The organism is Streptomyces sp. NPDC055189, assembly GCF_053606765.1.
Genome location: NZ_JBSGSG010000010.1, coordinates 1 through 196,514, shown reverse-complemented (window position 1 = coordinate 196,514; position 196,514 = coordinate 1). Strand labels below are relative to the sequence as shown.

155 protein-coding genes and 6 pseudogenes are annotated in these 196,514 nt (G+C 70.1%); 96 read left to right on the top strand and 65 right to left on the bottom strand.

From position 1 onward, the window contains the following. Window positions 1–113 precede the first annotated feature (113 nt). Genes ACWFR3_RS10590 through ACWFR3_RS10580 form a run of 3 tightly spaced genes read right to left on the bottom strand, consistent with a single transcriptional unit; the run spans window position 114 to window position 2,406 of the window. Window positions 114–851: a thioesterase II family protein gene (locus ACWFR3_RS10590; protein ID WP_453734183.1), complete on the bottom strand. Its 738-nt coding sequence runs from the start codon at window positions 849–851 to the stop codon at window positions 114–116. Next, entirely contained in the window at window positions 848–2,098 is a 1,251-nt protein-coding gene (locus ACWFR3_RS10585; protein ID WP_453734182.1) for a cytochrome P450, read from the bottom strand. The genes ACWFR3_RS10590 and ACWFR3_RS10585 overlap by 4 nt, the downstream gene beginning before the upstream one ends. Continuing rightward, window positions 2,095–2,406: a phosphopantetheine-binding protein gene (locus ACWFR3_RS10580; RefSeq protein WP_453734181.1), complete on the bottom strand. Its 312-nt coding sequence runs from the start codon at window positions 2,404–2,406 to the stop codon at window positions 2,095–2,097. The genes ACWFR3_RS10585 and ACWFR3_RS10580 overlap by 4 nt, the downstream gene beginning before the upstream one ends. Before the next feature lie 500 nt (window positions 2,407–2,906). Here ACWFR3_RS10580 and ACWFR3_RS10575 point away from each other — a divergent pair, with 500 nt between their 5' ends. The 8 genes from ACWFR3_RS10575 to ACWFR3_RS10540 all read left to right on the top strand — a co-directional run bounded on the left by ACWFR3_RS10575 (window position 2,907) and on the right by ACWFR3_RS10540 (window position 9,576). Then, window positions 2,907–3,743 (top strand): putative nonproteinogenic amino acid hydroxylase, encoded by an 837-nt coding sequence (locus tag ACWFR3_RS10575; protein ID WP_453734180.1) that lies wholly within the window; start codon window positions 2,907–2,909, stop codon window positions 3,741–3,743. Window positions 3,744–4,016: 273 nt separating this feature from the next. Beyond that, on the top strand, window positions 4,017–4,346 hold the full coding sequence (locus tag ACWFR3_RS10570; RefSeq protein ID WP_453734179.1) for a PadR family transcriptional regulator: 330 nt from the start codon (window positions 4,017–4,019) through the stop codon (window positions 4,344–4,346). 2 nt (window positions 4,347–4,348) lie between these two features. Continuing rightward, window positions 4,349–4,714, top strand: a complete 366-nt coding sequence (locus tag ACWFR3_RS10565; protein ID WP_453734178.1) for a DUF1048 domain-containing protein — start codon at window positions 4,349–4,351, stop codon at window positions 4,712–4,714. 222 nt (window positions 4,715–4,936) lie between these two features. After that, a complete protein-coding gene (locus tag ACWFR3_RS10560; RefSeq protein ID WP_453734177.1) occupies window positions 4,937–5,923 on the top strand; it encodes an ATP-binding cassette domain-containing protein in 987 nt (328 codons plus the stop codon). After that, window positions 5,920–6,705 carry an ABC transporter permease gene (locus tag ACWFR3_RS10555; RefSeq protein WP_453734176.1) on the top strand — a complete coding sequence of 262 codons (786 nt, stop codon included), beginning with the start codon at window positions 5,920–5,922 and terminating at the stop codon, window positions 6,703–6,705. The genes ACWFR3_RS10560 and ACWFR3_RS10555 overlap by 4 nt, the downstream gene beginning before the upstream one ends. 178 nt (window positions 6,706–6,883) lie before the next feature. Next, window positions 6,884–7,435, top strand: a complete 552-nt coding sequence (locus ACWFR3_RS10550) for a hypothetical protein (protein ID WP_453734175.1) — start codon at window positions 6,884–6,886, stop codon at window positions 7,433–7,435. 279 nt (window positions 7,436–7,714) lie between these two features. Next, on the top strand, window positions 7,715–9,349 hold the full coding sequence (locus tag ACWFR3_RS10545; RefSeq protein WP_453734174.1) for an acyl-CoA carboxylase subunit beta: 1,635 nt from the start codon (window positions 7,715–7,717) through the stop codon (window positions 9,347–9,349). Further along, complete coding sequence (locus tag ACWFR3_RS10540) at window positions 9,346–9,576, top strand: acyl-CoA carboxylase epsilon subunit (protein ID WP_453734173.1); 231 nt, start codon at window positions 9,346–9,348, stop codon at window positions 9,574–9,576. The genes ACWFR3_RS10545 and ACWFR3_RS10540 overlap by 4 nt, the downstream gene beginning before the upstream one ends. 84 nt (window positions 9,577–9,660) lie before the next feature. Here ACWFR3_RS10540 and ACWFR3_RS10535 read toward each other — a convergent pair whose 3' ends face one another. After that, the gene (locus ACWFR3_RS10535; RefSeq protein WP_453734172.1) at window positions 9,661–10,446 is read right to left on the bottom strand and encodes a hypothetical protein; all 786 of its coding nucleotides are present in this window, start codon (window positions 10,444–10,446) and stop codon (window positions 9,661–9,663) included. 330 nt (window positions 10,447–10,776) lie between these two features. On the opposite strand from ACWFR3_RS10535, the gene ACWFR3_RS10530 reads away from it, so the two are divergent. The 4 genes from ACWFR3_RS10530 to ACWFR3_RS10515 all read left to right on the top strand — a co-directional run bounded on the left by ACWFR3_RS10530 (window position 10,777) and on the right by ACWFR3_RS10515 (window position 16,125). Next, window positions 10,777–12,189, top strand: coding sequence for a His/Gly/Thr/Pro-type tRNA ligase C-terminal domain-containing protein (locus ACWFR3_RS10530; protein ID WP_453734171.1), 1,413 nt, complete (start codon window positions 10,777–10,779; stop codon window positions 12,187–12,189). A 161-nt stretch (window positions 12,190–12,350) separates the two neighbouring features. Further along, window positions 12,351–14,249 carry a 2-oxoacid:acceptor oxidoreductase subunit alpha gene (locus ACWFR3_RS10525; RefSeq protein WP_453734190.1) on the top strand — a complete coding sequence of 633 codons (1,899 nt, stop codon included), beginning with the start codon at window positions 12,351–12,353 and terminating at the stop codon, window positions 14,247–14,249. Beyond that, on the top strand, window positions 14,242–15,303 hold the full coding sequence (locus ACWFR3_RS10520; RefSeq protein WP_453734170.1) for a 2-oxoacid:ferredoxin oxidoreductase subunit beta: 1,062 nt from the start codon (window positions 14,242–14,244) through the stop codon (window positions 15,301–15,303). The genes ACWFR3_RS10525 and ACWFR3_RS10520 overlap by 8 nt, the downstream gene beginning before the upstream one ends. A gap of 42 nt (window positions 15,304–15,345) precedes the next feature. Next, window positions 15,346–16,125, top strand: coding sequence for a methylmalonyl-CoA mutase family protein (locus tag ACWFR3_RS10515; protein ID WP_453734169.1), 780 nt, complete (start codon window positions 15,346–15,348; stop codon window positions 16,123–16,125). Here ACWFR3_RS10515 and ACWFR3_RS10510 read toward each other — a convergent pair. From ACWFR3_RS10510 to ACWFR3_RS10495, 4 genes are all read right to left on the bottom strand, one after another. Further along, window positions 16,122–17,546, bottom strand: a complete 1,425-nt coding sequence (locus ACWFR3_RS10510; RefSeq protein ID WP_453734168.1) for an aminotransferase-like domain-containing protein — start codon at window positions 17,544–17,546, stop codon at window positions 16,122–16,124. The genes ACWFR3_RS10515 and ACWFR3_RS10510 overlap by 4 nt on opposite strands. A 158-nt stretch (window positions 17,547–17,704) precedes the next feature. After that, window positions 17,705–18,481 (bottom strand): ABC transporter permease, encoded by a 777-nt coding sequence (locus ACWFR3_RS10505; RefSeq protein WP_453734167.1) that lies wholly within the window; start codon window positions 18,479–18,481, stop codon window positions 17,705–17,707. Then, window positions 18,478–19,443, bottom strand: a complete 966-nt coding sequence (locus tag ACWFR3_RS10500; protein ID WP_453734166.1) for an ATP-binding cassette domain-containing protein — start codon at window positions 19,441–19,443, stop codon at window positions 18,478–18,480. The genes ACWFR3_RS10505 and ACWFR3_RS10500 overlap by 4 nt, the downstream gene beginning before the upstream one ends. Window positions 19,444–19,482: 39 nt before the next feature. After that, on the bottom strand, window positions 19,483–20,157 hold the full coding sequence (locus tag ACWFR3_RS10495; protein ID WP_453734165.1) for a DUF4097 family beta strand repeat-containing protein: 675 nt from the start codon (window positions 20,155–20,157) through the stop codon (window positions 19,483–19,485). Between the two features lie 243 nt (window positions 20,158–20,400). Here ACWFR3_RS10495 and ACWFR3_RS10490 point away from each other — a divergent pair, with 243 nt between their 5' ends. Further along, on the top strand, window positions 20,401–21,207 hold the full coding sequence (locus ACWFR3_RS10490; protein ID WP_453734164.1) for a helix-turn-helix domain-containing protein: 807 nt from the start codon (window positions 20,401–20,403) through the stop codon (window positions 21,205–21,207). A gap of 234 nt (window positions 21,208–21,441) precedes the next feature. On the opposite strand, the gene ACWFR3_RS10485 is transcribed toward ACWFR3_RS10490, so the two are convergent. Continuing rightward, complete coding sequence (locus tag ACWFR3_RS10485; RefSeq protein WP_453734163.1) at window positions 21,442–22,500, bottom strand: VWA domain-containing protein; 1,059 nt, start codon at window positions 22,498–22,500, stop codon at window positions 21,442–21,444. Between the two features lie 303 nt (window positions 22,501–22,803). On the opposite strand from ACWFR3_RS10485, the gene ACWFR3_RS10480 reads away from it, so the two are divergent. The 7 genes from ACWFR3_RS10480 to ACWFR3_RS10450 all read left to right on the top strand — a co-directional run bounded on the left by ACWFR3_RS10480 (window position 22,804) and on the right by ACWFR3_RS10450 (window position 29,088). Then, window positions 22,804–23,277 (top strand): carboxymuconolactone decarboxylase family protein, encoded by a 474-nt coding sequence (locus ACWFR3_RS10480; RefSeq protein WP_453734162.1) that lies wholly within the window; start codon window positions 22,804–22,806, stop codon window positions 23,275–23,277. Window positions 23,278–23,395: 118 nt separating this feature from the next. After that, the gene (locus ACWFR3_RS10475) at window positions 23,396–24,328 is read left to right on the top strand and encodes an RNA polymerase sigma-70 factor (protein ID WP_453734161.1); all 933 of its coding nucleotides are present in this window, start codon (window positions 23,396–23,398) and stop codon (window positions 24,326–24,328) included. Window positions 24,329–24,370: 42 nt separating this feature from the next. Continuing rightward, complete coding sequence (locus ACWFR3_RS10470; RefSeq protein ID WP_453734160.1) at window positions 24,371–25,120, top strand: hypothetical protein; 750 nt, start codon at window positions 24,371–24,373, stop codon at window positions 25,118–25,120. 9 nt (window positions 25,121–25,129) lie between these two features. Then, complete coding sequence (locus ACWFR3_RS10465; protein WP_453734159.1) at window positions 25,130–25,282, top strand: hypothetical protein; 153 nt, start codon at window positions 25,130–25,132, stop codon at window positions 25,280–25,282. Window positions 25,283–25,400: 118 nt separating this feature from the next. Beyond that, window positions 25,401–25,604: a hypothetical protein gene (locus ACWFR3_RS10460; RefSeq protein WP_453734158.1), complete on the top strand. Its 204-nt coding sequence runs from the start codon at window positions 25,401–25,403 to the stop codon at window positions 25,602–25,604. 306 nt (window positions 25,605–25,910) lie between these two features. Further along, entirely contained in the window at window positions 25,911–27,248 is a 1,338-nt protein-coding gene (locus ACWFR3_RS10455; RefSeq protein ID WP_453734157.1) for an alpha/beta hydrolase family protein, read from the top strand. A gap of 394 nt (window positions 27,249–27,642) precedes the next feature. Continuing rightward, the gene (locus tag ACWFR3_RS10450) at window positions 27,643–29,088 is read left to right on the top strand and encodes a glycosyltransferase family 39 protein (RefSeq protein WP_453734156.1); all 1,446 of its coding nucleotides are present in this window, start codon (window positions 27,643–27,645) and stop codon (window positions 29,086–29,088) included. A gap of 41 nt (window positions 29,089–29,129) precedes the next feature. Here ACWFR3_RS10450 and ACWFR3_RS10445 read toward each other — a convergent pair whose 3' ends face one another. After that, complete coding sequence (locus ACWFR3_RS10445; RefSeq protein ID WP_453734155.1) at window positions 29,130–29,888, bottom strand: TetR/AcrR family transcriptional regulator; 759 nt, start codon at window positions 29,886–29,888, stop codon at window positions 29,130–29,132. A 229-nt stretch (window positions 29,889–30,117) separates the two neighbouring features. Here ACWFR3_RS10445 and ACWFR3_RS10440 point away from each other — a divergent pair, with 229 nt between their 5' ends. Further along, complete coding sequence (locus ACWFR3_RS10440) at window positions 30,118–30,900, top strand: siderophore-interacting protein (RefSeq protein WP_453734154.1); 783 nt, start codon at window positions 30,118–30,120, stop codon at window positions 30,898–30,900. A gap of 342 nt (window positions 30,901–31,242) precedes the next feature. On the opposite strand, the gene ACWFR3_RS10435 is transcribed toward ACWFR3_RS10440, so the two are convergent. Beyond that, window positions 31,243–32,019, bottom strand: coding sequence for an SDR family oxidoreductase (locus ACWFR3_RS10435; RefSeq protein WP_453734153.1), 777 nt, complete (start codon window positions 32,017–32,019; stop codon window positions 31,243–31,245). A gap of 81 nt (window positions 32,020–32,100) precedes the next feature. On the opposite strand from ACWFR3_RS10435, the gene ACWFR3_RS10430 reads away from it, so the two are divergent. Then, window positions 32,101–33,024: a sigma-70 family RNA polymerase sigma factor gene (locus ACWFR3_RS10430; RefSeq protein WP_453734152.1), complete on the top strand. Its 924-nt coding sequence runs from the start codon at window positions 32,101–32,103 to the stop codon at window positions 33,022–33,024. Between the two features lie 45 nt (window positions 33,025–33,069). Here the strand turns inward: ACWFR3_RS10430 and ACWFR3_RS10425 are convergent, their stop codons facing one another. Then, complete coding sequence (locus tag ACWFR3_RS10425; RefSeq protein ID WP_453734189.1) at window positions 33,070–33,669, bottom strand: Crp/Fnr family transcriptional regulator; 600 nt, start codon at window positions 33,667–33,669, stop codon at window positions 33,070–33,072. Window positions 33,670–33,822: 153 nt separating this feature from the next. On the opposite strand from ACWFR3_RS10425, the gene ACWFR3_RS10420 reads away from it, so the two are divergent. Beyond that, the gene (locus ACWFR3_RS10420) at window positions 33,823–34,113 is read left to right on the top strand and encodes a YciI family protein (protein WP_453734151.1); all 291 of its coding nucleotides are present in this window, start codon (window positions 33,823–33,825) and stop codon (window positions 34,111–34,113) included. Window positions 34,114–34,717: 604 nt separating this feature from the next. On the opposite strand, the gene eno is transcribed toward ACWFR3_RS10420, so the two are convergent. Then, window positions 34,718–36,046 carry a phosphopyruvate hydratase gene (eno, locus tag ACWFR3_RS10415; RefSeq protein ID WP_453734150.1) on the bottom strand — a complete coding sequence of 443 codons (1,329 nt, stop codon included), beginning with the start codon at window positions 36,044–36,046 and terminating at the stop codon, window positions 34,718–34,720. 192 nt (window positions 36,047–36,238) lie between these two features. Here eno and ACWFR3_RS10410 point away from each other — a divergent pair, with 192 nt between their 5' ends. Then, complete coding sequence (locus ACWFR3_RS10410) at window positions 36,239–36,661, top strand: MarR family winged helix-turn-helix transcriptional regulator (protein WP_453734149.1); 423 nt, start codon at window positions 36,239–36,241, stop codon at window positions 36,659–36,661. 67 nt (window positions 36,662–36,728) lie between these two features. Here ACWFR3_RS10410 and ACWFR3_RS10405 read toward each other — a convergent pair whose 3' ends face one another. The 4 genes from ACWFR3_RS10405 to ACWFR3_RS10390 form a co-directional block, all read right to left on the bottom strand. Beyond that, window positions 36,729–38,519, bottom strand: a complete 1,791-nt coding sequence (locus ACWFR3_RS10405) for an ATP-binding cassette domain-containing protein (protein ID WP_453734148.1) — start codon at window positions 38,517–38,519, stop codon at window positions 36,729–36,731. 254 nt (window positions 38,520–38,773) lie between these two features. Further along, window positions 38,774–39,751, bottom strand: a complete 978-nt coding sequence (locus ACWFR3_RS10400) for a phosphotransferase (protein WP_453734147.1) — start codon at window positions 39,749–39,751, stop codon at window positions 38,774–38,776. A gap of 900 nt (window positions 39,752–40,651) precedes the next feature. Continuing rightward, window positions 40,652–40,837: a hypothetical protein gene (locus ACWFR3_RS10395; protein WP_453734146.1), complete on the bottom strand. Its 186-nt coding sequence runs from the start codon at window positions 40,835–40,837 to the stop codon at window positions 40,652–40,654. Further along, window positions 40,834–41,199, bottom strand: a complete 366-nt coding sequence (locus ACWFR3_RS10390; protein WP_453734145.1) for a hypothetical protein — start codon at window positions 41,197–41,199, stop codon at window positions 40,834–40,836. The genes ACWFR3_RS10395 and ACWFR3_RS10390 overlap by 4 nt, the downstream gene beginning before the upstream one ends. A 508-nt stretch (window positions 41,200–41,707) precedes the next feature. Here ACWFR3_RS10390 and ACWFR3_RS10385 point away from each other — a divergent pair. Together ACWFR3_RS10385 and ACWFR3_RS10380 are read left to right on the top strand one after the other, a co-directional pair. Further along, window positions 41,708–42,829 (top strand): S1 family peptidase, encoded by a 1,122-nt coding sequence (locus tag ACWFR3_RS10385; protein WP_453734144.1) that lies wholly within the window; start codon window positions 41,708–41,710, stop codon window positions 42,827–42,829. A 238-nt stretch (window positions 42,830–43,067) separates the two neighbouring features. Next, window positions 43,068–43,946: a hypothetical protein gene (locus ACWFR3_RS10380; protein WP_453734188.1), complete on the top strand. Its 879-nt coding sequence runs from the start codon at window positions 43,068–43,070 to the stop codon at window positions 43,944–43,946. Between the two features lie 88 nt (window positions 43,947–44,034). Here ACWFR3_RS10380 and ACWFR3_RS10375 read toward each other — a convergent pair whose 3' ends face one another. Continuing rightward, window positions 44,035–47,337: a BTAD domain-containing putative transcriptional regulator gene (locus ACWFR3_RS10375; RefSeq protein ID WP_453734143.1), complete on the bottom strand. Its 3,303-nt coding sequence runs from the start codon at window positions 47,335–47,337 to the stop codon at window positions 44,035–44,037. A gap of 209 nt (window positions 47,338–47,546) precedes the next feature. On the opposite strand from ACWFR3_RS10375, the gene ACWFR3_RS10370 reads away from it, so the two are divergent. Next, complete coding sequence (locus ACWFR3_RS10370) at window positions 47,547–48,311, top strand: SDR family oxidoreductase (protein ID WP_453734142.1); 765 nt, start codon at window positions 47,547–47,549, stop codon at window positions 48,309–48,311. Between the two features lie 60 nt (window positions 48,312–48,371). Here ACWFR3_RS10370 and ACWFR3_RS10365 read toward each other — a convergent pair whose 3' ends face one another. Beyond that, complete coding sequence (locus tag ACWFR3_RS10365) at window positions 48,372–49,418, bottom strand: aldo/keto reductase (protein WP_453734141.1); 1,047 nt, start codon at window positions 49,416–49,418, stop codon at window positions 48,372–48,374. Window positions 49,419–49,637: 219 nt separating this feature from the next. Here ACWFR3_RS10365 and ACWFR3_RS10360 point away from each other — a divergent pair, with 219 nt between their 5' ends. Next, on the top strand, window positions 49,638–50,234 hold the full coding sequence (locus ACWFR3_RS10360) for a TetR/AcrR family transcriptional regulator (protein WP_453734187.1): 597 nt from the start codon (window positions 49,638–49,640) through the stop codon (window positions 50,232–50,234). Window positions 50,235–50,643: 409 nt separating this feature from the next. Continuing rightward, window positions 50,644–51,225 (top strand): TetR/AcrR family transcriptional regulator, encoded by a 582-nt coding sequence (locus ACWFR3_RS10355; RefSeq protein ID WP_453734140.1) that lies wholly within the window; start codon window positions 50,644–50,646, stop codon window positions 51,223–51,225. Between the two features lie 65 nt (window positions 51,226–51,290). On the opposite strand, the gene ACWFR3_RS10350 is transcribed toward ACWFR3_RS10355, so the two are convergent. The 4 genes from ACWFR3_RS10350 to ACWFR3_RS10335 all read right to left on the bottom strand — a co-directional run bounded on the left by ACWFR3_RS10350 (window position 51,291) and on the right by ACWFR3_RS10335 (window position 53,775). Then, window positions 51,291–52,412: an SPFH domain-containing protein gene (locus ACWFR3_RS10350; protein ID WP_453734139.1), complete on the bottom strand. Its 1,122-nt coding sequence runs from the start codon at window positions 52,410–52,412 to the stop codon at window positions 51,291–51,293. A gap of 87 nt (window positions 52,413–52,499) precedes the next feature. Next, window positions 52,500–52,937: an NfeD family protein gene (locus ACWFR3_RS10345; protein WP_453734138.1), complete on the bottom strand. Its 438-nt coding sequence runs from the start codon at window positions 52,935–52,937 to the stop codon at window positions 52,500–52,502. A gap of 204 nt (window positions 52,938–53,141) precedes the next feature. Next, entirely contained in the window at window positions 53,142–53,519 is a 378-nt protein-coding gene (locus tag ACWFR3_RS10340; protein ID WP_453734137.1) for a toxin Doc, read from the bottom strand. A gap of 4 nt (window positions 53,520–53,523) precedes the next feature. Beyond that, window positions 53,524–53,775: a hypothetical protein gene (locus ACWFR3_RS10335; RefSeq protein ID WP_453734136.1), complete on the bottom strand. Its 252-nt coding sequence runs from the start codon at window positions 53,773–53,775 to the stop codon at window positions 53,524–53,526. 312 nt (window positions 53,776–54,087) lie between these two features. Here ACWFR3_RS10335 and ACWFR3_RS10330 point away from each other — a divergent pair, with 312 nt between their 5' ends. Continuing rightward, on the top strand, window positions 54,088–54,834 hold the full coding sequence (locus ACWFR3_RS10330) for an FG-GAP repeat domain-containing protein (RefSeq protein WP_453734135.1): 747 nt from the start codon (window positions 54,088–54,090) through the stop codon (window positions 54,832–54,834). Window positions 54,835–54,965: 131 nt separating this feature from the next. Further along, a complete protein-coding gene (locus ACWFR3_RS10325; protein WP_453734134.1) occupies window positions 54,966–55,631 on the top strand; it encodes a helix-turn-helix transcriptional regulator in 666 nt (221 codons plus the stop codon). 86 nt (window positions 55,632–55,717) lie between these two features. Here ACWFR3_RS10325 and ACWFR3_RS10320 read toward each other — a convergent pair whose 3' ends face one another. Continuing rightward, a complete protein-coding gene (locus tag ACWFR3_RS10320) occupies window positions 55,718–56,410 on the bottom strand; it encodes a response regulator transcription factor (protein WP_453734133.1) in 693 nt (230 codons plus the stop codon). 531 nt (window positions 56,411–56,941) lie between these two features. Beyond that, on the bottom strand, window positions 56,942–58,543 hold the full coding sequence (locus tag ACWFR3_RS10315) for an MFS transporter (RefSeq protein WP_453734132.1): 1,602 nt from the start codon (window positions 58,541–58,543) through the stop codon (window positions 56,942–56,944). Between the two features lie 76 nt (window positions 58,544–58,619). On the opposite strand from ACWFR3_RS10315, the gene ACWFR3_RS10310 reads away from it, so the two are divergent. The 7 genes and pseudogenes from ACWFR3_RS10310 to ACWFR3_RS10280 all read left to right on the top strand — a co-directional run bounded on the left by ACWFR3_RS10310 (window position 58,620) and on the right by ACWFR3_RS10280 (window position 65,922). Further along, window positions 58,620–59,201 carry a TetR/AcrR family transcriptional regulator gene (locus ACWFR3_RS10310; protein ID WP_453734131.1) on the top strand — a complete coding sequence of 194 codons (582 nt, stop codon included), beginning with the start codon at window positions 58,620–58,622 and terminating at the stop codon, window positions 59,199–59,201. 278 nt (window positions 59,202–59,479) lie between these two features. Then, window positions 59,480–60,232 carry a methyltransferase domain-containing protein gene (locus ACWFR3_RS10305; protein WP_453734130.1) on the top strand — a complete coding sequence of 251 codons (753 nt, stop codon included), beginning with the start codon at window positions 59,480–59,482 and terminating at the stop codon, window positions 60,230–60,232. Window positions 60,233–60,988: 756 nt separating this feature from the next. Beyond that, a pseudogene (locus ACWFR3_RS10300) lies at window positions 60,989–61,207 on the top strand (AfsR/SARP family transcriptional regulator); the annotation flags it as partial. A gap of 48 nt (window positions 61,208–61,255) precedes the next feature. Then, window positions 61,256–61,867, top strand: a complete 612-nt coding sequence (locus ACWFR3_RS10295) for an AfsR/SARP family transcriptional regulator (protein ID WP_453734186.1) — start codon at window positions 61,256–61,258, stop codon at window positions 61,865–61,867. Beyond that, window positions 61,867–63,459, top strand: coding sequence for an acyl-CoA carboxylase subunit beta (locus tag ACWFR3_RS10290; protein ID WP_453734129.1), 1,593 nt, complete (start codon window positions 61,867–61,869; stop codon window positions 63,457–63,459). Before ACWFR3_RS10295 ends, ACWFR3_RS10290 begins: the two co-directional genes overlap by 1 nt. Continuing rightward, a complete protein-coding gene (locus ACWFR3_RS10285) occupies window positions 63,456–65,066 on the top strand; it encodes a hypothetical protein (RefSeq protein ID WP_453734128.1) in 1,611 nt (536 codons plus the stop codon). Before ACWFR3_RS10290 ends, ACWFR3_RS10285 begins: the two co-directional genes overlap by 4 nt. A gap of 4 nt (window positions 65,067–65,070) precedes the next feature. Then, entirely contained in the window at window positions 65,071–65,922 is an 852-nt protein-coding gene (locus tag ACWFR3_RS10280) for a 4'-phosphopantetheinyl transferase family protein (protein ID WP_453734127.1), read from the top strand. Here the strand turns inward: ACWFR3_RS10280 and ACWFR3_RS10275 are convergent. The 13 genes from ACWFR3_RS10275 to ACWFR3_RS10215 all read right to left on the bottom strand — a co-directional run bounded on the left by ACWFR3_RS10275 (window position 65,891) and on the right by ACWFR3_RS10215 (window position 86,999). Beyond that, window positions 65,891–67,246 carry an NAD(P)/FAD-dependent oxidoreductase gene (locus ACWFR3_RS10275; protein ID WP_453734126.1) on the bottom strand — a complete coding sequence of 452 codons (1,356 nt, stop codon included), beginning with the start codon at window positions 67,244–67,246 and terminating at the stop codon, window positions 65,891–65,893. The two genes, ACWFR3_RS10280 and ACWFR3_RS10275, sit on opposite strands and share 32 nt — an antisense overlap. A gap of 64 nt (window positions 67,247–67,310) precedes the next feature. Next, window positions 67,311–67,583 carry an acyl carrier protein gene (locus ACWFR3_RS10270; protein WP_453734125.1) on the bottom strand — a complete coding sequence of 91 codons (273 nt, stop codon included), beginning with the start codon at window positions 67,581–67,583 and terminating at the stop codon, window positions 67,311–67,313. A 53-nt stretch (window positions 67,584–67,636) separates the two neighbouring features. Then, window positions 67,637–68,416 carry a thioesterase II family protein gene (locus ACWFR3_RS10265; RefSeq protein ID WP_453734124.1) on the bottom strand — a complete coding sequence of 260 codons (780 nt, stop codon included), beginning with the start codon at window positions 68,414–68,416 and terminating at the stop codon, window positions 67,637–67,639. A 46-nt stretch (window positions 68,417–68,462) separates the two neighbouring features. Beyond that, on the bottom strand, window positions 68,463–69,344 hold the full coding sequence (locus tag ACWFR3_RS10260; RefSeq protein WP_453734123.1) for a 3-hydroxybutyryl-CoA dehydrogenase: 882 nt from the start codon (window positions 69,342–69,344) through the stop codon (window positions 68,463–68,465). Beyond that, on the bottom strand, window positions 69,341–70,339 hold the full coding sequence (locus tag ACWFR3_RS10255; protein WP_453734122.1) for a 3-oxoacyl-ACP synthase III family protein: 999 nt from the start codon (window positions 70,337–70,339) through the stop codon (window positions 69,341–69,343). Before ACWFR3_RS10255 ends, ACWFR3_RS10260 begins: the two co-directional genes overlap by 4 nt. A gap of 61 nt (window positions 70,340–70,400) precedes the next feature. Then, window positions 70,401–71,726, bottom strand: coding sequence for a crotonyl-CoA carboxylase/reductase (gene ccrA / locus ACWFR3_RS10250; protein WP_453734121.1), 1,326 nt, complete (start codon window positions 71,724–71,726; stop codon window positions 70,401–70,403). A gap of 29 nt (window positions 71,727–71,755) precedes the next feature. Then, a complete protein-coding gene (locus ACWFR3_RS10245) occupies window positions 71,756–80,296 on the bottom strand; it encodes a type I polyketide synthase (RefSeq protein WP_453734120.1) in 8,541 nt (2,846 codons plus the stop codon). Further along, a complete protein-coding gene (locus tag ACWFR3_RS10240; RefSeq protein ID WP_453734119.1) occupies window positions 80,293–80,844 on the bottom strand; it encodes a flavin reductase family protein in 552 nt (183 codons plus the stop codon). The genes ACWFR3_RS10245 and ACWFR3_RS10240 overlap by 4 nt, the downstream gene beginning before the upstream one ends. Then, window positions 80,844–82,313: an amino acid adenylation domain-containing protein gene (locus tag ACWFR3_RS10235; protein WP_453734118.1), complete on the bottom strand. Its 1,470-nt coding sequence runs from the start codon at window positions 82,311–82,313 to the stop codon at window positions 80,844–80,846. Before ACWFR3_RS10235 ends, ACWFR3_RS10240 begins: the two co-directional genes overlap by 1 nt. Continuing rightward, window positions 82,310–83,452 (bottom strand): acyl-CoA dehydrogenase family protein, encoded by a 1,143-nt coding sequence (locus ACWFR3_RS10230; RefSeq protein ID WP_453734117.1) that lies wholly within the window; start codon window positions 83,450–83,452, stop codon window positions 82,310–82,312. The genes ACWFR3_RS10235 and ACWFR3_RS10230 overlap by 4 nt, the downstream gene beginning before the upstream one ends. A 60-nt stretch (window positions 83,453–83,512) precedes the next feature. Next, complete coding sequence (locus ACWFR3_RS10225; protein WP_453734116.1) at window positions 83,513–84,829, bottom strand: cation:proton antiporter; 1,317 nt, start codon at window positions 84,827–84,829, stop codon at window positions 83,513–83,515. Between the two features lie 154 nt (window positions 84,830–84,983). Then, entirely contained in the window at window positions 84,984–85,379 is a 396-nt protein-coding gene (locus ACWFR3_RS10220) for an SCP2 sterol-binding domain-containing protein (protein ID WP_453734115.1), read from the bottom strand. Between the two features lie 63 nt (window positions 85,380–85,442). Beyond that, entirely contained in the window at window positions 85,443–86,999 is a 1,557-nt protein-coding gene (locus ACWFR3_RS10215) for an NAD(P)/FAD-dependent oxidoreductase (RefSeq protein ID WP_453734114.1), read from the bottom strand. 402 nt (window positions 87,000–87,401) lie between these two features. Here ACWFR3_RS10215 and ACWFR3_RS10210 point away from each other — a divergent pair, with 402 nt between their 5' ends. The 7 genes from ACWFR3_RS10210 (at window position 87,402) to ACWFR3_RS10180 (ending at window position 100,407) form a co-directional block, all read left to right on the top strand. After that, entirely contained in the window at window positions 87,402–92,081 is a 4,680-nt protein-coding gene (locus tag ACWFR3_RS10210) for an SDR family NAD(P)-dependent oxidoreductase (protein ID WP_453734113.1), read from the top strand. A gap of 111 nt (window positions 92,082–92,192) precedes the next feature. Beyond that, entirely contained in the window at window positions 92,193–93,791 is a 1,599-nt protein-coding gene (locus tag ACWFR3_RS10205) for a biotin carboxylase N-terminal domain-containing protein (RefSeq protein ID WP_453734185.1), read from the top strand. Window positions 93,792–93,804: 13 nt separating this feature from the next. After that, window positions 93,805–95,712, top strand: coding sequence for a 2-oxoacid:acceptor oxidoreductase subunit alpha (locus ACWFR3_RS10200; protein ID WP_453734112.1), 1,908 nt, complete (start codon window positions 93,805–93,807; stop codon window positions 95,710–95,712). Beyond that, on the top strand, window positions 95,702–96,754 hold the full coding sequence (locus ACWFR3_RS10195; protein WP_453734111.1) for a 2-oxoacid:ferredoxin oxidoreductase subunit beta: 1,053 nt from the start codon (window positions 95,702–95,704) through the stop codon (window positions 96,752–96,754). The genes ACWFR3_RS10200 and ACWFR3_RS10195 overlap by 11 nt, the downstream gene beginning before the upstream one ends. 53 nt (window positions 96,755–96,807) lie before the next feature. Further along, on the top strand, window positions 96,808–97,431 hold the full coding sequence (locus tag ACWFR3_RS10190) for a TetR/AcrR family transcriptional regulator (RefSeq protein ID WP_453734110.1): 624 nt from the start codon (window positions 96,808–96,810) through the stop codon (window positions 97,429–97,431). A 259-nt stretch (window positions 97,432–97,690) separates the two neighbouring features. Continuing rightward, window positions 97,691–98,368: a DUF4255 domain-containing protein gene (locus ACWFR3_RS10185; RefSeq protein ID WP_453734109.1), complete on the top strand. Its 678-nt coding sequence runs from the start codon at window positions 97,691–97,693 to the stop codon at window positions 98,366–98,368. Further along, entirely contained in the window at window positions 98,368–100,407 is a 2,040-nt protein-coding gene (locus tag ACWFR3_RS10180; protein ID WP_453734108.1) for an ATP-binding protein, read from the top strand. The genes ACWFR3_RS10185 and ACWFR3_RS10180 overlap by 1 nt, the downstream gene beginning before the upstream one ends. A 27-nt stretch (window positions 100,408–100,434) precedes the next feature. Here ACWFR3_RS10180 and ACWFR3_RS10175 read toward each other — a convergent pair whose 3' ends face one another. Both ACWFR3_RS10175 and ACWFR3_RS10170 read right to left on the bottom strand, forming a co-directional pair. Beyond that, on the bottom strand, window positions 100,435–101,835 hold the full coding sequence (locus ACWFR3_RS10175; protein WP_453734107.1) for a hydrolase: 1,401 nt from the start codon (window positions 101,833–101,835) through the stop codon (window positions 100,435–100,437). Between the two features lie 121 nt (window positions 101,836–101,956). Continuing rightward, complete coding sequence (locus ACWFR3_RS10170) at window positions 101,957–104,737, bottom strand: eCIS core domain-containing protein (RefSeq protein ID WP_453734106.1); 2,781 nt, start codon at window positions 104,735–104,737, stop codon at window positions 101,957–101,959. Between the two features lie 427 nt (window positions 104,738–105,164). Between ACWFR3_RS10170 and ACWFR3_RS10165 the strand changes: the two genes are divergently transcribed. From ACWFR3_RS10165 to ACWFR3_RS10150, 4 genes are all read left to right on the top strand, one after another. Beyond that, a complete protein-coding gene (locus ACWFR3_RS10165; protein WP_453734105.1) occupies window positions 105,165–106,781 on the top strand; it encodes a phage tail sheath subtilisin-like domain-containing protein in 1,617 nt (538 codons plus the stop codon). 82 nt (window positions 106,782–106,863) lie between these two features. Next, a complete protein-coding gene (locus ACWFR3_RS10160; protein ID WP_361195981.1) occupies window positions 106,864–107,307 on the top strand; it encodes a phage tail protein in 444 nt (147 codons plus the stop codon). Further along, the gene (locus tag ACWFR3_RS10155; protein WP_453734104.1) at window positions 107,307–107,816 is read left to right on the top strand and encodes a hypothetical protein; all 510 of its coding nucleotides are present in this window, start codon (window positions 107,307–107,309) and stop codon (window positions 107,814–107,816) included. Before ACWFR3_RS10160 ends, ACWFR3_RS10155 begins: the two co-directional genes overlap by 1 nt. Then, complete coding sequence (locus ACWFR3_RS10150; RefSeq protein WP_361195977.1) at window positions 107,813–107,971, top strand: DUF6760 family protein; 159 nt, start codon at window positions 107,813–107,815, stop codon at window positions 107,969–107,971. Before ACWFR3_RS10155 ends, ACWFR3_RS10150 begins: the two co-directional genes overlap by 4 nt. Here ACWFR3_RS10150 and ACWFR3_RS10145 read toward each other — a convergent pair. From ACWFR3_RS10145 to ACWFR3_RS10135, 3 genes are all read right to left on the bottom strand, one after another. Further along, window positions 107,920–108,798: a hypothetical protein gene (locus ACWFR3_RS10145; protein WP_453734103.1), complete on the bottom strand. Its 879-nt coding sequence runs from the start codon at window positions 108,796–108,798 to the stop codon at window positions 107,920–107,922. The genes ACWFR3_RS10150 and ACWFR3_RS10145 overlap by 52 nt on opposite strands. A gap of 315 nt (window positions 108,799–109,113) precedes the next feature. Further along, on the bottom strand, window positions 109,114–109,668 hold the full coding sequence (locus ACWFR3_RS10140) for a hypothetical protein (RefSeq protein WP_453734102.1): 555 nt from the start codon (window positions 109,666–109,668) through the stop codon (window positions 109,114–109,116). A gap of 24 nt (window positions 109,669–109,692) precedes the next feature. Beyond that, window positions 109,693–110,328 (bottom strand): hypothetical protein, encoded by a 636-nt coding sequence (locus ACWFR3_RS10135; RefSeq protein WP_453734101.1) that lies wholly within the window; start codon window positions 110,326–110,328, stop codon window positions 109,693–109,695. Window positions 110,329–110,977: 649 nt separating this feature from the next. On the opposite strand from ACWFR3_RS10135, the gene ACWFR3_RS10130 reads away from it, so the two are divergent. From ACWFR3_RS10130 to ACWFR3_RS10095, 8 genes are all read left to right on the top strand, one after another. Further along, window positions 110,978–111,610, top strand: a complete 633-nt coding sequence (locus ACWFR3_RS10130) for a hypothetical protein (protein WP_453734100.1) — start codon at window positions 110,978–110,980, stop codon at window positions 111,608–111,610. An 80-nt stretch (window positions 111,611–111,690) separates the two neighbouring features. Then, window positions 111,691–112,113 (top strand): phage tail protein, encoded by a 423-nt coding sequence (locus ACWFR3_RS10125; RefSeq protein ID WP_453734099.1) that lies wholly within the window; start codon window positions 111,691–111,693, stop codon window positions 112,111–112,113. A gap of 73 nt (window positions 112,114–112,186) precedes the next feature. After that, window positions 112,187–112,906: a CIS tube protein gene (locus ACWFR3_RS10120; RefSeq protein ID WP_453734098.1), complete on the top strand. Its 720-nt coding sequence runs from the start codon at window positions 112,187–112,189 to the stop codon at window positions 112,904–112,906. Further along, a complete protein-coding gene (locus tag ACWFR3_RS10115; RefSeq protein ID WP_453734097.1) occupies window positions 112,906–114,822 on the top strand; it encodes a VgrG-related protein in 1,917 nt (638 codons plus the stop codon). The genes ACWFR3_RS10120 and ACWFR3_RS10115 overlap by 1 nt, the downstream gene beginning before the upstream one ends. Window positions 114,823–114,877: 55 nt before the next feature. Next, a complete protein-coding gene (locus ACWFR3_RS10110) occupies window positions 114,878–115,330 on the top strand; it encodes a GPW/gp25 family protein (RefSeq protein WP_453734096.1) in 453 nt (150 codons plus the stop codon). Then, entirely contained in the window at window positions 115,330–117,288 is a 1,959-nt protein-coding gene (locus ACWFR3_RS10105) for a putative baseplate assembly protein (RefSeq protein ID WP_453734095.1), read from the top strand. Before ACWFR3_RS10110 ends, ACWFR3_RS10105 begins: the two co-directional genes overlap by 1 nt. A 31-nt stretch (window positions 117,289–117,319) precedes the next feature. Further along, complete coding sequence (locus ACWFR3_RS10100) at window positions 117,320–117,913, top strand: phage tail protein (protein ID WP_453734094.1); 594 nt, start codon at window positions 117,320–117,322, stop codon at window positions 117,911–117,913. Beyond that, window positions 117,910–119,244 carry an NADase-type glycan-binding domain-containing protein gene (locus ACWFR3_RS10095; RefSeq protein WP_453734093.1) on the top strand — a complete coding sequence of 445 codons (1,335 nt, stop codon included), beginning with the start codon at window positions 117,910–117,912 and terminating at the stop codon, window positions 119,242–119,244. Before ACWFR3_RS10100 ends, ACWFR3_RS10095 begins: the two co-directional genes overlap by 4 nt. Window positions 119,245–119,251: 7 nt before the next feature. On the opposite strand, the gene nadE is transcribed toward ACWFR3_RS10095, so the two are convergent. Continuing rightward, window positions 119,252–120,082: an ammonia-dependent NAD(+) synthetase gene (gene nadE, locus ACWFR3_RS10090; RefSeq protein WP_453734092.1), complete on the bottom strand. Its 831-nt coding sequence runs from the start codon at window positions 120,080–120,082 to the stop codon at window positions 119,252–119,254. A gap of 130 nt (window positions 120,083–120,212) precedes the next feature. Between nadE and ACWFR3_RS10085 the strand changes: the two genes are divergently transcribed. Then, window positions 120,213–120,743, top strand: coding sequence for a hypothetical protein (locus ACWFR3_RS10085; protein WP_453734091.1), 531 nt, complete (start codon window positions 120,213–120,215; stop codon window positions 120,741–120,743). 98 nt (window positions 120,744–120,841) lie between these two features. On the opposite strand, the gene ACWFR3_RS10080 is transcribed toward ACWFR3_RS10085, so the two are convergent. After that, window positions 120,842–121,075: a hypothetical protein gene (locus tag ACWFR3_RS10080; RefSeq protein WP_453734090.1), complete on the bottom strand. Its 234-nt coding sequence runs from the start codon at window positions 121,073–121,075 to the stop codon at window positions 120,842–120,844. Between the two features lie 240 nt (window positions 121,076–121,315). Between ACWFR3_RS10080 and ACWFR3_RS10075 the strand changes: the two genes are divergently transcribed. Next, window positions 121,316–122,359: a hypothetical protein gene (locus ACWFR3_RS10075; protein WP_453734089.1), complete on the top strand. Its 1,044-nt coding sequence runs from the start codon at window positions 121,316–121,318 to the stop codon at window positions 122,357–122,359. A gap of 102 nt (window positions 122,360–122,461) precedes the next feature. After that, window positions 122,462–123,103, top strand: coding sequence for a hypothetical protein (locus ACWFR3_RS10070; protein ID WP_453734088.1), 642 nt, complete (start codon window positions 122,462–122,464; stop codon window positions 123,101–123,103). A 174-nt stretch (window positions 123,104–123,277) separates the two neighbouring features. Here the strand turns inward: ACWFR3_RS10070 and ACWFR3_RS10065 are convergent, their stop codons facing one another. Together ACWFR3_RS10065 and ACWFR3_RS10060 are read right to left on the bottom strand one after the other, a co-directional pair. Further along, window positions 123,278–123,616, bottom strand: coding sequence for a hypothetical protein (locus ACWFR3_RS10065; RefSeq protein ID WP_453734087.1), 339 nt, complete (start codon window positions 123,614–123,616; stop codon window positions 123,278–123,280). Between the two features lie 168 nt (window positions 123,617–123,784). Further along, a complete protein-coding gene (locus ACWFR3_RS10060; protein WP_453734086.1) occupies window positions 123,785–124,585 on the bottom strand; it encodes an SAM-dependent methyltransferase in 801 nt (266 codons plus the stop codon). Between the two features lie 189 nt (window positions 124,586–124,774). Here ACWFR3_RS10060 and ACWFR3_RS10055 point away from each other — a divergent pair, with 189 nt between their 5' ends. After that, a complete protein-coding gene (locus tag ACWFR3_RS10055; RefSeq protein WP_453734085.1) occupies window positions 124,775–125,152 on the top strand; it encodes an SCO4402 family protein in 378 nt (125 codons plus the stop codon). A 96-nt stretch (window positions 125,153–125,248) separates the two neighbouring features. On the opposite strand, the gene ACWFR3_RS10050 is transcribed toward ACWFR3_RS10055, so the two are convergent. Further along, window positions 125,249–125,506, bottom strand: a complete 258-nt coding sequence (locus ACWFR3_RS10050) for a hypothetical protein (RefSeq protein WP_453734084.1) — start codon at window positions 125,504–125,506, stop codon at window positions 125,249–125,251. 310 nt (window positions 125,507–125,816) lie between these two features. On the opposite strand from ACWFR3_RS10050, the gene ACWFR3_RS10045 reads away from it, so the two are divergent. After that, complete coding sequence (locus ACWFR3_RS10045; RefSeq protein WP_453734083.1) at window positions 125,817–126,755, top strand: aminoglycoside phosphotransferase family protein; 939 nt, start codon at window positions 125,817–125,819, stop codon at window positions 126,753–126,755. A 210-nt stretch (window positions 126,756–126,965) separates the two neighbouring features. Here the strand turns inward: ACWFR3_RS10045 and ACWFR3_RS10040 are convergent, their stop codons facing one another. Further along, window positions 126,966–127,448, bottom strand: coding sequence for a MarR family winged helix-turn-helix transcriptional regulator (locus ACWFR3_RS10040; RefSeq protein WP_453734082.1), 483 nt, complete (start codon window positions 127,446–127,448; stop codon window positions 126,966–126,968). 115 nt (window positions 127,449–127,563) lie between these two features. On the opposite strand from ACWFR3_RS10040, the gene ACWFR3_RS10035 reads away from it, so the two are divergent. The 5 genes from ACWFR3_RS10035 (at window position 127,564) to ACWFR3_RS10015 (ending at window position 132,549) form a co-directional block, all read left to right on the top strand. Then, a complete protein-coding gene (locus ACWFR3_RS10035) occupies window positions 127,564–128,115 on the top strand; it encodes a YceI family protein (RefSeq protein ID WP_453734081.1) in 552 nt (183 codons plus the stop codon). Next, complete coding sequence (locus ACWFR3_RS10030) at window positions 128,112–128,702, top strand: TIGR03086 family metal-binding protein (protein WP_453734080.1); 591 nt, start codon at window positions 128,112–128,114, stop codon at window positions 128,700–128,702. The genes ACWFR3_RS10035 and ACWFR3_RS10030 overlap by 4 nt, the downstream gene beginning before the upstream one ends. A gap of 172 nt (window positions 128,703–128,874) precedes the next feature. After that, window positions 128,875–129,183, top strand: coding sequence for a hypothetical protein (locus ACWFR3_RS10025; protein WP_453734079.1), 309 nt, complete (start codon window positions 128,875–128,877; stop codon window positions 129,181–129,183). 389 nt (window positions 129,184–129,572) lie between these two features. Then, window positions 129,573–130,736: a 4-hydroxybenzoate 3-monooxygenase gene (locus ACWFR3_RS10020; RefSeq protein WP_453734078.1), complete on the top strand. Its 1,164-nt coding sequence runs from the start codon at window positions 129,573–129,575 to the stop codon at window positions 130,734–130,736. Window positions 130,737–130,860: 124 nt separating this feature from the next. Continuing rightward, complete coding sequence (locus tag ACWFR3_RS10015) at window positions 130,861–132,549, top strand: methyltransferase (RefSeq protein ID WP_453734077.1); 1,689 nt, start codon at window positions 130,861–130,863, stop codon at window positions 132,547–132,549. A gap of 158 nt (window positions 132,550–132,707) precedes the next feature. Here ACWFR3_RS10015 and ACWFR3_RS10010 read toward each other — a convergent pair whose 3' ends face one another. From ACWFR3_RS10010 to ACWFR3_RS09985, 6 genes are all read right to left on the bottom strand, one after another. Beyond that, entirely contained in the window at window positions 132,708–133,496 is a 789-nt protein-coding gene (locus ACWFR3_RS10010) for an SDR family NAD(P)-dependent oxidoreductase (RefSeq protein WP_453734076.1), read from the bottom strand. A gap of 59 nt (window positions 133,497–133,555) precedes the next feature. Further along, window positions 133,556–134,587: a guanitoxin biosynthesis L-enduracididine beta-hydroxylase GntD gene (gene gntD, locus ACWFR3_RS10005; protein ID WP_453734075.1), complete on the bottom strand. Its 1,032-nt coding sequence runs from the start codon at window positions 134,585–134,587 to the stop codon at window positions 133,556–133,558. Between the two features lie 3 nt (window positions 134,588–134,590). Continuing rightward, window positions 134,591–135,835 (bottom strand): MFS transporter, encoded by a 1,245-nt coding sequence (locus tag ACWFR3_RS10000; RefSeq protein ID WP_453734074.1) that lies wholly within the window; start codon window positions 135,833–135,835, stop codon window positions 134,591–134,593. Then, window positions 135,832–136,044, bottom strand: a complete 213-nt coding sequence (locus tag ACWFR3_RS09995) for an MbtH family protein (RefSeq protein WP_361392609.1) — start codon at window positions 136,042–136,044, stop codon at window positions 135,832–135,834. The genes ACWFR3_RS10000 and ACWFR3_RS09995 overlap by 4 nt, the downstream gene beginning before the upstream one ends. Before the next feature lie 80 nt (window positions 136,045–136,124). Further along, entirely contained in the window at window positions 136,125–142,481 is a 6,357-nt protein-coding gene (locus ACWFR3_RS09990; RefSeq protein WP_453734073.1) for an amino acid adenylation domain-containing protein, read from the bottom strand. Then, on the bottom strand, window positions 142,478–148,990 hold the full coding sequence (locus ACWFR3_RS09985) for an amino acid adenylation domain-containing protein (protein ID WP_453734072.1): 6,513 nt from the start codon (window positions 148,988–148,990) through the stop codon (window positions 142,478–142,480). Before ACWFR3_RS09985 ends, ACWFR3_RS09990 begins: the two co-directional genes overlap by 4 nt. Window positions 148,991–149,438: 448 nt before the next feature. Here ACWFR3_RS09985 and ACWFR3_RS09980 point away from each other — a divergent pair, with 448 nt between their 5' ends. The 9 genes from ACWFR3_RS09980 to ACWFR3_RS09940 all read left to right on the top strand — a co-directional run bounded on the left by ACWFR3_RS09980 (window position 149,439) and on the right by ACWFR3_RS09940 (window position 157,214). Further along, the gene (locus tag ACWFR3_RS09980) at window positions 149,439–149,600 is read left to right on the top strand and encodes a hypothetical protein (RefSeq protein WP_453734071.1); all 162 of its coding nucleotides are present in this window, start codon (window positions 149,439–149,441) and stop codon (window positions 149,598–149,600) included. A gap of 168 nt (window positions 149,601–149,768) precedes the next feature. After that, on the top strand, window positions 149,769–151,121 hold the full coding sequence (locus ACWFR3_RS09975) for a helix-turn-helix domain-containing protein (protein ID WP_453734070.1): 1,353 nt from the start codon (window positions 149,769–149,771) through the stop codon (window positions 151,119–151,121). Between the two features lie 191 nt (window positions 151,122–151,312). Next, window positions 151,313–151,477 (top strand): lysine biosynthesis protein LysW, encoded by a 165-nt coding sequence (locus ACWFR3_RS09970; RefSeq protein WP_190086224.1) that lies wholly within the window; start codon window positions 151,313–151,315, stop codon window positions 151,475–151,477. Next, complete coding sequence (locus ACWFR3_RS09965; protein ID WP_453734069.1) at window positions 151,474–152,340, top strand: RimK family alpha-L-glutamate ligase; 867 nt, start codon at window positions 151,474–151,476, stop codon at window positions 152,338–152,340. Before ACWFR3_RS09970 ends, ACWFR3_RS09965 begins: the two co-directional genes overlap by 4 nt. After that, window positions 152,328–153,359: an N-acetyl-gamma-glutamyl-phosphate reductase gene (gene argC / locus ACWFR3_RS09960; protein WP_453734068.1), complete on the top strand. Its 1,032-nt coding sequence runs from the start codon at window positions 152,328–152,330 to the stop codon at window positions 153,357–153,359. The genes ACWFR3_RS09965 and argC overlap by 13 nt, the downstream gene beginning before the upstream one ends. A gap of 18 nt (window positions 153,360–153,377) precedes the next feature. Continuing rightward, on the top strand, window positions 153,378–154,235 hold the full coding sequence (locus ACWFR3_RS09955) for a [LysW]-aminoadipate kinase (RefSeq protein WP_453734067.1): 858 nt from the start codon (window positions 153,378–153,380) through the stop codon (window positions 154,233–154,235). Beyond that, window positions 154,232–155,332 carry a M20/M25/M40 family metallo-hydrolase gene (locus tag ACWFR3_RS09950; protein ID WP_453734066.1) on the top strand — a complete coding sequence of 367 codons (1,101 nt, stop codon included), beginning with the start codon at window positions 154,232–154,234 and terminating at the stop codon, window positions 155,330–155,332. Before ACWFR3_RS09955 ends, ACWFR3_RS09950 begins: the two co-directional genes overlap by 4 nt. Continuing rightward, window positions 155,329–156,252, top strand: a complete 924-nt coding sequence (locus ACWFR3_RS09945; RefSeq protein ID WP_453734065.1) for a transketolase — start codon at window positions 155,329–155,331, stop codon at window positions 156,250–156,252. The genes ACWFR3_RS09950 and ACWFR3_RS09945 overlap by 4 nt, the downstream gene beginning before the upstream one ends. Further along, on the top strand, window positions 156,249–157,214 hold the full coding sequence (locus tag ACWFR3_RS09940; protein WP_453734064.1) for a transketolase family protein: 966 nt from the start codon (window positions 156,249–156,251) through the stop codon (window positions 157,212–157,214). The genes ACWFR3_RS09945 and ACWFR3_RS09940 overlap by 4 nt, the downstream gene beginning before the upstream one ends. An 89-nt stretch (window positions 157,215–157,303) precedes the next feature. Here the strand turns inward: ACWFR3_RS09940 and ACWFR3_RS09935 are convergent, their stop codons facing one another. Then, complete coding sequence (locus ACWFR3_RS09935; protein WP_453734184.1) at window positions 157,304–158,653, bottom strand: DegT/DnrJ/EryC1/StrS family aminotransferase; 1,350 nt, start codon at window positions 158,651–158,653, stop codon at window positions 157,304–157,306. A 313-nt stretch (window positions 158,654–158,966) separates the two neighbouring features. On the opposite strand from ACWFR3_RS09935, the gene ACWFR3_RS09930 reads away from it, so the two are divergent. The 14 genes and pseudogenes from ACWFR3_RS09930 to ACWFR3_RS09865 all read left to right on the top strand — a co-directional run bounded on the left by ACWFR3_RS09930 (window position 158,967) and on the right by ACWFR3_RS09865 (window position 181,494). Further along, window positions 158,967–160,790 (top strand): condensation domain-containing protein, encoded by a 1,824-nt coding sequence (locus ACWFR3_RS09930; RefSeq protein WP_453734063.1) that lies wholly within the window; start codon window positions 158,967–158,969, stop codon window positions 160,788–160,790. A 2-nt stretch (window positions 160,791–160,792) separates the two neighbouring features. Further along, the gene (locus tag ACWFR3_RS09925; protein ID WP_453734062.1) at window positions 160,793–168,847 is read left to right on the top strand and encodes an amino acid adenylation domain-containing protein; all 8,055 of its coding nucleotides are present in this window, start codon (window positions 160,793–160,795) and stop codon (window positions 168,845–168,847) included. 303 nt (window positions 168,848–169,150) lie between these two features. Further along, window positions 169,151–169,324, top strand: a pseudogene (locus ACWFR3_RS09920) (response regulator transcription factor); the annotation flags it as partial. Window positions 169,325–169,410: 86 nt separating this feature from the next. Continuing rightward, window positions 169,411–169,623 (top strand): MbtH family protein, encoded by a 213-nt coding sequence (locus ACWFR3_RS09915; protein WP_453734061.1) that lies wholly within the window; start codon window positions 169,411–169,413, stop codon window positions 169,621–169,623. A 3-nt stretch (window positions 169,624–169,626) separates the two neighbouring features. Then, window positions 169,627–170,400 (top strand): thioesterase II family protein, encoded by a 774-nt coding sequence (locus ACWFR3_RS09910; protein WP_453734060.1) that lies wholly within the window; start codon window positions 169,627–169,629, stop codon window positions 170,398–170,400. A gap of 10 nt (window positions 170,401–170,410) precedes the next feature. Beyond that, the gene (locus tag ACWFR3_RS09905; RefSeq protein ID WP_453734059.1) at window positions 170,411–174,397 is read left to right on the top strand and encodes a non-ribosomal peptide synthetase; all 3,987 of its coding nucleotides are present in this window, start codon (window positions 170,411–170,413) and stop codon (window positions 174,395–174,397) included. Then, on the top strand, window positions 174,394–175,767 hold the full coding sequence (locus ACWFR3_RS09900; RefSeq protein ID WP_453734058.1) for an MFS transporter: 1,374 nt from the start codon (window positions 174,394–174,396) through the stop codon (window positions 175,765–175,767). Before ACWFR3_RS09905 ends, ACWFR3_RS09900 begins: the two co-directional genes overlap by 4 nt. 110 nt (window positions 175,768–175,877) lie before the next feature. Then, complete coding sequence (locus ACWFR3_RS09895; protein ID WP_453734057.1) at window positions 175,878–176,867, top strand: aspartyl/asparaginyl beta-hydroxylase domain-containing protein; 990 nt, start codon at window positions 175,878–175,880, stop codon at window positions 176,865–176,867. 73 nt (window positions 176,868–176,940) lie between these two features. Further along, a complete protein-coding gene (locus tag ACWFR3_RS09890; protein WP_453734056.1) occupies window positions 176,941–177,717 on the top strand; it encodes a 2OG-Fe dioxygenase family protein in 777 nt (258 codons plus the stop codon). 91 nt (window positions 177,718–177,808) lie between these two features. Then, window positions 177,809–178,609 carry a phytanoyl-CoA dioxygenase family protein gene (locus tag ACWFR3_RS09885; RefSeq protein WP_453734055.1) on the top strand — a complete coding sequence of 267 codons (801 nt, stop codon included), beginning with the start codon at window positions 177,809–177,811 and terminating at the stop codon, window positions 178,607–178,609. After that, window positions 178,606–180,108, top strand: a complete 1,503-nt coding sequence (locus ACWFR3_RS09880; RefSeq protein WP_453734054.1) for an AMP-binding protein — start codon at window positions 178,606–178,608, stop codon at window positions 180,106–180,108. The genes ACWFR3_RS09885 and ACWFR3_RS09880 overlap by 4 nt, the downstream gene beginning before the upstream one ends. A gap of 188 nt (window positions 180,109–180,296) precedes the next feature. Beyond that, the gene (locus tag ACWFR3_RS09875) at window positions 180,297–180,458 is read left to right on the top strand and encodes a hypothetical protein (RefSeq protein WP_453734053.1); all 162 of its coding nucleotides are present in this window, start codon (window positions 180,297–180,299) and stop codon (window positions 180,456–180,458) included. Window positions 180,459–180,505: 47 nt separating this feature from the next. After that, the gene (locus ACWFR3_RS09870) at window positions 180,506–180,799 is read left to right on the top strand and encodes a response regulator transcription factor (RefSeq protein WP_453734052.1); all 294 of its coding nucleotides are present in this window, start codon (window positions 180,506–180,508) and stop codon (window positions 180,797–180,799) included. Window positions 180,800–180,963: 164 nt separating this feature from the next. Next, complete coding sequence (locus ACWFR3_RS09865) at window positions 180,964–181,494, top strand: hypothetical protein (protein ID WP_453734051.1); 531 nt, start codon at window positions 180,964–180,966, stop codon at window positions 181,492–181,494. Window positions 181,495–181,526: 32 nt separating this feature from the next. On the opposite strand, the gene ACWFR3_RS09860 is transcribed toward ACWFR3_RS09865, so the two are convergent. Beyond that, on the bottom strand, window positions 181,527–182,609 hold the full coding sequence (locus ACWFR3_RS09860; protein WP_453734050.1) for a LuxR C-terminal-related transcriptional regulator: 1,083 nt from the start codon (window positions 182,607–182,609) through the stop codon (window positions 181,527–181,529). Between the two features lie 367 nt (window positions 182,610–182,976). Continuing rightward, window positions 182,977–183,528: a hypothetical protein gene (locus ACWFR3_RS09855; RefSeq protein ID WP_453734049.1), complete on the bottom strand. Its 552-nt coding sequence runs from the start codon at window positions 183,526–183,528 to the stop codon at window positions 182,977–182,979. Between the two features lie 97 nt (window positions 183,529–183,625). On the opposite strand from ACWFR3_RS09855, the pseudogene ACWFR3_RS09850 reads away from it, so the two are divergent. Next, window positions 183,626–183,742, top strand: a pseudogene (locus tag ACWFR3_RS09850) (IS5/IS1182 family transposase); the annotation flags it as partial. Between the two features lie 286 nt (window positions 183,743–184,028). Here the strand turns inward: ACWFR3_RS09850 and ACWFR3_RS09845 are convergent. Both ACWFR3_RS09845 and ACWFR3_RS09840 read right to left on the bottom strand, forming a co-directional pair. Next, on the bottom strand, window positions 184,029–184,814 hold the full coding sequence (locus ACWFR3_RS09845; RefSeq protein WP_453734048.1) for a DUF4253 domain-containing protein: 786 nt from the start codon (window positions 184,812–184,814) through the stop codon (window positions 184,029–184,031). Window positions 184,815–185,054: 240 nt separating this feature from the next. Then, window positions 185,055–185,309, bottom strand: a complete 255-nt coding sequence (locus tag ACWFR3_RS09840; protein WP_453734047.1) for a hypothetical protein — start codon at window positions 185,307–185,309, stop codon at window positions 185,055–185,057. A gap of 479 nt (window positions 185,310–185,788) precedes the next feature. Here ACWFR3_RS09840 and ACWFR3_RS09835 point away from each other — a divergent pair. Beyond that, window positions 185,789–185,920, top strand: a pseudogene (locus tag ACWFR3_RS09835) (DnaJ C-terminal domain-containing protein); the annotation flags it as partial. A 219-nt stretch (window positions 185,921–186,139) separates the two neighbouring features. Here ACWFR3_RS09835 and ACWFR3_RS09830 read toward each other — a convergent pair. From ACWFR3_RS09830 to ACWFR3_RS09815, 4 genes are all read right to left on the bottom strand, one after another. Then, window positions 186,140–186,889 (bottom strand): hypothetical protein, encoded by a 750-nt coding sequence (locus tag ACWFR3_RS09830; protein WP_453734046.1) that lies wholly within the window; start codon window positions 186,887–186,889, stop codon window positions 186,140–186,142. 490 nt (window positions 186,890–187,379) lie between these two features. Continuing rightward, complete coding sequence (locus ACWFR3_RS09825) at window positions 187,380–189,644, bottom strand: glycoside hydrolase domain-containing protein (protein ID WP_453734045.1); 2,265 nt, start codon at window positions 189,642–189,644, stop codon at window positions 187,380–187,382. Between the two features lie 272 nt (window positions 189,645–189,916). Beyond that, window positions 189,917–190,492, bottom strand: a complete 576-nt coding sequence (locus ACWFR3_RS09820) for a hypothetical protein (protein WP_453734044.1) — start codon at window positions 190,490–190,492, stop codon at window positions 189,917–189,919. 25 nt (window positions 190,493–190,517) lie between these two features. Further along, window positions 190,518–191,021 (bottom strand): hypothetical protein, encoded by a 504-nt coding sequence (locus ACWFR3_RS09815; RefSeq protein WP_453734043.1) that lies wholly within the window; start codon window positions 191,019–191,021, stop codon window positions 190,518–190,520. A 361-nt stretch (window positions 191,022–191,382) separates the two neighbouring features. Here ACWFR3_RS09815 and ACWFR3_RS09810 point away from each other — a divergent pair, with 361 nt between their 5' ends. The 3 genes and pseudogenes from ACWFR3_RS09810 (at window position 191,383) to ACWFR3_RS09800 (ending at window position 194,494) form a co-directional block, all read left to right on the top strand. Continuing rightward, on the top strand, window positions 191,383–192,072 hold the full coding sequence (locus tag ACWFR3_RS09810; protein ID WP_453734042.1) for a bifunctional DNA primase/polymerase: 690 nt from the start codon (window positions 191,383–191,385) through the stop codon (window positions 192,070–192,072). After that, window positions 192,069–193,279: pseudogene (locus ACWFR3_RS09805) on the top strand (DNA primase family protein); the annotation flags it as partial. The gene ACWFR3_RS09810 and the pseudogene ACWFR3_RS09805, both read left to right, overlap by 4 nt. A 90-nt stretch (window positions 193,280–193,369) precedes the next feature. Continuing rightward, window positions 193,370–194,494 carry an IS630 family transposase gene (locus ACWFR3_RS09800; protein WP_453734041.1) on the top strand — a complete coding sequence of 375 codons (1,125 nt, stop codon included), beginning with the start codon at window positions 193,370–193,372 and terminating at the stop codon, window positions 194,492–194,494. Between the two features lie 26 nt (window positions 194,495–194,520). Here the strand turns inward: ACWFR3_RS09800 and pyrF are convergent, their stop codons facing one another. After that, on the bottom strand, window positions 194,521–195,222 hold the full coding sequence (pyrF, locus tag ACWFR3_RS09795; protein WP_453734040.1) for an orotidine-5'-phosphate decarboxylase: 702 nt from the start codon (window positions 195,220–195,222) through the stop codon (window positions 194,521–194,523). Between the two features lie 112 nt (window positions 195,223–195,334). Between pyrF and ACWFR3_RS09790 the strand changes: the two are divergent. Further along, window positions 195,335–195,545 (top strand): annotated as a pseudogene (locus tag ACWFR3_RS09790) (DNA primase); the annotation flags it as partial. Window positions 195,546–196,514: the final 969 nt, after the last annotated feature.

The window sequence follows — 196,514 nt, the reverse complement described above, 5'->3', positions numbered from 1 at the left end:
CCGCGGATACCCGCGGTGGGCCATCGGCCGTTGTCTTCCCTTTGTCTTTCCTTTGTCTTTCCTCAGCGGAGTGGCCCACCAGCGGCGGTGATGAGCCCGACTCCGATACCGCTTCAGCGCCAGGAGGCCAGCAGCTTCAGCAGTTCCTCCGGCGCCTTCAGGAAATCGTGGTGTCCGCCGTCGACGACGCGGAACTCGACCGAATCCGCGTACTGACGCCACCCCTGCAGCTCGTCGAGGCTCATGTCGGGGTCGTCCCGCCAGTGCAGTACGACGATGGGGCATCCCAACGCGACGGGCTCCGTCCGCCGGTACTCACTCGCGGCGGCGAGATCACGCAGCAGCACGGCCAGGCCCCCGTCGATCATGTCGGGCCGCGGTGCGATGCCCCGGCCGCGGACGATCGGCTCCAGGTCGGCGCGCAGCTCGGATTCGGTCACGGCGAGCATCCGGTCGGGCGAGGCGTCGTGGGGTGCCGGCTGGCCGGAGACGAAGAGGCAGTCCGGCTGGCGCAGGCCTCGTTCGGCGAGCCGAACCGCGGTCTCGTACGCGGGAAGCGCGCCCGAGCGGTGGCCGAAGAACGCGAACGGCCGGTCGGCACGCGGCGCCAGCTGTTCCACCAGGCTGGCGGCGAGGTTGTCGTAGGTGCCGTAGTGGGGTGCGGCCAGCCGGTTCTCGCGGCCGGGGAACTGCACCGGGCTGACCTCGACGTCGTCGATGGCGGCGGGCCAGGCGCTGAACGCCGAGGCCCCGGACCCCGAGTAGGGGAAGCAGAAGAGTTCTGCGCGGTGATCGCCGGACGGCGGCCGGACGAACCACGGCGAGGTGACGGTGGCGATGCCGGGTGTCATGGCGTCCTTCGTTTCTGGGCGACGATGGGCAGGTGGGTCATCCCGGCGATGAAGTACGACCGCAGGTGCTGCGGTTCACCGGCGAGGTCGATGGAGCCGAACCGCTGGAGCAGCTCCTCGAAGAAGACGCGCAGGGTCAGCCGGGTCAGCGGCGCCCCGATGCAGAAGTGCGGCCCGTAGCCGAAGGCCACCTGCCGCTTGGCGTTGCTCCGCGTGATGTCGAAGTCGTGCGGGTCGGTGAACTGGGACGCGTCCCGGTTGGCCGAGCCGATCCAGGCGACGACCGCGCCGCGGGCCGGGATGGTGCCCCCGGCGATCTCGACGTCGTCGACGGCGTAGCGCATGAAGTTGCAGGCGGCCGAGGTCCAGCGCAGGCCCTCCTCGACCAGGTTGGGGATCAGCGTCGGGTCGGCCTGCGCCTTGGCGAACTGCTCGGGGCGCTCGATGAGGGCGTGCACGGTGCCGGAAACGGTGTGCGGTGTCGTCACGTTGGCGCCGAGCAGGATGCTGTAGCCGTCGAGGGCGATCTCCTCGTCGCTCAGCGCCTCGCCTCCCGGCCGGACGCTCATCAGGTGCTGGAGCAGGCTGTCGTCCTCGCCTCCGGACGCGCGCCGCGTTTTGACCCAGTCCTTCACGTAGGTGACCAGCTCGTGGTGGGAGATGGCCAGGGTCGCGGCCTCGCTGCCCTGCAGGAAGTGCGGGTCCGAGGGGGCCGTCACCATCGCGGTCAGCTGGACGAGCTCCTCCCAGTCCCTGGCCGGGATGCCCAGGAGCGGGCCCGTCACCATCGCGGGAAGCAGCAGCGCCTTCTCGGCCAGGTCGAACGTTTCTCCGTCGAGCGCGGGCTGGAGGAAGCGCACGATCGTGGTGCGGATGCTGTCCTCCCAGGACTTCACCGCCCGCGCGGTGAGCTTGGAGCCCAGCGGCCTGCGGACCTCGGTGTGCCGGGGCGGGTCGGTGGAGGTGAGGAGCACCCCGGCGGCCACGTCGTCCGTGCCGAGGTGGGTGGGCACGGTGCCGCGCTCGGAGGTGAACTCGCGGTGGTCGCCGAGCACCCGGCAGACGTCCTCGTAACGCGTGAGCGACCAGAACTCCCGGCCGTCGGGCAGGACTTGATGGTGCAGCGGCGCCTTCTCCCGCATGACGTCCCAGACCGGGTGCGGATCGCCCGACGTGTACAGGTCCAGGTCGAACAGGTCGACGCGATCGAGGTCGATGTCGCGCGGGGCGCCCGGCGTCAGCCTCACGCCACTGCCCTGCCCTGCTCGATCAGCGCGGCCACCCGGGCCGGTGTCTGCGCCAGGTAGAAGTCGCGCACGGACAGCTGGACTCCGTAGTCCTCCGCCACCTGGTCGATGATCTTGATGCCGGTCAGCGAGTTGCCGCCGAGCGCGAAGAAGTCATCGTCCACCCCGACTTCGGCGCAGTCGAGGTGCCGCGCCCACAGCGCCGAGACCTCCTGCACCAGCGGCCCGGGGGCACCCGAAGGCGCGCCCTGTCCCTCCGAAGTCCCGTCCTGCCCCTCTCGCTCCTTGACCTGCGGCGACGATTCCATAGCCAGCCTTTCCTTCCTGCGCCGAATGGGAGTGCCCTGCCCACGCCGTCACGGCCACCGAGGGCCTTTTCCGTCGTCTTGTGGGCGAGATAGATCCTTTGAATGGCTGAAAGGAGTCCGGGGTTTTCTCCTGGTGAATTGTTCACGCCCGGGGGCCATCGCGAAGCCAAGATATTTGGCGGGGAAGCCCCGCACAAGAGATGACAGTGAGCGAACGCCCCGCAGAGCGCCTGTCCCGGCAACAGGACAGCAACTTACGCTCTTCCGCGCCCGGTTTCCGGGGCCCCGGGCGACACTTTCGCGCCTGTGATACATGCGGATCGGCGCGAATCACATCATCCGCTCAAGGATTACTCGAAGAATGCTCAAGGTCGGCTAAGGGCCGGTGTGCGCAGCGAAGCCGACGCGTCCCGGAGCAGTTACGGTGACGGACGGAAATGACCTGCCCGGCAGCTTACCTGGCACGTCGAAGAATTGACTGTTGAAGGGGAGGGACTTCCTTGCTCAAGTCACAAAGGCTCGCGGTGCTGCCCATCGACCTGTACGACCTGGATTCCGAGTTCTCCATCGTTGACGGCCATGAGTACGGAGGCGAATACGACGCCTTCACCTTCGGGTCGTGGTCGTCCCACGTGCTGGCCAACGGCAGCGGCGCGGATTCCGACACCTCCTTCCGCCCCCACGACGGCCGTATGGCCCTCACCGAACTGGGCAAGCAGTTGCCGGGCATCATGTCCCTGGTGACCGAGCACTTTCCCCTGGACCGGTTGCAGTGGGTGCGTATCTTCCGGGCCGAGGACGCGATCCTCGCCCCGCACGTGGACTTCCTCGAATGGGCCGAACCGGGCACCAGGCTGCAGATTCCGCTGCGCACCAGCGAGGAAAACCTCCATTCGGAGAACGACATCGTGTATCACCTCCGCCGCGGTGAGGTCTGGAAGATACACACGACCGACCCTCATTCGACGCGCAGCTCCGCCGAGACGGCCCGTCTTTCCCTCTGCCTCGACTTCGCCGGCGCCGACGAGCCCATCGCGATCCGCAAGGAAGTTCCCGCGACCGAGCCCATCCGCATCATCGAGCGGCCCGAAGCGTCCGAAGCCGAACTGAAGGAACTCCTCGGCGTCGGCAGCAGCTTCTCCCCGGAGTCCATGCGGGCGGAGTTCCGCCGATTCGTCGAGTTCCACTTCGAGCGGAGCTCGCACGCGGCCATGACGTACGACTGGTACGAAGAGGCGGCGCGGCTCACCGGGAGTGCCGACATGGCAGCGAAGGCGCGGGCGTTCGGCACGTACTGCATCGAGAAGCGGGCCGACGGGGAGGTCTTCCTCTGGTGAGACGTCCCGACACCGGGTGAGCCGTCCCGTCACCGGGTGAGCCGTCTCGTCACCATCGTCCGGCCGGGGGCTCTGACCGACCCCCGTTGGACGAACCGCCCGCCAGGCCCGCCCAGTTGCAGGCGGGCGGTGCCGTGAAGAGAGGCCGCTGAACAGGGCGTTCGCAGTGCAGGCGCACACCTCCGCTATTCCGTCTTGCTAAGTACCGGTAGTCAGCGTTACGGTGTACCGGTACTCAACGGCGCTTACTAGCGCAGGGAGGGAGGTGCTGTCATGGCCAAGCTGCTGACGGAGATGCTCAAGGGCACCCTGGAGGGCATCATTCTCGCGTCCTTGTCGGACCGGCCGGCCTACGGCTACGAGATCACAGCGCGGCTGCGGGAACAGGGCTTCTCCGACATCGCCGAGGGCACCATCTACGCGCTGCTCGTCCGGCTGGAGAAGCAGGGCCTGGTCGACGTGGAGAAGGTTCCCTCCGAGAAGGGCCCGCCGCGCAAGGTGCACTCCCTCAACGCCCGGGGACGGGACTACCTCGACGAGTTCTGGAAGACCTGGAACTTCCTCGCCGAACGACTGCAACAGCTCAACGAAGGGAGCAAGTAACCATGTCCGAGGACGAGAAGAGCGGCTTCATCGCCAAGGTGGTCGGGCCCAAGAAGCAGTGGAGGGCCTACAAGGCCCGCGTGAAGGACCTGCCCGACAACTACCGCACCGCGGCCGAGGCCATCGAGCGGTACCTGATGCACTTCGTGCCCGCCGACGCCGAGTCCAACACGGCGATGTTCGACGACCTCGCCGACCTCTTCGAGCAGGCCGCGGCCGACGCCACCCCGGTCCGCGACATCACCGGCGAGGACCCGGCGGAGTTCGCCGATGCCTTCGCCCAGAACTACTCACAGGGCGGCTACGTCCCCGACCGGGCACGCAAGCAACTCGCCGACGCCATCACCCAAGCCGCGAACGAGGCCTGATGACCGCGCGCACGACTGCCTGACCGGCGATCCGCGTGGGGCCTTGAGAAACCCTGGAGAAAGTACGGCGAGAAGTTGCAGGCGCCGCACGACGTGGATATCGATGCGTCGAGGGGCAACAACTTCAGCCGCGCCCGGCCCCCCTCACAACGGCCGTGCTCACATCAACCACCCCCCTTAACCTCAGCCTTCGATCGGGAGGGCCCCATGCCTTCATCTGTCATGCCCACATCCGTAACGAGTGATGGTCGCACGTCGTCGGCCGCCATCTCCGCCGTCGGTCTGCACAAGTCGTACGGCGACAAGACCGTGCTCGACGGCATCGACCTGCAGATCCCGGCCGGGTCCGTGTTCGCGCTGCTGGGTCCGAACGGCGCCGGCAAGACCACCGCCGTGAAGATCCTCTCCACGCTCATCACCGCCGACGCCGGCGAACTGCACGTCGCCGGCCACGACTTGGCCGTCAACCCCCAAGCGGTGCGCGCCGCGATCGGTGTCACCGGTCAGTTCTCCGCCGTGGACGGTCTGATCACCGGCGAGGAGAACATGCTCCTCATGGCCGACCTGCACCACCTCTCCAAGCAGGAGGGCCGCCGGGTCGCGGCCGAACTCCTGGAGCGCTTCGACCTGGTGGAGGCAGCCAAGAAGCCCGCCTCCAGCTACTCCGGCGGCATGAAGCGCCGCCTGGACATCGCCATGACCCTGGTCGGCGACCCGCGGATCATCTTCCTGGACGAGCCCACCACCGGCCTCGACCCCCGCTCGCGGCACAACATGTGGGGCATCATCCGCGGACTGGTCTCCGGCGGCGTGACCGTCCTCCTCACCACCCAGTACCTCGAAGAGGCCGACGAACTCGCCGACCGCATCGCCGTACTCAACAACGGCAAGATCGCCGCCGAAGGCACCGCGGAAGAACTCAAGCGCCTCATCCCCGGCGGGCACGTCCGCCTGCGCTTCTCCGACCCGGCCGCCTACAAGTCCGCCGCCGCCGCACTGCGCGACGTCACCACGGACGACGAGGCACTGGCGCTCCAGATCCCCAGCGACGGCAGCCAGCGCGAACTGCGCTCCATCCTCGACTGGCTGGACACGGAGGGCATCGAAGCCGACGAGCTGACCGTCCACACCCCCGACCTCGACGACGTGTTCTTCGCCCTGACCGGCCCGGCCAACGTCATCAGCCAGACCAAGGAGACCGTCCGATGAGCGCCCTGTCCCTCGCCGTCCGCGACTCGAGCACGATGCTGCGCCGCAACCTCCTGCACACGCGGCGCTACCCGTCCGGAACCCTGAACCTGCTGCTCGCGCCGATCATGCTGCTGCTGCTCTTCGTCTACATCTTCGGAGACGTGATGAGCGCAGGCATCGGCGGCTCGGACCGCTCCGACTACATCGCCTACATCGTGCCGGGCATCCTGATGATGACCATCGGCAGCACCGTGATCGGGGCCGCGGTCTACGTCTCGATGGACATGAACGAGGGCCTCATCGCCCGCTTCCGGACGATGAACATCTACCGCGGCTCCATGATGATCGGGCACGTCATCGGCAGCGTGCTGCAGTGCCTCGCCAGCGTGGTCCTCGTCGGTGCCGTCGCCGTGGCCATCGGCTTCCGCTCCACCGACGCCACGGCCCTGGAGTGGCTGGCCGCGTTCGGGCTGCTCGCACTGTTCGCCGTGGCGCTCACCTGGATCGCGGTCGGCATGGGCGCGGCCAGCCCGAACGCCGAGGCCGCCGCCAACAGCGCCCAGCCGCTGATCCTGCTGCCGCTCATCTCCAGCGCCTTCATCCCGGCCGACACGATGCCCGGCTGGTTCCGGCCCATCGCCGAGTACCAGCCCTTCACGCCCGCCATCGAGACGCTGCGCGGCCTGCTCCTCGGCACCGAGATCGGCAACGACTGGTGGATCGCCCTCGCCTGGTGCGTCGGCCTGATCGTGCTCGGCTACCGCTGGTCGATGGCGCAGTTCAACCGCGACGCGAAGTAAGCGCGCGGGCTGCGGCCCTCCAGCCGTCCCGCTCCAGGGCGGCGTCCTCCGACTCCACGTCGGCGTACGCCGCCCTGTCCATGTCCCGGGCCGTTTCGGCGTCGAGGGGGGCCCGGTTTCAGTGAGGCAGCCGTTGCTGACGCGCGCTGCGGTTCTCGACAGCGAAAGGGGTCGGATCATGGCAGCAACAGCACAGGGACGTCAGCAGGCCGCCCCCAGCGCCCCCGGCGCCTTCGCCTCCTTCGCCCGCTTCGTACTCTGCGGCGGGGGAGTGGGAATCGCCTCCAGCTTCGCCGTGGCCGCCCTCGCGTCCTGGATCCCCTGGGCCCTGGCCAACGCCCTGATCACCGCGGCCTCCACGCTCCTGGCCACCGAGCTGCACGCCCGTTTCACCTTCGGCGCGGGCGGGCGGGCGACCGGGCGCGAGCACGCGCAGTCCGCCGGTTCGGCGGCGGCCGCCTACGCGGTCACCTGCCTGGCGATGCTCGTCCTGCAGCAGCTGGTGGCATCGCCCGGCGTGGTCCTGGAGCAGGCCGTCTACCTCTCCGCCTCCGCGCTCGCGGGAGTCGCACGGTTCATGGTCCTGCGCCTCGTCGTCTTCACCCGCAACCGCTCACAGGCCGCGGCCACCCCGCGCGTCATGCGTCCCGTACACGCGACCATGGCGCACCCAGCGCCCCCAGCGCACCCGGCCGGCCCCACGGTCCCGGTCCTGTGCCACGCGGCCTGAAGGTTCCTCCGGCGCACCGCGTCGCCCCCTGCGTGACAGGCATGAAAGAAGGCCCGCCGGTGCCCTCGGGGGATGTGGGGCGCCGACGGGCGGTTCGGGGCTCCGCGCGGGCTCGTGGCACGCGGAGGAGCTCACGACCCCGAGCATCCCGCCGAGCACTCGACGGAAACTCGCGGGCCGGTGGAATGCCGGGCGGCGTCGTCCGGTGCTCTAACCGTCTTCGAGCGGCACGGCAGAAGCTGGTCGGTGGTTCATCACGACGGCCGGAAGGGGAAGCTCATGACGGCTCCGGACGACGTGCCGGACGATGTGCCGAACGATGTGCAGGTCGACGGGTCGGACGATGTGCCGATCGGCAAGCAGCGCGGCACGGTCGCCGAACTCGCGGCCATACGTGCCGCGATGCGCCGGGGCCCCGGCGACAAGGCCACCGAGGCACAGCACGCCAAGGGCAAGCTCACGGCCCGCGAGCGGCTGCGACTCCTCTTCGACGACGGCCGGTTCACCGAGGTCGAAGGGTTGCGCAGACACCGGGCGAGCGGCTTCGGCCTGGAGGACAAGCGCCCCTACACCGATGGTGTGGTCACCGGCTGGGGCCGGGTGTTCGGACGTACCGTCTTCGCCTACGCCCATGACTTCAGGATCTTCGGAGGCTCCCTCGGCGAGGCGCACGCCGAGAAGATCCACAAGATCATGGACATGGCCGCCACAGCGGGAGCGCCCATCGTGGGCCTGTGCGACGGAGCGGGAGCGCGCATCCAGGAAGGGGTGACCGCGCTCGCCGGATACGGCGGCATCTTCCAGCGCAATGTACGCAACTCCGGGGTCATCCCGCAGATCAGCGTGATGATGGGCCCGTGCGCGGGCGGGGCGGCCTACTCCCCGGCGCTGACCGACTTCGTGTTCATGGTGCGCGGCACCTCGCAGATGTTCATCACCGGTCCTGACGTGGTGCAGGCCGTCACCGGGGAGCAGATCAGCCAGAACGACCTGGGCGGCGCGGACACCCACGCGACTGTCTCCGGGGTGGCGGGATTCGTGTACGACGACGAAGCCAGCTGCCTCGCCGATGTCCGCTACCTGCTGTCCTTCCTGCCCGCCAACAACCGTGAGCAGCCGCCGACGGAAGCTTGCGCAGACCGGCTCGACCGGCCCGACCGGCTGACACCCGCCATGCGCGACCTGGTGCCGTCCGATGCCAAGCAGCCGTACGACATACGGAAGGTCATCGGGGAGTTCGTCGACGCCGGCGACTTCTTCGAGGTGCACGAGTTCTGGGCGCCCAACGTGGTGTGTGCCCTGACCCGGCTTGACGGTCATGTCGTCGGCATCGTCGCCAACCAGCCCGCCTCGCTCGCCGGTGTCCTCGACATCAAGGGCAGCGAGAAGGCGGCCCGCTTCGTGCAGATGTGTGACTCCTTCAACATCCCGCTCGTGACGCTGGTGGACGTGCCCGGGTTCCTGCCCGGCGTCGACCAGGAGCACGGCGGCATCATCCGGCACGGCGCCAAACTCCTCTTCGCGTACTGCAACGCTACGGTTCCCCGCATCCAGCTGATCCTGCGCAAGGCATATGGAGGCGCGTACATCGTCATGGACTCGCGTTCCATCGGCTCGGACATGTCGCTGGCCTGGCCCGGCAACGAGATCGCGGTGATGGGGGCCGAAGGCGCCGCGGACGTCGTCTTCCGGCGCGAGATCGCGGCCGCCGACGATCCCGGGTTCGCCCGCGAGCAGTACATCAAGGAGTACCGGGACCAACTCATGCACCCGTACTACGCCGCCGAACGCGGCCTGGTGGACGATGTCATCGACCCCGCGGAGACCCGCGTGCGGCTGATCGACGCCCTCTCCGTACTGCGCACCAAGTACGTGGCGCAGCCCACCCGCAAGCACGGGAACCAGCCCCAGTGACCGCGCCCCGTGGGCCGCTCGTCGTCGTGGCGGGCAACCCCACCCCGGAGGAGCTGGCCGCCGTCACCGTCGCCCTGCTCGCCCTCGTGGGGCGGTCGGGCGCCCGGGCATCAGGCGGCGGGGCGTCAGGCGCCGGGGCACAGGAACGCGAAGTCGGCCGGCCGCCCTGGGTGCGCCATGGTCGCGGGTACGGGAGGGATGGCGCGCGAAGTGGTCGCGGCCTGTGAGCGGTTGCTGTGATCAGGAGTCGAGCCGGTCCGGTGCGGAGTTGATCCGGTGCGGAGCCGATGGACTAGGCGGTCAGCGGGCGTTCACGCCGTCGGTTCCTCGCCCAGTGCCCTGCGGACGAGCGCGCCGACGTCCTGCCCCGGCATGAGCCCGGCGAGTTGGGCGCGCAGCCACCCCACCTTCTCGTCCACGACCGCCGGGTGCATGCGCGGCAACGGGGTCGCCTCGGCAGCCCGGAGGAAGGCGGCGATGGCGCGTTCGGCGACCTCGCGGGCGCCGGCCTCCTGGACGGTGAGGACCAGCTGCAGTGAGTCCTCGTCGCCGACGGCCGCGGGGCAGGCGTGGCCCGGCGGCAGATAGACGGCGCTCGTGCGGTGCAGAGTGATCGTCACCGGCACCCGTCCGTAGGCGAGATTCCAACTGCTGCTGCCGTCCAGCTGAAGCACGAACGCGTGATCGGCCTCGGCCGCCGGCGGGGGAGTCAGGGTGCCCGACGGGGTGAGCACCAGGGCTGCCCGCGCGTCGGCGGCCCAGAGGTCCTCACGCAGCGCGGTGACGAGGTCCGCGATGCCGGGGAGCCACTCGCCCGGCGCGTCGAAGCGCACGCTCTCGCCGGCCGCGAACCGCTCCCCGGCAGCCGGATCGCGTTCCCACAGATCGGCCGGCGCGGGTGCGTCGGGCAGCGCGCGGCAGTGGAAGGACGCGGGCCTGATGTTCCACACCTCGCCGAAGAACGCGTCGGTGTCACCGACGAGTCCGGCGAGCCTGATCGGCAGACTGCGCGCACCGGTGCCCGTACCGGTGATGCCCGAGGGGCCGGTTTCCGGGGAATGGGCGCCTGGGGAGGTGGGGTCGAGCGCGACGGTCATATGTCTGCGTACCTTCCTGCTCCGCACGGTGACGGGCACCCACGTTATGAGTGCCGCCACGGCAGGGGCAATGGCAGGTGCCGTCTCTCGAGGGGAAGTCCAGCGCTTCTGCAGCGGGCTCGCGCAATGATGCCGCTTCGACGCAATCATCGCAGTTCAGGGCGGTGCGCAAGGCTCACGGGCCTGCCTTGCCCAACCCGCTCGAAGCAGACTTGAGTTCGGCTGCACACACGACAGCGATTGATTGACGCCCTCCCGGTGCCCTCATAGTTTCTCGTCCGTCACGGCGAACTCTCGCAGCGTGCAGCGATGGACCCCGGAGGGAGATTCATGGGCCAGGTAGTGGACGTCCGGATACTCGACAGTTCGGGGAACGTCCTCTGGCAGGGAACGGAAAGCGACTACCCCGCCGCGCTCGGCGCCATCAACCCCGACAACTCGGCCCTGCGCATGCTCGCCGACGGTGACCCCGCGCATCGCTGCACACGCGACGACGTCATGCGCACCGCGGAGACCCTGCAGCTAGTCAGCCGCCGCGGCGCACCGCACGGCTTCCTGACGACCCTGCCGCGCGGCACGGTCCTGGAAGCGGGTGTGGACGCCTTCAACGCGAGGCACCTGGCCGGACTCGAGGTCAACACCGTGCACCTCCCGCTGGTGTTCGACGGATCCGCCGAGCCGATGCGCGAGCTGACCGGCCGATACGCCGAACAGGACCGGATGTTCGAACTCACGGACGCGGACGCGGACGCAGACGCGGGCGGTGACGGCGAAGGCGAAGGTCGGCTCACCCTGGCCTACGCGACCGCCCCCAGCCTCTTCTCCTGGCTCAAGGACTCCGTCCTGCAGCGGGCCAGGCTGCCCTACGCGATGCACAGCCCGCAGCCGGTCTTCCGCCGCTTCGAGCCCGACGAGACAGACATCCAGCGCCGCCGCCAGCTCAACGTGTCCGACGTCCACATCCTGTGCCACCCCGACGACGTCGCCGAGCGCTATCTGCACGCCCTCCGGCACGCCGCCGAGTCCACCGCGTACTGGTTCCAGCAGGACTACGTCCACGTCCTGGACTCCGTCGCAGGCACCGGCCACGACACCGACGACTTCCACCAGCGGTGCGCCAAGGCCGCGGGCGGCATCACCGTCGTACGACGACTCGCCGCGCACCCCGAGCACTGGGCGCAGCAGAGCGGCATCCTCGTCTCCTCGGGCTACGAACTCGTGGCGCTGCAGAACCTGAGGCTCGACGAGACCAACGCGCGCCGCTTCAACGTTCGCGTGGACACCGGGGAACACCCCAGCCTCATCCACGCCCGCGTCGCCGCGGGCGGCTCACGACTGCTTCCGCTGGTGATCGGCCGGGGCCTTGCCGGCCTCGGGCCGCAGGCGATCCCTGCCGAACTCGCCTGGAACCAGGTGGTGTTCCTGCCGCTGGCCGAGAAGCACGTGGGCCGCGCCTACGAACTGGCCGGGCCGCTGTGGATCGACGGCGTACGCACTGCGGTCGACCTGGAGTTCAAGCAGCCGATCGGGGCCCGCATCGCCGGACTGCGGCGCGAATGGCAGCCGCTGTACTGCGTGGTCGGTGACCGTGAACTGTCCGAGCAGCCGCGCTTCCAGTCCGGCGGCAGGGCGCCCATCGACCTGGACTACCAGGACTTCCTGGCCGAGCAGTTGCCCGGCTGGCTGCGTTGCCGCCCCGACACCCCCGTCGGGGCCGCCCCCCTGCCACTCGTGAGCGCCTAGCCAAGCGTCCGGGCTTGGTCGAGGCACAAGGTCGAGGCACAAGCGCCTCTCCAGCGGTGATGCATAGCCTTCGAGCGGTGTATGACCCTGCACCGCAACGCGTGTCCGCCGACGTGTCTGCCTGCGCTCGCGGACCAGCACCGACAGGAGCAGACACACGTATGACCGTGCAAACCACTGCCGCCGACGGGCTAGGGGCGAGCGACAAAGAGGTACGCCGTCTGGATCGGGTGATCATTCGTTTTGCGGGTGATTCGGGTGACGGTATGCAGTTGACGGGGGACCGGTTCACGTCGGAGACGGCGTCGTTCGGGAATGATCTGTCGACGCTGCCGAATTTCCCGGCGGAGATCCGGGCGCCTGCCGGGACGCTGCCGGGGGTGTCGTCCTTTCAGCTGCATTTCGCCGATCACGACATCCTCACGCCGGGGGATGCGCCGAACGTGCTGGTGGCGATGAACCCGGCGGCGTTGAAGGCGAATATCGCCGATGTGCCGCGCGGTGCGGAGATCATCGTGAACACGGACGAGTTCACCAAGCGGGCACTCCAGAAGGTCGGATACGCCTTAAACCCCCTGGAGGACAGCACACTTGACGCCTACCAGGTGCATCCCGTCCCGCTGACGACGCTCACGGTCGGGGCGCTTCAGTCCCACGACCTGTCGCGCAAGGACGCCGCCCGGTGCAAGAACATGTTCGCGCTGGGCTTGTTGTCGTGGATGTATCACCGGCCGACCGAGGGCACGGAGCGGTTCCTGCGGTCCAAGTTCGCCAAGAAGCCCGGCATTGCCGAAGCCAATGTCGCGGCGTTCCGGGCGGGCTGGAATTTCGGGGAGACGACGGAGGACTTCGCGGTCTCCTACGAGGTGGCCCCGGCGGCGGCGGCGTTCCCGGCGGGCACGTACCGCAATATCTCGGGGAATCTGGCGTTGTCGTACGGGTTGATCGCGGCGGGCCGGCAGGCGGATCTGCCGTTGTATCTGGGCTCGTATCCGATCACTCCGGCCTCGGACATCCTGCACGAGCTGTCGCGGCACAAGAATTTCGGGGTGCGGACGTTCCAGGCGGAGGACGAGATCGCGGGGATCGGGGCGGCGCTGGGGGCCGCGTTCGGCGGGTCGCTGGCGGTGACGACGACGTCGGGGCCGGGGGTGGCGCTGAAGTCGGAGACGATCGGGCTTGCGGTGTCGTTGGAGCTGCCGCTGCTGGTGGTGGACATCCAGCGGGGCGGGCCGTCGACGGGGTTGCCGACGAAGACCGAGCAGGCCGACCTTTTGCAGGCGATGTTCGGGCGCAACGGGGAGGCGCCGGTGCCGATCGTGGCGCCGAGGACCCCGGCGGACTGTTTCGACGCGGCGCTGGAGGCGGCGCGGATCGCGGTCACCTACCGCACCCCGGTGTTCCTGCTGTCGGACGGCTATCTGGCCAACGGCTCCGAGCCGTGGCGGATCCCGGACACCGACGAACTGCCCGACCTGCGGGTGCAGTTCGCCTCCGGACCCAACCACACCGAGGCGGACGGCACGGAGGTGTTCTGGCCGTACAAGCGGGATCCGCAGACCCTCGCCCGTCCGTGGGCGATTCCGGGGACGCCGGGGCTGGAGCACCGGATCGGCGGGATCGAGAAGCAGGACGGTACCGGCAACATCTCCTACGATCCGGCCAACCACGACTTCATGGTCCGCACCCGCCAGGCCAAGATCGACGGAATCGCCGTGCCGGACCTGGAGGTCGACGACCCCACGGGCAGTGCGGACACCCTCGTCCTGGGCTGGGGCTCAACGTACGGCCCCATCACCGCAGCGGTCCGCCGCCTGCGCAGCACAGGTGAGGCGGTTGCCCAGGCGCACCTGCGCCACCTCAACCCCTTCCCGTCCAACCTGGGCCAGGTACTGCGCTCCTACGACAAGGTGGTGATCCCGGAAATGAACCTGGGCCAACTCGCCACCCTCATCAGGGCTAAATATCTCGTGGACGCGCACTCGTACAACCAGGTCAACGGAATGCCGTTCAAGGCGGAACAGCTGGCCACGGCTCTCAAGGAGGCCATCGATGACTGACTCCGACAACGGGCTGCTGCAACTGGTGCCCAAGGCCGAGGCCAAGCAGTCCATGAAGGACTTCAAGTCCGACCAGGAGGTGCGGTGGTGCCCGGGCTGCGGGGACTACGCCGTCCTGGCCGCCGTGCAGGGCTTCATGCCCGAACTCGGCCTGGCCAAAGAGAACATCGTCTTCGTCTCCGGCATCGGCTGCTCCTCGCGCTTCCCGTACTACATGAACACCTACGGGATGCACTCCATCCACGGCCGCGCCCCCGCCATCGCCACCGGACTGGCCTCCTCCCGACGGGACCTGAGCGTGTGGGTGGTCACCGGCGACGGCGACGCCCTGTCCATCGGCGGCAACCACCTCATCCACGCCCTGCGCCGCAACGTCAACCTCAAGATCCTGCTGTTCAACAACCGCATCTACGGCCTGACCAAGGGCCAGTACTCCCCCACCTCCGAGGTCGGGAAGATCACCAAGTCGACGCCGATGGGCTCCCTGGACGCCCCCTTCAACCCGGTCTCCCTCGCCATCGGCGCGGAGGCGTCGTTCGTGGCACGCACGGTGGATTCGGACCGCAAGCACCTCACCAGCGTGCTGCGCGAGGCCGCCGAGCACCCCGGTACCGCCCTGGTGGAGATCTACCAGAACTGCAACATCTTCAACGACGGCGCCTTCGAAGTGTTGAAGGACAAGCAGCAGGCCGAGGAGGCGGTGATCCGGCTGGAACACGGCCAGCCCATCCGCTTCGGCCCCGACGGCTCGAAAGGCGTCGTACGCGACCCGGCCACCGGCGACCTCGAAGTCGTCCCGGTCACCCCGGAGAACGAACGCGACATCGTGGTCCACGACGCGCACTCCACCTCCCCGACGACCGCCTTCGCCCTCTCCCGCCTCGCCGACCCCGACACCCTGCACCACACCCCCATCGGCGTCTTCCGCAACATCCAACGCCCCGTCTACGACACCCTGATGGCCGACCAGCTCGACACCGCCATCGAGCAGAACGGCAAGGGCGACCTCGCCGAACTCCTCGCCGGAAACGACACCTGGACCGTCGTCGGCTGACGTCGCTCGGTCCTCGTCGTACGGAATGGGAAGCGCGAAGCGATGAATCGCACCACAGCCGGCGAGTCGGGGCTTCCCTGGGCGATGCGCCAGTACGCGGGCTCCGGTACGGCGGTCGAGTCAAACGCCCGGTACAAGCAGCTGATCGCGAACGGCACGACGGGTCTGTCCGTCGCCTTCGACCTGCCCACGCAGATGGGCCATGACAGTGATGCGCCGATCGCGAGCGGCGAGGTCGGCAAGGTGGGGGTCGCCATCGACTCGATGGACGACATGCGGGTCCTGTTCGGCGGCATCCCGCTGGACCGGGTGTCGACGTCGATGACGATCGACGCCCCAGCCGCACTGCTGCTCCTGATGTACCAACTGGTGGCCGAGGAGCAGGGTGTCCGGGCAGACCGATTGACGGGCGCGATACTGAACGACGTCATGGGGGAGGACATCGCGCGTGGGACGTGCATCTTCCCGTCCAAGCCCTCGCTGCGTCTGATCGCGGACGTCTTCGAGTACTGCCGGGCCGAGATCCCGAAGTGGAACACCATCTCGATCTCCGGCTCCGGCCGGCACACGGCCGAGTCAGAAGCGACGCCCACCGCGCGGGAGACGGCCATCGAGACCCAGCAGGCCGAACGCCTCGCCAAGCTGCGCGCCTGGCGGTGCGCCGAACGCGTGGCGGATGCCCTGTCGCTGGTAAAGGAGGCGGCGGCGGGGACTGACAACGTCCTGTATCCGATGCGGGAGGCACTCGCCGCCGGGGCCACCGTCGGCGAGGTCTGTGACGCGCTGCGCGAGGTGTGGGGCACGTACGTCCCGGCCGACTAGGGCGTCCGCGGCCCCGGTATTCGTATCTGGCGGGAGCCCACGCCACCGAAGGCGTGCGCGAGGTCCGTCTCGGACTCCAGGACCGCGGCAAGGCGGCGCACTCCCTCGCGGATCCGCTCCGGCGTCGGATAGCAGTAGGACAACCGCAGTTGGCGGCTGCCGGACCCGTCCGCGTAGAAGCCGGTGCCCGACGCGTAGGCCACACGGGCGGCCACGGCGCGCGGCAGCATCGCCTTCGTGTCCACGCCGTCCGGCACGGCCAGCCACACGTAGAAGCCGCCGTCCGGCCGGGTCCACGTACAGCCGGGAGGCAGATACTGCTCCAGTGCGGACAGCATCGCGTCGCGGCGCTCGCGGTAGTTCTCCCGGAACAGCTTGATCTGGCCCTGCCAGTCGTGCGTGGCCAGGTAGCGCGACACGATCATCTGGTTCAGCGTGGGCGGGCACAGCGTCGCCGACTCCGTGGCGAGCACCAGCTTCTCCCGCACCGCGGGCGGCGCGAGGACCCAGCCGACCCGCAGGCCGGGGGCGAACGTCTTGGAGAACGAGCCCAGGTAGACCACGTTGTCCGGGTCGAGCGAGTGCAGCGCCGGGTAGGTCTGGTCGTCGAGGCCGAGCAGGCCGTACGGATTGTCCTCGACCACCAGCACGTCGTACGTGCGACAGATCTCCAGGATCTCCGCCCGCCGTTCGACCGCCAGCGTCACACCGGCCGGGTTGTGGAAGTTCGGGATCGTGTACAGCAGTTTCACGCGCTGCCCGGTGATCCTGGCTTGTCGCAGCGCCGCCCGCAGTGCCTCCGGCACCAGGCCGTGCTCGTCCGTCGCCACGTGCGCGACCTGCGCCTGGTACGCGGCGAAGGAACCCAACGCGCCTACGTAGGACGGGCCTTCGGCCATCACCACGTCGCCCGGATCGCAGAACAGCCGGGTCACCAGGTCGAGACCCATCTGCGAGCCGACCGTCACCACGACGTCGTCCGGGTGCGCCGTGATTCCCTCAAGCGTCATCACGTCGCAGATCTGTTCCCGCAGCAGCGGCAGTCCGTGCGCCGACGCGTACTGCAGTGCCGTCAGGCCGTCCTCCGCGATGATCTGAGCGACCTGCGTGGCGAGTGACTCCAGGGGCAGCGCGGTCAGGTTCGGCATGCCGCCTGCCAGCGAGACCACTTCCGGCCTGCTGGCGACCGCGAACAAGGCCCGTATCTCCGAGGCCGTCATGCCCGCGGTGCGCGCGGCGTACCGGCCGCTGTGCGGGTCGAAGTGCGGGTCGAGGTGCTGGTCGAGGTGCCGGTGGAGATCCCGGTCGAGTACGGTGCGGCCGCTCTGCGGTTTCGCGGGTCCGTGCCCGGTCACCCCGTCGTTCGCCATCAGCATGATCTGTCCGTCCGCCGATCCTGGTTCAGCCTCGCCAGGCAGCATGGGCGCCTTCGCTCAATGACCGCTCAAGTCCTCCTCGCAGCCCACTACGGAACGGGCTGACCGCACATGACTGTGGCGGCGCACGCCGACGGGTGTCGGGATACGCCGCCACTGGGCGGTACAGGCAGTACGGGCAGGATGGCTCCCGCGCATCTCGCCTACTTGGGGTCCCGGTTGAACTGTGAGGTGGACCAGCGGTAGCCGAGGACGGTGAGGCCGACGCACCAGGCGAGGGCGATCCAGCCGTTGTTGCCGATCTCGGTGCCGAGGAGGAGTCCGCGCAGGGTTTCGATGGCTGGGGTGAAGGGCTGGTACTCGGCGATCGGCTGGAACCAGCCCGGCATGCTGTTCAGCGGGACGAAGGCACTGGAGATCAGCGGCAGCAGGATCAGCGGCTGTGCGCTGTTGGCGGCCGCCTCGGCGTTCGGGCTGCCCATGCCCATGCCGACCGCGATCCAGGTGAAGGCGAGGGAGACGAGAGCGAGCAGTCCGAAGGCCGCGAGCCACTCCAGGACACTGGCATCGGTGGAGCGGAAGCCCATCGCGACACCGACGGCGCCGACGAGCACCACACTCAGGATCGCCTGGAGGACACTTCCCGCGACGTGCCCGAAGAGCACGGATCCGCGGTGGATGGCCATCGTGCGGAAGCGGGCGGTGATGCCTTCGTTCATGTCGGTGGAGACGGAGACCGCGGTGCCGATGGTGGTGGAGCCGATGGTCATCAGGAGGATGCCGGGGACGATGTAGGCGATGTAGGCGTCGCGGCCCGCGCCGCCGCTCATGGTGTCGCCGAAGATGTAGACGAAGAGCAGCAGCAACATGACCGGCGTGAGCAGCAGTTGCAGGGTCAGCGACGGGTAGCGGCGCGCGTGCAGGAGGTTGCGGCGCAGCATCGTGGACGAGTCGCGCACGGCGAGGGAGAGGGAGCTCATCGGACAGCCTCCTTGGGCTGGCTGGGCACGGAGGTGCCGGTGGTGTCGCCGGTCAGGGCGAAGAACACGTCGTCCAGGTCGGGGGTGTGCACGGTCAGCTCGTCGGCCTCGATGCCCTCCGATTCCAACTGGTCGAGAATGGCGCGCAGTTCGCGCTGGGTACCGTCGCTGGGGATCTGCAGGGAGAGGGACTCGTCGTCGCGGGCGACCTCGGGCAGGGCGAGGGCGGCGGGCTGGTAGGCGGCCGGGTCGGTGAAGCGGAGCCGGACGTGCCCGCCGGGGATGAGCCGCTTGAGCTCATCGGCCGTGCCTTCGGCGGCGATCTTGCCGTCGTTCAGTACGGCGATGCGGTCGGCGAGTTCGTCGGCCTCCTCCAGGTACTGGGTGGTGAGGAAGACGGTGACGCCGCCGGAGACCAGTTCGCGGATGATGCCCCACATGTTGTGGCGGGAGCGGGGGTCGAGTCCGGTGGTGGGCTCGTCGAGGAAGATGATCCGCGGGTTGCCGACCAGGGTCATGGCGATGTCCAGGCGGCGCTTCATGCCGCCGGAGTAGCTCTGGGCGGGCTTCTTCGCGGCCTCCACCAGGTCGAAGCGCTCCAGGAGTTCGGCGGTGATCCGCCGTCCCCCTTGCTTGGAGAGGTGGTGCAGGTCGGCCATGAGGAGCATGTTCTCCTCGCCGGTGATCAGACCGTCCACGGCGGAGAACTGCCCCGTGACACCGATCGCGGCGCGTACGGACTGCGGATCGGCGGCCAGGTCGTGACCGCCGACGCGGACGGTGCCGGCGTCGGCAGTCACGAGGGTCGAGAGGATCTTCACGGCGGTGGTCTTACCGGCGCCGTTCGGGCCGAGCAGAGCGAAGACCGTTCCTTCGGGGACGGTGATGTCGACGCCGTCGAGCACGACCTTGTCCCCGTAGGACTTGCGCAGCCCGTTCGCCGCGATGGCCGGATTCGTCATGTTGCTGCTCCTCGGAGGCTGCGGTTCGGAAGCTGGGGGTCAGAGGCTGCGGGCGGTGATGTCGCCGTAAGCGGTGGTCGCGTGGATCTGCAGGCCGGCGGCGGCGCCGTCGGTGTTCTGGAGGGTGTTGTTGATCCGGCCGTAGCTGGTGCCGGCGTCCAGGTGGGCGGAGACGCCGCGGGCGGCGCCGACCGAGATCTCGCCGTGCTCGGTGCGCAGGGTGACCTTGCCCTTGACGGCTTCGGTGATCTGCAAGTTCCCCTTCTGGGTGCTGATCTCCGCGGGGCCGCTCAGGTTGCCGACCGTGATGTCACCGGCCTGGAGGCTGAGGCGGGCGCTCGCGGCCTCGTCGAGCTTGACCGAGCCCTCCGCGCCCTCGAAGGTGACGTCACCGAGCCGACCGACGCCCCGGATCTCACCGCTGGCGGCCTTGGCGGCGACGTCCGACCCCGCGGGCAACTGGACGGTCACCTCGATGGTTCCGGAGGCGCCGAGGATCTGGTTCTTCGCTGGTGCGGCGTTGATCCGCAGGACGCCGTCGGCACCGTACTCGACCATGGCTTCCTCCGCCGCCTTTACGTCGCGGCTCTTGGAAGCGTTCGCGGGCAGGACCTCGACCGTGGTGTCGGCGCGGTCGGCGGCGATGAACCGGATGCTTCCCGCGGCGATGTCGACGAGGGCGGAGACCGGGGCGGGGGTGTCGAACTTCTGCATGATGCGCTCCTTGTTATCTGTCGCGTGCCCTGCGGCCCGCTGTTTCTTGATGATGGAAACGCTAAGTTGCATTCGCGGTTGTGGCAACACCCTCGTTGCATGCAATCGACATAATGCCAGTTCAGATGCGTTCAATCGTTGCAGTGGGTTGAGAACTAACGCAACAACAGGCGGCTGGCTCGTTGCAATGAGAAGGCTGTGAACGCTATAGTGGGGCCACTACGCACCATCTAGGAGGCCGCGATGCCGGGAGGCAGACTCACTCAGCAGGAACGACAGGAGATCGCGCTCGGGCTGGCCGACGGCCTCGCCTACGCGGAGATCGCCAGACGCCTCGACCGCCCGACCTCGACGGTCACGCGCGAGGTGATGCGCAACGGCGGACCCACCGCCTACCGTGCCGACCTCGCCCACCGCGCCACCGAACACCGCGCCCACCGCCGCCGGCAGTCCGCACCCCGAGACCCCAAGGGGCCCCCGGCGGTCGATGGCCGCGACGCCGAAGCCGTGCGGGAGTACGAGGAGTTGTTCACCACCGTCCTCATGGGGTCGGGGATGCCCAAGATGATGTCGCGCGTGATGGCCTGCCTCACCATCACCGACTCCGGCAGCCTCACCGCCTCGGAACTCGTCGAGCGTCTCCAGGTCAGCCCGCCGACCATCTCCAAAGCGATCGCGTTCCTGGAGAGCCAGGGCTTCGTCCGCCGGGAACGCGACGAACGCCGCCGTGATCGCTACATCGTCGACGACGACATCTGGTACCAGTCGATGATGGCCAGCGCCCGCTCCACCGCACACGTCGTCGAGGTCGCGCGGCAGGGCGCCGGAGTTCTCGGACCGGGCACCGCCGCCGGTTCCCGCCTCGAGAACGTCGCCCGCTTCCTCGACTTCGTCAGCGAGAGCCTCGCGCGCGCCGCGGACCAGGCGCGCGAGATCCTCTATACGAAACCTGACTCCGCGAAGCCCGCCACGACTTCGGACGCCCCGTCTTCGGATGCCACGACTTCGAGCGCCGCGACTTCGGACGCCGCGACTTCGGATGAACCCTGAGTCTTTCCGGGCGACAAGGCGGACCGGTGGATCTAGGTTTTGCCGTCCTTCAGAGCAACGGGCTCCCCGCACCGGCGACGGCGCCGACCGCCCGTGTAATACGGGCAGTTCGGCGCCGTTTCGGAAGTTCCTTTGCGGAGGCCACTGAATCGTCGTGTCCCTCCGCTTTGTACCGAACGTCGGCGCACCGCTACGCACCACAACGCACCGCCGACGGGAGGTGATTCGCTCTCCTCAGAGCATGATGAGCAGACGCGTCTTCGGCTTTAGCTTCCTGTTCACCGAACGGCTCTGTACGTAGACCTCCAGCTTGGGATTGTTCCCCGCCTTCACCGAGACGGTCCCTTGAATACCCGTACCGAACAGAAGGCTGCGCGCCGCGTCACCCGTATAGGCGCGGTCGGTTTCCTTCTCGACCACGATGACTTCCTTGTTCGGCTGGACCTGAGCCCGCGCACCCAGCTGGTAGTAGCACGCACCGCGCTCGTACGTGACCCCCGGATGCGAGTCGACGAAAGGGCGGATCTCGATCTCTTTGTCGACCTTCAGGAGGCGGTACCTGTCGGCCGGAACCGGTTCCAGATTCGCCCGCACCTCGTCGATCGATATGTCCTGACCGACGGCGAAGAGGTTCTTCGTGCCGCGCACACCCTGCTCGCGGGCCCGCAGGAAACTGGTGGCGGCGGCGCGAACGGTGCCTATCGCCTCTTCGACGCCCTCCTGCGAATCCGCGTCCCAGATGGCGATGTTGCCGGCCGGGAAGCCGTAGTTCTGGGCGGTCCGCTTGGCCAGTGAGTTCGGCACGAGGATCGCCGAAGTCCAGTGTCCGGGCAGCCCGCCCATCTTCGCCGAGATCCTGTCGAGCCAGGGTCCGAGGATGGACATGTCGCCGTCGTGCCGCCGGTCGCCGCCAGAGGCGTTCTCCTCGCCGTCCGTCACGACGATCTGGAGGAAGCTGTGCTCCCCGTATTCCTCCCAGATATGTCCGAGGTCGTCCAGGGACTTCAGTGACGCCTCAATGAGAGCCGTAGCACCGTTGTTTACCTGATAAAGCCCTCGCATGGACGGAAGGTGCTTCACGTCCATGTCCCAGACCAGATTCTCCACCCTGTGGTCGAAGGAATAGAGGCTGATCCGGGTCTCATGTCCGAGGCTGTCCGATTCGGCCTTCAAGCCCGCGACGAACTCGTCCACGACGCGGATGAGTTGATTCTCATGCGGACGCATGGAACCCGAACAGTCCACTACCAGCGCGACGTGATTCACCTTGTGCTGAATCCTGTTGGGGGACATGCTTCTGCTCCTTCTCCGAGGGCTTCTCCGCGAGCTTCCCGAGTGATTTCACTCTATGCGGAGGCACTGACAATGGCCCTCGCTGAAGCCCCCCGCTGCTCGCCACTGCTCCGCGGTGCCCGCTGAACGCCCCACTGCTCCGCGGTGCCCGCTGAACGCCCCACCGCTCGGCGGTAGTCACCGGTCAGCGTGACGAAGGCGATGAACATGCTCACGCCGCCCCATGTCACAGCAGCGAGGGCTGCCTCGTCTCGGGGAGTGAAGGCATCGACGAACGTGAAGACGAACGTGAAGGGGCACACGATGGACGCACGACTGAACTACTTCGCCGTCCCGGCCGCAGGCAAGGCCCTCAAGTACCTCATGTCGGCGGGCCGGGAGCTGAAGGAACTGCCGCTGCCGGCCACGACGCAAGAGCTGGTGTCGCTGCGCGTGAGCCAGATCAACGGCTGCGCGGCCTGCATCGACATGCACACCAAGGAAGCCGCCGCGGCAGGCGAGAGCCCGGTGCGGCTCAACCTGGTCGCGGCCTGGCGGGAAGCAACGGTCTTCACCGAGGCCGAACGCGCCGCGCTCGCACTGGCCGAGCAGGGGACCCGGGTCGCGGACGCGGCCACCGGGGTCAGCGACGACGTATGGGCCCATGCCGCCAAGCACTATGACGAGGAGCAGCTCACGGCCCTCGCGCTGCTGATCTCGATCATGAACGCGGCGAACCGGCTGAACATCATCGCCCAGCAGCCGGCAGGCGACTACCAGGTCGGTCAGATGCACTGAACCGCCGCCGCACCAAGGCCCGGGACGCCATGATCAGGGCTGTCAGGTTGGTCGAGCATGGCTGTCATGTTGGTCGCGGGGGCCCGACCGAGCACTCGGATTGCAAGGGGGAGTCGGCGTGGACAAGGTCGAGGAGTTCGAGGAGCTGCGGCCGCTGCTGTTCTCGATCGCGTACCGGATCCTGGGCAGCGTGGGCGAGGCGGAGGACGCGGTGCAGGAGAGCTGGCTGCGCTACGACGCCTCGACCACCCGGCCGGTGTCGGTCAAGGCGTTCCTGTCGGCCACGGTGACCCGGATCGCCATCGACGTGCTGCGCTCCGCGCGGGTGCGGCGGGAGCAGTACGTCGGACCGTGGCTGCCCGAGCCGCTCCTCGACGATCCCTACGAGGATCCGGCCCGCGCGGCGGAGCTGGCCGACTCGGTGTCGATGGCCGCGCTGCTGCTCCTGGAGCGGCTCAGCCCGCTGGAGCGGTCGGTGTTCGTGCTGCGGGAGGTCTTCGCCTTCGGCTTCGACGAGATCGCCTCAGCGGTGGGACGCTCGGAGCCGGCGTGCCGACAGTTGCTCGTACGGGCACGGCGCCATATGCACGCGGGGCGGCCTCGGTTCGATGCGGACCGCGAGGAGCAGCGGGAGCTGGCGAGGCGGTTCTTCGAGGCAATGTCCCGGGGCGACGTGAACGGACTGCAGAGTCTGCTGTCCGCCGACGTCCAGCTCGTCGGGGACGGCGGCGGCAAGGCCCCGCAGCTGGCCAGGGCCGTCGCCGGGGCCGAGAACGTGGCCAGGCTGCTTGCCAGCGTCCACCCGCTGATGGCACAGGTCGACATCACCTTCGAACCGCGCGAGGTCAATGGCCTGCCGGGCGCGCTCTTCCGCGACCGCGACGGCAAGATCCTCCACATCCTCGCCCTCGACATGCTCGACGGGCAGATCCAGATCATCCGCGCGGTCATCAACCCCGACAAGCTCGGCCACCTCGGTCAGGTCGCCGACGCCTGGGCCATCGACCAGGAAGTACGGCAGGCCCGCAAGCAAACCCGCAAGCAGGCGTGATGACCTCCCGACCAGCCCAGCCCAGCCCTCTAACCTGTCCCGGTGACGTATGAGGGGGACTTCCGGGTCGGTGATGTGCTGTCGGTGGCCTGTCCGTTCACGCCGGCCCGCGTCGAACGGGGCCTGACATGGGACCACGTATCGGTGCGATGGCCGTGGTGGCGCATCGATACCGACAGCGAGTTCTACCACTGGAACGGAGTGGTGGCTCTGGGCGTGGACAGCGGTGGGTACGTGCCGCCCGACGCCGATGCGGAGCTCTTCCGGACCGACCCGCCGCCCGGGCAGCTGAAAGCGGGAGACACCTGCCGCGTGGGAGTGCCCCCGACCGTCGTCCACGTGACGGAGGTCGACCACCACGACCCGCCCCTGGAGACGGGCTTCCTCCCCCGCCCTCGGCTGACCGTGGCCGTGCTGCGCCGCGGCCGTTCCTACCGGGATTTCCCGGACGATAGCCACCTCAGCGGCGCGGGTTACACCCTTCACCCCGGCGACGGCATCCCGTACGCCATCGAGCTGTTGATGCGGCCGTACATGTTCCTCCGCCCCGGCGACGAAGTCGCCGACGACGCCGGGCGTGCATGGCGGTTCAACGGACCCTGGGACTGGCACGCATTCGACGGATCGGGCCTCGGCACCGTCCCCTGGTGGCCGCTCATCCTGCTGACCCGCTCAGGAGCGCCGTGTTCCCCCGGCGACGCGGAGACAGTGTCAGCAGCCACGGAGACCGGCTCCCACCAGGAGACCGTACGACGCTGGATGACGCTCACCGAGGCTTCGCCGACGCCCTGAGTGACGCGGTTGTGCCGCGGACCGGCGTCCGACAACGGTGCCTACGGCTATCTCACGCACCTGCAGCTGTCGTACACGCCCCTCACCTGCGGTCCCGACCTGCCGTCCGCGGATGACGAGGAGGGGTCGGCCGAATGGATCAGCGCACACGTCGACTGGTGAGGGGAGAAAGGGAGTTGACGGGATTGACGGCGTGGGTACGGTGGTGGGGAAACGCATCAACGCCTGCCCCGTGCCATGAGCCGGGCGGGCCGGACGGGGGAAGAAAGGTGCGTGCCCGATGGCAATCGGGCTCCTCTCCACGATGACCACGATGACCGCCGTGCTCTACGGCGGCACGGTCTCGATCCTCGCTCTCACCGCGACCTTCGCCCGGCGCCGGACACTGCGGCGCGAGGCGCGCAGGACCCTTGCCGTACTGGTACCGGGGAGGGTGGTGGAGACGCAGCAAGCAGAGGGGGCGGGGGGCGGCACGGGCGGCTGAGCGGTGGCGGCCGGGCGGCTCGGGTGCTGCGCGGGAGCCGCCGGTCGGTTTACCGCGGTAAACCGACCGGCGTTGGCTGCGAGGGGAGTTGGGCTTTCCGGCTCTGGTTCGCGTGTCAGGTAGCAGGCAGACGTGAGCCGTCCGCTCCGGGGGAATCCGGCGGGCGGCTCTGTTCTGTTCCGGTCTGTTCCGGCCGCCGGGTTGCGTGCATGTACACCCAAGTGCGTTGCACCTGACGATAGTTAAGGGAGACTCCGCACTTTCGCCAGTGCCGGGTGCCGCCCTCCCGTTCGTACGCTCCCCTGCATGATCAGTAACCGCATCAGTAACCGCATCCAGAACCGCAACCGGCGGCCCAGAGCCGCAGCAGCCGTTGCCTCTCTGGCTTCCCTTGCCTCCCTCGCCCTCCTCGCTCCGGCAGTCGCCGCCTGCGACAACGGCTCGGCGTCGAGTGCACCCGCGTCCGTATCCGCGTCCGTATCCGCATCCGTATCCCCGTCCGCGGCCCTGTCCGCCTCCGCGTCGTCGGCGCGAGGCGGCGGGCTCGCCCTTCCCCGCCCGTCCGGGCCCCACCGCATCGGTCGGGACACCCTCCATCTCGTGGATAAGAGCCGCCGCGACCTGTGGGTGCCCTCGTCGGGGGCCCGGGAGTTGATGGTGTCCGTCTTCTACCCGGCCCTGCGCGGCGGCGGCGACGCCGACGCGCCGTACATGGGAATCAAGGAAGCCGAACTGCTCCTGAAGGGGCAGAAGTTGGACCAGCGGATCGAGGGCGAGCAGGTCGCCGCCGTACAGACGAATGCCACGCCCGCCGCCCGCCCGGTCAAGGGCAGGCATCCGCTCGTGGTCCTCTCGCCGGGCTTCACCCTGCACCGCGCCACACTGACCGGCCTCGCGGAGGAGCTGGCATCCCTGGGGTATCTCGTAGCCGTCGTTGATCATGTGTACGAGTCCTTCGGGACGGAGTTCCCCGGCAAGGGCGACTCCTCGCGCCTGCGCACCTGCGTCGCCTGCGAGAAGGTCGAGAGCGCGCCGGGCGGCAACTCGGGAGAGAACAAGGTGCTGGCCAGGGCCGCCAGGAACCGGGCCGCGGACATCTCCTTCGTCATCGACGCTCTGACGACCGGACGGCCCCGCACCGACGACGGACGGCACCCCGACTACCCGGCCCTCATCGACCCCCGCCGAATCGGCGCCGCCGGCCACTCGCTCGGCGGAAACGCGGCGGTCACGGCCATGGGCACCGACCGCCGGATCCGGGCCGCGGCCAACATGGACGGCACCTTCTTCGCTCCCGTCCCGGCCGCCGGGACCACCCGCCCGGTCCTCATGGTCGGCACCCGAAGCGGTCACACCCCCAGTGCCGACGACGTTTCCTGGCCCCGCGAGTGGCAGCGCCTGCACGGCTTCAAGCGCTGGCTCACGGTCGCCGACTCCGGACACCTCACGTTCACCGACATGCCCGTACTCGGCGGGCAGCTCGGAATGACCGACCCCAAGGCCCCGTTGTCCGGAAAGCGCTCGGGCGAAATCACCGCGGACTACGTCACGGCCTTCTTCGACCGGCATCTCCGGGCCCGGCACGAATCCCTGCTGGACGGCCCTTCCAAGGAAAACCCGGAGGTCGCCTTCCACTCTCCCTGAGTGAGTCCCGACCTGTATGAGCCGAAGGGTGCATTCTCCGGTGAACGGGACCATTGAGGCGGCACGGTGCGTCGAGGTTCCGCAAGTTGCCCGTGTTTGTGACCACACCTTCAGCGCTCGCCACAAATAGATGACTACCCATAATATTTACGATGCTCACCCGGCCGGTCGACCACCGGTGACGGGTGGCATCGGGGGTGGGGGGCTAACCACTCGGATTCCGTCAGGCCGTTAGGCCGAGGCGTTATCCGGCGCGCCTGAAATCGGCGCAAGTGTTGGTGTGATGACGTCCGCCATCTGAAATACCCCCTGCCGACAGGCAGGAACCGGGTTCCCGAGAATGCCCGAGGCCGACTTCGGTCGGCGCCGCCTCCCGAGGACACCCAACGCCTTTATGACTCGCCGCATCACTATCTTCCCGCGCGCATTGCCCCTCTGGCTGGTCCCGCTGCTGTGGACCCTCGCCCTCGGCATGTGGGGATTGTCCCGCCAGCACAGTGTGTGGCGTGATGAGGCCGCTACCTGGCAGGTGGCCCGGCGGCCCGTCGCCGACATCTGGGAGATGGTGGAGCAGGTCGATGTCGTGCACGGGCTCTACTACCTGCTGATGCACGGACTCTTCGAACTCTTCGGGCCCGGCACCACGACCCTGCGCCTGCCCTCCGTCCTGGCCATGGCGGTCGCGTCGGCCTGCGTGACGGTCATCGGACACCGGCTGGCCGGTGCCAGGGCGGGACTGGTCGCTGGATTGGTGTTCGGGTTGCTTCCGGCCGTGCAGTTCTATCTCCAGGAGGGTCGCCCGTACGCCCTGGTCGCGGCCGGTGCCGGCCTCTCGACGCTGCTCCTGGTGGCCTTGCTCCGGGGACGTGGCGGGGCCGCGTACTGGGTGGCTTACGGCGGCACGGTCCTGGTGTGCGCGCTGCTGAACTGGATGGCCTTGCTGATCCTGCCCGCGCACCTGACGACCCTGCTCTGGACGAAGGCCGGGCGCAGGACATGTGTGCCCTGGGCAGCGGCCGCGACGGCTGCCGTGGCGGGAGCGCTGCCGCTGATCCTGTTCAGCCGGACCCAGTCCAACCAGGTGTCCTGGATCCCGCCGCTGACCTGGCACATGATGATCGGCCCCGCGGTCCTGCTGGCAATCGGCACTGTCGGGGCGCTGCTGGACCGGCCCCGGCCGGGCCGACTGTCGTTGGCGGCCGTCGCTCTGCCCCTGCTGGCCGTGCCGCAGATCGGACTGATCGGCCTCTCCCTTATCCAGCCCATCTTCCTGGACCGCTACGTCCTGTTCAGCATGCTGGGTCTGGCACTGCTGATCGGCACGACACTGGATGCGGCGGTGCGGTACGCCAGGCCTCGCTTCCCGCGCGCGTCGCGATGGCTCGTCCCGGTGGTTGCAGTTGTGGCCGTGGCGGCGCTGATGCCGCAGGCGATGGCCAAGCGGTCCGCGGCGAGCCGGGTGGACGACGTCCTCGCGGCGGCGGCGGACGTACGGGAGTTGAAGAAGGACGGGGACGCGGTGCTCTTCATACCGGCGGCCCGGCGCGACACCGCACTGGTCTCCCCCGACGACTTCGAGGGCCTGCGGGACATAGCGCTTGCGGTGGACCCCGTGGCGTCCGGGACCCTGAAGGGCGAGGAGGCAGGCCCCCGCCGGATACGGACCGCGATACTGGCACAGCGGCGGATCCTGCTGGTCACCGACGTGCCCGGGGTGGCCAGGCCGGTGTCGGCCAAGCGGGACAAGGCCAAGACCGCCGCGCTGAAGAAGCACTTCAGGGTCGTGACGGACGACCGGGTCCGCGGGCGCAGGGTGACCGTGTACGAGCGGCGCAGTTAGAAACCCGGCGCAGACACCCGGCCGCCCCCGGCCGGGCGTCGCTACGACGCCTGCGGGGGCTCGTACTCCAGGTTGTGCCTGGCGCACAGTTCCTTCAGGTTCTCCTCGAAAACGGGCTCGAGGTCCGAGTAGGCGAAGTCCAGTTGGTGGAGGACCTCCATGCACAGCAGCCCGTACAGCCTGATCCAGCTCGTCAGGAACTGGTGCAGCGCCTGGGGAGGCAGCGGGCTCCCGGACCTGGCCGCGTAATCGAGGATCTGCTCCTGCAAAGAGGGAGCCAGGTCCTCGAACGGCGTGGCCGGGCAGGGGTTCTTCTCCCAGATCCCGACGAACTGGTCGAGGAAGACCTTCTCGAACTGCTGCCCGGCCCGCAGCCGAGGCGACTCCGCGTCGTCACGGGTCGCCGCGTGGACCGGGCTCGCGAACATCCAGCTGAACTCGCCGGGGTGGTCGATCGCCCAGGTGCGCATCGAGCGACAAGTGGCGGCAAGGCGTCTGCCGGGCTGCTCCGGCGGGCAGGCGTCCCGCGCTGCCAGCATGGTCGTCGTCAACTCCTGGTAGAAATCTGCGATCACCGCCTCGACCAGCTCGTCATGGCTGGCGTAGTAGCGATATACGGCGGGTCCGCTCATGCCCATCTCGCGGGCCACGGCGTTGACCGTCACGCCCGTCGGTCCGTGCTCGCGCAGGAGTTGCCGGGCCGTATCGCGGATCTCCAGCAGGGTGGCTTGCCGACGCTTCTGTACGCGGCTGCTCGGCATCTGCTGCGGCATCTTCAGCCTCATTCCAGTCATTGACATGTTGGGCAGCCTATGGATGATTAGAGGCAGTAACTTAAGTCATTGTCTGAAACATAATGAGCGAACGGCGCGAAGTCCACCGTCAGCGGCTGCGATTCGCAGGGGGCCCGGATGCGGATGTGCTTGCCGGGGCGGTGGGGCAGAGGTGCCCGGACCGGACGGCCGGACGGCACACCGGAGTTGGGCGCGGACGTGCCCAGACATCACTTGAGCCTGAGAAGGAGTCCTCATGCCGGACGGTACGGTGAAGCCTGCGCGGCGCCCGTCACTCAATCCCCTTGAACACCTCTTCGCCAAGCAGCGGCTCGAAGGGCTGATCACGGAGACCGGATCGGTCACCCCGACGATGAAGCGCATCAGGATCGCCGCCGACGGGTTGGGCGGAGCGGTCATTCCTTCGGGGCGTCACATCCGGGTCCAGATCAACGACCCTCTGTCCTTGTACGGGATCCTGCGCCCCGGTGAAACCCTCCGCACCTATTCGGTCTGGGAGCAGTCGGATGACGGCCGGGAGATTGAGATTCGGGCGCATCTCTACGACGGGGAAGGGATCGGGTTGCGCTGGGCGCGCGATGTCGAGGTCGGCCAAGAGGTCTCGTTCTGGGGCCCGTTGGGCGATTTCGATCTCAAGACGGACGCTCCGTACCACGTGTTCATCGGCGAGGAGACGGCAACCGCGGCCTTCGGTCCCATGATCAAAGCGCTCGGCCCCGAGGCGCACGTGCACGGCGTGCTCGAGAGCGAGACCTCCGACGACGAGGTGCCCGTGCCCGGGCCGCATGTCCTCAGGCGCGTCCACCGCAAGGGTGCCTCCGCGGTCTCCTCGCAGACCCTGCTCGCTGCGGTCTCCGACCTGGGTCTCCCCGAGGAGGTCGGCGTGGCGTACGTCGCGGGTGAGGCGCGCACCTGCCAGGCAGTCCGGGACCACCTCGTACACGTGCGCAAGTGGCCTCGTACGCAGATCAGGGTCAAGCCCTTCTGGACACCCGGCAAGAAGGGGCTTCACCACTAAAAAGCGAGCGCCCTGGTACGGCACCGGACGGAAGATGACCTTGGTGGCCCGCCTTCCGGCCTGGATCAAGCGAGCGAAGCACCGGGACGAGGTCCTGCGTGCCGTGAGTCGGATCCGCTCCGACATGAGCGGTGGGGCGGCGAGTGTGCGGCGGGGCTGAGTCAGCGCCGCACACTCAGTTTGCGCGCGGGTCGCGCGGTTGTCTCAGCGGCCCGCCCTCGTCGGCACCGGAGCCTGCTGCTCCAGCATTCTGGACCGGTGAATCCTGCACCGATCGACGTCCTGTACCGATCGGTGACCTGCACCTGACCGACGAAACGCTCCTGGACCAGGTGGCGGCCTTCAGGCCACCCGCTCCGCCAGAAACGCCTCCCAGGTCCGCCCGCCGTGCACCGCGCCCGTCGCCGGAGCGAGGTTCACGCCCTCGCGGTATGCGCGGCCCGCCTTGCCGGGCATCCGCATGCCCAGGACCGGGCGGCGGCGTCCGGTGGCGCCCAGGTAAGAGCGGACCACGTCGTCCATCGTGTACACCTTCGGGCCCGCCAACTCCGGTACCAGACCGGTCGGTTCGGCGAGGACCAGCTCTACCAGGCGCTGCGCGACATCGCGTACGTCGACCGGCTCCAGGCGCATCCCGGGTGCCGGGACGAGGGGCAGCTTGGCCATCTTGGAGACCATCTCGTGCACCAGGTCGTGGAACTGCGCGGCCCGCAGCATCGTCCACGGGATGCCCGAGCCCGTGATGGCTTCCTCCGCTGCACGCTGCGTCGCGAACCACGCCATCGGCATCCGGTCCGCGCCGATCACCGAGATGTGCACGATGTGCTTCACTCCGGCCCTCTTGGCGGCCTCGACCAGGTGGCCTGCCACCACGTCGTCGCCCTTGGCGCCGCCGGCCAGGTGCAACACCGTGTCCACCCCGGCCAGCGCGTCCGCGACGCCCTCGCCGGTCATCAGGTCGCCGGTGACGTAGGTGATCCCTTCGGTGTCCGGCCGCTCGCTGCGGCTGAGTACCCGCACCGGTGTGGCGGGCGCCGCCTGACGCAGCAGCGGGAGGACGTGGCTGCCGAGCGTTCCCGTACCGCCGGTGACCAGGATCGTGGCGTCAACAGTCATCATGTACTCCTAAGTTGCTTGTTTTTGTGGTGTGCGAGCTTCGGTTCTGCCGCTCTGACACGCCACCGTGGGGGGATGTGACAGATGGACGAAAAGAATCTTGAGAAGGGCCTTGAGGTGAGCCCTGAGGAGAGCCTCGGGGGCAGCCTGAGGGCCGAGGACTTCGAAGCCCACCGCCCACACCTGCGCGCCGTCGCCTACCGCATGCTTGGCTCTCTCGCGGAGGCCGAGGACGCGGTCCAGGAGACCTGGCTACGGGCATCCGCCGCCGATACGAGCGAGGTGGCCAACACCGGCGGCTGGCTCACCACCATCGCCACCCGGACCTGCCTCAACGTCCTCCGCTCCCGCGCCACGCGCCGCGAAGAGCAGCTGGAGACCGCCTACGGCGCCGACCGCCCCGACGGCCGCCCCAGCCCCGAGCAGGAGGTGGAGGCCGCCGACGCCGTGGGCATCGCCCTCCTCGTCGTGCTCGACACCCTCACCCCCGACGAACGCCTCGCCTTCGTCCTGCACGACCTCTTCGCGATCCCCTTCGACGAGATCGCCGCCATCCTGGAACGCACCCCCGCCTCCGCCCGCCAACTCGCAAGCCGCGCCCGGCGCCGGGTCAAGGGCACCACCCCGGCCACGCCCGACTCCTCCCGCCAGCACCAGGCCGTCACCGCGTTCCTCGCGGCCACCCGCACCGGCGACTTCGAGGCCCTGGTCGCCCTGCTCCACCCGGACGTGGTCCTCACCGCCGACCCGGCCGTGATCCCGACCCCGGAGCCGGTCGTCGTCCTGGGCGCGCACACGGTCGCCAAGGGCGCCATGGCAGCCACCGGACGCGCCCAGTTCACCGGCCCGGCCCTCCTGGACGGCACCCTCGGCCTGGCCATGGCCCCGAACGGGCACCTGCGCCTGGTCCTCACCTTCACCGTCGAACCCGGCAGCGGCCTTATCACCGCCGTCGAGGTGATCGCCGAACCGCAGCGCCTTGCCGCGCTGGAGCTGGCCGTCGCCTGACACGCGTGCGACCGATCGACATGCGCCACCTGAACCACCCCCGGTTCAGGTGGCGCAGGCACGCAGCTGCAACAGCTCCGGAGCCAGGAGCGTGACCCGGCCCGCCTGCTGGTCGTAGTCGATCAGACGGTCCCTGCGGAACGCGCCGAGCGCCCGGTTGACGGTGACCCGGGTGAGCCCGAGCGACTCCGCGAGCTGCTGCTGCGACGCGGGCAGGCGCACCACGCCCGCCGGATCGGCGGACCCCAACAGCCAGGCGGCGAGCCGTGCCGGCGCCGGCAGCAACGACGCGACGACGCGCTCCTGCTGGCGCCGTGCCTCGGCCGCCAGGACGTGCAGAACATGACCGCGTACGGCGGCGACGTCCTCGACGAGGGACAGGAACACGTCCCGCGGCAGCGCACGGACGTGCACCTGCGTCTGGGCCGTGAACGTCGCCGTGTGCCCGCGCCCGTCGATCACCGCGGTCTTGTCCAGCGCGCACGGACGCTCCCAGGCCCCGTGCCGGACGACCGCCCCCTGCGCGGTCACGGAGATCGCCGCAACTCGCCCGCTCAGCAGCAGCACCAAGTCATGCGCGGGCTCGCCTTCGCGCCGAAGGGTGTCCCCACGGGCATGACTCCCGGCCTTCGAGGCCGCCCACACCTCGCCCAACCGCGCCGACGGCAGTCCGGCCAGCAGCGGGATCCCGGTGAGAGGCAGCCACGGAGGTCTCTCTCCTGACAGAGGTGTATCTCCTGGTGGAGGTGTATCTCCCGATACAGACGCGCCCATGTCCCGGACACTAGTGTCCCCGACATGTGGACCATCGAACTGCGCTTCACCACCGACAGCGCCGAACACACCGCCGCACGCCTCGCGGCCCGCCCCGCCCACCGCGACGCGCTTGCCGCACTCCATGAGGACGGCCGCCTGCACGCGGCCGGCCCCTTCGCGGACGACTCGGGCGCACTGCTCATCTTCGACGTCCCTGACCGCGCCGCACTCGACGTCGTACTGGCCGCCGATCCCTACTTCCGTCTTCCGGCGGTCGAGCTGGCCGACGTCCGGGAGTGGTCACCGGTGGTGGGCTCCGGGGCGCCGGGCTGAGGACGCGGCAGGACATGCTTCGTCGACCCGAAAACCAGTGGAGGTGCGCTCGCGGGTGCCCTTACCGTGTTCCCGGCCGCTGTTACCCCTCCGGCAAGGACGTGCCGTTGTACACCAAGTGAGTCACCCCGAGCGCTGAACCGTCGCGCGTCACACCTGTGTGCCGCGCTCCTTTTCGCTGCGGTCTTCTCACTGGAACCGGTGTATCTCTGTGTCAAAGAACTGGGTGGTCCTGCCCACCCTTCTGCCGATCCCGATCGTCTTCTGCCGTTGCCACGCCCACGCCCACGCTTACGCGTCCGCCGGGCGCCTGCGCAAGAGCGGCAGACTTCCCGTCAATGTGAGCGGCCCTGGCCGGCTGGTGCGGCCGGCCTGGCAGTCGCCGTACGGTCCGCCGCCGCGCCGGTCGCACCGCGGCCGGTGGGTGCCTGCGCCGGGGTTGGCCAAGTCCGAGGCCGTCGTGCGGCGCGGGTACTTGTGCAGCCGGTGCGTCTGACGTCTCTCTCCGGTGCGCGGGCGGGCCCCCGATCCCGATCGGGGGCCTCCCGATCGGGGGCCTGCCTGCGCTGCCTCTGCTTACTGCTTACCGCTTACTGCTTATTGCTCACGCCCGACGCAGTGCGGAGCGCCCCGCGAAGCGCGCCGCGTCGCCCAACTCCTCCTCGATCCGGATCAGTTGGTTGTACTTCGCCGTGCGGTCGGAGCGGGAGAGCGAGCCGGTCTTGATCTGGCCGCAGCCGGTGGCCACCGCCAGATCCGCGATGGTGGTGTCCTCCGTCTCGCCCGAGCGGTGCGACATGACAGCCGTCCAGCCCGCCTGATGGGCCGTGGCCACCGCGTCGAGCGCCTCGGTCAGGGTTCCGATCTGGTTGACCTTGACCAGGACGGAGTTGCCGACGCCGGTGCGGATGCCCTCGCGCAGCAGCGTCTCGTTGGTGCAGAAAACGTCGTCGCCGGTGAGCTGGCACCGGTCCCCGACGCGGGCGGTCAGCTCGCGCCAGCCGTCCAGGTCGTCCTCCGCCATCGGGTCCTCGATGGAGACGATCGGGTAGGCGTCGATGAGCTTGGCCAGGTAGTCGGCGTTCTCGGAGGGCGTGCGGCGTACTCCCTCGCCCGCATAGTCGTACACCCCGTCGCGGAAGAACTCCGACGACGCCGGGTCCATGATCAGGCCGATGTCCGTGCCGGGGCGGTAGCCGGTGCGCTCGATGGCGCTCATCACGAAGTCGAGCGCTTCCTCGGCGGTACGCAGCGCGGGCGCGAAGCCGCCCTCGTCGCCGACGCCCGTGGAGTGTCCGGCGGCCAGCAGGTCGCGGCGCAGCGTGTGGAAGACCTCGCTGCCCGTGCGTACGGCTTCGGCGAAGGTGTCCGCGCCGACGGGCGCGATCATGAACTCCTGGAAGTCCAGCGGATTGTCGGCGTGGGCGCCGCCGTTGACGATGTTCATCATCGGCAGCGGCAGGAGGTGGGCGTCGGCGCCGCCGAGGTAGCGGTAGAGGGGCTGGCGGTGGGCAGCCGCGGCGGCCTTGGCGGTGGCGAGGGAGACGCCGAGGATGGCGTTGGCGCCGAGCCGGGACTTCGTGGGGGTGCCGTCGAGGGCGACGAGGGCGGCGTCGAGACCCGCCTGGTCCGCCGCGTTCCGGCCGCGCACGGCAGCCGCGATCTCCCCGTTGACGTGGGCCACCGCGCGGTCGACGCCCTTGCCGTGCCAGCGGGCGGAGTCCCCGTCGCGCAACTCCACGGCCTCCCGGGCGCCGGTGGATGCGCCGGAGGGGACGGCTGCGCGGCCAAGGGACTCGTCCGCCAGGACGACGTCGACCTCGACCGTGGGGTTGCCCCGGCTGTCGATGATCCGGCGGGCGGTGATGGTCTCGATGGTGGCATTGACCGTACCGACGGCTGTGGCTGTGGCTGCGACTGCTTCTGCGGACATGGGAGTTCCTCCCCGTTGTCGTGTGCCGGGGCCCCGGCTGCGACGACGCTGGCGCTGAGCCCGACGATCCAAAACCCTACAGCAATGCTGCTCAGTTTGGCTGTGCAGTTCTGCTGTCCAGTTTGGCCGTACGGTGCTGCTGTGCAGGTCAGGTGCACAGCGACGGCGTACAGCAGCGGGGTAAAGTGCCCTATGCCCACCCCGGAAGCCGCCGCCATCGCCGCAGAACTGCGTACCGCGATGGGCAAGCTCACCCGACGCGTCAAGCACGAGGACCGCATCCCGCTGGGCCAGGTCGCCGTGCTCGGCGCACTCGACCGCGACGGCGCCATGACCACCAGCGACCTCGCCGCCGACCAGCGCGTACGCCCTCAGTCGATGGCCCGTGCGGTGGGCCTGCTCATGGAGCAGAACCTGATCACGCGCAGGGCGCACCCCACGGACGGCCGCAAGTCGCTGGTCGAGCTGTCGGACGCCGGCCGAGTCGCGCTCGAAGCGGAACGCGGCCGCAGGGCAGGCTGGCTCGCGCAGGCCATCGAGGCCGAACTCACCGATGAGGAAAGGGAGTTGCTGGCCCAGAGTGCGGCCCTCCTGGAGCGGCTCGCCACACGCTAGCCAGGCGCGGCGGGAAGCCGGGGCGCCGTACGGCCGCCCCGGCCCCACCTGCGAACGGGATGGCCTGTCAGCGGTCCCGGGCGAGCGCGTACAGCTCACCCAGCAGACTCCCCTCGGTCGCGACGAGAGCGTCGAAGGTGCCCTCTTCGCGGATCCGTCCTTGTTCGAGGACGATGACGCGGTCGGCCATGCGCACGTTGTCCAGGCGGTGCGTGACCACCACCGTGATCCGGTCCGAAGCCATCTCACGGAGCTCGCGGAAGATCAGGTGCTCGCCGCGGGCGTCCATCTCGCTGGTCGGCTCGTCCAGGACGAGCACGGCCGGCTCGCGGTACATCGCTCGCGCACAGGCCAGCCGCTGCCACTGCCCGCCGGACAGTTCATGCCCGCCCCACACCGAGCGGGCGAGCAGGGTGTCGAGCTGATCGGGAAGGCCCTTCAGCACGTCGGTCATGCCGACGCGGTCCGCGGCGTCCCAGATGCGTTCGTCGCTGTGTTCCCGGGGCTGACCGAGGGTGATGTTCTCCCTGGCGCGCAGGGGCCAGTGCCCGTTCTTCTGGGGTACGAGGCCGACGTGCCGCCATGCCGATTCCGCGTCGGCGGTGGCCAGGTCGGTGTCGTCCCAGTGCACGGTGCCGCCGGTCGGCGTGGTCAGTCCGGTGAGCATGCGGATCAGGGTCGACTTGCCGGCGCCGTTCTCGCCGACCAGGGCGACGACCTCCCCTCGGTTGAGGGTGAGGGAGATCGGGTGCAGGGCGGGAGCGGCCCTGTCGGGGTAGGTGAATGCGGCATCGGCCAGGCGGATTTGATGCGGCGCCCCGGCCTGCGCGGTGCCGCGGGACGTGGTCATGGAGCGCACCTCGTCGATGAAGGTGTAGTAGTCGCTGAGGTAGAGGCCGTGGTGGAACATCACCGCGCCGTACCGCACGATCGAGTTGAGGGCGCGCCCCGCCGTCTGCGAGGCGACGATGGCCGTGCCCGCGATCGCCGTGGACATCGCACCCGAGAGGGCGAGCGCGGCCAGCGACGCCCACATGCCGAGTGTGAACACCCCCGCGAGGGAGGCCGCGAGCAACGTCACCAACAGATACGGGCGCGCGCCTTCGAGCTCGCGCCCGACGACCCTCCGGCACATGTCCCGGTACCAGGAATGCAGATAGGGGCGCATGGTGTTGGCCCGCAGTTCGTCGGCGAGGTCCGGTGTGGTGAGCCACCAGCGCATCATGCCGCGCACGTTGCGCGCGGAGAGGGTGCGGTCGTGGACGCGGTAGTCGATGCGCGCGGCGATCACGCCGCCCAGGCCCCGTGGGATGACCGACAGGAGCAGCACGCCCAGGAGGAGCGGGTGAAGTGACGTGAGTACGGTCGCGGCGGACATCAGCTGGACGACACCGTTGGTGAGCGTCTTAGCGTCATCCGCGATGTCGACGGCGCGCAGCGCGCCGATCTCGGCAGCCTGGCTTCTGTCCGTGAAGCCCGGCGTGTCGTAGGCGGAGAGCTCGGCCTTCATGTGGAGGTCGACCAGGGTGAGATCGGCGGCGGAGGCGATCTTCGGGTTCAGGCGCCGGGTGGCCCAGTCCGCGAGGATCCACATACCCGCGCCCACCGCCATCGCGACGACCGCGACCGCCAGGGCCGGCCAGGCTTGCGCGAGTCCTGTCCGGGCGTCGGAGGTGGTGAGCTCGGGCAGCGCCTTGGAGACGGCGGTGAGCATGACGGCCGTGCCCAGGCCGGACAGCAACTGACAGAGCAGGATGGTGATCGTCATGCGCCGGTCGACGGACCAGGCAAGGCGGGCCGACTGGGCGAGCGCCGCCGGGATCCGGCGGGCCATGTCCCACAGCGTCGCGTGCTCCATGGCCTTGCGGTGCTTGCGCCCGTTGTAGTCGAGCTCGGCGGGAGCCGAGGGCTTCGGAGCTGGAGCAGCTGAGCCTGGTTCTGGAGCTGGCTCGGGTTCTGGAGCTGGATCCGTTTCTGTAGCTGGATTTGCGGAGCGTGCGGCGGGGACAGCCGAGGTGTCGTCCGGCGCGGTCGCGTAAGGCGGCGAGGGTACTGGCCCCGGGCCGCCGGTGGGGGGCAAGGACCGCCGGGGGCCACCGCTGTGGGGCCACTTCATGCGAACACTCCTGCCGTCAGCCGGTCCAGGGTGCGCCGCCCGCGCGCGGTGACGTCCGGGTCGTCGTGAGACTCGCCCCGGGCGAGGACCCTCAACGCGTCCAGCGCGGCCAGACACTTCAGCACGTGGCGTTCCTGCGGCGTCAGCTCGCGTCCGTAGCCCCTGAAGAAGGCGGTGCGCAGATGCGGTCTGTCGGCCCACACTTCGCAGGCCATGCGGATGAAGTCCTGCACGACGGGCGCGAACCCGGCTCGCGCGAAATCGACCCAGGCTGCCCATGACGCGTATGCCGCCGACGACGCGCGTGCCGCCGATGATGCGCGTGCCGACACCGAAACCGACACCGAAACCGATGCCGCTTGTTGCGACCAGAGCAGATTTCCCGGCCGTACGTCGCCGTGGATGAAGCCGAGCTGTAGTGGCCGCTCGGCCATGCGCAGTTGTTCCACCAGGCCCCGGACGAACCTGCGCTCAGTCGCCGTCATCCGGCCCCCGGTCTGGTCCAGGAGCCCGCCCGCGCCCTCCGCTGCGGCGTGCAACGCCTGCTCGGCCTCAAGACGCCGGCGGCCCGTCAGTTCGCCTGCCGCATGGAGCCGCGCCACCAGGAGACCGCCCTGCCGGTGTGTCTCGTACTCCTCGGCCGGTGGGAGCGGGAGTTCCTGCACCGGACGGCCGGGTACGGCAGCTGTCAGAAGGGCCAGATGTTCGGCGCTGGACGCCCGCAGTTGAGGCGCCCGGCCGGCTCCCAGCGCGGGGGCCGCGTGCCGCAGGGCGAAGGTCTCCCTCTCGTACGCCTCCGCGTGCGGGGAGATCTTCAGGTAGAACCGGCAGCCGTCGGGCCGCACGAGATCCCAGACCCGCGCGTCCGCTCGCGGCTGCGAGGCGGCGGCGTACCGAACGTCCGCAACGGTGCCGATCTCGCGCTCGGCCCAGCCTTGCAGAGCCGTGGGGAGCGCCTTCGTGCTGCCGCTCATGCGCCCCACCTTGCTGACGGTCGTGATGCGGCGGCGAACGGGGCGCGGCGCGCGTCGGCGGGACGCCCGAGGGCGGCGGGGGCGACGGTCTGAGCGGGAGGATTTTCGAACGCGGGGCGAGGGGCGGGAAGGCAACGCACGGGGTTCATGGATTTCTCCTGTGTAGGTGAGCGGGTGGAGCACCGGGACAACGTCGCTGATCACAGGGCCGATACGGGCTGTACCGGGGGACCGGTCGAGCGCAGGTGCGACGCGAGCCCGAGAGGGCAAGTGCTGTCGGCCCAAGCCCCTGGCACCCGCTCGTTCGATTCACTCGTCACGGGGACAGCGACGAAGCCATGACCCGAGCGGGGGATTGCATGTGGTGCACGGAGTGCCTGTGGTGCACGTGGCGTCGAGAACACCGGTCTCCCTGGATGAGGCGCGGACGTGGGCAGCGGACGGAACCCTCGTCCACGCCACTGACAATCAGCGGGGTGCGGTGCTGGAATCCGGACAATCCAAATACGGGTCCGGCGCAGAGCAGACAGCCAAGGCGCGCCCCGATGACCTGGGACGCAGCCGGAAGAAAGGATTCTTGAACCCAACGGCACAACCCGGCAGTTGACTGCCCGACGAGATGGCTTGATCTGCCGTACGGCGGCGCCCGACCAGATCACTGACCGGGATGTCGAGGTGCCGACGTGCATATCGGGGGCTAGCGTGTGCAGCTCCGGGCGCCAGCGCCCGTATACCCGTATACAGGTGGTCTGGTCGTAGGAGGCGTCTCAGCGCCAAGCCGCTCCGGACGGCCCCCACTCCGTCAGGTGAGTCGGCAGAACCCGGTGATCGAGGTACGTGTTCGGTGCCCGCAGATTCAGATGCCGTCACAGTCTGTGCCGCAGCAACGTGAGTCGTCGGTCAGAGATCGTCCTCTGATTCCGAGTGCAGGCGCATGTCGAGGTCGGTGACCCATTCCAGGGCCCACGTGCGCAGAGCTTGGATCTCTTCCGGGAGCATGCTGCATGCGGTGACCACGAGTGGGTGCGGCGAGCCGATGGCAAGGACGTCGGCGAGCAGCCGGCGGTGCAGACCGGACAGGGTCATGCAGCGCTCGAGGCCCGGGTGGTGAGCTCGGTGAAGCGGGACTCCCACACATCGCGGATGATCCTGCTGATCAGGGTGCGCAGCACTGGCCACTGCGCCCGTAGCAGGTCCGGGTCGAGGAAGGCGATCAGGTCCTCGCGCTGTCCCTCGGCGAGCACGGTGCGATACAGGCTCATGCGCGAGCGCGGGCGTTCCAGGTCGAAGGAGCGGAGCCCGGACCAGACCACGTGCAGCGGCAGGCTGACCGTGCCGTGGGAGGGGCCGGCCAGGTCGGTCAGACGCTCGGGCAGGCGGCTGGTGTAGCGCGCCCGCAGTACTGCTTCGGCGGAAGGCTCATCGGGGAGCGGGGACACCAGGGCCATGGCGCCAATTATCGCCCTTTGCTTGCGCAGCGTGCAGATGATGGACGCAGATGGCTCTGGCGCGGGGCCCGGGCCCGACCTGGCGCCTGTCACAAAAGGAACCATCACGGTCACGTCGCGGTCCAACTCCCACGGGCGTGTGCTACTACGCCGAGAAGCCCTACAAGCTGCACTATGCGTGCGCGCCCCCGCCCCGCCGCGTCGCACTCAAGACTCGGCGAATTCGCTGCCTGAGGCAACACATGTGTCCAGTTCAAGCCAGCCTCTCTCGGCTGTGCCGGATTGCCACTGTCGCGGTCGGGGCGGAAAGCCACTGGATGTGGAGTTGAACCCCGACGCATCTCACCCCTTGAGCCACCCATATTCAGCCATGCAGGAAGTGGACTACGCCAATTCATTAGATCCTCGCCCCACCTCTACTTAGCGTCTCGGTTCGCATGTTGTGCACCTGCTGACACAGGAGTCACGGTGCAGATCAACGCTTCACTGGAACCCTGGGGGACGCAGTATGAGACACGTACGGAAGAGACTCGCGCAGATAGCCTCCGCCGCACTCCTCGGCACAGCCGCCACCACACTGCCGGCGTCGGCGGACGAAAGCCCGACGCCCCCGAAGCCGCTCACCTCTCCCGTCCGTGCTGAGGCGTTTGCGGACAAGCTCGGTGACGATCGCACCGGTGGCGTGTACTACAAGGACGGGGACCTTGTCGTAGCGGTTACCGATCAGGCCGCCGCCCAGTCGGTCCGCGACGCGGGCGGAACCCCGAAGCTGGTCTCCCGCAGCACTTCCGAGCTTGCGTCCATTCACCACAGCTTCGACCAGTTGGGGAATATCCCCAATACGACGTGGGGTGTCGAGACCGACACCAATCAGCTGAGCGTCGAGATCTTCGACGGAGTACCCGCCGCCGACCGGACCAGGATCGAGAAGGCCGCGGCGGCTCACCCGGGGGCGGTCCGCGTCAAGAGGATCGACAGCAAGCTGAAGTTCAAGGCAACCGACCTGCGCGGCGCCAATGGGATCTACTCCAACAACTACCTGTGCAGTGCCGGGTTCAACACCAAGAACTCCTCGGGAGCGATCTACACGCTCACCGCAGGCCACTGTGTCGCGGGCACCGGCAACACCTGGTACATGGACCACAACAGCGCCAAGATCGGTACGCAGACCGCATCCAACTTCGGCACCGGCACCGGCGGTCAGTGCGACGGTGCCACCCGCGCTTGCGACTGGGCGACCATCAGGGCGAACGCTTCCGGCATCAACCCGCTGGGGACCGTCAGGTACTGGGGCGGTGACTACCACCAGATCGAGAACTCCCGTTACCCGGCCGAAGGCGAGAGCATCGACAGGATCGGGGTCAAGAGCCAGGACACGACCGGCAACGTCACCAAGACGAGCGTGACCGTCAACATCGAAGGCGTGACGCTGTACAGCATGTTCGAGACGAACAACTGCGCTCTGGGCGGCGACAGCGGAGGGCCTGCGCTCCACGGAAAGACGGCCCTGGGTCTGCTCTCCGGCGGGTCCGACGAGCAGGTGTGCACCTCCTCCTCCAGTGGGACCTACCGGAACTACTTCACGAAGGTGCAGACCGTACTGAACGAACGCGGCCTGCACGTCTACTGACGACGCTGCCCCATCCAGCTACCGCACCGGCGAACCTGCTCTCGTCCAACCAGTCACCAGTCACCAGTCACCAGTCACCAGTCACTAGTCACCAGTCATCGGTCACAGGGACTGAGTTTCACTGAGTTTCAGGAACAGAGCAGGTAGCCGCCGCTTCGTTCGACCAGGAGGACACATGCGCGTCAGGGCATCACACCCCGTCAGCCTGCTTGCCGGGGTTGCCCTGTCTGCCGTGAGCATGCTGGCTCTCTCCGGTTGCGGTAGCCAGACGGCCGCCGACAGCGACACGGACGCGGACGTCCTCGCGGAACGGGCTCGGCAGGTCGCCGCGGCCTGGGACGGCTCGGCCGCGGCTGCCGCGAGTCGTGACCTCTACGACCCCATAGGCGAGGAAGTCCGGCTGCCGGAGGGCGGCTTGCACGGCAAGGCCGACAAGCAGGCCTACAAGGACGAGAACTTCGTCCTACGAGGCAAGCTGCCCGACACCGCCCCCAAGGCCGGCCCGGTCACATGGGCTTGGGGCAAAGCGTCGAGCCGCCCGCTGATGCGGGCGAGCGAGTCGTACGAGACCTTGGCGGGCTCCCGGGCCGACGAAGATGCTCGTGCCGACGGAGACTCCCGTGTCGACCGCGAACCTCACCTCACGGTGACCGGGGCGAAGCTGGCCGAGATGCGCGTGACCACCAGCCGCGGCCCGGCCACGGTCCCGGCCTGGGCCTTCACCCTGGACGGCTACACCTCCCCGCTCAAGCTGGCCGCCGCCGTCCCCTCGAAAGTCCCTCCGGCACCGATCAAGCCGACCCACGACATCCCCGGCTCCCCGCTCAACCGACTCGTCGGGATTGCCGCCGACAGCCGCTCGGTCACTGTCATCGCCGTCCACGGTGCCTGTGACGACGGCCCCGTGGTGGACGTCCTGGAAACGAGCGGCAGCGTCGTACTGTCGGCCTCCGTCAAGAACCACGAAGACGGCGACAACTGCACCAAGCAGGCCCGGATGCAGCAGGTGACGGCCAAACTGAAACGGCCCGTGGGGGACCGCGTCCTGCTCGACGCGCGAACCGGCCAGCCGGTTCCCTACAAGGGCCTCCGCGGGATCTCGCCGAGCGGCAGTTGATCCTGGCGTCGACCTCCTGCGAAAGCTCGTGTTGCCCCGTGCGCGGAAGCACCACGAAGTCGGCTCCGGTTCCAGTACCTGGACGCCGTCAGGGCGAGTCGAGCGGTAGCTCCCCCTCGGTCCGTGGGTCCGCCTGCTTGCCGGCCGCGAAGGCCGCCTCGAACCCGGCCCCGCCCAGGGCCCGGCGGGCCGACGCGGTTACCCGGTCCACGTCGCCGCGTTCGCCGTCCGGCAGCGGCGCGCCCACCGACGCGCGGGCCGCCGCTGCCGTGCCGAGCAGGCGGGCCGCCTGCGTCATGTGCCCGGACAGTGCCCGCGTGCCCGCGATCCCCTCCAACGCGAGCGCCACCGCCCGCGGGTCCCCGGTGTCCCGGGCCGCGGCCAGGCCCTCCCGGTGCAGGGCGAGCGCCGTCTCTGCGTCCCCCCGTAGTTCGGCGACGAAGCCGAGCTCGGCCAGGATCAGCGCCGAACCGTACTCCGCGTCGAACTGCCGGTTCCACTCCAACCAGCGGCGCAACAGCCTCTGCGCGACGTCGAGTTGACCCTGGCGCCGGGCACTGAGCGCGAGACCCATCTCGGCGAACTCCTCGGCCGGTTTGTCACCCTGCTCCACGGCGAGTCTGCGGCCCCGCTCGTGGAACTCGTCGGCCCGTGTGTGCTCCCCGCTCAGCAGCGCGATGCGGCCGAGTTCGGACCAGCGCATCGACGCGTCCGTCCACAGCCCCAGGTCCTCGGCGATGCGCAGTCCGTCCCGGTGCAGCCGTGCGGCCTCCGTGTAGTCGCCCTCGATCTCGGCGAGCCGCCCGAGCACCGCCATCGCCTGCAGCTGCCCCCACCCGTCACCGGTCTCGCGGAACAGCGCCAGGCTCTCCTCGCCCTGCCGCCGCGACATCGCCAGGTCGCCGCACACATAGGTCTGCATCCCGCGTGTGCTGAGCCCCGCCGCGACGCCCCAGCGATCGTCCAGGGCGCGGGAGGCGGTCAGTACCCGCTCCGTCAGCTCTTCGCCCACCGCGCGGTCCCCGAACCTGGTCACCGCGTGCCCGAGGAACCAGCCCACCCTGGTCCGTTCGTGCGGGTCGCGGATGTTCTCGTACGAGGTGAGGATGTCCCGGCCGTGCCGCGCCGGACCCTCGGGGGCACCGGTCAGCAGGCTCATCGCGGTCCGCCACGCCGTGGTGATCGACAGGTCCTGCCCCGCTGGGCCCTCGCCCGCCGCATTTGCACCCGCCGCGTCCGCACCCGCCGCCTCCGGCGCGTGCCCCGGCAGGCCGAGAGCGAGACCGAGCCAGCGTGTGGCCTCGGTGAGACGGCCGCGCAGGTACCAGTACCAGACCATGGCGTGCACAAGACGCCGCATCAGCACCCCGTCGCCGTCCGCGGACGCGCTGTCCAGGGCCCCGCGCACATTCGCGGCCTCCGCGTCCAGGCGCCGCAGCCACTGCTGCTGGTCCGCGCCGCGCAGATACGGGTCCGCGCGCTCCGCGAAATCCGCGTAGTAGCGGGCGTGGGCGCGCCGCACGCGGGCGAACTCGCCGGTCCGCAGCCTCTCCTGGCAGTATTCCGCCACCGATTCCAGAAGCCGGTAGCGAGGGCCGTCGCCCTCGTGCGAGACCAGTACGAGCGAACGGTCCACGAGCCGCGTCAGCAGGTCCAGGACCTCGGTGGGTTTCACGCCGTCCCCCGCACTCACCGACTCGGCGGCGTGCAGGGTGCAGCCGTCCGCGTGAATCGCGAGTCTGCGCAGCACCAACTGCTCGGCGGAGGTGAGGAGTTCCCAGCTCCAGTCGATCATCGCGCGCAGTGTCCGCTGACGCGCGGGCGCGCCCCGGTGCCCGCCGGTCAGCAGCCCGAACCGGTCGCCGAGCCGCTCGGCCAGCTCGGCCACCCCCAGCACCCGTACCCGTGTCGACGCCAGCTCGAGAGCCAGTGGAATCCCGTCGAGGCGGCGGCAGATCGATGCCACTGCGGGTGCGTTGTCGTCGGTCAGCACGAACCCCGGTGACATCGCCGAGGCACGATCCAGGAACAGCTGTACGGCGCTGGACCGCCGCAGCTCCGGCGTGCCCGCCCCTGCGGCGGGCAGGTCCAGCGGCGGTACCGGCCACAGCCGTTCACCCGCGAGGTTCAGCGGCTCCCGGCTGGTCGCCAGGATCCGCACGCCCGGCGCGTCCCGCAGCAGTGTCCGCGCGAGCCGGGCCGCCGCCTCGATGACGTGCTCGCAGTTGTCCAGGACGAGCAGCAGCCGGCGCCCGCGCAGGGTGTCCGTGAGCCGGTCCGACAGGGTGCGCGGCCGGCCGCCGGGCAGCGGCACCGGCCCGGTGTCGTCCCGCACGCCGAGTGCCGCGGCCACCACCTCTGCCAGCTCGTCGTCCCCGGAGCCGGCGGTGACGGTCTGAGCGGCCAGCTCCACGAGCCACACCCCGTCCGTGTACGTGTCCGAGAGCCGTGTCGCCACCTCAAGGGCCGCCACCTCGAGGGCCAGCCGGGTCTTGCCGACGCCACCGGGCCCCGTCAGGGTCACCAGCCGGCCCGCCTCCACCAGGCCCCGCACCTCGTCCACCGAGTCCGTCCGGCCGACCAGACCGGTCACCGGCGTCGGCAGATTGGTGCGCGGCGGCATGGCACCGGGCCCGGCCGAAGACGGGCGCAGGCCGGGATCCTGCCGGAGGATCTCCTGCTGCAGTGACACCAGTTCGGGCCCGGGTTCGAGCCCCAGGTCCTCGTCCAGGCGGTGCCGCAGCTTTCGGAAGCCTTCCAGCGCCTCACTGGCCCGGCCCGCGCCGTACAACGCCCGCATGTGCGCGGACCGGAGCCGCTCCCGCAGCGGGTGACGTTCCGTCAATACGGCGAGCTCACCGGCCAGCACGCTGTGGTCGCCCAACTCAAGCCGTGCCTCGGCCTGTTCCTCGATGGCCAGCAGCCGTTGCTCCTCCAGACGCGTCACGGCCGCGCGCGCGAACGGCTCGTCCGTGAAGTCCGCGAACGCCGGGCCGCGCCACAGTGCCAGCGCGTCGGTCAGGATGACGGCCCGCTCCCGTGCGTCCTCGATGCCCCGGGCCCGCGCGGCGAGCTCGCCGAACCGGCCGGCGTCCATGGCCTCGTCCCGCACGTCAAGTACGTACCCGAGGGCCCGGCGCACCACCAGATCGTGCCCGCCCGCGCGGGCGAGCACCCGGCGCAGCCGAGACACCAGGGTCTGCAGTGAACCGGCGGGATTGACGGGCGACGACCGGCCCCACAATTCGTCCACCAGGCGGTCGGCCGACACCACTTGCCCCGGAGCAGTCAGCAGAGCCGCGAGCAGCGAGCGGACCTTCGCCTCCGGCACCGCCACGAATTCACCCTCCGCCGACCACACGGCCAGCGGACCCAATACCCCGAAACGCATGCGCTCACGGTACGGCCCACCGGTCACTGTCCGGTGGGCCAGTGCGCCGCAAGGCACTGAAAGCGGACCGACAGAGGCTCGACAGCGGACCGACAGAGGACCGCAAGACACCGCGCGCACTCTGCTGAGGCCGGCGCGAACCGCCGGTGCGAACCGCCGGTGCCACCCGGCACACCACGTACCTCACACGCTGTCCAAAGGAGTCACACATGAGCAAGTTCGCAGGCAAGAAGGCCGTCGTCACGGGCGGCACGCACGGGATGGGCCTGGCCATCGCCAGGGCGCTCCTGGACGGCGGCGCCGAGGTCGTGCTCACGGGCCGCAACGAGAAAAAGATCGAGGAGGCGCGCACCGAGCTGAAGTCGGACAAGGCTCATGTGCTGCGCTCCGACGCGGCGAGCATGGCCGACATCCGCGGTCTCGCCGACAGCGCGCAGGAGAAGCTCGGCAGGGTCGACTACCTCTTCGTGAACCACGGCATCGCCGAGGTGCACACCCTGGAGGACACCACGGAGGAGGCATGGGACCGGCACTTCGCCATCAACACCAAGGGCGCCTTCTTCACCGTGCAGAGCCTTGCGCCGCTTCTCAACGACGGCGGCGCGATCGTCTTCACCACGGTGGCCAACGACCTCATCTTCCCCGGCCTGAGTGCTTACTCCGGTTCCAAGGAAGCGGTGCGCGCGATCGCCCATGTGCTCGCGGCCGAGCTGCTGCCCCGCAAGATCCGCGTCAACTCCGTGGCCCCCGGCTACATCAAGACCCCCACCATGGGGGTAGCCGGCATGACCGAGGAAGAGCGCCACGACTTCGAGAAGCAGGGCGCCGAGACCACGCCGCTGCAGCGCATGGGCACCGCCGAGGAGGTCGCCGCGGCCGCGCTGTTCCTGGCCGCCGACGCCACTTTCACCACCAACGTCGAGTTCCCCGTCGACGGCGGCTTCGCGCAGGGCCTCACCGGCGCGGCTCACTGACGCCGCGGGTTTCCGCTTCCTCGCGACTTGGTGCCGTTCCCTTCCGACGGTGAGCAGGCGTCAGCGGTGGCGAACAGCCCTGCGGCGCTGCTCGACGTCGGTCAGGGCCGGGTGCCTGTAGTCGATGTCCGCGGGGTTGAGGGTGACGCCGGGGGCGACTATCTCGTCGATGCGGTCGAGGATCTCGTCGTCGAGGCGGACCTCCGCGGCGGCGAGCTGGTCGGTGAGTTGCCCGACCGTGCGGGCGCCGAGGATCACCGAGGTGACGCCCGGGTGGGTCGAGGCGAAGGCGAGGGCCAAGTGCGTCAGGGAGATCCCCGCCTCGTCCGCCAGGGCCGAGAGGCGCTCGACGGCGTCGAGTTTGCGCTGGTTGCCCGGCAGATCGAGGTTGAATTTGTGGGCGACCGCCTGCCGGAACCCGTTCATCTCGATCGGCTCGCCGCGGCGGAACCGCCCGGTCAGCCAGCCGCTGTTGAGTGGACTCCAGGTCAGCACGCCGAGTCCGTACTTCTGCGCGGTGGGCAGTACGTCGGCCTCAATGCCGCGTACGAAGACGGAGTACGGGGGCTGCTCGGTACGGAAGGGGATGTGGCCCCGGCGGTCAGCGGTCCACTGTGCCTCGACGAGTTGTTCGGCGGGGAAGTCCGAGGTCCCGATGGCCATGATCTTGCCCGCGCGTACCAGGTCGGACAGGACCGAGAGGGTCTCGTCGATGTCTGTGTCCGGGTCCGGGCGGTGCACCTGGTAGAGGTCGATACGGTCGGTGCCCAGGCGGCGCAGGCTGTCGTCGACGGCGCGGGTGAGCCAACGGCGCGAGTTTCCCTGCCGGTTGGGGTCCTCGTCCTTGAAGCGGACGGGGAAGTGCCCCTTGGTCGCGAGCACGACCTCGTCGCGGCGGTCGCGGATGGCCTTGCCCACGATCTCCTCGGCCTCGCCGCCCGAGTACTGGTCGGCGGTGTCGATCAGATTGATCCCGGCGTCCAGACCCGTGTGGATCAGCCGGGCCGCATCGTCGTGATCCGTGTTCCCCCACGCCCCCAGGCGCAGGGTGCCCAGGGCGAACTTGCTGACCGATATGCCGGTGCGGCCGAGCTTCCTGTGCTGCATCACTGCCTGCCCCCTGAGGTCGCTTCTCCCCGCGGACGGGGTCTGGATTCGTTACATGTCTGACGCCATGAACGTATGACATGCGACATTAATGTTGCAAGTAGTTTGCTGGGGAGAGTACGGATGTAGCATGTCGGCGTGACGGCGCAGAAGCAGCAGACGGAAAAGCAGACGCAGCAGCCGGCGGAACGGCAGGCGAAGCGGCAGACGGAACCGCAGGTGAAGCGGCCGCTTCGGGCCGATACCGAGCGGACCATACGGACGATCCTCGAAGCCTCCGAGCGCGTCCTGGCCGCCAACCCCGCGGCGACCATGGAGCAACTCGCCAAGGCCGCCGGCGTCGCCCGCACCACCGTGCACCGTCGGTTCGCCACTCGTGAGGCGCTCCTTGACGAGCTCACCGGCTGGGCCGCCCGTCAGTTCGCGGACGCCGTCGCCGCGGCCCGCCCTGATGCCGCCCCGCCGATCGTCGCCCTCTACCAGGTCACCGCCAACGTCCTCCGCGTAAAGACCGACTGGTCGTTCGCCATGGACCGCGCGGCCGAGGATGCCCACCCCGAGGCCGCCCGTATTCACGCCGACGTCCGGGCCGCCTGCGTCCGGCTCTTCGGCCGCGCCCAGGAGGCGGGCGTACTCCGCCCCGACCTCGACCTCGACTGGACCCGACGCGTCTACTACGCGCTCATCCATGAGGCGGCCAAGGAGGGCGCGGAAGGCGGCGAAGCGGATGCGGACGCGCTCGCCACTCGCGTCGTGGACACGTTGCTGCGCGGCGCCGGAGACCCGTCCGGGCTCGGCGGGCATACGGGATTCTGAAGACAGCCGTCCCGTCCGCCGTCGCCGCGGGCCCCTGACCTGGAACGCCGGTTGGCCCGGCCACATGGTCCGGCCGCATGGCCGGGCCAGCCCTCCGGGGCTTGCAGCTGTCAGGCGGGCTGCGCGGCAGGCGGCATCCTGCTGGTGACGGGCCATCGCCTGACGCTATGGCGTTATGGCCCTCTGGCGTTCAGCCCGGGGTGGGGCGGGGATCGACGTGACGCTGGCGGTTCGCTGGCGGTTCGACGCGGTTGTTCCGCGTTGGCATTGCCGGGATCTGATGGGTGGTCAGGGCGCACCGCCTGTGCTGGCTTTCGGTAACTGCACTCTTGTCAGCGCCTGTTGGTCAACCGGTGTTGGTCAACGGGTGTTGTGGACTGACAACACGCGTTGGCCTATGTTTGTTGGCATGACCGGCACCACGGAGAACCAGCAGGCCGCACGGCGTTCCGACGCCACCCGCGCCACGATCCTCGACGCGGCCCGCGAACGGTTCGCGGCGGACGGCTACGAGAAGGCGACCATCCGGGACATCGCGCGCGACGCGAAAATCGACCCGTCGATGGTGATGCGCTACTACGGCAACAAGGCGGGCCTGTTCGCGGCGGCCGTCGCGATCGACCCCGGGCTGCCTGGCCTGCCCCTCGAATCGACCGAGGAGATCGGCCGTACGCTGGTGCGCCACTTCCTCACCCTGTGGGAGGAGAACGGGGAGCTCACCGCGCTGATGCGGGTCGGCGCCACCGACCCGGCCGCCGCCGATCGCATGGGGAGCGTGCTGCGCGACCAGTTGATCCCGCTGGCGCGCAGGCTGGGTCCGGATCCGGAGCAGGCACAGGCGCGGGCGGCACTGTGCGCCTCGACCGTGTTGGGGCTCGCGCTGACTCGCTATGTACTGCGGTTTCCGGCCAGCGTGGAACTCGACCGCGAGGAGATCGTGGACTGGCTCGGACCCACGCTTCAGCGGTACCTCACCGCACCCACGCCCTGAGAACGCGTCGGGGCACCCACCGCGACCTCGGTCACGGCGGATGCCCTCGATAGGAAAGCCTCTGCTCAGTCGACGGGCCTGCCACTCCGCTGAGTCGACGGGCCTGCCCCCGTACTCGCGGCTGCCCTGGCCTCCGCCTTCGCGTCGCTCACCGCTGCGGCGGCCTGCCGCGTGGCCTCGTCGACAGCCGCGGCTGCGTCGAGAGCGGGCGCCGGTTGCGTCGTGAGCCCGGCAGTCCCGCCCGCTTCGTCCGACGTGTCGCCGTCAGCGGCGGCGCCCGCCTTTCCGGCCTGCGCGGCCTTGGGCAGACCCATCTCAGACTGGTCGCCGAACGCGCTGGTGACGGTGCGCACCGCTTCGGTCAGCTCTCCCGGGATCACCCAGAAGGTGTTGTTGTCGCTGGCCGCCAAGTGCGGGAGCGTTTCGAGGTACTTGTAGGCAAGGACCTTCGGGTCGGCGTTGTTGCGGTGGACGGCCTGGAAGACGCGCTCCACTGCCTGTGCCTCGCCTTCCGCCCGCAGGGTCATGGCCTGCTGTGTGCCCTGTGCCTCGAGAATGTCCTTCTGCTTGGTGCCCTCCGCCGTGAGGATTTTGGCCTGCCGTTCCCCTTCGGCGTGCAGGATGGCCGCGCGCTTGTCGCGCTCGGCCCGCATCTGCTTCTCCATGGCCTCCTTGATGGTCTGCGGCGGGTCAATGGCTTTGATCTCGACACGGTTGACCCGGATACCCCACTTCCCGGTGGCGTCGTCGAGGACCGTGCGCAGCCGGGCGTTGATCTCTTCGCGCGAGGTGAGTGTGCCCTCCAGGTCCATGCTGCCGATGACGTTCCGCAGGGTGGTGACGGTCAACTGGTCGATGGCCTGGAGGTAGTCGGCGACTTCGTAGGCCGCTGCCCGCGGGTCGGTCACCTGGTAATAGAGAACGGTGTCGATGTTCACCACGAGGTTGTCCTCGGTGATCACCGGCTTGGGTTCGGACGAGTACACCTGCTCGCGCACGTCGAGTTTGGTGTTGATGCGGTCCGCCACCGGCAGGACGAAATTCAGGCCGGGTTGCAGCGTCCGGCGGAACCGGCCGAACCGCTCGATGTTGTAGCGGCGCGCCTGCGGAACGACTCGCACCGTGGAGGCCACGAGGAAGACGACGACAACTGCCGCCACAAGAATGAGGATCACGACCGGATCCATACTGCCTCCGATGCTCTGCGTTCAGCTGCTCTGTATTCAGCTGCTGTGTTCGGCTGCTCTGTGTTCCGCTGCTCTGTGTTCAGCCGGTCAGGGAAGGAGCTCGCGGGGGTAGACGACGGCTGTCGCGCCTTCGATCTCCATGACGTCCACCAGCGCTCCCGCCGGGATCACCTGGTTTTCGTCCAGAGCGCGGGCGGACCACTGTTCGCCGGAGAGCTTGATCAGGCCTTCGGTCGCGGTCACGTCCTGCATGACCACGGCCCGCCGGCCGATCAGCGCATCGCTGCCCTCGCGGGTGAGGGGCGCCCGCGCCACGTGGCGCAGCGCGACGGGTCGCGCAAGCACGAGACCCGCGGCCGCGGCCGCCGCGAGAGCCAGGAGCTGGCCGAAGACGCCGACACCCAGCCCGGCGACTACGGCGGCAACGACAGCAGCACCCGCCAGCAATCCGAAGACCAGCGTCAGGGCGAAGAACTCCACGGCACCGAGTGCCGCGGCGGCGAGCAACCAGGCAAACCACGGCATCGAATCGCGCCTCTCGTACGGGCTGTGCTCACCGACCTGCCGAGCGGAACGCGGCCAGGACGGTGCGTACTCCCATCTGATCGGCGTGCGTGATCTGCGTCCATCCGTGCTGACACCCAAAAGCGTCGGCCGTGCCACGCCCCGCGGCGGACCGGTGCGCCAGATGCCTCACATGCGCCAGATGCGCCAGATGCGTCACATGCGTCAGATACGCCAGGTACGGATCCTCATGGCGGCGTCGTATACGTCGGCCTTGTTGGCGAGCACGTCCTTGCAGAGTTCGACGAGCTCGCCGTAGGGAGCATCGAGCCCTTCGCCGCTGGCGTGCATGTACGCGATGGCGATCGCGCATGCGTAGCGGACGTTGAGGGACGGAAGCGGGCGCAGCAGGAGCAGCGTGTGCAGGAGGGCGGCCGCCCGCCAGGAGGCGTCCGGCGTGACGCCGAGCCGGGGCGGGTCGACGCGGTGGCGGGCCACGGCTGCCACGAGCGCGGAGAAGTCGTTGACGACGTGAGCGTCGGGAAGCGCGGTCTCGTGCTGCTGCAGCAGCCACGGCACGTCCACGTGCAGGGCAGGAGGCATGAACTCAGGCAGCCCTGCCCGCGGGGCCCGGCAGCGGACCGTCGTCGATGCCCGCGGCGGCGATGGCATCGGCCAGGGCCGGGTCGGCGAAGTACTGCTGGAAGACGCGCGCGCCCTCCTTCAGTGCCCGGTGGTGGGCGATGGCCCCTGCGGTGGAGGCCTTCACGAAGGCCTTCATCGGCATGCCCTGCTCCCGCGCGATCGCCCGGAGCTCTTCGAGCTCCGCGTCGTCGAAGTCAATATTGAGTGCGGCCATACGTCCGAGGGTAGCGGGCCAGGTACCCCGAGCTCAATCAATGCAGGTCAGAGGCTGCTGGCACAGGTACCTCGGAAGTACCTCGGAAGTACCTCGGAAGACACTTCCCACCGGGGTCCTAGAAGCTCCCAGAGCTGTCGGAGGAGCCGGGCCCGTCCCACCCCCGCGTCCCGGGCGACCTGTATTTCTGCTGCTCAGAGGGCCATTTAGCGTTCCAGCGTCCCTAACTGGCCGGATTTCATGGCGGTTCGGACGGATCACCCCGCAAGCTCGGAACGTGTTCTCGACGGCAATGACATGAGGAGTTCGCAGATGCTTCGCAAGCGCTCACGCCTGATCGCCGTTCCGGTCGCGGCCGTGGCCCTGACCCTGACCGCCGCCGGGTACCAGGCCAGCGCGGCCGGGTCGCCGGACGCGGACGGCGCGGCGCGGTCCGGCACGGCTGCCCGGGCAACCGTCCCGTGCCTGGCAGACGCCACCACGCTGGTCGGCGACCTCGACGGCGACAGTCGCCCCGACAAGATCATCAACCCCGGCCACACCGGACTCAAGATGACCGTCCAGTGGGGAGCCGCGGACGGCTCCTTCGGCAGCAAGCAGAACGTCGCCAAGCTCCTCGGCGCGAAGACGGGCGAGGTCGCCACCGCCGCGGTCGCCGACTTCCAGAACGACGGCACCCTGGACATGGTCGTCAACCTCGTCACGCCCGCCGGCGGGGACGACCCCAACACCGCACGCGTCGCCGAATTCCGCCCCGGCCCGCTCAAGCGCTCCAACCTCGCGTCCGCCGCCCCCGTGCGCTCCGACATCGGCACCCACGGCGAGGCCAAGCAACTGCGCATCGCCAACTACGGCGACGACGCGTACCCGGACCTCGCGGTCCTCAACAACGACGGCGACGGCGTCTGGGAGCGGTCGGTCCGCCTGACGAAGCCGGGCAGCGGCCCCGGCGCCTACGACTACGAACTGCAGCAGAAGTACGGCGAGACGGGGACCCCGGCCGAACCGCCGGCCATGCCCACCGGCGGCTGGAAGCACTTCTACAAGTCCTGCTCCTGACCACACAGGTCGCTGCCTCTGACCACGGCTCCTTGCTCCTGACCACAACCGGGCGCCGCCGGACCCCCACCCGCGCACCGGCGGCGCCCGGGCCGCCCCATCGCCGTACTCCCGTAAGTGAGGAAGTTCGCTTGTCCAGCACGCCCCCGGCCGCCCCCTCCTCCCCGGCTGCCTTACCTACGTCCAACCGGGTGCGGGTCGCCGTCAGCGCCCCCGACCCGATAAGCCGCGAGGGAGTCCTCAGCCAGCTGCGCCGGCACCCGGAGGTCGAACTGCAGGCGGAATCCGGCCCCGCCGCCGTGGCGCTGCTCATCGAGGACACCCTCGACGAGGCCGCGCTGACCCGGCTCAGGCGCGCCGTGCGCAGCGAGGGGGCACGTGCGGTGCTCGTCGCGGGTACGGTCCGCGAGCACGAACTCCTGGAGGTCATCGAGTGCGGGGTGGGTGCCATCGTCTGGCGCCACGAGGCGACCGCCCAGCGTCTGGTCCAGGCGGTGCTGACCACGGCCAGGGGCGGCGGCGACCTGCCCGCGGACCTGCTGGGCCAACTCATCGGCCAGGTGGGACGCCTGCACAGGGGCGCCGCCGACCTGCCGGGGACCTTCCTCAGCTTCACCAAGCGCGAGGTGGACGTGGTGGCGCTGGTGGCGGAGGGCTTCGACACCTCGGAGATCGCCATGAAGCTGTCGTACTCCGAACGGACCGTCAAGAACGTCATGCACGGCCTGACCACACGCCTGAACCTGCGCAACCGCGCACATGTGGTCGCCTACGCCCTGCGCGAGGGCTACATCTAAAGGGGCGGCGGAGGGCTACATCTAAAGGCGCGGCGGCCGGCGCAGCCACCGCCCGTACGCCGAGGCCGGGAGTGGCGCAATCTCGACTAGCCGGCGCACGCCAGCAAGGGAGGGGACCCGGCTCCGACGGGAGCCGCTGCCCTGACGATTCCGATCTCGTAGGCGAATATCACGGCGTGGACCCGATTGCGCAGATCCAGTTTGTTGAACATGTGCTGCACATGCGACTTGACCGTGCTCTCGCTCACGGAAAGTTCGGCCGAGATTTCCGCGTTGGTCATTCCTTGCGCGATCAGTCGAAGCACGTCCGCCTCCCGGCGCGTGAGGTGCTCCAGGTCGCTTCCGTCGGTCACTGCGCTGAGGGTGCTCTCTGTCTCCCGTGCCCTCGCCGGAGATATCAATGAGTACCCTGCGGCTATAATGCGCAGTGCGGCGCAAATCATGTCTGAGTTCGACTGGTTGAGAAGTATTCCATCGACGCCGACGTCAGGGAGCTGACGTACGCGCTGATCAATGCTGTCCACCAGCATCAGAGTAAATCTGGCCTTCTGTAAGGCGACCATGCGGCGTATGGCGGTCACGTCTATGGCGTAGCTCTCTGAATCAACCATCGCTATGTCAGGGGATTTTACCGCCGAGAGCTGAATCGCCTGCGATACGCTCTCGGCTTCTCCGACGACATCGAGATCTGGGCAGCTCTCCAGTAGCGCGCGATACCCGGCCCTTACGACGCTTCGTTCGCTCACAACCAGGATCTTTATCGTTTTTCCTTGTTGCATTTCTTCCTCACGAGTGAAGTCCGTGCTCGGCGGGTGCGACAGGAATTCTTGGAGACCGACGATGTGAGTGATCGGTGGCGGCTGCTCGAAGTAGCGGCGTCGTTGCCGGCCTTGGCGGCATCCGGCCTTCTTGTGGGGTGGCTGGAATTCACTGTCCCTATGGAACCCGGTGAGGCTTGCGCCGGACTCCGCAGGGTCTGTCTTCGGACATGCCACACGCTACGGAAGGAGGGCCACACTCGCGGTATAGAGGCGGTATATAACCGCCCCATGCACGCAGCGCGACGGCCGTTACCTGCGAGAATGCCCGGCGATCTGACGGTGTGACACACGTCTAGAGGGAGCCGGCTGAGTGCTCCGGCTCCCTCTGGATGGTGACGCGGTAGTTCTGTCAGGCGCGGATTGAATCATTCCGATTCCGGCCACATTCCGGAATGCAGGAATGCCAGCGCGCCCGGGCCGGGGGAGGTCCCGGGCGCGCTGTCCTGAACCGCTGCCCGCATGTGCGGGGGTCCAGGAGCAGTGGCCGCCCTACTGCCGTCGGGCAGGCTCGGTCCTTGTTCCGGAGATGCCGGACTTCTGGTCCGGGCCCTCGACCGGCGACTTGGGCGGCGCGGCGCGCTTGGGCACCAGGACGGCGGCCAGGATCGCGGTGACGGCCGCGGTGCCGAGCACGGCATACGAGGCGGCGATGTAGCCGTCGACGAAGGCGGTTCGCGCCGCTTCGACCAGCGGTCCTGCCGCGGCGTCGGGCACCTTGCCCGCGACCTCCAGCGCTCCGCCGAGCGAGTCCTCGGTCGCTTCGCGTGCGGCGGGAGGCAGTTTGCCTGTGACCTGCTCCGGCAGCCCGTCGGCATAGACGGTGTTCAGGACGCTGCCGAAGATGGCGATACCCAAGGCGGCCCCGACCTCGATCGACGCGTCGAAGGTGCCGCCCACCACGCCACCGCGTTCGGCCGGCGCGTTGGCCATTACGGAGTCGGTCATGGCCGGGATGGCCAGGCCCGCCCCGAGGCCGAACAGGACACCGGAGACCATGAGGCTCGTGTCGTCGCTCGAGGTGTCCATGGTGGTGAGGACGAAGGCGCCGCCGGCGGCGAGCAGCGCACCCACGGTGATCGGCCAGCGCGGTCCTGCCCGGTGGTAGACGCGCTCACCGATGGGCACTCCTGCGATCAGCGCGATACCTGCCGGACCCAGTCGCAGTCCCGTCTCCAACGCGTCGTAGCCCAGGAATTGCAGGGCGAAGAGCGACACCAGGTAGATCATGCCGATGACGATGGTGAAGATCAGCGCGGCGAAGCCGGCCCCGGCGGCGAAGTACTTGTTCGTGAACCAGCCCAGGTCGATCATCGGGTTGCTGACACGGCGTTCGACGAAGACGAAGAAGACCAGGCAGACCACGGCGAGCGTCCACGCGCTCAGGACCTCCACCGAGAGCCATCCCTTTACCGGTCCCTCGATGACGCCGTACACGAGGCCGCCCAGCATGAGGCAGGACAGCAGTGCGCCCCATGGGTCGAGACGCCCGGCATTCCGGTCCCGGGTGGCAGGCAGCAGCGGAACCGTCGCCGCTAACAGCGCGACGGCGATGGGGACATTGAGATAGAAGCAGGCCTCCCACCCGTACGGTTCGACGAGTGCGCCGCTCAGGAGCGGGCCGCCGGCGAGGCCGAGGCCGGCCGCGGCCCCCCACAGTGCCAGGGCGCGCTTGCGCTCGGAGTCCTCCGGAAAGGTGACCCGTACGAGGCCGAGTGTGGCCGGCATGATCAGCGCACCCGAGACACCCAGGCCCACTCGCGCGGCGATCATCGTCCCCGGGGTTTCGCTGAGTCCTCCCATCACGCTGAAGACCGCGAATCCGCTCAGGCCCCACATGAGGGCGGCGCGCCGACCGAACTTGTCTCCCACCGCCCCGAGGGCGAAGAGAAGTGCCGCGACGGTGAGCGGATAGGCGTCCAGCATCCACTGCAGCTCACTCGACGTCGCCTGCATCTCCTGGGCGACGTCGCGCAGTGCGACGGTGAGCGCGATGTTCGCCGTCACCACCAGGAACAAACTCAGTGCGAGCACGCTCAGCCCGGCCCAGCGGCGTGGATATGGCTGAGCCGACTGCTGGGGTGGATATGACATCAGAGGCTCCTCCGCAGGTTCGATCAGTACGGTACAGTACCGTACCACTGAAGCGATACTCCAGTAAGCTGCTCGCATGTCAACACCACTACGGGGCGGGCAGGCCCGTGAAGATCAGCTGCTCAGTGCGACCCTCGAAGTGCTGAGGGAGGTGGGCTACAGCCGTATGACCGTCGACAACGTCGTCTCCCGGGCGCACGCCAGCAAGGCGACGGTCTATCGCCGCTGGCCGTCGAAGTCGGACCTCATCGTGGCCGCGTTCGAGAACGCGACCCGGGACCTCCCCGCCGAGCGGGACACCGGTTCACTGCGCGGTGATCTGCTTGCCGCGCTGGGGGATGTGCTCGATGAACTGGACCGGTTCGGCGACGTGATGGTGGACCTGCTCGGAGAGCTGGGCCGCAACCCGGAACTGGCCAGCACGATCCGCGACGGGTACATCGCGATGCGCCGCCAGAGCGTCATGAGCGCCTTCGAGCGTGCGCAGAACCGGGGGGAGATTCCGGCCGATGTCGATGTGCAGCCCCTGTGGGACCTGGCGCCGGCCGTCATCTTCTTCCGCCGCTTCAACATGGGCCAGCGTGTGGCGGACGAGGAGGTCCGCGCCCTGGTCGACGAGGTGGTGTTGCCGCTTGCGCTCCGCTCCCCGGTGCGGTGACCGCCTTCCGGCGGTTGCGGTTGAAGGGAAGGCCGAATGTTCACGTGCCGGATACGTCGCTGAACTCCGGGTGCTCGCCGGGAAGTTCATCCTGGTGAACCGGCCGGACCGAAGCCGGACCGAAGCCGGACGGGGGTCGGGCGGGCGGCGTGTCGGGGCGCCTAGTCAGGCCGTCGAGCGGTACGGTACGGTACTGTATCCATGCTGCGAGTAGTGCAGGCTGCGGTTTCAGTGCCTTGAACGTCCTCCTCACCGATGTTCCTGGAAGTGGAGTTGCCGTGCGGGAAGAGTCGCCGAATGAAGTGTTCAACCTGGGCGTCGTCGACTATGAGGCCATATACCAGGGGGCACGGGCTGTGCCGGGGGCGGACGTGGTCTTCGAGACGGCCCCGTGGGACATCGGTGAGCCGCAGCCGGTCGTCGTCGATCTGGAGAGGACCGGGCAGCTGCGCAGCGAGGTCCTGGACGTGGGGTGCGGCCTCGGCGAGCACACCATGTTCCTTGCCGCGAAGGGGTATCGCGCGGTGGGGGCAGATGCCGCCCGCGCCGCCCTCGACCGGGCTCGCGCGTGTGCGACACGGCGTGGACTCCAGGTCGAGTTCGTGCACTCCGACGCGACGCGACTGGCCGAGTTCGGCGAGGGCAGGTTCGCGACTCTCCTGGACAGTGCGCTCTATCACTGTCTGAACGAAGCGAAGCGTGGGCAGTACGCAGAGGCGCTCGGGCGCGTGGCAGCTCCGGGCGCGCAGCTCCATCTGTTCTGTCTGGCGGAGGACTCGTCACCGGGGTTCCGGATGATAGGAGGTGTCAGCCGGGAGGGCTTGCACGCGACGTTGAGTCCCTACTGGGAAATCTCCGACATCCGCCACTCCTACTACGTCACGGCGCTGACCCGCCCGCTATTGGAGCAGGGGACAGGGGCGGCGCTCGCGGAACTGGGGATGCACTTCGACGCCGAGCAACTGGACTACGACGGGATGGGGCGCATCCTGGCGCCGGTATGGCAGCTGAAGGCCGTGCGCCGCGGGTGAATAATTCGTGCCGGATTTAGCTACGGAACTTTGCCTTCCGTGCCGTATTGACGGCTGGTGGTCAGTAAAGGGTGCCCGCAGCAATTAAATGCCCTGTGCACTGCTGCGGGTTCCCTTTGTATGCACGCCGATCGCCCGCTGGATGGGCATGCATGTGTTCTTGTTTATATGGTTCATGCTTGACACAAGATAAGAACGCGGTGATACGATCAGTCGCGGTGAGCGAGTTAGTCGACTTTCGGCTCCATTGATCGTTACTTGCTCAATCAATTGTCGTGAGACGTGAACCGTGGCGTAGTAAAGCTGGGGACGGGGGTTCCTTTCTGTGCGATCGCGCAAGAGATTGCAATCGGAAAAGGTCAGTGTGCGATGCGGGGCTGGTCCGGGCATGAAAATTGCACCCGGCAGCTGTCCGCGCGATCCAGCTATCAGGCCGGCCGCGTATGTGTTCGCCTCCGGCACCGGCCTTCCCTTCCACGCTGTCGGACACAGTCGATCCCCGGTATCGCGGCGGTCATGTCCTGGTATCCGAGCGTGTGCGAGACCGCAGATCTCCCTTTCTGGCTGAAGCCATTTCCGTGGGCCGCTCAAGGCGTGAGCGCGCCCGCGTCATCCCATCATCGACGAGTGAAGAATGATTTAGGTGCTTGGCGGGTATGCCGATGCGCCGATCTTTGAGCGCCGTATTTCGGCATGCAGTACGTCACCTCTCTAGAACCTCATGGGCCACCGGTATAACCGAAGGAGAGTTACGTGATGGAGATCAACGTGCTAGGGTCGCTCAGCGCTGTCGAAGGTGGGGTCTCAATTGTGCCCACCGCCACGAAGTTGCGACAGCTTCTGGCTTTATTAAGCCTGCACGGTGACCGAATAGTCACCATCTCGACGTTGATGGAGGAGCTCTGGGGAGAATCCCCGCCCAAGAGTGCTTCGTCAATACTGCAGACATATATACTGCAACTCCGCCGCAAGATCTCAAGGGCCCACGGACACGGCGACGGACGGCGGGCCAAGGACGTCCTGGTGACGCAGCAGGGCGGCTACCTCCTGCGGATCGGCGAGGGCACTCTCGACTACCTCGAGTTCGACCGGCTCGCCGAGGCCGGCCGCATCGCCACCGAGGCGGGAAACCACCGGCTCGCCTCCGAGCACTTCACCCGGGCCCTGGCCATGTGGCGGGGATCCGCCCTGATCGACGTACGCGCGGGCAACGTGCTGCAGTTCGAGGTGCTGCGCATGAACGAGAGCCGCATGTCCGTGCTGCAGCAGCGGATCGACGCCGACATCCAGATCGGCAGGCACACTTCGCTGGTCCCGGAACTCAAGGTCCTCGTGGCGCAGAATCCGCTCAACGAGAACCTCTGCGCCCAGCTCATGGTGGCCTTCCAGCGCATGGGCTGCGCCTGGCGCGCGCTGCAGACGTACCAGAACCTGCGTGAGGCCCTCGCCAGGGAACTGGGCCTGGAACCCTCGGCGTTATTGCAGGAAATCCATCACGCCGTGCTCGTCGGAGAGCCCGCGCGCAGCCGCTTCACCCCGCACGGCAGCGAGTCGGCCACGCCCGGGGAGCTCGCGCAGTACCGGTCCGAACCCGCCCCGCGCCCGGACATCCCCTTCTCCGTTGCCACGAGGTGATGAGCACCATGCAGGCACACCCCGGTCAACGCGGCGCGAGCGCCGGCCTGGTGGAGCTCACCGAGGAGCTCCGGCTGCGCAAGGACAGGCTGCTGGAAGGCCCTTCCGCCGAATCGACGAGCAAGCAGCACGCCAAGGGGAAGCTCACCGTTCGCGAACGGCTCGACCTCCTCTTCGACAAGGACACCTTCCAGGAGATCGAGCCCCTGCGCCGCCATCGGGCCACCGGTTTCGGCCTGGAGGACCGCAAGCCGGACGGCGACGGCGTCGTCACCGGATGGGGGACCGTGCACGGACGGCAGGTGTTCGTCTACGCACACGACTTCCGCGTCTTCGCGGGCACCCTGGGCGAAGCGCATGCCGCCAAGGTGCACAAGGTGATGGACATGGCGGCCGCGGCGGGAGCCCCGCTGGTCAGCCTCAACGACGGGGCAGGCGCACGGATACAGGAGGGCGTCACCGCCCTCGCCGGATACGGCGGCATCTTCACGCGGAACATCGCACTCTCGGGCGTCGTCCCGCAGATCAGCGTGATCCTGGGGCCCTGCGCCGGTGGCGCGGCCTACTCGCCCGCGCTCACCGACTTCGTCTTCATGGTGCGCGGAAGCTCACAGATGTTCCTCACCGGGCCCGACGTGATCGAGGCCGTCACCGGCGAACGCATCAGCCAGGACGCCTTGGGCGGCGTCGAGGCGCACGCCCACACCTCGGGCGTGGCCGGCTTCGCCTGCGAATCCGAGCAGGAGTGCCTCGCGGACGTCCGCCATCTGCTCTCGCTGCTGCCCTCCAACAACCGGCACCTGCCACCCGTCGCCCCCAGCGCCGACCTGCCGGACCGACGCACCGACGAACTCCTCGATCTGGTCCCCGGCTCGTCACGGCAGACGTACGACGTCTGCACGGTGATCGAGACCATCGTGGACGACGGCGAGTTCCTGGAGATCCACGAGAACTGGGCGCCGAACGTCGTCTGCGCGCTGGCCAGACTCGACGGGCACGTCGTCGGCATCGTGGCCAATCAACCCAGCGTGCTGGCCGGCGTGCTGGACATCGCCGCGAGCGAGAAGTGCGCTCGATTCGTCTCCATCTGCGACAGCTTCAACATCCCCCTGGTGACCCTGGTGGACGTGCCCGGATTCCTGCCCGGAGTGGCGCAGGAACACAGTGGCATCATCCGCCACGGCGCCAAGCTCCTCTACGCCTACGGCAACGCCTCCGTGCCGCGCGTCTCGCTGGTGCTGCGCAAGGCGTACGGAGGCGCCTACATCGTCATGGACTCCCGGTCGCTGGGCGCCGACCTGTCGTTCGCCTGGCCGACCAACGAGATCGCGGTCATGGGTGCCGAAGGCGCCGCCAACGTTGTCTTCCGCCGGCAGATCGCCTCGGCCGATGACCCGGACGCCGCCCGCGAACGGCTCGTCAAGCAGTACCGCACCGAGTTGATGCACCCCTACTACGCGGCGGAACGCGGCCTAATCGACGACGTCATCGACCCCGGTGAGACACGCCATGTGCTGATCCGCTCGCTGGCGGTGCTCCGTGACAAACAGCGGCGGCTGCCCGAGCGCAAGCACGGGAACGTCCCTCTGTGAATCGGATCGCCCTCCTGGAGCGCTCCCTCTCCCGGGCGGGCGCGGCCCCGGACACGGTCGCGCTCGCTCTTTGGCGCTACGGCTTCCCCGCCGAGTTCGTGCCGGAGACAGCGGGCGGGCGGCTCCGTCGTGCCGAGGAACTGCACCAACTGGTGCGCACGGTGCTGCGCAGGGATCTGTCGGCGGCTGCCGAGCCGTATCTCGGCAGCTTTCCCTCGGCGGCACGCATCTGGGCCGGCGGAACCCGGAGCCAGCAACGGCGGGCGGCCGCACTGCTGTTGAGGGGCGAACGGCTGGGAGCGGCGGGCGGCGGCGCGTCGGCACCGCAGGGCGGCTTCACGGCGCTGACGCAGCAAAGCGGCCTGCGGCTGTCCGCGAAACCCAGCGCCGCGGCGCCGCCCGGCTGTCACGCGGTCGTCGTCACGGCACGCCATGACGCGGGGCGAGGCGGCGGCCGTCACCACACCGCGCTCCTGCTCACCCCGGACGAGGTGCCGGCCGGTGGGCACAGCCGCACGGTCGGCTGGGACACGGTGCTCGACGCACCGGGGGGTGGTCTCGAACTCGCCCTGCGTGCCGCTCGGTTGACGCACGGTCTGCATGCCTCGACGGTGCTGGCCCGCCTCGACCCGCTGCTGCACGGCGTGGTGGAGGCGGCGCAGGCGGGCGCCCCGTCCCGCACGGCCGCCCCGCCCGGACGGGACATACTCGCCGGAGCCTTCCTGGACCTGCTGGTGGTCGACTGCATCACGCTCTGCGCCGCGCGGGCGGCGCATCTCCTGCCCGACTGGGCCTCCGCGTGTTCGGCGGCCGCCGGATATCTCGCCGAACGGCTGCTGACGGAGACCGGCCACGACCTGACCACCGTGCTGGAAGGGGCGAGGCTCGACAGCCCGGACCCGTACCGGAGATTCGCGCGCCGACTGAGCGAACTGGCCTCGCCCCTGTGGCCCACGGGAGACGAAGTGTCCCCGTGGGCCGTCCTCGTCGCACGGCTTCCCACGCGCGGGTACGGCGGTGTGCTCACCGTCGGCGGGCAGGGCCAGGAGATCCCGGAGGCACTGTTCCGGCCCGACGGGCCGTTGCCGGCGCTCGACCTGACCCGGCCGATGCGGTGCTCGTCCCGCTCCGCGACCGAAGACCCGTTGAGTTCGCTTGCCTCACAGGCGGCCCGCATCACGAACGCGGGCGACACGGGGTCGCACCCCGGCTGCAGCGCCGTACTGAGGGAACTGCTCGGCCGTATGGTCGTGGCGGTCGCCGAACTGGGCGAGGCCTGCGCGCCGTTGGACGCGGCCGGACACACGGCCCTGTCCGGTCCCTACGCCCGCTCCCTGGCGGACCGCTACGCACTGCTGGTCGCAGCCGCTGCCTGCGCCGGGGCGTGGTGGCACCAACATGGGCGCCAGGAGCGCTTCCCGGCCGAGACGTGCTGGCTGACGGCTGCGCTGCACCGCATCGCGGGGCTGCTCGGCATCGCGCTGCCGGAGCTGCCGCCGGCCTGTCTGGACCGTGTGCACCAAGAGGTGCTCGCGCGCTTCCACGGCGGGCTGAGCTACGACCTCGGGGCGACACCGCCGGCCGGGCCGCGCACACCGGGCGGCTGATCCCTTGCTCACCACCTCCGCGTCCCTGCTGCCCGCACCGGGACCCGCGGGCCCCTGGCTTCCGTTACGTGAGAGCCTGCGGCGTCACGGGTTCGCCGTGGCGTACGGCTGGGTACCCGCCTGGCTTCCGGCCGGCCCCTCCGGCCCCGACGAGGCGGAGTTGCGGCGGCTGCTCGGCGGCCGGCTGACTCACTACCTGAAGCTGACCCATCCCCGGGCGCGGCGGGACTACCTGGCGTCCCGCGTCTTCTTCCGGCACATCGTCGGTGCGGCTCTCGACGCTCCCGCTCAGAGCGTGGACATCGCGTACATGCCGCACGGACGCCCGTACGTGCGCGGCTGCGGTGAACTCGAAGTGGGTCTGAGCCACTCCGGCCCCTTGCTGGTCGCCGCGGTGAGCAGAAACGGCCGCATCGGCGTGGACGCGGAAGCGGCCGACCGGCCGCTGGACGACAGCGGGTGGGCCCGGGACGTGTGCACACCGCAGGAACGCGTCCTCCTCGCCGCCCTGCCGCCCGAGCGCCGCAGCGGCGAACTGGTCAGGATGTGGACGCTGAAGGAGGCGTACAGCAAGGCCATGGGGCAGGGCATGCGCTATCCGTTCGACCGGTTCGGCTTCACTGGGGCCGGCGCGCCGGAGAGGTCGCTCGGGCCGGCGGACCAGTGGCATGCGGTGGCCGGCTGGCACTGCGCGACCACGGTTCTGCCGGAGGGGGAGCGGCCCTACCGCGTGAGCTGGGTGTACCAGCGCCGGGACGGCGCCGGCACCGCCTCGTCCGGCTGGCTGGACGAGGCGGTGCCGGCGGTGTGGTCTGACGGATCGCTCAGAAGGTCGGCGCGGTGGACGGCGCCTTGAGCTCACCCAGGTAGGGATGCCACAGGTGGTTGGGGTCGTTCTCCACCGTCTCCACCACCTCGCGCATGGCGGCGAGGGCCTTCGGCTCCTCGTCGTCGTACACGTCGCCCTGGAGCATCTTGAGGACGTCGAGGCGGTACCGCGGGTCCTGGACGAACGCCGTGAAGAGAATGTTCAGCCGGTAGTAGATGGAAATGAACTCGTACCAGTTGTGCACGCCACGGCGCAGCTTCGTCTCGTACGTGGTGAAGCGCGCCTTGGAGAAGTCACCCGCCTCGGCAGCCGCGATGATGTCCTGGCTCGCGATGCGCGCGCTGTTGAGCGCCACGCTGACGCCGCTGGAGAAGATCGGGTCGACGAACCTCGCGGCGTCCCCGATGAGCAGGAAGTTGTCGCCGGCGACCTGGGTCATGCCGTAGCTGTAGTCGCCCTCGGTCTTGAGCGGTCGTACCTGCTCGGCGTTCTTGAGCACGTCGAGCAGCGCGGGGCGGCTGGCGACGGTGTCCCAGAAGAACTTGTCGCGGTCGCCGCCGGCCTCCTGGAAACGGCGCTTCTGGCTGATGACGCCGATCGAGGTGATGTCCTCCGTGATCGGGATCTGCCACACCCAGGTGTCGCTGACGGGCAGGAAGTGGACGAAGATGTAGTCGGCCTGCTCCTTGTCGGCCGACAGGGCGTGCCTGTCGATTCCCTTGAACCAGGCGTGCACCGCGTACTGGTTGAACACCGGGTCCGGCACCTTGAACTTCTGCTGCGTTCCCAGGTGCGTACGACGGCCGCTGGCGTCCACCACCATACGGACGGGTATGTCGACGCTCTTCCCGCCTATCTTGGCCTCTATCTGCGGTATTTCACCGTCGAAGTCGACCTTGCCGACCCGGACGCCCTGGAACACCTTGGCGCCGAGCTCCTCCGCGTGCTTGAGCAGAATCTGGTCGAACTTGCCGCGGTCCACGTGGAACGTGTAGTCGCGGTCCACGCCGTCCTGATTGCGCTCACTGAACAGAATGCCGGCGCCGCGGAAGTCGTGGGTGAGCCCGCGGAATCCCATGTGGTCGATGTCGCGGTCCTCGGCCGAGGTCCAGGCTGCCCCGTACTTCTTGGGGAAGCCCGCCTCCTCGATCTTGGACATGGCGCCTATGTCCAGGAGCACCGGCGTGGTCGCGGGCACCAGTGACTCCCCGACGTGTTCCCTCGGGAACACCGCGCTCTCGAAGACCGCCACCGAGAGCCCCGCCTTGGCGAGGTAGGAAGCCATGGTCGAACCCGCCGGGCCACCACCGATGATGCCGACGTCGAACTCTGCGTCCACTGTGTTCTCCATTTCGCTGGGCGTGCTCCGCCCCGGGTGGTTTTCACGTGCTCATTTCCGGAAGCCCGGGAAGTCCTTATGCCGACTCCGTCGCGAGGGTGTGCACCATATGGGTGATGGCTTCCACATCGGTGAAGTTCTTCGCGGTGAGATGAGTCGGCGGAACGATCACCCCGAGGTCCTTCTGAATGAAGCCGATCAGCAGCGAGGTGTTCATCGAGCTGAGCACTCCCCATTCGAGGAGGGGCGTGTCGTCCGCCAATTCGGAGACGTCGCTTCCGTCCAGGAAGTTGTCTGCGATGTACTGGCTCACTGCCTTGCTGATCACATCGCGGTCGGTCACGTTCACTGTTCTTCTCCTCGCTGAGGTGGATGCCCGTCTTCCGAGGGCGGCGAAGTACGTCAGAGTTCGGCGGGTTGCAGGCCGGTGCGGTGTGCGGGCGAGGTGGTCGTACCGGAGTCCGGCGCCCGCATGAGCCGGTGCAGCCGGGCGGTGACCATGGACCTGAACTCGTCGCCGTCGAGCAGGAAATGCCCGTCGGACACCACCGACATCTCGAATTCGGCCGTGGTTTCGTGCGCCCAGCCGAACACCTCCGGAAGCTCGATGAGCTTGTCGCGGCGTCCGGCGTAGACGGCGAGGGGAACCCGCATCGCCGGTCCGGGGGGCCTTGCGTAGGTCTCGGTGAGCCGCAGGTCGTGTCGGATGGCCGGAAGATAGAGCCGCAGCAACTCCGGGATGTCCCGCAGTTCCTCGGGAATTCCTCCGTAGCGGCTGAGTTCGGCGACGAGTTGCTCGTCCGGCAGCCTGTGCATGGGGCGGTGCGTGAGCGCCCCGGTGGGACTGTTGCGCCCCGCGACCAGCAGGGCGGCGGGCGGAGTGCCGATGCGGCACAGCTGGCGGCTCAGCTGGAAGGCCAGAATCGACCCGAAGCTGTGCCCGAAGACGGCGAAGCGGCCGGTGGCCGCCCGGCGCACCGTGGGCAGGAGATCCTCGACCAACTCGTCCATGTCACCGGCCAGCGGTTCCCGCAGGCGCGATCCGTGGCCGGGCAGTTCCAGCGGCACCACCCGGCATCCGGCGGGAACGAACGACTGCCACAGCCGGAACGGAGCCGCGCTTCCCCCCGCGTGGGCGAGGCAGAAGAGAGTCAGGTCTTCTTCGGTGGACTGTGACCGCACTTGGGTCGGTCTCCTTCCGATGTTCGTCGATCAGACCGGAGCGGGGCTAGGAGTAGGTGTAGAAGCCGCGCCCGGACTTCTTTCCGAGCCAGCCGGCCTCGACCATGCGGCTCAGCAGCGGCGGCGGTGCGTACAAGGGCTCCTTGAACTCCGCGTACATCGCGTCGGAGACCGAGGCGATGACATCCATGCCGATGAGGTCCACCAGCTTGAGCGGGCCGATCGGATGGCCGCAGCCCTGCCGCATGCCCTGATCGATGACCGCCGCCGTGGCGAACCCCGACTCGACCATGCGCACCGCGGACAGGAGATAGGGGATGAGCAGCATGTTGACCACGAAGCCGGTCCGGTCCGCCGAGCGGATGACTTCCTTGCCGAGCGTTCCCGTCAGGAAATCCGCGGTGCTCTCCACCACGGAGGGGTCCGTGTGCAGCGAGGGAATCAGCTCGACGAGAGGGATGGTCTGGGCAGGGCTGAAGAAGTGGACACCCAGCACCCGGGACGGCCGGTTCGTCGTCCGGGCCATCCCCATGATGGACAGGGACGACGTGTTGGACGCGAGGACCGCTTCCGGATCCTCCACGATCTTGTCCAGCTCGGTGAAGAGCTCCGTCTTGACGGCGCGGCTCTCGGTGACGCACTCGATGACGAACTGGCGGTCCGCGACATCGAGCAGGTCGGTGGTGAAGCGGACCCGCCCGAGGCACGCCCGGACTTCGTCCTCGGTGATCTTCCCGCGCTGCGCGGCGCGCCCGAGGGAGTCTTCGAGGCGGATCCGGCGCTGCTCGACGGCGCCCGCCGAGCGCACCACGCCGACCACGTCGAGACCGGCACGTGCGCACAGTTCGATGATCCCGAGGCCCATCAGGCCGCAGCCGACGACGCCCACCCGGCGGATGCTCGTCGACGTCGGCGGAAGCTCCGTCATGACGCCTCCGACCAGCGCAGCAGGCCGGCTCCCAGAGACATCCCGCCCCCGAAGGTGCCGATGAGCACGATGTCGCCCGCGCCCAGCTCACCCGCGCGGTTGGCTTCGTCCAGGGTCACCGCGGCGGAGGCGCTGCCCATGTTTCCGTAGCGGTCCAGCGTGCGGTGGGTGCGCGCGCCGCCCAGGCCGGCGTGCTCGGCGAGCTGCCCCAGGAGGACGCCGTTCGGCTGGTGCGGCACGAAGTGGCGTATCTCGTCGATGCCGATGCCGCACTGGGCCGAAAGCTCTGCCACCAGCGGCGGGAAGTTCTCCATGACGAAGTCCCGCACACCACGTCCCTCCATCCGGAAGTAGTGGCCGCCCTCGGCCAGGGTCGTCTCCGAGGCGGGGAGCCTGCTGCCGCCCGCCTCGACCCGGATCAGTCGCTGTGCGTCGCCCCGGCTGGCGAGCCGGAAGTCGATGAACCCCCCGGACCCGGGCACGGCGGAGACCACTGCGGCTCCCGCGCCGTCCCCGAGCAGTACGGCGGTACGGCGGTCCGAGAAGTCGAGGCAGCGCGAGTAGAGATCAGCCGCTATCACCAGGACGCGGGCCGCCGGGCGCTGCGCCACCAGGGCACGGGCCAGTTCCAGGCCGTAGACGAATCCGCTGCAGACCACGTTGATGTCGAGGCACGCGGCGTTCCAGGCACCGATCTGGTCCTGCACCAGGTAACTGGTCGGCGGCTGGGGCGAGTCGCCGGTGGATGTGGACAGGATCAGGTAGTCGATCTGCCCGGCTTCCAGGCCGGCCTGCTCCAGCGCCTTCTCGGCGGCGCGGGCCGCCAGGTCGGACGTCGCTTCGGACGGCGCCGCATAACGGCGCCCCATTATCTGGGTCTTCCGCTCGATCCATTCGACCTCTACGCCGACCCGGGCGGCCACCTCCTCGTTGCTGATCTCCTCCTTCGGGACGTACGAACCTGTGCTCAGGATGCCGATTCCTTGCCTGGCCATGGCCAGTCCCCATTTCTTCCGGTGGTGAGGAGGGGTCGCGCCTGCTGCCGGGAGACGGCTGTCAGGCGGTCCTCAGGGCGGTGAGCCGTTCCTCACCGATGCGGGCCCGCAGGCCGGGGTCCGTGATGCCGGTGCCGTCCCGCGGTGCGAGGCAGCGGACCCCGACCTTGCCGATGTGCGCGTTGCGCTGGACCAGTCGCACGGCCTCGCCCACCTCCTGGAGCGGATAGACCGTGGACAGGACGGGGACCAGCTTTCCGAGGCTGAACAGGCGGCTGCACTCGGCCTGTTCCTGGAGGTTCGCGGCGTGGCTGCCGATGATCCGCTTGAGGTTCATCCACAGGTACCGGTTGTCGTACTGGTGCTGGTAGCCGGTGCTCGAACCGCAGGTGACCACGGTCCCGCCGCGGCGCACGACGAACACGGAGATGCCGAACGTGGACCGGCCGACGTAGTCGAAGGCGATGTGCGGGTCCTCGCCGACCTCCGCCCTGATCAGGCGGCCGAGGCGCTTGCCCTGTTCGATGGTGCGTTCCGGCGTGAGTTCGCCGCCGATGCCGATCTCGTTCCTGTTGATCACCACGTCACAGCCGAGGCGGCGCAGGAGCTCCGCCTTCTGTTCGGAGCTGACCACTCCGACCGGGATGCCGCCCGCGTTCTTGACGAGTTGCACGGCGAAGGCGCCGAGTCCGCCCGTCGCGCCCCAGATCAGCACGACGTCACCGAGCTTGACCCGGGCACCCCGGTCGCTGATCAGCATGCGGTAGGAGGTGGACGCCGTCAGCATGTTGCTGGCGGCTTCCTCCCAGGTCAGATGGGCGGGCTTGGCGAGCAGCTGGCTCGCCCGTACGACGGCGTAGTGCGCGAGACCGCCGAAGTTCGTCTCGAAGCCCCAGGCCCGCTGGCCGGCGCCGAGCATGCCGTCGGCGTGCGTGGCGGGCTCCTGGTCGTCCACTTGGATGCAGGTCGCCACGACATGGTCGCCCACGCGCCAGCGCCGTACCCCCGCGCCCTTGCGGACGATCACCCCGGCGGCGTCGGAACCGAGGACGTGGTGCGGCTGGTCGTGCCGTGCCGCGTAGCCGCCCTCCTTGCCGAAGCGGCGCAGGAAATCGAAGGTGGGCAGCGGCTCGAACATCGCTGACCAGACGCTGTTGTAGTTGACGGCGCTGGCCATGACGGCCACCAGGACCTCGTCGGGGGCCAGCTCCGGCATGGGAACCCGCCCCACCCGCAGCGACTTGCGTACGTCCTTGTCCTCGACCCCGGCGAACATGCCGGAGTCCTCCTTGCGTACGTGCGCCGCGAGGTACTCGCTCGGAACGTTCTCGGACTCCAGCACTTCCGGTGGCGCACCCGCGACAACGGCTTCGGCCAACGCGTCCATGGTCCTTCCCTTCTGCGATTCGTACTCGGTCAAGACGAAGTCCGGTTGATGAGCGAGTCCGCCGCCGCGATTTCCTCGTCGAGCAGGGCGAGCAGATCGATCTCCGAGGCCGCTGCCCCGGACGCTGTGCCGGCGGTCGGGTCCTGCTGTGCCGCGTCCCGGGGTTCGGCCGGTTCGTGCGGTCCGGCCGTGTCCTCATCGAGGCCCAGCACTTCCGTGGCCAGATGACGCACCACGGCAGCGGAGGTCGGATGCTCGAACGCCAGCGTCGCGGGCAGGCCGCAGCCGAAGCGCCGCTCCAGCCGGATCCGCATCTCCAGGACGGTGATGGACGTCATTCCGATCTCGAAGAACCCCTGGTCCGGGCCCAGTTCATCGGCGCTGTCCAGGCCGAGGACCGCCGAGACCTCCTCGAGGACGCAGTCGAGCAGCAACTCGTCGCGGTCCTGCGGGGGCAGCGACGCCAGCCGGTCCAGGAGCTCGCCCCGGCTGGCCGGTACGGCCGTCTCCTCCGCCGCGATCTCGCTGAAGAGCGGCCAGGGGAGGGCCTGTTGGTACAGGGGCAGGAGCAGGCTCCAGTCGGCCCGCGCCACCGCCGTCAGGGCGTCGTGCCCCGCCATCGTGTGGTCCAGGAGGTCCAGGGCGTCCGACGGCGCGAACGGCTCCAGACCACTGCGGGTCATGAGGCCGGCGCTGGCCCCGTCCAGCAGGCCGACGCCGTCCCATGGCGCCCACGCGACCTGGCGGACCGGCAGACCGAGCGAGTCCCGGTGCTCGGCAAGCGCCGTGAGGAAAGCGTCCGGCGCGGCCTGCCGACCGGAGCCCACCGCTCCCCACAGCGAGGCGACCGAACCGAAGACGACGAAGAGGTCGAGGTCAAGGCCTTCCGAGAGGCATGCGTCGTGCAACGTCCAGGCGCCGAGCGCCCGTTCGCGCAGCAGGCTCGCCAGCTCGTCGCGCTCCGGTGACGCGGCACCGGCGGCGTCCAGCTTCCAGTCGGTGCCGAGCCAGACCACACCGGCGACGGGAGCACCACGCTCCTCCGCCTCCTTGATCAGCCCCGGCAAGCCTCCCGGCCCCGGGCCGTCGTCCTGCGGCGCCGGCGTCCCGACCGGCACCACGTGGCCGGCGCCGCGCTGCTTCAGCCAGCGCTCGACGTGGCCGGTCAGCTCGCCGCCGTCCCCGGCGACCAGATAGGTCCGGTCGGTGCGCAGCGCGGGCACGTCCAGCTTCGGCTCCGGCGGTGCGCAGCGGGTGATGCGGGCGGCCAGTCTGCGACCGTCGCGGACGGCGACGTGGTCCTCGTCGTCCGTGGCGAGGAGTTCCGCGAGAACGGCGGCCGCGTCGGACCCGGCGTCACGGGCCAGCGGGTCCAGGTCGACGACTCCGCCCCACACCGCGGGCCTCTCCACCCCCGCGATGCCTGCGAGGCGGTGCACCGGCGCCCTCAGCGGCGCGGGCAGTTCGCCCTTCTGCGTGCGGGTCGCGCCACGCGTGACGTAGGTGACACGGGCCGGTTCTGGCCCGGCGCCGGTGACCGCCTGTGCGGCTGCGGCGACGGCGGGCACCGATGCGGCGACGTCGGCCGAGTCCAGGAGCGAGTCCTCGTCGCTGACCGCGTGATCCGGCAGGTCGAGCGCGGTCAGGTGCACGATGCCCTGCACCGAGCCGGCCGGCATACGGCGCAAGACCTCAGTGAGCCGCTCGGCCGACGGCTGCGCCCCCGCTTCCGGCGTGAGGGTCTCCACTTCTTGCCCGAACGTCCGCAGCAGGGCGGCCAGTTCGTCGGCGACGCCGCTCCGGTCGGCCAGCAGCAGCCAGTGCCCCGGACCCGCCGGGCCGCCGGGCACATCGGCGGCGTGCGGCCGTTCCGGCCAGGCGACCAGGTAGCGGCTCTCCGCCGCCCGCTGCCTCTCCTCGGCGCTGGGCTCCCGCTGAAGGGGCGGCGCGAGCACCAGGTCCCGCAGTTCGGCGACGACCTCGCCGCCCGGAGTGGTCACGCGGACATGGGCCTGCGGTGCGCCGTCGTGCTCCGAGGTCTGCCAGGCGGCGATGCGGACGCGATCGCCCGGCGTGCCGCGGACCAGGAGGGAACCGATCCGGCTGGGAACCAGCGGCTCGTCGTCGCCGAGCAGCAACAGCGGCAGGTGCAGCGCCGCCTCCAGGAGAGCGGGCCCGCACAGCCAGCGCAGGGTGGCGGGAGGGAGCTCCGCCTCGACCTCCACCGCTCTCTCGCCCCGCCGTACGGACAGGACGCGGGGCAGGCCGCCACCGGCGGCGGCGCTCCACCGCGCGAGCCGCTCATCGGGCTCCGCCCAGTGCGCCGGAAGCCCGTCCTGCGGGAACGGCAGGGGGGTGCCCGTCCCCGGCAGGGAGTTTCCGGTGGCGATCGTCCGGAACGGCGCCGCGGCGTCGGCCCGCCTCACGTGCAGCGAAAAGCCATGGGCGCCGGCCGGCCCGGGGGAGAGCACCAGCTGCGCGACCACGCCTTCCTCCGGCGTCACGAAGCCCGCGCCGCCCAGGACGACGTCCACGAGACGGCCGGGTTTGGCGCCGTTCCCGGTGACCGCGGCCAGGGCCATCTCCAGCCATCCCGCCGAGGCCAGCTGCGTCGCGTCGCCGACCTCTTGCGTGCCAAGGACTCCGGCCAGGTCGCCGCCGATCTCGGCCTCCACGATCCGGGAGCCTGCCGGGCCCGCGGTGCGCAGCTCGCGGGCGAGCAGCGGATGCCCGCCTGCCGCGCCCGCCCCTTGGCCCACGGCGGGCGCCGTCGTGTGCTCGACCCAGTAGCGCTTGTGCTGCCATGCGTAGCGCGGTGTGGTGGTGAGCCGGCCGCCCTGCGGGAAGAGCCGCTTGAAGTTGACCGCGCGGCCTCCGGCGTGGAGCGTGCCCAGCGCGGTGAGCAGCGCCTCACGGCCGTCGGTGTCCCGCTTCAGCGAGGGCACCAGAAGGGCGTCGGTGACGCCCGCGGCGTCCAGCTCGTGCTCGGTCGGCGCCAGTTGGAGAGGGTGCGGCGACAGCTCGACGAAGGTGTCGTAGCCCTCCGCGAGCAGGGAGCGCACCGAGTCCGCGTACCAGACGGTCTGGCGCAGGTTGCGGCCCCAGTAGTCGGCGTCCGGCGGCGTCTCCAGGCGCGCGCCCAGGACCGAGGAGTAGAGCGGGATACGCGGGGCGACCGCCGTCAGCTCGGCGAGCCGGTCCACCAGACGCGCCCGCAGCGGCTCGACCAGCGGGCTGTGCGCGGGGGCACCGGCCGCGACCTTCCGGAAGAAGATGTTCCGGCTGCGCATCCGTTCCTCGACCTCGGCCAGGGCACCGATCTCGCCCGAGATGACCGTGGACCGGTAGCTGTTGACCACGGACACGCAGAGCCGGTCCTCATAGCCCACGAGTTCGGCCGCGGTGCGCTCGGCGTCGAGACCCACCATGGCCATGGCACCCGTGCCCATGAGGTCCTTCAGGACCTCGGTGCGGTGCACCATGACGTCCACGGCCTGGGACAGGTCGAGCGCGCCGGCGCAGAGCGCCGCGGAGACCTCTCCCATGCTGTGTCCGGTGACCGCGGCCGGCTCCACACCGAGCCGGCGCCACATCTCCACCAGCGCGTACTGGACGCTGAACAGCAGGAACTGCTGGTCCAGTTCGGCCTTGGGTTCGCGGCCCTCGGCGAGGGTGCGCGCGACCGACCAGTCGAGATGGCGTCCCAGCTCCCTGTCGCAGGCCTCGATCGCCGTACGGAAGGCGGGCTCGTCGCGCATCAGGTCCTGGCACATGCCCTGCCAGTACGAGCCGTGCCCGGAGAAGACGAACACCGGTCCGCGCGAGGGTGGTCCGCCCGTGTGACCGACACTGAGTCCGGTCTGCACGCTCTCCCCGCGTGCGAAGGCGCCGAGCCGCTCGGCCAGTTGCCCGCTGTTCCTGCCCACCGCCACGAGACGGTGGTCGAGGTGGCTGCGGCGCAGGGCCGCGGTGTACGTGAGATCCGTGAGGTCCGGCCGCGGGCCGTCGTCGGCGGCGAGCAGTTCGCCGTACGCCCGTGCCTGCGCCTCCAGGGCGGGCCGGGTCGCCGCGGACAGCGGGAGAGCGAACATGCCCTCGGCGGCGGCGTCCTGCGTCACCGGCACGGGCCGGTCCCGCACGGGCCGGTCCCGCACGGGATCGGCGCCCGGTGTCTCGGCCAGCACCACATGGGCGTTGGTCCCGCTGAAGCCGAAGGCGCTGACTCCCGCGATCCGGCGTCCGCCGTCCGGCTCCCACGCCACGGACCGTGTCGGCACGTCGAGGGGCAGGCTGTCCCAGGGGATGTCCGGGCTCGGCTCCCGGAAGTGCAGATGCGGCGGGATCTCGGCGTGCCGCAGCGCCAGCACGCTCTTGATGAATCCGGCGATGCCCGAAGCCGCCTCCAGATGCCCGAAGTTCGTCTTCACGGAGCCGACCCAGCAGCGTCCGTCGTCCTCCCGCCGGCCGAGTACGGCGCCCAGCGACTGGAGTTCGATCGGATCGCCGAGAGGTGTGCCCGTGCCGTGCGCCTCGACGTAGCCGACTTCGTCCGGGCGCACGCGGGAGTCGGCGAGGGCCTCGCGCAGCAGGTCTTCCTGGGCCGGTCCGTTGGGCACCGTCAGGCCGCTGCTCGCGCCGTCCTGGTTGACGGCCGACCCCAGGACGAGCGCCAGCACGTCGTCGCCGTCGGCGAGCGCGGCCGACAGGGGTTTGAGGACGACGATGCCGCAGCCCTCACCGCGCGTGTAGCCGTCCGCCGACGCGTCGAAGGTCTTGCACCTGCCGTCGGGGGCGAGTGCCCCCATCGCACTGGTGGAACGGTGAATGGTGTCGTTCAGGATGAGGTTGACGCCGCCCGCGATCGCCACCTCGCTCTCGCCGGTGCGCAGGCTGCGCACCGCCAGGTGGATGGCGACGAGCGAGGAGGAGCAGGCGGTGTCCACGGCCAGGCTCGGACCGTGCAGGCCGAGCAGGTACGACAGGCGGCCCGTCGCGGCGGTGAAGGAGTTCCCCGTTCCGTAGAAGGCGTCGATGTTGTCCGGGTTGCGCGTGACGATCTGGCCGTAGTCCGTGGAATTCATGCCCAGGAAGACACCTGTACGCGTGCCCGCCAGGGCCGTCGGCGGCAGGCCCGCGTGCTCCAGCGCCTCCCAGGCGACTTCGAGGAAGAGCCGCTGCTGGGGGTCCATCACGCGTGCCTCGCGCGGCGGGACGCGGAAGAAGGGGGCGTCGAATTCGTCGACGCCGTCGATGAAGCCGCCCCGCCACAGACCGGCTCCCTCGAGCCGGCCCTCGGGAATGGTGCGGATGGCGTCGACCCCCTGACGGAGCATCTGCCAGTAGGCGTCCGGCCCTTCGGCTCCGCCGGGGAAGCGGCAGCCCAGGCCCACGACGGCGATGGGCTCCGGATCCGTCGGGCTGTCCGGCGCCGGGAGGGACGCGGCGCCGGACAGCGCCAGGGGCTCCTGCCGCGGTGCGGAACCGGCCGAGTCGACCGCCGCGTCCTGCGGAGGTCCGTCCTCGGGCCGGGCAAGCCGCGGCAGGAGGTAGTCGCTCAGCCGGTCGACCGTGGGGTGGTCCAGGGCCACGGTCTTGGGCAGCTTGATGTGCAGCGCCCGCTCCAAGGACCTGGCGAGCTGCACGGCGCCCAGGCTGTCCATGCCGAGTTCCGCGAAGCCCTGGCCGTGCTTGACCGTCCCGGCGTCCGTGAAGCCGAGAGCACGGGCGACCATCTCGGCGACCAGCGCGGTGAGTCCGGTCCTTTCGTACGACACGGCGGAGGTCTCCTGGACGGCCTGCGCCGCGGGTTCCGAAGAGGCCGGCGCGGCCGGCGGCGCGGAGTCCGGTGCCGTCTGCGGGAACCACAGCCGTTCTCCCTGCCAGGGGTAGCTCGGCAGCAGTTTGCTCAACTCGTCGTAGCGCGGGTTGACCTCGGTGAGGTCGGTGCTCACGCCGTGCGTGTAGAGGGTGCTCAGGGCGGTCCGCGAGGTGCGTACGTCGTCGGTGGCGCGCCGCAGCGACGGCACGATGACGCCGTCGAGTCCCTGTGCTTCCAGCTCCTGGGTGATCGGCTGGGACAGCACGGGATGGGGGCCGATCTCGACGAACGTCCGGTGTCCGGCGCGGATCGCCGCCCCGATGGCCTCGACGAACCGCACGGGGGCGCAGACATTGCGTGCCCAGTGCTCCGCGCCGAACGGCGTCGTGGCGTCATCGTCCGGGGTGGGCACCGTGGTGAACATCGGCACCGTGCACTCACCCGGCTCCATGCCTTCGAGCACGGAGGCCAACTCATCGCCGTACAAGGACAGTTGGGGAGTGTGGAAGGCGTAGGTGCCGGGCATCGTCCGGCAGTCGGCGCCCTGTTCCCGCACCGCATCGACGAACGCCTCGACCGTGGCTGGTTCACCCGCGACCACGGTGCTGCGGGGGCCGTTGACCGCCGCGATGTGCAGGCGGCCGTCGTAGGGACCCAGGAGGGCGGTCACCTCTGCCTCGGACAGCGCCGCGGAGGCCATTCGGCCCTGGCCGGCGATCGCCTGCAGCAGTCGGCCACGGTGCACGACGATGCGTGCGGCGTCCTGGAGGGACAGCGCTCCCGCCACATGTGCGGCGGCGATCTCCCCCATGCTGTGCCCCACCACGGCCCGTGGCCGCACGCCCCACGAGCGCCACAGCGCGGTCAGGGCGACCTGGACGGCGAAGACGACCGGCTGGGCGATCTCCGTGTCGGCGAGCCGGGAACGCTCCTCGTCGGCGGTCAGTTCCGCGACGACGGACCAGCCCGCGAGGCCGGAGATCAGTTCGTCGCACTCCTGGAGACTTGCGCGGAAGACGGGCTCCCGCTCCCAGAGCTGCCGCCCCATCCCGGGCCACTGTCCGCCCTGTCCGGAGAAGACGAAGCACACCTTGCCGGGCTTGCCCCCGGTGTCGTCGGCCACGGCGTCGACGGACGCGTTTCCGTACCTCAGCTGGGCATCGAGCTCGGCCGCCAGTTCCGCCGCGTCGGCACCGACGACGGCGAGCCTGCGCTGCTCGTGGTGCGTACGACGCCGGGCCGCGGTGTCGACGTACGCGCCCAGCACGCTCGTGCCGTTGCGCGGGTCCGTGTCCGTGTCCGTGGCGAGCCGGGAGAGCCGGTCATGGTGCGCGGCGGCCAGCTCGCGCAGCGCGCCGCCGCTGCGGGCGGACAGCGGAAGGACCAGCGGCCTGCCCTGCTCGTGGGCGGGGGAGGGCGGCGTGCCCACCGGGCGCGCGGGGGGTTCCTCGACGATCACGTGCGCGTTGGTGCCGCTGAGCCCGAAGGCGCTCACGCCCGCCGCCCGCGGCCGGTCCGACCTGCCCGGCCAGGGCAGCGACCCCGACGAGGACGGCGGCTTGAGCCGCCACTCGTCCCAGGCGATGCCCGGATTGGGCGTGTCGAGATGGAGGTGGGGCGGGATCTCGCCGTACCGGACCGCGAGGGCGGCCTTGAGCAGGCCGGCGACTCCGGCCGCCGCGTCGGTGTGGCCCAGGTTCGTCTTCACCGAGCCGACCGTCAACGGTTCGTCGTGCGGCCTGCCGCGGCCCAGGACATGGCCAAGCGCGTACATCTCGATCGGGTCGCCCAGCGGGGTGCCGGTGCCGTGCGCCTCGACGTAGCCGATGTCGTGAGGCTGCATGCCCGCGCTGCGCAGTGCGTCCTGGAGCAGCTCCTGCTGGGCCTCGGTGTTGGGCACGGTCAGGCCGACGCTCTGCCCGTCGTGGTTGACGGCCGAGCCCCGGATGACCGCGAGCACGTCGTCCCCGTCGGCGAGCGCGTCGCTCAGCCGCTTGAGGACCAGTACGGCGCAGCCGTCGCCCCGTACGATGCCGTCCGCCTTCGCGTCGAAGACCTTGCAGCGGCCCTCGGGGGACATCGCGCCCGCCTGGCACATGAACATCGTCAGCTCGGGCGCGAGCAGCAGGTTCACGCCGCCCACCAGCGCCGCGTCCGACTCGCCGAGGAGCAGGGACTGCCGGGCGAGGTGCACGGCGACGAGCGAGGAGGAGCAGGCGGTGCTCAGAGAGATGCTCGGGCCGCGCAGCCCCAGGTGGTAGGAGAGCCTGCCCGAACTGAAGCTTGGCTCCTTGCCCGACGCGTACCAGGGGTCGATTCCGTGGCGACCGGCCTGCTGGGAATGGAGGACGAAGTAGTCCGCGCCGAGCCCGCCGGTGAACACCGCGGTGCGGGTGTCGGCGAGCGTCTTGGGGCGGATCCCGGCGTCCTCCAGGGCCTCCCAGGCGACTTCGAGGAGCAGCCGCTGCTGCGGGTCCATCTGCCGCGCCTCGCGGGGCGCGATCCCGAAGAAGGCGGCGTCGAACATGTCGGCGTCCGGCAGGAAGCCGCCCCAGCGGGTGTACATCTTGCCGGGCGTCCCCGGTTCGGGATCGTAGTAGCGCTCCAAGTCCCAGCGGGACGGGGGCACTTCGGTGATTACGTCGGTGCCGTCGCGCAGCAGCCGCCACAGCCCGTCGGGCCCGTTGGCACCGCCGGGGAAGCGGCAGCCCGCGCCGACGATGGCGATGGCTTCTTGTCGGTCGACGCTCATGATTCCTCCGTGCGCGAGAGCCCGGGCCGCAGCAACTGCGCGTAGTCACCGCGCCAGTAGGCCAGCGGACGGCGTTCCTGCTCGGTGCCGCCGCCGACGATCCGGCCGACGAGCAGCGTGTGGTCCCCGACGAGCACGGACTGGGCCAGTACGCACTCCGCGTGGGCCACCGTCGGCTCCAGGAGCGGCATGCCGGTGACCTTGCCGGGCTCCCAGCCGAGCTCGTCGAACTTCGTCCTGGAGTCGGAGGCGAACAGATTGGAGACATTGCGGCCCTGCTCGCCGAGGAAGTTCACCGCGAACCGGCCGGTCTCGATGATCGTCCGCAGGGTGCCGCTGCGATTGCTGACGCCGGACAGCAGCATCGGAGGGCTGGCGGAGACGCTGCAGACGGCCGAGCAGGTGAAGCCCTTGGGCCCGGAGCCGTCCAGCGTGGTGACCACGCTCACGCCGCTGGCGAGGGAACCCATCAGGGAGCGGAAGGTCTGCCGGTCGATGGACTCGGGGGCGCCGGTGTCGAAAAGGTGCTGGTCGGCGGAGATTCCCATCACTGCTCACCCGCCTCGGCGTCGGAGACGAGCCGGCGCCTGTCCACCTTGCCGTTGGGTGTTCTGGGCAGGTCGGCGCAGACCGATATCCGGTCCACGATCATGTACGTGGGCAGGCGTTGGGCGCAGTGCCGCTTGACGGCGAGGAGCGTAGGGGGCTTCTCGCCGGAGGGGACGAGCGTCGCGTGCAGCCGCGCGCCGAAGCCGGAGCCGAGCACCACCACGGCGGCGTCCGTGACGGAGTCCATCGAGGCCAGTGCCGCCTCGATCTCGCCCAGCTCGATGCGGTGGCCCCGGATCTTCACCATGTGGTCGCGCCGGCCGGCGTAGTGCAGTGTGCCGTCCGCGTCCTGGCGGGCGATGTCGCCGGTGCCGTAGGGGCCCTCGTGCGGCTGCTGTCCCCAGTAGCCGAGCATCACGGTCGGTCCCGAGACCACGATTTCGCCCTCGTCGCCCGCATCGAGCAGCACGGTGTCGCCGGAGCAGGCGCGGCCGATGGGCAGCGGCGTTTCGCGTTCCAGGTCGGCGTCCGTGACCTCGTACGACGTGCACACATTGGTTTCGGTCGGGCCGTACCAGTTGAGGAGGCGCACCTTGGGCCAGGCCTGGCGCAGCGCCTGGACCTGGGGGAGGGCAAAGGGTTCCCCGGCGAAGACACACGCACGCAGTTCCGTGGGGGGCGCGTCGTCGAGGAGCTGTCCGTCGCGCATCATCAGGCTGAGTGCGGAGGGCACCGAGTACCACACGGTGATCCCTTCGTCCCGCAGGAACCGCACGAGCTGGGCGGGCGCGTAGGCCATGTCCTCCGGCACCAGGTGCACCGAGGCTCCGGAGAGGAACGCGGCGTAGAGATCGAAGACCGAGAGGTCGAAGTTGAACGGGGCGTGATTGGACAGCCGGTCGTCGGGACCGACCTCGAGTTCCTCCGCCGCCCACTGGACGAAGGCCAGCGCGTTGCGGTGGCTGATGCAGACGCCCTTGGGCGTGCCGGTCGAGCCGGAGGTGTAGAGGATGTAGGCGGGGTCGTCCGGCCCGTTCTCGTACGGCGACGGTGACGGCGACGGTGACCCGGCCGGTGCCTCCGCCAGGAGGTCCGCGAAGCTCGCGACGCGTCCGGACCAGTCGGCCCGGGAGGCGCGCTCGGCGCCTTCGCCGTCGGCCACGACGAGTGCCGGCGCCGCGCTGTCCACGATCAGTGACAGGCGCGCGGGCGGGTTGGAACCGGCCACGGGGACGTAGATGGCGCCGAGCCGCAGTGCGGCCTGCATGACGGCGATCACGGAGACGCTCTTGTGGCTCCAGATGACCACACGGTCACCGGGGCGCACTCCCCGGGCGGCGAGCGCCGCGGCGTAGCGGTCGGCGAGCCGGTCGAGTTCCTCGTACGTGGCGCGCTCCTGGAGACCGGCCACGGCCAAGGCGTTCGGGAAGGTCTTCGCCGAATCGATGAGCAGCTGGTGCAGCCTCATATCCCGAGCTCCCTGGTGATGATCTCGCGCTGGATGTCGGAGGTTCCGGAGAAGAGCACCGAGGGCACCGCGTCACGCAGCGCGGCCTCGATGCGGTCGGCACGCTGGTAGCCGCGCCCGCCGAAGATCCGTACGGCGTCCAGCGAGTTGCTCAGCACGCTTTCGGAGACGGCCAGCTTCGACAGCGCGACGGACAGCGTGGCGGGGTTGCCCTGGTCCATCTCCCAGCAGGCGCGGTAGAGCAGCAGACGCGCGCTCTCGGTCCGCAGCTTCATCTCGGCGATCCGGTGGGAGACCGCCTGGAAGTCGATCAGGCGGTGGCCGAACTGGCGCCGGTTGCGGGCATGTTCGGAGCATTGGTCCACCAGGCGGTCCATGAGGCCCAGATAGCCGGCGAACAGGCAGGCGCGTTCCCACCCCATGGAGTGCTGGAAGATCGCTCCGCCTTGCCCCGGCTCACCCAGGGTGTCCGAGTCGGGTACGAAGCAGTGGTCGAACCGAATGGTGCCCGCGGGGCACTGCAGCAGGCCCATCTTGTCCATGGCCTCGCCGATCGTGAGGCCCTGCGCGCCGCGGCGCACGACGAATCCGGTGACACCGAAGTGACCGGCCTTGGGGGCGGTGGTGGCGTAGGTGACGTAGACGTCCGCCACGGGACCGTTGCTGACGAAGCTCTTCTCGCCGTCGAGCAGCCAGCCGCCGTCGGTGCGTCGTGCGGTGACGGACAGCCGGGAGACGTCGGAGCCCGCTTCCGGCTCGGTCATCGCGTTGCCCGCGATCAGCTCACCGGTGCACATGCGGGGCAGCAACTCCTCGCGCAGCTCCGCCGATCCGAAGCCCACGAGCGGCATGGCGCAGGCGAACAGATGGGCACTGGCGGCGAAGACGAGCCCGGTCTCGGGGCAGCCCCGGCCGAGCGCCTCGACCTGGTGCGCGGTGTCCAGGGCGCCGAGTCCGCCACCTCCGTGGCAGGCCGGGACGCTCAGCCCCAGGAGCCCCAACTTGCCCAGGCGCAACCAGTCCTCGCGCTGGTAACGGGTCGTCGCCTTCGACGTGTCCTCGAAGGGGAACGCCGCGCGCACATCGGACAGCGTCTTCTCGTACCGGGCCAGTTGGTCGTCGTTCCAGCCGAAGTCCACGGTTCTCTCCTGCTCGGCGGTCGATGGAAGCGCTGTGGGGTCAGCGGAAGCGCTGTGGGGTCAGCGCGATCCGGAGGAGGGGACGGCCGGCGCCGGTCGTACGTCCTGCTGCTCGGACGCCGGGGGCGCGGCCGCGGGGCGGCGCAGGGTGCGGGACAGCAGCGGAGAGGTCATGCCGGTGGTGACGAGCGCCATCATCACCATGGCGCTGAAGAGCTCGGTGCTGAGCAGTCCGATGCCCAGGCCGACGTTCAGGATGACCAGTTCGGTGAGGCCCCGCGTGTTCAGCAGCAGGCCGAGCGTGTAGGACTCGTGCCAGCTCATGCCGTTGAGGCGGGAGCAGAGCAGCACGCCGCCGAGCTTTCCCGCACAAGCGACCGCGATGATCAGCACCATGTGTACCGCACCGGTCGACGTGAGCGAGGTGAGGTCCACGGAGAGTCCGGTGACCACGAAGAAGACGGGCAGCAGCAGCTTGCTCGTGTGCTCGATGGGGATCAAAGCGGACTGGCGCAGCAGCTCCTGCTGATCGGAGCGGGGCATGACCAGGCCGAAGAAGAAGGCCCCGAAGATGGCGTGCAGGCCGATCTCCGACGTCACGTACGCCGAGGTGAGGGCGCCGGCGGCGGCGAGCAGGGGGAGCACGTGTGCGGCGGCGGTGCTGGCCCGTGCGGCCAGGGCGGCCAGTACGGGCCGGACCACGCCCAGCATCACGACGACGTAGACGATGCCCCACCCGATGACGCCGAGGAAGGTGCCCGCGCCGGACGCGGAGACCAGGGCGACGACGACGGCCAGCAGGCACCAGGCGAGGATGTCGTCCAGTGCGGCGAGCGCGAGCGCGAAGTTGCCCAGGCGTGTGTGGTGCAGCTGCTTGTCCGTGATGATGCGCGCGAGGACCGGGAAGGCGGCGATCGATATGGCGGTGCCGATGAAGAGCCCGAAGTGCAGAAACGCGATGTCCTCGCCGTTGACCGTTCGGTAGGAGCCGTACAGCAGCGCTGCCATGCCGAAGCCGAGGGCCATCGGCAGCGCCGCCGCGCCCAGCCAGATGGTGCCGGTGGCGCGCCCGCGGCCCCGCAGGGTGGTGGGGTCGAAGTGCCACCCGATGGTGAACATGAAGAGGAGCAGGCCCACTTGGGCCACGACGTTCAAGTAGGGCCGGACGTCCATGGGGAAGAAGTGCTCGGGCAGATTGCCGGGGAGCGCCCCGAGCAGGCTCGGCCCCAGACAGATTCCGGCGGTGATCTCGCCGATGACCGTCGGCTGGTGCAGGCGGCGCGCGAGGGCGGCGAAGGCCGCTCCGACCACGAGAACCAGAGCGATACCACCGAGGGTGGTGATGGTGATCCACTCCGTGTGTTCAGCGCTCTTCATGCAGGATCTCCGCTGGGCAGGGGGAACCGGGAGGAAGCCGATATCCGGACGGCGGAGAGCTCTCGGGCGTGACGCATGCCGAGCCCCCCGTGGGACGGACACTTTCGAGCGGGCTGCGGAGATCGCGGGATCGGAATCCGCAGCCCGGCGTACCTCAGAACTCGGTGAGGCCGGCGAGTTCCTTGACCAGCGCCTGGTACTCGGGGCGGCCGACGACGCTCATCATGACCTGGAGCTTCTCCTGGTCACCGCCGATCTTCACCTGTCCGGCCGCGGCGGCCTGAGGCGGCGTCAGCTCAAGCCGGTGGATCTTGACGCTCACCTCGTACGGCATGGTGACGTCGAACGAGGGGTCGTCGATGACTCCGTCGACGACATCCACGATGCGGCCCTCGTTGATGATCAGGGCGTAACGGACCTCGCCGCGCTGCGGGACCTCCGTGACCAGGTACTGGATCCGCAGATCGGCACCGGGCAGCGCCGGGAGCCCTGCACCGAGCTCCTTGATCTTCTGAAAGGACTCGGGCGTGAGGAACTTTACCTTTGACACCGAACTTCTTTCCTTCCGTTGATTCTTCGCTTTTTCTTCGCTGCTTCTTCTCGTATCCGCTGATCAGAAGAGTCGACGGCCGCGGAGTCCGGTCTTCGCCATTTCGATCGCGACGCCGCCGATCATGTCCTTGATGTCGGCCGGCGCCTCGCGCGCGAGCCACATTCCCATCCGGGCGAGCTTGGCTGGCGAAGGGCGCAGGAAATGGACGTTGCGGTCGGCGAATCCCGGGCCCTTCGGGATGTAGTCGGCGCGTTCGAGCTGACGGTAGAGTTCGTCCGCCGCCGCGGCGCCCGATATTTCCTTCTTCTCGAATTGCTGGCACTGGTCGACCATGGAGTCGAAGAGCTGGCCGTACTGGGGGTGGTCGGGCCACCACAAGCCGACGTTCTGTACGTCTTCGAGCTTCTTGAGGTAGTCGACGTCGCCCGTCCTGCGGAACTGGGACAGCGCGCGCTGGAGCCGGAATCCACCGATGACGGAACCGAACGACCAGATGCGGAATACCGCGCTCCAGAGTTCGTAGTTGTCGAAGGCGATGAAGGCACTGTTGACGAGCTTGTCGTTGTAGTCGAGCAGCCCCTGTTCCAGTGTGGAGACGTACTCGAACTTCTCGACGGAGAAGTCATTGGTGCGCAGGGCGTCGAGCAGCCGCCAGGACAGCGCGTTGATGACCTCCACCGTGTTCGAGATGCCACGCGAGAAGAGCGGGTCCAGGAAGCCGGAGGCATGCGACATCAGGCACCAGCGGTCCCCGACGGAGCGCTTGGAGGAGTACTGGAGGCGATCGGTGGAAACCCACGGGCGCACCGCCTTGGCGCTGGCGAACTGGCGCTCCACCGCCGGATACCGCGAGGCGAACTCGCGGAACTCGTCCTCGGGGCTGAGACCGGTCTTCGGGTATACCCGGGGGTCCATGGTGAGACCGACACTGACCAGCGGGTTCTTCGACCCCGAGTGGTTGTTGAAGGGAATGGCCCAGAACCAGCCCCGGTCGAAGAGGTGGTGCATGGTCCCCGACTCCCAGGGGATGGGGGGCCTCTCCGCCTTCGGATGGTGCAGGACCTCGTCGGTGCTCTTCACGTCGATCATGTGCGTGAACAGGGACCGCGAGTGGTGCTGGAACCGGCAGGGCTCCTCACGCAGGTCGAGCTTCTCGGCCAGCGGCGAGCGGAAGCCGCTCGCGTCCACCAGGTACCGGCCGCGAATCGCCGTGCCGTCGCTGCCGACGACGGCGACCGAGTCGTCGTCGATCTCGACGTCCTCGACGCGGAAGCCGAGCCGCGTGGCGCAGCCGTAGCGCACCGCCGCGTTGAAGAGGTACGCGTCCGTGTCCTGGCGGAACAGGTGGCCGGAGCGGTTGAGGATGCCCGGCGTGCTGAACTGGGTTCCCTCGCGCGGGTTCGGCTCGTTGCCCTCCGTGTGGCGCAGGAACCCGAAGTGCCGCTTCTGCCCGAAGTTCGTGCCGATGTCCCTGTTGCAGTCCTTGTACGAGGAGAGGGTCGCGATCTCGGGGACGCCGTACCGCTCGGACAGGATCCGGAGTCCGAGCAGGGTGTAGGGAATCATGGACTCGCCCACGGCGAAGCGAGGGTGTGATCCCGCGTCCACGATCACCACGCGGGCTCCATTGCGCGCGAGAATCGCACCGAGGATTGACCCGGCAATACCGGCCCCGAGAATAATGACGTCATGCTCTGGATTCTTGAGCTGTGCCGGGGCTTTGCTCTCCGGGTCCTGCGCTTTTCGCATGGGGAATCTCCTCGAGAAGTCGAAGCGACTGAATTCGAAGCTAACAGGGCCGCCTGCACGCCGTCTTCAGTACAACTGATGAGTTCCGGCTCGGTACTCAGGGATGAGACTCGTCCTTTAGGGCGCGTCCGGGCCGCCTGGTGCGCCCCGATGTCATACCGAAGGCCACTTGTGAGCGGCGGCCGGCGACTGTCAGGGTCAGCACTGGGAGTACGTACCGCACAAGCGGGCCCGGATTTCTCACCAGTGCTACTTCGGAGGAAGGCTTCCATGACGTCCACGGATTCTCCCGCGGAACAGGTCGACTTCAGCGAAAAGCTGTCACGGGCGCTGGACATGGTGTCCCGGCTCCGCGGCGCACTGGAAGAACGGGACCGCGCGGCGCACGAGCCGATCGCCGTGATCGGAATGAGTACGCGCTTTCCGGGTGACGCGGAGAATCCGGACGCGTTCTGGAACCTTCTCCAGGAGAAAGTGGACGCGGTCGGGCCGTTTCCCGCCGACCGCTGGGACGCAGCCCCGTACGAGGACCCCGAGCCGGGCGTTCCGGGCAAGGCCTATGTGACCCGGGCCGGATACGTCGAAACGGCCGAGGAGTTCGACGCCCAACTCTTCGGCATCTCGCCCCCAGAGGCCCTGGGCATGGATCCCCAGCAGCGCATGGTGCTTGAGGGAGCCTGGGCCGCATTCGAGCACGCGGGGATCGCGCCGGACTCGCTCCAGGGCAGCGGCACCGGTGTCTTCATCGGAGCCAGCACGAGCGACTACGTCCGCATGCGGCAGCAGTTCGGCGCGGCCGAGGCGATCGACAGTTACCAACTGTTCGGCGAGAACAGCTTCATCGCCGGCCGCGTCTGCCACACGTTCGGCCTCCAGGGACCGGCGCAGGTGGTCGACACCGCCTGCTCGTCATCCCTCACCGCCGTGCACCAGGCGATACGCAGCCTGCGCTCGGGAGAGACCGAACTCGCCCTCGCCGGCGGGGTCAACGCCATCCTCGCCCCGTACGGATTCGTGCTCCTGAGCCAGTCGCAGGCGGTGGCCCCCGACGGCCGGTGCAAGACCTTCGACGCCTCCGCCAACGGATACGGCCGCGGCGAAGGCTGCGGCATGATCGTGCTCAAGCGCCTTTCGGACGCGCGGCGGGACTCGGACCGCGTCCTCGCCGTGATCCGCGGCAGCGCCCTCAACCACGACGGCCGGGCCAGCGGCATCTCCGTACCCAACGGCACCGCCCAGCAGGCGGTGATCCGGGCGGCGCTCTCCGACGCCCGCGTGGCGGGCTCCGACATCGGCTACGTCGAGGCGCACGGCACCGGCACCGTGCTCGGCGACCCCACCGAACTGCACAGCCTGGAGGCGGTGCTCGGCGCGGGCCGGGACAGCACCGACCACCTCTACGTCGGCTCCGCCAAGACCAACATCGGACACCTGGAAGCCGCCGCGGGCATCGCGGGACTCATCAAGGCGATCCTCGTCGTGCAGCGCGGCGCGATACCGCCCAACCTCCACTTCCACCACCCCAATCCGATGGTGGAGTGGCACCGCCTGCATCTGACCGTGCCCACCGAGACGGTGCCCTGGCCCGAGAACGGCCGCCCCCGCCTCGCGGGAGTCAGCTCATTCGGCGCCAGCGGCACCAACGCACATGTCATCGTCGAGCAGCCGCCCACGCCCGAACCCGCCCGGCACGAGTCGTCGGCGGCCCCGGACCACGCACAGCTGCTCGCCCTGTCCGCCCGTACGCCCGAGGCCCTGCGCGCCGTCGCGGACCGCTACTCCCGGTTCCTCGAGGACTTCGGCGGCCGCACCGGAACCGGCACCCTGCGGGACCTGTGCCACAGCGCCCACACCCAACGTGCCCACCAGGCACACCGGTTGGCCGTCGTCGGCGACTCGCCCGCCGCGATGGCGGAGCAGCTGCGGCGCTTCGCCGACGGGGCACCCGGCGCACCGGCTTCGGGCAAGGCGCCGGTGCGCGCCCGCCCCAAGGTCGCGTTCCTGTTCAGCGGACAGGGCTCCCAGTACGCCGGTATGGCGAGCGAGCTGTACGCCACCGAGCCCGTCTTCCGCGAGGCCTTCGACCGCTGCGCCGAACTGCTTCGCGAGCACACCGACAAGCCACTGCCCGCCGTGGTCTTCGGCCCGGAGAGCACCGACCTGGACCGCACGCGCTGGACGCAGCCCGCGCTGTTCTCCGTCGAGTACGCGCTGGCTCAGCTCTGGCTCTCCCGGGGGATCCGCCCGGCCGCCGTGATGGGGCACAGCGTGGGGGAGATCACCGCCGCATGCGTCGCCGGCGTACTGACGCTGGAGGACTCCGTCGCCCTGATCGCGGCGCGCGGGCGCGCCATGGACGAACAGTCGCCGACAGGAGCCATGCTCGCCGTACCGCTGTCGGAGGCCGACGCGCTGGCCGCCATCGGGGCGCGCGGGGCCGACGTCGCTCTCGCCGCGGTGAACGGCCCCGAAAGCACCGTCCTCTCCGGACCGTTCACCGACATCGAGGCCATCGAGGCCGAGCTGGCGGAGCGCGGAGTCACCGCCAAGCGGCTCAAGGTGTCGCACGCGTTCCACTCACCCATGACGGACGCCGCACTGCCGGAACTGGCCCGCGCCGCCGCCGCACTCTCCCCGAGGCCGCCCAAGATCCCCCTCGTCTCCAACGTGACCGGCACGTTCGCGGAAGCCGACACCCTGCGGGACCCCCAGTACTGGTGCCGGCACGCCCGCGGCACCGTCCGGTTCCACGACGGACTGCACGCGCTGCGGGACTCCGGCGTGAGCACCTTCCTCGAAGTGGGACCCGGCAGGGTGCTGCTCGGCATGGGCGCGCGCGCCGTGCCGGACCACAGCCTCCAGTGGCTGGCGTCGATCCGCCCGGGCAGCTCCGACGCCGCCGGGATACGGGACAGCCTCGCCCGGCTCTACCTCCTGGGCGCCCCCATCGTCTGGTCCCGCGACGACGACGGCCCCCGGCGGCGCATCGAACTCCCCGGCTACCCGTTCCAGCGGCAGCGCTACGCCTTCCCCGTGGGGGAGACGACGGCGGGCGGGCCGACCGTATCGACGACCGCCGCCGACACGGCACCCGGTGTCTACGACCTCGACTGGCAGCAGACCCCCACACCCCTGAGGCCGGACACCACCGCACTCGCCCGCCCGGGCCGCACACTGCTCCTCGCCGACGCGTCGGGCATGGCCGAACTGCTCGCCCAGCGCCTTGAGGAGGCGGGTGACGAATGCCTCCTGTGCTACGCGGCCGACGCCGCCGTGGGCGACGCCGACACGGCGGGCACCGACCGGCCGGAGACGGGCGGGCTCGCCGCCGTCGCCGAATTCGTCCGCCAGGCGGGTCCGCTGGATCGCATCGTGCACATGTGGAGCCTCGACGTCCCGCTCGGTGATGACGCCGACGCCGACGACGTGGCGCGGGCGCGCAGCCTTGGCCCGGAGGCCATGGCCCAGATCGTGCGTTCGCTCGCCCGGATGCCGGAGGACGGCGGCTCTGCCGGCACCTCCAGTGACGCCCGTCTGTGGGTCATCACCCGGGGCGCTCAGCCGACCGGCGAGGAGAACGGCCCGCTGGCAGTCGGCGCGGCGCCGCTGATCGGCCTCGGCAAGACCATCGCGCTCGAACACCCCGGGCTGTGGGGCGGCAGCATCGACCTCGATCCGCAGACCGACACCGACCTGGACGCCCTGGCGGCGATGCTGCTCCATGAAGTCGCCCCGGACGATGACCAGATCGCGGTACGCGGGGGCAGGACGCTGGTGCCCCGGCTGACCCGGCGTGCGGACGCCGACGCTGTGGCGCTGCCGGTGATCAGGCCCGATGCCGAGTATCTGGTCACCGGAGGTCTCGGCGGTGTGGGTCTGCTGGTCGCGGGCTGGCTCGTCGAGTCCGGGGCACGTCACCTGGTGCTCACCAGCCGCACGGGCCTCCCCGACCGTCACACATGGGACGACGGCTCCCTGCCGCCCGACACCGCCGAACGCGTGGCAGCCGTCCGGGCCCTGGAGGAACAGGGAGCAGACGTACGGGTCGTCGCGGCGGACGTGTGCGACGAGTCGGCGATGCACGAACTCGTCACCGAATCGGCCCGGGGCGCCCGGCCCCTCGCCGGAGTGGTCCATGCGGCGGGGCTCTCCCTGGGCCAGGACCTGGCCGACGCGGAACCGGAGCTCTTCCGCGAGGTGCTGCGGCCCAAGACCGACGGCGCCTGGCTGCTGCACGAGGCGGTGGCGGACCTGCCGCTCGACTTCTTCGTGCTCATGTCCTCCGTGGCCTCTGTCTGGGGAGCCGCACACATGGGTGCCTATACGGCGGCGAACCAATTCCTCGACGCGCTCGCCGCGCACCGCCGTGCGCGTTCCCTGCCGGCGGCCACCCTCAACTGGGGCCGCTGGGACATGGTCAGCGGACTCGGCGGGCGCGGGAAGCCGGAGCGGGTGGCGGCCACCGGATTCCGGGCTCTCGACCACGGGACGGCGCTCGCCCATCTGGGGTCGGTGATCGCTCGCGGCGAGGGACAGCGCATCGTCGCGGAGGTCGACTGGGAAGTCGTCAGGCCGCTCATGGAATCCCAGCGGACACGGCCGGTCCTCACCGGTATCGACCATGAAGGGGACTCCGGACAGGCCGAGGAGGAGACGGCGGCCGACGAGGTACTGAAATGGGCGCTGGGCCTGCCCGTCGAGGAACGCGAGCAGGCGCTCGACGAGTACGTCTGGGAAGTGCTGGCCCAGCAGTTGGGCGTGCAACGGGCGGAATTCACGGGCGACTTCAACCTGCTGGACTTCGGCTACGACTCGCTGGGCGCGATGCGAACCCTCGCCAAGTTCCGCAAGGAACTCCGACTCGACCTCGACACACGGCAGTTCTTCGAGATCTCCGCCGACGGCTGGGGCCAATACCTCGCGGTGACGCTGCGAGAGCAGCACGGCTGAGCGTCATGGCGGTATGCGGCGGCCGGCGGCCCGCCGTCCCGCCCGCCGTCGCGAGAACCGTCGGCCCCTGTCCCGGTAACTCCCCTGTACAGAAGGGAACCCCGCATGGCCATGCGCAAGGTGCTCATCGCCGACCGTGGCGAAATCGCTGTCCGCGTTGCTCGGGCATGCCGGGACGCGGGGATCGCGAGCGTAGCCGTCTACGCAGATCCTGACCGGGATGCGCTGCATGTACGCGCGGCAGATGAGGCGTTCGCCCTGGGCGGTGACACTCCGGCCACCAGCTACCTGGACATTTCCAAGGTGCTGGCCGCGGCCAAGGACGCGGGGGCGGATGCGATCCACCCCGGATACGGCTTCCTTTCGGAGAACGCCGAATTCGCCCGGGCCGTGCTGGACGCGGGCCTGATCTGGATCGGCCCGCCGCCGCAGGCCATCCGCGACCTGGGTGACAAGGTCGCCGCCCGGCACATCGCGCAGCGCGCGGGTGCTCTGCTGGTGGACGGCACGCCGTTGGTGGCCGGTACGCCGCGCCATCTGGACAAGCCGCGGCATGTGGAGACGCAGTGCCTGGCCGACCAGCACGGCAACGTGGTCGTGGTGTCCACCCGTGACTGTTCGCTGCAGCGCCGCCACCAGAAGCTGGTGGAGGAGGCCCCCGCGCCGTTCCTGAGCGAAGCGCAGAACGCCGAGCTGTACGCGGCGTCCAAGGCGATCCTCAAGGAGGCCGGCTATGTGGGCGCCGGCACCGTGGAGTTCCTGGTCGGCACCGACGGCACGATCTCCTTCCTGGAGGTCAACACCCGTCTGCAGGTGGAGCACCCGGTCACCGAGGAGGTCACCGGCCTGGACCTGGTCCGCGAGATGTTCCGCATCGCGGACGGCGAGGAGCTCGGTTACGGAGACCCCCAGATGCGGGGCCACTCCTTCGAGTTCCGCATCAACGGCGAGGACCCCGGCCGCGGCTTCCTGCCCGCGCCGGGCACGGTGACCCTCTTCGACCCGCCGTCGGGTCCGGGCGTGCGCCTGGACGCGGGCGTGGAGTCCGGCTCGGTGATCGGCCCGGCCTGGGACTCGCTCCTGGCCAAGCTGATCGTCACCGGCGCGACGCGTCAGCAGGCCCTTCAGCGGGCCGCCCGCGCCCTGGAGGAGTTCACCGTGGAGGGCATGGCCACCGCCATCCCCTTCCACCGCGCGGTCGTCAGGGACCCGGCGTTCGCACCCGAACTGACCAGCTCCAGCGACCCGTTCACGGTGCACACCCGGTGGATCGAGACCGAGTTCGTCAACGAGATCCCGGCGTTCGCCGCTGCGGCCGACGCCGAGACGGACGAGGAGCCGGGCCGCGAGACGGTGGTCGTCGAGGTCGGCGGCAAGCGTCTTGAGGTCTCGCTGCCCTCCTCGCTCGGCATGACCATCGCCCGCACGGCCGCCGCGGGCGGCGCCCGCCCCAAGCGGCGCGCGGCGAAGAAGTCGGGCCCGGCGGCCTCCGGCGACACCCTGGCCTCGCCCATGCAGGGCACGATCGTCAAGGTCGCGGTCGAGGAGGGCCAGGAGGTCAAGGAGGGCGACCTGGTCGTCGTCCTGGAGGCCATGAAGATGGAACAACCCCTCAACGCCCACCGCTCGGGCACCATCAAGGGCCTCACGGCGGAGACGGCCGGAGGAAGCCTGGCGGCCGGTGAAACCATCTGTGAAATCCAAGACTGATCAGGATCCCCATATGTCACCGAACACTTCAGTACCGGCCACGCCGTCACACTCGACCGGGGAGAAGGATGTACGCCGTCTGGATCGGGTGATCATTCGCTTTGCGGGTGATTCGGGTGACGGTATGCAGTTGACGGGGGACCGGTTCACTTCGGAGACGGCGTCGTTCGGGAATGATCTGTCGACGCTGCCGAATTTCCCGGCGGAGATCCGGGCGCCTGCCGGGACGCTGCCGGGGGTGTCGTCCTTTCAGCTGCATTTCGCCGATCACGACATCCTGACGCCGGGTGACGCGCCGAACGTGCTGGTGGCGATGAACCCGGCCGCGTTGAAGGCGAACATCGCCGATGTGCCGCGCGGCGCGGAGATCATCGTGAACACGGACGAGTTCTCCAAGCGGGCGATGGCCAAGGTGGGCTATGAGGTGTCGCCGCTGGAGGACGGCTCGCTGGACGGCTACAGCGTGCACCCGGTGCCGCTGACCACGCTGACGGTGGAGGCGCTGAAGGAGTTCGACCTGTCGCGCAAGGACGCGGGCCGGTCGAAGAACATGTTCGCCCTTGGGTTGTTGTCGTGGATGTATCACCGGCCCACCGAGGGCACGGAGAAGTTCCTGCGGTCCAAGTTCGCCAAGAAGCCGGACATCGCGGCGGCGAACATCGCCGCGTTCCGGGCGGGCTGGAATTTCGGGGAGACGTCGGAGGACTTCGCGGTCTCCTACGAGGTGGCCCCGGCGGCGGCCGCGTTTCCGGCGGGGACGTACCGCAATATCTCGGGGAATCTGGCGTTGTCGTACGGGTTGGTCGCGGCGGGCCGGCAGGCGGATCTGCCGTTGTATCTGGGCTCGTATCCGATCACTCCGGCCTCGGACATCCTGCACGAGCTGTCGCGGCACAAGAATTTCGGGGTGCGGACCTTCCAGGCGGAGGACGAGATCGCGGGGATCGGGGCGGCGCTGGGCGCCGCGTTCGGCGGGTCGCTGGCGGTCACGACCACCTCCGGTCCGGGGGTGGCGCTGAAGTCGGAGACCATCGGCCTGGCGGTGTCGCTGGAGCTGCCGCTGCTGGTGGTGGACATCCAGCGGGGCGGACCGAGCACCGGACTGCCGACCAAGACCGAGCAGGCCGACCTGCTGCAGGCGATGTACGGGCGCAACGGGGAAGCGCCGGTGCCGATCGTGGCGCCGAGGACCCCGGCCGACTGCTTCGACGCGGCGCTGGAGGCGGCCCGGATCGCGGTCACCTACCGCACCCCCGTCTTCCTGCTGTCGGACGGCTATCTGGCCAACGGCTCGGAGCCGTGGCGGATCCCGGACACCGACGAACTGCCCGACCTGCGGGTGCAGTTCGCCTCCGGACCCAACCACACGGAGGCGGACGGCACCGAAGTCTTCTGGCCCTATAAGCGGGATCCGCAGACGCTGGCCCGTCCGTGGGCGATTCCGGGCACGCCGGGCCTGGAGCACCGGATCGGCGGGATCGAGAAGCAGGACGGCACCGGCAACATCTCCTACGATCCGGCCAACCACGACTTCATGGTCCGCACCCGCCAGGCCAAGATCGACGGAATCCGGGTGCCGGACCTGGAGGTCGACGACGTGACCGGGGACGCCAGGCTGCTGGTCCTGGGCTGGGGTTCGACCTACGGGCCGATCACCGCGGCGGTCCGCCGGCTGCGCGCGGTCGGCGAGAGCGTCGCGCAGGCCCATCTGCGCCACCTCAACCCCTTCCCGCGGAATCTGGGCGAGGTGCTGCGCTCGTATGACCGCGTGGTCGTCCCGGAGATGAACCTGGGCCAACTCGCCACCCTCATCAGGGCTAAATATCTCGTGGACGCGCACTCGTACAACCAGGTCAACGGAATGCCGTTCAAGGCCGAGCAGCTGGCCGCCGTACTCCGGGAGGCTCTCCATGCCCGCTGAGGCACTCACCCTCGTCCCCAAGGCCGAGGCCACGCAGTCCGCCAGGGACTTCAAGTCCGACCAGGAGGTGCGGTGGTGCCCGGGCTGCGGGGACTACGCCGTCCTGGCCGCCGTGCAGGGCTTCATGCCCGAACTCGGCCTGGCCAAAGAGAACATCGTCTTCGTCTCCGGCATCGGCTGCTCCTCGCGCTTCCCGTACTACATGAACACCTACGGGATGCACTCCATCCACGGCCGCGCCCCCGCCATCGCCACCGGACTCGCCTCCTCCCGACGGGACCTGTCCGTGTGGGTGGTCACCGGCGACGGCGACGCCCTGTCCATCGGCGGCAGCCACCTCATCCACGCCCTGCGCCGCAACGTCAACCTCAAGATCCTGCTGTTCAACAACCGCATCTACGGGCTGACCAAGGGCCAGTACTCCCCGACCTCCGAAGTCGGGAAGATCACCAAGTCGACGCCGATGGGCTCCCTGGACGCCCCCTTCAACCCGGTCTCCCTCGCCATCGGCGCGGAGGCGTCATTCGTGGCACGCACCGTGGACTCCGACCGCAAGCACCTCACCAGCGTGCTGCGCGAGGCCGCCGACCATCCCGGTACCGCCCTGGTGGAGATCTACCAGAACTGCAACATCTTCAACGACGGCGCCTTCGAAGTGTTGAAGGACAAGCAGCAGGCCGAAGAGGCGGTCATCCGGCTGGAACACGGCCAGCCCATCCGCTTCGGCCCCGACAGCTCCAAGGGCGTCGTACGCGACCCCGCCACCGGCGACCTCGAAGTCGTCCCGGTCACCCCGGACACCGAGTCACACATCCTCGTCCACGACGCGCACTCCACCTCCCCGACGACCGCCTTCGCCCTCTCCCGCCTCGCCGATCCCGACACCCTGCACCACACCCCCATCGGCGTCTTCCGCAACATCCAACGCCCCGTCTACGACACCCTCATGGCCGACCAGCTCGACACCGCCATCGAACAGAACGGCAAGGGCGACCTCGCCGAACTCCTCGCCGGAAACGACACCTGGACCGTCGTCGGCTGACGTCGTCCTCAGGGCGCTTGTCAGGAATGAATGTTCGTTTTAGCTTGGCCGGTATGGCTCGCGTATCTCAGGAGCATCTCGACGCACGGCGTCGTCAGATCCTTGACGGTGCTGCTCGCTGCTTTGCCCGCAATGGTTTCCACGCCACCTCGATGCAGGATGTGCTGAAGGAGGTCGGTCTTTCGGCCGGTGCGGTCTACCGCTACTTCCGCGGCAAGGAAGAGCTGATCGGCGTGATCGTCGGAGAGGCCCTTGAGCGGCTGCGGGAGACCTTCGAGGGAGCTGGCAAGGAGACTCCGCCGCCTCCGCCGGATGTGTTGGTCGGCCGGGCGCTGACTCAGGTGATGGGGCAGCAGCCGGGCGCACAGGATGGGGAGGTCGCGTACTTCCCGCGGTTGATGGTCCAGGTGTGGGCGGAGACCCTGCGCAGCGAAGAGCTCGCGGCGGTGATGCGGCAGGGGTTCGGCGAGGTGCGGGTGGCCTGGGTGAGGATCGTCGAGGGGTATCAGGCGGCGGGCATGATGCGTGACGACGTCCCGGCCGAACGTGTGGCGCGGGTAATGGCCGCAACGGCTCAGGGGTTCGCCGCGCAGCTGGCGTTGTTCGACGAGGTGCCGGTCAAGGCGCTGCAGGACGGTCTGCGCGGCCTGATGAGTATGGGGAAGCCGAGTAGTTGAGTTGTCAGTCACGGAGCGAACGGAGCGAGCGGTCAGACGCTGAACATCCCTGTTGAACGCCGCCAGGTAGCTGAGTCGAGCGGCCACCGCATCGCAGGGGGCCGAACGGGCTCCCCGAGCAGCCCTTTGAGGCAGCCAACCCTGCCCCGCCGTCATCCCCGGCGTACCTGCACGCCGGTCGCTCCGGAGAGCACGATCGAGGGCAGGGCCGTCGCCGGCCCGAACGGCGGTTGAGCGAACGGCAGGTGGGAGCGCAAGGGTGATCCATGAGGTGGACGAGGTGCTCAAGGGCCTCATCGGCGGTGGGGCGCTGTCCGGATCCGGCATCGAGGTGTCCTTCGACGTGCCCACCCGCGACTGGGCGGCCCGGCGCAACGCACCCGTGGTCAACGCCTACTTGTACGACATCCGGGAGGACGTGTCCCTGCGGCAGCGAGGTCACACCGGACTGCGCGACGAACGTGACATCGTGGTGCGCCGCCGCCGTCCTCCGCGCTGGTTCCGGCTCTCCTATCTGGTGACGGCCTGGACGAAGACGCCGCAGGACGAACACCGCCTGCTGTCGGCCGTACTGGCGACCCTGCTGCCGCACGAGCTGCTGTCCGCCGGGGAACTCCCGGACGCGCTCGGGCGCCCGGGCCTCTCGATTCCCGTGACGGTCTCCGGCAGCCAGTCGGAGGCCAGGTCCCTCGCCGACATCTGGTCCGCCCTCGGCGGCGAACTCAAGCCCTCCCTGGACCTCGCGGTCACCGTGCCGTTCCCGGCCTACCCCGACTACGACGCGGGGCCCCCGGTCACCGAGGGCGCGACGGTCCGGCTGCGCGCGGCCGACGGCGGACCGCCCCGCTCGGCCGAGCGTTCCCACCGGCCCCGCCAGGTGGCCGCCGCCCGCACCGCCCACGAGCAGGCGGCGGCGCGCCGCACGGAGCAGCCCTGATGACGACGTCCCTGGAAGACCCCGCCCGCCCCCGGGAGCCCGGTGCCACAGGGCCCGCTCACTCCCTCCTCGACCGGCTGGCGGGGCTGCGGCAGACGGTGACCGCCCTCATCGAGTCCCGCTCGGCCGACGACCCCACCGCGAGCGACCCGTTGCGCGGCTTGTACCTGTCCGAAGAAGCCATACGTCACCTGCTGCACGCCGGGCCTCGCGCGGCACCGGAGGCAGCGGCGTCCTGGCCGCGGATCAGCCCTGCCCCCGACGACCAACTCGCCCGGACCGCCGCCAGGTTGCGCCTGACCGAGCTGGACGCGGCCGTCCTGCTCATCGCCATCGCCCCCGACATCGACCGCACCTTCGAGCCGCTCTACGGTTACCTCAACGACGACGTGAGCCGCCGCCGCGCCACCGTGGGACTCGCCCTGGAGCTGTGCGGTATCCCCGCTCATCTGCCGGACGCCCGCGCCCGCTTCCACCTCTCGGCGCCCCTCCGTTCCCTGGGGCTGCTGCACATCGAGGACGCCGAACGGCCGCTGCTCACCCGCTCCTTGCTCGTGCCCGACCGGATCACCGCCCATCTGCTGGGCGACACCACCCCCGATGCCGCGCTCCTGGGCCTGCTGCAGCCCATGCCCATGCCCACGCCGGTGCCGACTCCTCAGCCGGGGGCCGCGCACGACGACGACTTCGTCCCCCGTCTGGCCGCCCGCATCGGCGCAGGCCCCTGCACCGCCTACCTGCAAGAACACCGCGGGGGCGACGCCCTGCCCGCCATCGCCTCCGCCCTGCACGCGGCGGGCCTGGACGCCCTGCGCTTCTCCGGCCCCGGGCACCACCTCCCCGAGCTGCTGCGCGAGGCGCGCCTCACCGGCCGGGCGGTCGTCGTGTCGGACCTCCCCGAGCAACCGGGCGCGATGGTGGCCGAGTTGAACGCGGCCACGGATGTGACCGTGCTCCTGGCCGACCCCCGCCCGTACGACCCGCAGTGGTCCGCCCACGACCCGCTGGTGCTCCAGGCACCCCGGCTCCCGGCAGGCGGCACCGCGACATGGCGGACCGCCCTCGGCACGGCCGCCGACGGCTTCGACCTGGCCGGCACCGTGGCCCCGTACCACCTCGGCGGCGAGCGCATCGGGCGCGCCGCCCAGGCCGCCGCGGCGCTCGCCGCCTTCGACGGGACCGAACTCACCGCCGCCCACGTCCGGCTCGCCGCACGGCAGCAGTCGGCCTCCGGCCTCGAACAGCACGCCCGCCGTATCCGGCCCGCGGTGACCTGGCAGGACCTGGTCCTGCCCCCCGCGCCCCTCACCCAGCTCCGGGAACTCGCCCTGCGCGCCCGCCACCGCGACCGCGTACTGGGCGACTGGCGGCTCAGCGCGGGCGGCGGCCGCGGACGCGGGGTCCTTGGACTGTTCGCGGGGGAGTCAGGTACCGGCAAGACGCTGTCGGCCGAGGTCGTCGCCGCCGATCTGGGGGTGGACCTCTACGTCGTCCAGCTCTCCTCGATCGTCGACAAGTACGTAGGGGAGACCGAGAAGAACCTGGAGCGGATCTTCACGGAGGCCGACCGTACGGACGCGGTGCTCCTCTTCGACGAGGCCGACGCCGTCTTCGGCAAGCGCTCCGAGGTCAAGGACTCCCATGACCGGTACGCCAACATGGAGAGCGCCTACCTGCTGCAGCGCCTGGAGTCCTTCGACGGCATCGCGCTCCTGACCACCAACCTGCGCGCCAACATCGACGACGCGTTCACCCGCCGCCTGGACCTGGTGGTCGACTTCCCCTTCCCGGACGCGGGGCAGCGCCTCGCTCTGTGGCGCCACGGCCTGGCGCACGTGCCCCGCGTCGAGAACATCGAACTCGACCCGCTTGCGGGGCAGTTCGAGCTGGCCGGCGGCTCCATTCGCAGCGCGGTGGTCACCGCCGCCTACCTCGCGGCCGGCCGGGACGAGCCGGTCGCGGCGGGCGACCTCCTGGAGGGCGCCCGCCGCGAGTACCGCAAGGCGGGCCGGCTCGTGCCGGGCGAAGCCAACTGGTGAGGACCGGCCGTGTGGCAGCGGGGGCCGTCACACGGTGAAGCGGACCGCTTCCAGCTGCTTGTACTGCTCGATCGGGCTCCCGTGGTACTTCCACCCGCCGGGGTCGGTGCACACCCTGCCCATCCACTGCTCGTCCTTCACGCGGGCGTCGCTGCACACGACGCCGTCGAGGACCTTGAAGGTGTAGCCCTCCAGAGCGGGGTCGGCGCTCTTCGAACTGCCGAAGTACATGTTCTTGCCGTCCTCCACCTCCGCCCACGGGATCTCCTTGCGCCATCCTTCGCCCACCCAGGCGCCGGTGCCGCTGACACCCCCGGTGTTGACCACCGCGATGTTCAGGGCCTTGATGGGCGTGCCCTTGCCGACCGTGCCGGCCTCGGCCCCGTCGCACACCGGGTCCTGCCAGCCGTCGCCCGCGACGAAGGCGCGGTAGCAGATGTGGCGGCCCTCGCTGCGCTCGGCGACCTTGCGCACCGCGTCGGCGGCGGTCTCCTTCTTGGGCTTCGGCGGCTTGTCGCCCCCTCCTCCGCCGCCTCCGCCGCCCCCGGAGTCCGAGCCGCCGTCGGAGTCCTCCTTCTTGTCGTCCTCCGGCTTCTCCTCGGGTGAGGCCGGCGGACTGCTGATGGGAGGCGGCGGACTGGACGGCGCGATCTTGCCCGCCTCCACCGGCTTCTCCCGCGCCACACTCTTCACCTGCGGGTTGTACGACAGCCAGATCACGACGAAAGCGATGGCGACCGCGAGAAGCAGACCGAAGGTGGTGGCCAGCCAGCCCGGCAGAATCCCGCGCTGTACGAAGGTGCCGTCCACGTCCATCGGTTCGGTGCCGGAGCGCCGTACGGCCAGTGTGTAGGGCTGCTCCTGCTTCGACCCGAACCAGGTGATCTGCCGGGGCCGCAGCGTCGTCTTCACGAACGCGGCCCGGCCCGGCTCGATCTGGATGTTGCTGGGCTGCAGGTCGTACGAGAGCCGGTCCCCGGTGTCGCTGCCGCTGAGCGATGCGGTGACCTTGGTGTTGCCGAGGTTGTCCACCGCGAGCCGCGGCCGCCCCCGGAACCGCCCCTTCACCGTCGGCGGCACCAGTTCGGCGCGCACCTCGGTGAAGGGGGTGATGGTGAGGTTGCCCTCGGGGACGGTGACGGCGTCCGGGTGTTCGGTGGGCGTGATCCGCACCGCGTACGGGTTGGGTCCCGCGGCGGCGTCCGGCGTACGCGGCGGGGCGAACGTCAGCTCCACCGTGCCGGTCGTCCCCGGGTAGAGCCGCAGCGACGGCGGCTCCACCGTGATCCAGGGCGAGAGATCACCGACCGGTTCGAAGCGGTACTCGTCGACGATGTCACCGGTGTTGCGCACCTTCAGGCGCACCGTGGTGCTGCTGCCGGGATCGACGGTCGCGGAGGCGGGTTCCAGAGAAGTCCATAGGCTCACGCCTCGACGCTAGGAGGGTCTGGGCGGGCCGTCAGGAGTCCGCCGGGCAGAGTCCGTTGCCCTCAGGGGCGGCGGCAGTGTCCGCCGGGTCAGTGAGCGGCCCCCCTGCACCTGACGTGCCCTACTTGTAGCCGAACTCTTTGCGAATCGCTGGAGCATGGGTGTCCTTGAAGGGGCGCTGTTTCACCTTGAGGGCCTTGGCCAGTGCCGCCGGGGAGACATTTTCGCCCCCACGTCCGTACATGATCTCCCCGAGGAGTCGTTTGAATTCCTTCTCGAACTTGGGGACCTTCATCTCTCCGCCTTCTTCGACCTTTTTCCACGCACTGTGGAAATTGGGGTCGAAGTCCTTCATCTTGCTCTCGAGCTCCCTCTTGGTCGCCGCGTTGACGACGCTCCGAGCCTGCTTCCGCTCCTTCTTCTTCAGCTTGTTGCCCAATGCCACCGACGAGATGTCGAACCAATCGGCGATCACCGCCTGGCTGGTCACCGAATTCTCCTTGGCCGTCAGTTCGTTGATCTTGTCGATCAAGGCTTCGGAGAAGTCCTCCTCGTACTTCTTTCCTTCTACATGGTTCTCCCGTTCGGCCTTGAGGTCGTCATGCATCAACCCCAGCAGCTGCGGAGCGACGACCGCCTCGAACTCCTCGGCGCTCATCTTGGGCTGCGCAGGCTTCCTCTCCGGCTCGGGCGCGCCCCGCTGCTTCCAGACGGACTGGCTCCCGAGACCCATCCGGCTGGTTCTATCCACCAGTTCGTCGCCCGAGGCTTCGGTGTTGGACGGGGTGTCCACCATGTACTGCTCACCGAGGTTGGGGTACTTCAGATGCGTGAGTTCGCCCGTCTTCTCGTCCCGCACCTCAAGGAGCACCATCCTCTGCTGCAGGCCCCCCTCGCCGCCCATTTCGGGGTCGCCGACTCCCTCTGCTTCAAGGGCAGGTGCGTTCCTGGGTGCCGAGACATAAACGGTCGGTTTCTTCCCCATATGACCTTCGAGGTGGCCATAGAATTCCTCGGACTTCTCCCCGGCGTCCCGGTGCATGTGCTTGACGCCGGTTTCGACTGAACCCACGAAGTAGTGGTTTCCGTTCTTGTCGTAACGGAGGTCGATGTTCAGGTCCTTCTTGACGAAGTCCAGGAGCGCGAGACAGCCTTGGCACGGTCGCTTGCGGCCGCGGACGAGCACCGACCCGTCGGGCGGGTTTTCGCCGCTGACACCCGCGTGGTTGAGCAGCATCAGCAGTTTCTGCTCGGCGTGCTGGTCATCCTGGGTGTCACCGTTCACCAGGAGATACGCGTAGCCCTTGTACTGGCTGTCCACCGCGAGCAATTCGGCCAGATACGCACGGTAGTCGTCGTCCTTCGCGACACGGGCGTTGGAGATGTCGACCTTGCGGACGTACGTCATGTCCCGCAGGGCTTGCAGCGTCCGGTTGTCGCGCTTGTACGAACCGGCCCCGGCGTGCGGGTCCTGTCCCTCCACATCCATCGCCGCGCCCGGCGGCACCGGCGGCATGGCCTGCATCGTGAAACCCGCAGCGATCTTCAGTCGGGCCTGCCGGTTCCGTTGGCTGTCGTCATCGTCCTTCGCCGGCGCGGGCGCGGCGCCCTTGTCGGTCCTGCGTCGCTTGTCGGCCTGGTGAGCGCCCGCGGGTGCCGGGCGCTTGCCCGCAGCCGTGGCCGTCATCTCCTGCTCGTCGTCGGCCTCGTAACCGGGGTCGTCGAAGTCGGTGAGCATGATGTCCCGCAGGGCCTGGGCATCCGCGTCCACCCCGTCTGTTTCGGGGCCGGCTGCCAGGAGCGCGGTGTGGAGGTCTTTGACGGTCTGATTCAGGTTGGTGGTGAAGACCAGGTGGCCGTTGACGAGCATGGACTGGATCTCCTGCTCCTTGGTCTGGCCCGCTGCCGCACCTGCCGCACCCGCCGACTCGGGGGCGTCCGTCTCCTTCGTCTTCAGGTGGCCGAGGGCCTTGTAGAGGACGCGGGAGATGTGCCGCAGGCTCTGTTCGTCCGTCTGGTGCCTGTAGGAACGCGGGAGACGGAGCAGGGCCTCCGCGGTGACCCGGCCCGCACGCGAGTTCTGCTGACCGCAGGTGCAGGCCCTGGCCAGTTTGTCGATCTTCTTGAAGCGGTGCTCCCAAGCCGCCATTCTCGACTCGCCGCTCCCCTCGGCCTTGGCCTTGCCCTTGTCCGGAGCCTTCGCCGGGGCCTTCGCCTTGGCCGGGGCTTTCTCCTTGGCCGGGGCCTTGGCCTTGGTGTCCTTCACGCGGGCCACGACAGGGGGGCCGGTCAGGCGCGGCCCACCGGACCCCGCCCTGCCGCCCTTGACGGCCCGCTGGGCGATCGCGGGGGGCGCGGTCCTGGACCGCGCGGCGAAGGCGGCGCCCCTGGTGTCCGCCCGCTTCTCGGAGGACTGGGCGGGGTCGGTGACCGGGACCCCTCTGCCCTCGTCGCGTCCCGTCTCGGGCTTGCCGTTGAGGTTGTCGCTGAGGTGGCTGAGTTCGTGACCGACGATCTGCGGGTTCCCCGCGGCCCGCGGCGGAAGGAAGACGTGGTTGCCGATCGTCATGGCCTGGGCGCCCATCGCCTCGGTGGCCCGCTGGGCCACCGTGTCGTCGTGGAGGCGGCCGTGCGTCATGTCGGTGCCGTAGAACGACTCCCCGGCGGCGCGCATCGGTTCCGGCAGCGGACGGCCACCGCCCTGCGAAGCCAAGGCGGCAGCGAGCAGAGAGCTGTGGTCTTGGGGACCGGCCTCTCCGGGACCGGCCTCCTTCGGACGGGCGGCCTCCACCCCGTCGTGGCCGCAGCCGCCGCCGTGCACGTGCTGCTCCGGGGCGATGCGGCGCGCCACCACACGATTGCCCACCAGGTTCTGCAGCGTCGCCATCTTCTCCCGGGTCATCGGCCCCTGGCCCGGGCCCAGGCCCGCGGGAGCGGACGTGGTCCGGCGCGTGCCGCGCCCCGGGCCGGCAGCCTCTTGCCGCGGCCGTTCTTCCTGCGCACGCATGGCAGTCCCGTCTCTCCGGTAGGCAGGGAGGCAGCGGCCGCCGGGATCCCCTCAAGACAACTCCCGAGACAACTCCCGCGCCTCCGAGGCGAACGTGACCCACCACCCTCGTGCATCCGGCCCCCTCCCGGGCAGGGCCACGGGGGCAGACTTACGGGCAACGAAACGAGACGGGCAGCGCGGACGTACCTCACCGGTCCGCGGCGAAGTGCCCTTGCGGGCACCGACGTTGCCCAAGGCATGGCACCCGAGGACATTCCGGCGGCGCACCGCGCCGATCAGGCTGGAGGAGTCCCGTCTCGTACCCCGAGGAGAGCAGAGCATGCCGTCCTACTTGTCGCCCGGCGTCTACGTCGAGGAGGTGTCCGGCGGTTCGCGCCCGATCGAGGGAGTGGGGACCTCCGTGGCGGCCTTCGTCGGACTCGCCTCGTCCGGTCCGTTGAACGAGCCCACGCTGGTGACCAACTGGACCCAGTACGTCGCCGCTTTCGGCGACTTCACCGACGGCTACTACCTCGCGCACTCGGTCTACGGCTTCTTCAACAACGGCGGTTCCGCGGCGTACGTGGTCCGCGTGGGCGGCTCCGCCGAGGGCTCGAACGGGTCGACGGGGGACAGCAAGAACCCCGCCGCGGTGAACGGCTCGGCGCCCGCACCCGCACTGCCCGCCGCCGAGCCCAAGCAGCTCGGCGCCTTCTCCGTGGCGGCCACCGGCCAGGGTGCCAACGGCCCGCTGAGCGTCGAGGTCGCCGACCCCGAGGGCGAGGGCCCCGCCGAGCGCTTCAAGCTCATCGTCAAGAGCGGTGACAAGCCGGTCGAGACCTTCGACGTGAGCGCCAAGAAGGGCAACCGGACCTACGTCGTCACCCAGGTCAAGGAGCGCTCCAAGCTCATCACCGTGACGGAGAACGCCTCCGGGGCGCAGCTCACCCGCCCGGAGAACCAGACCGTCGCGCTGCCCGCGCCGCCCGCCCCGGCCCCCGTGCCCGCGTCCGCGCCCGCGGCCGTGGAACAGGACGAGACCTCGCACCCCGGTCCGGCCCAGTACCTCGGCGACTCCGCCGACCGCACCGGCTTCGGCGGCCTCGAGGCCATCGATGAGATCTCCATGGTGGCCGTCCCCGACCTCATGGCCGCCTACCAACAGGGCGCGATCGACCTGGAGGCCGTCAAGGCCGTGCAGCTCGGCCTCATCGCGCACTGCGAGCTGATGGGCGACCGCGTCGCGGTCATCGACCCCCCGCCGACCCTGAATGCCCGTCAGATACGGGTGTGGCGCCAGGAGACGGCCGGCTACGACTCCAAGTACGCGGCTCTGTACTACCCCTGGCTCAAGACCTTCGACCCGGCATCGGGCAAGGCCCGCATGATGCCGCCGAGCGGTCACATCGCCGGCATCTGGGCCCGCAACGACGCCGAGCGCGGCGTGCACAAGGCCCCCGCCAACGAGGTCGTACGCGGCGCGGTCGACCTGGAGCTCCAGATCACCCGCGGCGAGCAGGACCTGCTCAACCCCATCGGCGTCAACTGCATCCGCGCCTTCCCGGGCCGCGGCATCCGCGTCTGGGGCGCGCGCACCCTGGCCTCCGACCCCGAGTGGCGCTACCTGAACATCCGCCGGTACTTCAACTACCTGGAGGAGTCGATCCTGATCGGCACCCAGTGGGTGGTGTTCGAGCCGAACGACCACGCGCTGTGGGCCCGGATCCGGCGCAACATCTCGGCGTTCCTGGTCACCGAGTGGCGCAACGGCGCGCTCTTCGGCCAGCGGCCCGAGGAGGCGTTCTACGTCAAGTGCGACGAGGAGACCAACCCGCCGGAGTCGGTCGATCTGGGCCGCGTCGTGTGCGAGATCGGTGTCGCGCCGGTCAAGCCCGCGGAGTTCGTGATCTTCCGCCTGTCCCAGTTCTCCAGCGGCAGCGGGGAGTTGGACGAGTAGGCGGCCCGCCTGCCCATCCGATCGTCCGCCTCCACCACCGTCGTACGCCATCGCCACAAAGCGTTAGAAGGACAGCGATTCCATGAGTCTCATGCAGGGTGACTCCCTCACATCACACAACTTCGGTCTGCAGATCGACGGCGTGATGGTCGAGTACCTCCAGGAGGTCAGCGGCCTGACCCTCGAACAGGACATCATCGTCAGCCAGCAGAACACCGCGCAGGGCAAGATCGAGACCGCCATCCTGCCGGGCGTGCAGAAGAACGGGCAGTGCACCGTGGTGCGCGGCATGACCCAGTCGTCCGCGTTCACGCAGTGGATCAATGACTCGATCACCGGTCGCATGAGCACGGCCCGCAAGAACGCCTCGATCATCATGATGGATTACGAGGACAACCCGGTGAAGCGCTACAACCTGCGCAACGCCTGGTGCAGCAAGATCGACGCCAGCAGCCTGAAGGCCGGCGAGGCCGCCGTGCTCACCGAGACCGTGACCATCGTCTTCGAAGAACTGGTCATCGAGTAATGCGCCGCAAGGCTTTCGGTACGCCGGACGGGGGCGCGGTCGTCGCGGCGCCCCCGGCCACCGCCCAGACTGCGGCGGGGGGAGCGGAGCCCCCCGCTCAGGCTCCCTCCGCCGCTCCTGCCGACACCGCACCGCGGGCCCTGCGCACGGAGTTCCCCTTCCAGTTGCCGCGCGGATACGTGGACGAGGCGGGCACCGTGCACCGCGACGGCGTGATGCGCCTGTCGACCGCGCGGGACGAACTGATCCCGCTGCGCGATGTCCGCGTCCAGGAGAACCCGGCGTACCTGTCGGTGGTGCTCCTGGGCCGGGTCATCACGCGCCTGGGCACGCTGCCGTCGGTGCACGACGGGACGGTGGAGAACCTGTTCGCCTCCGACCTCGCGTTCCTCCAGGACTTCTACCGCCAGATCAACGCCGAGGGACACACCCGCGCCGCCGTGGTGTGCCCGCACTGCTCCGAGCCGTTCGAGGTGGAACTCGGCGGGAGCCGCCTGGGGGAATCGTGACGTACGCGACCGACCGACTGCACGAGGAGATCGCGTACGTCGCCTATCACTTCCACTGGAACCTGGAGACGATCCTGGACCTGGAACACCACGACCGCCGCCGTTACGCGGACCAGATCGCGTCCTTCGTGACGCTCGCCGGGGCGGAGGGCTGAGGCGTGGGGTTCTTCGACCGGCTGCGGGGGCGGGGCGAGCGCGCGGACGTGGGCGGGGGCGCGGAGGCGCTCGACGGTGCTGCCGCCGCGGCTCCGTCGGCCACCGACTCCGCGTCCGAGGCGCAGTCCGGCGCTGCGTCCAGCAGTGCCGCAGCGCTGCCGGGCGCGTGGTCGGGGCTGCCGCCGATCCAGCGGGCCGTGCACGACGGCGGGTCCGCCGTCGCGGACTCCGCGTTCGGCATGCGGCTGTCCACGTGGCAGAACCCCTCGTTCGCGGAGACGTCATCGCGCACGGGAGTCCTGGACGAAGCGTCGTCGAGCAGCCTGCTCTCCTCCGCCTTCTCCTCGTCGTCCGGGAGCCTGAGCGATACGGCGCGGCCGGTCACGGGGCTGGAGGGGGCTGGGCGCGCGGCGCCCTGGACGCCGGCGTCGCCGCCCCCGTCGGCGCGGGCGATGCCGGTGGCGCCGTTGCGGGAGGTGCAGCGGGCGGCTGCGCCGGGAGCATCCGAGGCGCCGTCCACCGGTCGGCCGGGTGGTGTGACATCCGGCGGTCCTGTAACGGGAGTTGGCGGTACGGGGCTGCCGTCCGCGCGGCGGCCCAGGCAGGCGCCGGTGGCTTCGCCCTTGCCGGTGCAGCGTGCTGCGGCGCCCGGGAGCCGGGGCGGTAACGGAGCACCCGCGGTGGGGCTCCAGCGGCCACGGAACCCGGAGGTGCAAAGTTCCGGCAGCGAGGTACCCGTGCCCCGGTCCGTGCAGCGCTCGCGTGCCATGCAGGAGGGGAGCGGGACGCCGGCCGTCACGCCGTCCCGTGCACCGAGCGCTGCCACGCCGCCTCCCGCGCCGGCCCGCGGGGTACGTGTGACGCCCGCCGTGTCCTTGGCCGCCACGCGGCCACCCGCCCTGACCAGAGCGCCGGTCGCGCCTGCGGCGGTGCAGCGCCGCGTCCTGCCGGTGGCCCGTCGCGGGCCTGCGCCGGCGGCCGCGGTTGCCGAGAGCAGCGGGGCGGGGAACCGGGCTGACTCGGCGGACGCTGGGGGAGGGGGACTCCCCTCAGCGCCGCCGTTCACGGGTACTTCGTCGATGCCGATGCCGATGCCGATGCCGATGCCGATGCCGGAGCCGACAGCTCGGCTGTCCGCGCCTCAGCCGCAGCCGGGCGCTTCGTCGGCTGCCGCGACACGTTCTGCCGATTCGGCGAGCACCGCCTCCCGGGCCGCCGCGAAGCCGACGGACCGTCCCGGGCCCTCCGCTGCGGGACCGGCGGTGCAACGGGCGGCTCGGAGCGCGCACAGCAGCCCTGCGCCCGCTGCCCCGCATCCTTCGCCGCCCGCCGCGCCTGCGGTGGACTCCAACCATCGAGCGGCGGCAGGCAGCCCTCGTACGGAGGGCGGTGTTTCGCGTACGGCGGCAGGCAACTCGCCCGCGTCGGGGGAGATGGCTCGTACGGGGACGCCGACGTCGAGGGTGGACTCCAACCATCGAGCGGCGGCAGGCAGCCCTCGTACGGAGGGCGGTGTTTCGCGTACGGCGGCAGGCAACTGGCCCGCGTCGGGGGAGACGGCTCGTACGGGGACGCCGACGTCGAGGGTGGACTCCAACCATCGAGCGGCGTCAGGCAGCCCTCGTACGGGGGGCAGTGTTTCGCGTACGGCGGCAGGCAACTCGCCCGCATCGGGGGAGATGGCTCGTACGGGCATGCCGACGTCGAGTTCGGGCGCGCCTCAACCGTCCGCGAGCCCCCGGCCCACGAGCTCCCGCCCCGCGACGGTCCAGCGCAGCGCCTCCCGCAAGCTCAACCGCCCGGGCCTCGGCGCCCCGGTCACGTCCGGCGCCACGCCCAAGACACTTATGCCCAAGGCGCCTACGTCCACGCCGACTTCGGCCACGCCATCCACGTCGGCACACTCGGGCCCCTCCAGCGCCACCGAAGCACCCAACACCCCCACCACCCCCGCCGAGCCGCCCGCGCACCAGGCCGCCACGCCGCCCGCGCCCACGGTCCAGCGCTCCACGGCACCCGTCAGCAGGCCCGCCCCGCGCGGTCGCATCCCCCTCGGCGCGCCGGTCACCGCACCGCCTCCGGGAGCCGTACCGCTCACGGACTCGCTGCGGCAGGGGCCTGCCGAGTCACCCAGCAGCGAGCGCACAGCTCTGCCCCCGGTGCAGCGGGCCGTCGCCTCCAACCCACCCGCCACGCCGACCGGCGACCCACGCCCCCCTGCCTCCGCGCCGACCCAGCGGACCACCGCACCCAGGGTGCCCAACCTGCCCAGCTTGCCCACCTCGTCTACACCGTCGTCGAATCCGGCGCCGCGCAAGGACGTTCCGAACGCGGCTCCCACCTCGCCCGGGCCCACGGGCCCGACGGTGCCTACCGTTCAGCGATCCGTCACACCCCACACGCGCACCGCGCCTGCTCCCTCACAGGAGCGTGCGACTCCCACCGGCCCTGCTCCCTCGCCGGGGTACGCGACGCCACCAGCGCCGCCGGTTCAGCGCACCACCCCCTCCGCCCCGCATCCGGTTTCCGCACCGGACCCCGGCACCATGCCGCCGCCCCCCGGAGCATCAGGACCTGCAGGCCCCGCCGTGTCACCGGCCCAACGAGCCACTGCACTGCCAATACAGCGAGCCACCGCCTCCGGACCGACCACCGGCCCCGCCCCTCACCCGCACCCGGGTCCCGCACCCTTCACCGGCACCACGCAGCCGGCCTCCGAGACCTCGCGCCCCACCGCATCGACGGCGCAGGCGCCGCCGCCCGTGCAACGGGCCGTACCCGCAACACGGCCCGTGCAGCGCGCCGCCACCGCCCTCAACTCGGCCTCGGTGTCTGCGCCTGCGGCTGCCTCAAGGCCGACCGTGGCGACACCCGCCGAACCTGCCCCGGCGCAACGCCCCCGTACACCTCAGTCCAACGCGACCACGATCCCGCCGGTCCAACGTCTCGCCGCATCAGCCGCATCAGCCGCACCAGCCGCATCAGCCGCATTCGCCCGGCCCACCATGCCCGCCACCCCGGTACGCCCCCTCCTCACCTCACCCAGCACCACCGCCACCGCACGTCAGTCGCCCCTCCCCGTAGCCCGCCTGGTCGCCCCCTCGACACCGTCCCCCGCGACCTCCGCCCAGCCCCTGCCCATTGCCCGCACCAGCAGTGCCACCGCCGCAGGCCCCGGCCCAAGTCCCGTTGCAGGAGCCGTCGTTCAGCGAGGTCTCCGTTCGGCGACCCGCTCCGCTTCCCGTTCGGCCACCGAGACGCTCGCGGCCGCTGCCGGGGCCACCGCCGCGAACGCTCTGGCGCGGATGTGGCCGGGCAGCCGGGACCAGCGGAGCCGACAGGAGAGGGAGAAGGAGAAGGAGAAGGAGCAGGAGAAGGAGCAGGAGACGGTCCAGGACGATCCGTTGCCGTTCCCGCCCGACAGGAACACGGCCTCGGCGACCGCGTCCGTCTCCAGCAGTACGCCGCCGCCCGGGTACACCCGGGTGCCCGAGGGGACGTTCGACCCGAAGGACCTCACGGACTTCCAGCTCGACGAACTCACGCACCGCATGATCGGCCGCGTCACACGCCTCGTACGCACCGAACTCCGCATGGACCGCGAACGGATCGGCAGGCTCCGCGACGACCGCCGCTGATCCGCCCCCCGGCCCCCCGCCACCGCCCGCCGCAGCGACAACAGCACCACCCACAGCACCGACAGAAAGGCCCACCCGCGATGCCCCGCCAGGACCCGGGTTCCACGATCTGGTTCAGCCTGTCCATCGACGGCCAGAGCCTCGGCTTCTTCAACGGGTGCGAGGGTCTTTCGTCCCAGGTGGAGATCGAGCAGCACCAGGAGGGCGGCAACAACGGGTTCGTCTGGCAACTGCCCTCCCGCGTCACCTTCTCCACCATCCGCCTCACCCGCCCCCTCACCCCGGACACCACGAAGGTCGCCAAGTGGATCTCCTCCGTGCAGACGGGGATCAAGCGGCCCACCGCCCAGATCGCGGCGCTGCGCGCGGACGGGTCGGAGGTGGCGCGCTGGGGCCTGATCGACGTGCTCCCCGTCAGCTGGCAGGGCCCCCGGCTCGATCCCAGCAGCCCGGCCGTCGCCACGGAGGTCCTGGAGATCGCCCACCACGGGTTCACGGACTGAGAGACCGGAACCAGCAAGGGGCCCGGGGTCCGAGTGACCCGGGAGTCCGGAGAGAGGAGCAGGAGACACCCACATGCCCAAGAGCACAGGCGCCGGCAAGAGCCTCGTTCGCGCAAGCCTCGCCATCCACGAGCCTCCCGTCGGCACCAGCACCACGCCGGGCGGACTCATCAAGACGTTCAAGTTCGACTTCAACCCGGCGCAGCTGACCATCGGACGCCGCGCCAACTGGACGGTGACGCCGACCGCGGACAACCGCGACGGCGCGATGCCGGAGTTCATGGGATCGGAGCAGCGCGAGATGGGCTTGGAGATCTTCCTCGACTCCTCCGACCGGCCCACGAGCAACCAGGTCCTGAAGAAGGTGCAGACGCTCCTCGACTGCTGTGGGGTGACCGCCAAGAGCAAGAAGGCCGACCAGCCGTCGCCGCCGTGGGTGATCTTCCAGTGGGGGTCGTTCAAGACGGCCCGATTCACCGCCTACGTCGCTTCCGTCGACGCCTCGTACACCCTCTTCGGCACGTCGGGCGTACCCATCCGGGCCACTTGCCAGCTGCGTCTCCACGAGATCCCGCGCGAGGCCCCGGGGCAGAACCCGACCTCCGGCGCGCTCACCGCGCAGAGCGTGCACCGGGTCGTCGCCGGCGACTCGCTGCAGTCCCTTGCCTGGCGTGAGTACGGCGACGCCACGGTGTGGCGGGCCATCGCCGAGGCCAACGGGATCGACGACCCGTCGACCCTCAGGTCCGGTACGGAACTCGTGCTGCCCGCGGCGCAGGAGGTGGGTCGCTGATGGCCGACACAGCTTTTTCCAGTGTGATGAAGGTGAAGCTCGGCGGGAAGAAACTCCCCGACGAGTACGCCCGGATGTTCGTCGACGGCTGGGTCGACCAGGGTGCCGGGGTGCCCGCCGCGTTCCGGCTCACCTTCCGTGACCCGCACCGTCTGCTCCTCAAGGAGCTCAAGGTCCAGTTCGGCACCGAGGTGGTCCTCACCCCGGTGGCCGACGGGCAGGGCTCCGGCGAACCGCTCCTGACCGGCGAGGTCACCGCCCTGGAGGCCGACTACGACGGCACCGGCTCCTTCACCGTCATCCGCGGCTACGACCTCGGGCACCGTTTCCTGCGCCGGCGCCGCGTGGTCGCGTACGCGAACGAGACCGCGTCCTCGATCGTCAAGAAGCTGGCCGGGCTCGCGGGCGTGCCCATCGGGAAGATCGAGTCCTCGAAGGGGAACTACGAGTTCATCAGCCAGGCCAACGTCACCGACTGGGACTTCATCGCCCGCCTCGCGGACGAGAACAAAATGGTGATGTCCCTCGACGCCAAGGGCAAGTTCAACTTCGTCTCGCCGAAGCCCTCGTCGGGCGCGCCGTCGCCGAGCGGCGCGCGCAGCGCGAAGAACCCCCTCGTCCTGAAGTCCGGGAGCGACATCCTGCGCCTGCGGACCTCCGTGACCGCCGCCGACCAAGTGGCCGAGGTGGAGGTGCGTGGCTACGACGTCGTCAACGCGCAGGAGATCGTGGAGACGTCGCGCCGCGCCAACAACCCCGTCTTCTCCATCGGCTCCACGCCGAAGAAGGCCGCGGCCGCCTTCAAGAAGACCAAGCTCGTGCAGACGTCGCTGCCCTACGACAAGGGGCCAGAGGCCAAGCACGCCGCCGACGCGCTCTTCGACGACGTGGCCTCCTCGTTCTCCGAACTCGAGGTCATCGTCCACGGCAACCCCAAGCTGCGGCCGGGCGTGCCGGTGGCGCTGGCCGACGTCGGCTGGCCCTTCCAGGGCAAGTACACGACGACCTCGGTGCGGCACGTGTTCGGCAACGGGCAGCGCTACGAGTCCTGGGTAACGGTCAGCGGCCGCCAGTGGCGCTCCCTGTACGGGCTCACCTCGGGCGGTACGGAGAGCGAGCCGCGGCTGCCCGGCGTGGCCAACGCCGTCGTCACGGACGTGGACACCAAGGACGAACAGGCCCGCGTGAAGCTGAAGTTCCCGTGGCTCGACGACACGTACGTCAGTGACTGGACGCGCTGTGTGCAGCTGGGCGGCAAGCGCGGCGGCGGCATCTTCCCCCTCGACGTGGGAGACGAGGTCCTCGTCGGCTTCGACCGGGGCGCGCTCGACCATCCCTTCGTGATCGGCGGGCTCTACAACGGCAAGGACAAGCCGACCCGTAACAAGGCCCCGCTGTACTCCGGGGCACGGAACCAGGCCAGCCGCCACACCATCTCCGACCGCACCGGCAACCGCGTCGACCTCCTCAGCCAGCGGGTGGGCAGCAACCGGGGCGTACGGGTCTCCACGGGCGACAACAAGCTGACCGTCAACCTCGACCGGGCCAAGACCGAGATCACGGTGGACAGCAAGGGCTCGGTCACCATCAAGGGCAGCCGCTCCGTGTCCGTCCAGGCGGGGACGGATCTCACGCTCAGAGCCAAGCGCAATGTGTCCATCCAGAGCGGTGGGGTGCTCAGCCTCCGGGCCGCGAGCGCCGTGAACATGAACGCGGGCGGCGGCGGGTTCAGCGTGAATACGTCGTTCTTCAACGTACGGGCGGCCGGCATGGCGTCCCTCGTCGCGGCGGGCGGGGTCACGTTGAACACCGTCGGGGCGATGGCGCTCACCTCCGGCGCCACGATGGCCCTGAACTCGACCAACATCGGGCTGAACGGGGTGGTCCTGGTCAACCGGAAACCCCTGCCCTTCTGATGCACCGCACGACTGACGCGACCCCGCATCCCGAGAGAGGACCGGTGTTTTCCTGATGGCCGAACAGTTCGTCGGCTCCGGCTGGGCGTTCCCGCTGCGCATCGGCCCCACCGGCGGCATCGCCCTGGTCAGCGGGGAGCGCGAGGTCGAGGAGGCCATCCGGCTCGTCCTCGCGACCGCTCCCGGCGAGCGGCCGATGCGCCCGGAGTTCGGCTGCGCCATCCACGACCTGGTGTTCGCGCCGGTCAACGAGCAGACCGCGGGCCGTATCCAGCACGAGGTGTATCTGAGCCTGGACCGGTGGGAGCCGCGCATCGAGGTGCACGAGGTCGAGGTCACCGCGGGCGAGGACCAGAACGTGCTGTTCATCGACGTGCGCTACGCGATCCGCGGCACGAACAACCCGCGCAGCCTCGTCTTCCCCTTCTACGTCATTCCCTCCCACGAGGAACCGGGGGTCGCGGAGACGTCCGACGGCCCCGGTGCCTTCCCCGAAAGCGACCGCTGATGTCCCTGCAGAGCCCCAACCTCGACGACCGCCGTTTCCAGCAGTTCGTCGACGACGCCAAGCGCTACATACAGCAGCGCGCCCCGGAGTGGACCGACCACAACGTCTCCGACCCCGGCGTCACCCTCGTCGAAACGGTCGCGCACATGGCGGACCAGATCGTCTACCGCCTCAACCGCGTCCCGGAGAAGAACCACCTGGCCTTCCTCGACCTGGTCGGCATCACGCTGTTCCCGCCGTCCGCCGCGCGCACCGACGTCACCTTCTGGCTGTCCGCCCCACGGGACGAGCCGGTGGCCGTGCCCGTCGGCACCGAGGTGACGACGCTGCGCACCGAGACCGAGGACGCCGTCGTCTTCGCCACCGAGCACGCCCTGCGCATCGTCCCGTGCATGCTGCGGCACGTGATGGTGCAGCGCCGCGGGGAGCCCGTCGCCGACCGCACCGCCGATCTCGCCGAGGGCAGCGACGTCATGTGCTTCACCGAGGCCCCGAGCCCCGGCGACTGCCTGCTGTTCGGCCTGACCGCCGCCGTCCCGCACTGCGCGATCGCCCTCGAACTCGACAGCCGCGTCGACGGCGTGGGCGTCGACCCCCGCCAGCCCCCGCTGGTCTGGGAGGCGTGGACGGCGGACGGCTGGCAGCAGTGCGAGGTGCACCGCGACGACACCGGCGGCCTCAACAAGCCCGGCGACGTCGTCCTGCACGTGCCCGGCGGCCACATCCTGTCCCGCAACGGCGGCCACGAGGCGGGCTGGATGCGCTGCCGCGTCACCGAACCGGCCGCCGACCAGCCCTTCTACACCACCTCGCCGACGGTGCGCTCCGGCGACGCCTGCACCATCGGCGGCACCACCGGGGTCATCCACGCCGACACGGTGTACGACGAAGCACTCGGCGAGGCCACCGGACTGCCCGGCCAGCGGCTGCGGCTCGCCCACGCGCCCGTCGTCGGCGACGACCCGCCCGTACTGCTCCAGACCGCCGAGCACAACGGCTGGGAGGACTGGCAGGTGGTGCGGCACTTCGCCGAATCCCGCCCCGACGACCGGCACATCACCCTGGACGCGACCACCGGCGACATCGCCTTCGGTCCCGCCGTGCGCGAGGCCGACGGCTCGCTGCGCCAGTACGGCCGGGTCGCCCCCAAGGGCGCCGTCATCCGCGCCCGCCGCTACCGCATCGGCGGGGGCAGGGCCGGCAACGTGGCGCGCGGCGCCCTGAGCGTGCTGCGCACCTCCATCCCGTACATCACTGCGGTCGTCAACCGGGAGGCCGCGCACAGCGGGGTCGACGGCGAGACGGTCGAGGAGGCGAAGGTCCGCGCCCCCATCACGCTGCGCGCCCAGGAGCGCGCCGTGACCCTGCGCGACTACGAGGAACTCGCCCGCCGGGCGGCTCCCGAGACCGCCCGCATCATGTGCCTGGAGGGCAAGGTCGACGACTACGGGGCGCACGCGGTGCGTGTCCTGGTCGTGCCGCAGGCCGTGCCCGACCCCGGCGGACGGCTGCGGTTCGAGCAACTCGTGCCCGGCGACGCCCTGTTGGACCGCATCACCCGCCACCTCGACGAGCGCCGCCTGATCGGCACGCGGCTCGCCGTCGGCCCGCCGTACTACCAGGGCATCACGGTGGTGGCCACGGTGCACGCGTTCCGCGGGGTGGAGACCGACCGCGTACGGCGCGCCGCCCACGACGCCATCTACCGCCACCTCGACCCGCTCACCGGCGGCGCGGACGGCAGGGGCTGGCCCTTCGGCCGTCCCGTCCAGGCGGGCGAGATCTTCGCCGTCCTGCAGCGGGTGCCGGGCGTGGAGCTGGTCGACGAGGTCGTCCTGCACCCGGCCGACCCGCTGACCGGCAAGCGCGGCGACCGCACCGACCGCATCGACCTGGAGCCCTCCGCCCTGGTGTTCTCCTTCGACCACCGCGTACGAGTGATCGGGGACGCCTCGTGACAACTGCCGCGCACCCTCCGGGTGGCCGCTCATGAGGGGCTCCATCGACGGCCTCGGCTCCTCCGCACCCATCGGCATGATGCTCCCGGCCGTCTTCGCCGACGACACCCTGGCGCAGAAGTTCGTCGCGGGCCTCGACGAGGTCATGGCGCCGATCCTGAACGTCCTGGACTGCCTGGACACCTACTTCGACCCCGCGCTCACCCCGGCCGACTTCGCCCAGTGGCTGAGCATCTGGGTGGGCGCCGAAACCGACGGCATCGAGTCCGAGGCACGGCTGCGTGCCGCCGTCGCCGCCGCGGCCGCACTGCACCGGGTACGGGGCACACGTCAGGGCCTTGCGGAGGCGGTGCGCCTCGCGTTCGGCACCGCACCGGAGATCACCGAGAGCGGCGGCGCGGCGTGGAGCGCGCGCCCCCGCGGCCCGATCCCCGGCAGCCCCCGCCCCCACCTGCACGTGGCGCTCCGACTGCCCGACCCGACACCGGCGGACACCCACCGCCTGGACACGCTCGTGGCCGCCGCCCGCCCCGCCCACATGCCCTACTCCGTCACCGTCACCGCCGTCACCGCCGTCACCGCCGCCACCGCGGTCACATCCTCCGAAAGGACTCTGGAGTCATGACCAGGCAGAACTGCACCGAGTGCGACGCCCGCGTGGAACCCGGTCAGTCGTTCTGCGACGCCTGCGGCGCCGTCCTCAGCTGGGATCCGGCCGGGGCACGCTCAGGGGCGGCGCCGGGCGCGGACCCGGGCGCCCATGCGGGCTCCGGGGCGGGCCCTGGGGCGGGACCCGGGGCGGGATCCGCCCCCGGACCCGGCTGGGACGGCTTCGCCCGCCCGTCCCGTACGACGCCTCCCGCGTCCGCCCCTGCGGGCCCAGATGCGGCAGCCGCCTCCGCCTCCGCCCCGGTCGCCGGGCCGCGCGCCGCCGACTCCGGCCTGCCCCGCCGGGCCGCACCTGGCGAGCCCGGCGGGCCCGCGCCTCAACCCGCCCCCGGCAACCCGGACTTGACGGACACGGCACCCAACGACCCGGTGGCGCCCGCGTACACCCCCGGCCCGGAAACCGTCCGCTCCCTCCTGGTGCCCGTCGCGGACCCGCAGGCGGCCCCGCCGCCCCCGGCCGTGAGCCCGGTCCTGCCCGGACGCCCCGACGCCGAGCGCCCGCACGTGCGCGTGCCCGGCCAGGCACCGCAGCCGGGCAACGGCCCGCCGTGCCAGTGGTGCTCCACCCCGAACCGCCCCGACCGCCACTTCTGCGCCCGCTGCGCGATGCCGCTCGCCGAGAGGGCCGACCAGACGCCGGGACCGCTGCCGTGGTGGCGCCGCCTCATGGGCCCCGGCCGCAACCAGACGCCGTGGGCGGGCGAACGCCCCCGCCTGCGCCGCGTCCTGGACAACATCGGCACCTGGATCACCTGGGCCGTCGTCCTGACGCTGCTCATCTTCGTCGCCGTGAACCTCTCCGACGGCATCCAGGCCACGCGCGACCACTTCGCCAAGCGTGCTCCGGTCGAGCCGGACGAGATCCGCGCCTCGAACGCGTACGCAGGCCATCCGGCGAAGCTGGCCTTCGACAAGCTCAACAACACCTGGTGGGGTCCGGGGGTGGCGGAGTCGGGCCAGGGCGAGTGGATCGAAGTGCGCTTCACCCAGCCCACCCGCCTGCTCGACGTCATCATCACGCCGGGCGTCTCGACCCGCGCCGACGAGCTCGGCAAGTCCGCGCTGCCCCACCGCGTCAAGGCCGAGGTCACCAGGAAGGACGGCTCCACCGCGACCCGCGACCTGACCCTGGACCCGGGCCCGGGCGGCCAGCGCCGCTCCTTCCGCGTCGGCGAGGTCACCCGGGTCCGCTTCACCGTCGAGTCGGCCCACGCTGCCTCCGCGAAGAAGCAGGTGGCCATAGCGGAGGTCGAACTCTTCGGCCGCTCCAACGGCAGCCGCACCTAGCAGCCGCTCAGGGGGCGATGGGCAGCCGGCGCTTGTGGTCGGTGAGACGGTAACGGCTGATGATCTTTTCGAAGACCTGCTCGTCCACCGGCTTGCCTTCCAGGAAGTCGTCGATGTTGTCGTAGGTGACCCCGAGCGCGTCCTCGTCGGCCTTGCCCGGGGCGAGCGTCTCCAGGTCGGCCGTCGGCGACTTCCACACCAGCTCGGCGGGCGCGCCCAGCGCGTCCGCGACGGCGCGCACCCGGCGCTTGGTCAGGCCGGTCAGCGGGACCAGGTCGGCGGCGCCGTCCCCGAACTTGGTGAAGAACCCGGAGACCGCCTCGGCGGCGTGGTCGGTGCCGACGACCAGGCCGCCGTACGAACCGGCCACCACGTACTGGGCGATCATGCGCTGCCGGGCCTTGATGTTGCCGTGGACGAAGTCCTGGTGGGAGGCGTCGCGGAAGCTCACTCCGGCGTCCAGCGAGGCCTGGAGCGCGGCGTCGCTCGCGGGCTTGATGTCCACCGTCAGGACCTCGTCGGCCTGGATGAAGGAGAGCGCGAGCTGGGCGTCGTGCTCGTCGGCCTGGACGCCGTAGGGCAGCCGCATCGCGTAGAACCGCGCCTCGTGCCCGGCGGCCCGGGCCCGCTCGACGGCGAGCTGGCACAGCCGGCCGGCGACGGTGGAGTCGACGCCGCCGCTGATACCGAGCACGAGGGAGCGCAGACCGGTCGAAGTCAGCCGCTCGGCGAGGAAAGCCGCCCGGCGTTCGATCTCCCCCTCGGCCTCGAAGGTCTCGGCGACCTCCAGTTCTCGGGCGATCTCCTGCTGCAGGGCGATGGACGCCGGCTCGCTCACGTCTGCTCCTTGTTCCGGTTCACGATGTGCTTTCCGGAACCCTAGCTTCAAGCGCCGCCCCGGCGCCGTCGGCCGCCCGCCGGGCGGGCACGCATCGGCCGGGCGGTGGGGGAGTGCGATGATCCGGACCATGGACGGGACCGCGTACTCGGCTGCTTGGCTGTCGCGATGGCGCGAGGAGATCACGGCCGCGGTGAGCGCGATGGCCGCGACCTTCGAGGAGACGTACGGGTACCCGCCCGAGGGCAACGAGGTGCGCGTCGCCGACGAGGCCGACCGGCATGCCGCCCGTGAATACGGGCGCGACATGCCGGGATCCGCCGCAATGCTGACCTTCTACGAGTCCATCGGGGAGGTCGCCCTGCCCGATGTGGGCAACGGCTACTTCATCCACTCGGCGCACGATGTCCTGCACCGGGTGGCGCAGGAGGGCTACGTCTTCATCCCGGCGGCCGATGATCCGCACGGCATGGTGATCGGCTCGGACGGAGGCGGCATCCTGTTCGCCGCCGACCGGGACGGCGTGATCCACCGGTCCCGGACGGCTTCCGCGGACGCGGCGGAGTTCGACAGGGTCGCCGACGGCCTTCCGCAGTTCCTCGACCTCATCCGCAGGTCCGTCACCCGTTTCGCGGCGACGGGTGAGCCGGGCTACTTGTAGGTGGGTAGGCAGCCGGGCTGCCTGGAGGCGCCGCCGCGGGCCCTGGCCCTGGTGCGGAACGCCGCGGGACGCCGGTCCGCACCAGGCGGGCGGGGTTGCTACTTGTAGTGCACGTCCAGCGCGTGGCCGCGGCCTTCGGCGTAGCACTCAGCTCCGTTGATCTTCCCTGCGGAGGTGAGTTCGCCGGCCTTGTTCTGGCACTCGGCGTCGGTGGAGTAGACGCCGTAGCGCTCCCAGCCCGGGGCGATGTCGGCAGCATGGGCCGCACCGGCACCGGCCATGGCCAGCGTGGTCGCGGCGAACAGCGTGTACGCGATCTTGCGGAACTTCATACAGCTCTTTCCCTCGAAATCCGGCCGGGGCGGGTACGACGGCGGACCGTGCACCGTGGCCCTTCCTCGGCCCTTCCTAGATCAAGACGATCTTCCGTTCGGAGCCGGTTCCATGTAGGTGCCATCGGATCCGGTCCCGGCCGATTCGGGGCGGAGGGCTGCCGATTCGAGGCGGGGGCTAGCGTGGCTCCCTGACTGACCAGGAACCACGGATTCCATTTCAACCCAACGGGGATGTTCATGCACCGCAGGAACCGCACCGCACTCGTCGTAGCCGCAGGGACGGCCGCTCTCGCCCTGGCCGCCAGCGCCTGCTCGTCCGGCGCCGACGACTCGAAGTCAGGCGACAAGAACGGAAAGACCGCCGCCGACCGCGCCCCCAGCGGCGTGGTCACGCAGGCCGACGCGAAGAAGATCGCCGACAAGTACGTGAAGGTCAACAACCAGGCCAACGCGAAGCGGGACAGCGGCATCCTGTCCGCAGTCGAGGGCGACGGTCTTTTCGAGACGAGCGCGAACACCTACAAGCAGGACAAGTTGCGCTCCGCCAAGGACATGGCCGACGGCCGCAAGCCGTTTTCCTACGTCAACCGCGAGTACGTGATCCCGTCCGCGAAGAGCGGTGTGACCTGGTTCGCGATGCGCGCCGACACCAAGGGTGCCAACGGCACTTCGCCCAAGACCAGCAGGGCCACGGTCATCTTCGACAAGCAGGGCGGCGACTGGAAGGCCGTCTGGAGCGGCTGGACCACCAAGAAGGACCCCAAGACGCCGGAGCCGGCCAAGGACGGCGACGGATTCGCGGTGCCGGTCAGCGACACCGCCAAGGCGCGAGGCACCCTCGCGCCGGACAAGATGGACGATGCGCTGGTCGCCCTGTACTCGGGCGACGAAAAGCTGGGCGGGAAGGTGGGGGCCAGCCAGACGGCGAAGTGGATGACCCAGTTCCCCCTGGACCAGAACAAGATGCTCAACCCCGGCGGCAAGTCCGAGTTCAAGGCGGGCAAGACGGACCACAAGAAGGTCTACGCCCTGCAGACGAAGGGCGGCGGCACGCTGACCTACTTCAACGCCGACGTCCAGGAGTACATGCACACCACCGACCCGGCCGCGCGCATCACCCCGTCCCCCCAGATCGCACTCCTTGCCGGCAGCAAGAAGGACGAGCGGGTGTTCCTCGTGGACTACCTGCACCAGGCACAGGCGTACATCCCCGCCAAGGGCAAGATCGCCATGGTCACCGACAGCTGGGACATGATCAAGGCAGAGGGCCCGCGCCGCTGACCGCAGCGCCGTCTGACCTCTGGCTGTGGCTGTGGCCCAATCATGGTCTCAACGGGCATTTGGCGGGCGTGTGTTGCGTGTGTTGTCTGTACGGTGCGCTGCATGAGCGAAGAGATAGAGCGGGTGCAGGCGGCGTGGGCCCGGCTCACGCAGTGGTTGGCCGAACACGCGCCGCTGTCGCATCGGAGCTTGCTTCCGCCTGTGCCCGAGGAGGAGATCGACGCGGCGGAAGCGGCGCTGCGTCGGCAGCTGGGCTTCGGGCTTCCCAGGGAGTTGGTTGCTCTGTGGCGGCTGTGCGGGGGAGTGGATCACCAGGTCATCGAGGAAGACGAGCAGGGCGAGGTCGGCTCCGGGGCATTCCTGCCCGGTGGGATCATCCTGCCGCCGGGGCAGGCGGTGGGGCTCCGTCTTCCCGGCGTCGGAAAGCCGGATGGCTGGGGCGGTCTGGCCGGGGTGCCGTGGTTGACCGGTGACGAGGCCGGTCCGGAGTCCGGTCACTGGGTGTCCGACGGCGGGATGGGTTCCTGGTACTTGACTGATCCTCCGGATGGCCCTGTCGAGTTTCCGTCGATGGCCAATTACTTCGACGAGGTGTTCGGCACCCTCACCGAGGGGCCGCCCGACCGGATGGGATCCGATGTGCCCGGCCTGGTGTGGGGCTGCTTGATCTGGGACGACCCGACGCGGCAGCAGCCGTTCCGGACTCTGGACGAGGCGTCCCCCCACTGGCGGCCGGTGCACTGACCGTGCAGCCGGGGTCCGTGAGGGGTCTACGGTCCGAGGTGTTGAGCGGGGTCGTCCGGGAGGTGCGGGCGACCGTTCGCTGCGACGGGGGCGGCAGGCTGCGAACCTGCGGTGTCCAGGTTCGGGTATCCGCTGCTCCAGGGCGGTGGCGTTGGCGGTTCAGCCGCCGCCGATCTACTTGGGGCGGTGCGCGTTCAGGCCTTCGCGCCAGGCGATGGTCAGTTCGGCGTCGTCCGTGTCGCGCCACAGGGTCGAGCCGGTCACGGCCCGCCACTTGCGCAGGCAGAGTGTGGCTGCCCGGAGCACGTCGCAAGGAACGCGGGCTTCGGGGGAGTTCGAGATCTCGGCAGCCCGCATGTAGTGCCACAGCGTGCCTTGCAGCGCCTCCGCCTCGCCGCGGGTGCCCTGGGCGAGCCCGAGGCACCGCACCGCCGCGAACAGGGCCGCATGCGGCAGAGGTGCGGCGAGGGCGATTCCGCGTTCATCGGCGAGATCAGCGAATTGCGTAGCCATGGACTAAAGGGTACGACCCGTTCCGCTCCCAGGAGTGCGGAACGAGGTTAGGCGGTCGAGGCGCGATGAAAGCGCTGGCCCGCACACCCGCACACCTGTGCGCTCGCTCTCGCCACGCCCCTGAGGCTGCCCCGCTGTAGATCCACGTCAGTGGCGTGGACCGCCGGGTCAGCGCTTACGCGCCACCGCCCCGTACATGGCGATTGCGCGATCGTCGATGCCGTCCTGCTCGGGGCCCGGCCTCCACTTGTGAACTTGTGTGACACCGGGGTCGACCAGATCCATCCCATCGAAGAAGGAGCTGGTGGTCGCCAGGTCGCGCAGAGCCATGGGCATGCCCTGCCCGGCGTACTCCTCGGCCACCCGGCCGACTTCCTCGGGCGCGAAGTCAGCGGTGCCGATGGTCATCGCCAGGAAGCTGCCCGACGGCAGTGGGTCGAGCAGGCGTTGCACCAGGCGCCGGTCGTCCGGCGGCAAGATGAAGTGCAGAATCCCGATGATCATCAGGCCGACCGGCTCGTTCACGTCGATCAGCGAACGGAATCCGGAACTGTCCAGGATGGCGTCCGGGTCGTGCATGTCAGCGTCGATGTAAGCGGTCGCCCCCTCGGACGAGCTCTGCAGGAGGGCACGGGCGTGGGCGAGGACGATGGGGTCATTGTCGACGTAGACCAGCCGGGACTCCGGCGCCACCTCCTGTACGACCTCGTGCAGGTTGGGGGCTGTGGGAAGACCGGTACCGATATCGAGGAACTGCCGGATGCCTTGCTCCCGGGCGAGGTAGCGTCCGGCACGGTGCATGAAGCGGCGGTTCTCCAGCATGTGTACGGGCAGCGCAGGCCAGTGCTGGCACATGGCGTCGCCCGCCCGGGCGTCGACAGGGTAGTGGTCCTTGCCTCCAAGGATGTAGTCGTACACCCGCGCCGAATGCGCCGTCGAAGTGTCAATCCGATCGCCTGCGCCGTGCATGGGCCACCCCGCTCTCCATCGCTGTCAATGGTCATCAGACGCTACGACGGTCCGGACCGCCGCTCGAACAGCTTGACATCCCCACGCCACCATCAGGGTCGCGGGAGCCCTAAGTTGATGAGACGTCAGGCGCCAGTCGCCAGGCGGCTGATGTGCCCCACAGCGAGTGAACAACTTGGAGAACTCGGGATGCCCCCTGACGGACGCCACCTGCAGACGCCCTGGATAAGGGATCAGTTGCTCGATTGGCTGGCCAAGCTGGGCGACAGGGGCTGGCAAAAGGAAAACTGGGGAAATCCAGACGCGGCCGCCTCTACCCTCGACGAAGTGCTGGACTTCTTCGATGACTCGGGTGTCTTGGACGAACCAAGCGGTCGACTGGGGTACGTCCTGCTCGACGACGGTGAAGTCTCCGCCATGATGGCGCTGAATTCCGCGCTCGATGTCGTTCTGTCTTCCCCTGCCGGGAGCGATGAAGAGATCATTCGTTCCAGAGCGTGGGGAGACGTCGTCGCAGCGGCACGGGATGCCCTGGAACTATTGGGTGACCCTCGGCAGGGGCACTGAGCTCCCCGTCCCCGGGAAAACTTGCGAATGACGGCCGAACGAAGCAGCCGGCTCCGACGCTCCCCCGTCGAGCCAGGCCGCCCGTCACAGATGCAGTCACTTCGTCGAGGGTGCCGACGTCGCATTCGTCGCAGGCGGCTCCGTGGCAGGAGTTGCCTCGTCCATCTCGGCTACATCCATGTCGACCGCGCAGTCTTCCGGGATCTTCTCGCTGGAAGTCGCGCAGGCCGAGGGATCGGCATCGGGGGCGCCCTTGTTCGCCTGGCGCTGGCTCTTGCTCTGTTCGTCCGAAGTCGAAGTGTCCGAGGACGGATTGCCGTCCGAGGACGACGAACAGGCCGCCGAGCCCATCACAGTGCACAGGATCAAAACGGCCGAAGCTGCAGTAGTACGAGCAGTACGAGCAGTACGAGTACGCATGAAAGTCCCCCCAGCGCGGACGCGGAGTGTCCGGCCCACCAGTTGATCAACCATGCCACCTCGAGTCGTGCAGCTGGCGTGGGAGATGTGAAGAAATCGCAGGCCTGCTTGACGCGTACGCGGCTCGTGCGCGGCTAGGGACTGGCATGCGGCACAAGACCGCGTCCCGGATCCTCATGGGCGATGGCCCCGGAGCGCTAATCCCGTTGCGGGAGATGTGCCAAGCGGCGGACGATCCTGAGTGATGACACAGACAACGCCTTCACATCTCTCCCCGCCTCCCGACGGGCGGGCCGGGATCGACGCCGGCCTGGTGCGCCGTCTGGTCCGTGCCCAGTTCCCGCAGTGGGCCCATCTGCCGGTCGTGCCGGTCGCGGTGGACGGGTGGGACAACCGCACCTACCGGCTCGGCGACTCCATGACCGTGCGGCTGCCGACGCATGCCGCCTATGTGCCGGCCGTCGACAAGGAGAACACCTGGCTGCCTCGTTTGGCGCCCGCCCTGCCGGTGCCCATCCCGCAGGTCCTGGGCAGGGGTGAGCCTGGCGAGGGCTATCCGCACCCGTGGTCGGTGCGCGGCTGGATCGCCGGGCAGACAGCGTCCCCGGAGCGGATCGTCGACCTGCCGCACTTCGCCGAATCCGTCGCCGAGTTCATCCTCGCCCTGCAACGGTGCGACACGACGGGCGGGCCTGTTGCGGGCGCCCACAGCTTCTACCGGGGCGCCCCGCCGGCTCACTACGACGACGAGACCCGGCGCTGTCTCGCGACGCTCGAGGGGCACGTTGACACCGCGCACGCCGCCACCATCTGGGACGAGGCCCTCGACGCCGAGTGGACGGGCCCGCCCGTCTGGTTCCACGGCGACATCGCCCAGGGCAATCTCCTCGTCGTGGACGGTCAACTGAGCGCCGTCATCGACTTCGGGACCTCCGGCGTCGGCGACCCGGCCTGCGACCTCGTCATCGCCTGGGGCATGTTCGCCGGGGAGAGCCGCGAGGCATTCCGGCGCGCCGTCGGCCAGGACGAGGGCACGTGGGCTCGGGCCCGCGGCTGGCTGACCTGGAAAGCACTGCTCGTACTCGCGCAGAGCATTGAGGCGGGCGACGGCGATGCTGCGACTGAGCAGTCGACCCGTCGCGTGCTCGACGAGGTCATGGCCGACCATCGCCGCCGCGCATAACGCCTTCGGTCCGTCGCGCACACTCGCTGCGGCGTCCCGTTCGTGGGAGTTCTGCAACTCCCCTGATCTCGGCGGGCAGTTGCTCCCGGTGATGACCGGAAGCCGAGAGCGGGACCGGCCGATGCCGGAAACCGGGCGGCCACTCCGCCTGTCATCGGCCAGGCACCGGATCCGGCAGCGCCGCCCGCCTATACCAAGCGGGTGCCGGCGTCAGTCGCGGATACGCAGGGTCGCGCCGATGGCCTGGCTGATGTCGTGCAGCTGCTCTGCCTGTTCGTCGGTGAGGCTGTCGAACAGGCTCTCCTGGACTTCGGTGACGTGGCCGGGTGCGGCCTCGCGCAGGGCCTCGTATCCCTCGTCGGTGAGCTGGGCGACTGCGCCGCGCCGGTCGCCGTCGACCGCGCAGCGGCTGACCCAGCCGGACTTCTCCATCGCGTTCATGGCGTGGGAGAGCCGGCTGCGCGACGAATTGCAGACCTCGGCGAGGTGGCTCATGCGCAGGGAGCGGTCGGGGCTCTCGGAGAGCACGACGAGGATCTCGTAGTAGGCGACTGGCATGCCCGCGTCGGTGCGCAGCTGGCGGTCGAGCCGGGTCTGCAGGGCAATGGCGGTCGCCATGTAGGTGCGCCAGATCTCTTGTTGGCGGGGGGTGAGCCAGCGGGGGTCGGTCTTCGGCGTGGAGTGGGTGGCCATGGTGTCGAGCGTACAAGTAGTTGAGGTCTCAACACGAGTGGGCTACGATAGTTGAGAGATCAGTTAGTGAGAGCTCAACTATCAAGTCGGCTATCTCTTCATCAAGGGGTTCTCCATGTCGGTCCAGCAGCTCTCCATCGCCGCCCTGCCTGGCTACTCGGCCGGAGTGTGGATCATCGACGCGACACACTCCGAAGTGTCGTTCTCCGTGAAGCACTTGGGGATCGCCAAGGTGCGCGGCCGTTTCGACTCCTTCGAGGGGCGCATCGTCACCGGCGAGGATCCGGGCGAGTCCTCGGTCGTCGCGACCATCCACACCGGCTCCGTGTCCACCGGCAGCGCACAGCGCGACGACCATGTGCGGGCCGAGGACTTCCTGCACGTCGAGGCATTCCCGGACATGACGTTCTCATCCACCGGTGTAAGGGCCGCGAAGGACGCGTTCCTGGTCGACGGCGACCTCACCCTGCGCGGGGTCACCCGCCCCGTCACGCTCGCCCTGGAACTCAACGGATTCGGGAACGGGTTCGACGGCAAGCCCGCCGTCGGCTTCTCGGCCACCACCGAGATCCGTCGCTCGGACTTCGGGGTGAGCGCCGGCCCCGCCGGCGCGGTCGTCGGAGACGTCATCACGATCTCGCTCGAGGTGGAGGCGAACCAGCAGTGACGACCACGACGACCACGACGAGCACGACGACACAGACCGACCGGACAACCGCGGTGGCCCGCGCCGTGGCCGCGCTGGGCCCGCTGGTCACAGCCCGATCCCTCGACGGCAAGGGCGCGTTGCCTACTCCATGCGAGGCGTTCACGGTCGACCAGCTCGGCGCGCACCTGCTCGACGTACTGTCCCGCGGCACGCATGCGGCCCGGCGCACCCCCTGGCGGCCGGGCCCGGACGGCTCGTGGAACCGGTTCGACGAAGTGGCCGGGGACCTCGCCGATGCCTGGTCCGTGCCGCAGGCCTGGGAGGGCGAGGTCGACTTCTATGGCTCCTCGCAGGCGGCCCGGTTCGCCGGCGGCGTCATGGTCATGGAGCTGGTCGTGCACGGCTGGGATGTCGCCCGGGCGCTCGGCGTCCCGTTCGATGCCGACGCCGATCTGATCCGGCTGGCGCTCGTCGCAGCCCGCGAGAACGAGGCCATGGGTGCGCGCGACTTCGGGGCCTTCGCCCCGGCCCGGCTGCCGCAACCGGCATCCGCGCTGGACGAGTTGGCGGCCTTCACCGGGCGGGACGTGGGGTGGCGCCCCTGAGATTGCACCGATGAGGTCGCACTGCGCGCCGTGTGGCCGGCCACGCACGGGGCCCTCCCCGGATCTTGAGGGGAGGGGAGAGCCGGGTGGGCTCGGGGCGGAGTTGACCTCAATTCCGCTGGAGGTTTCGAGGTTGGGTGCGTCGCTGTCGGCGTACCGGAGGGGAACGTTCATGAAAACGCTCGTGCTGGGAAGGACGCCCGCGAGGGTGACGGACGTGCTGGCCACGCTGCGCGCGGACGGCTTCGACGCGGAGGGGACGAGTACCGACGAGGAGGCCCGGAAACTGTTGGAGACAGAGGAGTTCGGGGTGCTGATCATCGGCGGGGGAGTGGAGCCGGACTCCCGCGCGGCGCTCAAAGAGTTCGCGGCACAGCACCGGGTGCTGCGGGTGATCGACGGAGCGCTGACGGCGCCGTTCGACGCTTATGTGCGGCGAGCGTTCGAGCCGCTGATCCGGGAGACCGCGTCCCGGGCGTGAACCCGCAGCCCTCGGGGCAGCGGCCCGGGCCGGCCACAGCAGGACCTACGTCACCCGCCGTGCGGCCGATGGCAAGGCTTCCCGAGGCGCACAGCGGTGTCTCAAGCGGACCATCTGCCGTCAGATCTTCGCGCTCCTCGAAAGCCCGAACCGGAAGACGTCCAGGAACTTGGAGGTCTCCCCTCGTGGGCCGGCTGCGCGGAGGGGTGGGTGGCGCTGGGGCGCGCGCGGGGGTGCGTGCGCTGGTGTGTGATGCCGAGTGACTGCTTTTCCCATCGGATGCAGGCATTTGGGTGATCCGGGCGCAGATGACGGGTTTGGTCTCTTTAGTATCTGGCCTCGTGACAGACGGGAAGAGTCGGCCGCGTGCGGCTGATCATGAGACCGGTGTGATCGTTCTGGGGGCCGGTCCCGCCGGGCTCGTACTCGGCAACATCCTCTTGGACCGCGGGATCGACTGCGTCGTCCTGGAGCGGGCCGAGCGCGCCCATGTCGAGACGCGCTCCCGCGCGGGGTTCCTGGCCGCCAACACCGTACGGATTCTCGACGAGCACGGTCTTGCCGAGGGCCTGCACCGGCGCGGACGGATGCACGGCACCTGTGAGTTCCGCACCGGGGACGGCCGCTTCCGGCTGGACTACAGCGGGCTCGGCCGGAGAGAGCGCCATACCGTCTACCCTCAGCAGGACTTGGTGTCCGACCTGCTGACGCGCTTCGTGGCACGCGGCGGGCAGATTCGTTTCGCCGCCGAGGCCGTGGCCGTGCGCGATGCCGACAGCGATCGGCCCGCGGTAGTCGTACGCGAAGCCGACGGGCGGCCGCGTCTGTGGCGTGCCCGGTACGTGGCCGGTTGCGACGGGCGGCACGGGGCGGCCCGGCGCTCCCTGCCTGCCAAAACGGTCCGTCACCACCGCGATCACGGCGTGACCTGGCTGGGGCTGCTCGCCCAGGCGCCGCCCAGCCTGGATGCCGTCGGGTACGCGGTGCACGAGCGCGGCTTCGCCGGGCACATGGCCCGCACCAGCGAGGTCACCCGCTACTACCTGCAGTGCGAGCGCGGCACCCAGGCCGGTGCATGGTCCCGGGAGCGGATCTGGGACGAACTGGAACTGCGCATGCGGGCGCGCGAGTACGGCCCGCTGCACCGCGGGCCCATCCTGCAGCGGTCAGTCGTCGACCTGGAGTCCGACGTGCTCGAACCGCTGCGTCACGGCGCGCTGTTCCTGGCGGGCGACGCCGCCGGGCTGATCAGTCCGTCCGCGGCGAAGGGCGCCAATCTCGCGGTGCTCGAAGCGGCGCTCCTGGGCCATGCCCTGATCGACGCCCTCACTTCCGGAGACCTCGTCGGCCTGGACTCCTACTCGGCGCGATGCCTGACACACATCTGGCGTGCACAGGAGTTCTCCCACTGGATGATCGGCCTGTTGCACGGCCCGTCCGGTACGGACGGTGAATCGCTGTTCCACAACTCCCTGCGGCGCTCGCGCCTCGCCTCGTTGCGCACCTCGCGCAGCCAGCAGGACTGGTTCGCGGAGCACTACGTGGGCGTGTAGCCCCCATAGCCCCCGTAGCTCCCTTCTTCCCCGAACCCCTTTTACTCGCGTACACCCGTGCGCGTATGTCCGTGTGCGCACCTCCCTGTGCATGCGTTGAACCCGGAATGAGGAACCTCCCGCAATGATCACGACATTGTCGGGCGATACGTCCCGCCTGCGCGCGGCGGTCGACTTCGTCAAAGAGCAGGACACCGCCGCACTGCTTGCGCTGCTGCTGCCCGGGCTCGACGGCCCGGAGCTGCGGGCGCTGGCGGAACGCTGCGACTTCTCGCACGCCGCGCTCCTGGTCTTCCCGCCCGACGAGGCGGCACTGCACGCCATGATCACCGAATGCGGTCTCGTCGTGGAGGCGCCGCCGCAGCCGAGCGTCATCGTGCGCGAACGTCTGGCCGTACGCCACCAGCGGTGTGCGGCTGACCTCACCGTCGAAATCCTGCGCCCCGGGGTGGACTGCCCGGACGGCACGCGGCGCATGGTCGAGGTGTTCACGCTGACCGTGCCGCCGGGGTCGTCCCTGGAGACGCTCGCCGCGCACGAGCGGGACCAGCAGCACGAGGCGCATGTCTCCTTCGAGGTCAGGGCAGCGGACCCGCTGGTCCTGCGCGGCCTGTGCGCGGCCCTGGGACGGTACGGTGCCGCGCCCGACGGCGGTGGCTACAACCCGCACGAGGACGGCACGGTGTTCTACTTCGCCGCGCCCACGCAGGCCAAGGCGGGGTACCGGCGCGTAGAGCTGTATGTCCCCGGCGATCACCGTGACCTCCTCGCCGCCCACCTCGACGAGTTCCGCAGGCGGCAGCCCGCCGAGAGCCTGCTGCGCCTAATGACGGGAGCGTGGACGACGCAGGCCCTGGCCGCGTTCGTACGGTTGGAGGTGGCCGACGCGATGGACGCGCAGCAGAGTGTGACCGTCGCGCAGCTGGCGCGGGACGCCGGTGCGCGCGAGCCGAACCTGGCCACCCTGCTGCGCTACCTCGCGATGCTCGGTGTGGTCAGTGAGGAGGGTGACGGTTACCGCCTGACGGAAACCGGCGCACTGCTGCGCAGGGACACCGAAGGGTCGATGCGGGCTCTGGCGCTGATGTACGGAGGGGCGTTCTACGAGTCCTTCGCCGGGCTCGACCACACCGTGCGCACCGGGCAGGTCGCCTTCGAACAGCGCTTCGGCGACAACCACTTCGACCACTTCGCCCGTGACCCACGACTCGCGGAACTCTTCGACCAGTCGATGGCCGCTGGTGCAAGGATGTTCGACCCGCTGCCGGCCCACCCGGTCCTGGCCGCGGCGCCCGACGGGGCCACCGTGGTCGACATCGCGGGCGGCAACGGCGAACTGCTCGGCCGAATCCTTTCCGCTCATCCCCGCCTGCGGGGCGTCCTGCTGGAACGCCCGCACACGCTCGAAGCCGCCCGCCGCCTCCTCGGCGCGGCCGGGCACACGCAGCGGTGCGGCTTCAGGGCGGGCGACTTCGCCGACGTGCCCGCGGGCGGCGAGGTGTACGTACTGTCCCGCGTCCTGCACGACTGGGACGACGAGCGCTGCCGCGAGATCCTGGGCCACTGTGCCCGTGCCATGCCCGCCACCGCCGATCTGCTCGTCGTCGAACGCGTCCTGCCCGCCGACGGCTCGACCTCGCTGGCCACGGCCTGGGACCTGCACATGATGTGCAACGTCGGCGGCAGGGAAAGGCGGGCCGACCACTACGCCCGGCTGTTCGCCGATGCGGGCCTCACCCTGGTCGACGTGGCACCGCTGCCCCTGGACGGAAGCGTGCTGCACGTCCGCAGGGCCGGGCCGTCGCACATCTGATCCCTGCTGGGTCCGTTGCTCTCACGTCACGTCACGTCATGCCCGCGTCAGGAGCGTGATCGGGCCAACCTGGCTGGCCCCCTCCAAGGCCGCCCTTGATCTTGGCGCGCTCGGGCGGCCTTGGAGGGCGGCGGTTCCGGCTGGGGCTATAACGCCCCCTACCCCCGTTCGCGTCGATGCCGCTCCCGCCCCTCCCGCCCGGACCGCCCTGACAGCGCCGACCCCCACACCGTCGTCGTCGCGCCCGCGATCTCCCCGCCGTCAAGGACCAGTTCCTGGCCGGTGAGGAAGGACGCCTCGTCGGACGCCAGGTAGAAGAACGCCGATGCGATCTCCTCCGGGGCCGCGTGGCGGCCCGCCGGGATGCGGGCGTTGGTCTCGGCGAACATCTCGTCCGTGTACTCGGCCATCTGCATCGGGGTGAGGACCGCGCCGGGGCTGACGCACGCCGCCCGGACCAGCGGGCTCAGTTCCATCGCGAACGTCTGCGTGAGCGAGACGATGCCCGCCTTGGTGGCGTTGTAGTCGGCGTAATGCGGGTACCCGCGGCGGCCGTTGACCGAAGCCGTCGCCAGGAGTACGCCGCCTTGCTCCTGCCCCGCCATGATGCGCGCGGCGCCGCGCCACAGGCCGAGGACGCCGAGCAGGTTGACGTCGACGACCCGGCGGGCCGCCGCCTCCGTGATGTCCAGGACTCCGTGCCGGACGCTGATTCCCGCGTTGGCGATGACGACGTCGATGGCGCCCCGCGCGTCACGTACGTCGGCCAGGGCGGCGTCCACGGCCGACCAGTCCGCGGTGTCGACACGTATCCACTCGACGCCGCTCACCGGTGCGTCGGGCGGGCGGACGTCCAGGTTCGTCACGCGGTCGCCCGCCCGGGCGAAGCGTTCCGCGGTGGCCGCTCCGATGCCGCTGGACGCGCCTGAGATCACGACTGTACGCATGGTTCCGTTCCCCTTCGGGTTGGTATCGGGAGCCTCAAAGCCCTTGGCATCGGCCGGCCTCAGTACAGGACGCGCGCGCTGTCCGGCTTGATGCTGGCGACGGCCTTGCGCAGGTCGCGGCTGACGATCATCCGCTTGAGCCAGCGGTCCGAACCATCCAGCCGGGCGCGGAAGGCCCGCCTGCCGTGCACGGCCACGTAGTTGTCGACGACGGCGAGGCTGCCCTGCTCGACCACCACGTTCTGCTGCACACGCTCCAGCTCCGCCATCAACGCGTCCAGAGCCCGCTGGGCGGCCGTGTCGCCGCCCACGCACTCCATGAACGGGTAGTCGATGCGCAGGTAGGGCCGCTCGTGCTCACCGGAGATCACCGGCACCGCGGGCGGCGCCGCCTGGAACTGGACCATCCTGGCCAGCGCCGGATGGTCCGGGCACCGCGTCTGGAGCTGGCGTATGTGCTCGTCGTCGGGGCGTATCAGGAAGCGGGGCGAGCGCAGGACATCGATGTCGCGCTCGCTCAGACGCACGTCCCGCACCGACGCCACGATGGTCGGGACCCGGTCGTGGTTGCGGACCCCGAACAGCAGGAGATAGTCGCAGCGGCCCGGGTGGAAGCCGTCCTCCGTGTGGAACTCCAGGAGGCATTCACTGCTGTGGCCGTTCTGCCGCAGCTCGTCACCCTTGATCGGCAGCAGGTTCTGCACCATGCGGCCGAGCTGGAGAGTGGAGAAGGTGTACGGGTCGCCCAGCGCGCTGCCGCACATGGCGAGGAAGAACTCCTGCTCCAGCGTTGCGGAGTTGGGGACGATGCCGTCCCAGTGGCCGGGGGTCGGCCCCACGGCCGCGTCGTCCACCGGGAAGCCGTGCACGACCAGGGCCGCGGACGGCTCCGTGCGGCGGAAGTGTTCGAGGAACTTGCGCAGCCCCTCGGGAAGTCCCAGACCCGCGTCCCAGTGACGGTCGTAGAAGTCCGGTTCGGCGGGCCCGGGCGCGTCCGGCCCGGTCCGGGCCAGATGCTCCTTGACGTGGTTGTGGATCTGGTCGGCTTCCGTCGGGGAGAGTTCGTACTCGACGGGGAGCACGTGGCTCATGTCCTACCTGCCGTTCTGGATGCTCGATGACGGGCGTCGCTCGGTGGCGTCGGGTGACGCCGCGGGGGAGGGGGAGGGGGAGGGGGACGGGCGCGGAGCTGCGAGGGCCACGGCGGCACACACCAGGCAGAGCAGTCCGCAGAAGCGGAAGACGTACGGGGTGCCGCCGGCGGCGATCAGCACACCGGCCACGGCCGTGCCCAGGCCGCTGCCCAGAGCGTCGGCGAGGCCGAGCACACCGAAGGCCCTGGGGGTGCCGAGTCGCCCCGCACGCAGGGCGACTTGGGCGGAGACCAGCGGCAGCGCCACCGCGAGCAGCGCACCCTCGACGAGGGAGAGCGCCACCGCCGGGGCGACGGCGCCCAGGTGCGGGTAGAGCAGCGCGCAGCCACCGATCAGCAGCACCGCCCCGTGCAGCAGGGCGGTGCGCGGCACGTGCGGAAGGAGCCTGCCGACGCGGGGGGAGAGCAGCAGGCTGGGCAGCGCGATGGCCGCCGCGGACCAGGCGACCACGGTGTCGGGGGCGCCCAGGTCCCGCAGATAGACACTCCAGGCGACGGCATAGCCGCCGTACAGTCCGGTGATACCGAACAGCAGCACGGCGTACGGCCAGACGCGGATCGCCACACCGTGTGGCACATCCTGAGGTGGCCGCCCGGCCAGGGTTCTACCGACTGGCGCGACGGTCGGACCGTGCGCCGCACGGGCAAGGACCAGGGCCGCGCCGAGCGTCGCCGCCGTCGCGGGCCAGGCCGCCACGGCGGTGCCGGCCGAGACCACCGCGCCGGTGCACAGCGGTCCGGCGAACGCCCCCGCCATCTGCGCGGCGGTGAGCGCGCCGAAGGCGTTCTCGCCCCGGTCCGCACGGTCTGTACGGTCTGTACGGTCCGACGCCGTGTCGGCCACCAGGGTCCGCAGCCCGGTGGTGACGGCGGCGCTGCCCGCCATCACCAGGAGGTCGGCCACGGCGAAGCTCCACCAGGCGCCGACGACACCGAACGCGGCGCAGCCCGCCGCCTGTAGGAGTAGCCCGATCCGGGCGGTGTGCACCGCCGCGAGCCGGTGGCCGAAGCGGGCCAGGAGCAGCTGGGCGGCGCCGCTGCCCACCGCGGCCGCCGTCAGCACCACGCCGACGCGTTCGGTGGCCACCCCGCGGTCCAGGAGGATGAGCACCTCGACGGAGAACAGGCCGAGTTGCGCGAAGCGGGCGAGGAACGCGGCGGCTAGGACGGCGTCCTGCGGTCTCACCGGGAGTCCATGGCGGCGATCAGACTCTTGGGGCGCAGATCGGTCCAGTGCTCCTCGACGTGGGCGAGGCACGCTGCACGGCTGCCGCCGGGCAGGACGACCTCCCACCCTGCGGGCACCTCGGCGAAGGCGGGCCACAGGGAGTGCTGGCCCTCGGCGTTGACGAGGACGAGGTAGGAGGCGTCGGGGTTCTCGAAGGGGCTGTTCATGGGGCTTCCCGTCGTGAGGGCGTGAGGGCGTGAGGGCGTGAGGGCTTGGGGGAGTGAGGGCTTGGGGGAGCGAGGGGGCGTCAGGCGAGGTGGCGGGCGAGATCGCGGGGCGTGCGCGCGTCCAGGACCGTGCGCAGCGGGAGGCCGGGGTCCCCGGTCAGGGCGCGCAGTCGGCCGGTCAGACGCAGGGCGCGCAGGGAGTCGCCGCCGCGGACGAAGAAGTCGTCGGACGGTGCGACCCGGTCGACGCCGAGGGCCTGCGCGAACAACGCGCACAGCGCCTCCTCGGTGACCGGGCCGGCCGGTGCAGGAGCCGCGGCGGGTCGCCCGGTGCCGGCGATGTCCCGCAGCGCGGTACGCAGCAGCGTCATGGCCCGCTCGGCGGTGCGCCGGTCGACCGCGTCGGGCCGGTGGGTGAGCTGGAGGTAGAGACGGTCGCCGGGGACCCCCATGAGGTTGAGCGGGTAGTGGTACGCGTCCCGGCCCTGCACGCCCCTCAGGCGCAGCCCGCCCGCCGGGACGTCGGTGTCGGTGTCGGCGTCGGCTTCGGTCGAGGGATAGTTCTCGAATACGACTGACGTGTCGAACAGCGGGGCCCCGCCCGTTCCCGCGAGCCGCTGGATGGCTGCCAGGCCCAGATGATGGTGCTCGGTGAGCGTGGTCTGCTCGTCCTGGAGGCGCGACAGCGCGTCGCCGAACGCCTCCGGATCGTCGACCCGTACCCGGACCGGCACCGTCTCGATGAAAAGACCCACCGCGTCCCGGGCGCCCGGCAGTTCGGGCGGCCGGACCGAGACGACCGCGCCGAAGACGACGTCGCGCAGGCCGGTGAGGGCGGCGAGCGCGTGCGCCCAGGCACCCTGCACGACGGTGTTGAGCGTGAGGTCCCGCTCCCGGGCGAACGCGGTCAGCGCCCGTGTCTCCGCCTCGGTCAGCTCCGCGGTCACCCGTTCCGGCAGCACGGGAACGGCGGGCGCGGCGGCCGGAGCGATCAGCGTCGGCGCGGCGAGCCCATCGAGCGCCTCCCGCCACGCCTTCTCGGCCGCCCCACGGTCCTGCCCGGCCCGCCAGGCGAGGTGTTCGCGCAGGGCCGGGCCCGGACGCGGCCCGGACGGCGCGGTAGCTCCCGCGTCCACCAACTGGCTGTAGTAAGCCAGAAGTTCCCTCAATACGACGGGCACCGACCACCCGTCCAAAACGATGTGATGGACCGTCACAACCAACGTGACGGCATCCCCGCCCTCCCCGCCATCCCCGCCCTCCCGGACCAGGGCGAACCGCACCAGCGGCGCCGCCGCCAGGTCGAACCGCCGGGCCCGGTCGGCGGCCAGGATTTCCTCGCGGCGCGCATCGCGTTCGGCGGGAGCGCACGCGCTCAAGTCGTGTACCTCCCAGGCCGCTTCGGCGCCGGAGACGATCAGTTGGGCGGGCGTGCCGGAGTCGAGCAGGGTGAAGGCGGTGCGCAGCGCGGCGTGCCGGTCGACCAGGGTCTGGCAGGCGGTGCGTAACGCGGCCTCGTCGACGGTTCCGGCCAGGTCGAGGGTGAGCTGGACGTGGTAGGCGTCGGGCAGGGCCGCGTCGTAGAGGGCGTGGAAGTACAGGCCCTGCTGGAGCGGGGTCAGCGGCAGGATGTCCTCGACGCCCACCCCCGTACCTGCCCTTGTACCTGCCCCCGCACCTGCCCGCATGCGAGCGTCTTCGAGCGTCTCCAGTTCGGCCTGCGGCACCCGCTCGCCCGTCAGTTCCGTCAGTGCCAAGTCCGAGGAGGTCAGGCCGCCCGCACCGGGACGCCGGGCATACGTGACCAGGGCGCGCAGCACGTCCGCCCAGCTGTCGGCGAGGTCGCGCACGTCCGCCTCGTCGAGGAGACCGCCAGGCCAGGACCAGCCGGCGGTCAGCCGTGGCCCGTCGGGGCGGTCCTCCGTGACGGCGTTGACGTCCAGGGCGTGCGGCAGCGGCATCTCCGCGTCCGCGACGGCGTCCACGGCGTACGCCTCGTCGGTCTGCTCCCAGTCCCCGGCGTGGCCGGTGGCCGTCCGGCCCAGGTAGTTGAAGCCGATCTGCGGTCCCGGCCGGGCGGCGAGCACGGGGGCGGTGTCGGGGTTGAGGTGGCGCAGCAGGCCGTAGCCGATGCCCCGGTCCGGGATCGCGCGCAGCTGCTCCTTGACGGCCTTCAGGGCCTGTCCGAGCGCCGGTCCCGCGCCAAGGACCTGCGCCCAGTCGGTGACGGCCGGGGCGAGGCGGACCGGGTCGAGGCTGACCGGGTGGAGGCTGGTGAACCAGCCGACGGTCCGGGTCAGATCGAGGTCGTTGCCGAGTTCGTGGCGGCCGTGGCCCTCCAGGTCCACGAGCACACCGCCGTCGTACGCCGCCCTGCCGCGCCGCCGGGTGACGGCGAGGGCGAGTGCGGTGAGCAGGACGTCGTCCACTCCGGCGTGGAAGGCCTGCGGCACGTCGGTCAGCAGGGCTTCGGTGTCGGCGGCGGACAGCGTGACGGTGACCTCGCGGCGGGTGGCGTACGTGTCGCGCGCCGGGTCCAGAGGGCGGTGGCCGAGGGTGGGCTCGTCCGCGGCCAGGATGTCCTGCCAGAGGGCCAGTTCAGCCGTACGGGCCGGGTCGGTGGCGGCCTCGGACGCGCGCCGGGCGAAGGTGCGCAGTGACGTGGGGACCGGGTCGAGTACGGCGGTGCGGCCCTCGTGCGCGGCGGTCCAGGCGGCGGCCAGGTCGGGCAGGAGGATGCGCCAGGACACCCCGTCGACGGCAAGGTGGTGGACCATCAGCAGCAGCCGTCCCTCCTCGCCCGCCGGGTCCGTCAGGTGGACGGCTCTGACGACGCGTCCGGCGCGCGGGTCGAGGGCCTGCTGGGCGGCGCGCGCCTCGGCGGCCACCACATCCGCCAGCGGTTGACCGGTGGGTGCCACCGCGTGGGCCAGGCAGCCGGCGGCCCGTACGGTGCCGGGTGCGGCGACGTCGAGTCGCCATCCCGAGGCGTCGGTGGTGAGGCTCAGGCGCAGGGCGTCGTGGTGATCGAGCAGTGTCTGGAGGGCTCGCGTCAGTTCCTCGGTGGTGGCGCCTTCGGGCGTGCGGACGAGGACGGACTGGTTGAACCCGTCGACGGGGCCGCCCTGTTCGAGCAGCCATCGCGTGATCGGCCCGGGGTGCACGGTGCCGGTCCCGGCGTCCGACGGCTCGGCGGGCACGGCCGCTGCGGCCGGTGCGGCGACCGAGGCGAGCAAGGCGAGCCGGGCCGGGGTGCGGTGCTTGAAGACGTCACGGGGAGTGAGGGCGAGGCCCGCCTTGCGGGCGGCGGCGACGAGTTGAATGGAGAGGATGGAGTCGCCGCCCAGGGCGAAGAAGCCGTCCTCGGGGCCGACGCCCTCGACGCCGAGCACCTGCGAGAACAGCGCGCACAGCTGCTCCTCCAGAACTCCGGCGGCTGGCCGCCCGCCGCCGGAGGCGCCGAACACCGGGGCGGGCAACGCCCGTCGGTCCAGCTTTCCGCTGAGGGACAGCGGCATGCGGTCCAGGCGGACGAAGGCGCTGGGCACCATATGCTCGGGCAGGGCGGCCGCGCAGTGCGCGCGCAGCGCGTCCTCGTCGCAATCGGCGCCCGCCGGGACGCCGCTCGCCGGGACGGCACTCGCCAGGACGACGCTTGCCAGGACGACGCTTGCCAGGGCAGGGCTCGCCGGGACGACGTACGCCACCAGGCGCGGAGCCCCGGGCGTGTCCTCGCGCACCACGACCGCCGACTGCCCGACGTGCGGGTGCAGATCGAGGCGGGCGGCGATCTCGCCGAGTTCGATCCGGAAGCCCTTCAGCTTGACCTGGTCGTCGGCCCGGCCGAGGAAGACGAGGGCGCCGTCCGGGGTGCGGTGCACCAGGTCGCCGGTGCGGTACATGCGGCCGCCGGGCGGGCCGAACGGGTCGGCGACGAAGCGCTCGGCGGTGAGCGGCGTCCGGCCGAGGTAGCCGTGGGCGAGCTGGACGCCGGCGAGGTACAACTCCCCGGTCGCGCCGACCGGCACGGGCCGCAGCCCGGCGTCCAGGACGTGGACGCGGGTGTTGTCGACGGGGTGGCCGATGGGCACGGTGGCGCCGGCCTCGTCGCCGCGGCTGCGCCAGTCGGTGACGTCCACGGACGCCTCGGTGGGCCCGTAGAGGTTGTGCAGGCCGGTGCCCGCGGTGTCGAACAGGGCGTGGAAGCGCCCGGCCAAACCGGTGGGCAGCGCCTCGCCGCTGCAGATCACGCGGCGCAGCGGGGTGTGGTCGGCGGCGCCGGGGGCCCGCAGGAACGTCTCCAGCATCGACGGTACGAAGTGGACGGTGGTGACGCGCTCGGCACGGATCAGGCGCACGAGCTGGTCGGGGTCCTTGTGGGCGTCGGGGGGTGCGACGACGAGGGTGGCGCCGGCCAGGAGCGGCCAGAACAGCTCCCACACGGAGACGTCGAAACTGGTCGGCGTCTTGTGCAGGACCCGGTCGTCGGCGTCGAGCCGGTAGGCGGACTGCATCCACAGCAGCCGGTTGACGATGCCGCGGTGCGGGACGACGACGCCCTTGGGGCGGCCGGTGGAGCCCGAGGTGTAGATGAGGTAGGCGGGCGAATCGGGCAGGGCGTCGGGCAGCGGGGCCTCGTCGGCGGGGTGTTCGCGGGCGAGGAGGGTGCGGTAGGTGTCGGGGGTGACGGTGAGGGCGGGCGCGGCGTCGTCGAGCATGTACCGCCTGCGGTCCTCGGGGTAGGCCGGGTCGATCGGCAGATAGGCGGCGCCCGCCTTGTGCACCGCATAGAGGGTGACCAGGAGTTCGAGCGAGCGGGGCAGGGCGACCGCGACGACGGCACCGGGGTGCACCCCCTCGGCGCGCAGGGCGTGGGCGAGCCGGGTGGCGCGCGAGTCCAGCTCGGCGTACGTCAGTTGGTCGCCCTCGAAGACGAGCGCGGTGGCCTCCGGGGTACGGCGGGCCTGCGCCGCGAACAGCGCGGGCAGCGTCGTCGCCGGACGGTCGACGGCAGGTCCCTCCTCCAGGGTCCGCAGGGCGGCCCGCTCATCCGCGTCCAGGAAGGGGATACGACCGACGGGCAGCTCGGGAGTGTCGACGCACGCAGCGAGGAGGCGGTGCAGCAGGGTCGCGAGGCGGGAGGCCGTGGCCGGGTCGAAGACGTCGGGGCGGTAGCTGACGTCCAGGCGCAGCCGGGGGCCCGGCACCGCGAGCAGGCTGAGGGGGTAGTGCATGGTGCCGGTGGCCGCCGTGTCCTCCAGCAGACGGACGCGGATGTCGCCGAACCGCTGCTCCAGGCCGTCGTGGTCGAAGGGCGCGTTCTCGAACACCACGGCGGTGTCGAACAGGTCCTGGCCGCTGCCCAGGGCGCGCCGGACGGCGGTGAGCCCGAGGTGGTGGTGCGGCATCAGGGCGGACTGCTCGTCCTGCACGCGGGCCAACAGCTCGGCCAGCGGTTCTGCGGGGTCGAGCCGGACGCGTACCGGCACCGTGTTGATCAGCAGTCCGACCATGTCCTCGACGCCGGGCAGCTCCGGCGGGCGCCCGGAGACGGTGGTCCCGAACACCACATCCTGACGTCCCGTCACATGCCCGATGAGCAGCGCCCAGGCGCCCTGCACCAGGGTGTTGACGGTCAGGCCGCGCCCGCGGGCCAGCGCGGTCAGGGCGCGGGTGAGGTCCTCCGGCAGCCGCTCCACCACTCGCTGCGGGAAGCAGTCGGAACGCCGGGTGTCGTCAGGGGCGACCAGGGTGGGCTCGTCCACGCCGTCGAGTGCCCTGCGCCAGGCGTCCTCGGCCGCCGCCCGGTCCTGCGCGGCCAGCCAGCTCAGATGCCGGTGGTGGGGCGGGGCGGGCGGCAGGGCGCCGCTGGTCTCGACGCCGGCCGAGTGCCGGGCGTACAGCTCCCACAGGTCGCGCAGGACCAGCGGCAGCGACCAGCCGTCGAGGACGAGATGGTGGTGGGTGAGGACCAGGACGTGCCGCTCGGCGCCCATGCGGACCAGCGTGAGGCGCACCAGGGGCGGCTTGGCCGGGTTGAAGCGGCGCTCCTGGTCGCGGGCGAGCAGGCCGGTCAGGGCCGCCTGCCGCTGGTCCTCGGGCAGCGCGCTGAGGTCGGCCTCCTCCCACTGGGGCGTACCGGTGGCGGGGACGATCTGCACGGCCCGGCCGCCGGCGCGCTGCAGGAAGCCCGCGCGCAGGGCCGGATGCCGCGCCAGGAGGTCGCTCCCGGCGGCCCGCAGGGTGGGGACGACGAGCGGCCCGGTGAGCTCCAGGCAGGTCTGGACGGTGTAGACGTCGGTGCCCTCGGTGTCGTAGAGGGAGTGGAAGAGCATGCCCTCCTGGAGCGGGGTGAGGGGCAGCACCTCGGGGCGCTCGGGGCGCTCCGCGCGCTCGCGGCGGGGGCCGGAGCCCGCGGGAGCCGGTGGCGTGGTCACTTGGTCATCTCCCATTCGGACAGCAGCTCGTCGAGCTCCGCGGCCTCCAGCGCGGGCGGGGGCGGGGGCAGTGCGTCGTCGGCCGGTGCCGTGTCCGTGTCGGGTTGCAGGGCGTGGGCGACGGCGGCCAGGGCCGCGGGCGTCCGCTCGGTGAAGACGTCGCGCGGGGTGAGGGCGAGACCGGCGGCGCGGGCCCGGGCGACCAGGCGTACGGAGACGATGGAGTCGCCGCCGAGTTCGAAGAAGCCGTCGTCGGGGCTGACTTGATCCAGGCCGAGTACGTCGGCGTAGAGGGCGCAGAGGAGTTCCTCGCGGGGTCCGTCCGGGGCGCGGTGCGTGCGGTCGGCGGTGGTGAACGCGGGGGCGGGCAGGGCGCGCCGGTCGATCTTGCCGTTCGCGGTGAGCGGCAGCCGCTCCAGCGGGACGAAGGCCGCCGGGATCTGGTACTCGGCGAGCAACGGCACCAGGTGGGAACGGAGTTCGTCGGCGCCGGGCATCTCGCGTCCGGCGGGCGGCACGACGTAGGCGACCAGGCGCTTGACGCCGGGGGTGTCCTCGCGGGGCAGGACGCAGCTCTGGGCGACGTCCGGGTGCCGGGTCAGGGCGGCCTCGATCTCCGCCGGTTCGATGCGGAAGCCGCGCACCTTGACCTGGTCGTCGGCGCGGCCGAGGAAGACCAGGACGCCGTCGGCGGTCCAGCGCACCAGGTCGCCGGTGCGGTACATGCGCCCGCCCGCGGACCCGAAGGGGTCGGCGACGAACCGCTCGGCGGTCAGGGCCGCGCGGCCGAGGTAGCCGCGGGCCAGGCCGGGCCCGGAGAGGTGGAGTTCGCCGGGGGCGCCGGGCGGGACGGGGCGCAGCGCGTGGTCAAGGACGTAGGCGCTGATGCCGTCGAGGGGTCGGCCGATGGGCACCGTGGCGGGGATCTCGCCGGGGTCGTGCAGGGGGTGGCGGGCGGCGAAGACGGTGGTCTCGGTGGGTCCGTAGCCGTCGGTGACGACGATGCCGGGGCAGGCCTCCATCACGGCCCGTACGGCCTGCGACGGGACCACGTCGCCGCCGGCCCACACCTCGCCGAGGCCGCGGAAGGACGCAGGGGACTCCTCGGCCAGCAGCCGGAAGAGACCGGCGGTCAGCCAGGCGGCAGTCACCCCGTGGGCGTTGACGGCGTGTTCCAGGGCGGCGGCGTCGAGTTCGCCGGGCGGCGCGAGCACGACGGCGCCGCCGTGCAGGAGCGGGACCCACATCTCGTACGTCGCCGCGTCGAACGCCTGGGAGGAGTGCTGGAGTACCCGGCGGTGGTGGCCGCTGCGCCACGCGGTGTCCCCGGCCAGGTCCAGGACGGCGCGGTGCGTGAGCGCCACGCCCTTGGGCTCGCCGGTGGAGCCGGAGGTGAAGAGCACCTGCGCCAGCTGGTCGGGGTGGGGGTCGGGCAGGGGTACGGGCGCAATCGCCTCGTCCCGGGTCGCGTCCAGGGTGTGCGGGGCCCGCACGGCCGCGGCGAGGGCGTCGGACGCCGGGTCGGTGAGCAGGACGCGTACGCCCGCACGCTCGGTCATGGCGCGCAGGCGCCCGGCGGGCGAGCGGGAGTCGAGCGGCAGGCAGGCGCCCCCGGCCTTCAGGACGGCGAGCAGTGAGACGACGAGATCGCAGCCGCGTTCCTGCAGGACGGCGACCGGCTCCTCGGGGCGCAGGCCGGTGTGGTGGAGCCGGTGCGCGAGACGGGTGGCCGCCGCGTCGAGTTCGGCGTAGGTCAGCGTGCGGTCGTCGCTGATCAGGGCGGGCGCGTCCGGGGTGCGGGCGGCCTGCGCGGCGATGCGGCCGGGCAGGTTCCCGTCACTGGTGGGCGGGGTGGCGGCGTTGAAGGCGCGCAGCACCCTCTCGCGTTCGGCGGGCGAGGCCAGCGGAAGGCGGGCCACGGGCGTGTCCGGGTCGGCCGCGAAGGCGGTCAGGAGCCGTGCGGTGCGGGCGGCGATCGTGGTGGCGGTGTCCCGGTCGAACAGCTCGGGCCGGTAGCCGAGGTTCAGCCGCAGGGCCCGGCCGGGGACGGCGACCAGGGACAGCGGGTAGTGGGTGGCGCCGTGGCTCGCGGCGACCCGGACGGCGAGGCCGGAGCCGGGCCGGTCGGGCACGGACTCGCCGTCGCCGGTCAGGTGACTCTCAAGGACCATGGTGGTGTCGAAGAGCCGGTCGAGGCCGGTGGCACGCCCTGCGGCGGTGAGTCCCGTGTGGTGGTGCGGGCTGAGCGCGGCCTGCTCGTCCTGGAGCCGGGCGAGCAGTTGGGCGAAGGGTTCGGACGGGTCGAGCCGTACGCGTACGGGGACGGTGTTGATGAGCAGCCCGACCAGCTTGTCGACGCCCGGCAGTTCCGGGGGGCGTACCGAGGTGGTGGAGCCGAAGACGACGTCGTCCCGCCCGGCCAGCTGGCCGACGACGGCGGCCCAGGCGCCTTGGAGAACGGTGTTGAGGGTGAGCCCGCGGGAGCGGGCCGCCGCGGTGAGCAACTCGGTCTCACTGTCGGCGAGTTCGGCGATGACCTGCTCGGGCGGGACCGGGGCGCGGGCGGCCTCCGCGCCGGGCGCGACCAGGGTCGGTTCCTCGATGCCGTCGAGGGCGGTGCGCCAGGCCTCGTCCGCCGCGTCCTGGTCGCGTCCGGCCAGCAGAGCCGCGTAGTCGCGCAGGCGGGCGGCGCGCGGGGCAGGCGGGTGCGGTCCGGTGCTCAGGACGTCGAGCAGGTCCCCCATGAGCAGGGGCAGGGACCAGCCGTCAAGGATGATGTGATGCCCCGTCAGGATCAGGGCGTGCCGGTCGCCGGAGAGCCGGGCCAGGGTGAACCGCACCAGCGGCGCCGTGGCCGGGTCGAAGCGCCGGGCGCGGTCCGCCGCCTCCTCCGCTGCCAGCAGCCGCGCCTGGCTTGCGGGGGCCTCGCCGGTGAGGTCGAGCAGCCGCCAGGGAGCGGCGCAGGCGTCCGTGATCACCTGGAAGGTGCGGCCCGACGCGGTACGGGTGAAGGCGGCGCGCAGGCTCTCGTGCCGGGTGACGAGTGCGTCGCAGGCGGCATGCAGGGCCTCGGCGTCGAGGGAGCCGGTCAGTTCGTACGTGGTCTGGGCGAGGTAGGGGTCGGCGGCCTCGGTGTCGTACAGGGCGTGGAAGAGCATGCCCTCCTGGAGCGGGGTGAGCGGCAGGACGTCGGTGTGGCCGGGGTGGGCGGCACGCAGGTCGGCGGCATCGGCGGGCTCCGGGTCGGGCAGCGCTGCCGGTGCGTCGGTGGTGGGCGTCGCGCGGCGGGCGTCGGGGGCGAGTGCGGCGACGGTCTTGTGCCGGAACACCTCGGCGGCGCTGAATTCGAGGCCGGCGGTGCGCGCGAGGGCGGCCAGACGTACCGCGAGCAGGGAGTCGCCGCCCAGGGCGAAGAAGCTGTCGTCGATGCCGATCCGGGCGGCGCCGAGCAGTCGGGCGTACAGGCCGCAGAGCAGTTCCTCGTCGGGGCTGCGCGGTTCCCGGCTGTCCGGGGCCGCCTCGATCTCGGGGGCGGGCAGGGCGCGCCGGTCGAGTTTGCCGTTGCGGGTGAGCGGCAGGGCGTCGAGGAGCACGTAGGCCGCCGGGACCATGTAGTCGGGCAGGGTGGCGGCGAGGTGGGCGCGCAGGGCGGCGGGTTCGGGGGCGCCGGTGCCTTGGGCGGTGGTGCCTTGGCCGGTGGTGCCTCGGGCGGGGGTGGTGTAGGCGGTCAGGTGGCGTACGCCGGGTCGGTCCTCGCGCAGGATGACGGCGCACTGGGCGACGCCGGGGTGGGTGGTCAGGGCGGCCTCGATCTCGCCGGGCTCGATGCGGTGGCCGCGCACCTTCAGCTGTTCGTCGGCGCGTCCCTGGAACAGGAGTTGCCCGTCGGGGGCGCTGCGCACCAGGTCGCCGGTGCGGTACATGCGGCCGCCCGCGGGCCCGAAGGGGTCGGCGACGAACCGCTCGGCGGTCAGAGCGGCGCGGCCGAGGTAGCCGCGGGCAAGTCCCTCGCCGCAGAGGTACAGCTCGCCGGTGCTGCCGGGCGGCACGGGGCGCAGGGCGGAGTCGAGGACGTGCGCGCGCAGGTTGTCGACGGGGTGGCCGATGACGGGCGAGGGGGCGTCGCGCAGGTCGCAGTAGAAGGCGTCGACGGTGCATTCGGTGGGCCCGTAGACGTTGCGTGCGGTCAGGCCCTCGGCGGCGCGCAGGTCGGCCCAGAGGTCGTCGGGGACGGCCTCGCCGCCGAGCACCAGGACGTGCGGGCGGTGGGCGCCGGTGAGCAGGCCCGCGCCGACCAGCTGGCGGGCGTGGCTCGGCGTGGTGTCGAGCAGGTCCAGGGCGTGGCGGGCCGCGTAGGCGGTAAGTGCGGTGGCGTCCCGCCGGGTGTCGTCGTCGATGACGTGCAGTTCGTGCCCGGCGACCAGCCACAGCAGCTCGGTCCAGGAAGCGTCGAAGGAGAAGGAGTTGGTGAGCGCCACGCGGAAGCGGTCCCGGCCGGCCTCGCGCAGGGCCGGTTCGGCGAACTCCCGCCGGTGGTGGTGGAAGAGGCTGGTAAGGCCGGCGTGCTGCACGGCGACGCCCTTGGGGCGGCCGGTGGAGCCCGAGGTGTAGATGGCGTAGGCGAGGTGCGCGGGCAGCAGCGGTCTTGTGCGGTCGGTGTCGGTGGGGTCGATGCCGGGCAGGCCCGGCTGGTCCAGGCGTATGTCCTCCACGGTGAGGACGTCGTACGGGCTGCCTTCGGAGGAGACGTCGTACGGGCCTTCTGCGGCCGGGAGTTGGGCGGCCAGGTCCTCGGTGGTGAGGACGAGCAGGGGCGTGGCCTCGTCGAGGATGCGCGCGGTGCGCTCGGCGGGCTGGCCGGGGTCGAGGGGGACGTAGGCGGCGCCCGCCTTCAGGACGGCGAGCAGCGCGGTCACCATGTCGGCGCCCCGCGGAAGGAGCAGCGCCACGAACTGCTCGGGTCCGGCGCCGAGTTGGAGCAGCAGATGGGCCAGGCGGTTGGCGCGGGCGTTCAGCTCGGCGAAGGTCAGGGTGCCGTCGGCGGCGACCACGGCCGTGGCTTCGGGGGTTGATGCGGCCTGCGCGGCGAATAGGTCGGAGACCGTCGCGGGCGGTACGGGCACCGGCGGGCGGGCCTCGGCGGCGGCTTCGAGGTCGGCGCGTTCGGCGGTGGTGAGGGTGTCGAGGCGGCCGACGGGCAGGTCAGGGCCGTGGCCCGCGAACGCGGTGAGGAAATCGAGGAACCTGCGCTGGTGGCCTTCCAGTTCGGCCGCGTCGTACAGGGCCGGATTGGCGTCGAAGGTGAAGTGCGGTCCGCTGCCGTCGGATCGGTCGTAGACGGCGATGTTGAGGTCGGCGACAGGGCCGTTGGAGACGTTGTGCACGGTGATGGGGTGACCGGCGAAAGTGACGTCGAAGTCGAACGGCATGATGTTGACCATCAGCCCGAACAGGTGCTGCCCGCTGTCGAGCAGCCGCAGGTCGCGCCGGAGGTCCTCGTAGCGGTGGTGCTGGTGGCGCAGCAGGGCGCGCAGTTCGGCGCTGGTGGCGCGCAGCAGGTCGCCGACGGTGGTGTCCGGGGTGATGCGCAGCCGCAGCGGCAGTTCGTTGGAGACCATGCCGGGGGTGTTGCGGGCGTCCGCGCCGCGCCGGGCGCTGACCGGGATGCCCAGGGTGATGTCGGTCAGGCCGGTGTTGCGGTGCAGATAGGCGGCGCAGGCGGCGACGACCAGGGCGGTCCAGTTGGTGCGGGCGGCGCGGGCGAAGGCGCGCATGGCGTCGGTCTCGGCCCGGTCGAGGGCGGCCCCGGCGCGCAGGAAACCGGCCGAGGGCGCGGCCTGCCGCCCGTCGCGGGCCAGGGTGGCGATGGCGTCCGGCGGCGTGGCGAACCGCTCGGACCAGTGGTCGCGATCGCCGGCGCGCCGCTCGGAGGCGCCGTAGTCCCGCTCGTCGTCGAGGAGGCCGGCCAGCGGGGCGAAGGCGGCGGCCCGCACGTCGGCGGAGCCCTCGGCGTCCGGGGCGGCCAGCGCGGTGTAAAGGCGGGCCACGCGGGCGGTGACGGCCGCCGCCGCGAACGCGTCCACGAGTACGTGGTGGTAGCGCTGGTGCCACAGGTAGTGGTCGTCGGCGAGGCGGATGAGGGTGTACCCGAAGAGATCGGCGCCCAGGATGTCGACCGGCCGCGCCATGTCCGCGCTGATGTGGCGGCGTGCCGCGGCGGCCGGATCGGCCGCCGTGCTCAGGTCGAGGTGGCGCAGCCGGGGGCCCGGATCGGGGCCGATGAGCTGGCGCGGCCCGTCCGGGGTCTCGGTGAGCCGGATGTGCAGGGTCTGGGCCTCGCTCACCGCCTGCGCGAGCGCGGCCTCGAACAGGGCGGCGTCGACGGGGCCGTGGATCTCGACGTACTCGCCGACGTTGTAGACGGGGGAGTCCGGGGCGAGTTGGTGAGCGAACCAGACGGCGCTCTGGGCGGCGGTCAGGGGCAGCGTGACGTGCTGGGGAGCAGACATGATCCACCTCGGTCAGGGGGCGCCGGGGTCGGCGGTCCGGGGCTCGGGCCCGGACACGGCGGCATCGCGTGGGCCGCTGCACGTGCGGGCGTCCTGGTGCGGAGGGGCCGTCTCCGCCGAACGCGGAGACGAGGGTTCCGGGCAACCGGGCCCATCTTGGCCACCGCCGGCCACCGGTCACAAGCAACGCGTTCGCGGCTCCGGGGCGGCGGTAGCCGGGTCCCGGTACCGGGGATCCAGGACAACCGAGGCCCGCATTGCCCGCGACTGGGAATATATGGGCGTTTTGCTCACCCCCCAGCATCGGTGTCGGGGAACTTGGTGAATGGCTCCTTCCATGGATTCCGGTTCGGCCACCCACCATCCTGGAAGAGCGGAAGGGAAACGGCCGGAGAACCCCGGACGGGACTTTCCGAGCACAACTCGCCCTCGTAATCCGGGAGAAGCCATGAAGTTTGTCCGCGCGTTCGCCGTCACTGTTCTGTGCCTGCTGGCGGCCGGTGCCACGGCCGGGACAGCCGCCGCGGAAACCAGCGGCGCCGACAGCGCGGGCGCCCTCGCGAAGGCGTCGTCCCCCGTCCTGCTCGACGGCGACAGCGGTTGGGGATGACCTGCGCAAACGTACGGGGGAACCGGAAGGCGGAAACCGTACAGAGAAAGGGCGTCCGAAGCCGTGCGAAACACCATTCGGAAAACCGTCCGGAACATCAGCGACCGGGAAAGAGAACCGCTGGGACACGGCGGCCGCGGGGGAACTCGCGGCGAGGTGACCCGGCGCATGAAGGCCGGTCCGCATCCGATCGGGAAAACCGCCGCGCATGCGGCATCCCTCGATGAACGCGCGGCCGGCCACCCGGTTCCGTTCGCCGAACTCCTGCGGCGCCACCGTGACCGGTCCGGGCTGACCCAGCAACAGCTCGCGGACTTCGCCACGTTGAGCGTCCGGGCGATACGGGACCTGGAGAGCGGCCGGGTGCGACGGCCCCGCCGGGACAGCGTGGGACTGCTCGCCGACGCGCTGCGGCTCGGCGAAGCGGAACGGCGCCAGCTGCACGCCGCCGGGGGAAGCCCGGCGGACCCGCGGGCGACGCCGCTCGCCGAACTTCCCGAACCGCCCGCGCCGCCCGGCGCGCTGGTGGGCCGGGAAGCGGAGTTACAGGTGCTGCTCGACCAGGTCACCGTGTACGGGCACCGCCTGGTGACGGTGGTCGGGATCAGCGGCATCGGCAAGACGCATCTGGTGCTCGAAGCGGCCCGCGTGCTGCGCGGCCGGGGCTGGCGGGTCCGCTGGCACGCCCCGGGCGGAGATCGGTGCCGCTGCGGTGCGACGCGGGCGGTTGGCTCCGCTTTCGGCGGCGCGCCGGCGCCCGCCGCCGACGTGACCGACGAGCTCGCCGGGGCGATCGGCGACCGGCACGAGCTCCTTGTGATCGACGGCGACGACCCGCCGGGCACCTGCGGAGTGGACGTAGGAGAACTGCTGCGGCGCTGCCCGGGGCTGCGCGTCGTGGTGACCGGTCTGACGCCGCGCCACCTGCCCGACGAGCGTGTCCTGCCGCTCACCGCGACCGCCGTACCGGCAGAGGTACCGGCAGAGGCACCGGACATGGACCACGCCCGGCTGAGCGAGGTCGCGTCCGTGGCGCTGTTCCTGTCGCACATCCGCCGCTCACGGCCCGGGTTCCGGCTCCGCGACGACAACGCGCACGCGGTACTGCGATTGTGCCGCTGGCTCGACGGCGTCCCCAGGGCGCTGGAGTACGCGGCGGGCTGGTGCCTGGTGTATCCGCCCGAACTCCTCCTCGCCCGGGCCGGCCGCGACTCCTCCCTCCTCTCGCCGCCGACCGGCTGCACCTGCCACAACCTGCTGCGTTCCCTGGCACGCAGCGTCGACGGCCTCGCCGAGCGCCACCGCCACGTGCTCGCCGAGGTGGCCGACCGCCCGCACTGGACCCTCGCGGACCTCGCCCCTCTCGTCCCGGATCCGGCCGCAGCCCTGCACGCACTGCTCGTCCAGGGCCTGGTGCGGCCGGTGGGCGACCACCGCCCCGAGCGTTTCACCGTCCTGCAACTGGTGCGGCTCCTGCACCAATCCGAGCGGACCCTGACGGGGGCGGGCCGGGCCGCCTGAGACTGCCGCTCGTTCTGCCGGTCGCGGCCCCGCACGGCCCCTACGTTTACCCGTGTCTTCCGGCGCCCTGCGTATGGGCTGCCTGCCTGCCCCTCTCGGCTGCCTGTGCCCCTCGGCTACCTGCGTCTTTCGGCTGCCTGTGCCCCTCGGCTGCCTGTTTCTTTCCGTGATCGATGAAAGGACTCGACAACATGGTCACCTGCCCGGAATGCGAGAACTCGGTGGTCCCCGCGGGACCGCCGGTGATCGGCGAAATCGTGGAATGCGGTGAATGCGCGAGCGAATTGGAGATCCTCACCCTGGATCCCATACGGGCCGCGCTCGCCCCGGAGATCGAAGAGGACTGGGGCGAGTGAATCGCGCCGCGTCGTTCGCGGTCCTCGCATCCCGGGTGCGGACCGACGAGAAGGCCCTGTTCGCAGCCTTCGACCGCAGAGCCATCGCCTACCAGCACATCGACAGCCGGGGATGGTGGCACCAACTCGGTGACCGCGGCCCCCGCCCCGTCGTCCTGAACCGGGAGATCGGCCTCGCCCGCGCCACCTACGCCGCCCACGCCCTGGAAGCGGCCGGCGCCACGGTGGTCAACTCCGCGCGGGCCACCGAACTGTGCGGCGACAAGTGGCGCACCTCCGCCGCCCTGGCCGAAGCCGGCATCCCGACCCCCCGCACGGCCCTGGCCCTGACCCCGGAAGCGGCGCTGACGGCACTGGACACCATCGGCTATCCGGCCGTCGTCAAACCCCTGCACGGCTCGTGGGGGCGGCTGATCGCCGCACTGCCGGACCGGCAGACCGCGGAAACCATCCTGGAGTACGCCGCCGCGCTGCCCTCACCACAGGCGCGGATCGTCTACGTCCAGGAGTGGATCGCCAAACCGGGGCGCGACATCCGGGTCGTCGTGGTGGGCGGCGATGCGGTGGCGGCGACCTACCGGCGCGCCGAGGACTGGCGCACCAACGTGGCGCGGGGCGCCGTGAGCGAACCGTGCCCCCTGACACCGGACCTCGCCAAGCTCGCGGTGCTCGCCGCGCAGGCCGTGGACGCCGACATCGCCGGAGTCGACCTGATCGAGGACGAGACGGGCGAGCTCCTGGTCCTGGAGGTCAACCACGGCGTCGAGTTCTCCGGTCTGCAACAGGCCCTCGGCGACACGGTCGGCGTCGCCGACCGGATCGTCGACCACCTCGTGGCGGGGGCCCGCTCATGCTGCGCGTAGCGATCGTCGGGGCGTCCGGCTACATCGGCGGCGAACTGCTCCGGCTGCTGCACGGCCATCCGCGGGTCACCGTCGTGGCCGCCACCTCCGACCGCCTCGCCGGGCGCCGCGTCGACGGCCCCCACCCCAACCTGCGCGGCCTCACCGACCTGTGCTTCATCGGCCACGACGCGCTGGAGGACGTCGACGCCGACGTGCTCTTCCTGGCCGCACCGCACCGCGAGACGATGGGCAAGATGGCCGGCTTCCTCCAGCTGGCCAAGACCGTCATCGACCTGTCCGGCGACTTCCGCCTGCGGGACCCCGGGATCTACGCGTCCTACTACGGGGTCCCGCACAGCGCCCCGCAGCTGATCCCCGACTTCACCACCGGCCTCCCGGAATGGCACCGCGCCCAACTCGCCGCCGCCGACCGGATCGCCGTCCCCGGCTGCATGGCCACCGCCGGCATCCTCGCGGTCCGTCCGATGGCCGAGGCAGGCCTGGTCGAGGGCACCGTCCACGTGGACGCCCGCACCGGCTCCAGCGGGTCGGGGGTCTCCGGCGGGCCCGCGTCGGCCCACGCCGAACGCAGCGGCGCCCTGCGGGTGTTCGCCCCCTCCCGGCACCGCCACGAGGCCGAGATAGCCCAGGCCACCGGGCGTGTCGTGCAGATGAGCGCCACCGGCGTTGAAGCCGTCCGCGGCGTCCAGGTGCTGTGCCGCGCCACGCTGGCATCCGGAGTGACCGAGCGCGACGTGCGGTCCGCGTTCCGCAAGGCGTACGCGGACGAGCCGTTCGTCCGGGTCATCGCCCAGCGCCAGGGCCTCTACCGGCTGCCCGAACCGAAGATCCTGACCGGCTCCAACTTCTGTGACGTCGGCTTCGCGGTGTCCGCGGACGACGGCACCGTGCTCCTGATCGGCGCCCTGGACAACCTGGTCAAGGGCGGCGCGGGCGGCGCCGTGCAATGCCTGAACGTCCGCTTCGGCTGGCCCGAGCGGACAGGCCTTGAATTCCCCGGACTGCACCCGAACTGACGTGAGGCTGATCAAGCGATGCGGGACATACTTGTGGTCAAGTGCGGCGGCACCGCCGCCGTACGGGCGGAGGCGATCTGCGCGGACGTCGCCGCCGTGCACCGCGGCGGCACGCCGGTGATCCTCGCCCACGGCGGCTCGGCGGACATCGACTCTCTCGCCGAACGCCTCGGCGTGCCCTCCCGCCGGCTCGTCGCCCCGGACGGCGTGTCGACCCGGTACACCGACACGCCGACCCTCGAAGTGGTGCAGCTGGCCCTCGCCGGATCCGTCAAGCCCCGCCTCCTGTCCGCCCTGCGCGCCCACGGCGCGGACGCGGTCGGCCTGACCGGCCTGGACGCCGGACTCCTCGTGGCCGCCCGCAAGTCGGCGCACCGCGCCCTCGTCGACGGACGCCGGATCATCGTCCGCGACGACCACAGCGGACGCATCGTCGAGGTCAACGCCGACCTGCTGGCCACGCTGCTCGCCTCCGGGCTGCTGCCCGTGGTGTCGCCCCCGGCCGTGGCCGAGGACGGCGGTGCGGTCAATGTCGACGCCGACCGGGCCGCCGCTGCCATCGCGGGCGCCGTCGCGGGCGGCGGAGGGGGCGGCGTGGGGGGCGCCGTAGGGTCGAGCACCCTGCTGCTGCTCACGGGGGCGAGCGGCGTCCTTGCCGATCGGCACGACGAACGGTCGGTGCTTCCCGTCTGCCGGGTGCCGCGCCAGGGCGCCCCGCCCGTGGTCACCGGCGGCATGGGCATCAAGCTGATCGCCGCCCGCGAGGCACTGCTCGCCGGTGCCCGCCGCGTTTTGATCGGGGACGGCCGCCGGCCGCATCCCGTACGGGACGCCCTGGCGGGCGCGGGCACCGAAGTACTGCTGGAGGAAGAGTGAGTGCTCTCGTGGGAAGCGGGACCGGGTTCTCCGACACGGCCGCCGTCGACCTGCTCCACGGCATGCTGCGCATCCCCTCCCCGTCCTACGCGGAGCCCGAGGTGGCCGCGTACGTCGTGGACGCCCTGCGTACGGCGGGCTTCACCGCCGGGATCGACGCCGCGGGCAACGCCGTCGGCGAGATCCGGCGCGGCCCCGGACCGACGGTGATGCTGCTCGGGCACATGGACACCGTGCCGGGGGACATCCCGGTGCGGCGGGTCGGTGACCGCCTGTACGGCAGGGGCGCCGTCGACGCCAAGGGGCCGCTGGCCACCATGATCTGCGCGGCTGCCGCGGCTGCCGCGAGCAGCGCCTTCAGCGGCCGGATCGTGGTCGTGGGCGCGGTGGAGGAGGAGACCACGCTCTCGCGCGGCGCGGTGGAGATCCGCCGCACGCACGAGCCGCCGGACGCGCTGGTCATCGGCGAGCCCAGCGGCTGCGACACGGTCGTCCTGGGCTACAAGGGCAAGCTCGACCTGCGCTACGAGGTGCGGTGCGAGGCGACCCACCCCAGCAACGTCGTGCCCAAGGCCTCCGAGCTTGCGGCGCGGGCCTGGGGCGAACTCCTGGCGCTGCTCGGACCGGACGCCAGTCACGCCCGGTTCGACAGCCCTGGACCCACCTTGACGTCCATCAACGGCGAACTGGACGCGGCCAGAGCCGAGTTCAGCATCCGTACCCCGCCCGGCTTCGACGGCGAGCGCCTGGTCAAGGAGCTGTCCGCACGCCTGGACGCGGGCACGCTCCAGGTCCTCAACGCGGTGGACGCCTGCCGCGTCGGCCGCAACGACCCCGTGGCGCGGGCCCTTTCGGTCGCCATCCGGGCCGAGGGCGGCACCCCGCGGGCGAAGGTGAAGACCGGCACCTCCGACATGAACACCCTGGCCCAGGAATGGACGGTGCCCATGGCCACGTACGGCCCCGGAGACAGCACCCTGGACCACTCCGACCGCGAACACATCGAACTGCCGCAGTACCTGTTCGGCATCCGGGTGCTCACCCGCGCCCTGGCCGCACTGAACACGCACCTCAGCGGGAGCGGGGAGAGCCGATGAGCGAGGACCACGTGGGCAGGGCGAGCGAGGACCACGCGCGCCGGGCACGGGAACTGATCGTGCAGATGTGCGCCAACCCGGAAGGCGGCCACCTCGGCGGCTCGATGTCCCTCGTCGAGATCCTGGTGACGCTCTACCGCGACGTCATGTGCATCGACCCGCGCCGGCCCCGCGACCCCGACCGCGACATCCTGCTCCTGAGCAAGGGCCACGGCGCGATCGGACTGTACGCCGCCCTGGCGGAGCGGGGCTTCTTCCCCGAGGAGCTTCTGGCCAGCTACGGCACCCCCGACAGCATGTTCACCGCCCACCCCAATCCGGCCGTCCCCGGCGTCGAGATGCCCACCGGTTCGCTGGGCCACGGGCTGCCGCTGGGCGTCGGCTTCGCGCTCGCCGCACGTCTGGACGGCAGCGACCGGCGCTGCTTCGTCGTCCTGGGCGACGGCGAACTGCAGGAGGGCTCGGTCTGGGAGGCCGCGATGGCCGCCGGAGCCAAGGGGCTCGACCGCCTGGTGGCGATCGTGGACCGCAACGGGCTGCAGATCAGCGGCGACACGGAAGACACGGTGGGCCTGGAGCCGCTCGGCGACCGCTGGCGCGCCTTCGGGTGGACCGTGTGTGAGGTCGACGGCCATGACACGGGCCAACTGCGCAAGGCCCTGTCAGGCCTCCCGCACACCCCGGGCAGGCCGACCGTGCTCCTGGCCCGCACGGTCAAAGGCAAGGGACTGCCGTACATCGAGGGCCAGGCCCGCAGCCACTACGTCCGGCTCACCGAACGCGGGCACAGGCGCGCCCGCGCGACGCTGGTGCGCGGCGAACGAGCCCCCGGCGAAAGGACCTTGGGCGACCGACCCCGTGGCGAACGAACCCCCGGCGACCGACCCCGCGGCGAACGAACCCGAACGGAGATCGCATGAGCGTCGTGACAGCCGAACCCCCCGTCGCGCAGGACGAGCGCGCGGCACGGGAGGTCTACCGGGACGTGCTGGTCGAACTGGCCGCCGCCGACGAACGCTACGTGTGCCTGGACAGCGACACCGGCCTGTTCTCCGGCACCGCGTGGGGCACGGCCGCACCGCGCTACCTCAACCTCGGCATCGCGGAACAGAACCTGATGGGCGTGGCGGCGGGCCTCGCCCGCTCCGGCCGCGTCCCGTTCGTCAACACCATGGCCACCTTCGCCGCCACCCGCGCCCTGGAGGCGGTGAAACTCGACATCGCCCTGAACAACCTCCCGGTACGGATCGCCGCCACCCACGGCGGGCTCTCGGCGGGCCATCTCGGCTCCACCCACCACGCGTTGGAAGACCTCGCCGTCATGCGGATGCTGCCGAACATGACGGTCCTGGTACCTGCGGACGCCGCAGCCACCGAGCACCTTCTCCGAGCGTCGGTACGGCTGCCCGGGCCGGTCTACCTGCGCCTGGGACGCGGCGCGACGCCGGCCATGCCGCCGGGAGCGGAGCCGGTACGGATCGGTGCCGCGCAGCCCCTGCGCCGCGGCGGCGACGTCACACTGATCGCCACCGGACCGCACCCCGTGCTGGCCGCGCTGGAGGCTGCCGACGAACTGGCCGCCGCAGGCATCGAGGCGGCCGTACTCAACATGCATACGATCAAGCCGCTCGACCGGCAGGCCATCGTCACCGCCGCCGCGGGCACGCGCGGCATCGTCACCATCGAGGAGCACTGGGCCGCCGGGGGCCTCGGTTCCGCCGTGGCCGAGGTGGTCGCCGAGCTGGGGGTGGCCTGTCCGGTGCGGCGGGTGGCGGTGGCCGACCGGTTCGCCGCCGGTAGCGGGGGACACCGGCACCTGCTGGCGCGCAACGGCATCCGCGCGGCCACGGTGATCGAGCACGTACGACGGCTGCTGGGCTGAGACAGCTGCTCACCTGAGACGACTGCTGACGGCGAAGGGGCCGCGGACCGCCACCAGGGCGGTCCGCGGCCCCTTCGCCGTGGCCCGGGTCAGCGCGTGCCGAACGCCGCCTCCCACTCGGCGTCGCCGATCTCCGAGGCCCGCTCCCAGTGCGGCTTATGGGCGGTGCGCGAGGCGACGGCGGCCAGGGCCTCGTGGTGCTCCCAGACCTTCTCGAACGCGTCGGCGTACCGGTCGAGCAGCGGCCCCGACTCCGGGTGCAGATGCGCCTTCTGCACGGTGAAGGAGTCGTCCAGGACCCGCAGCGTGGCCGGGAAGTCCCCGGCGCGGTAGGGGCGTTCCGTGACGCCGGGCAGCGCCCACGGGTAGCCGCCGAACCCGCGCCGTTCGGCGAACACCCGTTGCGCGGGCAGTGGTTGGAGCTGGTAGGGCGCGGCGGGCACCCCTTCGGCGCGCAGCGCCCGCTGTACGACGGCGCGCAGCGGGCCCGCGAACGTGTCGGCGAGTCCGAAGGCGGCGGGCCGCACCCGGAAGCGCAGGATGTGCCAGGCATGCGTACGGTCTTGCGGCACCTCGGGCGCCAGGAAGCCCGGCAGGTCCGCGAGCCGGCCGAGGAGCCGGCGGACGTTCTGGTCGCGTGCGGCCGCCTCCGCGTCGAAGTGCGTGAGGCGGCTGCGGGTGAAGGCGGCCTGGATCGCGTTCGGCTTGCAGTTCCAGCCCAGGAGATGTGCGACGTAGCTGCGTTCGCCGCTCGCCGGGATGAGTTCGCCGAACTGGCGCAACATGGTGGCCCGCGTGGCGATGTCCGCGTCATCGGTGGTGATCAGGCCGCCCTCGCCGCACGTGGCGAGGTTCTTGCTGACGTTGAGGCTGAACGTGTTCACCTTGCCGATCGAGCCCACGGCGCGGCCCCGGTAGCGGGCGCCGTGCGCCTGCGCGGCATCCTCGACGACGGCGATCCCGTGCCGGTCGGCGATCGCGGTGATCTGGTCCAGGTCGGCGGGCAGGCCGTGCAGGTGGACCACGACAATCGCCTTGGTCCGGGCGGTGATCGCGGCTTCGAGCGCCGCGGGGTCCAGGTTGAACGTGACGGGGTCGATGTCCACGAAGACCGGCACCGCCATGAGGTGCAGCGGGGCGGTCGCGCTGCCGATGAAGCTCAGGGCGGGCACGATCACCTCGTCGCCGGGCTCCACGCCCGCGGCACTCAGCGCCACCGACAGGGCGGCGGTGCCGTTGCTCACCGCCACGCAGTGCTCGGTGCCCACGTGCCGCGCCCACTCCCGCTCCAGGCCCGCGATCTCCTCCTCGCCCGAGGAAGCGGAGGTGAACCGGCCGGAGCGCAGCACCCGTTGGACGGCCTGTTCGTCCTGCTCGGTCACCGTCGGCCAAGCCCTGATCCGCAGATCCCGGGGCACGGCCCGGCCACCGCCGAACATCGCGAGGTCGACCGATGGCTTGACCGCTTGCTTGATTGTCACCGCTGGGCCTCTTCTCGATGGGATGCGTCCGCAGCGTGCGCCCGCATCGACGGGATGCGTCCGCATCGTGTGCCGCATCAACGGGCTGCGTCCGGACGTCGCGCCTGTCAGTGTCGGCGCGCGCCCTCACGCCCGGCGGCAATCGCACCGGCAATTGCCCTGCGGGCCCTCGCGTACGCCGCTCGAATTGCCGCTGCGACTGCCGCTGACGGCGGCCGTCGCTGGCTAACTTCGGTTCCGATTCCAGACCGGACTCGGAATGAGGGATGACGTGACCAGCCCTTTCGATGAAGCGAATGCGGGTGCCGCCGGGGGAAATCCGGTCGCCCGGCGCCAAAGCGTCCTGTGCGCTCTGGTCGCCGACGTGCTCAACGTGAGCGACGTCGGGGCCGACGACGGCTTTGTGGCGCTCGGCGGCGACAGCATCATCGCCATGCAACTCGTCAGCCGGGCACGCAAGGCCGGTCTGCGGATCACCGTCGGCGACGTGCTCGCCCACCGCGACATCGCGGCCCTGGCGCAGAGCGCCACCGAGGTGCACCGCGCGCCGGCCCCCGTCGCGGACAGCGGGGTCGGTCCGGTCGCCACTACGCCGATCACGCGCTGGTTCCGCGAACGAGGCGGCGGCGTCGACACCTACCACCAACTCGCGGTCCTGCGTACGCCCGCCACGCTGACGCAGGCGCACCTGCACGCGATGACACAGGCGCTGCTCGACCACCACGACGTGCTGCGGCTGCGGCTGTCCGCGCTCGACGACGGGCAGGACTGGGCGCTCGACGGCGGGCAGGACTGGGCGCTCGACGTGCTGCCCACCGGGTCCCTCGACGCGGCATCCGCTGTCCGGCGGATCGACGTGGCGGGGCGCCCCGAAGCCGACTGGGCGACGCTGGTGCGGCAGGAGTCGGACGCCGCGCGCGACCGGCTCCGCCCCCGCGAGGGCAAGGTCTTCCAGGCCGTGTGGCTCGACGCCGGACCCGATCGGCAGGGACTGCTCGCGCTGGTCGTCCATCACCTGGCCGTCGACTCGATCTCCTGGCGCATCCTGGCCGCCGACCTCGCCACGGCCTGGCGGGCGGTCGAGGAGGGCGCCGCGATCGCGCTCGAACCGGTGCCGACCCCCTTCCGCCGCTGGTCCCACCTGCTCGGCGAGCAGGCGCACGCACCGGCCGCCGTCGCCGAACTCCCCGGCTGGCTCGACCGGTTGCGGCCCGGCGCCGCCCGCTTCGGTGACCGGCCCAGGGTCCCGGGCCAGGACCTGGAAGACCCGGACCGGCGTTTCACGGAGTCCCTGCCCGCCGAGTTCACCCGGGAGCTGCTCACCAGCGTGCCCTCGGCGTTCAACGCCGGCGTCAACGACGTCCTGCTCGCCGCGCTCGCCCTTGCTCTCGGCGACTGGCACCGCACGCGCGGCACGGCGGGCGACGGCACCACCCTGCTGCACCTGGAAGGCCACGGCAGGGAAAGCGCGCTCGCGGACCTGGACCTCTCCCGGACCGTCGGCTGGTTCACCAGCCTCTTCCCCGTCCGGCTTGACCCGGGCGATGTCGACTGGGACGAGGTGCGCGCCGCGGGACCCGCGGTGGGGAGTGCCGTCAAGCGGATCAAGGAGCAAGTGCGCGCCGTCCCCGACAAGGGCGTCCGCTACGGCCTCCTGCGCTATCTCAACCCTGAGACCGGCCCCCTCCTTGAGCAGGCCGCCCAGCCGGAGTTTGTCTTCAACTATCTGGGCCGCTTCGAGGCGTCGGACGCCGCCGACTGGTCGGTCGTACCGGAGTACGGGACCGGCCTGGACGGCACCGGACCCGGCATGCCCATGGCCCACAGCATCGAGGTCAACGCGGCCACCGTGGACGGGGCGGACGGTCCGGTCCTCAACGCCAGCTGGAGCTGGGCGAACAGCGTCGTGAGCGAGGCGGACACCCGCGAGTTGGCGCGGACCTGGTTCTCGATGCTGCGGACGCTGGTCGCCCACGCCCGCGAACCGGGAGCGGGCGGACTCACCCCCTCCGACCTGACCCTGAGCTCGCTCAGCCAGCAAGAACTCGAAGAAATCGAATCCGATCTGCAGGCCGTCCGAGGAAGGGGACTCTGAGAATGAGTCAATCAGCAGTCGAGGACATCCTTCCCCTGTCGCCGTTGCAGGAAGGTCTGCTCTTCCATGCGCAGTTCGACCGGGAGAAGCGCGGCTCCTATCTCGCGCAATTCGCGGTCGATCTCGAAGGCCCGCTGGATTCCGCGCTCCTGAGGTCGGCTGCCGAGACCGTGATACGGCGCCACGCCACCCTGCGGTCCGGATTCCGGTACCGGAAGAACGGCGAGCCGATACGGGTGGTGCACCGCGAGGCCCCGCTGGACTGGCGGGAGACCGACCTCGCGGACCTCGTAGAGGAGGACGGGCGGGCCAACCTCACCGACCTCGCCGATCAGGACGCGCAGGCCGCCTTCGCCGACCTGACCGCACAGGACTGGGACCGCGGCATCGACGTCGCCGCCACGCCGCTGATCCGCTTCACCCTCGCCCGGCACACCGCCCGCCGCCACCGCCTCTTGGTGACGGCCCACCACCTCCTGCTCGACGGCTGGTCCTTCGCCCTGCTGTTCCAGGAGTTGTTCGCGGTGTACTCCCGGGCGGGCGGCACCGCGGACCTGCCGGCGGTGCGCCCCTACCGCGACTACTTGGCCTGGCTGGCACAGCAGGACCGGGCGGGCGCGGAGCGGCACTGGACGGCCGCCCTGGAGGGGGTCGAGCAGCCCACCTTCGTCGCGGCCGCCGAATCGCGCACCGGCCCGCCGCCCGAGAAGGTGGAGGTGTTCCTGCCGCCGGAGACGACGGCACGGCTGACCGCGCACGCCCGGCGGGACCACGTCCTGCTCAGCACCGTGTGCCAGGGCGCCTGGGCTGTCCTGGTCGGTTCGCTCACCAGGCGCGACGACGTGGTGTTCGGGTCCACGGTCAGCGGCCGCCCCGCGGAGCTGGCCGGCGCGGACTCGATGATCGGCATGCTCATCAACACCGTCCCGGTCAGGGTGCGCCTGGACCGGGCGGCATCCGTGAGCGCGCTGTTCACGCAGATCCAGGCGGACCGCGCCGCGGCGCTCGACCACGATCACCTCGGCCTGACGGACATCCAGCGGCTGACCGGGCTCTCCACCGCGCTCTTCGACACGAACGTGGTCGTCGACAACTTCCCCATGCACGACTACAAGGTCGACGCGCCCGACGGGCCCGACGGCGACCTCGACGTGCGCGTCACCTTCCGCGACAGCGCCCACTTCCCGCTGACCCTCGCCGTCGAACCCGGCGAGCGCCTTGCCCTGCGCCTGCACTACCGCCCGGACCTGTTCACCGCCGCCGCGGCCACCGAACTCGCCGAACGGCTCACGCTGCTCCTGGAACAGGTGGCCGAGGACCCGGACCGGCCGCTCGCCACCCTCGCCCTCATGCCGCCCGCCCAGCACGACCAGGTCGTACGCCAGTGGAACGACACCGTGCGCGAGCGGCCCGCGACGACGCTCGCCGAGCTGTGGTCGCGCCAGGTGCGGCGCACGCCCGACGCGCCGGCCCTGGTCGCGCCCGACGGCAGTCGGCTCAGCTACGTACAACTCGACGCACGCGTACGGCGGTTGGCGCTGCGGCTCGCCCGTGAGGGCGCGGGCCCCGAGCAGGTCGTGGCCGTGGCGCTGCCCCGCTCGACGGACCTGGTGGTGGCGATCCTCGCCGTCGTCACCGCGGGCGCGGCCTACCTTCCGGTGGACCCCGACCACCCCGCCGGACGCATCGCCGCGACACTCGCGGACGCCGGTCCGCTGCTCGCCCTGACGGACACGGCAAGCGCGGCGGTGCTTCCCGAGTCCCTGCCGAAGCTGCTGCTCGACAAGCCGATCGCGCCCCTCGCCGCCCGCCCCGTACCGCCGCGTCCGGAGCACCCGGCGTACGTCATCTTCACCTCCGGGTCCACCGGACGCCCCAAGGGCGTGATAGTCCCGCACGCGGCCGTCGTCAACCGGCTCCTTTGGATGCAGGAGCAGTACCACCTCACCGCCGATGACCGGGTGCTGCAGAAGACCCCGGCCGGTTTCGACGTGTCGGTGTGGGAGTTCTTCTGGCCGCTGATCTGCGGCGCGACCCTGGTGATCGCGCGGCCCGGCGGACACCGCGACCCCGCCTACCTCGCCGAGCTCATCCGGCGCGAGTCGGTGACCGTCACGCACTTCGTGCCCTCCATGCTGCAGGCGTTCCTCCAGGAGCCCGGCGCCGCCGACTGCACGGGCCTGCGCCGGATCATCTGCAGCGGCGAAGCCCTGCCCGCCCGCACCCAGCGCGACCTGTTCGCCACGCTGACCGCCACCGAACTGCACAACCTCTACGGGCCGACCGAGGCCGCCGTCGACGTGACCTACTGGCAGTGCCAACGCGACGACCACACGGGCACGGTGCCGATCGGCAGGCCGCTGGCCAACGTGTCCACGTACGTGCTGGACGGCAGCCTGCGGCCGGTGCCCCCGGGCGTGACGGGCGAGCTGTACCTGGGCGGCATCCAGCTCGCCCGGGGCTACGCAGGGCGTCCGGGACTGACCGCAGAGCGCTTCGTGGCCTGCCCGTTCGCGGCGGGGGAGCGGATGTACCGGACCGGCGACCTGGTCCGCTGGAGCGTGGGCGGGCAGCTGGAGTTCGTCGGCCGCGCGGACGCACAGGTGAAGATCCGCGGCTTTCGCGTGGAGCCCGGCGAGGTCGAAGCGGTGCTCGCGGCCCACCCCGAGGTGCGGCAGTGCACGGTCGTCCTGCGCGAGGACCGGCCGGGCGACCCGCGCCTGGTCGCCTATGCCGTGGCCCGGACCGCGGGCCTGACGGGCCGGGAACTGCGCTCGTACGTGGCGGACCGCGTGCCCGAGGCCATGGTGCCCGCCGCGGTGGTCCTGCTCGACACCCTGCCGACGACGGTGAACGGGAAACTCGACCGGGCCGCCCTGCCGGAGCCCGACCGGGCCGTCGCGGCCGTGCGGGGGCCGCGCAGCCCGCGCGAGGAGATCCTGTGCGAACTCTTCGCGGAAGTGCTCGGTTTGCCCCGCGTGGGCATCGACGATCACTTCTTCGACCTGGGCGGCAACTCCCTGCTCGCGCTGCGGCTGCTGTCGCGCATCCGATCGGCCCTGGGGGAGGGCTTCGAGATCCGGGACCTGTTCGACGCCCCCACGGTCGCCGGCCTCGCCCGCCTGACCGGCACCGCCCGCCCCGCACTCACCGCCCGGGCGGGGGCTGCCGACGACGCGCCGCTGTCGTACGCCCAGCAACGCCTCTGGTTCCTCAACCGGATGGAGCGCGGCGCGGGAACGTACAACATCCCCGTCGCGGTCCGCCTCACCGGGGCGCTCGACCGGGACGCCCTGGCGGCGGCGTTCGCCGATGTGGCGGACCGGCACGAGAGCCTGCGCACCGTCTTCCCCGAGGCGGGCGGCGAGGAGGCGGGCGGCGAGCCGCACCCGGTGGTCCTGGACACGGTCGCGGTGCCCGGCATCGAGATAGTCGACGTCACGCCCCCCGACCTCGCGGACGCCATGGCGCGGCGGGCCGGTCACCGCTTCGACCTCACCACGGACGCGCCCGTCAAGGCAACGCTGTTCCAACTCGCCCCGGAACAACAGGTGTTGCTCCTGGTCATCCAGCACATCGCCGCCGACGGCTGGTCCCTGCGCCCGCTGCTGCACGACCTCGCCCTGGCCTACACCGCCCGATGCGCGGGCACCGCCCCCGACTGGCCGCAGCAACCGGTGCGCTACGCCGACTACACACTGTGGCAGCGGGACCTGCTCGGCGAAGCCGACGAACCATGCAGCCTGATGGGCCATCAACTCGACTACTGGCAAGCGCAGTTGACGGAGCTGCCGACGGAGTTGGCGTTGCCCGCGGACCGGCCGCGCCCCGCGCTGGCGGCGCAGTCCGGCGGGATCGTGGAAGTCCAGTGGGAGCCGGAGCTGCACCGCAAGCTGCTCGAACTTGCCCGGGCCGCCGACTGCACGCTGTTCATGGTGGTGCAGGCGGGCCTCGCGGCCTTGCTGACCCGCATGGGCGCCGGCAGCGACATCCCCCTCGGCACCCCGGTGGCGGGCCGCTCCGACAGCGCGCTCGACGATCTGGTCGGGTTCTTCGTCAACACCCTGGTCCTGCGCACCGACACCGCGGGTGATCCCGGGTTCGCCGAACTCCTTCGCCGGGTGCGGGCCACCGACCTGGACGCCTTCGCCCACCAGGACGTCCCGTTCGAGCGTGTCGTCGAGGCCGTACGCCCCGAACGCTCGCTGTCCCAGAACCCCCTGTTCCAGGTTCTGCTGCAGGTCCAGCAGGCGGAGGGCGCCACCCCCGCCTTCGCGGGACTCGACAGCGAACGCGCCCCGGTGACCTGGGACGTCGCGAAGTTCGACCTCAGTCTCGAACTGGTCGACGAGCGCGACACGCAGGGCTCGCCGGCCGGGCTCACCGGCTACCTCGAGTATGCCGACGAGCTGTTCGACCGCAGCACCGCCGAGCAGCTGGTGACGCGCCTGCGCCGGCTCCTGGAACAGGTGCTCGCTGCCCCGGACCGGCCGATCAGCACGGTCGACGTGCTCTCGGACGCGGAGCGACGGCGCTACCTTCCCGAGCCGCTGGAGCGGCCCGAGCGGCCCCTGTCCGCGCCGCCGGCCGTGTTCCTGCCCGCCGCCTTCCGGGCACAGGTCGCCCGCACGCCGGACCTGACGGCGCTGGTCTTCGAGGACACCGCGCTCACCTACGCCGAGCTCGACGCCCGCGCCGCCCGGCTCGCCCAGCGCCTCGTACGCCGGGGCGCGGGCCCCGACCAGGTCGTGGCGGTGGCCCTGCCCCGGTCCACGGACCTGGTGGTCGCGCTCCTGGCCGTCCTGAAGGCGGGCGCCGCGTTCCTCTTCGTCGACCCGGCCTATCCGGCCCGCCGGATCGCCTATCTCCTGAAGGACTCTGCCCCGGCCTTGCTGGTCACCGACAGCGCGACGGCCGCGTTGATGCCCGTAGGTGAACCGGTCCTCGTCGACGACCACGCGCTCGACGACTCCGCACTCGACGACGAACCGACGTACGCGCCCGGCATCGCGCTCACCGCCGACCACCCCGCCTACGTCGTCTACACCTCGGGGTCGACCGGACAGCCCAAGGGCGTGATGGTCACCCACGGCGGCCTCGCCAACCTGCTGGCCTTCTACCGTACGGAGGTCATCGCCACCGCCGAGCGCAACCGCGACGGGCGGCGCTGCCGCATGGCACTGACGGCGTCCCTCGCCTTCGACACCTCCGTCGTCGCCCTGCTGTGGCAGGCCGTCGGCCACGAACTCCACCTGATCGGCGACGACACCCGCCGCGACCCCGCCGCCATGGCCCGCTACCTGGACCGCCGCGGCATCGACGCCCTCGACGTGATGCCCAGCTACGTCGAGGAGCTGATCCACCAGGGGATGCTCGACCCGGACCGCACCCCGCCCGCGGTGGTGATGACCGGCGCGGAAACAGTGGGCGAGAAGCTGTGGGCGCGGATCCGGGAGACCGAGGGCAGCACCGTCTACAACATCTACGGCCAGACCGAGACCACCGTGGACACGCTCTTCTGGTCCTCGGACGAGAGCGACCGCCCCCTGGTCGGCAGGCCGATCGACGGCGTCGAGGTGTTCGTGCTCGACCCGGCGCTGCGCCCCGTCCCCTCCCGTGTCGTCGGCGAACTGTACGTGGCTGGCGCCCAGTTGGCGCGCGGCTACGTCAACCGTCCCGCCCTGACCGCCGAGCGGTTCGTCGCCAACCCCTACCGGCCGGGACAGCGCATGTACCGCACCGGTGACCTGGTGCGATGGACCGACGAGGGCGCCCTGGAATTCCTCGGCCGCGCCGACGACCAGGTCAAGATCCGCGGGTTCCGGGTCGAGCTCGGCGAGGTGGAGGCGGCGCTGGCCCGCCACGAAGGTGTCGCCCACGCGGTGGCGGTGCTGCGCGAGGACCGGCCCGGCGACAAACGCCTCGTCGGCTACGTCCTGGCGCGGGACACCGGACTCGACGCGAAGCGGGTGCGCGAGTTCGCCCGGCAGAACCTGCCCGACTACATGGTGCCCGCCGCGATCGTGGTGCTCGACGAGCTGCCGCTGACCCCGAACGGCAAACTCGACACCGCCGCACTGCCCAAGCCGGCCTACCCCGCCAACGGCGAACGGCGCGCGCCGCGCACGCTGCGCGAGGAGCTGCTGTGCGAGCTGTTTGCTGAGATCCTCGGCCGCGACACGGTCGGCATCGACGACAGCTTCTTCGACCTGGGCGGTCACTCGCTGCTCGCCGTGCGGCTGAGCGGCAGGGCGCGCTCCGTTCTGGGCGTGGAACTGCCCGCCCGTCTGCTGTTCAGCACCCCGACCGTGGCCGGACTCGCGGACAGCCTCGACGAGGCCCTGCCCGGCCGGCCGCCGCTGCGGGCCGCGCAACGCCCGGACGTACTGCCGCTGTCGTACGCCCAGCAGCGGCTGTGGTTCATCAGCAGGTGGGAGGAGACCGGCGCCAGCTACAACCTCCCCCTCGCGCTGCGCCTGTCCGGACCACTGGACCGGGCCGCCCTGGAACGGGCGCTGTCCGACATCACCGTCCGGCACGAGAGCCTGCGAACGGTCTTCGCCGAGCACGACGACCAGCCGGTGCAGTCGGTGCTCGCGCCCGAAGCCGCCCGGCCGCAACTGCTGTATCGCGAGGTGCCCGGGGCCGGGATCGACGCGGCGATCCGGGCGGCGGCCGACCACCGGTTCGACCTGTCCGCGCACCCTCCCCTGCGCGCCCACCTGTTCCGGACGGGGATGGACGAGGAGGAACACGTCCTGCTGCTCGTGTTCCACCACATCGTCTGCGACGGCTGGTCGCTCGGCCCGCTCCTGCGCGACCTGTCCACCGCCTACGCCGCCCGCACCCGCGGCGCCGCCCCGGCCTTCGACGAACTGCCGGTGCAGTACGCCGACTACGCGCTGTGGCAACGCGACCTGCTGGGCGCCGAGGACGACCCGACCAGCGTGCTCTCCCGCCAACTGGAGCATTGGCGCGCCCGCCTCGCCGACCTGCCGGTGGAACTGACCCTGCCCACCGACCGCCCACGCCCCGCGACCAGCGACTACGCGGGCGGAGTGGTCAACCTCGACTGGGACGCCGAGCTGCATCGCCGCCTGCTCGCGATCGCCAGGGAGCACGGCTGCACCGTGTTCATGGTGCTCCAGGCCGCCTGCGCCGCGCTGCTCAGCAGACTGGGCGCGGGCACGGACATCCCCATCGGCACCCCGGTGGCCGGCCGTACGGACGACGCGGTCGACGACGTCGTCGGGTTCTTCGTCAATACGGTGGTCCTGCGCACCGACGTCTCGGCGGACCCCACCTTCGCGGAGCTGCTGCGCCGTGTCCGGACCGCCGACCTGGCCGCCTACGAGCACCAGGAGGTGCCGTTCGAGCGCCTTGTCGAAGAGGTCAACCCACCGCGCTCGCCCGGCCGCCACCCCCTCTTCCAGGTCATGGTCCAGCTCCAGCACGCGAGTGCCGGGCCGCGATTCGCCGGTCTGCGGACGACGGAACTGGAGGTCGCCTCGACGGCCGCGAAGTGTGACCTGGTCATCGATGTCGAGGAGCGGCTCGATGCCGGGGGAGCACCGGCCGGTCTGGCCGGAGCCCTGACGTACTCGACCGCGCTGTTCGACGAGGCGACGGGCGAGCGGCTCGCCGAGGGCCTGCACGGGCTGCTCACGCAGGCGGCCGAGGACCCGGAGCGGCGGATCGCCGACTTCGACGTACGACCTGTCGGCGAGCGGCGGCCTGTTGCGATCCCGGCGTCCCCCGTTTCGTCGCAGGACGCGACAGCGGCTGCCACCGGCCCGCGGACGGCGAACGAGGAGCTGTTGAGCGAGCTGTTCGCCGAGCTGCTCGGCCGGGACGCGGTCGGCGTCGACGACAACTTCTTCGCCCTGGGCGGGCATTCGCTGCTCGCGACGCAGCTGATCTCCCGCGTGCGATCGGCCCTGCGGCTCGAACTGCCGGTCCGCGCGTTCTTCACCGCCCCGACCGTCGCCGGAGTCGCCGCGTACCTGAGGACGGCGGCGCCCGCGCGGCCCGCGCTGCGGCCTGCCACGGCCCGCTGACAGGGGGCCTGCACAGGCCCCGACCACCACACCCGGGAGACGGACCTCATGCTGACCTTGTCCGGACTGGAAGCCGCCGCACCCACGTCGACCGTCGAAGCCGCTTCGGCCATAGAGGAGATCGCCGACCAGCTGGCCGGCCAGCACGAGGAGTTGCTGCGCCGCCAGCGGCGGCTCGCCGAGACCCACGCCGAGGCCCTGCGGCTGCTCAGGTCCGGCACGCCGGGCTCCTCGGAGCAGGCTCTGCAGGCCGAGCAGCTGACCGGCGGCGACAGCCTGAGCAGTACGGACCTCAGCAGCACCGAACGGGCGCTGCTCCGGCTGGCCGCCGAGGGCTGCACCGACGCCGCTGCCGCGAGCCGGCTGCACGTATCCCACCGCACCGCCCGCCGCATGATGGCCGCCCTCATGGAGCGTCTCGGCGCGCGCAGCCGCTTCGAGGCCGGGGTGAAGGCCGCCCGCCTCGGCTGGCTCTGACCGGCTGACCGGTCCGGGCCTCTCCGGCCCCTCCCTACGCATCGAGCCCCCATGCATCGATCACCCCGAAACGAAAGGACATTGCCGTGAACAACCCCTTCGACGACGCAGAAGGCTCCTATCTCGTCCTGGCCAACGCCGAGCACCAGCACTCACTGTGGCCCGCGTTCATCGACATACCCGCCGGATGGTCCGCCGTGTTCGGCGCGGGCCCGCGCACCGCGTGCCTCGACTACGTCGAGAAGCGCTGGACGGACCTGCGCCCCGCCAGCCTCGCGGCCGCGATGGACGGGGCCTGAGCGATGGCGGTGCGCAACACCACGCTGGTGCCCCTGCACCGCACGCCCGACGCCCGGCGGACGCTGGTCGGCCTGAGCTTCTTCGGCGGCGGCACGGCCCCCTACCAATCCTGGGCCGCCGCCCTGCCCGCCGGGACGGACCTGGCCGTGCTCTGTTACCCCGGCCGGGAGGGCCGGTTCGCCGAGCCCTTCGCCCGCGACTGGGACGAACTGGCCACCGACGTCACGCGAGCACTGCGGGAGGCCGCGGACGACCTCGGCCCCTACGTCCTGTTCGGGCACAGCATGAGCGGCTGGATGGCCTTCGACGTGGCCGCCCGGCTCGACGGCGACACGGCGTGCGGGCCCGAAGCGCTCGTCCTGTCCTCCTGCAACGCCCCGGACCAAGGCCTGACCGACAACGAACGACGCCCGCTGCCCGGGGACGCGGACGAACGCATGCTGCAGTGGCTGGAGACCCACGGCCTGCTGCCCCCGCACGTGCGCGAGAACCCCGGCCTGACCGAACTGGCCCTGGAGCTGATGCGGGCCGACATCGCCGTCCGGGACACCTACGCCTACGACGGCGCCGAAGTGAGCGTGCCGCTACAGGTGCTGACCGGCGCCGACGACCCGCTGATCAGCGCCGACGTGACCACCCGGTGGCGGCGCCTGGCCCGCGGCCCGTACCGGCACGACGTGCTCGGCGGCGGCCACTTCTACACCCCGGAGATCTGGCGGACCCTCCCGAGCCGCATCGCACCGCTCCACGCCGCCGCAACCGGCTCTGCCCCCTGAGGAGTGACCCGTGTCCCCCGTGTCTCCCGTCTCCTATGCCCAGCGCAGGCTGTGGTTCCTGAACCGCGTGAACGGCGCATCGGCGGTCTACAACTGCCCGCTGGTGATCCGGGTGCGCGGCGACCTCGACCGCACCGCCCTGGCGGCGGCGCTCGCCGACCTGGCCGACCGGCACGACGTGCTGCGCACGGTGTATCCCGGTGTCGAGGGCGAACCCGTACCGCACATGGTCGACCGGCGGCCCGGGCTCGACGTGGTCGCGTGCGAGGAGAGCGAACTCGCCGGTGCGCTGACCGCCGCCCTCGACCGCGGCTTCGACCTGACGGATGAACTCCCGCTGCGGGCAACGGCGTTCGCGCTGGCACCGGGAGAGCACGTGCTGGCGCTGGTGCTCCACCACATTGCCTGCGACGAGGGATCCTGGCAGCCGCTGCTCACCGACCTGGCGACGGCATACCGCGCAAGGACCGCGGGCGAGGCGCCGCAGTGGGAGCCGCTGCCGGTCAGTTACGCGGACTACGCGGTGTGGCAGCGGGACCTGCTCGGCGAGGAGGACCAACCATCGGGCCTGCTCGCCACGCAACTGTCGTTCTGGCGGGAGCAACTGGCCGGACTACCGGCTGAGTTGGAGCTTCCCTTCGACCGGCCGCGCCCAGTGATTGCCGACCACCGCGGCGACTGCGTACCCCTGAAGCTCGACGGCGAACTGCACCGCCGCCTGCTCGCGGTCGCCGACGACCACGGCTGCACCACCTTCATGGTGCTGCAAGCCGGTCTCGCGGTGCTGCTCTCGCGGCTCGGGGCGGGTACGGACATCCCGATCGGCACCGCGGTGGCGGGACGCCTGGACGACGCGCTGGAAGGCGTGGTCGGCTTCTTCGTGAACACCCTGGTCCTGCGCAGCGACGTATCGGGCGATCCGACCTTCGGCGAGCTGCTGCACCGGGTGCGGGACACCGACCTCGCCGCCTACGACCACCAGGACGTTCCCTTCGAGCGTCTTGTCGAGGACCTGAACCCGGAGCGGTCCCTGGCCCGCCATCCGCTCTTCCAGGTCATGCTGACCCTGTCCAGGGGAGAGCAGGGCACGCTCGCGTTGCCGGGCCTGACCTGCACCGAGGAACAGTCGGACCACGGCATAGCCAAGTTCGACCTGACCGCCGACTTCCGCGAGTACCGCACGCCCGACGGCGAGGCCGCCGGTATCGACGGCACCCTGGAGTACGCCACCGGCCTGTTCGACCGGGCCACCGCCGACCACATCGCCGACGCCCTGCCCCGGCTGCTCCGGCAGCTCGTGACGGCCCCGGAGCGGCCCGTCGGCGCGGCCGACCCGCTCTCCGCCGAGCACCGCCATCAGGCCCTGGTCGCCTGGAACGACACCGCTTCGCCTGCCTCGCCGGACACCATCCCTCAACTGTTCGCGGCACAGGCCGCGCGCACCCCGCAGGCGACGGCCCTGGTGTGCGGAGACGTACGGCTCACCTTCGCCGAACTCGACGCACGTGCCGACCTGCTCGCGCACCGTCTGCGCGCTCAGGGTGCCGAGGCGGAGCGGGTGGTCGCGCTCGCCCTGCCCCGCTCGGCCGAGTCCGTCGTCGCGATGCTGGCGGTCCTCAGGACGGGCGCGGCGTATCTGCACCTCGACCTGGAATACCCGCCGGAGCGCATCGCGCACATGCTGCGCGACGCCGCACCGGTCGCCGTCGTCACGGACACGACGACCGCGGCGACGCACCAATTCGGCGAGCTGCCCACGGTGTTCGCCGACCGGGATGAGACACCAACCGGCCCTCTGCCCGACCTGACGGGCCGCATACGCCCGGACAGCGCCGCGTACGTCATCTACACCTCCGGATCCACCGGCCGCCCCAAGGGCGTGGTCACCCCGCACGCCGCCCTGAGCAACCTCTACGCCTTCCACCGCGCGGGCTTGATCGCGCGCACCGAGGCCACGGCGGACCGTCGCCTGCGCTCCGCCGTCACCGCCTCGCTGTCGTTCGACACCTCGTGGGAGGCCCTGTTCTGGATGCTGGCGGGGCACGAACTCCACGTCATCGGCGACGAGATCCGGCGCGACGCCGCCGCGCTGACCGCCTACGTCAAAGCCGCCGGGATCGACGTCCTGGACGTCACCCCCACCTACGCGGAGCACCTGCTCGACGAGGGCCTGCTGGCCGCGCCGGGCGCGCCACGGGTGCTGCTGCTCGGCGGGGAAGCCGCCGGACAGCAGCTGTGGACCCGCGTACGCCAGGCGGCGCCCGGCACCCTCTGCTACAACCTCTACGGCCCCACGGAATGCACCCTGGACGCGCTGTGGTGGGACGCCGCGGACAGCGAGCAGCCGCTGATCGGCCGGCCGATCGGCAACACCCGGGTCTTCGTGCTCGACGAGCGGCTGCGCCCCGTCGCGCCGGGCGTGCCGGGCGAGTTGTACGTGGCGGGCCCCGGCGTCGCCCGCGGCTATCTGGGCCGCCCGACCGTCACCGCCGAACGGTTCGTCGCCTGCCCCTGGCCCGCGCCGGGGGAGACGGGGACCCGCATGTACCGCACCGGCGACCTGGTCCGCTGGGACCGCCAAGGCAGGCTCGACTACCTGGGCCGCGTCGACGACCAGGTCAAGCTGCGGGGATTCCGTATCGAACTCGGCGAGGTGGAGGCCGCGCTGGCCGGATGCCCGGGCGTGGCGCAGGCCGCCGTGGCCGTGCGTGCGGCAGCAGGGGGCGACAAGCGCCTGGTGGGGTATGTCCAGCCGGCCACGGGCGGCCAGGTCCCGGACGCGCGCGAGCTGCGCGGCCATCTTGCCTCGGTGCTGCCCGACCACATGATCCCGTCGTTCTTCCAGACGGTGGGGCGGCTGCCGATGACGCCCAATGGCAAACTCGACCGGGACGCGCTGCCGGACCCGGACCTCGCCCACCGCCCCACCTCCCGTGGCCCGCGCGGACCCTACGAGGAGGTCCTGTGCGACCTGTTCGCGCAGGTCCTGGGGCTGAGCCGGGTCGGAGCCGAGGAGAGCTTCTTCGACTTGGGCGGCCACTCCCTGCTGGCCACCCGGCTGCTCTCCCGGGTGCGCACGGTGCTCGGCGGCCGGCTCACCATCCTGGACCTGTTCCAGGCGCCGACCGTCGCCGACCTCGCCGACCGGCTGAGCGCGGGCGCGCGGCACGACCCGCTGGCGCCCCTGCTGCCTCTGCGTACGGGCGGCGAGAGGCCGCCGCTGTTCTGCGTGCACCCGGCCGCCGGGATCAGCTGGAGCTACGCGGGCCTGCTGGGCCACATCGACGCCGACTACCCCGTCTACGGCTTGCAGGCCCGAGGGCTCACCGACGCGGCGGCGTGCGGGGGTTCGTGGCGCGCGATGGTCGAGGACTACGCGCGGCAGATCCGCTCCGTGCAGCCCGAAGGCCCCTACCGGCTGATCGGCTGGTCCTTCGGCGCCGTCATCGCCCACCTCCTGGCCACCGACCTCCAGGCCGCCGGAGCCGAGGTCGACCTGCTGGCCCTGCTCGACGGCTACCCACCCGCGTCGGTCCCCGACTACCGGCCCCTGGACGAAGGAAGCCCGGAGACGTTCGCCGAGCTCCTGGACTCCGTGGGATACGACCTGTCCACGTCCGGCGGCCAACCACTGGACTTCGACGCCTACGAGCGGACGGTCCGCCGGCCGGGCAGCACCCTCGAATGGCTGACGCGGGAGGAGTCCGCGGCCCTGGCCAGGGTGTTCACCGACAACGACCGGATCTACGAGGACTTGCGGCCCCGCCTGTACGAGGGAGACGCGGTGTTCTTCTCCGCCACCGAGGGCAAGGCGCAGGACGCGCCCGTACCGGAGTCGTGGCGCGCGCACGTGACCGGGCGGGTCGAGGTGCACGAGATCGCCTGCGGCCACGGTGAGATCACCCAGCGGGAGCCGATCGCGCGGATCGGCGCGGTCCTGGCAGGGAAACTCGCCCTGCTGGACGCGTCGCGGCCTGCGGTGGGGGAGCGGCGATGAGCGAGGTGACCCGCCCGGGTCCCCCGGTGTCCCGCCAGGGTGAGGGGCCGGACCGGGGCGAGGTGCCCGGCCAGGGTGAAGCGCCCGGCCAGGGCGAGGCGCCCGGCCCCGGCTCGGTGGCCGGGCGTGACTTCCGGTTGTTCTGGTTCGGGGAGACGACCAGCCTGCTCGGCAACTCGATCGCCGTGATGGCGCTGCCGCTGGTCGCCGTCCTCACCCTGCACGCGAGCACCTTCGTCGTCGGCCTGCTGACCTCCGTCGCGTATCTGCCGTGGCTGATCCTGGGCCTGCCCGCGGGCGCCTGGGTGGACCGCCTGCCCCGCCGCCCGGTGATGCTGGTCGCCGACCTCGTCGCCTTCGTCGCGTTCGTGAGCGTTCCCGTCGCGGCCTGGGCAGGCGTCCTCACCATTGCGCAGCTGCTCGCGGCCGCGTTCGTCGGCGGGTGCGCCAACGTCTTCTTCACCACCGCACAACGCGCGTATCTGCCTGTCCTGGTCCGCGACGAGGAACTCCTTGCGGGCAACGCGCGGCTCCAGGGCAGCGAGTCGACCACCGAGGTCATCGGCCCCGGCCTGGCCGGAATGCTCGTGCAGGCCTTCGGCGCGGTGACAGGCCTTGTCGCCAACGCGCTGAGCTTCCTGGTGTCCTGGCTGTGTCTGCGCGCGATCCGCACGCCCGAACCCGCACCCCCGGCCGTCGAGCGGCGCCGGCTGCGCACCGAAGTCGGCGACGGCCTGAGCTTCCTCTTCCGGGACCCGGTCCTGCGCTCGCTGGCCGTCTTCAGCGCGGTGTCCAACATCGCGCTGACCGGCCTGGGTTCCATCGAAGTGGCGTTCTTGGTACGGACGGTCGGAGCGGGCGAGGCGGCGACCGGCGCGGTCCTGACGCTGTGCGGTCTCGGCGGCATCCTCGGTGTCCTGTTGTCCCCGCGGGTATCCGCGCGCTACGGAACCGCGCGGGCCGTGCTGATCTGCCATGTGGGCGCGGCGCCCTTCACGTTGCTGTTCCCGCTGACCGGCCCGGGATCAGGTCTCGCGTTCTTCGTGATCGGCGGCGTCGGCTGCGGCGCCGGCGTGGTCGCGGCGTGCGTCATCACCGACACCTTCCGCCAGCGCTACTGCCCGCCGGCCCTGATCGGGCGCGTCAGTGCAAGCGCGGCCGTGATCAGCTTCGGCGCCATCGCCGTCGGCGGACTGCTCGGCGGCACGCTCGGCGCCTTGTCCGGCGTCCGGGAAACGATGTGGATGCTCAGCGGCCTTCAAGTAATGGCGACAGTAATTCTGTTCTGCGGCCCGATACGGCGCATGCGCGATTTCCCGGAATCCGCGCGCGCAATTACTGCGGCGGATACCGAAAAAGCCTTGTCCTAAAGCGTCCTGGCCGTTTCTGCCCCCTGCCCGAAGCTTTTCCCGATGCGCCGCACACGTAAGAATTCGGTGGCAAGGGAAAAGCAAGAATAGCTCATTGAAGCGAGGACTTCATGCCCGAGAGCAACTCCCTGGAAAACCTTCCGGCCACCGTCATGCTGCGGAACGACCTGGACGCCGACCGGCTCGCCGCGGATCTCGCGGAACTGAGCGGTTCCGAATTCTGGGCGTTGCAGCGGTCCTTCGAGGACGGCGCCGTCGGAGAGGAGTCCGACGTGGACTGGAAGGTCCTCTCCCTGCGCGCGCCGGGCGGAGACCTCACGCGCACCGACCCCGGCGGCCCCGGACGCGACGGATTCGCCGACACGCCGCTGATGGCGAAGGCGCCCTACCTGCGCCAGGTCCTGTCCGACCTTGGCACCGAACTGCGCAGCGTCCGCCTGATGGCGCTGGCTCCCGGCGTCTCCGTCGAGGAACACTCGGACACCCCGCTCGGCCTGCCCTACGGCTACGTACGCCTGCACATCCCGTTGGTCACCAACCCCGACGCGGTCATGGTCCTCGACGGAGTCGAGCAGCGCTGGCAGCCGGGAACCCTCTGGTACGCCGACTTCGAACGCCCGCACTCCCTGCGCAACACCGGGGAGCGCACCAGGATCCACCTGGTCGCCGACGTGGCCACCAACGACAGCCTGCTCGCCCTGTTCCCGGACAGCTTCCGCGCCCAGCTGCCGACCAGCGACATCGCGTACTACCGCCCCGTCCTGCCGCTCACCGCGCGCGAACTCGCCGAGTTCAGCTGCGGCTTCGCGGTGCCGTTCTCCTTCATGGAGTGGGGCGAGCCCGTGGCCGACGACCCGGACAGCGACCTCGCCGCCGAGGTGAGTGCCGAGGGCGACGTACTCGTCCTGCGCGTCGAGGGGCGCGGACCGGTGGAACTGCTGCACCTGGGCGCCGGCGAGTTCCGGCTGCTGGGCTGGAGCGAGGAACGCCTGCTGCGCCTCGACCTCTTCGACGAAAACCCCCGCGTGGAGCTGTCCACCCGGCGCGGACGCCGCCGCCAGGTGGTCATACGCCAGGCGCGCACGCTCGCCACGGTCTGACGGCCCCAGCCGCCGCCCACCAGCCGCTGCCCACCTCCATTCACCAACTTCTCTTCTACCGCTTGGGACAATCATGCAGACGCTGACCGAAACACCCGCACTCGTTGAGCACGGATTCGCCCGTTGGGACCTCGCCAAGATATTCGGGATCACCGAATCCGACCCGGCCTTCCAGAACCTGCGCGCCGAATTCGTCGACCTCCCGCCGGACCCCTACGCGACCGAGGCGGGACGCAACCGCCGCTACGCCCGCGGCATCTTCCTGCCGTGGTCGCGGGAATTCAGCTGGATCCCCGACACGCACTTCGGCGACGAGGGCTGGATGAACGGCTACTGGCAGGCCGACCACAACCCCGAATACGTCGGCGTGCTGCGCAAGCTGCCCGCCATGAGCGAAGCCGCCCGCAACAACCCGATCATCCGCGAGATCGTCGACTTCGACTTCGAGCAGACACGCTGGTCGCGCAGCGACCTGGCGTTCCCGCTGCACGTCGGTGTCCACCTCATCAAGCTGGCGGTGGACGATGACGGCAACGAGGCCATCTCCTCGCCCAACGAACTCCACCAGGACGGCGAGCCGTTCGTCTTCGCGCACCTGGTCTACCGCAGCAACGTCGACGGCGGCCTGAACGTCATCGCACCGCCGCAGTACCGGGGCAAGCAGCCCGCGGACGTCCCGGCCGACGAGGTGCTTGCCGAGTTCGAACTGACCAAGCCGCTGGAGTCGTACGGCGTGACCGACGAGAAGGTCAGCCACTACGTGTCGCCCATCAAGCGCGGCGCCGGCACCGAGCCGGGCGAACGCGCGGTCATCCTCACGGACTTCACCCCGATGCGGCAGCACATCTGAGGCAGCCCGGGCCGGTCGCGTCCCGCACCCGCCGCCCGCCATGACTGACCCACGCCACCACCCCGCGACACCGCAGAGAGGTCATCGAGCCATGCTCACCGAAAGTCAGATATCGGAATACAGGTCCGAGGGATTCCTGCTCCTCGACGACGTCTTCGACGCCGACGACATCGCCGCACTGCGCCGCGAGGTGGCCGACCTCTACGCCACCGAGCACCCCGGCCGGATCTTCGAGGACGACGGCACCACTGTGCGCGGCATCCACGGCTGCCACACCACCGGCGCCCTGTTCTCCCGCCTGGTGCGGCTGCCCCAGCTGCTCTCCGCGGCGGAGGCACTCCTGGAGAGCAAGGTGCACGTCTTCCAGTGCAAGGTCAACGCCAAGCAGGCGCTGCGCGGCGAGGTGTGGCAGTGGCACCAGGACTACAGCGTCTGGGGCAACAAGGACGGCATGCCCGAGCCGCGCGCCGTCAATGTCGCGGTACTCCTGGACGACGCGACCGAGCACAACGGCCCGCTCCTGGTCGTGCCCGGCTCGCACCGCGCCGGCGAGATCGCCCCCTGGCACCCCGAGTCCGCGGGCACCTCGCAGTGGGAGGCCGACCTCTCGTCGAAGCTGAAGTTCGCCCTGGACGCCGAGCAGATGGCCAAGGTGACGGCCGGATCGGAGATCCGCTCCGTCGTCGGCCGCGCCGGAAGCCTGCTGTTCTTCGACCCCTGCATCGCGCACGGCTCCGGCGCCAACATGTCGCCGACCAGCCGCACCATGGCGTTCGTCAGCTACAACAGCGTCGACAACGAACTGCGCGACGTACCCCACCCGCGCCCGGAGTTCGTCGCCTCGCGCGACTACCGGCCGCTGGAACTCGTCGACGGAGGCCTGATCGCATGAGCGACGCCGACGGTTCACTGATCCAGCAGCTCATCGAGGCCATCACCCGAAACCAAGACGCGGTGGCGGTCATCGACGGCGGCGTCCCGCACACCTACGCCGAACTCGACGCCCTGTCGGCCGAGATCGCGGGCGGCCTGGCCGCACACGGCATCGGCCCCGGCGACATCGTCGACGTACATGCCACGCGTTCCTGGTCCCGCAGCGCGGCGGTCCTGGGCGTCTGGCGCGTCGGCGCCGGGGTGCTGTCCATCGACCCGGCCATGCCGCCCGCCTGGACCACCAAACTCGTACGCAGCGCCGACTGCGCCATGATCCTGCGCGACGAGGCGTGCCCACCGGTCGACTCACCCGTCCCGCAGCACACCTTCACCTCGATCCGCGCCCGGCGGCGCGACGACCTGGCCACCGGCCCGGTCTGCTACGTCATCCCCACCTCCGGCTCCACCGGCGACCCCAAGGCCGTCGCGGTGCCCCCGGTGGTCCTCGCGGACCTGGGCAACTGGCACGTCGCGCGGTGGAGCCACGACCGCCCCCCGCACACCCTGCACATGTCGTCCATCGGCTTCGACATGGTGTACGAGGACACCGTGGCGACCTGGCTGGCCGGCGCGACCCTGATCGTGGTGAACGACCACGACCGCCTCGATCCCTTCACGCTGCTCGACATCATCAGCGAGCACCAGGCCGCCCGCCTCTTCCAGCCCGTCGTCGGCCTGCACGGCCTGGCCGCCGCCGCGTGCGTCGCGGGCATCGAGACACCGAGCCTGCGCGAAATCTCGGTAGCGGGCGAGCAGTTGGTCATCAACGACGAGGTACGCAAGTTCTGCGCCGCCGGTGACCTGACCCTGGTCAACCAGTACGGACCCAGCGAAACCCACGTCGTCACCCAGTACCGGCTCACCGGCGATGTCACCGACTGGCCCGACCGGCCGCCCATCGGAACCGCGGTCGTCGACGCGGAGCTGCTGTGCCAAGCAGACGGAGTGCTGCGCCCGTTCACGCCGGGCGAGACCCGCGAACTGATCATCGCCGGGAATTGCGTCGGGGTGGGATACGCCGGCGACGAGGAGCTCACCGCCCGCAAATTCCGGGAGGCCGAGCACGAGGACGGCCGCATGCGCCGCTGCTACTTCAGCGGGGACCTGGTCACCTTCGACGGCACCGAGTTCCGTTTCGTCTCCCGCCTCGACGATCAGCTCAAGGTCAATGGCTACCGGGTCGAGCCGGGCGAGGTGGAGTCCGTGCTCGCCGGGGTGCCCGGAGTGCGCCGCGCCGCGGTCGTCGGGGTCAAGGTCGCCGCCTCCACCCAACTGGCCGCGTTCTACACGAGCGTGACCGGCACATCGGTCAACGAGCGGGACCTGAGGGACGCCTGCGCCACCCGCCTGCCCCGGTTCATGGTTCCACGGCACTTCACCGAACTGGACACACTGCCCTCGACACGAAACGGAAAGATCGACCGGGCAAAGCTCCGCGAGACCTTTTCCGCCGATTGAGGCACGATAGGCGTCTTGTGCACCCCCCCGCTTCAGTGCCGGGCAACTTGGTGAACGGGTCGGTCCATGGATTCCGGGTGGGCCGCCCAGCATCCTGGAAGAGCGAAAGGGAGCGGCCGCACCACCAGCGGCCGGGAGGTTCCCAGCGCTGCCACCCCCCTCTCAATTCCAGGATTCCAGGAGAAGCCATGAAGTCTGCCCGCGTGTTCGTACTCAGCGTCCTCTGCCTGCTGACGGTCGGAGCGGCGGCCGGAACTGCAGTCGCCGAGACCGACCACCCCCGTGCCCGGACGACGATGTCCTCGACAGCGTTCGACAACGGCGACAGCGGCTGGGGCCGCCTTCCCTAACGATCGCAATGACCTGCGTGGACCCGATGAGAAAGGGCGCCGGAGTTGTGAGCAATGAACTCGGGGAAGCAGTCGGCAAGATCAGCGACCGGGAGCGAGAAGTCCTCGGACACGTCGCGCGCGGGGACACCTACCGCGAGATAGCCCGCCGCATGGACGTCAGCCCGCACACCGTCGACACCTACATGCGCCGGATACGCGCGAAGACAGGAGCCCGCAACCGCATGCACCTGCTGCTCCTCGCACTGTCGGCCGAGGGCTCGCTCACCGGAGCGATCGAGGACGCGGACCCCATGACGGCGCCGCAGCTCTCCGACTACCCGCACCGGACCACGGCCTGACCGCACACCACGAGCACAAGAACTCCACCTGTCACGCGTACACGTGACTGTTGGTCCTGACGCCAGAGAGGCAGAATGCTCGCCGCGGCCACGGCGCCGCAGCGCCCTGACCCACCCCACCCACCCCCGCATCGACCGGACATGCGGCAGATCGGAGAAGCAGCATGCCCGGACCCCAAGGACATGGAAAAGGAGCCCTGAGCCGGCCGATCCAGTCCTACGTCGAAGAGCTGGCCCTGTGCGTGGAAGCCAACGCCGACAAGGGCCCGGCCCTGTTGTGGCCCGAGGAACCCACCACCCTCCCGGCCCTCATAGCGCTGCCCCGGCCGAGTCCCCCGGAACCGGACGCCGCAGATCCCGTGCCGGGCGGACAGGGCCCCGAGCCACTGGCGACGGAACTCGGCCGCAGACTGCGACTGCGGGTGCGCCCTTTCTACCGCTTCCTGTCCACCGGCTCCCCCGCCACGAAGGGCGAACCGATCGACAACGGCTCCGCCGTCACGGTCCTGGAGGGCGCCTGCCGCTGCGACCTGACGCGCATCGGCGAAGACCCGGCCCCCGGCCCCTCGGACCCCCTGGGCATGCGCCTGCGCTCCGGCGCCACCCTGTTCGTCCCCCCGGACCACACCTACCTCCTGTCGGAGATCCACACCCCGACGACGCTGCTGGAACTGAGCTTGGAGGACGCGGACTGATCCTCCGTGCCACGGTGGCATCGCCGCCCGAATCAGCCCCGACCGTTCGCGCCGGAGGCGCCCGACTCCCCGCCCCCATCGCTGTGGCCGTCCCCATCGCAGTCGTCGTCCAAGAGTCCCCCCGTGCCGACGGCCACCCCGGCCTGGAAGCGGCTCTCGGCGCCGAGCGCCTGCATCATGTCGGAGATGTGCTTGCGGGTGGTGCGCAGCGACATGCCGAGCCGCCGGGCGATCGTCTCGTCCTTCAACCCCGTCGCGAGGAGCCGCAGGATGGTGCGGTCCAGATCCTTGGCGACGGCCTCCAGACCGTCGGCGGCGGCGTCGGAAAAGGGCTGGGCCTGCGACCAGGTCTGTTCGAAGACTTCATACAGATAATGCACGACCGAGGGCTCCCGGACCACCACCGCCCCAAGCTGGTTGTCGTGGTCGGTCATGAACGCCAGCTCCCGGTCGAACATGATCAACCGACCAGCCAGTTGGTGGGCGGTCCGATACTCCCCGCCAAGGGCGCTCATCCGGGCCACGTAGGCCTGACTGGGACCGTTGAACCGGGCGGTGTGATGGTAGAGCGTGCGCATTCGCACCCCGCGGGCCAGCATCTGGCTGTCGCGGTGCAGCGCGTCCTGGAGCACTTCGGGGGGACGGGTGCCGCCGGGCTGCACGGTGACCATGTCCTCGCGGCAGTTCGCCGCTGCCCGCGTCAGCGCGTCCCGCACCTGCGTGAGCCCGGGAATGCGTTCCACGTCGGTGGCGACACTGTGCCGGCCGTCTTCATAATCGGCGGCCAGCTGAGCGAACTGATCGCGCAACACATGCAGCTGCGCCTGCTGCTGAGCGATGGCCCGCTCCATCGGCGCGGTAGCCACGGCGGCAACACGCGCCGGGTCGACGGCCCGCAGCTGCCCGTCGCCCGCCTCGCCCCGCTGCACCAGACCGATCCGCAGAAGATAGCTGACCGCACCGCTGACGACCGCCTCGTCGAGCCCGGTCTCCTCGGATATCCGGACCGGATCGAGCTGACCGTGACGGGCCAACCACCGGTAGACGGCGACGTTCTCAGCACTGAGTGCGTCCCCCACGCCGATAACGTTGTCGCCGATCCCCTGATCCACCATCAACCCTCCGCTCGGATGCCGACATTGCCGACACGAACCCCCGCGGCATCAGCATCACACGCAGGGCCCCCGACCTCCGCACAGAACATGCGGAAGGACCACCCCCACTGCCCCACCACACACCCGAGCACTGCCCGCGCTACACATCCGAGACGCCAAAGAGGGCACCTACAGCGGGTACTTGAGGGCAACACCTGACAAACACCAAGCACCAGCAGGGCAACGCACGGGGACACCCCGGCCAAGACCGAAGTAGCGACCTCGGCGGCGAATCCGTAGCCCCACGCCGAAAGAGCACAGCGCCACGAGCTGTGCCGAAAAGATGTTGGCTACGTGCGCAGAGCAACCAGCAGAGCTGGCGAGGCGTTCAGCCGCTGGTTCGTGAGGTGTCGAGGCAACGCGCGAAGCCGGCGAGCGCGCGGAAGTCGTTCTCCCGGAGGCCGATTCGCGGGTTGACGTGTTGCAGGAGGCCGGGCCCTTGATGGTGGGCGGTCACGTACGTCTGGTCCAGCTCACTCTGTTCATCGTCCACCCAGGCGAAAGGACGGCCGTCTGCGTAGTCCACCAGCGGTCCGGTCTTCCAGTGGACTCCATCAGGGCGCTCTTGCAGAAGAACGTCGCCGAAGTCGACGAACGGCAGTTCCGGAAGGCCGAGAACCGGTGCGATCCATCGATTGGCATCGTCCATCCATGTGGTGGCCCAGCACAGTTCGAAGCCGAGCCGGAGCAGAATCCCGCCGTGCTCCGGGTTGAGCCACACACGCAGGGGGCGTCGTCGGGACGACAGGCCCCTGTCGTCCTCATGGGCGTCGTTCCGAGGAACTCTGAGTGTGGTGTAGCCGTCGGGACGCCTCTCCGGCTTGGCCGCGTAGGGGTTGAGCGGCCCGTCCACGTCAAGGAACAGCAGCGGTCGATCCATGATTTCCCCCGGCCTTGCTGTCTGCGGACTGCCACGATCACCGTAACTGCGGGATTGCCTCGGCATTAAGACAGCCGGCCTGAGCGATGACCATGATGTGGCGCGCGTGATCCCGCCATCGGAACCGACCTGCACTCCGTTCCGGGGGGGACTGAGCCCGCGCTACTCCGGCAAGCTGCTGACCACGCTGCGGCGCGACGGGGCAGATGCGATCCACGCGGCCGGTAAGTATAGGGAGATGGCTTCGCGCTTCGTCGAGCCGGTCCGGCTTGGTCTGGGCCTCCAGGCCATCCGCGGCAGGGTGAGACGCTGATCGACTCCCCGACCGACAGGGGCGGGTCGTTCGCCGGTAGGCGGTGAAGATGCCCTGGGGTTCGCTGGCGCACGCCCCGACGTGTCTCGCATCCAACGCACACTCCTCGCAAGGGCTGTGCGAAGCGCAGCGGACCATGCGCCACCCCCGGAGCGGGCATGCGTGGCAGCCCTGTCGGTAGTCATGCCTAATCCCACCAGAACGACCAGGAAGTCCGTCCCACAAGATTGTCGGCGTAATCGGGGAACGGTGTGGGTGGGTCATCGACGATGTTGTTCGCGGTCGAGAGCACGTGTTCCAAGGCGAGCAGGTTCGCGTGATCCGCCTCAACGGGAGGTCGCGCGACCGACACGTGCAGCTCACTGCCGACCACCGCCACGACCCGGGCGCCGAAGCGGGCCTCCCAGCTCCGCAGGAGCGCACACAGCAGAGGCAATGGCGCCTGCGCGGACCAGCCGATCGACGCCAGAGCGTCGCTGCTGCGACGGGCAGGGACGAGTACGAGGCGGCACTCGTCCAGCCCGAACGGGTCCGTCTCGATAAGCCGGGCCAACAGGCTCGCCGCCGCCTCCTCGGACCTCGGGTCTGCGGGGGCAGTCGGCACCTGCGGTGCCAGACCCGGCCACTGCTCGAAAGGCGGACCAGGGTCGTGCGGCCACGGCTCTACGCCTTCGGGCACCGGAGCCGGTGTCGGATCCATCCACAAGGGCAGCCTCTGGCGCCGGTACTCGGCGAAATCCGTGGCCAGCACATCCTCCAGGCGGACGGCATCTATGTCGGCCGGACAGACCGGGCTTCCCATGGCATCGGGCCAGCACAGGAGCGGAACCAGCCCCCAGGCTGTTTGCTCGCTCAGCAGGCGACGCCACAGACGCTCAATGTCATGCGGGAATGCGTCGGAGACCCACACGCGTGCAGGACCGGAAGGCAGAAACCGGCCGGGAGGCAGGCCGTCGGGCAGGGCAAACGACATGGTCGCACCGTAGACGCCGGCGCTGACAGTGCAGCTATGTACAGCTGCGTGCAGCCGTGAGCCTGAGGGCGATCCCCAATTCGATGCGCCGCGGCGAGCGGCGTGGTTGGCGGCTGTGGCCAGTCGGTATCGCGCTGTCCCTGACCTTGCGCTGCCGCGGTGTACTTCGCCGTACGGAACCTTCTGGGCGCCTGTGGGTTGCAAACCCAGCGCCGCTTGGACGCCTCGACGACCGCAGGGTTACAGGTCCAGCAGCAGAAGAAGGATCAGCAGGATGATCCCGCCTCCGGTGCCCGCCGCGGCGGCGGAGCTGAGGGACCTCCGGTGCCCGCGCACGCGGGTGCCGTCGGCCCGGTAGTAGGAAGCGACGTAGGTGGTGGGTCCGGGTACCGGACGGGGCCGCGGCGCGGAAGCACGATTCCGGGCAGCCAACTCCTCGTACGTGTAAAGCAGTTGGTGTTCGGCCAGCGATTTTCGGTCTGATGATCGCGACACCGGGGCGGCTGTCAGTGCCGGGTGCTGTCATGAAAGCGGTGGGGAGCGACAACCTGAGGGGGAGCAGTGTCCGGGGCCAGGGGAAACGGCGGCACCGACCACGCGAGCGCGGCACAACAGCAGCTGCACCGTGCGGCTGTTGCGGGAGCGGGGGCGGTGAGCCCGCACCGCCGGCGACGGCGCAGCAGGCTGAGCGACAGCCTTTCGCTCAGGCCATCGCTCGCCTCACGAGCGACCCCACCCACCCATAGCCCCGTTGGGGGCGTTGGACCACTCACGGGAAGCCTCGAAGCCACACCGCGGCCGACGGTTGCATACCCGATCGGATGTCGCCCTGTTCGTCACCACCTGCCGCTCGTTCACCAAGGCCGCCCTCGGCCAGGCGTTGCGGCGCCGGGACATTGTGGCCTTGCACCGCGATCCGCCGGGCGCCTGGATCAGGGGCGCCCGCCTAGAGACCCTGATTCCGTTCGAAGCGGCGCACCTGCAAGGTCCGCATCCCCGCCGGCGTCAAGGACGGGCAGAAGATCCGGATCAGGGGACTCGGCGCACCGGCGAACCATGGAGGCGCCCCCGGAGACCTGTACGTCATTGTGCACGTCACCGACTGATCGTCCCGCGCAGAGCGAGATGTCAGCCTCCGGGCCGCCGGGCTCCAACCGCTCCCCGTCTATCTTGCGCAAAGCAACGCTGTCTCGCGTCCCGGTCTACTCAGGGACCACTCACACGTGCGCGGAGCAGACACGTACACGACCGCGCTTACGGGGCGGGCTCCGGACCGCCTCGTAAGCGCGGAGCGGACGCGCCCTCAATAGGTCGCGCTGTCAGCTCTAACGCGATTGCTGGCGCATCAACGACTTCGCAGCGTTGCGCCGGTTGTTGGCCAGGACGTCGATTTGTCCGCCTGCTCCCTTCCCCGGTTGCTCTCGCCATCCCCGCAGTTTGGCTGCGACACGATTCAGGCGCGTGTCGCCTGGAGGCACGTCGATGTAGAAGAGGGATTCATCCGGCTTAGGGTCGTCGCCGGCCCAGCGAACAGTGCCCTCTAGTTCACCGAGGATGTCTCGTATCACGATCTCCTGGTGCAGGAAGAATCCGCCCTTCACGCCCGTCGGGTAGTGACCAGGGCGGATCTGGACGGCTGTCCCGGAAGCTTGGTTACCTTCAGGCAGGCCCTTGCGAACTGTTCCGGGCGCACGCCAGCCGATGACATCGCCTTCCCGGAGCTCGTCGACCTCGTAGTGGAAGCGGCGGATCACATGGACGAGAATTGATTCCGTGTCACCTTTGCGCACTGCGACGTTCAGCATGGTGCCGGGTACTGGACACATCGCGATGTCCCCTCCCGCATCGACAGCCTTCTGCATATCCCACCGGTTGGCAGAGGGTCGGCCGGTGAGGTTGCGGCGGCGGCGGTCTTTGAGGCGACGCAGGGCCGCCTTCAACTCGTCATTCTTGAAGGGATCGGGGGCTGCGGCAGCTATGGGCGCCAAGGGGCCAGCAGAAGCGAGGCCTACAGCGGCAGTGACACCGACGGCTGTTGTGAGGGCACGTCTGCGAGTTACATCAGTGAGGCTCAAGGGGATGTTCCCTTCTCCGAGACGGTGACCTGGATTGCTTGCGATGGAACGTGGCTGAGATAGTTCCGGCCGCCACAGCGAGTAGCAGGAAAACTGCTATGGACGGGTTCAGGTAGTCCGGGAGGACTATGGAATTACTGCGACCGTCGGACATGTGACAGACGAGGCGAAGGGGAATGAAAGAACGGCTGACTTCATCCAGTTCCACCCCTTCTTCCAAGTCTCTCAATGAAAAGCAGTCTTCTCCACCTTCTTTCCCGTAAAGGAAGAATATGCGGAGGCATCCCCATACGTAGAGGCCAAGTGATGCGGTGACGAACAAGATACAAAGATCCCGCCACAGGGACGCCGGATTGCGCAGATTCCGGCGTCCCTTAGCGACCGCTGAGCACAGGTAAACGGTGAGGGCAACTACGGCAAGAAGCCCTCCCGTAATGAAGGAGACCAGCACCGCACCGTCATATTGGCCGGATGCTGTCGTCATGATGCGTCAGGCTCCACGGATGATGCGGTTATACTTCTCGAATATGGCATAGAGAGGCATGCGCAATTTTGCATCCTTCTCTGCCACCGGGCCTGACCCCTGGTACCGGCGCAGTACTTCGTAGGTCTCGTCGTCCGTATAGTCGAGTACGGGACGGCGAATTTTGCTTTCCTCAACAGGATCGCCCTTCTTGCCGTCCGCTCCCCAGATGTGCGCATGTGCGACGTTGCCCAAGTTGAAGGAGTTGTTCTGATTGTTCTTCTGCCATGTCGCCCATACATCGGATCCCTTGGCCGGGTCCAGGATGTCTCCGTCGAGTATTCCAGACCGTATGGAGTTGTTCCGGGACAGGATGCATGTGCGGCTTTTCATCTTGGCAACGCCGGTGGCGCTATCCGTCAGCTTGTTGACACCAGGAAGGTCCTTGCCCCAGTCCGGTATGGCCCCGGTGTAGTACCAGACCACACCAGCATCCTGGACTACGTCCCATTGGTTGTAGTGGCAGAACTCCCAGAACGCCGCGGTCTGGATCAGCGCCTTGCGCATGCGGTACCTGCGGGACGACGATGTAATCACGTCGTCGTAGGAAATGATGGTTTCCAGGCACTGCTTCCTGGTGTAAACGTAGCCATCACCTGATGACCCGCCGCTCGTCGGCCGGCCGATGGACTCCATGTAGTCGTCGGCTTCCTTGAGCAAGGACTCCCAGTGGGCCAGACTGAATCCGATGTCGAGCTTCGCGGACGGAGAGGCATCAAAGTCTCCCTGACCGGTGTCCCGTCCGGACGCCATATTGTTGTCGATCTCGATCTTCCCGTCGCCGGAACCGACCCACTTCGTCACGATCTGGTCAAAAGACCAGTTCGTGGGCATCGAGTAGCCCAGGTTTCCAGAGAATCCCGATGACATGTTGGAAACGAAACTAGCACCGGCATGCCCAGCGTCGGAGACTCGGGTACAGGCGTTGCGGGGGCCATAGATACCGAGCTTGTAAGGGCTCCCCATCCGGTCCATTTGTTCACTGATGGACTTGAAGTACGGGAGAATATGCGAGGTGACTTCGTCGTTGACTGCATCATAGTCGACCGCGAAATAGATCCTACTTCCCGGTTTGAACCCATGCTCTTCAGCCTTGAATGCGGCGTTCATGCAGTCCGCGATTCCCTGTTTAGGGCTGTAGTAGTCAACCGATCGGGCCCATGTCTGGTAGATCGGGAAGCAGCGAAGTCCGTATTCCTTGATTGTTGCCAGCTCGCCCGGCTGGATTTCCTTCTCACGCAGGTCCCCGTCCGGGAACGGATTGTACAAGTACCGGCCAATGTACTTGTAGCCAGCGCTTTTCAAGGCTTGGGCGCGCGCCGGGGTGATCTTGGTGACGCCGTCGCACGCCTCGCCCTGGCGGGACTGATCTCCGTATGAGACCAGCAGGGAGGACCACGTCTGGAAGTCGCCTTTCCCGGTTACCGGCAACTTGAGGAAGGCTTGGAACACTCGGACCGCATCTTCCAGAACGCCCTGAAAGGAAGTAGCGAAGTTGACTGGCCGCTTGTTGAGTTCCATGGCAGCGGTGAAGAGTTGCACCCACACGCTGGAGTCACCCAAGGACACCGTGTGGTTTTTCAGCCCGGACTGTGTTCCAGGTCCGAATACTCCATTTGCGACACCATCGGCCATGCCCAGTTCGTACTGGATGGCCAGAAGAAGCGACTTGGCTACGTCGCGAGAGTGGTTTCCGTCACAAGGAATGGCATAGAAATCTTTGCGTAGGAGGTAGTGACCGTTCAGCCACTGCTGGATAATACGGATTCCCTCCGTACCGCCATTGACGGTGACATAGGCGTCCATGTTGAAGAGGCCTTTGACTACCTTTGGCCACAGCGCATCGTCCGGATAGGGAATGTACGACCCCATGTCGTACTTCAGCTTCCACACGGCGTCCTTGACACGAGTACTGTACTTGCCGTCGATGTCACCGCCGTCATATCCCTTGCAGTACAGAGCTGACTGGATTACACGGCAGAAGTTTGCCGACGGAATAGTGCTTGCGTTCAGTTTTCCGTACTTCTCGCCGATTGCCGCGAGGGTGGCCGGGCCGAAGTTGTCGGACAGTGAGGTAAGGCCCATCTCATACTGCAACGCCCGGGTGAGGGCGTACATGACCGTCCAACTGGTCTTACCGTTCTCCTCAAGCTTCGCTATGCCAAGCGTGGAACCATTTCCGTAGGTGGTGTTAATGAACCTCTGGGCGCGCAGTACCATTTCATCGGCCATGAGCCATCTCCTGTCATCAGGCAGGGCGAGGGGCTCTACGGATCCACGCGGTGTGCCTGATGACAGGAGATGCACACAGAGGCGCTGCCCGATCGAGTTTGATCCTCGCTGGGAATTTGGGAGGCGCAGAGCTGCATGCCGGGAAGTTGCCCGGAGAGGGATCTGCGCTTTCGGGGCCTCACATTGATTCGGCAGCGGACGATAAGTCCGCTTCTAGGCCGCCGGCCCTGTAAGGAGGATGTTCCATGTACAAGGCCGGGACCAGTTTCCCGTCAGGCGAGATTCTTTTTGGTGACCTTCAAAGTGACCTTGAGGTCCTTGACGCTTCCTCTTTCGGCATCAGCGAGGTCTGCCTGTGTCGGCCATGTCGAGCCCGGGAAGACGCTAGGAGCCTTCAGCGTCACGATCATGTCTGCCGAAGAACCCTTTCCCTCAGCGATGACCTTGACGTTATACGCAGCGCGCCCCGGCCCGGAATTCTCGATGGTAACGGGTACGATCACCCGGCCACCCTGCAACCGAGGGGCGTAGGCGATGACCTCGCCGTGCTCTGCTGTAGCTGCTGCTGGGCCGAACCCGTAGTCCTCGGGCTCAGGCGCTTTGGTGTTCTTCGGCCCGACTGGTTCTCCGCTCGCAGCGTTCTTCGCCCGCTGCTTCACCTTCTCCTGCACGAGTTTCTCGTCTTGGCTGAGCGCGGTCCCGCCGCTGGGTTTCGCTTCGGGGGACGGGGTTTCGGAGTGCTTCGTAGCGGCTGATGTCTTGTCTCCCGCCGCAGCTGCTCCGCCTTGCGTGCCACACCCGCTCAGAGCGAGCGACGCGAGCGAGGTGACGATCAGTGCACCGATCACTGTCCGGCTACGGCCGGCTGCTCTGTCAGCCACAGGGGAAGAGCCTGTCGCTCTTGTAGTTGATGTAGAGGCGCGAGGAGGTCTCGCCCATCTTGGCCGTGACCGGTGCGCAGGCGAAGCTGCTGACGTAGACGGGGCCTGCATACTCGCTGAAGTTGCCCGAGTCGGTGTCGCACCCTGTGCCACCGACCTTGCAGATCTTGAGGTACATGTACTCGGATTCGCCAGTGTTGTTGTCGAGAATGGCGCACCCCTTGCCCCCGTTCTCGTAGACGAAGAGGGTTCCGAGGCGCGTGCTGTCGGGCAGGGCTACCGCGTTCCGAAACGCGTACCCCGATCCACAGACCGTTGCCGCCGCAGCAACAGCCTCCGGGTTGTCCTCGGCGAACGCCTGGGCTGAGGCAGTTGCGTCGGGGGCGATTCGGAGCTCCGGCCGGTCGGTAGCGACTGCTTGTGGCGTGGCCAGAACGGCCGCAGCCAGAACTGTGCCGGTGATAGCCGCACGCAGGGCAGTTTTGGATCTGGGCATGGCAGAGGAACCCCTTCTGCAGATGGAGTCGAGAAGTGCAGTCCCAGGGGTGAGCAATGACTGCTCAGCTTCCCCCCCCCTGGCGATCAAGCGGGACGGCGTTTCTGGCGCCAAACTCAGTACCGTTCCACTGATCGGAAGCACTGTAAGCCTGCGGTCTATACCTATCGGTCTGCTTACATGAGCGCAGCCTCAGTGATTGGCCGGAACAGCTCCCTCACCGGAGCCCCATCTGCCCCGGCTGAAACCGGTGGGACCAGTGGGAATGTTGTGCAGGGACTGTGAAGCGGAGGCCGGAACCTCATCCTCTGGTCCGCAGGGTTTGGCTAGTTCAGGTCCATGCGGCGGATGGGCCAACGCGGTGTGGCAGCACAGAACCGAGGTCTCCTGCCTGGCGCTGCTGGCCGCGCTCCGCGGTCAGCCCAGCCCGGTGGAGGACACGGGAACGCTGCGGGTGCGCACCCCGTCCGGCGGGCTGCACATCTGGTATCGCAACCCAGACCCTGCCACCCGCTACCGCTCTTCCACGGGGTCGAGTCCGAAGACGGCACTGGCCTGGCAGGTGGACGTGCGTTCCGATAACGGCTACATCGTCGCCCCTGCAACCCGGACCACCGCGGGCAGTTACCGACCTGTGGGAGATGTCCGTTACCCGGCGCCGCTGCCGCAGTGGCTGGCCGACGAACTCGTCCGCACCCGCCACGTCCCCGCTCCGATGCCGCAGCCCGCCGCCGTACCCGATGCCTCACGCCCGCGCCGGCGCCGTTCGGTGAAGGGCGCCGGCCGTCTCCTGGATCCGCTGGTGGCCGAGGTCGCCGCCTGCGGGGCCGTGCCGGAAGGCGCGAGCTTCATGGAAAAGCTCAACCGTGCCGCCTACACGGCCGGCGGCCTGGTCCGGGGCGGCCACCTCACTGAGGCGGAAGTACGCCAGTTGCTGCTGGAGGCGGCCCGTACCGCGCGCCCGGCCCGGGAGCACCGCAACCTGACGATCATCGAGTCCGCTCTGTCTGCAGGCGCGCAGCGCCCACTTCATCCCCGAGGACGTTCATGAGCGCCGAGCCCGCCCGCTTCGACGCCGAAGCGGCCGCCGCCCAGATCCACCAGCAGAGCCTGGACTTCACGCTGCCCGTTGCACATCCCGGCCTCCCGGCGCAGCAGACCGACGCCGGCTACCCGTCCGCAGCCCCAGTCCCGGGCGGGCTGATGCCTACCTCTCTGACCGACCGGGGCAACGCCAAGCTGTTCGCCCGCCTCTACCGCGACCAGTTCCGCTACGTGATCGGCATGGGCTGGCATTCCTGGGACGAGTAGCGGTGGAAGCTGACCGGCGGTGACGAAGCAGCGGTGTGGGCGGCCGGCGAGATGGCCGAGCAGATCCCCGACCATGACCCGGCGGGCCGGTTCACCGACCGGCAGCTGGCCGCGCACCGGCGGCACTCCGAATCCACCTCCGGTCTCAAATCCCTGCTGTACCAAGCGCAGGCCGCGCCCGGCTGCGCCTGGACCCGGAGATCCTGGACGGCGACATCTACGCCCTGCGCACCCCCGCCGGCGTCGTCGACCTGCGCACCGGAACACTCCGCAAGCCCGACCCGCTCACCGACATGCACTCCCGCGCCACCCTCGTCGCCCCCCACGCCATGCCGATTCCGCGCTGGGACAGCTTCCTGCGCGACACCTTCGGCAACGACACGAAGGGCCTGGAGACCACGCGCTTCCTGCACCTGCTGCTCGGCTACTCGATCACCGGGGACGTCGGTGCGCAAGTGCTGCCCTTCCTCTACGGCTCGGGCGCCAACGGCAAGTCGGTGCTGCTGGACGTGATGACGCAGCTCCTGGGCGACTACGCCAACGCCGCCCCGCCGGGATTCCTGATGGAGAAGGGCAAGTTCACCGAGCACTCCACGGAGCTGACCGAGCTGCACGGCCGGCGCATCGTGGTGTGCAGCGAGCTCAAGCCCAACGACAAATTCAACGAGGCCCGCGTCAAGCTGCTGACCGGCGGCGACACCATCACCGCGCGGCGGATGCGGCAGAACTTCTTCACCTTCACGCCCACGCACAAGCTGTGGCTGCTGGGCAACCACCGTCCCGAAGTGGGCACCGGCGGCTACGCGTTCTGGCGCCGCATGCGGATCATCCCCTTCGAGCGGAGCGTCCCCGACGAACGCAAGATCGACAACCTGGCCGCCGAGCTCGTCCGTGACGAGGGTCCGGGCATCCTGCACTGGCTGATCCACGGCGCCCGCCGCTACCTAGTGCTCTGACCGCATAGGTTCACCGGGTTGGCGGTGGCACGGTCCGGACCGGTTGGATCTGGGTGGACATCCAAGGTGCGGGGAGGCGTGGTGGCGGAGCCGGTCAGGGTCCGGAGACTGACAGATCTGGAAGGCCAGCAGTTACAGCGGATCGTGCGCCGGGGCAGTACCAGTACGGTGCGCTACCGGCGCGCGATGGTGCTGCTGGCTTCAGCTGGCGGCAACCGAGTACCGGTGATCGCTCAACTGGTGCAGGCCGACGAGGACACAGTCCGCGACGTGATCCACCGGTTCAACGAGATCGGCCTGGCCTGCCTGGACCCTCGATGGGCGGGAGGCCGTCCCCGCCGGCTCAGCACTGATGACGAGGACTTCGTCATCCAGACGGCTACCACCCGCCCGACCAAGCTCGGCCAGCCCTTTACCCGCTGGTCGATCCGTAAACTCGCCGCCTATCTGCACCGCATCCACGGCCGGTTGATCCGTATCGGCCGCGAGGCCCTGCGATGTCTTCTCGCCCGCTGCGGGATCACCTTCCAGCGCACCAAGACCTGGAAGGAGTCCACCGACCCAGACCGCGATGCCAAGCTCGACCGGATCGAGCACGTCCTGGACCACCTCCCCGACCGGGTCTTCGCCTTCGACGAGTTCGGACCGCTCGGCATCCGCCCCACCGGCGGGTCCTGCTGGGCGAAGGCGGGCCGGACCGACCGAGTCCCGGCGACCTACCACCGCACCCACGGGATCACCTACTTCCACGGCTGCTACTCGGCCGGCGACGACACCCTGTGGGGCGTCAACCGCCGCCACAAGGGCGCCGCCCAGTCCCTGGCCGCGCTGAAATCCATCCGGGCAGCACGCCCCGACGGCGCCCCGATCTACGTGATCCTGGACAACCTCTCCGCACACAAGGGCAGCAAGATCCGCAAGTGGGCGCGGAAGAACAAGACCGAGCTGTGCTTCACCCCGACGAACGCCTCCTGGGCGAATCCGATCGAGGCGCACTTCGGGCCGCTGCGGCAGTTCACCCTGGCGAACTCCAACCACCCGAACCACATCGTCCAGACGCGTGCACTGCACGCCTATCTACGCTGGCGCAACGCCAACGCCCGCCACCCCGATGTCCTGGCCGCCCAACGCAAAGAACGCGCCCGCATCCGCAGCGAGAAGGGCATCCGCTGGGGCGGCCGACCGCTCTCGCCTGCAGCGGCCTGACCATCCAGTCCGGTGATCGTTTCCGCTCACGGCTCCAGGTTGGCGCGGACGAGCCGGAATGCGGCCGCCGGGTCCGCGGCACGGGTGACCGTCCGGCCCACGACAACATGTGACGCACCAGAGGCAACGGCAGCACGTGGGGTGCCGGGGCGGGCGTGCTCGCCTGGGGACTCACCAGGAAGCGCGACTCCCGGCGTGACGATCAGGGTTCCGGCTCCCAGCACACCACGCAGCGGCCCGGCTTCCTGCGGCGATGCCATCACGCCATGGCAACCAGCACCTTCCGCCAGCCGGGCCAGCCGCAACACCTGCTCCTCGGTCGAGGTTGAGCCGGTGATGCCGATGTCAGCGAGATCGGAGCTCGTCATGCTGGTGACGACGGTCAGGGCCAGCACGCGAAGGTGTGGAAAGTCGCGAGCCGCGGCGACAGCGGCGGACATGATGCCGATGCCGCCCATACTGTGGACGGTCACCATGGAGACACCCAGAGCACCAGCGGCGCGGACGGCGCCAGCCACAGAGCTCGGGATCTCGAAGAGCTTCAGGTCCAGGAAGACCTCCTTGCCCTTGGCTACGAGGTGCTCGATCAGGTCCGGCCCGGCCGCCGTGAGCAGCTCCATCCCGACCTTGTAAAAGCGACACTCCTCACCAAGCCGGTCGACGACTTCGTCAGCCGCTCGGCGGTTGTCAAAATCCAAAGCAACGATGATCCGACTGGTTGGCTCCACGGCGTCATTGTCACCCACGCGGCGTTGGAGGCGTCAGCGGCCTGCGTCGCGGCAGACCGCGCTCACCAGTAACCCTGGCAGTCCAACCCGGTGAACCTATGCGGTCACAGCACTAGCCACCCGCGACCCGCTGACCGGCCCGGCCTCCGTGCGCGTGGCCACCGCCGCCTACGAGACCACCGAGGACCACATCGGCCGCTTCCTCACCGAGTGCTGCACCAGGGGCACCGACGGCGGCGCGGACCTGCGCGTGGAGCAGAAGCTGCTGTACGAGACCTACGGCCGCTGGTGCTCGGACGAAGGGATCAGGCCTTCGACGTCCGACGCCGTCGTGTGCGCGGTAACCGAAGGCCCTGCATCCGCACGCCGCTGTGGCGGCAGCCCGCTCCTGCCCAACTCGCTACGCACCCAACTCGCCTCCGTACACGCAGAGTTGTCCTCGAAGCTGAGCAGCCGATGCCCGCCGTCCGCCGCACAGGCCGCGATCGCGTCGAGGAGCCCTTGCGCGACAACCACAGGCAGCATGGAATCGGAGTAACGCCGCCGCTCCTCGTCGGTCAATTCCTCATCCCGGTATGGAATACGGCCACGGATTTTCAAAGACTCCCGCTCCAGTCACCTTGACTTGGAGATAGCAGGGTTCGCTGTCGTCCATTCCCTAATAGTGTCGGCAGTAAAGGTCTTTCCGCCGGCCCGAACCCACACATCCTTCTTCGGCATGCGAGTTATTGTGGCATAAAAGAGAGATCATTGAGGCAGCGTCAAAAAGGGTCCAGAATACTGCAGCAGACGCACCGTTCGACAGGAGAACATCAGACCACCCTGAAACCGATTCAGAGAGCCCCGGCACCCCGGGCGGGTCCGCCTGAGCGGTACAACCTCGGGCTGCCCCGAGGCCAGGAGCTGGACGAACGAGCCGGCCTTGACCGGCTCCGAGGCCCCTCGTGCTCCCAGAGGAGGGAGGCGATCTCCCGAAATTCCCATAGTTTTGTGCTTCCTCACACTCTTGTACCGCAACCCTCACGGGCTTTACGGTGGAGCTCTATTCGAGAACAGAGCGCGCGGAGCCGGGGGATCAGAAACCGGCTGAAGGGTACCGGTATTGACGGCCGGTCAGGACTACGGGAGAGACACAAAAACTCCCCGGACCCTCCCGCGCAGCCAGCCCGAGGGATTCGCGGAGCGAATCCCGTTTCCGCCCGAATCGCGGAGCGAATTCGGGCCCGGGGCAACGGAGTTGACCCGGGAATTCCGGCGGAGCCGGAATTCTGAATTGCGGAGCAATTCCGGTT

Coding starts and splice junctions, on each gene's coding strand:
- ACWFR3_RS10320 (WP_453734133.1), bottom strand. CDS start 56,410: ATGCAACAAGGAAAAACGATAAAGATCCTGGTTGTGAGCGAACGAAGC.
- ACWFR3_RS10195 (WP_453734111.1), top strand. CDS start 95,702: ATGCCCGCTGAGGCACTCACCCTCGTCCCCAAGGCCGAGGCCACGCAG.
- ACWFR3_RS10100 (WP_453734094.1), top strand. CDS start 117,320: ATGAGGGGCTCCATCGACGGCCTCGGCTCCTCCGCACCCATCGGCATG.
- eno (WP_453734150.1), bottom strand. CDS start 36,046: ATGTCCGCAGAAGCAGTCGCAGCCACAGCCACAGCCGTCGGTACGGTC.
- ACWFR3_RS10495 (WP_453734165.1), bottom strand. CDS start 20,157: ATGCAGAAGTTCGACACCCCCGCCCCGGTCTCCGCCCTCGTCGACATC.
- ACWFR3_RS10410 (WP_453734149.1), top strand. CDS start 36,239: ATGCCCACCCCGGAAGCCGCCGCCATCGCCGCAGAACTGCGTACCGCG.
- ACWFR3_RS09885 (WP_453734055.1), top strand. CDS start 177,809: ATGCTCACCGAAAGTCAGATATCGGAATACAGGTCCGAGGGATTCCTG.
- ACWFR3_RS10440 (WP_453734154.1), top strand. CDS start 30,118: ATGCCGGACGGTACGGTGAAGCCTGCGCGGCGCCCGTCACTCAATCCC.
- ACWFR3_RS10445 (WP_453734155.1), bottom strand. CDS start 29,888: ATGTCAATGACTGGAATGAGGCTGAAGATGCCGCAGCAGATGCCGAGC.
- ACWFR3_RS10165 (WP_453734105.1), top strand. CDS start 105,165: ATGCCGTCCTACTTGTCGCCCGGCGTCTACGTCGAGGAGGTGTCCGGC.
- ACWFR3_RS10560 (WP_453734177.1), top strand. CDS start 4,937: ATGCCCACATCCGTAACGAGTGATGGTCGCACGTCGTCGGCCGCCATC.
- ACWFR3_RS10375 (WP_453734143.1), bottom strand. CDS start 47,337: ATGCGTTTCGGGGTATTGGGTCCGCTGGCCGTGTGGTCGGCGGAGGGT.
- ACWFR3_RS09880 (WP_453734054.1), top strand. CDS start 178,606: ATGAGCGACGCCGACGGTTCACTGATCCAGCAGCTCATCGAGGCCATC.
- ACWFR3_RS10480 (WP_453734162.1), top strand. CDS start 22,804: ATGGACGCACGACTGAACTACTTCGCCGTCCCGGCCGCAGGCAAGGCC.
- ACWFR3_RS10485 (WP_453734163.1), bottom strand. CDS start 22,500: ATGTCCCCCAACAGGATTCAGCACAAGGTGAATCACGTCGCGCTGGTA.
- ACWFR3_RS10110 (WP_453734096.1), top strand. CDS start 114,878: ATGGCCGAACAGTTCGTCGGCTCCGGCTGGGCGTTCCCGCTGCGCATC.
- ACWFR3_RS10435 (WP_453734153.1), bottom strand. CDS start 32,019: ATGATGACTGTTGACGCCACGATCCTGGTCACCGGCGGTACGGGAACG.
- ACWFR3_RS10210 (WP_453734113.1), top strand. CDS start 87,402: ATGACGTCCACGGATTCTCCCGCGGAACAGGTCGACTTCAGCGAAAAG.
- ACWFR3_RS10450 (WP_453734156.1), top strand. CDS start 27,643: ATGACTCGCCGCATCACTATCTTCCCGCGCGCATTGCCCCTCTGGCTG.
- ACWFR3_RS10235 (WP_453734118.1), bottom strand. CDS start 82,313: ATGAGGCTGCACCAGCTGCTCATCGATTCGGCGAAGACCTTCCCGAAC.
- ACWFR3_RS10245 (WP_453734120.1), bottom strand. CDS start 80,296: ATGAGCGTCGACCGACAAGAAGCCATCGCCATCGTCGGCGCGGGCTGC.
- ACWFR3_RS09995 (WP_361392609.1), bottom strand. CDS start 136,044: ATGAACAGCCCCTTCGAGAACCCCGACGCCTCCTACCTCGTCCTCGTC.
- ACWFR3_RS09890 (WP_453734056.1), top strand. CDS start 176,941: ATGCAGACGCTGACCGAAACACCCGCACTCGTTGAGCACGGATTCGCC.
- ACWFR3_RS10385 (WP_453734144.1), top strand. CDS start 41,708: ATGAGACACGTACGGAAGAGACTCGCGCAGATAGCCTCCGCCGCACTC.
- ACWFR3_RS10390 (WP_453734145.1), bottom strand. CDS start 41,199: ATGGCCCTGGTGTCCCCGCTCCCCGATGAGCCTTCCGCCGAAGCAGTA.
- ACWFR3_RS10350 (WP_453734139.1), bottom strand. CDS start 52,412: ATGGATCCGGTCGTGATCCTCATTCTTGTGGCGGCAGTTGTCGTCGTC.
- ACWFR3_RS10510 (WP_453734168.1), bottom strand. CDS start 17,546: ATGCTGCCTGGCGAGGCTGAACCAGGATCGGCGGACGGACAGATCATG.
- ACWFR3_RS10140 (WP_453734102.1), bottom strand. CDS start 109,668: ATGCCCGTACGAGCCATCTCCCCCGATGCGGGCGAGTTGCCTGCCGCC.
- ACWFR3_RS10065 (WP_453734087.1), bottom strand. CDS start 123,616: ATGGCTACGCAATTCGCTGATCTCGCCGATGAACGCGGAATCGCCCTC.
- ACWFR3_RS10180 (WP_453734108.1), top strand. CDS start 98,368: ATGACGACGTCCCTGGAAGACCCCGCCCGCCCCCGGGAGCCCGGTGCC.
- ACWFR3_RS10075 (WP_453734089.1), top strand. CDS start 121,316: ATGCACCGCAGGAACCGCACCGCACTCGTCGTAGCCGCAGGGACGGCC.
- ccrA (WP_453734121.1), bottom strand. CDS start 71,726: ATGGACGCGTTGGCCGAAGCCGTTGTCGCGGGTGCGCCACCGGAAGTG.
- ACWFR3_RS10505 (WP_453734167.1), bottom strand. CDS start 18,481: ATGAGCTCCCTCTCCCTCGCCGTGCGCGACTCGTCCACGATGCTGCGC.
- ACWFR3_RS10530 (WP_453734171.1), top strand. CDS start 10,777: ATGGGCCAGGTAGTGGACGTCCGGATACTCGACAGTTCGGGGAACGTC.
- ACWFR3_RS10040 (WP_453734082.1), bottom strand. CDS start 127,448: ATGGCCACCCACTCCACGCCGAAGACCGACCCCCGCTGGCTCACCCCC.
- ACWFR3_RS10310 (WP_453734131.1), top strand. CDS start 58,620: ATGTCAACACCACTACGGGGCGGGCAGGCCCGTGAAGATCAGCTGCTC.
- ACWFR3_RS10130 (WP_453734100.1), top strand. CDS start 110,978: ATGCCCGCCACCCCGGTACGCCCCCTCCTCACCTCACCCAGCACCACC.
- ACWFR3_RS10060 (WP_453734086.1), bottom strand. CDS start 124,585: ATGCACGGCGCAGGCGATCGGATTGACACTTCGACGGCGCATTCGGCG.
- ACWFR3_RS10115 (WP_453734097.1), top strand. CDS start 112,906: ATGGCCGACACAGCTTTTTCCAGTGTGATGAAGGTGAAGCTCGGCGGG.
- ACWFR3_RS10080 (WP_453734090.1), bottom strand. CDS start 121,075: ATGAAGTTCCGCAAGATCGCGTACACGCTGTTCGCCGCGACCACGCTG.
- ACWFR3_RS10275 (WP_453734126.1), bottom strand. CDS start 67,246: ATGGAGAACACAGTGGACGCAGAGTTCGACGTCGGCATCATCGGTGGT.
- ACWFR3_RS10355 (WP_453734140.1), top strand. CDS start 50,644: ATGACCGGCACCACGGAGAACCAGCAGGCCGCACGGCGTTCCGACGCC.
- ACWFR3_RS10070 (WP_453734088.1), top strand. CDS start 122,462: ATGAGCGAAGAGATAGAGCGGGTGCAGGCGGCGTGGGCCCGGCTCACG.
- ACWFR3_RS10255 (WP_453734122.1), bottom strand. CDS start 70,339: ATGGCCAGGCAAGGAATCGGCATCCTGAGCACAGGTTCGTACGTCCCG.
- ACWFR3_RS10555 (WP_453734176.1), top strand. CDS start 5,920: ATGAGCGCCCTGTCCCTCGCCGTCCGCGACTCGAGCACGATGCTGCGC.
- ACWFR3_RS09945 (WP_453734065.1), top strand. CDS start 155,329: ATGAGCGAGGACCACGTGGGCAGGGCGAGCGAGGACCACGCGCGCCGG.
- ACWFR3_RS09845 (WP_453734048.1), bottom strand. CDS start 184,814: ATGTCGTTTGCCCTGCCCGACGGCCTGCCTCCCGGCCGGTTTCTGCCT.
- ACWFR3_RS10095 (WP_453734093.1), top strand. CDS start 117,910: ATGACCAGGCAGAACTGCACCGAGTGCGACGCCCGCGTGGAACCCGGT.
- ACWFR3_RS10105 (WP_453734095.1), top strand. CDS start 115,330: ATGTCCCTGCAGAGCCCCAACCTCGACGACCGCCGTTTCCAGCAGTTC.
- ACWFR3_RS10155 (WP_453734104.1), top strand. CDS start 107,307: ATGCGCCGCAAGGCTTTCGGTACGCCGGACGGGGGCGCGGTCGTCGCG.
- ACWFR3_RS10370 (WP_453734142.1), top strand. CDS start 47,547: ATGAGCAAGTTCGCAGGCAAGAAGGCCGTCGTCACGGGCGGCACGCAC.
- ACWFR3_RS10430 (WP_453734152.1), top strand. CDS start 32,101: ATGGACGAAAAGAATCTTGAGAAGGGCCTTGAGGTGAGCCCTGAGGAG.
- ACWFR3_RS09975 (WP_453734070.1), top strand. CDS start 149,769: ATGAAGGCCGGTCCGCATCCGATCGGGAAAACCGCCGCGCATGCGGCA.
- ACWFR3_RS10045 (WP_453734083.1), top strand. CDS start 125,817: ATGACACAGACAACGCCTTCACATCTCTCCCCGCCTCCCGACGGGCGG.
- ACWFR3_RS10490 (WP_453734164.1), top strand. CDS start 20,401: ATGCCGGGAGGCAGACTCACTCAGCAGGAACGACAGGAGATCGCGCTC.
- ACWFR3_RS10225 (WP_453734116.1), bottom strand. CDS start 84,829: ATGAAGAGCGCTGAACACACGGAGTGGATCACCATCACCACCCTCGGT.
- ACWFR3_RS10205 (WP_453734185.1), top strand. CDS start 92,193: ATGCGCAAGGTGCTCATCGCCGACCGTGGCGAAATCGCTGTCCGCGTT.
- ACWFR3_RS10055 (WP_453734085.1), top strand. CDS start 124,775: ATGCCCCCTGACGGACGCCACCTGCAGACGCCCTGGATAAGGGATCAG.
- ACWFR3_RS10500 (WP_453734166.1), bottom strand. CDS start 19,443: ATGACGAATCCGGCCATCGCGGCGAACGGGCTGCGCAAGTCCTACGGG.
- ACWFR3_RS10565 (WP_453734178.1), top strand. CDS start 4,349: ATGTCCGAGGACGAGAAGAGCGGCTTCATCGCCAAGGTGGTCGGGCCC.
- ACWFR3_RS10345 (WP_453734138.1), bottom strand. CDS start 52,937: ATGCCGTGGTTTGCCTGGTTGCTCGCCGCCGCGGCACTCGGTGCCGTG.
- ACWFR3_RS09935 (WP_453734184.1), bottom strand. CDS start 158,653: ATGTTCGGCGGTGGCCGGGCCGTGCCCCGGGATCTGCGGATCAGGGCT.
- ACWFR3_RS10520 (WP_453734170.1), top strand. CDS start 14,242: ATGACTGACTCCGACAACGGGCTGCTGCAACTGGTGCCCAAGGCCGAG.
- ACWFR3_RS10590 (WP_453734183.1), bottom strand. CDS start 851: ATGACACCCGGCATCGCCACCGTCACCTCGCCGTGGTTCGTCCGGCCG.
- ACWFR3_RS10340 (WP_453734137.1), bottom strand. CDS start 53,519: ATGCCTCCTGCCCTGCACGTGGACGTGCCGTGGCTGCTGCAGCAGCAC.
- ACWFR3_RS10330 (WP_453734135.1), top strand. CDS start 54,088: ATGCTTCGCAAGCGCTCACGCCTGATCGCCGTTCCGGTCGCGGCCGTG.
- ACWFR3_RS10570 (WP_453734179.1), top strand. CDS start 4,017: ATGGCCAAGCTGCTGACGGAGATGCTCAAGGGCACCCTGGAGGGCATC.
- ACWFR3_RS10085 (WP_453734091.1), top strand. CDS start 120,213: ATGGACGGGACCGCGTACTCGGCTGCTTGGCTGTCGCGATGGCGCGAG.
- ACWFR3_RS10125 (WP_453734099.1), top strand. CDS start 111,691: ATGCCCCGCCAGGACCCGGGTTCCACGATCTGGTTCAGCCTGTCCATC.
- ACWFR3_RS10035 (WP_453734081.1), top strand. CDS start 127,564: ATGTCGGTCCAGCAGCTCTCCATCGCCGCCCTGCCTGGCTACTCGGCC.
- ACWFR3_RS09895 (WP_453734057.1), top strand. CDS start 175,878: ATGCCCGAGAGCAACTCCCTGGAAAACCTTCCGGCCACCGTCATGCTG.
- ACWFR3_RS10290 (WP_453734129.1), top strand. CDS start 61,867: ATGAGCACCATGCAGGCACACCCCGGTCAACGCGGCGCGAGCGCCGGC.
- ACWFR3_RS10160 (WP_361195981.1), top strand. CDS start 106,864: ATGAGTCTCATGCAGGGTGACTCCCTCACATCACACAACTTCGGTCTG.
- ACWFR3_RS09985 (WP_453734072.1), bottom strand. CDS start 148,990: ATGTCTGCTCCCCAGCACGTCACGCTGCCCCTGACCGCCGCCCAGAGC.
- ACWFR3_RS09815 (WP_453734043.1), bottom strand. CDS start 191,021: ATGCCCAGATCCAAAACTGCCCTGCGTGCGGCTATCACCGGCACAGTT.
- ACWFR3_RS10365 (WP_453734141.1), bottom strand. CDS start 49,418: ATGCAGCACAGGAAGCTCGGCCGCACCGGCATATCGGTCAGCAAGTTC.
- ACWFR3_RS10525 (WP_453734190.1), top strand. CDS start 12,351: ATGACCGTGCAAACCACTGCCGCCGACGGGCTAGGGGCGAGCGACAAA.
- ACWFR3_RS10170 (WP_453734106.1), bottom strand. CDS start 104,737: ATGACCCGGGAGAAGATGGCGACGCTGCAGAACCTGGTGGGCAATCGT.
- ACWFR3_RS10400 (WP_453734147.1), bottom strand. CDS start 39,751: ATGAGCGGCAGCACGAAGGCGCTCCCCACGGCTCTGCAAGGCTGGGCC.
- ACWFR3_RS10190 (WP_453734110.1), top strand. CDS start 96,808: ATGGCTCGCGTATCTCAGGAGCATCTCGACGCACGGCGTCGTCAGATC.
- ACWFR3_RS10335 (WP_453734136.1), bottom strand. CDS start 53,775: ATGGCCGCACTCAATATTGACTTCGACGACGCGGAGCTCGAAGAGCTC.
- ACWFR3_RS10420 (WP_453734151.1), top strand. CDS start 33,823: ATGTGGACCATCGAACTGCGCTTCACCACCGACAGCGCCGAACACACC.
- ACWFR3_RS10015 (WP_453734077.1), top strand. CDS start 130,861: ATGATCACGACATTGTCGGGCGATACGTCCCGCCTGCGCGCGGCGGTC.
- ACWFR3_RS10120 (WP_453734098.1), top strand. CDS start 112,187: ATGCCCAAGAGCACAGGCGCCGGCAAGAGCCTCGTTCGCGCAAGCCTC.
- ACWFR3_RS10315 (WP_453734132.1), bottom strand. CDS start 58,543: ATGTCATATCCACCCCAGCAGTCGGCTCAGCCATATCCACGCCGCTGG.
- gntD (WP_453734075.1), bottom strand. CDS start 134,587: ATGAGCCACGTGCTCCCCGTCGAGTACGAACTCTCCCCGACGGAAGCC.
- ACWFR3_RS10380 (WP_453734188.1), top strand. CDS start 43,068: ATGCTGGCTCTCTCCGGTTGCGGTAGCCAGACGGCCGCCGACAGCGAC.
- ACWFR3_RS09855 (WP_453734049.1), bottom strand. CDS start 183,528: ATGGATCGACCGCTGCTGTTCCTTGACGTGGACGGGCCGCTCAACCCC.
- ACWFR3_RS09860 (WP_453734050.1), bottom strand. CDS start 182,609: ATGGTGGATCAGGGGATCGGCGACAACGTTATCGGCGTGGGGGACGCA.
- ACWFR3_RS09865 (WP_453734051.1), top strand. CDS start 180,964: ATGCCCGGACCCCAAGGACATGGAAAAGGAGCCCTGAGCCGGCCGATC.
- ACWFR3_RS10025 (WP_453734079.1), top strand. CDS start 128,875: ATGAAAACGCTCGTGCTGGGAAGGACGCCCGCGAGGGTGACGGACGTG.
- ACWFR3_RS09955 (WP_453734067.1), top strand. CDS start 153,378: ATGCGGGACATACTTGTGGTCAAGTGCGGCGGCACCGCCGCCGTACGG.
- ACWFR3_RS09825 (WP_453734045.1), bottom strand. CDS start 189,644: ATGGCCGATGAAATGGTACTGCGCGCCCAGAGGTTCATTAACACCACC.
- ACWFR3_RS10455 (WP_453734157.1), top strand. CDS start 25,911: ATGATCAGTAACCGCATCAGTAACCGCATCCAGAACCGCAACCGGCGG.
- ACWFR3_RS09970 (WP_190086224.1), top strand. CDS start 151,313: ATGGTCACCTGCCCGGAATGCGAGAACTCGGTGGTCCCCGCGGGACCG.
- ACWFR3_RS09925 (WP_453734062.1), top strand. CDS start 160,793: ATGAGTCAATCAGCAGTCGAGGACATCCTTCCCCTGTCGCCGTTGCAG.
- ACWFR3_RS10550 (WP_453734175.1), top strand. CDS start 6,884: ATGGCAGCAACAGCACAGGGACGTCAGCAGGCCGCCCCCAGCGCCCCC.
- ACWFR3_RS09910 (WP_453734060.1), top strand. CDS start 169,627: ATGGCGGTGCGCAACACCACGCTGGTGCCCCTGCACCGCACGCCCGAC.
- ACWFR3_RS09875 (WP_453734053.1), top strand. CDS start 180,297: ATGAAGTCTGCCCGCGTGTTCGTACTCAGCGTCCTCTGCCTGCTGACG.
- ACWFR3_RS10580 (WP_453734181.1), bottom strand. CDS start 2,406: ATGGAATCGTCGCCGCAGGTCAAGGAGCGAGAGGGGCAGGACGGGACT.
- ACWFR3_RS09980 (WP_453734071.1), top strand. CDS start 149,439: ATGAAGTTTGTCCGCGCGTTCGCCGTCACTGTTCTGTGCCTGCTGGCG.
- ACWFR3_RS10010 (WP_453734076.1), bottom strand. CDS start 133,496: ATGCGTACAGTCGTGATCTCAGGCGCGTCCAGCGGCATCGGAGCGGCC.
- ACWFR3_RS09900 (WP_453734058.1), top strand. CDS start 174,394: ATGAGCGAGGTGACCCGCCCGGGTCCCCCGGTGTCCCGCCAGGGTGAG.
- ACWFR3_RS10460 (WP_453734158.1), top strand. CDS start 25,401: ATGGCAATCGGGCTCCTCTCCACGATGACCACGATGACCGCCGTGCTC.
- ACWFR3_RS10405 (WP_453734148.1), bottom strand. CDS start 38,519: ATGGAGCACGCGACGCTGTGGGACATGGCCCGCCGGATCCCGGCGGCG.
- ACWFR3_RS10515 (WP_453734169.1), top strand. CDS start 15,346: ATGAATCGCACCACAGCCGGCGAGTCGGGGCTTCCCTGGGCGATGCGC.
- argC (WP_453734068.1), top strand. CDS start 152,328: ATGCTGCGCGTAGCGATCGTCGGGGCGTCCGGCTACATCGGCGGCGAA.
- ACWFR3_RS10395 (WP_453734146.1), bottom strand. CDS start 40,837: ATGACCCTGTCCGGTCTGCACCGCCGGCTGCTCGCCGACGTCCTTGCC.
- ACWFR3_RS10545 (WP_453734174.1), top strand. CDS start 7,715: ATGACGGCTCCGGACGACGTGCCGGACGATGTGCCGAACGATGTGCAG.
- ACWFR3_RS10200 (WP_453734112.1), top strand. CDS start 93,805: ATGTCACCGAACACTTCAGTACCGGCCACGCCGTCACACTCGACCGGG.
- ACWFR3_RS09940 (WP_453734064.1), top strand. CDS start 156,249: ATGAGCGTCGTGACAGCCGAACCCCCCGTCGCGCAGGACGAGCGCGCG.
- ACWFR3_RS10535 (WP_453734172.1), bottom strand. CDS start 10,446: ATGACCGTCGCGCTCGACCCCACCTCCCCAGGCGCCCATTCCCCGGAA.
- ACWFR3_RS10240 (WP_453734119.1), bottom strand. CDS start 80,844: ATGGGAATCTCCGCCGACCAGCACCTTTTCGACACCGGCGCCCCCGAG.
- ACWFR3_RS10260 (WP_453734123.1), bottom strand. CDS start 69,344: ATGACGGAGCTTCCGCCGACGTCGACGAGCATCCGCCGGGTGGGCGTC.